Source organism: Enterococcus sp. AZ170, from assembly GCF_050545135.1.
GTDB lineage: Bacteria > Bacillota > Bacilli > Lactobacillales > Enterococcaceae > Enterococcus_L > Enterococcus_L ureilyticus.
Map to the genome: position 1 here is coordinate 2533613 of NZ_CP172947.1, position 230686 is coordinate 2764298.

Consider the following 230686-nt stretch of genomic DNA (forward strand, 5'->3'; position numbering starts at 1 on the left):
TGCTAAATTTTCGTATTTCGAGAAGAATTCTGATTGAGAACTCTTTTTTCTTACTTCTGATTACTATTTATTACGCGCCTGACCATAAGGTAATTTTCTTCTCATTACATAACCGATATCGCCATCGCTATCTTTTTTTACATTCATAAGAAGCCACAGATTCATTAAAATTGAAGATATAGCTATCCTAACCATCATTACAAATCTGAAAAAAGTTCATCCTTAATAATTAATTCTCCTAGATTTTAAAAAAAAAAAACGACTTTTATGAACTGAAAACCAATCTTTAAGAAGAATATCATCCATACCTTTCTTATAAAATTGTTCAAGTATGTCTTTATCGATATTATATTTGTCTAAGTATTCTTTTATCTTATTTTTTTCACTAATCTTATTTTGTTCGTCTACAAAATATATACTTCTAACTAATTCACTTTTCCCCACATAATATTGATTGTAGAATCTAATAGAAACAGACTCGGATAAGACATAACCAAAACTAATATTCAGTCTTTTTTCAGAAAAGAAAAAACTAAGAGACATATTTGTCATGTTGGTTGGCAATGACTTTTCATCATATTTTTCGCTAACAGGAAATTTCTCGTCAAAAGCGTCTGCTCTATTCCAGCTCTCTATACCATCAACTTTCCCTAAGGAAACATTTCCTCTACCCAAAAAAGACGTATTAATAGCTCCACGTTCATCATAAACATTTTTTATTGTTAAATATTGACTGATTCTGAAATATACAGGGACAATTATAAGAATACATAAAATTACAGTAAACACTAACCTGATTCTTCTTTGTTTCACCCATCAATTTCCTTTACTTTACATAATTTTGATAATTATTTTGGCTTTCTTCAAGACTCCTAATGAAGTTATATGATGCTGGATAGTGTTCCTTTAAATAACTCATCGAAATAGAATTAAAAAAACAGCATATTCTCCAAGATCTTTTTCCAATTAGACATTGCTTTATGTCACTACCTAAAAATTAAAATTTCACACTTATTTAAAGTTTTTACCTAATCTAATGAACTAAATTTAATTTTCAGTAAAAATCCCTTTTTATCAATATTATAAGAGGTTACTTCATAGCTTATTTCATCAATACCCTGATTGAATGTGTAAAATGTTGCATGCGAATATTCGATAAACAGCATTAACTGAAAAAAAAGCTGCTTGACTGCTATTTTATTTAAATTAGCTAAAGTTATATCTAGAGAAAAATACTCTTCGTTTTCACTAAAACATAACTGATAATCATTTATGTTTTCTTTTTGATATGTCATAAAGGAATTAATCTCTGCACCAATTCCGGGTTCGTATCCATGATCTATTTCTTTCACGATTTTCTTAAAAATCCGATCCATTTTTTTAGCTCCTTTTACTATTTGGGTATATATACTCCTCCTGGAGCCGGTGAGTGAACTGAGATTATCCCCCCCCATTCATTAGTTACAACTTTATTCCCCCTAGGATCTATATATTCCCATGTTTTCCTACCAAGCTCGTCTATTCTAGATGATCTAGTCTTCATATTATTTCAATGATAGAATCAATTGTTTCTGGAGTAAAACCTCTTTCGTTAGCTCGCTCTGCTCCATGTGTTGACAATGATCTACCTCCGGGAGTCAAATCACCTGTACTCAGTTCGCCAAAAGCATTAACAGTTATTCCAGTAACTACCTGTGCTACACCCGCCGACACAGATTGAATCACTTCAGAGATAACCAATCCATCACTTCTGACAAGCACAGGAATCATTTGCCCTGTTGCCGCATCCATTCCATATGCCATGGCTAGACCATTCCCTAAATCTACAATTCCCTTAACAATAAATTTGGCTCCGCCATAGAAGAAGACCATTCCTACAACAGCTGTATAAAATTTTCCAATCGGACTGTTCAAGAAATTGTCTAACTCTCTTAACCGAAGCTCTGCCATCAATGCAATATACTCTAAGGTTGCCTCAGAATAATGTCTGTACTTTTTTTATCCCAGCTTTTGATTTGTTTCATTTTAGGAAATCCGTTTGCTGTCTGCTTTTTCATATCTTTAATTTCAGTGTAATACATCTCATCGAAAACATTTTTAATTTTCAAATACTCCAAACCTTTATATCCAAAAAGATATAACTATACATAGTACAACAAGCTTTGGTTTCTTCTTCATTTTTTTACTCATTTCAATTTATTCTAAAAATGGATCTTTCTTGATTATCACTTTTCCAATATTCTTTGCAGAGAAGCGACTAGGATAAGTATTGATCCAATCCTTGATAACTTTATTGTATAAGACGTTATCCGCTACTATTTGTACTTCTTTCTTTGAAATATTGTATTTATCAAAATATTTTTGGATTTCGTTCGCTTTTTCTATATCCCATTTTTCTATGTTGTCATCTATAATACTGATGTCTTCATTTAAAATTTTTGTTTCACTATCATATCTATATCCAATATCATAAGAGATATTGGAATCTATTTTTTTAGTATATCCTATATAAAACTCTTTTTTTGAAAACATAAAACTAATTGATAAAGACTCACCGTTCTCCAAATATTCTTCTTTATAACTCTCAATTATTGGACCTGCAACATTATTAGTATCTGCTGTTTTTCTGTCCCACCGTTCAATCTGTTTCATCTTTGGAAACCCTTTTGGATTTAAAACATAACCAAGATCATCATATTCTGAGTAATATATTTCATCAAAAATATTTTTAACTTTTAGATATCCCCAACCTTTATAAACCCCAAAGACAATCAGTATCAGTAATATAATAAAAAAGATTTTTTTTTTCATTCTAATAATCCTTCAATTCATTATTTTTATCCTTTAAGTTACATAAAAATCGATACGAATCATAGTATTTTTCTTTTAATTCTTTCATAGAATTGACTTTTAGACTATCAAATATAGTTTTTTTCACTTCGTTATACGATGTATGTTCAGTAAAAATTTGTGCTCGGCTTTGTCCTGATCGCAAACGATTGTGATAATAATTCATTGCATCCATGTAAGACCATTTATTTTTGTTCATTAAATATGTTATATTTTCTGAATCCAAATCCGCTTTATAATCATCTGGACCTAAGCTCGGTTTTGCTTCAGCCGCTTTTGTTGCATCACCTTTCCAACCAGATAAACGATTAGCATTTTCACGACCACCATTTCCAGCTGCTGCTGGAATACCCGGATTTAAAATGGTAGCTTGTGTAATAGACTGATGTGCAAAGTCTCCTTTCCCTCTCATCTGATTATATTGGTTATTCCATAATTTTTCAAAATCTTCCATTGATAAATCATGTCCCAAAGCTTGCCCCATAGTATTTTTGAATTTTTGTCGTTGATCTTTGTTTAGATCACTAAAAGATATATTGCCGGATGATGAAATCATATTTTGTATTCTCACTTTATAACGTAATAAATCATAGTCTCTATCGCTTAAGCCAAGTAATTTCTTTAACTGATCCTCAATTGACAGAGCATCACCACCGCCATCAGTAATTCCCAAACCCGCCGTATTAGCCCACATAGCAGCTTGTTTTAAGCTTCCTTCACCATATACCAAACCACCAAGTAAACGATTCAAAATATAATCTCGTTCTCTCTGTGAAAGATTAGGATAATTTTTATCAATATTTTCTTTCATTTTCAAAATAATTTGTGCTGTCTCATCATCAAATCCATACTGCTCTTTCAAGTTTCGCACAAATTTCTGCTCACTGGTTTGATGGCGATCATTCCAACGTTTATTCACGTCTTTCATCCAAGATGTATCCTTCAAAGAAAATCCTTTACCGTTCCAACTCCCAGGACCAATACTACCGTTACCGTTAACACCTAAAGCTTGCATTCCTTTTGAAAGCAAATTCCCTGTATCACTCAACCCATCAAAATAACTGGTAGACTGGTCACAAAATGCAAGGAATTTTTGAAGTTTTCCCTCTATTTTGGCTTTTTTCGCTTGATTACGTGTGATTCCTGCATCCATGATAGTGATTGCGGCTTGGAAAATCATGCCCATTAATTTATCTTTGTCGTCTGATAAATTTTGTTTGGCTTGAGTATAACTGTCTTTTGACGATTGAAACCCTTGTATCAACTTATCCGCTTCATTGATTTGCTCTTGTAATTCTTCTGAATCTAAATCTTCGCTACCGCATTGAGAGATGTAGGCTTCCACATATTGTTCATTGGCTTGTACAACCGCCTCACTATGAAGAATCGCTGCTTTACATAGGGCTGGATAAACGCTTGAAAGATAGGATTTTATGGCATCCATTCCTTCTCCGCTCATTCCTACCGCTAACTGAATCCCTTGCGTTGCGGTTGAAACAGATTCCAATGCCTGACTATACGTTTTAGCATATGATTTTATTTGTTCTGTTTGAGTTTGGACTTCACCAATCACCATTTTGACCACGGTCATCTTCCTCCTCTCTGAGCGCTTGTAATTCTGCTTCATACTATGAAAAAGACGGTACTAGCAATTTTACACTAGCACCGCTTAAATAATTCATATTCTTTACTTTGTAATGAACATTTACCATCTATACTAACTCCATAATAAGCTTCATCACGTCCACCATTTCCTTATTCAGAATTTAGAAATCTGAATAAGGAAATTCCTCTAAATCAATGGCCTCGATGCTTTCACAATAAAAACTAATATAGTTATATCCTGCCTTTTCACCATAACCACTATCATCATGTACATGAAAACGCATATCCTCAGAATAGTCACACCCAGTATCTTTCATATCCTCTATAATAAGACTATCAATGGGAGAATAGTTAACTTCTTTTAAAGATAAATTCCTCACATTTACAAATCTCAACTTTTCCAGCAAAATTTGATTGTTAGTCTTATTAGCAATTTTAGTATCTAAATTCAAGATTGTACGTTTTTCATTAAAAATATTCTCTTCTATAAAAAAGTCTATTCGCATAATTTGTTTATCATACCAGCCTAATTCAATGTCTCTTTTATTTTGTACCTTGTCATAGTTTTTGATATATTTTTTCATTATTTTGCTCCCTTACATATTTAATCTAAAAATTGAATGGTATTAGTATCTTTATTTATTGTCCCAGACATAAATAGACCATTTTCATCTAAGAAATATTTTGTTTCATTCGCTGCTCTTCCTCTATCAAACCAATTATATTCGTGAATATGTGGATTTGTATGATGCAGAGAATTACCATGATCTGAAAAATCTATTCTCATACTTTGTTTCCCTTGACTGTCATATATTACAATAGATTTTTCAATACTACCACTAGAACCTAATCTATTAAATTCCATTCTACTATTAGGAATGCCCTCCATAGGTGAATAATTATTTTTATAATACTCATCTGGTAAAAATACTTCTGTAGCAAAATCATTTGTATTTTTATTATTCAGTTTGGGTCCACTAATTTTATTACCATAAATCTGCGCATTCCTCACTGCAGCTCCAGTCAATCCAAGCGCCCACATCGCATCCCACAGACCTGATTCTTGTGCTTTCCCCATAAAATCTTGTCCATGGGCTAAAGCACCAAAACCTGGTATTCCAACTTTATCACCGCTAAAATAATCTCGCCCACTCTTCTGGAAATCATTAACTCGTTTTGACATCTCTGTTGGACTTAATTCTAACACATCTAAGCCGTATTTTTTGATTAATTTCTTTAAATCTGCTGATAAATCATCTTCATTCAAGGTGTAATGATACCCATCTTTTTCAAACATGTAAACGTCTTTACCATATTTTTCATCAAAAACATGAATAATCTTACAACCATCTAATAATTTTTTATCCCGTCTTTCAATTCGATCATTCCAATTCTTATTTACATCGTTGATCCAAGATGTATCCTTCAATGAAAACCCTTTACCGTTCCAACTCCTAGGACCAATACTGCCGTTACCGTTAACACCTAAAGCTTGCATTCCTTTTGAAAGCAAATTCCCTGTATCACTCAACCCATCAAAATAACTGGTAGACTGGTCACAAAATGCAAGGAATTTTTGAAGTTTTTCCTCTATTTTGGATTTTTTCGCTTGATTACGTGTGATGCCTGCATCCATGATAGTGATTGCGGCTTGGAAAATCATGCCCATTAATTTATCTTTGTCGTCTGATAAATTTTGTTTGGCTTGAGTATAGCTGTCTTTTGACGATTGAAACCCTTGGATCAGTTTGTCAGCTTCATTGATTTGCTCTTGTAATTCTTCTGAATCTAAATCTTCGCTACCGCATTGAGAGATGTAGGCTTCCACATATTGTTCATTCGCTTGTACAACCGCCTCACTATGAAGAATCGCTGCTTTACATAGGGCTGGATAAACGCTTGAAAGATAGGATTTTATGGCGTCCATTCCTTCTCCGCTCATTCCTACCGCTAACTGAATCCCTTGCGTTGCGGTTGAAACAGATTCCAATGCCTGACTATACGTTTTAGCATATGATTTTATTTGTTCTGTTTGAGTTTGGACTTCACCAATCACCATTTTGACCACGGGCATCTTCCTCCTCTCTCAGCGCTTGTAATTCTACTTCATACAAGGTTTCGGAATACTCTTCTAATTGTCGTTTTTCCTTGTTTACTATTTCCTGACCTTCGTTCATTTCATCAAAAAATCGGTGTTCTTCTATACGAGCTTCTTCAACAATATCTTCAAAAAAAGAAAATTCTTCTTGTCCATGAAAATAGGCTAATATCCGTTCATTTTGTATCCGTTCCCTCGTAGCTAGCTGTCCATATTCTTCCATTTGACGTTCTAGTAATAGGCTAATCTGAACAGTCTCTTCTTGCTTTTCTTCGTTTTCAATTCGCTTCTTTCTAATGTCGTCCTCTTTCATATCATCCACTCCTTAAGTTAAACGCTTCAATCCCTCGCTATTTCATCAAACCTGTAAAGGGTCTATCAAATAACTGTTTCGTCTGGGAATCTGCTCGTTCAAACGCTGCAATAGCACTGTGAATATTCGCTACGTCACGGTTTAACAATTGTTGGATTGTTGTGGAAGAGGTTTTAAATTCTTCAAAAGTAGTAGTTGCTGTGGCATTTCCTGGCACCGTTGTCCCAGAAGAAAAGGTCACGGTTTGGGAAATCGTTAATTTATCGTTAGCTTGACCAATCTTGGTCGCCTGATTCTGTGCTTCTGCACCGTTAACATCAATCATTTTTTCATACTCCTTTATATTTTTTCAACCCTAATATAAAGTATATCTTAATAAAATATCGAAGTAAATCACATATTTATAGCTATCTCTAACATGAATTTCTTTATCAAACAAAAAATTGCAAGTCAAAAACTTCCAATTTGGGAAATAAAAATAATTTTCTGTTATTTTATCTTATATATAAGGAAACGATTTTTCGTGTTATTTAATGGCGTTTAAGAGGAAAATTAGGTTGCGTGTTCGCCTTCTTTTCGTATATACTTAGAAGGTAGAATAGAACAAAGAAAACAGCCCATCTATAAATGAGCTGTTCAAATCAGAATATAAAATAAATTGGCACTTCATTAATTGGCGACAACCAAATAATCGAAGCCTTGTAACGACAGCGAACACTGCCCAAACAAGTTGCCAATAGTGCTAGTAACATGTACTAGCTTCTTTCTTATACCTAAAGTTTACCTATTTTGCCATAGGTTTGTTAACTTTTGGGCTATTTTAGAAGAAGTGGTAGATGATTTTTAGAGACTATTGTTGACGATATTGGGAAATTTCCTGATATCGTTTTTTCTATTCTACAAATTCAAGTAAAGGAGGTTCACTTCAAATTAAAACAAATGATCAATTATAGATATAAGACAAGGAGACAACGTTCACTTCGTTCACCTTGTACTTTGCATCATCCACTCTGCCCTTTGGTCAGTCGTGGTCCTTCAATTCTTAGAGCTTTAGCTCTTAGAAATTGATGAGATCGAAGTGGAATGTAGTGGTGCAAAGCAAAAAGGCACTTCATCACTTGGCGACAACCAACTGATGAAGCCTTGCATAGACAGCGAACACTATCTATACAAGTTGCCAATTGCTAGCACAAAGTCCTAGCATTCTTTATTGTACCTAATTTTACTGGAATTTTCTAGTCTGTCTGGAAACTTTTTGTTAAAATCATGTACTTAATAAAGTCTGCATACTTTTTCTAGATAATTGATGGCGGTATTGGTAGTTTTAAGATGATAAAAAGTCATTAAGTTTTGAACAACTGGACTAAAAAGGAATCCATGCACTTTTCGGATTGAGGTATTTTTAGAACGTTGTTGAAAAAATAGCTTTTTCTCACTGACTGCTCCAATAGCGTTTTTTGTTTTATCCCAAAAAAAGCGATAGAAATTCTACCAGACTGACAATGATCATCCACAAGTCATTTCTACCGCTAATATAATAAGTTGCCTAAGTCAATGCGTACATTAAGAAGCGCTGAAGTACGAAATTCAGTGCTTCAAAAAAGGAGAGAACCATTATGAAAAACGAGCTACATACCCTAAAAGCAATCCCCTATCAAGATATTACTGATTTACAAGATTTACTAGATCATTTTGACTCATGGCAAGAACCTCTTGCCGTATTGGATCATTTCTTCCAATTCCGAACGGGTCCAATCAACAAGAAAAAAGTTATCAAAGAATATTATGCTTGTGGTCATTTGTTCCACGCTTTTTTCACAGAATTTATCCGTTTGGTGGAAGCTGAACAAATCAAAATTAAGAAGTTAGATCGTGAAAGAAAAGTAACTACTCATTTTGTTAAGAAGTAAAAATGAGGAGGTGTCCATTTAGTGGCATCTCCCTTAATAATAAGTAAGGTATGCTTGGATAAGGGTACACAAGTAAATATGCTTTTTGCACGATATTTATAAAATCGATAACGCCTATTTACATAATAATAATCTTAGTACGATACATGATATGTTATTCTATTTTTTGATTCACTGTTTTCTTTTGGATGAATCGATTTGACCCTTTTTTGGCGAAAAATAAAATAATTGCTACCGCTAAAATAATTGGGCTTAGATTTAGTGGGAAAAATAACATCATAAACACACCTACTGGAAACGGTGAATTTATGATTGCAATTGCAATACTGGTACTCACGATTGCAACAATCAACAAACGATCCGTTTGGGTAAATAACTGTGATACAGCAAATCCTTGAATGATTGCCGCAAATACAATAGGAAAAATATCGCCACCGATCCAACCTGTATTAAGGCATAGTTGCAAGAATACTAATTTGATCAACGCAATCATCGTTAACACTAAAAATGAAGCTTGACTTCCAACAAATGGTGCCAATGAAAGCGATAGTTGCCCTGAAAAAAGTAAATTAGGTAGAAAAACACCTATTAGAAAAATTGCGATAGATCCAATCAATGCTTTACGAATCGGAAACTCTTGCCAAAAATCTAACCGTTTCTTTAGAAAGATTTTAAACAGAAGATAACATTTTCCAACTATTACCCCAAAAAGCATCAACGGCAAGCCTATCCACAGCTCTTTCCCTATCCAATTTGATTCGCCCATTTTAGAAACAAAAGAAGGTTGTCCTGTCAGTTTCATTAAAAGGAAAAAAGTGATCAAGCCATTAATAATAAATAGCAGATAAAAAAACTTTTTCTTCGACTTTTGGCCTGTATCAGCAGCTCTTTTTTCATCATACGTCAACAAATAGTTTTTAGGATGAATCAGACGTGCAATCTGCTCTTTTAGAGACAACTCTTTCAATTCATTAAAGTGAAAGTAGTAATAGCGCAGTTTATCCGCCTGCCATACAGATAAATAAATAACCGCACTTAGTAACCCCGCTTCTGGTCCTACGCCTGCACCAAAAATCAATACGACAAGAGCTATCAACAAACTACGGAAAACACTACTATGATCGAGTGTTTTTGTTTGCTTTAATTCTGTTACAGAATCATGAACTGTATGAGGTAAATTCCCCCATCTTGCTCGTAAAAACCCTAGTAAAACGCCACCTGTTAACGTAAGCCCTAAAATATAGAACACACGTAAAGGAGTATCCGGCGAAACTAAATTCCAAAGTAATTCAGAACCTATTCCTTCCACTCTTAAAAAGATAAACGATATAACCCCAATCATACTGCTTAGTACCACGCCATAAACCAGCAACCCAATTTCTTTTGTATTCAATTTGATAGTTCCTTTCAGTTCAAAATATTTATAGTGTTTTCCATGACTTCCCTTTCACTTTATCATAAATCTAAATACCTGAATACAAAAATGATACTTGTTGATTTCAATCAGAAAGTCGACACAGAATACCAAAATCTGGATTATGTATGTTAAACTAATCTAAAGTCTCAGTTACAAAAATCAATAAATCGCGTCAATTTTGAAGGAGGTCCTCAAGATGAAATGTATTTCGTGGAATGTTAACGGCTTACGTGCCGTTGTTAAAAAGAACTTTATGGAAGTTTTCAACGAATTAGATGCAGATTTTTTCTGTCTGCAAGAAACTAAATTACAAGAAGGTCAAATTGACTTAGAGTTGCCAGGTTACCATCAATACTGGAATTATGCTGAGAAAAAAGGGTATTCAGGGACTGCCATTTTTGCCAAAGAAGAAGCACTCAGCGTACGATACGGCATGGGACTTGAAGAACATGATCAAGAAGGTCGTTTGATCACATTGGAATATCCAAACTTCTTTATGATTACTTGTTATACACCTAATTCGCAAAATGAACTGAAACGATTGGATTATCGTATGACATGGGAAGATGCTTTTCGTGCCTACTTAAATGAGTTGAGCAAAGAAAAACCAGTGATTTTATGTGGTGATTTGAATGTTGCTCATCAAAATATCGATTTGAAAAACTGGAAAACCAATCAAAAAAATGCTGGCTTTACACCAGAAGAACGTGGAAAATTTACAGAATTATTGGATAGTGGCTTTATTGATACTTATCGCTATTTCTATCCTGACCAAGAAGGCGTTTATTCTTGGTGGAGTTATCGTTTTAATGCACGGAAAAATAATGCTGGGTGGAGAATCGATTACTTTGTTGTTTCTGATGGATTGAAAGAGGCTTTAACAAGTGCGAAAATTCATACGGAAATTACTGGCAGTGATCATTGTCCAGTAGAGGTTGATTTAACGATTGCTTAGTGAGCGGGATAAACGGTGGGAGCAGAAGCAATCCCTTCGGAAATAAGCTGAAATTGCTGTAAAACACAACAAAGAACGAGTTGATGTTGCACAGTACCTACTTGGTCACAAAAATTTGAAGAACAATTTTCGTGAATTTCAGCTTATTTCTCGGGGTTTAACACTTCTGTCCCATCCTCTTTTTATTTAATTTCTGTTAATATTACTGAATGGGACTTACCCTGTATCTATTATTTTGTTATACTGCATGTATGAATTAATTTTGAACCGAAAGGGATAATGACTATGAATTTTTATTCCATAGACTTTGAAACAGCCAGTTACGCTAAACATAGCGCTTGTTCTGTTGCTTTAGTAAAAGTAGAGAATAGCCGCATCGTTGATGAATATTACTCACTAATTAAACCAGAAACCGACTTTTTCTGGAAAAATATCCAAATTCATGGAATCAAACCAGAAGATGTGGCGGATGCCCCTAAATTTCCTGATGTTTGGAAGCAGATCCAAGCCTGTTTTAAACCCAATAGTTTAGTGGTTGCTCATAATGCCCCTTTTGACTGTGGTGTTTTAGCTGGGTCCTTGGATTATTATGGGATCGAACAACCGAATTATCTTTCATTGTGTACAGTTAAAACGAGTCGCAAGTTATTTCCAGAGTTGCCGAATCATAAATTAAACACGATTTGTGATAATCTAGATATCCAGTTGAACAATCATCATGATGCACTAGAAGACAGCCGAGCTTGCGCTGAAATTTTACTGTATCAGGAAAAACATTTTGGTGTTGAACCGTTGAAAAAACTTGTTACAATCAAATAGAAAAAGCCGAATCAAGAACAATTCGTTCTTTTGATTCGGCTTTTTCTTTATTTTTCTAAAATCTCAATGATCTCATCCATATTTTTAGAACCAAAAACAATGTCTTTATCATCAATGATCATCGCAGGAACACTCATGATTTTCTTCTCTGTTTTCAATTCTGGGAAAACACCAATATCGATCATTTCTGCTTCAACATTATGATTAATAGAAGCAATTCGTTGACACGCTGCCACGACATCTGGACAGTAATGACAGGTTAATGAAACGAAAATCTGAACTTTCTTTTTCGGTAATTCTTTGATTTTATTCACTACTGGCTCTTCAATTGGCTGTCCAGCACTTCCTACATTATAGACAGCTAAAACGATTGAATTGACTTCATGCCCACTTGGAATACCGCTAAATTTGATTCCTGTGTACTCGCCTTGATCATTTAAGACAACAACACTTGGTAATTTATCAATGCCATATTTCGCTTCTACATCAGAGTCCGCACCTTTTTGAACAGTTTCCAACAAAATTTTATCACTTAATGAGGCAAATTCCGTTAGGAAAGAATTCAATTCAAGGGATTTCTCTTCGCTGCTATCCATCACTTGTAATAAGGTTACATTTTTCGTTAATTTACCAAAAATACCACCCAATTGTTCTCTCATTGCATCTGGGAACCATGTGTTATTTCCACTTGTTGCTTTAGCAGGTTTCTTTTCTGCTTTTGGTTGTGTTTCTTTATTGTCAGCATGTTGCTTCGCTAAACGTTTTTCCATCCGTTCATTGACGATTGATAGGCCTGCTTTTGTTTTTTCTTCGGTGATGTATTTTTGCGCATTCGTTGCGGCAATTGCACCATCAGCAACTGCTGTAACGATTTGACGTAATTCTTTGATACGTAGGTCTCCGGCAGCATAAACACCAGGAACATTGGTTTCCATGTTTTCATTGGTTGGGACATAACCACGATCTAATTCGACTTTTCCTTCAAAAATTTCTGTACTTGGTTTATTTCCAGCAAACACAAACATCCCAAATGTACTGTCAGTTGGTGCTTCGTAAGTCGTTTCTTCGCCTGTTTCATTATTGACAAAGACCGCTTTACGAACAAAATCATCACCTGTAATTTCTTTGACTTCTGTATTGTAGATGATCTTGATATCTGGATGCTGTTTGGCTGCTTCTGCTGTTAATTTGGCACAAGTAAAATCAGGTTCACGAATGATCATTGTGACTGATTTACCGTAACGAGTTAAATAAACCGCTTCTTCTGCCGCCGCATAGCCACCACCAAGTACAAAAATATCTAAACCTTGGAAGAATTCACCGTCACAAGTTGAACAGTACGCAATGCCACGTCCTGTAAATTCAACTTCCCCTGGAAAGCCGATTTTTCGTGCTGATGCACCTGTTGCGATGATCACCGCATACGCTTGATAGGTTTTAGTCGCGGATTTGACTGTTTTGACCGTTTGGCTTAAATCGACATCAATGATTTCATCAGTTGTAAATTCAACCCCAAAATCTAGCGCTTGTAAACGCATATCTTCCATTAATTCAGGACCGGTAGTTGCTCGAATCGCTGGGTAATTCACGATTTCAGAAGTTGTGGTTACTTGTCCGCCAATCTTATCTTTTTCGATGATCAATGTATCTAACATCGCACGACCTGCATAAATTCCTGCTGATAATGCCGCTGATCCGCCACCAATTACGATCAAATCATATATTTCTTGGCTCATGTATGTTCTCCTTTTTGTCTATCTCATTATTTTGCTCTGTAAATTTTAAGAAAGACTTCCCATAAAGGAAGTCTCAAGGTTGTCTATTCAAACGTTTAGATTTTACCAACTAAGTCTAAACTTGGTGCAATTGTTTCTTCGCCTGGTTTCCAGTTTGCTGGACAAACTTTATCGCCATGTTTTGCTACGAATTGAGATGCTTCTAATTTACGAACTAGCTCATCTGCATTACGGCCGATTCCCATATCATTGATTTCGTATGATTTGATTTCGCCTTCTGGGCTAACGATAAATGTTCCACGGTATGCTTGACCTAAATCTTCATTTAAAACGCCGAAGAAACGAGCAATTTTTCCATTTGGATCAGCTAACATTGGGTATTTGATTTTACCGATTGTATCTGTCGCATCTGCCCAAGCTTTATGAACAAAATGGCTATCTTCTGATACTGAGTATACTTCACAGTTCAACTCTTTTAGGTGATCATAATGATCTTGCATGTCGCCAAGTTCTGTTGGACAAACAAATGAAAAGTCAGCTGGGTAGAAGAAGAAAATACTCCATTTACCTAATACATCTGCTGTTGATACTTTGATGAAGTCTCCATCTTGATAGGCGTCACATTCGAAATCTAATAGTTTTGTGTTAATTAAGTTCATCTACATATTCCTCCTAATTTTTAAAAGCTAGCCTGTGTAGCTAGACATTTTTCTACACTCTTAGCGTATCAATTTAAAATTATTATGTCAATAGAATTATTATAGTTTAGTTATTTTATTTTTGCTATTTTCGGCTTTTCTTTGAGAAAATAGCTCTTTCATTCTCATTAAGCTAAAAACCAATCGTTTTTACTTGTCTGATTATACTTACATCATAAAATGAAAACAGAACAAAGACAAGCGTCTTTATCCTATTTCATTTTTATTCTATTCTACCAAAAAAAATCTTTCAATAATTGAACGACTTTCTGATTTTCAACTAACTCGCTGTGACTTGTATTTTCTCCTTCGATCAACACTTCCTGATACTCCGCTACTTGATCCTGATAAATGTACCTTCCAGAAAAGACGCTTTGCACAGGAACGGTATTATCAGATGCCGTATCATCAACCTCTCCAGCAATATTCAACATCTCAATTGTATCAGGGATATTTTCTAGATTCGTTAAATAGCCTTCAAGTAGGTCGCTAGTTTCTTTTAGTTGGGTAAATGAAGTCACCGTTTCATTATATTTTTTTGACGTATCATTATAAGGCGTTCCTAGTGTGATTAGTTTGGCTAATTCAGGGTCACCAGTTTGTTGAAATTCTTCCAGATAAGAGGTAATGACTAATCCGCCATTGGAGTGCCCTAAGTAATTGTATGTTTCAAATGAGTATTTTTCTTGGATATAATGTAATGCTAATTGATACCATTTTCCTTGAACGGGTAGTGTCTCATCACTACTGTCTTCAAACGCAATCACGATGATAGGATGTTCTGCGGTACTTGGTAATTTTCCTTTAGAGGAAACCGTTCCGTCTGTTGCTACGGTCACTTTTAACACGTCAGCTTTTGAATCTAAGGCTTTGATCAAGCCATTGAATCGATTCACTGTCCCATTTGTGCCTGGTACAAAAATCGTTGGCGTTTGAATTGCCACGGGGTCACTTGTTGATGTAAATTTTTCGGCGAATGCCGTTAGGCTTTTTTGAAATAAAAGAAAGAGCATTAGAATAACACCTACAATCAAAAGTATTTTAGGAATCTTTCTTTTTATGTTTTTAGTAGTACTCATGACGTTTCCCTCCTCTCATAGAGAAAGTGTACGCCTTGAAACTTAAACGAACATTAAACACAATCGAAAGAAGGAAACTAAGCTTAGGAGATTAAAAATGATTCATCCATATTCTTGTCTTTGCCAAAATGCTTACCATGAACATCAATTGCTGCATGCCATTCTTTACATAAATCATGAGGAATTCCATCCGTCAAATGATTGAAGTCTTTCCGCATTTCTTCGTACGTCTTATAGGGACCAAACCCCAAACGATTAAACAAACGAATGGCATATTGATCCGCGATAAAAACATTTCGTTCAAAAATATAAAGGAGCATCGCATCTGCTGTTTCTGAGCCAACACCTTTGATCGTTAACAGCTCTTTTCTTAACGCTTCAGTAGAGTAAGCACGAAATTTATCAAAATCTCTATCATGGGAAATAAACCAACTGATCAATGCTTTGATATAGTTACTTTTTTGAGTGAAAAATCCTGCTGGACGGATCAGTTCTTGAAGTGTTTCTAATTCCATTTCATGAAGACTTTCTACTGTTAGATAAGGTTCCAAATTAGCCAATGCTTTATGCGCATTTTTTTCAGTCGTCTGCTGGATCAAGATCATCGAAACCCAATCAGAAATCCGATTTTCATCTTCCCACCAATATTGAAAACCGTAATGTGCGACCAAATTATTTAACACTTGAAGCTTTTCTTTATCTGATTTCAACTTTATCTACTCCTTTATCGTCACATAAAAAAACTCAGATCAAAATAATTAAATCCTGACCCAAGTTGTCTATTCGTTATTCAGTTAGTTCTCTTTCTTTTGTGATCATGATCACGCCATCACCTAACGGCAATAATGTTGAGGTCAAATCTGGATGGGTCATAACTGTCTCTAAAAATTGATTCAATTTTCTATGAATCGTTCTTTGGCTACGTGGAATTTCTTCGATTGGGTCTAAAATCGTGCCTGCTTGGAAAACATCATCCACCATCAACACACCGCCAACGGGTAATAAGCGTAAGCATTCTGGTAAAAATTCGATATATTTAGATTTTGCACTGTCCATAAAAATAAAGTCATAAGGACCACTTAGTGTCGGCAAAATTTCCGCCGCTTGTCCTTCTAACAACGTCACTTTATCGGTCAATCCTAGGCGTTCATACGTTACTTTCGCTTTTCTGATCATTACATCAAATCGATCGATCGTCGTAACATGTCCGTCTTCCCCAACACATTGCGCCATAAGGCTAGAAGAAAAGCCGATTGCTGTCCCTATTTCTAAAATGTTCTTAGGTTTGATTTGACCTAAGAAAAATTGTAAGAACACTACTGTTTCATGGGGAATGATCGGTACTCCCGCTTCGTGAGCTTCTTCTTCGATTACACCAAGTTCACCTTGGATTTTTTTTTGTTTATTTCGCATAAATTCAACAAGTTCTGGTTTCACAACTGGTCGATGCATCATTTCGTTGCGCACGTTATTCATCCTTCCAAAAGTCAATCATTTCTAGTTTTCACTACTAGTAATATAGCAGAAATCATTTTCGGTTAATAGCCTTTTTTAGCTGTTTTGAGAAAATAGTTTCGTTCATGTCTTTTAACAACGATGCATTCTTTTTAATCTACTACGATTTTACTAGACTTAAACTAAAAGCAATCATAAAACATTTAAAGGGTATCCATTATCCTATAATGTTTTCAAATAGTTTTTTGCTTTTTGGTACAATTCAAGTTGCTGACTTTTCTTCACGAAGTTTCTCTTATTAAAACATTGATAGTTGCTTTGCCTAACTGAATTTAAAATACCTTTGTAAAAATAGATAGATAGTAACAGCGCTTCTTGACAATCTTTGTGGATAGAAGCTAGCATTGTTTGGGCTTTTGAGTATAGTTGCTCAGCTCTTGTTGCCTCGTATTCCCATAATTCTATAAAAGAATCATTGATGATGCCTTTTTCCAACGAATCAAGTGAAACATCAAATCTTTCCATGATTTCCTTTGGAAGATAGATTCGCTGATTATTGTAGTCTTCTCCGATATCTCTTAAAATATTCGTGATTTGCATGGCTTCACCTAATTGGATTGCTTGGCTTCTTATTTCATCAGGACGATCAGAAAGAATTGGCAACAACATCAATCCGACTGATCCTGCGACATAGTAAGAATATTCTTCTAATTCAGTCTGTGTTTCAGGTTGTTGAAACGTCCAATCCATCTCTTGCCCCAATAACATATCATAAAAAGACTGTTGATTCATTTCATAGGTTTCGAATACTGGCACTAAGGCTCTCCAAAAATAACGATCTGGAATTTTCCCTGCTAAAAAGTCATCTAATTCACGTTTTAATTTGTTTAAACGATCCACATCACGGAATACATCAATGCTATCATCTGCTTCACGACAAAAAGAATAAATAGCAAAAATACTTAGTGCTTTTTGCTTTGGAAGTTTAGAAAAGGCTTTATAAAAACTTTTTGAATGTTTGCGAATCGTTTCCTCACACAAAGCGAAATCTGATTCGTACATTGAAAATAGTTTCGTTACGTCATCTTTTCTTTTTATCATCTTTCAACAACTCCTCCGCAGCTAACTTAGCGCTTGTTAAAACAATCGGAACTCCCGCCCCTGGATGTGTACTACTACCGCAAAAATAAAGGTTATCTGCATAATCGAATTTATTATGAGGACGATAATAGTTACTTTGTTTTAAGGTCGGTTTCAGTCCGAACGTTGCACCATTATAAGCATTAAAATTTTGCTTGAACTCTTTAGGTGTATAGACAGATTCATAAACGATATGTTCTTCTATATCAGAGAAAATAGTTTCTTTTTTGACTAAATCGAGAACGTTTTGTCGAAATGCCTGCGTTGTTGATTCGTTCCAATCCACTCCTTGTGAGAGTTCAGGAACAGGCACCAAAATATAAACACCTTCATGCCCTTCTGGCGCTAAACTTTCATCGATTGAAGACGGAACATAAATATAAAATGAAGGGTCATTTGGTAATTTTCCATCTTCAAAAATATCATTAATATTTTTTTCAAAATCTTCAGCAAATCGAATCGTATGAAGTGAATCCACTGGATATTTTTTATCCAGACCAAGATAAAGAATGAAACATGAACAGGAATAATCCAACTTATCAATTTTTTTATCGGTATATTTTCCTCTAGTCTTTTCATCTGGTAACAATGACTTCATTGCATAAGGAAAATCAGCATTACACACGACGTAATCACTCGGGATAATGCCCTCTTCTGTCCTGATTCCTGTTGCTTGTTTATTTTCTATGATGATTTCTTTAACAGGTGTATTAAGGTGTATCGTACCACCAAGCTCTTCAAAAGCTTTGACCATTCCTGTAGCCAAGGTATACATCCCACCTTCAATAAACCAGATGCCATAAATTAGTTCAATCATAGGAATAATTGTATAAAGAGAAGGACCATTATAAGGAGAAACCCCTATGTAAAGAGTTTGGAAGGCTAATGCTTTCCGTAATCTTTCGTCTTTTACAAATTTTGAAATAGAACTATAGGCATCATTAAATGTGTGTAATCTAAACCCATCAATCAATGATCTCGGATTATAAAAATCCCAAAAAGAACGAAATGATTTCATGATGAAAGCCTTTTTCGCTATTTGATACCGTTTATAAATACTTGCTAAATATTCTAGATATCCTTGCATATCCTCTTCTGAAATACCTTCTAAAAGTGACGTTAAAGACACTAGATCCGAAGACATGTTCAACGTTTCTTCATTTGGAAAGTTCAAGGATAACATGGGATCAACTTTTTTCATCGGTATATATTGATCTGGGTCTTTCCCACATTGTTCAAAAACTTCACGATAAATTTCAGGCATCATTACGATGGTCGGACCTACGTCAAAAGTAAATCCTTGTTCTTTTATTTGGTACATTTTACCACCGACTTGTTCATTTTTCTCGTACAAATGAACATTATACCCTTCGTGTTGCAGACGAATAGCTGCTGCTAATCCTGCAGCTCCTGCACCAATTACTATAACTTTTTTCACTATTATACACCACCAACTCGTTTTTTTAAGTATATCCTTATCAATTGATAATGTAAATTATTTAGATTTTTTAGGAAAAAATCTAAATAAATGAGATAAAACGAAACATCCTATCCTAGTGCCTTATAATCTGAATGAGTGAGGTAAAAATAGAAGCGCGCATTGCTTGTTTTTAAATAAAAACAAGCAATGCGCGCTTTTCACTATTCTTTCGTTTAATATAATAAGTTTACCAAGTCTTCTTTTTCAATGTTACCAAAATATTTTTTGATATCAATCTGATCAACTGTTGCTTCGATTGCTGATTTTTCATATTTTGTACCAGTCAAAATATCTTCTACATCTTTGATTTCACCGAGTCCAAAGAAATCGCCAAAGATTTTGATTTCTTTGATTATTCCCTCTTCTACATTCATCTGAGCATCGATGGAACCAATCGGAAAACGCTGATGACGTTCTAAGTTAAACGCTGGTGACTTGCCATAATTCCAATCCCAATTACGATAGTATTCATCGGAAATTTTGTTGATTTTTTCCCAGTCTTCATCCGTTAATTCGTATGTTTTTACTTGATCAACGGCGTTTACACCAAATATTTTCAATAAAATATCTTCACGAAACTCTTCTGTCGTCATTTCTTGCTTATCCGCTGGTAAAAACGGTTTGATGTTTGTCACTCGAGAACGGACAGATTTAATCCCTTTTGATTCTATTTTATCTTTGCGAACTTTTAATGTGTTCACTACCTCATTGATATCACTATCAAACATCAAAGTACCATGCGCAAACATTCTCCCTGCCGTTGCATACATCGCATTTCCAGAGAACTTCATTCCATCAATAACTAAATCGTTGCGCCCTTTTAATTCAGCACCCGAAACACCTAGCTCATGGAGTGCTTGAATAATTGGTTGAGTCACTTTTGCAAAATCACGGAAAGAATTTCCATCATCTGGCATGATAAAACTAAAGTTCAAGTTTCCATGATCATGATAAACAGCTCCACCACCACTTAAACGGCGAACAACATGAATGCCATGTTCATCTACATATTCTTTGTTGATCTCAGCAATCGTATTTTGGTTGCGTCCAATAATAATGGAGGGATCATTAATATAGAATAGGAGAATCGGTTCATCTAAAGATTTTTCTTTTAATAAATACGTTTCAATTGCTAAGTTGATTCTTGGATCATTATTTTCATTTGGGACAAAAATCATGTTTACCACTCCTTAAATTTTAATCACTAAATTTTTCTTTGCTAAACTAACGGACACATGGCTACCAGCGGCATTTTCAGCTTGTCTTCTTAGTTCTTCTAATGAACCATGTTGCGGTAAATGGGTCAGAATAAGATTTTGGACATGTGCTGCTTTGGCGATTTCTCCAGACTCTTTGGCAGTAAAGTGAGCATGGTGGTGTTCGTTTCCTTCAAACAAATAAGTATCTGCTAAAAAAACATCTGCATCTTTCGCAAAATCAACAAAACTTTCCAAATAGCCCGAATCACCAGTGAAAACAAACACTTTACCTGTTTTTTCCTCTACAAAACGCATCGCATAACAAGGAACTGGATGAATGGTTTTCATGAAGGTTATGAGAAAGGGGCCTAATTTTAATTCCTCTGCTTCAAAATAAGGGACGGCTTTTGATACCCCAGACATATTCAACGATTCAAAATGAACAGCGTCATCTGTATGTCCATAAATTGGCAATATAGGTGTTGGTTCCATCACTGGATATAATTGACGGTAATACTGCAGCACACCAAGATCAGCAATATGATCGTAATGATAATGGGACAAAATCACGGCATCTAGCTTTAAGGGATCAAGATGCTCCTCTAAATTGACTAAGGTTGTGCTTCCAGCATCTAACAACAGCTTAAAATCGTCTGATTCTATCAGGTAAGAACTGGTTCCTTCTCCTTTATACGGATAAGCGCCTAAGCAGCCCAAAATGGTTATTTTCAATTTCATCTACCTCCTTGATTCGTCTTCACCTAATGGTAACACAAAAAAGGAAATCATTGACAGAAACAAACATGATAAATCAAAAAAAGAGTCTGGGACATAACTCTACGAGTTATGATGTGCGCCCTAAAAGTTGTACGTAGATTAACCTGTCATTCGACTGGTATGAATTCGGTATTGAACCGGACTCATACCAGTCAATTTTGCTTTTATCCGATGATGATTGTAATAATCAATATAATTTGTAACTGCTCGTTTTAATTCCTCAAAGCTAGAAAAACTACGGCCATAATACATTTCTTGTTTCATTAGACCAAAGAAATTTTCCATTAATGCATTGTCCAAACAATTTCCTTTTCGTGACATACTCTGGTATAACTTTGCTTGCTTCAATTGTCTAACATACTGTTGATTTTGGTAATGCCACCCTTGATCGGAATGGATTGTTGTTCGAACGTTGGTCTTTTTACTTTCTTTAATGGTTGTTTTTAAAGGAATCAATACGCAATCCAACGTTGGTTTTTGCTGAAATTGATAGGCAATGATTTCTCCATTAAAACCATCAAGAAAAGGACTGAGATAGGCTTTTCTTTTTAGTTTAATTCCTTCGGAATTTCGTTCAGTATAGTGGAATTCTGAAATATCTGTAAAGATTTTTTGTTTTGGAATCGTGCTAAAGAAGCGGCGATTCACCTTGTTTTTAGCCAAGGTTCCCACCAAACCTTTGTAAGATCGATACCTTCTTGAACGACGTGTAAAGCTTATACATACTAAGTTATATTTCTTCATAATTCGTCTGATTTTCTTATGATTGATTTGATAGCCCCTATTCACTAAAGCCAACTTGATTCGACGATAGCCATAATTGCGATCATTCTCTTCAAAAATTGTTTGAATCAATTTCTCTATGTGAGTCATTTTTTCTTCGCTCATTATCTTTTTCCAGTAATTGAAGGTAGAACGCGGTAGCTTAATCGCTTGTAATACATGATCTTGACGATACTTTCCAATAAGTTCTATGGCTATTCTGGTTTGAACTCGTCTTTTCGCTTCGCCATAATAGTCTGTTGGAAAGTCCGTAGCTTTTTTAAATACTCGACCTCGATTCGCAAACGTTCATTCTCACGCTCTAATTCCTTTTCACGAGATAGTTTGCTTGTTTCTTGCTGTTTTTTTGTTGGTTTGTTCATCCTTTTTTTGGGTCTCCCTTTTTGATTGGACAGAGCAGTTTGACCACCAGCGATGTATTTCCTTTGCCAACGAGAAATCATCGACCCATTAGGTAGCTTGAATTGTCTTGCTACTTCACCGAAAGAAGCATCTGTCGTTTCTATAAAGTGTAATACATCTCGCTTAAATTCACTAGTATATTTTGTCAGCGAACGGCGTCTTTTGAGCCCTTCTTTCCCAAATAATTGATAGGAGTGTTTCCAATTGTAAATTAAGGCATTTGATGGGAGTCCGTATTTTTTAGCCAAGGCTCGTCCGCCCAGAGGGCCTTCTAGGTACTCTTTCACTAGCTTTAATTTGAATTCTACCTCATAATAACTCATAAAAAATAACCTCCAAAAATTGTATTTTTCACGTACAACTTTTGGGGGTCACATCATTATCTCTCAGACTCAAGGAATTCGTATAAACGGTGCGAGCAGAAGTAATTCCTTCTTATTTCTCGGGATTAAACACTCCTGTCCCAACCTCTTTACTTTCTTACAAAGCACTTAGACTAAAGCTGTTGAACCAACGGTCGTTTGCTATTTTAATCTACTAAAGATATATTTTTCAATTATCGATAAGTTACTAAATACTTATTCTACAACTGCCGGTGCCCCTTTTTCTTCACGAGCTGTATCGTAAAAACTTGCGATAGCAACGTCATGATAAGGAAACACCCAAAACAAACCGATTCCAAAAACTAAAGCACCGATAATGAACCAGCCGATAAAAGAAATTTGTAAAAGTAAATATTGACCAAAACGGCCTTTCATCAAGAATAATGCGTATTTAAGAGTATCCCCGACAGATAGCTCTGGATCATCCATTTTTACCCAAATAGCAAATTGGAAGACCCCACTAATAAAGACCCCAATTAAAATCATTAAAAATCCAAAACCAATTAGCAGTAAACCCAAAAAGATATCTCCACCCATTTCAGATTGAATGTGATCAACAGAAACGGTGTTAAACATCAAGCCAAAATACAGTGTGACTCCTGAGAAGATAAGGACTGGTAATAACAAAATTAAATTCATCACTAATTCAACAAGGTATTGGATAAGATTGATCAGCAACATTGGAAGATAAAACTTGCCTTGAAAAATAGTTGTTAACATGCCCGACTGAACTTTTTTACCACGTAATACTTGTAACGCACAATAATAAGTACCATAGGTAATCGCAAAAAAGAGAAAGTTATTTAGCAAAAATGACATAACATTACTTCCAGCACTCTCTTTCGGTAGATTGGCAATACCGCCAACTACTGAACCAATCATAAAACGAATAAAGGCAGCTAAAAAGGTAATCCAGGCCATCGTTCCCCATTGATCTTTTAATGATATTCGAGCTTGCTCTCGATGCATTGCATTTGTAATTTGACTCTTCATGTGAAAATTCCCCTTTTTAGTTTAATAACTGCGAAGCTTATCTACAGTTTCTTTATCTAGTCGTTTCACTACTTCTGTTACTAATTTGACGGTATTTAAATAATCGTCTTCATGGATTATTGATGTGTGAGAATGTAAATAACGAACTGGAACTGTGATTGCTAATGATGGTACGCCATTTTTAGTTAGATGCATTCTACCCGCATCGGTACCACCACCTGTAATGACAGTGTATTGGAACGGAATATTATTTTCTTGTGCCACTTGGATCACAAAATCGCGTAATTTTTTATGTGGAATCATCGACGCATCGAAAATCAAGATTTGTGGGCCTTTTCCTAATTCAGAGTCTGCTTCTTTAGGCGTCATGCCTGGCGTGTCCCCTGCTGTTCCAGTATCAAGTGCAAAGGCAATATCTGGGTCAACTAAATGCGTACTTGTTTGTGCACCGCGTAAACCAACTTCTTCTTGTACATCACTTCCTGCAAATAAGATGTTCGGATGTCCTTGTGCGGCTAGATTTTCCAATACTCTTAGTGATACCGCCGTACCAATACGATTGTCCCATGCTTTGGCTAAGATAAACTTGGTCCCATTCATCCGACGATATTCAATGTAAGGCGTGATCATATCTCCTGGTTTGATGCCCCACTCTGCGACTTGTTTGTCACTAGATGCACCAATATCGATAAACATATCTGCAACATCATAAGGTTGTTTTCTCGCTTCTGCTGTCAAAACATGTGGTGGTTTGGAGCCGATCACACCATGAAATAAATCTCCTTTGCCTGTTTTGATTTGAACTTGTTGTGCCAGCATTACTTGTCCCCACCAGCCACCCAGTGTTTGGAATTTAATAAACCCTTGTTCTGTGATTTGAGTCACCATAAAACCAACTTCATCTAAATGTCCTGAGAAGAAAATTTTTGGTCCTTCTTTATCACCGACACGTTTTGCAATGATACTGCCTAAACCATCATACATGATTTTATCTGCAAAAGGTTCAGCATATTTTTTAAATAGCTCTCTGACTTCTTCTTCGTTGCCTGGTACTCCTTTAGCAGTGGTCAAGTCTATTAATAAACGTTCTTCTTTTTGATCCAAAATATTCCCTCCTAAATTTAAAAGTTGAACGAGCTCGTTCAGCCTTGGTCCGACTCAATTATCATTAATCGTATTATATCACTTCTTACCATTCTTGAAAAACTAACTGAATAATGAAAAAAGTGATAGAAACAGCCTCCAACTGAGGAGCTTCTATCACTATTTGGCTTTCACTAAAAAATTATCTTTTCTCTATTTTTTTCCAATTGAAGTTTCAGACGTTCCCTCTGATATTAACGGTTCAACCAGACTGATTACAGGAACCAAACTATTAGTAACCATGAAAAACATTACCAACACTACTAAAAATTTAATTTAAATAAGACTCAAGGAATCCGTATAAACGGTGGGAGCAGAAGCAATCCCTTCTTATTTCTCGGGATTAAACACTCCTGTCCCAACCTTGCTTTTAATTATTTTATCTTTGAAGGTTCTTTTAGTTGCCATTCTTTTGAATAATATGATGGATCGAGCTGATAACTTGGTTTTTTAGCTGACTCTTTTTCAAGAAAAGGTTGAATTCGTTGATCCGCAGCGAGCCAACCACGCCAACCTAAATGAATCGTATCTGCCATAAAATATTGCGTATCACAATCTTTAGTAAAATCTGCAATATTGGTGAATCCTTGACTAGTCAATTGATATTTGACCTTTTTTGCGAATTCTTGCAACATTTCTTGAGAAAGTCCTGTAAAATCCGACCAATGCTTGTTCACGGGTGGGATAATAAACAATACTTCAGCATTCTCCTGAGCCAACTGGCTTAACACTAGTTGTAAATCTGAGAACTCAGGCGAGAAACGATAATCATATTTCACCTGTGAATTTTCTAAATGATTTAATTTCTTTTTTAGTCGTTTATTATAAAAGGAATTAGAAATTTCAAAAGAATTATTACTAGTAGCCTTTTGACCAATCTCTGTCGCTAAGTGGTCTAATTCATTAATATTATATTCATTAGGTAATTTTTGTTCAGCTTTTTCAATCGCTTTATCTTTGCTTACCATACCAATTTTTCCAAATAATTCATCTTCATGGGAAAACATATTGATCATCAAATCAATGTACTGCTTGTCTGATTTACTTGGTAATCGTTCTGAGATAATATCGTTTAAAGCACTATCTAAACGTTTATCTTCTTTTACTTTTGGAAAATCCTTTAAGCGCTTAGCTAGATAAATATCATCTATCGTTATCTTTTTCAAATCACTGACCCACTGATAGGTTTGTAACTCAGAATAATAGGCATTGAAGTAATCATTGGTTACGCCGTCTTTCACAAACCACTGAGGTGAGAGAATAAAAACTACTTTTTTATGCGAAAGGTTCTCCCCCATGGATTGCATCATCAACGCCTGTGTTAAAGATTGTGTACCAGGAGCACCTAATAAAAACGGGCGATAATTCCGATCATATTTTTCTGCTAAAACAGAAGGATGAAACGGACTAATCCGACTCAATTCAGATGAGCCAAAGAATGGAATATAATCCTTTGAACCTATTGCCTTATTTTTGATTGCATTTCCTCTTAATACATTCGTTGCCATAGAAGTGGAAGCATTCGATAAAACACGTTTACTCCCCATATCAATTTTAAACGGTGCAAAGAAAAAAATGACTAACAGAACCGCAGAAATCAAGATTGGCCCAAAGATTCCAAAGATTTTTTTCTTCATGCTCATTATTGTAATGCTTTCACTTGTTCGATAACTTTATTAGGGGTGTTCCACAAATCGCGGTCAAATTCTGAAACTGGTACTTGTACACCTAATTGTCCATCGATTTCAACTAACAGCTGAACTGTTGCCAGCGAATCCATCAACCCTTCTTCAAATAAATCAACCTCTCTATTTTCTTTTACTTCATCTGTTCCCGCAATTTCTTCTAAAATATCTAAAACTGTTTCTTCTATATTCATGTGTTATTCTCCTTCATTGTACAGCTGTTAACTGTAAGTTATTTTGTTTTTATTTAAAGAATAATGTATCTAAAAATCCTGAAAAAATCAAGAAACTAAAGCAAACTGCATTAAACGTTAAGAAAATCGCAAACGCATGGGTGAATTTATTCGAAGGAATCTGTTTCTTATGTTTCTTTTTAAAACGCAGCCACGCATCTGTCAAACAAATCAGTGCGGCATGGTATAATCCGTAAGCCAGATAATACCATGTTAGCCCATGCCAGACACCCATTAACAAGAATAAGGCAAAATAACCAACATTTGAAGCAACGATTCTACTTTTAAAGACTTTTTTCTTGATCAAAGTAAACATTAAGCGCATATACACATAATCGCGGAACCAAAAAGATAAAGTCATATGCCAACGATTCCAAAATTCCTTGATATTCCAACTCAAGAAAGGTTTGTTAAAGTTAATGGGTGTATCGTACCCCATCAAATAACTTGTACCAACTGCAAACAAACTGTAACCAGCAAAATCAAAAAACAAATACATGCTGTAAATATACATATAAGCAACTAATTCCCAAGAGAAACCACCTGTCTTTATAGCCATCTTCGCTACAACTGGCATCAATACTTGGCCAAAATAATAGCCAATAATAAATTTATATAAAAATCCTAGAAAAAAATTATGAATTCCTTTTCCTAGAAAGTCGACATATTTTTCAGGTGTCGGCGGATTTTCCACATCTTTTTCAAAACGTCGGTAGCGGTCGATTGGACCCGACGAAATTGTTGGAAAGAATAATAGGAATTCAATATAACGAAAAATATTATATTCTTTGATCGAACCATCACGCATTTCCATAATGATTTGTACCGATTTAAACGTTAGATAAGAAATTCCTAAAAAGCCTAAAAGTGACGCATGACCTGAAACAAAAGGTACAACTTTTACTAAGGTCAGCGGCAAAATGGCTAAAAATACAGCTAAATAAAAAATTAGACTTGCATTTTTCTTTTGACGATAATGAAAGTAAAACCAGACTAGAATCGTCTGCCAAATAACATAAACGATCAACGCTACGCCTTGTTTCCAGTCCTCACCGCCAAAACTCATATATAAAAATAATAACGTGATCAACACTTGATACCATGCCCAGCGTTTTCCTTTGATCAATAAGGTGAGAATCATTGGTGCTAGAGCGATCAGTAAGTAAATAAAATAAATTGGATTCGCATAAGGAATCATATGGGGAAAGTCGATCATGTTGCGTTCACCTCATTTGTCAATCCTTTGCGGTCGATCTTTCCATTAGCTGTCAGTGGCAATTGTTCTACGTAAATAAATTTCTGTGGAATCATGTAATCCATTACAGATAAACTTAATTCTGCTTTGATGGCTTTTGTTAGCTTAAATTCCTTTTCAAACTCATGTGGATGGGCAACTACAAAAGCGACTAGTTGCTGAACTTTATGATTTTGGTATTTTGCCACGACTGCTGCCTGTTTCACATAAGACACACTCGCCAAATGATGATCGATATCTTCAAGTTCGATGCGATAGCCATGTAGTTTCACTTGAAAATCGATCCGTCCATCATAAATCAACATACCTTCTTGTAATTTTCCAGCATCACCCGTACGATACGCTGATTGACCTTGATACTCAAAAAAAGCATCTGCCGTTTTTTCTGGATTATGCAAATACCCTTTAGAAACGCTTGGCCCTGCGATCACGATTTCGCCTACTTCTCCAGCAGAAACTTCCTTTTTCCCATCCATGATATAAACAGTCGTATCCTCTTTTACATGGCCGATTGGTACACGATTATATTCGTTCAAAAGTTCTTGTGTGATCTTTACACTAGAGATAGCAACAGTGGCTTCTGTTGGTCCATACGTATTAAAAATATGTGCTTTAGGGAAACGTTCCAATAATTTCTGAGCCGTTGCTTTAGGCAACTCTTCTCCGCAAAACAGAAATAGCTTCAAACTATCAACATGTCCTCCATCAAATGTCGGTTCCATCAAACAAATATCTACAAACGATGGTGTCGAAACCCAAACTTCGATTTCTAAAGTCGGCAATACAGTAAACAATTGCTTAAAGTCGTTGATAATTTCTTTTCCCATCGGCGTCAACGAACCGCCAGAAGTCAAGGCAGGATATAAATCCATTACAGATAAATCAAATGAGTAAGGTGCCTGTGATAAAAAGCGCATCCCTTCAGTGATGCCAAAATCAGTCAGTTCCCAATTCACAAAACTTAAAAGGTTCATATGGCTAATTTGGACGCCTTTTGGGACACCTGTTGTGCCAGAGGTAAAAATAATATAATAGGTTTCTGTTTCCAGCACTGGTTTTAGAGCTGATTCAAGCGTCCACGTCTTAGCGTAAATAGTGTGAAGTTGTTCTAACGAAATGATTTCAGCATTCGTCTCCACCTTAGGCCATTCTCTAACAGAAAAGATCACTGCAGGATCTGCGACATCCAGTATCATTTCAACTCTTTCCTTTGGTGTATGTGCTTCAATTGGGATATAGGCGTGACCAGCTTTTGACGCCCCTAAAAAACACGCGACCATTTCATATTCTAATTCACCGTAAACGACTACTGGTCGAGATCGTTCTATGTTTTTTTGTAAATATGCAGCAATTGCATCGGAGTCTTCCTTCAATTCTCCGTAAGTATACGTTCGATTGTTTTCAATATAAACGGGGCGGTTTGGCTCCTTCATCCCCCAACGATCGATTGTTTCAATAATATTTAAAATCGTCATGAAGTATTTCCTCCCTAAAACTCATTGTAAATAAATGAGCCACCATCAATATTTTTGTAATGGTATAAATAAATCAACATGAGAAGTATTCCAAAATAGAATACGGTCTTTAAAAAGAACTTCCCCCAGTATTGCACATTAGGTTGCTTAAAAAAATTCTTCATTCTATTTAATGCCTCCAAAATTCCACATATTCATCATTTTTGTACTGCTATTGTAATCAAAACAAGCTCGAAAAGAAACTAAATTCGTAAATAAACCCTAATTTTCTACTAACAGTTTTGTCACCCGTACATAAAATGAGGGCTAGAACAAAAGGAAAAAATTTTGTTCCACCCTCTTTTAAAGAAAAGAAAATACAAAAAAAGATTTTTCTCAAATGATTTTACTCTTCAAACCGCAACCTAATAAGACGCAATAATGGCTGTCTATAAATTTAAAGAGTTCATACACTGATGACCGCAAAATCCAGCTCACTGTTTGTTTACTTTGCAAGCTTTAATTCTTTTTAAGAAAAGTTTAAGCTGTTATCTGTCTTTCCCTTGAATGATACTGGAATAAATCGCTGATGTTAAAAAGTAATACGCCAGATAAATCAAAATCAGTAAGCCACAAGAGAGATAGGCCAGCCAGTATCCAGAACTCGTGATAAATTTACTAAACACATAAATCGCAAAGGCAGCATGTAAGACACCGATAATCATTGGTGGAAAAAAGATGATACTATTTTGTTGATAAACTAACTTAGTGATTTCCTGTTTAGGAACACCCATTTTTTTTAATAGATCATAGCGTTCTTTTTCCCTTTCGGCTTCTGAAAATTGCTGCAGCATCAAGATACTGCCTGTAATGATCAGCGCTAAGACTCCTAAAAACATGGCAACATAAATAAATAATCCCATTTCTCGCCTCTCGTAGCTTAGCTCTGAGAAACGACTGGTATAATTCAACTGCCAATATTCCTGTTCGCTCTCTTCAGAAAACTCTTGATCTTTTTCAGCCTGTTGGCTGGTACTTGACGTGTAACCTTCCAACTGGTTATCACGCCATTGATATTGATAAAAAATAGGAGATATCCATTTGGGTTTTACACTTTCTGATAATTTATTTGCCAATGCTTCTTCATCTTTGGCCGTAATATTGAAAGCAATTAATTTATAACTTATGCCTGAATGGATCTCATCAAATTGCTCATCAGATAAAACGACTGTAGGAAAATTATACCTTAATAACTCTTGTCCTAAATAATCTGGACGAACATCTGAAACATTAAGCTTTATGCCATCTGGTAATAAAAATTCAGAACCATATTGAATAAAGCCACCTAATATATTTTGAATACTGTCTAAAATAACAATATCTTGCTTATTTGCTAAGTCAATCGTTTTCAAATAAGGATTTATTTTTTGAAATTCACGATAATTTGAAAGTGACAATATATTTATTGGACTGACATTATTTTCGTTTACTTCCTGTCCAATTTTAAGATGAAATTGACTACCCGTCAACTTATAATTCAATGTGACTGACGAATCAATTGATGTATCCGGTTCCTTTTCAATGACTTGGGTCACTTTTTTGAAATCCGTTTCAGCGACAATAAAATCGGTTGGGGCTGTAATATTCACAGAATTCATCCCAATCGTATAAAGCGATGCTGCACCTCCGATCATTCCTAATGCAATCGCAATAAAAATAGTCACAAATGATAAGGTCGTTCCCACTCTTTTAATATGTACCTTCGTATTGCCCAATGCCAACATATTTAAGTTTCGATAATAATTCGATTTACTTTTCCCCAATAAATAGACAACTAAATACATTGTGTACTTAAAAAATAAATAGGTACCTAACATGCAGATAAACATGATTGCTATTGGTGCAATCAAAAAACCAGCAAAACCAAAAGCTGTCCGCATCAAAAATGTGGCGAAAGGGATCACATTATACGACAAAATATAGCCTATAAGGATCAATACTACGCCCAAAATACCCAAACAAATACTTAGAGTTGACACTTTATCTATCTCAGCTGTCTTTTTCCTTTTTTTGCTAAGTAAATCTGACACTTGATAACGATAAATCAACCAGCTACTTCGCAAAGATACTGCTAATAACATAAAAGCAAACGCAATACTTGTTTGAATCATCGAAGGGATCGAAATATAAAACAGACTTTCCACTTGTAAAAACATCGCCTTCGCTAAGATCATTGAGAATAGCTTTGAAAAAATAATCCCCAAAATAATCCCAGTGATCAAAGAAAGAGCCCCTAAAATCACCGTTTCGATAAAAAATAAAAAGGAAATTTGCTCTTTTCGCATGCCAATCAACTGATATAACCCTATTTCTTTCCCTCGTTTTAATAAGAAGAAATGATTTGCTGCAAACATAAAGCCTAAAATCATAATCACAACTAAAATACCGCCTAAATTCATGGCACCATCAATATGAATCTCTTGTTCTACTCTATTAGTTAAATTCCTGTTATACGTAATCGCACTAAAACAATAATAAACCACGACTGCAAAGGTCATGCTGACAAAATAAACAAGATAATTAAGAAATTGTCCCTTAAAGTTTTTCCAAGACAGATTAAAAATCATTGACCCGACCACCTCCGCCGATCGTCGCTTGCATATCGATTACTCGATTGAAAAATTCTTTCCTAGATCCTTGACGAACCACTTCTGAAAAAATCGCACCATCTTTGATAAACAAAATCCGATTGCAATAACTTGCTGTATACGGATCATGCGTAACCATCATGATCGTCGCATCATCTTGTAGATTCATATTCGTCATATATTGTAGTAACTCAGCGGCTGATTTAGAATCCAACGATCCAGTCGGTTCATCTGCAAAAATAATTGTAGGTTTTGTGATAAGGGCACGTGCTGCCGCCACTCGTTGTTTTTGTCCTACTGAAATGGCATTAGGATAGTCTGTCAATAACTGATCGATTCCTAAAATACTAGTAACGTGCATCAAGCGTTTTTCCATCTCTGCCAGAGGCATCCGGTCTACTGCCAAGGGTAATAAGATATTATCTTTTACATTTAGGGTCTCCATTAAATTGAAGTTTTGGAATATAAAGCCTAATTTTTTTCGGCGAAAATCACTGATTTGATTGCCACGCATTTTCAATATATCTTGTCCATCGATCCTCACAGTTCCAGTCGTTGGTAAAGTAATAGTTGAGATGGCATTCAGTAACGTCGACTTTCCAGCACCGCTTGGACCCATAATGCCGACAAATTCCCCTTGATCAACAGAAAAAGAAATATTATTTAATACTTGTACTTTATTACTTCGGTAACCATATGTTTGACTTAGATGATTTACTTCTAAAATTTTTTTCATACATTTCGCTCCAGTTTTTTCATTGTCCTTATTCTACCAATATTTTGTGTAACTGAACATCGTTTTCCCTTACAATTAAGTAATAATAAAAAAAGATTCATCAATCATTTATTTTTCAAGTCCAAAATGTTGTGACAATTTCCACAAACCTTTTAGGTAGTTGTTTTCATTATTTTTTCATTCCTCATAAACACTATATGTAGTTGTAAAGCAGGAATAAAAATTAAATTTCACACTACATATAGTTGAAAGATTCATTGAATTGATTTATGATAAGGATGGAATAAATCTATGAGGAGATGGGTAGTAATGATGGAAATGAAGTACACAAATAATCAAGAGGGTTCTACTGATTCGACCTTGCACACGATGAAAATAGTGAAAAGAGATGGACGGTTAGTTGATTTTGATGATCAAAAAATCTATGACGCTTTGATCAAAGCTGAACAAAAGATTCATGGTTCTTTAGACCCTCTTGCCCATGAACGTATTCAAGAAATCGTCGAAAGAATCGATCAAGAAATTTCTGACCGTTTCACTGAAGATGTGAAAATCTATGAGATCCAAAATATCGTCGAACATATTTTACTCGCTAGAAACGAATATGAATTGGCAGAAGAATATATCAATTACCGAACTCGTCGTGATTTTGAGCGGAGTAAAGCAACCGATATCAATTTTACCATCAGTAAATTAATCAATAAAGATCAATCTGTCGTCAATGAGAATGCAAACAAAGATAGTGATGTTTTTAATACTCAACGAGATTTGACTGCCGGAATCGTTGGTAAATCAATTGGCCTTAAAATGTTGCCAGCTCATGTTGCAAATGCTCACCAAAAAGGTGACATTCATTATCATGACTTGGATTACCATCCATATACTCCAATGACTAACTGCTGCTTAATTGATTTTAAAGGGATGCTGAATAATGGATTCAAAATCGGTAATGCTGAAGTTGAAGCGCCAAAATCGATCCAAACAGCTACTGCCCAAATTTCTCAAATCATTGCAAATGTTGCTTCAAGTCAATATGGCGGCTGTTCAGCAGACCGTGTAGATGAATTGTTAGCCCCCTTTGCTGAATTAAATTATCAAAAACATTTAGCTGATGCAAAAGAATGGATCGAAGGTTCTGAACGGCAAGAAGCTTATACTAAAAGCAAAACAAAAAAAGATATTTACGATGCCATGCAAAGTTTAGAATATGAAATCAATACATTATTTACCTCAAACGGTCAAACTCCATTTACTTCTTTAGGATTTGGATTAGGCTTGAATTGGTTTGAACGTGAGATTCAACGTGCCATCTTGCAAATTCGGATCAATGGTTTGGGTAGTGAACACCGAACAGCTATCTTCCCTAAATTGATTTTCACCTTGAAACGTGGCGTCAATCTAAATGAAACAGATCCAAATTACGATGTAAAACAACTTGCCTTAGAATGTGCCACAAAACGCATGTACCCTGACGTTTTAAATTACGATCGTTTAGTTGAGCTTACTGGTAGTTTTAAAGTTCCAATGGGTTGCCGCTCTTTTTTACAAGGGTGGAAAGATGAACAGGGTGAAGAAATCAACGTGGGCCGTATGAATTTAGGTGTCGTCACATTGAATTTACCTAGAATCGCTATGGAAGCTCACGGTGATAAGTCAAAATTCTGGACCCTTTTGGCAGAACGTTTAGAAACAATGAAAGATGCTCTGGTTTATCGCGTTGAACGCTGTAAAGAAGCTACGCCAGCTAATGCACCAATTCTGTATATGTATGGTGCTTTTGGAAAACGATTATCGAAAAAAGAATCTGTCAATGAACTCTTCAAAAACAAACGGGCTACTGTTTCACTAGGCTATATCGGGCTATATGAAGTCGCTTCTGCCTTTTATGGTGGTGATTGGGAACAAAATCCTGAAGCAAAAGACTTTACGATTGCGATCTTAAAAGATTTGAAGGCTCATGCAGATGCTTGGGGCAACGATTATGGCTATCATTTTAGTGTTTACTCAACCCCTAGTGAAAGTTTAACTGACCGTTTCTGCCGTTTAGATTCAGAGAAATTTGGGATTGTTGAAAATATTACAGATAAAGAGTATTACACGAATAGTTTTCATTATGATGTTCGTAAAAATCCAACTCCTTTTGAAAAATTAGATTTTGAAAAAGATTATCCACAATATTGCTCAGGCGGTTTCATCCACTATTGCGAATACCCAGTTTTACAACAAAATCCTAAAGCTTTAGAAGCTGTTTGGGATTACGCATATGACCGCGTTGGTTATCTGGGTACTAATACACCGATCGATCATTGCTATGAATGCGGCTTTGAAGGCGACTTTCATCCAACTGAGCGAGGGTTTGAATGTCCCCAATGCGGCAATCATGATCCCAAATCATGCGATGTTGTCAAACGTACCTGCGGCTACCTAGGCAACCCACAAGCACGCCCTATGGTTCACGGAAGACATAAAGAAATCTCATCAAGAGTAAAACATATGAAATAAAAAGGGGATCAAACCGGTAACTCCGACTGAAAAATAGGATCAATTGATTGTGACGCTTTTTGACACTAGCAGTTGTTATCTTTTTTCCGAAGAGTTGGTTTGTGTAGCTAGATTCAATAAAAAGTGGATCAAACCAATCACTTTAATAAAATCCAGAAAAAACGATGCCCCCTGTGGCTCTATACAGGCATCGTTTTTCTTTGAAAGAAGGATTAGAAATGAGAAATCCCAAACCACAGGAATGGTTAGCAACAGAGCTAAGTCAAAATTATATCGCCGATTATAAAGCGTTTAATTTTGTAGATGGTGAAGGTGTGCGAAATAGCTTATATGTCAGCGGCTGTTTATTTGCGTGTGAAGGTTGTTTTAATCAAGCCGTCCAAAACTTCCGCTATGGCAAACCATTTACCAAAAAACTAGAGGAAAAAATTATCGAAGACTTAGCACATGATTACGTGCAAGGGTTGACTTTGCTAGGTGGCGAACCTTTTTTAAATACAGAAGTTTGTTTGACTATAGTTGATCGAGTTCATCAAGAATTTGGACATAAGAAGGATATCTGGTCTTGGTCTGGCTACACCTTTGAGGAGCTGTTAGTAGAATCAGCTGATAAACTTGAGCTACTAAACAAAATTGATATTTTAGTTGATGGACGCTTTGAATTGTCAAAAAGAAACTTGAATCTACAATTCAGAGGTAGTAGCAATCAACGAATCATTGATGTAAAAAAATCCTTGGCTTGCGGGCAAGCTGTTGTCTGGGAAAAATGTCATGATGCCGAACAATCTTATGAACAAATTGAAAAAGCTAAATTGATTTAAAGACTATCCTTAGGTACTATTATTATCATTTAGTCCATAACTTAACCAATGGGGCCACAAGAGAAATCTTGTGGCCCCATTGGCTTTAGTTTGTCCTCCTATCAAATCATTCGCTCATCTTCTAAATGTATATTACAATAAAATAAACACTTACTTAATGATTAAAATCAATTAAAAATTTAGGAGGATAAACTTATTATGATATCAACTCTGTCTAACTCTTCAAAAAAGGCGATCATCACTGGTGCTGCTTCTGGAATTGGGTATGCTACAGCTAAACTATTCATTGAAAAAGGGTTTATTGTTGGCTTGATCGATGCTGATAAAAAGCGCCTAGCATCTATTTCGGAAGAATTTAAACAGGATACCGATGTCTGTTATTACCGTAGCGTTGATGTAACGAATGAAGTTTCTTTAAAAAAAGCGATCGATGAGCTGACCGATAGTTTGGGTGGACTCGATATTTTTTTCAGTAATGCCGGAATCAATGGAACGTGGGCTCCAATTGAAACGCTAAGTATTAGTGAATGGGACCAAACAATAAATACAAATTTACGTAGTACCTTTTTATGTACAAAATTTGCCATTCCACACATGAAGAAAAACGGCGGCTCAATTATTATCACTAGTTCTATCAATGGTACGCGAATTTTTAATAATTTTGGAGCTTCCGCTTACAGTGCATCAAAGGCTGGACAAGTAGCCTTTACAAAGATGGCAGCTTTAGAGCTGGCCCGTTATAACATTCGTGTAAATGCAATTTGTCCTGGAGCAATCGACACTGCGATCAATGAAAAAACAACTTACTCTGATGCCTTAAAAGAAGTTGAAATCAAGGTAGAGTTTCCAGAAGGCGATCGCCCATTAAAAAATGACACTGGAACAAGTGAACAAGTTGCTCAATCTGTTTTGTTTTTAGCAACTGACGCATCCGCAAATATTTCTGGCACAGAGCTTTATGTAGATGGCGCAGAATCTTTACTATAAAATACAATTCGATAAAAAAAAGTGGGGAGCTCAACCTAAAAACGGTTTTGTCTCCCCACTTGCTTTTTAAGTAATACTTGCCTTAAAAAAATCAAGAACCTCTGAACGAATTTTGCTGTGCTCTACAATTGGCTCTGGATAATCCTTTCCAATTGAAAGGCCATTTTTTTCTTGAAGAGCTAATGGCATCTTATTTGGTTCATGGATATATTCATTAGGTACATGTTTTAGCTCAGGGATAAACTGACGAATAAAGTCCCCATGATGATCAAATTTTTCACTTTGTCTCGTAGGATTGAAGATTCGAAAATAAGGCACTGCATCTGTACCTGTTGAAGCGGCCCATTGCCAACCACCAATATTACTTGCTGAATCATAATCAATCAACTTTTGTTGAAAATATTTTTCGCCCCAACGCCAATCGATCATTAAATCTTTCGTCAAAAAAGATGCGACGATCATTCGTAAGCGGTTATGCATCCAGCCGGTTTGATTTAGTTGTCTCATTGCTGCATCGACGATTGGAAAACCTGTCTGACCGTTTTTCCATCGTTCAAACAACTCTTGATTATCCTGCCATTTTAGTTGTCGATATTGTTCTTTGATTTCCTGCGTTTTTTGGATCGGATTCTCAAAATAAATCATATTGTAAAAATCACGCCAGCAAAGCTCAGAAATAAAAGTTTGGCGCCCGTCTGATTCTGGTTCAGCATTCAGAGCATGCCAAATTTTGCGAATCGAGATTTCCCCTGTTCTCAAAAATCTTGATAATTTGCTTGTCTGATCTAATGCAGGGTAATCTCTGGCTTTTTGGTAATCCTGTAAATGCTTACTTATAAATTCTTTTAACACATTTTCCGCTACATCCTCTCCGCATTCGTAATCGAATGGTAAAGCTATTTTTTCAACAATTTTTCTAAACTCTTTTTCGCCACGATGAAATAAAGGATGCGTAAGCGTTACAAATGATTGAGAATGCTTAGACATTTTCTCATAAGGACGTTTAGGCATTTGCATCCATTTTTTATAGTAAGGGGTAAATACTTTATAGCTTTCATTTGTTGGCTTTTTGATTTCCTCTACACCATGTAAATGACTATCTTGATACGCATTAACTTGAATAGCCATACTTTCAAAAGAATCAAGCATCTGTTGATCCCGCTCTCTGCCGAAGCCGCGTTCATCTTTATTAAAATAAATTGTACGCCAATCGGGATAAGCCTTTTTAAGTTCTGAAAAGGATTCTGCTACATTTCCATATAAAAAATGAAGGGTGATATGATGTGTTTTAAGATGTTCATAAAAATTACTTAAACTACAGAAAAAAGCCTCTTGATTGTAACTATTTTCTAAAAATTGTAATGGGTTTAATTGAAAAATACAGATAAGTTCCTCGGTCTTTTTGCTCTGTTCAATCATTTTATTAAAAGCTGTATTATCATCTAAACGAAGGTCTTTGCGAAACCACATAATTGTTTTACTCATTGTGTTTTTCCTTTCGTAACGATTAATCTCCTTTAATAGTAGCACAGATTTCACGAGACAACGAATAATCAGGATTAGCGTCTTATATTACCCAAAATCAATCTAGTCTTCACCATTCTCATTTTTTTGTTTTTCCCATAAAGGTAATATCATATTCTCATACGACATGGGATCCAGGTTTGTCAACGTTATTCCTAATAATCGGATTCCTTGTTCAAGTCCTAGAATTTCTTCCCAGATCAAGTTTGCTTGATAGTACAATTCTTCTTTTTTAGAAATATATTCCGGTAGGGTTCGACGCTTTGTCACTGTTGTATAATCCGCATAGCGCACTTTTAAAACAACCGTTTTGCCATGTTTTTGGACTCGTTCTAAAGACTCCTCTACTCGCTGCGCCAATTGTCTTAGTTGAGCTGTCACTTGCGCCTCTGTAGTTAGTGGAGTTCCATATGTATGTTCTTTGCCTACTGATTTACGATCTCTTGTGATACTTACAGGTGAGTCATGAATTCCTCGAACTTTTCGGTAGAGAGAATACCCCATTTTACCAAAATGACGGATTAGTTCCATTTCATCTTGTTTATACAAATCCTCACCAGTATAAATACCTAAATCATGCATTTTAGGAACCGTTTTTTTCCCAACACCATGAAAAGCCTCGATCGGTAAAGCTTTCAAAAAAGTTTCGGCGTCTTCTGGCATCACAACCGTTAGGCCTTTAGGTTTTTGAAAATCAGAAGCTAATTTAGCTAAAAATTTATTATAACTAACACCTGCTGAACAGGTTAAATGCAACTCATTCCAGATATCATACTGAATCAATTTAGCAACTTTAATCGCTGATTTGCTATTGATTTTATTGGCAGTTACATCTAAATAGGCCTCGTCGATTGAAACTGGCTCGATAATATCTGTGTAGCGTCGAAAAATTTCTCTAATTTGCTGAGAAATCTCAGAATATTTCTCGTAATTTCCTGGTTTAAAGATAGCTTCCGGACATAATTCATAGGCTTTTTGGGCACTCATTGCAGAATGAATCCCGAATTTCCGAGCTTCATAATTGGCTGTCGTTACCACACCCTTTCCACCTGTATCACTTGGGTGCCTTGCAATCACTAAGGGGTGACCGACGAGTTCAGGATGGTCTCGTTCTTCCACAGAAGCAAAAAAGGCATCCATATCGATATGGATAATTTTGCGGGAAATGTCCTTTTTCAACGGAAAACGCAGTTCACCGATCATTTTGCCAGCCTCCTTCAAAACTTGATGTGATGATCTCTCACTCTTAATGAAATTTAAGAAAAATTCCTGTTTTACTATCATTGAGCAGGTTTTCAATCTTAGTTTGTGCAATTGTGGAAAGTGTAGAAACTGGAACTGTTCTATCGATTGTTTGAACAAGTGGATCGACAAATCTTATTTTCTTTTTTTGCCAGATATCATAATTGTCTTCACTTGAACAAATGCTATATTTTAGTGGCTGGCTCATGTTAGTCAACAGTTGAAGAATTTCAATCGAATTACTTGCTTGTAATCTCATCAAAAATGCTGAATCTGTCAACAATAAATCCTGAGGGGTAATATCCTGACTTTCTAACCCAAGCTGGATTGCCTTGGCCATCCATTCATAACTACATATATTTCGAGGATCATAAAAAAAGTCGATCACTATTTTTTTATATTGATCCATAAACCAAATAGCCCATTCCGATGACTCTAAAACAATTTTTTCATCGACAATGTTGATTGCAGTCAGAAATTGTTGAATTTCCTGTAATGGAACTGAAAAATAGCGATGAATTTCCCTCAATGTATAATCGATCCTGTCGCAACATAATAATGGTGCTTCTTGTTCCAATAATTGCCATTGGGCATCATTAAATAAAATCTGCTGATAATCAAAACCAAATTGCTTCAAAATTGCTGGAATCGCAGATTCTTCGATTATTTGTTCTTTGATTTGCTCGTGATAATCATCTTGTTTATTGGCTAAAGCCAAATCAATAACATGAGAGAATGCTGTATGTGATACATCATGCAGTAATCCTGCAACTTGCTCTTCCAAGGAACCACCAAGCTTTCTGATCAACAACATAACGCCAACAGAATGTTCATATCTAGTTTCATTCCAAAAGGGATTGATCAGAAATGCTGGCCCCGCCATATGAACATCCTTTAATCGTTCCATCTCTTTCGATAAGAGTAAGGCTTTTAGAACCTCTTCTACTTCAAACGAACCATATAAGGGATCTTCAACAATCATTGCTTTCACTCCTAAATCGTTTACTCGCTTTTACACATATTATATACGAACGTTTGTTCATTTACAACTGATTATGGCTAAAATAAAAGAAGCAGTACTTTTTCAGTACTACTCCGCCTATGAGACTATCTTATCGCAGCTGATCCCCGTTCACCGGTTCTGATACGAATCGCCTCTTCTACATTATACACAAATATTTTGCCATCCCCTACTTCTCCAGTCTGACAAATCGTTAAAATCAAGGCAATCACAGCTTCTACATCGTTATCCAAAACAATCATACTAATTTTGACTTTAGGAAGTAATGTGGTGATAATTTCTTGACCACGTATGTATTCCTTTAACCCCTTTTGATTTCCAAAGCCTAACACTTGGCTCACGGTCAGTCCAATCGTTTCAAAATTGTCAGTCATTGTTATTTTCAGCTCTTCTAATTTTTCTTGTTGAATGATTGCTTCTATTTTTTTCATCCATTTTCCTCCTAAGAATCTAGTCCCATAAATGTTGGATAAGCAGTTTCATCATGCTCGATTCTATCTAATCCCAAAGCTTCTTCTTTGGCGGATACCCTGATCGGTATAAACAATTGAATCCCTTTGATGATTATAAAACTAGCAACACCAGCAAAAAGAATCGTAAACACGATGCTAGCAACTTGAGCGATGAACAGCTCTGTTCCACCATATAATAGCCCAACTTTTCCACCTACAGCTGGATCTGCAAAAACACCTGTCATGATTCCGCCAAAAATTCCGCCTACACCATGACAACCAAAAGCATCTAATGCATCATCATAACCAATTTTATGTTTAACAAATGAAATAAAATAGTAACAAAACGGACTTACTAAAGCACCTAGTACAAAAGAACTCCAAAGAGAAACAAATCCTGCACCTGGCGTAATCGCTACTAAACCTACAACAGCACCAGTACAAGCACCCACAACAGTTGGTTTACCAAGCGCTAACTTTTCGATCAACATCCACGAAAGCATGCCACTAGCCGCTGCTGTATTGGTTGTCAACATAGCATGAATTGCTAGACCATCTGCCGCTAGTGCGGAGCCTGAGTTAAAACCAAACCAGCCAAACCAAAGTAAGCCAGCACCTAACACTACAAATGGAATGTTGTGGGGACGGTATTCTGTTTGTCGATATTCACGACGCTGTCCTAAAACAATCGCCAATACAAGACCTGAAATTCCTGAACTAATATGGACGACATTGCCACCAGCAAAATCGATCGATCCTATTTTATCTAAAAATCCACTGCCCCAAACCATGTGAGCCATCGGATAATAAACCACGATCGACCAAATAGCGATAAACAAAAAGATGGCGGAAAACCGCATACGACCAACTACAGCACCTGTGATGATAGCAGTGGTAATTAAGGCAAACATCATTTGAAACCCTGCAAACAAGCCTTCAGGTATCGTATCTCCTTTGGTCATTGATACATGCTCAAAAAATAATTTATCTAGGTTACCGACGAATAGATTATCTCCACTAAAAGACATCGAATAGCCTAATATAATCCAAAGAACTGAAGCCAATCCCATTACACAGATCACCATCATCATTGTATTGAGAATATTTTTCCTTCGTTCTAACCCACCGTAAAAAAAGGCTAAAGCTGGTGTCATCAAAAAAACCATTGCAGAACAAATCAAAATAAATGCACTATTTCCTGTTTCCATAAAACCCCTCCAATTTCCAAATTAAGCCAACCTTCATTTTAGCTTTGTCGGTTATTTTAGCATCGTTTATTAATTTATCCTAGCAAAAATCACTTAATCAACTAAAATAATTTCATTTTTCTGACAATTTACGTTATAAAAAATAACATCTATACCAATGTAGCGTTTCCAATTAAAAATAAGGAATACTTTAGTGAACCAATAAAAAACGCGAAACAAAAACTAAAGGTCAGTTTTGTTTCGCGCTCTAAATCTCCGAAAATGGCAAGGCAAAAGCAACTCCTTTTTATTTCTCTGAGCTAAACGCTTTTCTCTCATCCTTTTTCACTATTCAATTCATTCGACATGAAATTCTTTATACACCTCTTGCTTTTTCAAGCCCCGCAACTTCGCTACTTCTTTAATTGCTTCTTTAGACGTACTACCTGTATTCATCAAAACGTCAATATGCTCCTTGATAGAGAGTTCCAGATCCTCATTTTCGATTGGTTCTAGTTCACTAGCTCCTTCAACTAAAAGACAGCATTCCCCTTTTAACGTATGTTCAGCCAAATAATCCCTCAATTCAGCCAATGTTCCGCGAAGATATTCTTCATGGATCTTCGTCAACTCACGACAAATCACGGCTTTGCGTTCTTCACCAAAAACATCAGAGAAATGCTTTATCGTTGTCCCGATTCGATGGGGAGACTCATAAAAAATTTGTGTTGGAATAGCCGTTTTCAACTGTTCCAAAATCTCAACTTGTTCTTTTTTCTTGCGCGGCAAAAAACCATAAAATGTAAAGGGTTGAGGCGACAAACCAGAAGCAATCAAGGCTGTGATTCCAGCAGTCGGTCCAGGCAAGGCAATTACTTTGATGCCTGATTCAATACACGCTTCTACTAATTCATGACCTGGATCACTAATTGACGGCATCCCTGCATCACTTACTTGTGCAATCGTTTCGCCTGCCTCTAAACGAGCTATAAATTGTGGAATTCGTTCTTTGTAATTATGCTCATGAAAACTAATTTGAGGCGTTGCTATTTCAAAATGATTGAGTAATTTTTGAGTATTTCGAGTATCCTCACTCGCAATAATCGTTGCTTCCTTTAAACTATTAACACAGCGAAAGCTCATATCTTCCAAGTTTCCGATTGGTGTCGGCACCAAATATAGTTGTCCAATGCTGGATGAATCGAAACTTTTTTGTTTTTGCATAACTGCTCCTTTTCAACATCTAAATGTAAAAGGGCTGAGACAAATATTGTCACAGCCTCTAAATTTGAATTGATTACTATTTATTTGTATCTTTCACCATAAATGACATCCAAACAAAACGCACATTCTTCATCATTTTCACGACGTGAGCCATATAAAATATTACAAACATGAAAGCCTTCTTCATAAAGCTTTTCCAAATTCATACGAGATTTAGATAGCTCTTGTTTTGCTGGATCATTCGGATCACTGGCTAGTTTTGTCAGCTCCTGCAAATGTTCTCGTAAGCGTTGGTTTTCAATTTCAAGCGTTGTATTCTTCTCTACTAACTCATGAAGTGCTTCTTTAATCTCTGATAATTGTCCTAAAGTTCCTTGTAAATCTGTCTCTAAAGAACTCAGTCCGTCGTATAAAGAACGTTTATCCATTATGATCACCTTTTTCGGCTTGAGCTTTTTGCGTTGCTTCTTTAATTTCGTCATATTCATATTCTACAGCGATTTCACGACCTACTAAACGAACCTTGATGATTCGACTCAATAAGTTTAAGCCAACTACGCGACCTTTTCCATCTGGTGTGATCACATCTTTACCATAATCTGGTAATTCCTTTTTCGCTGCTTCGTATTCATCATTTTCATATTTTAAACAACACATCAAGCGCCCGCATAAGCCAGAAATTTTCACCGGATTTAACGATAATCCTTGATCTTTTGCCATTTTGATCGACACTGGCATAAAATCACCTAAGAAGGTTGAGCAGCATAATTGTCTGCCGCAAGGACCAATACCCCCTAAAATCTTCGCTTCATCTCTGACACCGATTTGACGTAATTCGATTCTCGTACGGAAAATTGCTGCTAAATCTTTGACGAGTTCTCGAAAATCGATTCGTCCGTCTGCGGTGAAATAAAAAACCATTTTGCTGCGATCAAATGTATATTCAACACGAATCAATTTCATCTCTAACTCGTGCGCACGAATTTTCTCTTTGGCCACACTTAATGCCGCTTTGGCATCGTCTACGTTTTTTTGTTCCTTTTCTAAATCAGTTTCTGATGCTTTATTTAAAATGGGTTTTAGATCCTCAGGTAAATCTTCTGGATCGATCGTTTTTTTCGGTATGGCAACTGTGGCCAGCTGTTTAGATTGCTGTGACTCCACAAGCACTTTATCATTGTAAAAATACTCTGATTTTCCAGGAGCAAAATAATAGATATGACCTGCTTCGCGGAAGCGAACTCCTACTACTTCTACCATTTTCATCCTCCTATTTATGTTTTAGGGTGGATCATTCGTACCACTAATTGTTCACAAACACTTTGGAAACTAACATTGGCTTCCCACTTTTGGCGAGCCTTCAAAATCAGTTCAACTCGTTGTGCCTGTTGTTCGATCACACGTTTAAGCTGTTCTTTGGCCACACTGTCAGTGAGCTGTTTGCGATAATAAGCAAGTAATAAATCAAAACTCAACGCTTGTTGGTCTTTTTCTTTAAAGACTTTGATCATCTTTTTTTGAACATAGACAAACGCTTGTAAATCATCTTTTATCAAGTAATCAAACCATTGTTGAGTAATTTCCCTAGCTTCATTAAACCATTCATCTTGAGAGATTTCAACTGCTTTGTCGAAACTATTTGTCAGTTCAGCCAAAAGATTCGCTGTATTTTTATTGACCCCTGATTCAACTAGTGCATTGACTAATTTATCCTTAACCAGCGGTTGAAAATGAAGCACCTGACAGCGAGATTGAATCGTTGGGAGAATTTTCGCTAAAGAGGTCGTCTCTAAAATGGCTAAGACTTTTCCTTCTGGCTCTTCTAAAAACTTTAATAGACTATTCGCTGCGCCAACGCTCATCTTGTCAGATTGCTCAATCAAAAAAACCTTTTGGGCAGATTCAACGCCACTTTTACTAAATTCGGCTTTTAAAGCTCTGATTTGGTCCACTTTGATCGTTTGGCCGTCAGGCGTAACTCTTAAAACATCTGGATGCTCGTTCTCGTTGATTCGTAAGCAGTTATTGCAGTGGTTACAAGGATTATTCTCTGTCAAATTAGTACAAAAAACATGTTTTGCCATCCATAAGCCAAATTCTTTTTTACCAGTTCCTGTATCGCCTTCAAAAAGATAAGCATGGGCAAGACGACCATGCTCGAAGCTTTTTTGAAGTTGCTGGTATAGTAGTGGTTGCTGCTCATTTAAAACGTGAGCTTCATTCATCTTAATATTGATGGAATCCTTCTACTGGAAGAACAAAGACAGTTGCACCGCCTACTTCAACCTCTACAGGATAAGGCACTTGTCCATCCATCGTAATATCTAGTGTTACAGGAGTTGACACATATTGTTTACGAGATTGACAGGTTTGTTTGATCAATTCCAATGCTTCGTCAACACGGTCATCATCGATCCCAACGATAAATGTACTGTTTCCAGCTTTTAAAAAACCACCAGTTGATGAAAGTTTTGTTGCGCGGATATTGGCGTCAATGAACTCATTGGCTAAACGGTTGCTATCTTTATCTTGGACAATTGCTAAAATAATTTTCATATTCGGTCACCTTCCTAGTTTCTAAAGTATTCTGGATAACGATTTACGATTGCTTGAAAAGTTGCTTCTACAACATCGACCAAGCCCATTCTGGCATCGATTTTCGTAATTCTTTCTGGGTTTTCTTCCACTAGTTTTAAATATTCGTGGCGTACTCGCTGATGAAACTCAAGACCTTCTGAATCCAGTCGATCGATCTGTTGCGTACGATGATTTTTGATACGGTTCAAGCCTGTATCTGAATCTACATCTAAATAGATTGTAAAATCAGGTATGGTGCCTTCGATTGCAAATTCATTGATTGCAGCGATTGCTTCAACACCGATCCGTCGACCAGCTCCTTGATACGCTAAAGAGCTATCCACAAAACGATCACACAAAACGATTTTGCCTTCTTCTAATGCTGGCAAAACTTTTTCCATCAGATGCTGACGGCGAGCAGCTGCATAAAGCAACGCTTCTGTCCGCTCATCCATCTCTTGATTTCTTGGATCTAAAATAATTTGACGAATCTTCTCAGCAATGGGAATGCCGCCAGGCTCTCTTGTTTTGATGATGCTTCGTTCTGCTGCCAAATCCAGCCTTGGGTATAACTCGTTCAATACACTCGTTTTACCTGCGCCGTCTGGCCCTTCGATTGTTATAAAAATACCTTGCACTTTACTAATCCCCTTACTTACTTTGATTCCTTTCATCTATTATACTTTATCTATCACTATCAGTCTAATTGAATTCCTTATTATTAAAATTTTCCTGACGAATCAATGAAAAAGTAGTGATTTTATAGCAAAAAAACTGGAAAGAATATCCTGACGGACTTCTCCCAGTTATATGGTGTTAAATCATTTCCACTTTTTTAATTCTGTTATATAAAATAAGTGTGGCAACACCCGTGCAAAGGCTTCTTAGTAAAAATAAACGACTCAATATATTTATTTTAGTAAAAAAATGATAAAAACATTTACAATAAAACCAACATTTCTCACTGATCAGACAAGAATATACTGGTTCCATTTCAAACATGCTATAATTATTTTAGAGTCACCATTAAAAACTGGGAGTGAGTTCTTTGAAAAAACTATTTGCAGCCGTTGACGATTATTTTATTGAAAAATTAGTAGAAAACGATCCCATCTTTGACCAAATCTTAACGAATAATGAGAAATATCAATTACCTCCTCATGACGTTTCTCCTTCTCAAGGAAAATTTCTTTATCTTCTAGCAAAAATCAAAGGTGCGAAACGAATTTTAGAGATTGGTACGCTTGGCGGTTATAGTACTCTTTGGTTTGCTAAAGCGGTAGCTGAAAATGGACAGGTGATTTCTCTTGAATACGACCAAAAACATGCCAAAATTGCTCAAGAAAATTTAGCCCTTGCTGGTGTTTCTGAGAAAACAACTATTTTAGTGGGAGCTGCTGCTGAGACCTTAGCAACTATGGTCCAAACACAAACTTCACCTTTTGATTTGATTTTTATTGATGCAGATAAAGAAAATAACTCCCTTTACCTAAAGTACGCATTACAATTAGCACAGCCAGGAACGATTATTATTGGTGATAATGTTGTTCGTGATGGTGCTGTTATTGATTCGCAAAGTTCTGATGGACGAGTGATAGGAGTAAGATCCTTTATAGAAGATCTGTCTACTTCTAAACACTTAACTTCGACGGCTATTGAAACTGTTGGAGTAAAAGGATATGATGGATTTACAATCAGTATTGTTGAAGAGTAATGGCGAAAAATAGACTAAATAGAGGGGAAGATTCATCCATGGATGAATCTTCCCCTCTATTTTATTTTTATGCTAATCTAAAGTTCCCGTCGTCCTTCTACAGCTTTTAACAAGGTTACTTCATCCGCATATTCAATATCACTGCCTACTGACAAGCCATGAGCTAATCTTGTCACGATGATTCCAGCGGGCTTGATCAAACGAGAAAGATACATCGCTGTTGCTTCCCCTTCTGTCGTAGCATTTGTTGCAATAATGACTTCTTTGACTTCATCATCGTGAAGACGTTGAATCAACGATGCAATATTAATATCTTCTGGACCTGTGCCTTCCATTGGAGATAAAACCCCATGCAACACATGATACATCCCATGATATTCACGCATCTTCTCCATTGCCATCACATCTTTTGGTTCTTCTACGACTAAAATGATACTGCGGTCTCTTGTGGTATCCTGACAAATTTCACAAGGATCTTCTTCTGTAATATTGCCGCAAATACTACAAAAATGCAGATCACGTTTCACACTGATCAAAGCTTTGGCAAAAGCATTGACATCTTCTTCTTTCATATCAAGTGTATAAAAAGCCAATCGAACAGCTGTTTTTTGACCGATACCAGGTAATTTCATATAACTTTCAACTAATTTAGCGATAGGTTCTGGGTAATGCATTTCAACAAATCCTTTCAAACACAAACGATGGACGATTGGTTGTAAATTATATATTCATTGTAGAACTAACATATATTATACCATTTTTTATAAGTCTTTTTACAGAATAATAACTTTTCTCTGCTTATAAATGCTCTCTCTTAGTTCAACCAATAATAAAAAATTCTCACTATTTTTTCATAAGTGCTGATGCATTTAAATTACATGGAATCAAAAAAAGGACTAATCTTGAACAATCTATTTTATCAAATGTCGTTGGTCTAAAGTACATTCAACAATTTCATACGTTTACTTTAACATTTTGTTCCATTAATATATATGACTACTTTCACTCATAAATCCGGTGTTACATTCTTTTTAATACATAAATGTTAAAAAAATTAAAGTTATCTATAAAATTATATTCTTTTTACTAAATAAATATTGACATTTATTACAGGTGTTATATATTAATTATGGGTGAGAAAATAAAAAATTAGAAATACTAAAGGGGAGTTTTTATGAAAAAGAGTTTAAAATTTTTAGCAGCATCATTATTATTCAGTTCAGTCCTTTTTACAACACCAACGTTAAACACGATTGTTCACGCTGAGGAAACAAGTGTTTCTTCAAGTGAAGATACTAGTGAACTTAGGGGACGCTTGGAGACTTTAGTAGCCCAAGCAGATTCTCTTATTGCATCATCTGAAGCTGAATACACTGCAGAATCTATTGAAAGTTTAAAACTTACATTATCAATTGCGCGAGATGTTTTAACTCACAATACAGAAGCTGGCTATGCTGGTTCTATCCAAGCATTGACATTTAAATTAGAGGCTTTAGTTGCAGCTCCAACTGTACCTAGTACGACTGAACCTAGTTCAACTGTACCTGAATCGACTGATTCTAGCTCGACTACACCTGAGTCGACTGATTCTTCAACTACACCTAGTTCAACTGACTCTAGCTCGACTGATTCTAGTTCAACTACGCCTAGTTCGACTGGTTCTAGCACGACTACACCTAGTTCGACTGACTCTAGCTCAACTGATTCTAGTACAACTACACCTAGCTCGACGGACTCTAGTTCAACTGACTCTAGCTCATCAGATGAGTTAAAACCAACGATTAAAATTGCTGACCAAACAATGTATGTTGGTCAATCATTAACCGAAGAAATGATTTTAAGTTGGGCGACTTTTGAAAATGCGGATGGATACATGGTAGGATTTGAAATAATTGGAGCGCCTATCCAAGTTACACAAATCGGTAATACCTTAGTTGATCCTGGAACATACTCAATCAGATACTACATCAGTGAACTAACACGTAGTACAGCAAATGTTATCGCTGAAAAAATCATTACCTTAACGATTCTTCCAGAAAATGCTAACCCATTAAAACCGGTTGCGCCAATTGAAGAAAATAATGAAACTAAAGCACCTGGTAACGATCTTCTTACACCAGTCGCAAATCCTGTTTCTAATAAAAATCAAAAACCAATTGCTTCAGCTCAAACAAAAGCAAAACAATTACCTTCAACAGGTGAAACAAATAATGGTATGATGGTTGCTTCAGCTGGCGTAATGCTGATTGCAGGAGCTTATATCTTCAGAAAAAAACAATTAGCTAAATAATCAGCTACTTTTTGATTTGATTATGTAATAATTGTGTTGATGTTTCATTGATTCTTGCCCTATCGCACAATTGTCACTAATCATACAGATCATTTTGTCTGCTGGAAATAGAGCAAAACAAAGAGCCAAAGGATAAATGTTTAGGCATTTATCCTTTGGCTCTTCTATTTTTTGGACCACTACTAGCTTTGATTAGAAACCAGGCATTCCTTTAGCATACTTGCCCATGGTCGCTTCTGTTTCTTTTTCTACTTTAGTCAATGCGTCATTGACTGCCATGATTACAAGATCTTGCAGCATTTCTGCATCTTCTGGATCAATAACTTCTTCTTTAATAGAGATATCTTTCATTTTACGATCCCCAGTAAAAGTTGCTGTAACAAGTTCGTTCGTTGCAGCTCCCACAAATTCTCGCACGTTTAGTTCAGCTTGTGCTTTTTCCATATCTTTTTGCATCTTCTGAACTTGTTTCATCATTCCTTGCATATTTCCCATACCACGCATCATAACTATCGTCTCCTCTTAATCATTTATTACTTCAACAAGCGCTTCGCCAAACATCGCGATTGCCTCGTCTACTACTTGATTATTAACTTCTTTAGCTGGTTCTTCTGCAGTCATTAGATGATCCTCATGAGTCGCAGATTGTTCATTACTTGATTGTTCTCCTGAATTTTCTTTATTTTGACTGATAAAGGACTGACGCAATTTTGGCCAGCTTTCTTTTGTGATACAAACCATGTCAGGCGCATAGTTATTTACTAAACGGCTTAAATTATTATGAATCGCTAATTGTAATTCTTCGTCATCCATTGCGCGACCGCAAACAATTTCATAATCGAAAGCGATCACTAAGCCATTCGGACCAGCAGCTACTGGTTCACTGGCTTTGAGCATCGCTCTTTGCGTCACCGACATCATTTGCAATAAGTCATCCCAAACATTTTTAACATTCATTAAATGATCCTTGGTTGCTTCATTCAAGACTTTATACACCAATTCTGTTGGGATCCGAAGTGCATTCTTACTACTGGTTACTCGTGTTGTTTTAACAGGTTCAGTCTCTTTAGCTGTAACACCATTTTTCTTTAGCTCTGCTAATTCTTTTTGTAACTGTTCGACTTTTTGCTGCAAGGCAGTCAGCTCTATGCCACCTGTCGGGTGTGTATCTGGAGCAATAGCGGTCAGTTTTTTAACAGATTTGGCTAGCTTGACAGTCGCTACCTCAAGATAAATATTGGCGTTGTTCGTAAAACGGATATCATTTTGAGTCTCGCTTAAAATTTGAATCATTTGATAGATTTTTTCTGCCTCTGTTTGTTCAGCTAAGCTTTTGAAATTTTCTGTTAGATTTCCAACTTTTTCGGTTAACAAATTAGGTGCTTGCTGAAACATAAGTAAATCACGACAATACAATAATAAATCTTCTAAAAATCGTCTTGCTTCTTTACCAGAGCTAAGAATATTCTCTAATATTTCGAGTGCTTGCTCGACATCACCCGTAACACAGCTGGATATATATTGATCCATCATTTCATAGGTCAAGCTGCCAGTGACTTGCATCGCATCTATCAGTGTGACTTTTTCATCGCTGAATGAAATCGTCTGATCGAGAATGCTTAATGCATCCCGCATTCCACCTTCTGCTGCTCGTCCGATTACATATAACGCCTGCTCTTCATACTCGATAGTAATCTGATTTAAAATATAACCCAAATGATCAACGATATCTTGAGTACTGATTCGTTTAAAGTCAAAACGTTGTGTCCGTGAAATGATTGTCAGTGGAATCTTATGCGGTTCTGTCGTCGCTAAAATAAAAATGACATTTTGCGGAGGCTCTTCCAAGGTTTTTAGTAATGCATTAAAGGCTCCTGTTGATAACATATGGACTTCATCGATGATATAGACTTTATACTCCGCTTGTGTTGGTGCATATTTTGCTTTATCACGAATATCACGAATCTCTTCAACACCATTATTACTTGCCGCATCGATCTCAATTACATCGTTCAACCGTCCTTCTGTAATCGCAACACAGGTTTCGCATTCATTGCAGGGTTCCCCATCTACACTATGTTTACAGTTGATTGCTTTAGCAAAAATTTTTGCTGCGCTGGTCTTTCCTGTTCCTCTTGGGCCGGTAAACAAATAGGCATGCGAGGTTTTCTTTTGGATGATCGCATTTTTTAATGTCTGGGTGATTGCTTTTTGTCCAACAACATCATCGAAACGCTGTGAGCGCCAGACACGATACAAAGCTTGATACGCCATAATTTACCCCTCCCTCGAAATTTCACTATCTTCTATTATACGTGATTTTTATGGATAAGGCATTAAAAAAAGCAAACGGATTAAAAAAATCTTCAAAAAAAGTGGTTAGGCTATAACTCTACGAGTTACACTCTAACCACTTGGAAACTGAATAAACGGTGAAAACAAAAGCAAGCCCTTGTTCCTGTCTTCTTTTACATGGATTAAATATGCGTATCGGTGTCTTCTTTTTTTACTAATCCATCATTTGCTCGAAACATTTGATTGTAACGTTCTTCATCTTCTTGATTGTCTCTAATTACTTTTGAAAGTGTAAATGATGAAGAAATCAATCCCACCGACCCCATCAAATAGTATCCTTTAACCATCAATGGTTCTTTTAGTGTGTATAAGCCAATCAACATCAATGCCACAAAAAAGGCAAATGATCCCCAACTTAGAAAGACAAATGCAGGTGTGTTTCTGTACGCTTTCTTTTTCATAATTCTCTCCTTTAAAATTAATAATACTCTTTCAGTATAGCATTAGTATTTATTAAATGACAATAATTATTTTAATTTCAAAAGAAAAATCAGTTTTATAAATTAATTTAAATAACAATCAAGCATTTAAATAAGCAATATCTTTAGGTAAAACCAAACGTCTTTTATCAATGTATTTCCTTAGGTCTGTCAAGTTCTTGAAAGAAGGAATATCTTCGACGATCATATTAATTTTTTCATCTACGGTTTCAATTGCGTAATTGGATACATACAGATCATATGACTGCTCCGCACAATTAACCGATTGTTCATAAAAATGCGTTTCTTGAACAGACAAACTCACCTTATTCCGAAAGTTTTCTTTTAGGACCGAACTGAGTAATTGCGCATGTTCCTTACCTAGATCACTTAAAACTAAAACAGATAGTTGATGTCTCATTTCATCGGTCAGTCTACTCAAATCTTGCCAGCGAATCGCCATTTCATGCAAGATACCATCCAAATACATCGTTTTCCATGGAAACTTCATTTTCTTTTCCAACACACCTAACGCTTTGGACACTACTGCTGTAAAAACAATAAAATTCTGTTTGATGGCTTTACTTGAATATAAATAGCGGTCATAAACCATAAATTTTTTATATGGAAAAAGCTTATGTTTGGCATAAATATATTCAATCAAACGAATAATACTGACCTTGCTTGGTTCTGAAATAGAAATAGACAGTGCTTCTTGGATCGTTGTCACTAAATTTTCAGCCTGATAAATAACATTGACTTTCTCTTGTTCATTATCCCAACCGAAATCCCACCAAAAAATAGAATAACAAAAATCTTCGTACCAATTATCAGGTAAAACGACGTGGAGCGGCTCAGCAATTTCTTCTACATCTTTCTGATATTTTCTAACATCGATTGTTGTTTGAACAAAACTATTAATTGGATCCTTTCTATTCTGGATCAAAAATCCCTGACTTTCTCGAATAATGGTTACAGCAATCGAATAGGCTAAATGAACGATTTGACTATCATTCAACTCTAAATCGAATTTTTTATTGATCTTACTTGATAATTTAAAGATTTTTTCTCTATCTAAATGAAAAGGCCACTCACGAATACCATAAACCTCAATAAAGTAGCAGGTAAAAAAGTAACGAATTTGTCGTTCATCTTTTCCATGAACATAATACGGTGAGCGACTCATTTGAATATTCCGATCTTTTAAAGCCGAACTAATTACATTTGATAATCGATAGAGACTGGAATTACTTAAAAATAATTTCTTCTCCCAATATGCAGCCACCTGTCTTGGTTCAAAAAAAACGGATTCTAATAAAGAAAAGGCATTTGATTCTTGAATGATTTCTATATAAATTTCGTGAATCGATCGATGGGGTGAAGTAATCAATCGAATCCCATGCTTTCTGGATGTCTCTATCGTCAAATAATCTGACCAGCGATCTTCTATGTACTGACAATCCAGCATAATCGTTTTTTTGGAACACTCAATACTCTCAGCTAAATAATCAGAAGTAATCCAGCTATTTGATCCATTTAATAAGTTCAACAACAGCACTCTTCGATGCATAGATGGTGCTAACAATCTTTCCATTTTGTTCTCCTCTTTTCCCCTTTTTAACTGCATTCTTCAAAATTTTCCCTTGGTTAAGATTTTTTTGAAGAAATCCCTATATAACAGTCATTATAGCATCTTCCAGTCCTTTTTTGAATTAATCTAAAGCGCAACTCAATTGGTTTATTTAGAACGTGGTCTTATTATAAAAGTATAAAAAACGCGGATTTAAAATTTATCGATAAATGGAAAATCTCACCACATTTTTGGAGGGATTCTACATGAAAAAAAACACAATCAAACAAACGATCATCCTTGGTGTCATCAGTATTTTAGGTGTTGCTTTATTTATTGGTGGCTCTATTTTCACCGATAGCTTAAGCAGAGCTAATCCTTCGAATACGGAACCTAAAAAAGAAAAAATGACCTTGATAAAAAATGTGCCCACAAGCGCACAATTAAGTAAATTGGCAAATGTTTCAAAGAAAAAAGAAAAAATTGTTTCCGTAAACAATACAAAAGATACTACTGCGCCTACTATCATTGCACCAGAGGAAACCATTGAACAAAATGCTCAAGTCAATGTCTATGATGAAGTTACTGCTGTCGATAATAAAGATGGTGACCTTACAGCAAAAATAACAACTGAAGAAAATCTGGATACCTCTGTTCTTGGAACTCAAACAGTTCACTTCTCCGCAACAGATGCTAGTGGAAATACAGGAGTGGCCGATCGTATATTCCATATCATTCCTAAAAACGAGCCTGTAGCTAATGTTCCACAAGCTGAACAAGGAAGTGTCAATCCAGAACCTATTCAAGCAGAGCCAACTCCTGAAACCACAACCACAGCTGTTATTGAACCAACCTATGGTGCAACGACACTCACACTCAATGGTCAAACAATTCCTTATCAAAACGGTGGACAAGGTAGTGGACAAAGCATCATTGATTCAAATCCTGGTGGTCTTGCTTCAACTTGGGGAGGTGCAGCCGTCCAATCAGGTGACGATGGTCAAAATACTCACTTCATCGGTCATAATCCTGGTGTCTTTTCAACCGTCTTCTCTTTAAACACTGGCAGTCAAATCGTAGTCACTGATGCAAATGGAACACCTACAACGTATACGGTAAGAACGTTACTTCAACTGGACGATTACGGCGCTGAAGTTGGTACAGGAACGAACTACTGGGACCTTGTTGTAGGAACTGGCGGCGGTGAACGAATCACTCTACAAAGTTGTATCAATGATGATGTTAATTTGTTTGTGATTGCTTATAAATAAATCAACAGAGCATCTACGAGTCTTATCTCGTAGATGCTCTTTCTATCAATTCTGTCGCAATTGTTACTTTTCTTGCCACTGGCGCTCGCCCATGAATAATCGAAAGAAGCGTTTCAACAGCTAATTCTCCCATCCACTCTGTATGAATTTTGATTGTTGTCAATGGCGGACTAACATATTTTGCCACACTGATATCATTGAACCCAATCACCGAAATATCTTCTGGTACCTTAAGTCCTGCTTCATGAATTGCCTTTAAAGCGCCTATCGCCAAAGCATCGCTGGAAGCAAAAAAAGCGCTTGGGAAATCCGTTGGATATTCTAGTAAAAATTGCTTCATCACTTCATAACCACCAATAACTGTAAATGGTGCTTTTAGGATATAATTATCATTTACTATTTTCTTTTGGGTCAGCATTTCTCTAAAAATAGTCAATCGCCTATCCTCAAGTGGCTCTTGGCTTCCAGTCGTATATTCTTCCCCAGCAATCATCCCAATTTTCTGATGACCATGTTGAGTAAGATACTCAAAAACTGACGACATACTTTGATGAAAATCAATCACTAGAGAATTATAACCAAGAGCCAATGCATCAAAATCAACAAATAAAAGGTTGGGATTTAGTTCGAATAAAAAGTCAGCTTGCTCTTTTGTAAACTTACCTAAAGCAAGGATTCCGTCTGCGCCTGCTTGTTCTACCTCTTCTAAAGAACGCTTGATTAGTTCAAGCCCCAATTCTTCCGCTTTTTTCTCGATCCCCAAGCGAATAGAAAGGTAATAAATATCCTCTAATTCCTCAGCTTCATCATACCATTGTACGAATAAGATTTTGGCTTTAGCACTTTTTATATTTTTTTTATGCTTTGTATAATTCAATTCTTCTGCTACTTTAAAAATTTTTTGTTTCGTTTCAATGCCTACTGAAAGATCTGGATCATAGTTTAAAACTCTAGAAACTGTGGCTGGCGAAACATCCGCTAGTTCTGCAATATCTTTAATTGTTGCCATCTTTTCACCTGCCTTCATTCAAACTTTCAATAAATCGTTTAAAGGCTATTTGACCTTTTGTAGTTCGTTTATAAACACCGGCATCTGCTAAAACACGGGTAAAGATTTGTCCGACTTCTTTTTGAATAATGTCTGTCACATTTTTTTTAGTAAATGAATAAGTATTTTTCATCTGATCTGCCCATTTTTTATGGTGCTCTGCTAGTTGATTTTCTTTCGCTAACACATAATTTTCGACCTCTTTTAATTCTTCATTTAAGCGCGGAGGCAATACCGCTAATCCCATTACTTCAATCAAACCAATATTTTCCTTTTTGATATGTTGAACATCTTTATGAGGATGGAAAATACCATCTGGATGTTCAGTGGAGATATTATTATCACGTAAAACTAAATCCAACTCAAATAGTTGATCTTTGCGGCGAGCAATTGGTGTAATCGTATGATGAGAAGTCCCGTCAGCTGAAAAAGCTCGGATCGATACAGTTTCATCGGAATACTTGCGCCATTTTTCTAATATCAAGGTTGCCGCTGCAACTAAATCCTCTGAGTTAGGGCTTTGCAGTCGAATCACTGACATCGGCCATTTAACGATTCCTGCATTCAACAAAGGAAAATCCTTCAATTCAAAATAGTGTTCGATTTCAGCTTTTTCCATTGGAAAAACGTGTTTACCTGCCTGGTAATGATCATGCGTTAAAATCGAACCACCTACGATTGGTAAGTCGGCGTTGGAACCAACGAAATAATGCGGTAGCACTTCTGTGATTCGAATCAACCGCTGAAACGTTTCTTTTGAAATAATCATCGGTCGATGTTCTTCCGACAAAATAATCGAGTGCTCATTATAATAAGCATACGGTGAATATTGAAATCCCCAGCTCTCGCCATCTAAATTCATTCGAATAATTCGATGATTCGTTCTTGCTGGATAGTTGGATCGACCTTTATACCCCTCATTTTCCATGCATAAGAGACATTTTGGATAATCAATGTGTGTTGCTAAGCGCTCTGAGGCAATTTGTTTTGGATCTTTTTCTGGTTTTGATAAATTGATTGTAATTTCTAGTTGACCATATTCAGTCTCTGCTGGAAAGACAATGTTTCTCGCAATCGCCCGCGTTTTGATATAATCATTTTCTTGACTTAACTTATAAAAATAATCTGTTGCTTGTGCCGGATCTTTTTCATAGTGCTGGGCAAATAGAGCATTTACAACAGAAGGCGGGGGGGTTAAGAAATCCATCAATTGTGCTTCAAAAATTTCTAAATCAGTCGAATCTTTTTGAATGACTTCATTTGCTGTAGCCTGTGCTACCAAAATATCTAACAGATCCAACGAGTTTTCGGTCACAGGTCTTGGAGAAGACGATTCGAATGACTCTTCGCCGATCATTGCAAGAATACGGTTTTGTAAATAGAGACGATCTAACTCCATCCACCCACCAGCTTGAATCGCTAATGTCACAAAATCAGTAATCGTTTGGCTAATTGACATAACAGTTCCTCCTAAATTTAAAAGCGAAATGAGCTCATTCTGTCTCGTAGAAAAATAGAAAAATAAGTTTATAGCGCTTGTTATTACAAACTTATTTATCTTCTTTATAGACACTATACCGTCACTCTATTTCGCTTTGACAGAATTATTCATACCCTTTTGGATGGCTGATATGCCAGTCCCAGGCAGTTTTAATAATTTGTTTGATATCTGTGATTTGGGGCTCCCAAGCTAGAGTCATTTTAGCTTTTTCACTTGAAGCAACCAATTTACTTGGATCACCTGAACGGCGAGGTAATACTTTAGCAGGTATTTCTTTGCCCGTCACTTCGCGCGCGGCCTCCAACATTTCTTTAACTGAATAACCATTATTACTACCTAAATTGAAGATATTGCTTTTATTGCCTTTTTGTAAATAATCCAAAGCCGCAATATGAGCCGCAATTAAATCTTCTATATATACATAATCACGAATGCACGTTCCGTCAGGTGTGTCATAATCATCGCCGTATATCCCCAGATACTCTCTTTGTCCTAATGCCGTTTGCAAAATGATCGGGATCAGATGCGTTTCTGGAACATGATCTTCTCCAATTGAAGCATCTGATTTTGCCCCTGCTACATTGAAATAGCGTAACGCAACATAGCGTATTCCATAAGCTTTATCGCACCACTTCATCATTCTTTCCATCATTAATTTACTTTCCCCATAAGGATTTTCCGGATGAGTTGCCATTGTTTCTACGATCGGCATTTCTTTTGGTTCTCCATATGTGGCTGCTGTGGAAGAAAAAACAATATTTTTTACACCAAATTCTTCCATGACTTCCAGTACGATTTGAGTTCCATATACATTATTATTAAAATACAGCAATGGTTTTTCTACCGATTCCCCCACCAATGAACTTGCTGCAAAATGAATCACACCTTCAACTGATTCTTTGGTAAAAACTTCCTGCATAAACATTTTGTCCCTGATATCCCCTTCGTAAAAGATTGCCTTGTCATGAATCGCCTGTTTGTGGCCTGTTTGAAGATTATCTATAACGGCTACTGTATAGCCTTTATTAATCAGTTGATCCACTGCATGAGAACCAATGTAACCTGCTCCACCTAATACTAAAATTGACATGTTTCCTACCTCCTTATTAGACTAGTCTCTATGACTAACCGTTTTCATCTTGTTCATTCTACAACTTTCTAGCGCCATCATCAACGTTAGCAATATAAAAATCTGCAGGATACCCGATTTTTTCTTGATAAGCTTTTCCAACCCGTTTAGTAAATCGATTGAATTCGGATTCTTTGACCAAAGCAATTGCACATCCACCAAATCCAGCGCCAGTCATTCTTGCACCTAATACGCCAGTTTGCTTCTGAGCAGCTTCTACTAATGTATCTAGTTCAATCCCTGTCACTTCATAATCATCTCTTAAAGAGGCATGTGACGCGTTTAATAATTGCCCAAACTTTCTTAAATCATTGTTGACTAGCGCTTTTTTTGCTTTGATCGTCCGCTGGTTTTCTGTAACTGCATGTTTCGCTCTCCTAATCAACCGTTCATCTACAATAACATTTTTATTTTGTTCAAAATATTCTTCAGTTAATTCACCCAATGACTCAATTGATCGTACTGTTTGTAAACGGCTCAAGGCCATTTCACATTCAGCTCGACGCTCATTGTATTTCGAATCAGCTAATTCCCTACGTTTGTTGGTATTCATGATCGCAATTACATACTCTCCAAATTCTGCAGGTACCATTTCATAATCCAAGGTATTTGTATCTAATAAAATAGCATGATCTAGCTGTCCCATACCAATTGCAAATTGATCCATAATTCCTGAGTTTACGCCAATAAAATCATTTTCAACGCGCTTCCCAATAATCACTAAATCTAGCATTGTAACGTTTAAATCAAACAAATCATTTAGAATAACACCTGTCAGTAATTCGATTGAAGCTGATGACGAAAGTCCTGCTCCATTTGGAATTGTGCCATAAAAAAGAATATCCATTCCCTGATCAATAACATGCCCTTGCTCTATTAGAAAGTGAATCATTCCTTTCGGGTAATTTGTCCAATCATCCTCATCTTTATAAGCTAAATCAGATAATGAAAGTTCGATAATTCCTAATTCAGCAAAATTTTTTGAATACAATCGAATCATTTGATCCTCACGTTTTCTAGCAACACCATATGTTCCAATCGTAATCGCTGCTGGAAAAACATAGCCACCATTATAATCGGTATGTTCTCCAATTAAATTGATTCTTCCAGGAGCAAAATAAACATCTTTTGACTCTACTCCAAAAAGTGTATGAAATAGTTCTTCTAATTCATTTTCCATCCTTGTCACCTCTTCATTCATTTTAGTAAATATATTGTAAAACATTTACTAAATTTTTACAAGTTTTTTTGTAAAACGATTACAAATTTCACTCTATTGGATTTTTTTCTTACTTTAGTTCATAATAGAAGTGTGTAAATAACAGAGAGGAGAATGTATATGAAAAAATTTATTTCAGGTATGCTTGTAGGGACAGCCGTAACATGCGCTGCAGTCGTTGGCTTTGCAGCTACCATCAAAAAAACGGTTCTTGATCCAATCGAAGAAAAAGAAGATATGATCGAGGAAAACCGTAAAAAAGCCATGCGTAAACGTATCTCTCGATAATAAGAAAAGCGAAACACGTTTGCTCAGATTTTGAGCGATATAAGAGAAATAATTTTAGCAGGGAGGTTTTCCCTGTGAATTAATTCTCGTTATCGTCGAAAAATCTAACGTGTGTAGCTAGATCAACGAAAAGCGAAACAAAGTGTTTAGCTTTCTTGAAAAAAGATAACCTGACTATGGACTGCTTCTTGTTCCATAGTCAGGTTATCTTTTTTCCGAAGAGTTAGTTTATGCGAAACAAAGTGTTTATCTGGGGTGAATAACTAAAAACGAACAACTATTGATCTGATTCCAATTAGCGATCGCTTTCTTTTTCTCAATAAATAGTTTTAGGTAGCAAATACTGGACCATCCATGTTTTTTCAAAATAGAAGTTTATAGTTACACTACATTTCTTAAACTACAAAATGAAAATCACAAGGAGTAGACACATGAAAAACACGACCCAATTCGTTATCATAGCAGTATTATTTGCTTCTGTTCTTTTTCTTACACAGGCAAAATAAACCTTTGCACAAGGAGCAGACAAAACGACCATCCATCTCGATGGACAAAACTTTATTGTATACGAAAATGGGGACATCATAGCCTAAAAAAAGTGATACAGTTATTGGAGCTGGCTTAGAAGCGGATATTTTAGGCGTTGCCAGATCACAAAGTCCAGATAAAGAGCTTTCGTCTTCTGAAGAGATAAATGAAACGTCCACATCTACTGATACAACTATTGAAACAACTGAGCAAAAAGTCTCCACGCCAAAAACATTACAAACTAGTTCTGAAAAAAACGTAGAAACAACGAAAGAGACACCTGAGCAAAGTGCTCCAGTTTCCAAATCAACAGAAAATAGCGCGAATAACCCCTTAACCTCACAATCTACTTTGTCAGAGCAACAAAGTTCGACTTCTGACACAACACCCAAAAGTGCTGTTACTGAAACTAAAAATTCCAAAGAAATTATTGGAAAGTAAAAAAAATAATAATTCTGGACGACCTGGTGTTTTTATCGTTTAATCTTCTGAGTCTGTCATAAGAAACACTCCTTTTTCCAATTAACTAGCCTTAATGTATACGAAATTTCTAGAAATTGAAAAAAATCGCTTATTTGATACCCTAAAAGTCGTATACCTTTCGAACAGTTTTTATCTTATTCTTCTTCAAAAATTTTACTAGCAATTACATCTGCCTCCCGCAAATTCCAAGCATCCGTACCCGGCCTAGCCGTTGCTGCTGTCAACCAATGAATTCCCTCTGTTGGAATACCATAACAAAATAACTTAGCAATTATCGAACCGGTTTTTGTCTGTATTTGATTGGTTTTTCGATCAACTAAAAGTGCACCAGTTTGATGTTCTTTGCCTGAAGCTAGTTTCAATTGATGCAGACACGCTATTTCATCGCTTAAAAGCTGCTGTACTAAAGGATTTAAGCTAAATTGATTCGCCGTTTTTGGTAGTCTAGCTTCAATTAAAAAATGTGTTTTGTACTTTTTCAAGGGGCGTCTATCAGAGTAGCCAACAAATCTGCCTGCCTCAGTTTCTATCTTCATTTTTGGTCCAATCAATGTGACAATTCCTGCGTTGATCAAGGCTTGAAGCTCCTCAATTCTTTCAACTGGGGGACCGATCGACAAAAATGAATTTAGTGGTGTGAACCAATCCCATAACCATTTTTTGGTCTCTTCATCTGAAAACAACTCTTGATCCAACATAAAACGAACTTCATCACGCAAATCCTTCAAACTATCCAAAGCCGCTGCAAAAGGTCCAAATAGCGTTCCTTTCTGTGCCTCCAAAAAATCACGATGTAAATAATCAACGATAAGCTTCTGAAAATCTGTATGATCTTCTACTTGTTGTACAGGTTGTTGAATCATCGACCAGTTCCAAAAATCTTTAGACTTAATTCCATATCTTCCTAAAACTGATTGCTCACCTTTTGTTCGAATAAATGCTTCATTAAATCGTTGCTGATTTATGTTAGGATAAGAAGTCTCGATCAAGGTGGAATAATAGGCAAACTCAACTTCTTTTTTCATAAGTTCAAAAAATTGTTCAGCAGAAAAATGGCCTTTACGTTTAATCTTATTGAGACTCTTTTCCTTTAAAAAACGGGGTTGGTATTCTTGGCCATAGCCTTTTTGATTACGCCCCCTAGCATGATAAGGAATACCTCTGCCAGAACCCGCAATAATTCGAGGCTCCTTCCCCGAAGGTCGATAAATCAATTTTCCATCCAACTCTTCAAATATGCCCCCGCGATCACTTGTTAATAGTGTAAGATAATCAAAAAAGACCAAGCCTAACCCTCTAAGCAATACTGAGGTATTCTCCGTTATTGCTTCAAGATAAGCATCAGCCGCATTTTTAGGTGAGGCATAAAACAAGCGATGTTCACTCGCATATGTTGCTAGCTCTTTTTCATTTCCGACTAATTCGTTTTCTTGATGACCTAACGCTAGAATAACGGTCTCTACTGTAGTCTCTACTGATTTTGTATAGACTAAAAATTGATTATCTTGCATTTTTACAGCTCGCACAGTATCTTTAAAGAATTTCACAGATGTTTGTTCTGTCATTCGAGTCTGCACATATTCATAAAACCATTTTTGATATACCCCATAAAGGACCCTTGTACAATGATCATTCGGTCCTAAGGTCTCACACTCTTCTAGCAATGCTGATTTATTTTTAATATTATGATTTTTGATAAATGGAATAGCGTCACTTTGTACCCATTCATAAAGATTTGGTCCTTTCGCTATAGGTCCTTTTGTACTCAGTGTTTCATCTGTAAATAAGGTCACATGAGCAGCGATCGAATTCATCAATAAAGATAAGGATTGATCTTCTCGCCAGATTTTGCCTCCTGGACCATAGGGATCGAACATCGTAATCTGTATTACTTGCTCTCCTCTTGACCATTCAACTATTCGCTCTAACACTGAAAGGCCTCTAGGCCCACCGCCAACAATCGCAATTTTCATTTTTTCCTCCCTTCAAACCTGTATCATTATGTAGTTTCTGACTGTATTGTTTCTAGCAGCTCTTTTAAGATTACTGCATTATTAAATTTTTCATCTTTGGCACTATAAACTAGCGTAATCACAGGATACTTTCTCGTAATATCCAGAAGTTCTTGAAGTGCAGATTGTGTCTCATCAGATTGCAATTCAGTTAGATATTTCTTCTTAAATACAGGAAATTTATCAGCCTCATGATTAAACCATTTACGCAATTCATTACTTGGCGCTATTTCTTTTAACCATAAATCTAAATGTTCTTTTTCTTTAGACACGCCTCTAGGCCATAAGCGATCGACTAAAACTCGATACCCATCTGTAGGTGCTATTTGCTCATATGCTCGTTTAATTTGAATCATTCTGATCACCTCATCTTTATTTTAACGTAATTAATCAAAAAAGAAACGACTTATGATGATCCTATAGATAAAAAAAAACAGAAAGACAAGCATTGTTCGGCTTTCGAACCAAGGTTTGTCTCTCTGTGTTTTATTGGTTAAGCATTTTTCTTTTTCGTTTTACCAGTCCAGCCTTCATAGCCGCCCTTTAAAATATAAAGATCTTTATAGCCATTTTTACGCAATTGATTTGCCGTACGAATACTTAATGATTTTTTTTGATCATAAATATAAACAGGTTGATCTTTACGAAGTGAATTTAATGTTGTTTTGATCGTTGTGTAAGGCATGCTGCGCGCACCAAGGATATGGCCTGCATCGAACGAGTCTTTTTCACGAACATCAATGATTTGCGCTTTTCTCATCCCCTCTTTAAATTCTTCTTCTGTAATGGTTTTAGCTGAGCGTTTTGCCATAATACGAAGATATAGCTCATTGATCCCCATTGCTAATAATATTGCTAATAGTATTCCGTTGATAATCCATAAAACGTTCATTCCAAAATCCCTCTCTTACACTTTCTCCATGAATTGTAAAGCTAGTGAAGCAGCACCAATGACGCCAGCTTCATTTCCTAATTGAGCCAATTTGACCTGGGTACTATTACGAACTTCTGGGAAAGTAAATTCTTCAAAATAGTTTTGAACACGGCTGCGTAAAAATTCACCAGCCGCAGATACTCCGCCACCGATTACTACGCTTGAAGGGTTCAAAGTGTTGCTTACATTCCCAACAGCGAGACCTAAGAAATAGCAGACACGATCAACCACCATCAAAGCAAATGCATCCTCTGCCTGCGCATAGTCAAAAACATCCTTGCTAGACACATCTTGCCCATCGTCGATTGCTTGTTTAAGCTGAGAATCTCCAGCATATTCTTCAGACATATGACGTGCAACCCGAACAACACCCGTTGCACTAGAAACAGTTTCTAAGCAGCCACGTTTACCGCAAGTACATTCAAAACCACCAGGATCAACTGTTACGTGACCAATCTCGCCAGCACAACCGTTAACGCCATGTAATAAATTGCCCTCAGCAATAATACCGCCACCAACACCTGTTCCAAGTGTGATGAAAACAACATCAGGATTGTTCTCTCCAGCACCTTTCCAGCGTTCACCTAAAGCGGCTACATTGGCATCATTATCTAAAACAAAAGGAATTCCTGTTGCCTCTTCGATTTGTATTTTTACATTTTGCTTTTTTGTCCAGTTAAGATTGTAAGCACCGACTACGGTACCTTTTTTTATGTCTACACTGCCTGGGGTGCCCATCCCGATTCCGATAAAATCTTCCTGTTTCATCTCATAAAGAGAAATTCGGTGATTGATTGATTCGATGATATCTGGCACAATATGACGGCCTTCATCTAGACTATTAGTTTCGATACTCCATTTTTGCTGAACATCTCCATCAGTTGTTAAAATCGCAAATTTGATCGTTGTTCCGCCTAAATCAATCCCGATCAATTTCTTATCCATTTACTCGATTCCTTTCTCAGTCGTCCTGCTTTCTTCAATCCGGTGTTCTCTTTGCAAGATACTTCTTGCGTGTAGATAAGTGTCTCTATCAATCAAGTGACCTTCATAAATGTTTTTCAATTCAATCATCATCAACTCGATATCATAAATTCTGGCACCTACATAAATGTAAATGCCAAATTGTTTAAATAACTGTTGTACATCATATAACGTTTCCATTTGAATGCACTTCCTTATTATACAAGTAAACTGTAATTTTTAAAACCCAAGACTAAGAAAACACCTAACAAAAATACGAATAGAATTCCAGCTATGATTCGTTCGTGGATATTAAACTCTTCCGAGCGCTCAGGAACCGCTAGAGCAGATGCTACTAAAAGTCCGCCAATCAAACCGCCGATGTGCCCCATGATATCAACAGAACTACTGAATAAATTAAAAATCAAGTTGATTCCAATGAACGTTGCATAACGTTGAACCATGAATGAGATAGCCGGATTCGTTCGGAAATGACGTCCAAGAATAATAAAAGCACCAAACAATCCAAATAAAGATGTACTTGCTCCAGCTGAGATACTTGTTTGCGTACCAAAAGTAAAGCTTACAATATTTCCAGCCACACCACTCAATAAATAAATTGCAAGATAACGCCAATGACCATAAATACTCTCAACTTGTGACCCAACATAATACAACGTCACCATATTTATAACAAAATGCAGCCAGCCGATATGAAGAAACATAGGCGTGAAAAAGCGCCAATATTGATGACCATAAAAGATATGTGGACGTGACATCGCCCCCCAATCAACTAATACTTGTCCGACTGTTGAACCTCCGGAAACTTCAGTTCCTAAAAAAACAATCGTTGTGATCCCTAATAAAATATACGTGACCAACGGTTGCTTCAATATTCTTTTGATCTTCATTTGCGTTTGATAATTCATGTGTTCCTCCTAGCTGATAAATAATCGTTTCACAGGTAGATCGAAAGGCTCTACCTGCCAGTTTTCTTGGATCTGTTCACTAAATACCAAACTACACGTTTCCCCCTGATACTGTTCTAAAAAGCGATCATAATAGCCACCACCAAAACCAATTCGAAAACCTTCAAGGGTAAATACGATTCCCGGCACGACAACTAAATCAATTACCTCAGCTGATACTTCCGGCGCAGCTACTGGCTCTTCAACACCAAATAGCGATTTTTTAAAAATAGTTTCTGGGGTTATTGAATGAAACGTTAACTGACGTTTAGCCCCTGCGATCGGCATCACTATTTGTTTGCCTTCCTGCCACCCTTGATCAAGTAAAATATGAGTATCAAATTCAAAATCTAATGGTTTCGTGACAGCAATCGTTTGGGCTTTCTTCCAATAAAAATCGTTGAATAACGCTTGACTGATGTCCTGTTCCTTTTTTGCTTTTACTTCAGACTGTTTATGGAGCCATTTCAAATTTGCTAACCCTAATTTTCTTAAATGTGTCTTCTCCACAACAAACCCCTCCTAAGTTTAGATATTTGCTGGGATTGATTCCGACCAGAAAAATAAGGAAAACTGAGTTCAATATCCTTCCATCTTGCGTTTTTCTAAGAGAATCGCCCGAGAAGCTAGATTGAAAAATCCCCACAATAAATTGGCTTTAATTTTAACTCCTATATCTTTTTAACCTTACTCTGTAGTTTATAGAAAAACTGCTAAAATAGCAAACGGATTTCTAGTCTTTTCCTTTGAATTGTAGTCTTTTTTGCAGCCAGTTAGTAATTGCTTTATAGACCTCCAACTTTTCCTCTTCCAATAAAATTTCATGACGCAAATCGGTGAACAAAGCAAGTGAAACATCCTTTATTCCAGCCTCATTCAATTCTTTAGCGATCCGTCTAGGTCCCTTGCCAAAATCTCCTACAGGATCTTGTTCTCCGCTAATAACTAAGATTGGTAAGTCTTGTTCAATATTATTCGCCCAACCGCTGCGATTTGCGCCATCAACCAAACGGAATAAAGTATAAAAACCATTGTTTGTAAACGTAAAGCCCGTTAATGGGTCCTCTTCATAGCGTTTCACATTTTCCTGATTTTTACTTAGCCAGTTGAAGCTACTTGCTTCAGGAAATTGTTTGCTAAAATTACCAAAAGCCATTCTATCCAACCATTTGTTTTGTTTTTCAGGTGCGGTTTTATTTAATCCTTTTGTTAAAGAAAGAGCTAATGGCAACATAGACGCTTTTTGACCTGTTCCCATAAAAATAGCTCCATGAATAGCTGCTTTGTACAATTGTAAATAATTGCGTAATGCAAAAGAACCCATGCTATGTCCTAACATAAAATGCGGCAAATCAGGATAGCTCGTTTCGATCCATTCTTTGATTTGATCGATATCCTCTAAAATGAATGTCACAGGATCATCCTTGCCAAAATAACCGTGTTTCGGTTCTATCTCGGAAACAGATGCACCATGTCCCAAGTGATCATGTCCGACCACTATAAAACCTAAGTTATTTAAAAACAGAGCAAAATCATGATAGCGTTCGATATATTCCGCCATTCCATGGATGATCTGAATCGTTCCGATTGCTTTTTGTTTAGGTTTCCAACAGATAAAATGACTGGTTGTTTGTTGATCTGATGACAAAAAAGTATTATGTTCCATATTTTTCCCTCTTCTCAATTGATACCTTCTATTATAAAGTATTCTTAATAAATGAAATAGTCAAATGGGCTTTTTTAAGTATTATTCTTTTAAAGCTAACTTGAAAAGAGTAAACATGAAAATACAACGAATCGGATACTCTGACATTGGTTGGATCATTAGTGTAACTAAATCAAGCATTCTAAAAAAACAGTTTTGATACTTGACAGCATTCAATCACCAGCAATTTCACAAATAGATTAAGCGAAAAAATCCTTTATGACTTTCTAGACAAGACATAAAGGATTCTTTTATTTTTGTGACTGGAAAGTAATCAAGGGATTGACCGATTGATCCACCGAGATTTCTTCTGTTCCATAACGTTCACCTAAAACATATTTAGCAATATGAATCGTTCGATCGCTCATACGTTCTAAATTGGAGGCAGTATCAATAAACAAGACCCCATCTGCTGCACGCCCTTTTCCACTATTCATGATCGAAATATATTTTTTGCGGAGCATTTTAACCATTTGATCAATTTGTGCTTCTCGACTCAGCATATGCTCAGCCATCTCTTTATCATCCTGTTCAAAAACAATCAAGGAATCTCGAATATTTTTCAGAACTTTTTCAAACAAATCTACCACATCTTCATCATATAAAATCAAGGTGTCACGGTCAGAAACCTTACCGGCTTTTTTCTCTTTTGCTTGTTGTTTCTTTTCAAGTTGAATCGCTTCATTAAGATTTTGAATGATATTGCGGCAGTGATCGCCGATTCGTTCTAGGTCTTTGGTCAATTCTAACATCATTGTCTGCTCATGGCTTTCAGAAATGGTTAATTCGGTTGCTGAAAGCTGAACTAAATATTCAGTCAAACGATTGTCAGTATCATTGATCGCCGTTTCATACTGACTTGCATTTTCCATATCGATACTATTTTGATTTTCATAATAAGCCTTCGTTGCTTCAAAAGCACCTAAGACGTACTCACCCATTTGCAGCAATTCTATTTTTGCCTGATTTAAAGCTAAAGTAGCTGAGTTTTGAATAATCGATTCATTCAAATTGGATGGCTTAAAATCAATGCTTTTGTCTTTTCCAGGAATAATTTTGCGCACAAGCAGCTCGATTTTATCGATAAACCAAAATTGAATCAGTAAATTAGATACATTAAACAATCCATGGGCTACAGCAATCTGCATTGCTGGTTTCAAATTTAGCACAGTAGAAATACGAACCACCACTGCTGTAAACGGAGTTAATAGTATTGTGAAAATAATCGCACCAACTAGGTTAAATACAACATGAGATGCTGCCGTTCGCTTGGCAGCTACACTAACGCCGAATGCAGCAATCACAGCGGTGATCGTTGTACCAATATTATCGCCAAACAGAATCGGTAAAACCGATTCAATTGCCATACTTCCTTGACTATACAATTGTTGTAAAATACCAATCGTGGCACTGGAACTTTGTAACACCATCGTAAGGAGCGTACCGATTCCTACTCCTAAAACTGGATGATGAGAAACATACACCATTAAATCTGCGAATTGCGGTAACTGGCTTAGGGGAGCCATGCCTTCACCCATTAATTTCAGTCCATAAAATAGACAACCGAAACCAAATAAAATCTGTCCAATATTATTGACTCGCTCTCTTTTCGAAAAGAAAAGCAAGATCGAGCCCACACCAATGATCGGTAAAGAATAAGAGCTTAAATTAAATCCAATGATAAATGCGGTGACTGTGGTTCCCACATTAGCTCCCATAATGACACCAATTGCCTGGCGTAAAGTCATGAATCCAACACTAACTAAACCAACCGTAAGTACTGTAGTACCTGAACTACTTTGAATAATAGCGGTGACGATCAATCCTGCTAAGACTGAACGTAACGGCGTTGATGTAAACGTATTTAAAATTTCCCGCAGCGAATCTCCCGCAGACTTCTGCAGACCATCCCCCATATACTTCATACCAAATAGAAAAATCCCTAATCCACCGAGAAAAGGAAATAATATTTCTTGATAGGACACATTTGTTCCTCCTTTATATTAGAAGTATCATAGACTGGTCATGTACTCTTTAGCTATCAGAAAAAGCAACTTCTTTTTAAGGGTACAAAAAATCAAGCCTTTTGTAAATGGAATATTGAACTCTTTCACATAAAAATTAATCAGAAGCTAACTTAATAGTAGTATAAAACAAAATAAAGAGACTAAGACGCAACTCTATGAGTCACCCCCAGTCTCTTAAAATCTCCCTAAATCTTGAAGTAAAAATAACAACTAGTCAGGTTGTTTTATATGAAAACAATCAAACCATCATCATATAGACGCCAGAAGCCACAACTGCTCCCACAACTGGTCCAACAATAGGAACCCAGGAATAGCCCCAATCAGAATCACCTTTAGTCGAAATCGGCAATAACTGATGTGCTAAACGAGGGCCGAAATCACGCGCTGGATTGATCGCATATCCTGTTGGGCCGCCTAAAGACAAACCAATTGATAAAATCAACGCTCCCACAACCAATGGATTTAACCCATCTGTAAAACTATGTTGTGAAAATGACAGCAATCCTAAAACTAAAACAAAGGTACCAATCACTTCAGTGATCATATTCGCTGGATAATTTCGAATAGCTGGACCTGTGGCAAATGTTCCCAAGATTGCACCTTGATCTTTTGTGACCTGCCAGTGAGGTAAGTAAGCTAACCACACTAAAACTGCACCTAATAGCGCACCTAATACTTGTGCAATGATAAACGGTACAACCAAACTCCAGTCAAAACTACCCGTCATCGCCATTGCAACCGTCACTGCTGGATTCAAGTGCGCTGGTCCCATGTACCCTGCAACATAAACAGCAATCGTCACAGCCATCGCCCAACCAAAAGCAATCACGATCCAGCCAGAAGCTTCAGCTTTACTTTTCTTTAAATTAACAGCCGCACAAACACCATCACCTAAAAGAATCAAAATCATTGTCCCTAAAAATTCACTGAAAATCTGTGTCATATTGGAAGTATCCATGTTACTTCGCCCCTTCTTTCAAAGTACTCAAGTCAGATTCTGCTATCAATTGATTTAACTCACGTGTATAGTGTTCTTTTTGTTCTTTAGACCACTCATAATAATGACTCATTTCTAAAATCACGCCTTGTTTGACTTCATCGAGCGTATCCCTCATAAAGAGCAAGTGATTCGTTCTACGCACAAGATAATCGGCTGGTGTCAGCACCATCTCATTATCTAAAGCATAGTGTAAGGCTAACGTTTCAGCTAAACTTAAACCGGCTACTGGTTCAGTTACTTTGATTTTTTCAAAAAGTTCAGTCACGTTTGAACCATAGAGATGAACCAAATATTCTGCTGCATCTTGGCTCAACCCTTTTTCCAAACCAATTGTGGCAAGATTATTTAATTCTGTCTCCACGTTTGCTGCATCAAGATTTCCTCCAGAAACAGGATATGTTTTAGAATCGATCAACTCAAATACACAATCAAATTCTTCTTTCAAAATACGTTGAATTTCTTTCAAAGCACCCTCAGCCATCTTACGGTAATCGGTAATTTTACCACCAGATAAGGTCAACAAACCATCATCTGAGCGTTCTAACAAACTACCACGAGAAACTGCAGAAGGATTTTCTTTACTTTCAGCCAGTGAATCTTCTAAGTGATTCAAGACATTTTCCACATCAAAACGGGTTGCTTGCTGATGTTTATACTTATCAACGATATCAATTACTTGATCGAAACTTTCATCGGAGACTTTGCCATTATTACCGCCGTTGTAATCTGAGCCGCCATTTTCTGAAATCAACGGTCTAAGTCCCGCCCAGCTTGCTTCGATGTCATCGATCGTCACATTTGCTTTAGGATAATGACTATTGACGATTTCTAACAAATAATCGACATCTTTTTGCGTAACAGTAGGATGTTCATAATCTCCAGTATAATCTGTATCCGTCGTGCCAAAATAGGTTTTCTTTTCTCTAGGAACAACGAAGACCATCCGCCCATCGTGTTTACCTGTATCAAAATAAGTTGGTTGTGGGACATACAATTTGCTACTATCTACCACAAGATGGACCCCTTTTGTCGGACGCATTTGCGGCACTAGCTTCTCTTTCGCATCCAAACCACGAACTTTATCGGACCAAGGCCCTGTCGTATTGATAACAACTTTCGCTTTGATGTCAAATTGTTCACCAGTCAGTAGATCTTCTGCTTTTACCCCAACGATTTTGCCTTGAGCATTTTGAATAAAGCCTACCGCTTTAACTTTACTGACCATCAACCCACCATCTGTTGCAGCACGCTTGATATTTTCGATGACAAGACGAGCATCATTATTTCTAAAATCTAGATAGACGCCGCCACCTTGTAAACCTTCACTTTTCAACTGAGGTTCTCTTTCTAATACTTCCTCTTTGGTCAGTGTATAATTCTCATATTTAGTGCCGATAACATTTGCTAGGCGGTCATAAAGATCCATTGCCACTTTGACCGAAAACATATTGAATGTTGCTTTTGGCTCATCATAAATTGGTAATAGCATTGGATCAGGCTTTGGAATATGAGGTGCAATGGCTTGAACAACTGCCCGCTCTTGAACTGTATCTGCAACAACTTCTACATCAAAATTTTTCAAATAACGAATCCCGCCATGGACTAATTTCGTCGAGCGTGAAGAGGTTCCTTCCGCAAAGTCCTGCATTTCGATCAACCCTGTTTTCATGCCAGCAGCACTAGCTTGTAAGGCAACACCCGCACCTGTAATACCACCGCCAATGATCAATAAATCTAATTCTTCAGACTTCATCTTTTCAATGGATGCTTGTCTGTTTTTAATTGAAAATGACATACCACTCACTTCTTCCTTTATTTTGATTTATGTTTGAACATTTGTGTGGCAGCGACAGCTTGTTGCCAGCCTTCGTATAAATCATCACGTTCTTCATCAGACATTTTCGCTTCAAACACTTGGCCATCTTCGTAGAACGCTTTTAATTCATCAAGATCTTTCCAAAAGCCAACCGCTAAACCTGCTAAAAAGGCTGCGCCTAAGGCTGTTGTTTCCAAATTTTGGGCTTTTTGAACAGACGTATTTAAAATATCTGCTTGGAATTGCATCAATAAATCATTATTAGCGGCGCCTCCATCTACTTTTAAGATGGGAATAGCGATACCTGTATCTTTTTGCATCGTATCAATGATATCCCGCACTTGATAAGCGACAGATTGCAGTGTTGCTTTTACAAAATCTTCTCTGGTTGTTCCACGGGTTAAACCGAACACAGCACCTCTTGCATCTGAGTCCCAATAAGGTGCCCCCAAACCTGTAAATGCTGGTACGACATAAACTTCATTTTTATTATGTGATTCATTTGCTACAGCTTCTGATTCTGCAGCCGTTTGAATCATCTTCAAACCATCACGCAGCCATTGAATCGCTGAACCAGCTACGAAAATACTTCCTTCCAAAGCATAATAGACTTTTCCATTGATACCATAGCCTACTGTGGTTAATAAATTGTTATCAGAAAGCTGTGGTTTTTCTCCTGTATTCATCACAATAAATGAACCTGTGCCATACGTATTTTTGACCATTCCAGGTTCAAAAGCCATTTGTCCAAACAATGCTGCTTGTTGGTCACCTGCCATACCTGAGATGGGAATTTCACTTCCATAAAAATGATAATTTTTTGTCAGTCCATAAACTTCAGAATTTGATGTGGCTTTTGGTAACATTACACGAGGAATGTTTAAAATATCTAAAATCTCTTGATCCCAATCTAAATCATGGATATTAAATAGCATCGTTCGACTCGCATTAGAATAATCTGTTACGTGCGTTTCCCCACCTGTCAGCTTCCACACTAACCAAGAATCAATGGTTCCAAATAACAGTTCACCTTTTTCAGCTCGTGCTTGGGCTCCTTCAACATTATCTAAAATCCAGCGAATCTTTGTTGCTGAAAAATAAGCATCAATAATCAAACCAGTTCTTTCATGAATCATGTCCGCATGTCCATCTTCTTTTAATTGATCAGCGATTGGTGAGGATTGTCGAGATTGCCATACAATCGCATTATAGATCGGCAAACCTGTTTGCTTATCCCAAACGACGGTCGTTTCACGTTGGTTCGTAATACCAATACCTGCAATATCAGAAGGTTTAACTCCTGATTCAATCAATGCGCCCGCGATAACAGACTGAACAGAATTCCAAATTTCATTTGCATTATGCTCTACCCAACCAGCCTTAGGAAAAATTTGTGTAAACTCTTTTTGTGAACTACCAATATTATTCCCTTTTTTGTCAAAAATAATTGCTCTTGAACTCGTTGTCCCTTGGTCGATCGCCATGATGTACTTTTGCTCTGTCATTGATGATTCCTCCTAATTTTAAAGCTGAACGAGCTCGTCTTACCTCGACTGAAAAATAGGAAAAATTGATTGAGGTGTTCTTTGCCTCACTCCATTTTTATCTTTTTTCCGAGAGGTTAGCTCGTAAAGCCAGCATTTTTGTAAACGCTTTATATCCTATGTATTCATCATAATCGCAAATGCTTTCTTAAAAACGTCATTTTTTTTTTTATTTCCAAAATAATTGAAAGTTTTTCCGTGGATCGCTCTTTTAGCAACAAAGAACCAAGAACAAAATCAACCAGCATTTTGTTTTTGGTCCTTTTAAACGAATTTATTTTTTATGACGCAACGCTCGAATTTTCATTCTAATTTGATTGATATCATAGGTCGAACCTAATTCGGACAACACATAAACCTCTTTTACAGAACGATAAGCATTCGGCTTACTAACATTTGTAATAATCAAATCATACTTTTTTTTTGAATCATATTCCTCTATTGTTAACCCATTCAAATTTTTCAAACTCAAAACTAATACTTGTGTCAGCACTTCTTTATACAAATGATCCATTTTCAAGTCAATACCGATCCATGTTTCACCAACAATCTCAAAATCAATGATTGCTAAAACGCTTAAATATGTTACTAATGACCATTCATGTAAACTATTGCCCTCTTCATAACTTTCATCAAAATATTCCAAACTTTTCTCCAAAAGTACATGTGAGAAGTCTGCTAATTGATAACTAGAAAAGTTTTGTTCTTTTTGCCAAATATTTTCTCGATCAAACAGTTCCAATTCACCCTTAAAAAAGTACAAACGACTATGAATTTGAGAAAAATAATAAAAAATCTTTTTCTCTAATGCTGGAAAAAATTTTTGTGGACGATAATATAAAATCACGTGTTCCAACACAAACGTATCCGCCAAAGATGTTGGTGTCCGTCGCCCTCGAATCAAACTATAGTCAGCAAAATCCGTTTCTGTCAACACTGACATGCTTGTTAAAAAAATAAAATGAAGTAAGCCCTCTTCTTCATCGATTTCTAATGGATAGCGACTAAAAAAGCGTAAAACAAAAGAACGAACTATTTTAAAAAAGGGGTCCTGTTCATATAACTGACTTTTACTAGACAATTCTTTAAATATTTTGTGTTGCACTACGATTCGTTTTTTACTGATTGTCAGCCATAAACTGATTTTTAAGCGACCATGCTCTTCAAATGAAAGATTCAACGCTTTTTCTAAAGATTCGATAATTCTAGCATTTTGAACCGTCAGTGTTTTTTCTTGATGAACTTCATATGGCGTTAAAAACCAATAGACTTGAAAGTAAAAATAACGTATTTGTAGTTCTTCCCCTTTTAACTGACCATTGCGGATTTTAAGACCAAACTCCTTTAATAGTTGGTTTAGCTCTTTAATTTTTCGAAATAATGAAGACTCACTGGTCATAAACTTCGTGGTCAACTGAGCGATTGTAAATTCACGATAATGGAATAAATAATCGATCAGTTCAAATTTGATTGAGGCACGAAGATAATCGTCCAAGACTTGACTTATAGAAAACTGGTCTGACATCTGAACGACCACCCATTGTCCATCATAAAATAGCGAGCATTTATTTTCATATGGTTTTAAATGATAGGCTAGTTCTTTTAAATCACTTTCAAAAGAAGCCTTTGAAACACCTAAATGATCCAACAATTCAATATCAGTGATTCGTCCGCCTGCTAAAATCACCTTTTTTAAAATCTCAACTTCTCTTGCTTCTTTTTTATCTAATAATTCTTCAATTTTCATCCGCTTCACTCCACAAACCTTCTAAGCCTAACTGATTCGTGATATCGAGAACATTTGAATAATAAGGATGATATAAAAAATCTTTCTGATAAAGTTCCTCAAGTGTTTGCTCCATTTGAATACTCATTGCTAACGTATTGATTTTCTCTAATATATCGGCTTTTGAAACCAGCTGTGCCCCTAAAACCTTGTGACTTTCCTTTTCAAAAATAATTTTTCCGTAAATCGTTTCACTTCCCGAAAATAACGAACCTTTTTGCTGTACATGTGCTGTAGAAATAGGCTGATCATGAAAAGAACCTTCTGCTTCCGTCAGTCCAGTACTTGCTATGTAATAATCAACAAGTTTTGTTCCAATCGTTCGAATCGAACCAACAAATGGTCTTGTAGGTTGCATTAGATTTTCAGCCACGACTAATCCTGTCCTAACTGCATTGTTGACTAAGGGAATATAAAAGGACTCATCTGACAGACTATAAGGTACCTGAATGCAGTCGCCTATTGCAAAAATATCCACATGAGAAGTTTGTAAGTACTCATCCACAAAAACTGTCTGATCCGTATGCATTTTAATCTGACCATCCAAATAAGCTAAGTCTGGGCGCACATTCATGGCAAAAATTGCACTATCACATAACAACTGGGATTTTTTGGTTTCGATCATAAGCCCCTCATCTCCATCTGTTATCTTTGCAACAGTTTCATCGAAATGAAACACGACACCGCGGTTGGTCATTTCTTCTTGGACCGGTCTAATCATTTCTTCATCAAAATATTTAAACAATAAGTAATCCATACGCTCAAAAAGATGAACTGCTTTACCCATCTTTAAAAGCGTATCTGCCGCTTCTCCGCCAATTTGTCCCCCACCGATTACGGCTACTTTATCACTGTTTTGTAATTGCTCAATCGCCTTTAACACACCAGATAAAAATTTATATTTTAACACTTTCTCCGAATCACTCCCCGGAATATTCTGAGCCCATTGACTAGAACCTGTTGCTAAAATTAATTTATCGAACGACATCACACATTCTTTTTCTTTTTCCATGTATTTAACAATATGTTGTTTTGAATCTATGCTAATTACTTTTGCACTTAGTAGTAAAGAAATGCCCCATTCTTCTAGTTGTTGCTCCGAAATAAATTGCGCTTTTTCAATAGGATCGATCGTTTCATTAAAATAAAGATTGATGCCGCCAGGTAGATAGCCAATCGTTGCTTGCTTTTCAATTAAATGAATTTCAGCTGCAGGGTGTTTTTTTCTGATTGCCACAGCGGCCGACACTCCTGCAAAAGAAGCCCCAATGATGACGATTTTCACAATAAGACCTTCTTTCTGTATAAGTAAAACGTTTTCTTAAAGGATAGCATACGCTTGACCTAAACGTATAGACATACGCTGATTTGTGTTGATTTTTTAATAAAAAATGACCTGTTTGCTCTATTCTACTCCAGAGTCAACAGGTCATTTTAATTTTCCAGCTATGTGTTAATTGTCTTTCATAAACGCTTTGATCGCTTCAGCATTTTGCTGTTCATCTAACTCGATCACGCTGCCAGAATCTGTATAATCGTTAAATTGCCATGATCCTTCGACTGGAACGGATAATGATTTTAAAGGTTTAACCTTGCCAGTTAAAAAATCTTTTGCTAAATCGATCAAAAGGCTGGTCGGTACATTCGTATCGATTTTCCCAACCATTTTCCCTGCTACTTGAGGCAATTCCCAAATCGGAATCAAATCCTTTGATTGTTCAACTAGCGCATCCATCACTTGCTGCTGACGTCTGATACGGCCGAAATCGCCTTCTTCATCCATCCTAAAACGCGCATACTGCAATAAACTATTACCATGTAATGTTTGCTCACCTTTAAAAATATCCACACCATCTAAATTGATATCTTTTTCAGCTTCGATCGTGACACCCTTAGGATAAAGCTCATCAATAATATCACTGAACTCTTTAAAATCCATGACCACATAATAATTGATTGGTAAATCAAAATTATTTTTTAGTACATCCTTGGTCATTTGAGCCCCGCCATATGCATAAGCTGCATTGATCTTGTCTTGTCCACCATCGGGAAATGTTACATAGCTATCTCTCATGATTGAAATCAATTTGGGTTGCTTCGTTTTTCCATCATAATGTGCGACCATCAAGGTATCCGAACGACCTTGATCTTCATCATCATCTCTAGAATCATTCCCAACGATCATCACGGTTAATTCCTTATCACTTGTTTGTTCGTCACCAGTAAAATTTTGGTTTTTAGTAGGTAGTTTTGCTTCACTCTCTTCTTTGGCTGTTTGAAATGATACTGCTGCATAACAGCCTGCACTCACAACGATTAGCAAAACCGATAGCAAGCTAATGATCATTATTTTTACAGATTTTTTCATTGTACATTCCTTTCTAGACATCAGCGTTAGATGGGCTAGCTCAACTATTTTCTTGACTAAAAGAAAAAAACTTCACCAAGAAAACTCAGCGAAGGGATTAGATTACAGTCTCTTAAACACATGACAAACAACATGTATCGACAAATTACCTAGATCATCTCTTCGTGGAGTTTTAGCACTATATAACGTAAAAAGCATTGCTTTTAGCTACTTTGAAACACGCCTTAATTCGACGAATTTTGTCCTACCCGTGCCAGTCTTTCGACATTTCTGAGCAGTAGCCTGTGTTTATATAGGAGCCTCACCTAACAAGTATTTAATTCATTTTAAACTATAAGCGTATCCAATCACAAAGTCAAATTAAATTCTACCTGAAACCTTTAGGATAATAAGTCCGCTACCCCGTTATCATTGCTACAACGTAGCTGGGGGCTAGAAGAATAAATTTTTTTTAAGAGTAATCTTTACCCTTTCTTAAAAATTCGTTTATCCTCTTTAAATTCAAATTTTAGATAGACATTCTTTGCGTTATCTGTTTCAATGTTTAAAAGACAGATACTTGGAGGATACCATGGAAAATTTTTTAGAAAAACAACAAGCATTCTTTTTTAATTTTTTAACAGATAGTATCGATAACTTTTTACTCGATCATTCTGATGAAACCTACTATGCATTTGCCTTAGTTTGTAATATTCATGAAGAAGGCGAAATCAACGTATACCTTAATACTGTTGAGCTTTGGCAAGACACAACTGACTATTATGCAACTAAAGGATACACTGACCAACAATTACAAGAGATGAAATATAATGCAAAGGATTGGGATGAAGACCAACAATTTGCTTCTCTTCACCTATTCGATGATTGGGTGGAAGATCCACAAGCCATTGAAATGGTTCTTGAATGGATTAGTCAACAACTCATTTTGCTAGTTGATAGCGACACCTTTGAACGTATTCCTAAAGCAGCTGATTTTAAAGTATTAGTTTACGATCATGATGAAGAAGCAGCTGACTCGCAAGAACGCTTTGAAAAATTAACAACATCTGACTATTTCCAATTAAATTGATCAAAAAGCGAGCAGCAGATTTTATTCTTGGGCTCTTTTCAAAAATGCCTACTTTAGGAAGAGGCGTTTTAGCGCTCAAAGATAAGAAAATTCTTGTTTCTGCTCGCTCTCTTTAACGTAAGCCGACATTTGTAACTCTCTTTATCTAAACAATATTTGCTCTTACTATACTAAACCTCTTCTAAAAACAAAGCATTAACTCTTCGATTCCAAAAAGTCTAGTCGTTATTTCATTCACCTTTGTGATTAATTCCTTTTTATCTAAAATTTGATCTTTTGTTTCAATTTTGATTGTTTCGTTTGCATAGGTTAAAAAATCATACTCCTCTTTCATTCTGACTTGATAATCCTCTTTTTTATATAACGTATAATCATCGAGAACGTCTATCTCATATTCTCGTTTATAACCATTATTTAAGGCAATCGCAGTAACAAGTGAATTGACAGTCAGCTCATCTAACAGAATAGACTTTTCATCTATTATTAATGTATAGTTTTCATTTTCAATTATCCCGCAAACATTACAACCTCCGTCTAATAAATCAACTGTTTTAGTAATTGTTGCTTTTTTCATTTTTACTGCTCCTCTCCTACAGCTTCTATTCCTTCTTTGACTATTATATCAAAGATGAAGACATCATGAAAAACAAATTTAGTTTTTCCACTTTGCTATTTAATACGACAAAGTAAAGTGATAAATTCCTACAAAAATCCATATATTCAGGTCATTATAACGATCAAATCATTTATAGTTATTTTATATTTCTTTTGTATAAATATAGGTAATCTACTACATACAATTAAACCGTAAAAAAAAGTAACTTATAGGAGCTGCCATACTCGAGCACATTTTCTTAGAAATTTAATCGACATCTTCTTCTCTCAATAAGATGTGTGCACTTCTAAAACACAAGGTCTTCCTATTACTTTTTTAATTCTCTTTCAAAAAATGCTGCTACGACATCCATCATTTCTCCCTTGACCAAATGCCCCTCACCTTCACCTACAATAAACTGACTATTTTCAGCATAAGGTTCCGCTTCAATCATTTGATAAAAGTCCGCTGTATCTTCATAAGGAATTTTAGGGTCATCCGTTCCATGCCAAAATAGGACAGGACGTTGTGCCAGCTTTTCAGGTGCTTTTGAAAGATCATAATTTACTACCCAACTAAGTAATAGGGGTAAATCTTGCGGCACAAAAAAATCCATTTCAACTGAACGCTCCATTACCCGTTCAACATAACGCAAAGGCGCTGGTGTCCCCATCATACAAGCAGCAACACTGATTTCTGGATGCTGAGTCAATAAAGCACTGGTTGTGATCCCTCCCATTGACACACCACCTACGCCAATTTTTCCATCTTCGATCAGCTTTTGTTTCTCAAAATGACGCACTAACTGAACAAATTCAATAATATTGTATTGAATACTAGACCAAAATGTCACTGAAGGAATCGATGAAATAGGGCCCGATTTTCGTTCCCCATGATTCATTGCATCAGGTAAAATCACACGGATTCCTTTTCTTGCCAACTTCCTAGCTTGAGTCAGAGATAACTCTTTTGCTGACTGCCAGCCGTGATAATAAATGACAAGTGGTAAAGCATCACTTTTCTTCTCTTCTAAAACAACTTCCAGTAATGGAATTTTTTTGATATAGCGATGTCTAATACTAATTTTCATCCTACTCACTCCTAAAAATGTACTCATTTATTTATCTAAGTATACACCTCAAACTAAAATAGACCATCACCTTTTGTTTATTCGAAAAAATTATATCATCTGTTTTTATTATATTTTTTTCTTCTATGCCTTTTTAAAATAACTCTTAAGCGTAATAATATTAAAATAGTAACAAATATTCCTAAAAATCTAAGGAAAATAATCTTAACCAGTGCTAAGAGAGACTTCTCCTTTTTCATCTTCTTATAACTCGCCTCAATCACTTTTAAATTTTCTGGCAAAACTTGATAGGTCGTACGCCCTTGCCGTTCAATATCACATGCATCTGCATAATTACCTAATCCATCACTTGCCCGCAAATACAGTTTGCCTTCAATTGCTTCTCTATTTAACTTGAACATAAAATTGCCCTCTCTATCAGCAGAAGTTTCTTGATAATGATATTCATCATTATCTGTATAAAAAAGTTCGATTTGATAGGTATTTTTAGATGCTGGCATTTTGATTTCACCAGATATTATAGAATTTTCTTTAGCAAAATTTATCTCTGAAAAAAAGACAGTAGGTTTATCACTGAAAACAATGTATGGCACATTCTTATAATGATAAATCGTGCCTTCTTCAGAAGTAAAACAGAGATCGGTTGAGTAAAGACCAATTTTATCTGTTTTAACAGGGTTATTCTCATAATACATATCTCTGATTTTAATATTCTCTCGATAAAAAATAGTTTCAATAAAACCACTATAAATATGAACTGGCCCATTTAATACAAAACGTGCAAAACTCATATACGGGCTATGTTCAAAAGGAAACTCCAAATAAACGCCATCTTTCTTTGCCTTAATTCTTGTTGTCTCCCCATTTAGAATTTGTTTTCGAGCATATCGACTCGTCAAATCAAAGGAAGCCTGAAAATTCAATTCAGGAGTAAACTCACCAATTTCTTCTCCATAGCAAATAGTAGGATGAAATACAAATAGCAGACCAAGGACCAATAAACTCTTTTTCATATAAAAACTCCTCCAACAAAACCATGATCTCATTGCACTATAAATGACATTGCATAAACATCAGCAAGAACTTAAATATTTCTTGAGATGGAATCATTAAATAACAAATCATATCATTAACAGTATAAATAAATTCTATCATAAAGAAAAGTTTATTTTTATATTTTCTTCCTTTTTACTATAAAAGTAATAATAAAAAAGCTTTGAATCCTGTTATATATGGATTCAAAGCTTTTAGGTTAAAAACCTTATTTAGTTTCACGGTGTAAAGTAACTTTTCTTTCACGTGGGCAATATTTTTGTTTTTCCAAACGATCAGGATTGTTACGTTTATTTTTGCTTGTAAGATAGTTACGTTCTTTACAAGAAGTACATTCTAAAGTAATGTTTACGCGCATGTGTTTTCCCTCCTATATCTAATTTCGTATTTCTAAGAATTTCTTAGCCTCAAATATCATATCATGTTTATCTACGAATTTCTACCCTTTTGACGAAATTTGTAAAGGAAAACTACTTTACAAATCTTATTGTGCTTTATATTCAGCGTAAGCATTGACGATCGCTGTGACCATTGATTGGTTTGGTCTAGTACTTTCGCTAGTTAAATGAGGTAAAATGACACTCACAGCAATCTCTGGATCATCTGCTGGGGCATAAGCGACAACGTTACTATTCACTGTAACATGTTCTCCCACATTAGTCTCAGCAGTACCAGTTTTAGCAGCAATATCAAGGGCTGCTCCTTGCATATACCGACCTGTCGTAAAGACACCTGTCCCGTGTACTACATCATAGAAACCTTTTTGAATAATGTTCATTTGTTCTGCACTAATATCAACTTTATTTAATTCCTTTGGTTTCATTTCTTCTTTTAAATCACCGAGTGTTCCATCTGACTTGTTATCATAAATACCTTCAACGACATGTGGCGCAATCCGAGTACCACCGTTTGCGACTGTTGCAGCATATTGCGCCAACTGCATTGCTGTATACGTGTCATATTGCCCAAAGGATAAATCGAGTAAATGTCCTGGCATAGGTGCTGCGTCAGTATCAAAAGCTGTATTAGATAAACCAGTCTCTTCCCCTGGTAAATCGATGCCCGTAGAAACACCCATTCCATATTCACCAAATGTCTTACGCAACACATTAAATAATGTTGGATCCCCTGTTTTGTAAGGTAAAACCATATTGTATTGATAATCTGTGTTCATCATTTTCAAGACTAATTTCATCATGTACGCGTTCGATGAATATTCTAATGCTTGTTCTGCATTAAGTGGTATTTGGTTCCCTAGGGTTTTGTTAAATACAGATGACTTTTGTTCACTTCCATAAATTTGTAATGGCTCATCGATCAGTACATCATTTCCACTGATCACACCTTGTTCATAACCAGCTGAAATCGTGGCACCTTTTACCACAGATCCAGGCTCAAAAGCTTTGTTGATTGTGGCTAGTGGATTAGAGGTCACTTCATTCGTGGCCACATCACGATCTAATGCTACCATCGCCATAACAGCTCCAGTTTTCGGGTTCATAACAACAACGTAGGCACCGTCTGAATAAGCAGCATTTCCAGTTGCTAATAGTTGTTGATATTGCTCCCGCACTACTTCTTCTATTTTAGCCTGAAACGCCATATCGATCGTTAATTTCAAATTTTCACCTTTTTTACCTTCTGATACAGGTGTTTGTGTAACGATTTTACCATTACTATCCAGTGTTACTTCTGATATCGCTTTTTGACCTTGAAGAACGTCTTCATATTGTTTCTCTAAATAACTAGTCCCTACCCGATCATTTAATTCATAACCTTTTGCGATATACTCATCAGCTTCTTCAGCTGGTAAACCAGCTTTTTGAGAAGATACTTTTCCGACTAAATTCGTAAGATCGGTGCCGTTTGGGTATTCCCGGTCCCAATCCACTCCAGTTGAAACACCTGCTATTTCTGAGGAGTTTTCGCCAATTATTGCGATCTCATCTTGAGTGACCCCTTCATTTTTGATAAAGGCTGTGTTTAATTCCCCCACAGAATTCATGCGTTTAAAAATGGTCGCAGCTTGTAACGTTTGCTCATCAAAATTGATTTCTTCAGGAGTGACTTTTTCAACTGTTTTAATATACAACGTTGCTTCATCTGTAATTTTATTGCCTTTTTCATCCACCTTGTCAGCATCAGTCAAACGCTTTTGCGCCGCTTTTAAATTTTCAGGATCTGCTAACCAGAAATCCTTCTTATCGCGTTCACTCAAGTCATCTGCTGGTACGTGGATCAACTCATTTACTTTGAGTGCAATAGGAACGAGGTCTTTGGGTTGAACCTTTTTCCCACGAGTATAGGTAATCGCAAGGTTGGCTTTATTGCCGACCAATATGTTCCCTTTTGCATCGTAAATCTGTCCTCTAGGAGCAGTACTTTTGATTTTTAACGTTGAATTTTCTTCTGCTTTTTGTGCATATTGCTGTCCTTCAGCAATTTGTAAGTATCCTAAGCGAACGATCAAAGCCACAAACAAACCAAAGATCACAAAAAACAGTAGGTTTAGTCGAAAGGGGATATGTGATTTTTTACTTTTTTGTGTCATAGGTTCTTCATTATTATTTTTTAATTTATCTAAAAAGCTCATTTTTTTCATTTATTGTTAATCCTCCATATGAGAAAATTCTCGCTTCTCTATTGTAACGAAAAAACACAAAAAAAAATAGAGGGAATCCTCTTACTAAGAAAATATTTAACTTTTATTGAATAAAAACGTCTGGGACATAACTCTACGAGTTATATCTCAGACTCAAAGAATCCGTATAAACGGTGGGAGCAGAAGCAATCACTACGCTTCGCTTCGATCACATCAAATTCTAAGTGCTAAAGCACTAAGATTTGAAGGCTTCGGAAATAAGCCGAAATTCACAAAAATTTGAAGAGCAATTTTCGTGAATCCCTTCTTATTTCTCGGGATTAAACACTCCTGTCCCAACCTCTTCTTGATTATTTTCTACTATAATTTGCTACATCAGCAACCATACTATCCACAAAAATATTCAAGTCGATCACTTCTGTTTCTTTACTACCGTAACGGCGAATATTCACAGTTGCGTCATCCATTTCTTTATCGCCGACAACGATTTGATATGGAATTTTTTGTGTTTGAGAAGCACGGATCTTGTAACCCATTTTCTCATTACGATCATCTACTTCAATACGTAAACCTTGTTCTTGCAGCCGTTTTTTCACTTCATAAGCGTAATCTGAATGAGCTTCAACGGATACAGGAATAATTGTTGCTTGGATTGGTGCCAACCAAGTTGGAAATGCCCCTTTGTATACTTCTGTCAAGTAAGCTACAAATCGTTCCATAGTTGAAACGATTCCTCTATGGATAACTAATGGACGATGTGTATTTTCACCATCTTCACCAACATAAGTCAAATCAAAACGTTCTGGTAATAAAGCATCGATTTGAATTGTTGATAATGTTTCTTCCATACCCAATGCCGTTTTTACTTGAACATCCAGTTTAGGTCCATAAAAGGCTGCTTCACCTTCTGCTTCAAAATAATCAATTCCGGCTTCATCAGCAGCTTCTTTGATCATTGTTTGTGATCTTTCCCACATTGCATCATCATCGAAATATTTTTCTTTGTTGTTAGGATCTCTTAAGCTTAAACGGAAACGATAATCTGTCACATCGAAATCAGCATAAACTTCAACCATCAATTTCAATGTACGCAAGAATTCTTCTTTGATTTGATCTGGACGAACAAAGGTATGGCCATCGTTCAATGTCATTTCGCGTACACGTTGTAAACCTGATAACGCTCCTGATTTTTCATAACGGTGCATCATCCCTAATTCAGCAATTCTAATTGGTAGTTCACGATAGCTGTGTATATCATTTTTATACACCATCATGTGATGTGGACAGTTCATTGGACGAAGTACTAACATTTCGCCATCGCCCATATCCATTGGCGGGAACATATCTTCATGATAGTGATCCCAGTGACCTGATCTCTTGTAAAATTCAACATTAGCCATAATTGGTGTATAAACATGTTGATAGCCTAGGCTGATTTCTTTATCTGTGATATAACGCTCAATCGTACGACGGATTGTTGCACCTTTTGGTAACCAGAAAGGTAATCCTGAACCAACATCTGGATTAAGCATGAATAAATCAAGCTCTTTGCCCAATTTACGATGATCACGTTCCTTGGCTTCTTCACGCATTTTAATAAATTCTTTTAGGTCTTTTTTATCGAAGAAAGCCGTTCCGTATATACGCTGCATCATTTGATTGTTAGAATTCCCTCTCCAATAAGCACCAGCCACTGATAATAACTGGAATACTTGAATACGTCCTGTTGAGGGGACATGGACACCACGACATAAATCAACAAAATCTCCTTGATCGTAAACAGTGATGGTCTCCTCTTCTGGAAGTTCAGAAATCAATTCAACTTTGTAAGGATCATCTGCAAATAATTCTAACGCTTCGTTTTTAGAAACAACTTTACGGACGATTGGGTTATTTTCTTTGACGATTTTCATCATTTCAGCTTCGATTGCTGGTAAGTCTCCAGCTGTGATCGGGTTTTCACCATTATCAGTGTCATAATAAAAGCCAGAATCGATAGCTGGTCCCACACCAAATTTGATTTTTGGGAATAGGCGACGTAAAGCATTGGCCATTAGATGAGCTGATGAGTGACGTAAAATTCCTAGTGCATCCTCGTGATCTGGTGTTACGATTTCAATTGAGCCATCTTCTTCGATTGGGCGAACTAAATCGATTAAGTTGCCATTGAATTTCCCTGCTAAAGCTTTTTTAGCTAAGCTGTTACTAATACTTTTAGCAATGTCTAATGTCGATGATCCAGACTCAAATTCTTTAAATGCACCATCTGGAAATGTAATTTTAATTAACATGTTATTTCCTCCAATTTTTTTATCATTGATTACGAGATTTTACGACTTTCCAACAATATAATCTCACTTGAGCAAAAAAATAAGTCCTAGTATCGGATAAAAATATCCGATACTAGGACGAAAAGTTCGTGGTTCCACCTATTTTTAAACACAGCAAACAGCCGTATTCCTCAAGCGTGTTAACGGTACGACCGCCTTTGTTTCGACAAAGGTTGGAAAAAGTGGTCATTCCTTGTGCGGGTCTGGAAAATTTTCAGCCAAGATTTTCCTCTCTAAAAGACTGCTTACAAGTTCAGTTGTCTTTCTCATCAATCATTTATGTGTTAATTTAAACACTTCTTAATCCAAAAAGCAAGTATTTCTTTAAATAACTTATTTTTTCCATTGTCCACCTTGCGCATAACGATCTTTTTTTAATTCATTCACAAAAACATGAATGTTTTCTTGAGGTGCCCCTGTATTTTTCGATACGGCCTCAGTAATGTCTTTGACCATATTTGTTAGTTGCTCCTCGCTACGACCTTCTATTAAATCAACATGAATAAATGGCATCGTCTTTCCCCCGTATAATTTTTAATTTTTAGTATAATCATAACATATTTTATGATTATAAAGCTTATTTTTTAGCTGTCAATATGAACTTTGACACATTTTGCTTCATATAATTATTTCCTATGATCAAACGTTCTACTAGTTACAGATTTGAACCCAATTACTTCAAAATGGTTTAGAAGTTCAACCTGCGAAAACCCATTATAATGGTGCGCAGCTTTGTCAAAAACAGTCATACACAATCTCTTCTTTTATATTTCTTAACTTCCTAATAATTCATGTTTTGTCATAAAAAAAGAAGCCCAATCGGACTTCTTTTTCATTCCCTTTAAGCTGGTTCACCATAATCAACTGGTTTGTCAAATTCTCCAGGTGCATCGTCATAGATGTGTCCATAAATAATAACTGGCATTCCAGCATAAGCACCGTTAAAAATTTGAGCAGCTGCAGCTCCTGGGGTATTGATACAACCATTACTACCAAAATTGGTTTTATAGGCTTCTTTGTTCCCAAAATATTCTGCTTTATAATCTGCATCATGAATCCCGATTTGTGTAACAACACCACCAAAGCTCTTCAACGGCATCCAATATTTTACAGGTACACTATAACTTGAACCATCAAGCATTTCGCCTTCTAACTTTGTATCCGTATCTTTGTATAAAATCGTATGGAAACCTGGAACTGTGGCGGTTCCTTTGTTATAACGACCAGTAATAACATCTGTTTCGACAACTTTTACGCCATCTTTAAAGAAATACATCTTTTGATCGTTTAAGTCAATTTCTACATAGTCCTTATTAACAGTTGATGATTGTGTCACATCACCATCAATCGGTACTGTGATTGTTTCTGTTTCTTTATCACTGTTGATTGCTTGGACAAGTAAATCTCTTGTTTGCGGCATATTGATATCCCAACCATAGCCACCGTTGTTTTTGTATTTTGTTGTTACACCATGAACATTTTTAAAAATGATTGGTTTGAAGATCGAACCATATTTTTGGTTTGTTTGTTCAACCCATGCGTAAACTTTATTGTCATCAACATTTCCTGACGTATCCATAAATGATTGCAACTCTTCTTTGGTTAAGGTCAGTTTTTCACCATTGATGTCTAACGTGATTGCTTTGTTTTCTTTTTTCGACAACAATGTTAATTTTTCTTGTAAGCCTTTATCTTCTTTAGTCACTGCTGGTTTTTGATAAAATTCTTTAATATCGTATACGTAATTCCCTTTATTAGCCTCAACATCTTTAAGTACTTGATTCATCAACGCTTCTTTATCAACCGCGGTCCCTGTCTGTTCCGGAATGATTTGGTAATTACCATCGACTTTCTCAATCCGAGCATCTTGACTAGGTGTCCCCTCTTCAAAGCTAAGTTCATTTAGTTTATTTTTCAATTCAGTCTTGTACTCTTCATTGACTGGTAGCTTAATCGAGCGGTCCCCGATGTTTTGTTTTAAATACTCTTCTGAGATTTCATATTTTTTAGGTAATTCGATTTTTTCTTCTTTATCGTTCACCTTGATCACAACAGCTTCTGACTTGTTCAATTCCTCAAGTTTGCTTTTTGCATCTTTGGCACTTAATAAACTAATATCAACACCATTAGCTTTCGCCGTTATGAAAAAATGAGATTGAAAATAAACAAGGCCACCAGTAAATACCAGTGCTAAAAGAATCAATACTCCCACTATTGGAACTAGCCATTTTTTCTTTTTCTTGCTTGACTGATTTTTATTTTTGGATCCCTTCGCATTCTTGGTCGAGCGACTAACTGATTCTTCATTTTCCATTGAGCTATCTTCCTTTTTTATGATTTATATGCTTACTTTGACGAAATACTTTTTTCCTGTTCAAAAACTAAAGTAAAAGGAAGCTCCTCTTCCTCTTGATATCGTTAAAATTTCTATTCGTACTAAATTAATAACTGTATTTTAAAGCTAGTTTAGTTAAAATTTCCTCAGTGTTCAATTAATCTGCTTACACATGAGAAAAAATTCATGTTTTTATGTATAAATGCTGAACTTTCATTTTTTCTGACAAACAGGATGAGTAACAGTCAAAATTTTGATACAGTGTACTTATCATTCTACCACATATATAGGAGAGGAAAAAAGACCATTTAGCAATATCTTTGATTAAATTCTAATTTATTTACAATAAACTTAAAAATGGCATGGAAATTTCTCTAATTTTCTTTAAACGCAAGTTTACTTTGTTTAGTGAACCAATTATTTGTATAAAGCTTGACTTTTTCAGCTGTTTTTTGGTCATAAATGAAGTGATTTTTTTGTGAAACTATCCGAGCATAATAATCAAATTGCTTTTGTAAGGACAATAGAGCTGACCACGCCAAAAAAATACTAGAAATATTCATTGTTTTTACTAGCTGTTCATACTGTTCTTCTGTCAAATAATTAGGCAAGTACTTATAATTTTTCCCAATACTGAAGTGATAACCATGCTTTCCCGCAACTTGCCAAGACAGTAAACGTAATAATTCTTTTTGGCAGTTATCATGTAAATGATCCGCTGCATAGAATAGCTCGTTACGACACAAACCTTTCACGACATACGTACTGACCCACCAAAATTCATTACAACAATCTGAAAATTCTTCTTGGGTAGGCTTTTTGATCCAATAATTTTGATCCGTTGCTTCCATTAAATTAGGCAATAAGTGGTTTTTATCTAATAAAATCTCAGCCAAAAGATCTCCTTCATTCCAGTATGCAGCTTGCTCTTTTGGACACAGGGTCAGATCGATTCGATTTCCATCTTCAAACAGCATTAAATAGGCAAATCTTCCATCCTTTGTTGGTGGAAACAATACCATATCTTCCGGCGTCTGCATGATCAAACGCGGTCCAAACTCAGCTAACCATGACTGATCTTTGCGAAATACTTCAACCGACTCCACAATATAAACAATATCATAATCCTGAAATAAATCTTTCGGTGCATTTTTATTTGTTCGCGAACCATTCATTCCAACTGCGAGTATTCTGGGATCCTTTTCAGCAATCGTTAAAATCAATTGAAACATCTCTTCTTTTGTACGCATAGCTATCCCTCCCCATTTTAGCTTATATAGATAAAGTATAAAGCAATCTCATCAATTGTGTTATACTTTATCTTAAAAACGTTAAAAAAAGATTAAAAAAGAAACGGCAAGTACCGTTCAACTTGTTCATCTACTAAAATAGATGAGAAAGGTTGTGAGGTTATGAAATGGATAAAGAGAATCATGTTACTAATTTTAGGAGTAGGGATTATTTATGCTGGCTTTGTTTTATTTCTGATTTTCAGCGGAACAAAAGACCAGCCAACAACAAAGCCAGATACGGTACTTATCTTGGGAGCACAAGTAAAAGGCACTTCAAAAAACAATGCCTATCCGAGTACTGTTTTAAAAGAACGATTAGATGCGGCTATTCCTTATTTAAAAAAATATCCGAAAGCAACAGTGATTGTTTGTGGGGGGCAAGGATCTGACGAACCAGATAGTGAAGCTAATGTCATGGCAGAGTATTTAAGAAGCAATGGCATTTCACAAAAACAAATTTTAATAGAAGACACATCCACACGTACCAAAGAAAATATTCAAAATGCTCAAAAGAAACAAGCATTAGGAAATACAGTTATTGTCACAAGTGATTTTCATATGTATCGGTCAAAATTATTGGCAAAACGACTGGGAATATCTGAAATCAGCGGACTTCCTTCTGTTTCCAAATCATCTGCTACATTCAAAACTTACGTTAGAGAGATTTGTGCCTTGGGCTATGGGTTGCTTTTTGATCATTAGACAAAAATTATAAGAGTGATTGGGACTCTTACGTTCCAAGCTCAAAATAGTTACGATCGCTATTTTTGAACGATTTGGTTAAGATTATTATTCTAAAAATAGCTTTTTTATAACTCTACAAAAGAACGGGCCAAAAATTTAGTTTGGATCATTTCTCACTTGAAGTTTAGATATCTAATTATCTTTACAGATAAAAATCTTGAGACACATGTTTTTTCTATAATAAACTAACTAAAAGTATTCTTTTTCTTTCTGATTCGAAATGAATTCTCAAAAATTTACATAAAATGCTAAATATTTGAGAATTGTAAATAAAAATGCTACTATACTTATGTTCTTAGTTTTTTCATATTGTGTTTCCCTTCATATAGTGTGTGTATGAAGGGTTTATTTTTTTTATGACTACTTATATGATACATTCCGTTACTTGTTTTTCTTGTCGCTTAGATTAAAAAATAGGAATATTCTTTTAAACGCTAAATATAACTAAATAATGAGACTAAAAGAGAGCACATCAAAACTAAAAATCAGTTTTGTTGCGCTCTCTATATCCGAATAAACGGCGAGAAAAAGCAGATCCTTCGGAAATAAGAGGAGCTACCCCTTTTAATCTCGGCTTCTTCCTGATAGATTATAATTTGATCGTTCCATAATTTATTTTTAGTTTTTCAATCATACCAGTAACGGATACGCTCGGTGGTTCACTTTGCTCTTTTTCATAAAAATTCATAGACATCGTTGCTACGCCATTAGCAAATACTTCTATTGATGATGTATCTCTGAATACCTCTAGTAAAAGGCTATTGTCTATTAGGGGAACTCTTGTCGTTCGCTTTGTTAATTGCTCTGTTTCAATTCCTGTAATCTTAAAACCAAAGCTATCACGACTAATAGATAAATAACCAGTAGCAGGCTCATAGATTAGTTCAACGGCAGACTCATTTGTTCTCAGAACCTTTATAGCTAAATTTTCAGTTTGTGTTAGGGTTCCACTTAACTCAATATAGAATTGCTTGGCTTCAATATTATCTAGTTCAATGGATGAATTCTCTAATTTTTCCTTTTTGATTCTTTTTTTATCTGTGATTAATTTATAAATTGTATTAATCGGTTGTTGAATCACTTGTTGGTCTACTACATGGAGCTCACGTGGCAAGGTCATAGTTCCTGCCCAAAGATGCCCCAACTCATTCGTCGGCATATTACGCCCCCACATCTGCATCCAAGCAACCATAATTCGCTTTCCTTGTTCATCAAAACAAGTTTGAGGAGCATAAAAATCTAAGCCAAAATCAATTTCATGATGATTATCTACAGTAAAACGACCTGTTGACCAATCTACTTCTCCTATAAACGCCACAGTAGAATTGATATTTTCATAAGAGTTCTCTTTTTTCTCCATTTCAATAGGAGAAATCAATAAGACATCTTTTCCATCTAAATGAAATAAGTCGGGACATTCCCACATAATCCCCTGTTCCTTTTCTCCTTTAAGAAGTATAGAAGTAAACTGCCAATGAACTAAATCATCTGACTGAAATAATAAAATCTGCCCTCTTTGTTCAGCTGTTTTTGAGGCAACTACACTATAATATAGACCATCATGTTCGACTATTTTAGGATCACGAAAATCATCAATTGCTGCAACTCCCTCAATATGTTGTTCCGAAATTACAGGATTTTCGAGAAATTTTTCAAAATGAATACCATCTTCTGACACTGCCATACACTGAACTTCTCGTTTAATTCCTTCACGTTCATAATGACCTGTGTACATTAAATAGAGTTTTCCATCTTTTTCAATTGCACTTCCTGAAAAGCATCCGTCTATATCATATTCCTCACTTGGTGCCAGTGCTACTGGTAAATCTTCCCAATGGAGCAGGTCTTTTGATTTAGCATGTCCCCAGTGCATTGGCCCCCAAATACTATCATATGGGTAATACTGATAAAACAAATGATATTCACCTTTGTAATAGACAAAGCCATTCGGATCATTGATCCAGCCTATCGGTGCCATCAAATGATAGCCTTGACGATAAACAGGATCAATTCTACCTTTATTTTCTTTAATATATTGATTAGCTTGTTCGAGTTTTTCTTTCATTCTCTCTCTCCTATTTGATTCCTGTACCAGAACCGCCCAACCCTTGCAGGATATATTTTTGAGCGACAATATAAATAATGATTAGTGGAATCGTTGAAATTGTTAAAACCGCCATAACCTGATTGATATAAACGGGTTGTGTCGTATTAATCGTTGTAATTGCGACTTGCATGGAAAACTTACTTTTATCTGTCAATACCATTAATGGCCAAATATAATCATTCCAACTTCCGATAAATGATAAAACCCCGACGGTCGCTACCGCTGGTTTAGACATCGGTAGCATGATTGAAAAAAAGATTTTAGCGATACTTGCACCATCAATTTTAGCGGATTCAATGATTTCTTCCGGTATTGCAATAAAGAAATTTCTAAATAAATAGATGTTAAACGCACTAGCCATAGCTGGTAAAATCACAGCAATACGACTATTAACTAATCCCAATGCATTGACAATTGTAAACTGAGGAATCAAGACTGTTTCCATTGGAATAATCAAAAGTGCTAATAAGAAACCAAAAATTATTTTTTTTCCTGTAAAATTGATTTTGGCAAAGGCAAAACCTGCTAATGAATTAACAATGATCGATCCTGCTGCAAAAGTAATGCCATAAAAAATACTATTTAGCAAATATGTCCAAATACTGAATCGTTCAATGACTTCTTGATAAGTTTTAAACCAATTTGCAGGATTTAGACTAGGTAAAAAAGCTTTAAAAGAAGAAAGGTTTGTATAAACTTCTGCATTTGATTTCATAGCAGAAACAATCATCCAAAGCATTGGAAAAATAAACAATGCCGCTAAAATAAATAATAAAACATATTCAAAAATCATTAGTGGTCCAATCTTTTTTTTCATTCGTCTTTGTCCTCCTTAATTAATTTTCTTTGACCGATCGTAATCAAACCAATCAAGGTTGTAAAAATCAGCGCTATTGAGCTAGAGTAGCCCACCATTCGATCGGTGAAACCTGTCTGATAAATATAATAAACCATGGTCATTGTAGAATTCATTGGTCCGCCTTGGGTCATGACCATTGGCTGAACAATCAACTTAAACGCTGAGATAAGTGTTGTTAATAAGACAAAGATAGCTGTCGGCTTTAATAAAGGCAGTGTAATATAACGAAATTGTTGAAATTTTGTGAAGCCATCCATTTCAGCGGCTTCATAAACATCTTGCGGGATATTCTGCATACCACCTAAAAACAATAACATTTGATAACCTGCACCTTGCCAAGCAGAGACAAACACGATCGTGTACATTGCTTGTTTAGGACTCGTTAAAAATGGTTGAGCAGAGATCCCTATTTTCATTAACAAGGAATTGATCAGCCCCTCATTCGGATTTAATAAATACAACCATAAGATGGAAATAACTACCAAAGACATGACAACTGGTGCAAAAAATGCTACTTTAAATAATAAATTTCCTTTTCTTTTTTTGTTGATAATCAAGGCCATTCCTAATGCTGCCCCCAATTGGACTGGAATGATCCAAATGACAAACTTAGCTGTATTCAGCATACTTTTTATAAAAATTGGATCATTAAATAATTGTTTAAAGTTATCTAAACCAATGAATTGCCGATTATCTGGGGTCAGTAGATAGTAATCTGTAAAAGCATAATAGGCAACCATTCCCACTGGAATCAAAAGAAAAATCGTCAATAAAATAAGTGCTGGTGCTAAAAAACTATATCCTACTAAATTTTCCTTGACTGTTGGTTTCCGATTCATTTTTTCTCCTCCTTTATCACTTCAACATCCTGTCGATAACTTGCTGCATTTCTTCTGCGTGAACATCTACGATTTTTTGTACATCAGGATTTTCTTTGTAATAGCTCGCATCTTGAATTGATTGTTGAAACGCACGGGAAACTTGAGGATACGCTACTACAACAGGACGCGCATGACCTGATTTTTGGTTTTGTTCCATTAGAAAGCGCATTTCCTCAGACACATCGTTTTTGATCAATTCGATCGTTGACTTTCTAATAGGTAAAACGCTATTGCCTAAACTCATGATTTTACTTGATTCTGTATTTGTTACATACTTAATAAATGTAGCTGATGCTTCTTTTTCTTTTGTTTTAGAGGACATCGCTACTTGCCAACTACCTGTTGGTGAAACTAATTTTTTTGTTTTATTAGATACAGGATATGGTAAAATACCGTATTCAAGTTCTTTATAATTTTCATTTAAATCAGCAATCGTCCATGATCCGCTTAAAAGCATCGGATATTTTCCAGTTTCAAAGCCTTTTTCAATAGGCGTATTAGTAGTGTACCCTTTTTTTACTAAGTCCTGAATAAATTGAAGTGCTTCTGCACTTTTTGGATCATTAAAATAACCTAAAGCTTCTGTCCCAGATTGATTTACAACTTCTCCTCCGTTTGACCAAATAAACGGCGTGTAGGCATAAGTCAGCATTTCATCTTTAGAAGCTAACTGAATATTTATCGCTGGTAACTCATATTCATCCACTAATTTTTGACAAACTTCTTTAAACTCGTTCCATGTCCAAGGTTTATCTAACGTTGGTAGTTCGTCCTCTTTGATGCCCGCCTTTTTAAATAGTTGCTTGTTGTAATAAATCCCTACACTTGATTCAGAAAAACCAAATGCATAGAATTTCTCATTGTAAGTTCCTTGTTGAACGATACTATCAAGCACATCATCCATATTTGCATCATCTAAGTATTCATCTAACGGTTCAATTACATCTGCATTTGCATAGGCAGCAGTATTTGGACCATCTAGAGTTAGAACGTCAGGCAAACTATTCGTTGTGATCGCAGCATTCACTTTATCTTCATAACCACCACCGCTGCCGCTTCTTGGAATGTATTCAGTGATTGCCTTATATTTCCCTTGATACTCTTTATTAAAGTTATCCACAATTGTCTGCCAAGCCTTTCCTTCAGGAGTTTCGTCTGAAAACTGAACCCAAATTTTTATGTCCCCAGTATTTTTTATTCCATCTTTCGATTTTTTTGAAACGTTTCCACAACCAGAAAAAATAAAGAAAACCACAATGATCACAAGCATGAACTTGCAAAAATACTTCTTCATTAACATCTCTCCCTTTAATTTGAAACGTTTCCATTTTATTGAAAAAAATATAATGGAAACGTTTTATTAATTGATAAAAAAAGAATAGCATTGAAATCGCTTTCTGTCAACTGAATTTCAAATAAAAAAAATAGTGTTTAGAATAGCACGAAAAACGCCTATTCTAAACACCTCAAACCATTTTATCATCAAACAATTCACGTTATAGCATCTTTATCATTTTCAATCGTCGTATAATTAGAAACAAAAGTCACAGGTAAAATAATTCTTTTAGGAACCTCTACTCCTTTTATTTTATTCAAAATAGCATCTACTGCTGTAACAGCCATCAATGGAACAGATTGAGCGATCGTTGAAAGTGCATACTTTCTTTCCTGTGCCATTCTCACTCCATCAAATCCGATTAACTGAAAATCCTTAGGTGCTGTTTTGCCGATTGTCTCTAGCGTTTCTAAAACATTTAATCCCATAAAATCATTCACTGTAAAAATACCGTCAATCGTATCATTTTTTTTGATAAACTGTAAAATTTGCTCACGTAAATCTGTGATTGGTTCTGGCATATCTAGGATTTTATACGTTATCTTTTTGTCTCTACAATATGCTAAAAAACCTTCTCGCCGATTAACAGTTTCATTGGGAAATGGTGAAAAACCGCCTATATATGCTACTGTTTTACATCCTCGCTTGACTAATTCTTTTGCAGCTAGCCTTCCACCAGCAAAATTATCTGAGGTAACATAAGTCACATCTTCTGAAAAATGTCGATCAATACTAACAAACGGCAAATTAGACGATACGTATTTATCTACATCTGAATAAGTAATCCCAATAATTCCATCAACCTTATTTTGCTTGACCATTTGGATATATTCATATTCTTTTTCTGGATCACCATCTGCATTACACAAATAAAGTTTATATCCTTTTTTGCTGAGTTCCTCTTCAATATAATATGCAAGCTCTGAAAAAAAAGGATGCCAAATCGTTGGAAGAATTAAGGCTAAAGTATTACTCCGATTGGTTTTTAAAGCCCTTGCATATTCATCAGGTTCATAAGATAATTCATTGATGGCAGCTTCAACTTTTTTTCTGGTAATTTCTTTGACTTTTACTCCATTAATGACTCTAGATACAGTTCCAACGCCCACCCCAGCTAATGCGGCAACATCTTTCATCGTTGCTTTCATCTTATCCCAGCTTTCTTAATAATGATCTGATTTGAATTGTAACATATAATTTTGAAAATAGGGAAACGATTCCAAAAAAACTTCTTAAGCTAATTTCTTAAAATAATTTTTATAAAAAATAAGCTATAACTCTTTCGTAATCTCAAAATTAGATTACAAACAAGTTATAGCTCAAGCTTATCGAACTAATCTAACTCTACGTTATGATAAACTTTTTGAACATCATCTAGATCTTCTAAAACATCAATCATATGTTCAAATTTTTCTAAATCTTCTCCAGCTAATTCAACGTCATTTTGAGCAATCATTTCTAATTCAGAAACGGAAAAGGCTTCAATACCTTTTTCTTTTAAGGCCTCTTGGACTGTATGGAAATCTTCTGGTTCTGTATAGACAATAATTTGACCTTCTTCTTCTGTAACATCACGTACATCAATGTCTTTTTCCATCAAGTACTCAAGAATTTCATCAGCATCCTCACCTGCAAATCCAATCACACCTGTATGATCGAACATGTATGCTACAGCTCCGCTGACACCCATATTTCCACCATTTTTACCAAAAGCAGCACGTACATCTGATGCTGTTCGGTTTACGTTATTTGTCAAAGCATCAACAATGACCATTGAGCCGTTAGGTCCAAATCCTTCATAACGTAATTCAGAGTATTGTTCATCGCCTGAACCTTTGGCTTTTTCAATTGCTCGGTCAATGATATGTTTTGGTACATTATATGTTTTTGCGCGTTCGATCACAAACCGTAATTTCTGATTTGCTTGAGGGTCAGGATCACCCGATTTCGCTGCTACGTAAATTTCAATTCCGAATTTTGCATAAACTCGGCTGTTATTTGCGTCTTTGGCAGCTTTTTTCTCTTTAATATTTGCCCACTTACGACCCATATTCTCACTTCGCTTTCATTCATTATTATTTTTTGTTTATAGCGCCTTTCTTATTATACTTGCCAAATCAACTTTTGTTAAGTGTTTTTTATTTTTAACGGATACGAATCGGAAATCGACCAAAATTCTGTTCTAAAATACTGGGATGTCCTAACTGATAAAGTTGATTACTGCGAATATCTACCGCTAATTGGGTCTTCAAACTTTTCGATACTTTTGTAATCAGAGGCAATGTTAGCTGTTTTTTTTCTTCTCGCAAAAAGCGTTGGCCTTGTTCTGTGAAACCCAAAACTTGTATGTGAGTGTGATTCCAAGAGTTTGTTATTTCTTGTTGTTTAACGTTATTCAAAACATACGTCGCCAATCTTTGAAGACGTGTCCAAGTATATCGTTTTGTTTTTGCTTGCTCCATAAATGTTTGGAAAGAATCCGAATTTTTAGCTGCTTCTTGTAAACGATATTCGATTCCCTCTTTCATTTGGTAAATCTCTTGTAAATCCGAAGTTGAACTGCTGATTAATTTATATTTTAATAGTGGCCAATAATTCTCCCAAGAAATGGTCGGTAAAGTGGCCAAATCGATTACTACTTTTTCTGGCAGTACTTTTGTGATTTGGGCTAATTCATCTGAGAAAACAGCTTTCCTAATTGCAGTAGCACTGGCAAAATCTTGATAAATATTTGTATCATGGTAACCCGCTTGCTCTCGTTTTAAAGGATATAACTTCATTGGCTTTTCATAATTTGCATTCTCTTTAGCATAGCTTAACCCTAATATATGATTAGGTGAAGAAAAGTCTAATCCACTACTTGGGTAAAGCCTGCGGAAAACTTCTGTCATTTGCTGAGGATAACTCATACCGTTATTTTTGATCGTTTGGTACAGTTGATTGATCTCAATCTGATTATTTTTCACAAAATTTCCAAATAATTCATAATCCATCTCTGATTGATTATCAGTACCAAAGCATAAAGCTTCACAATTTAGAGCATGAAGTAATTTGATGCCACCTGCAGCAAAATAATCAGCAGATTGTACAGCATAAGCGAAAGGTAATTCAATCACTAAATCGACCCCATTAGTCAACGCTTCATTTGCTCGTGTCCATTTATCGATAATGGCTGGCTCTCCACGTTGTAAGAAGTTCCCACTCATTACTGCAATCACAACATCTGCTCCGCTCATTTCTCGCGCCATTTTTGCATGGTACTGATGCCCATTGTGAAATGGGTTGTATTCAACAATAATGCCGCAGCTTTTCATCTTTTTTCTCCTTCATCTAGATTATTTCTATTTGAATTCCATCATACCATTTTTATTTTGGTACGGAAACAAAATAAAAATGAGTGGCCAGTTTTGCGTCACTCATTTCCATAACTATTTTTTACAAACAAAAAACCAACGTTTACTTTCTTTGTTTGGTATCTCATCTGTGAAATCAGCATAGGTTTCCACATCCATAAAACCAGCACTTTCCAGCATCATCAAATAGTTTTCCATTGTATAGGTACGCTCTTGATGCAGTTCATCTTGTCGAATAAACACTTCGTCATTTCCATGCTCTTTCACAAAAAATGTTAAAAAGTGTTCGATACTATGCTCTTTTTCTCCAGGATAGCTATCCCATAAAAAGGCAAATTCTTCCGTTTGATAATGGTAGCTATATTCTGGAAATACCTTATCTACTTGATAAATTGAATGGACATCAAAGATAAAGACCCCTTCATCCTCTAAGGCTTGATATACATCATCAAATACTTGTTGAACTTCCTGACGATTGGCCATATAACAAAGGGAGTCAGAAAAACAAGTAATCGCATGATACTGACCCATTTCAGACAAATCCATCATATTCCCTTGCACAAACTGAACATGAACTTCTTCTTCTGCCGCTCTTTTACTGGCCATCATCAACATTTCTTCTGATAGATCTAAAGCTGTGACAGTAAAGCCTGCTTTGGCAAAATTAACAGCTAAAGCACCTGTGCCACAAGCCATCTCTAAAACATCTTTTTTCTCTTCTGGTAAATGACGTTTAGAAAATTCTAACCACTGATCGTAGAGGCTGTCATCCATTACTTCGTCATATACAAAAGCAAATGTTTCGTATGCCATATTACTCGACCCAAGCGTGTAGATCGACCATAGGCGCATCTGACCACAGTTTTTCTAAGTTATAAAAACCACGTTCTGCTGATTGGAATACATGGATGATGACATCACCTAAATCGATCAAGACCCATTTACCGCCATCTTTTCCTTCAATTCGTTTTACTTCTACATCTGCTTCTTCTTCTTTTTCGATAATTTCTTCCACAATGGCATTGATTTGGCGTTCACTTGCTGCTTGGCAAATCATAAAGTAATCTGCTAAAAGTGAAATTTCATGCACATCTAAAGCGACAATTTCCTCTGCTCTTTTTGAATCAGCTGCTTTTACAGCGATTTCTAAAATCTGTTGACTATCTATGATGGTTTCCTCCTAATTTTTAAAACATAGCTGACTCAGTCAGCTTTTCCCTTGATCCAGCTTCTTGAGCTAGCACCGCGGAAAAAAGATGAATTCTGCTTGTGACATGGACCATCACGATCAGTATTCCCTATTTTTCTGTCGGTGCTAATTAAGCTCAGTCAGCTTTTCCTACTACCCAATAATTGTATGTCTCAATTGTTTTTGGATAAATTCTTTGTTCTTGTTCAATAAGGTGTTGTAATGTATGCTTTGTTTCATATGCGACAGCTTCGTCCAAATCAATCAAAGCAATTTCACGGGCTTCTTTTACTCCTGGGAATTTGCGGCCTGGTTCGATATAATCAGCAACATAAATGATTTTATCCAGCAAACTCATGGCAGCCGCTCCTGTCGTATGGAGACGAATTGCTTCTAAAATTTCTTCATCTTCAATTCCAAGCTCTCTTTGAACCATACTAGCACCAATCAGTCCATGCCAAATTGCATTTCCATAAGCCAATAACTGTTGATCATAGCCATCGCGTTTGATGATCAACTCAAACTCTTCATCCGGTCGTTCTTTAGCATAATCATGAGTCAGCGCTGCAATACTCGCCTTTTCCTTGGAGGCTCCATATTTAGCTGCTAAAGCAACAGCCATTTCTTCCACACCTAGAACATGTTGAAATCGACGTTCACTCATATGCATTTGAACTTCCTGCATCAATTCTTCACGCTTATACGTAGTATATTTTCCACTAAATTCCATCTACATACAGCTCCTTTTCTTCTATGTAGTGTATCACACTATCAGGGAGTAAGTAACGTGTAGAACAACCATTTTGGATTTTTTCTCGAATCAGTGTTGAACTGATATCCATTTGTGGAACATCGACCCAGATGATTGGATAAGGGGTAATGGTCCCATAATGTGGCCGACGGATACCCACAAAATTGACCAGAGTTACTAATTCATCGATTTTATACCACTTTGGTAAATATTCTACCATGTCTCCACCAATGATAAAATAGTAATCTGTATCCGGATTATTTTGTGTTAAAGCTTTCATCGTATCATACGTATAGCTCTTTCCTTTACGAAATAATTCGATCGGCTCAACAGCTAAATTTTTATTATCAGCAATCGCAAGTTCTAACATTGTTAATCGGTGTTTACTATCGATCGTTTTTTTTTCATCTATATGAGGCGGTAAATAAGTAGGCATCAAATAGACTTTGTCAAGACCAAGTTGCTGTTGCACTTGGTCGGCCATTACTAGATGAGCCAAATGAACCGGATTAAAATTCCCACCTAAAATCCCTACCTGTTTACGCTTTTGAAAAAGCTCTGCTTCTTCAACAACTACTTCTGCTTTTAATGCTGCATTCGTATTTGTCCCCATTTTTCTTACCTCCAAAATTTAAATTGCTTTAACTTCTTTAGAGATTTTTTGATATTTTTCTTTTGATGATGGTTTGAATAACACTAATACCCGACCGATAATTTGAACGATATCGCAATGAATATCAGCTTCTAAAGCTTTTGCAACTTCTTCTGCTATCTCATCGGTATTTTGGAGTAATGTGACTTTGATCAATTCACGTTTTTCTAACGCTTCATTGATCTGAACCACCATCGCAGCGTTTAAGCCACCTTTACCGATCTGAAAAATCGGTTGTAAATGATGCGCCTGACTGCGCAGATAACGCTTTTGTTTTCCTCTTAAATCCACTAATTTTTCCTTCTCTCTGTTCTCACTTGTGGTTAAATCAACGCTTTTCTTCTTAAAACATCGACGCCTTTTGGTGCCCAACCAGCAACGACGCAAGGCTCTGTGATCGTGATCCAGCCTAGTCCAGCAAAAACAATATCTGTTTTTTCCTTGATAGAAAATTCAAAACGAACCAACTCTGGAAAGTCTGCGACTTCATCAAGACGTGGCGGTTGCAATAAACTACCAACATGCTTTTCATAAAAGGCATCCGCTGTAGCTAGTTTAGTCCGATGAATGGTTAAATCATTTGAAACATAAGCTATAAATGAGCTTCGCTCTCCTTGAATGACGTCAAAACGAGCTAATCCACCTAAAAACAACGTTTGCTCTGGGTTTAGTTGATAAACTTTTGGTTTGATTTCTTTTTGTGGCGCAATGATCTTTAAATCTTTTTTACCAAGATAATGTGCCATTTGATGGCGGTGAATGATCCCTGGGGTATCAATCAAGAAATGTCCGTCATCTAAAGGAATTTCAATTTTATCTAATGTTGTCCCAGGAAATTGTGATGTTGTGATTACGTCTTTTACTCCTGCTGTCTGTTTGATGATTTGATTGATCAATGTTGATTTTCCTACATTAGTCACACCGACAATATAGACATCCTTCCCCTCACGATATTTTTCGATCGTTTCAAGTAAATGTTCCATTTCCTGCGGCTTTTTGGCACTTGTCAACAAGACATCTAAAGGACGCAGCCCTTCTTCATAGGCACGTTCTCGCATCCACTGGATCATTTTCGGTCTTTTTAATGATTTAGGTAGAATATCAACCTTGTTACCTACCATTAAGACAGGGTTATCTCCAATGAAACGATGAAGCCCTGGAATCAACGAACCATTAAAATCAAAAATATCAATGACATTCACGATCAAGGCATCCTTTTTCCCTAGTTCATTTAATAAGCGTAAAAAATCATCATCTGTCAATTGAACATCTTGGATGTCATTATAATGTCTTAAACGAAAACAGCGTTGGCAATAAACTTCCCCTGTCTCCATTCCTTTTTCAAACGCAGCCTTTGGTGTAAAGCCTAATTCATTTGGATGTTCTGTTTGAATGGCTGCACCGCAACCGATACAGTGAATTACTTCACTCTCACTCATTCTAGTCCGCCTTTCCATATCATATCTGGATGTTTCTTCCCTAAATGTTTCATGATCTTTCGTTCAAAAAATCGATTGATTTTCGTATTCCAGCCATCAGTATCCACAATTGGGCGTACTAAAATATTCCTGATTCCAGCCCCATTCGCTCCGCGAATATCTGTCATAATCTGATCTCCAACCATTACTAACTCTTCTGGTTTTAGATTTAGCTTTTTTTCAGCCTCTCTAAATCCTCTTGTTGAGGGTTTTAATGCTCTGGACACATATTCTAAATCAAATTTCTCTACTACACGTTTAATTCGACTAGATTTATTATTCGAAACAACTATAACTGGAATCCCAGCATTTTTCATTTCCAGAATCCAAGTCAATAATTCTTCGGTCCCGTCTGGATTATCCCAGGCAATCAATGTATTGTCTAAATCAGTCAACACAGCTTTGATACCTAATTTTTTTAATTGGCTCGGTGTGATTTTGTAAATCGCATCGACCATCCAAGTTGGTTTAAATTTTGAAAACATAGAAACTCCTCTCATCTCCACGATGATTCTTTTCGTAATGAAAGGAGCACTAAGCTAGTACTCCCCAAGTTGTATTATACTGCATTTCTCTAAAAAATTCTATAAATGCTCGTCATAAGTTTTTAAGAAGCTCAATCATTAGCTTATATCGCAGAAAACTAGACTTTTCACAACTTCTAGTTTATATGATAAACTTTTTTTAAAGATGAAAGAAGATTTCATATGACAATCACCATAAAAAAAATTAATCTATTTGTTCCTGACACAGAACAAGCAATGAGCCTTTATCAAAGAATATTCGATGCAAATGTAATCGAGTTATCAACTGCACAGGAAATAAAATCTGGCTGTTTCAGTATTCGTGAAAGTTTGTTTGCACTAGCAGATGAGCAACCAGATCAGAGCGGAAAATCACCTTTATTATTAAATGGAACTCCTTTTTGTATCCAATTGATTTGTGACAATGCTGAAAAACTTGTGAAAAAAACATTAGATGCAGGCTGCATGTTAGAAATGCCCTTAACTATTGTTCCTAATAAATTCAAGGTAGCAAATATTCAAGATCCTTTCGGTTTTGTTTGGTCTATTTCTGAGATCTATCCTTTAGCTGATTAAATAAAAATATGGAGCTAGCACATTCGGCTGGCTCCATATTTTTATTAATATTTACGAAAGCGCTGATAACGATTCTCTAATAGTTTGTCTATGTCTAGTTGAGAAAGTTCAGTAAATTTACTAATAAGTGCTTTTTGAAGGATTCGATTGATTTTTGCCTGTTCTAATACTTCACCATTCATCTCTTCAGGGATCACACGATCAATGATCGTCAATTCTTTTAATTCCGTTGCTGTGATCTTCATCAATTCAGCTGCTTCTTTAGCTCTACTGCCATCTTTCCATAAAATCGACGCAAAGCCTTCCGGTGACAATACCGCATAAATCGTATGTTCCAGCATCCAAACTTCATCAGCCACAGCCAGTGCTAATGCACCACCACTACCGCCTTCACCAATAATGATTGCGATGATTGGTACCTTAAGATCAGACATTTCCACTAAATTTCTAGCAATTGCTTCACCTTCACCGCGCTCTTCTGCTTCAATCCCGCAATAAGCACCCGCAGTATTGATAAACGTCACTATTGGTCGACCAAATTTTTCTGCTTGTTTCATTAAGCGTAATGCTTTCCGATATCCTTCAGGATGAGGAGCGCCAAAATTACGTTCAATATTCTCAGGTAAATTACGTCCTTTTTGAATACCAACAACAGTTACTGGTTTTTCTTCTAAAGTTGCAATGCCACCCACAACAGCTAGATCATCTCCAAAATAACGATCCCCATGAAATTCCATAAAATCATCAAAAACAGAACTGATATATTCTAAAGTAGTATAACGATCTTGTGCTCTAGCTAAGGTGACAATATCATTGGCTGTTTTTTCCATGTCTATTTCCACCCTTTCATCGTATGAATCTCGACTAATTTGCTGAGTACTTCTCGTAACTGATTTCTAGGAATGATTTTATCAACAAAACCATGATCCAGTAAAAATTCAGCTTTTTGGAAATCATCTGGTAACTCCTGACGAATCGTTTGCTCGATCACTCGACGTCCAGCAAATCCAATCAGACTTTGAGGTTCAGCTAAAATAACATCACCATCCATCGCAAAGCTAGCAGTAACTCCACCAGTTGTTGGATCGGTCAATATGGTAATATAAAGTAATCCTGCATTACTATGACGTTTAAGTGCACCAGAGATTTTTGCCATCTGCATTAGAGAGAAAATCCCTTCCTGCATCCGAGCTCCTCCCGAAGCAGTAAAAATAATTACTGGCAAATGTTGCTCTATTGCTCGCTCAAATAAACGAGTAATTTTCTCACCGACAACCGTTCCCATACTTCCCATAATAAAATTGGCATCCATCACTCCAATAGCGATTTCTTGATTATTAATTTTAGCTTTCCCTGTCAGAACTGCTTCATGTAGTTCAGTTTTTTCCTGCATTATAGCTATTTTATCCAAATAAGCCGGAAAGTCTAAGGGATCTTTAGTCACTAAATCTGTGTCCCATTCTTCAAAACTTTTCTCATCTACCGTTAATGCAAGACGTTCCCAAGCACCAATTCTAAAACTATAACCACAATAAGGACAGACTTTTTCTGCCCCCATATCTTTTGTATATAGCGTACGTTTGCAACAAGGACATTTAGCCCACATATTATCTGGAACTGTCGGTTTTTTTACAGAAGATTGGTCGCCTGTGCGATTTGGATTGATTCGAATGTAGTTTTTCTTTTTAAATAAAGCCATACACCTGCTCCTTTTTAATTATCGCTTTCTGGTTCCCAATTTGGTAAAAATGTTTCTTGTAAAAAGCTCGTATCATACTCACCATCTAGCACATTTTCATGCGTAATCAAATCTAACTGAAATTCTGCATTCGTAATGATTCCATCTGTTACGATCTCATGCAAAGCCCGTTGCATCTTCATTAACGCATCCATCCGATCATTTCCGTGAACAATGACTTTGGCAATCATTGAATCATAATAAGGAGGAATCGTGTAGCCAGAATACATTGCGCTGTCAACCCTTAATCCCATACCTCCACTTGGAAGCAGTAAATTTTTAATTTCCCCTGGAGATGGTGCAAAATTGAAAGCAGGATTTTCAGCATTTATTCGACATTCAATTGCATGACCTGTGATCGTAATATCCTCTTGTGTATAAGGTAATTCTTCACCCGAAGCCACTTTTAGTTGTGCTTTAACAAGATCAATCCCAGTCACCATTTCTGTAACAGGATGTTCAACTTGGATTCGAGTATTCATTTCCATAAAATAGAACTCACCTGATTGATCCATTAAAAATTCAATTGTTCCAGCGTTCTCATAATGAACAGCCTTAGCTGCACGTACAGCCGTTTCACCTAATAACTGACGCTTTTCAGGAGAAATTGCGATCGATGGCGATTCTTCCAGAACTTTTTGATTATTTCTTTGTAAAGAACAATCACGTTCACCTAAGTGAATCACATGTCCATACTGATCACCTAAAATTTGTACTTCGATATGACGAGCTGGATAAATAATTTTTTCCAAGTACATATCATCATTACCGAAAGCCGCTTTTGCTTCTTGTTGGGCAGAGGTAAAATGTTGAGGTAATTCTTCCTTATTCAATACTTTACGTATTCCTTTACCTCCACCACCTGCTGCTGCTTTCAGCATAACTGGATAACCGATATTTTCAGCAATCGTTAATGCTTCTTCAACAGAGCTAATCACACCTGTACTGCCAGGAATAACTGGAACTCTGGCCTTTTGCATCAATTCACGTGCGTTAATTTTATTACCCATTGCATCGATTGTTGCAGCTTTTGGACCAATAAAGGTAATATTGCATTCTTCACACATTGCTGCAAATTGACTATTTTCTGATAAAAAACCGAAACCAGGATGAATCGCTTCGGCATTGGTTACGATTGCTGCACTTAGAACATTTTGTACATTTAAATATGAATCAGCTGCTTTGGCTGGTCCAATACAAATAGCCTCATCTGCAAGCTGTGTGTGTAACGCTTCTTTATCTGCTTCGGAATATACCGCAACGGTCTGTACACCTAATTCACGACATGCGCGAATGATCCGAACTGCGATTTCTCCTCTATTTGCAATTAAAACTTTTGAAAACATAGCTCACCTATCCAATCATAAAGGTCAATTCTGCTTCCGCTACTTTTTTCCCATTCACAGTCGCAGTTCCTTTGCCGATACCGGCTATTGATTTTACTTTCATAATTTCTACTTCTAACATCAAAGTATCACCAGGAACAACTTTTTGTCTAAATTTAGCTTTGTCGATACCACCAAAATAAGCTGTCTTTCCTTTAAAATCAGGCATAGATAATAGTGCTACCGCACCAGCTTGAGCTAATGCTTCAAGAATCAAAACGCCTGGCATCACAGGTTCTCCTGGGAAATGACCTTGAAAAAAAGGTTCATTAATCGTAACATTTTTCTTGGCAATCACTTTTTCACCCACAACGATTTCTTCCACTGTGTCTAACAATAGAAAAGGATATCGATGCGGAATGATTTCTTTGATCTCTTGAATATTCATACCTACACTCCCTTAGATACACGGAAAAGCGGTTGATTAAATTCAACAACCTCTTCATTTTGTATCAAGATTTCCGTAATCACACCATCTACAGTTGACGTGATTTCATTCATAAGTTTCATTGCTTCAACAATACAAACGACATCACCCTTTTTCACTAAATCGCCAACTTGCTTAAAGTTTGCTTTATCAGGAGCCGGCTTTAAGTACACAACTCCGACAATTGGAGAAATGATTTCTTCGATATTTTCAGGTTTTTGTTCTGCTTTTACAGTCTCATTAACAATTTCTTTTACTGTTTGACTCGTAACTTCTGTTGCTTCTTGGCTCACTGTATTATTGTTCATTGCCTGTTTTGCTTCACCTGAAGAGGGTTTTTGTGTCACTTTATTTTTATTCATGTAAAGACCAAACGAACCTTCTCTAAGGTCAAATTCAGTTAGAGTAGATTGGTCAAATTGCGTCAATAATTCTTTTACTTCATTGATATCCATCTTAATCCTCCCAACGTTTTAAACAAAGTACTGCATTGTGACCACCAAAGCCAAAAGAATTTGTTAATGCATAGTCAAATTCATGTTTTTGACTTTTATTTGTAACAATATCGATTTCGATGGCTTCATCCACTTGCTCGATATTGATTGTTGGTGGAATAAATTGATGTTGCAATGCATTCAGAGTAGCAATGGCTTCAATACCACCGGTTGCTCCTAATGCGTGTCCGGTCATACTTTTCGTACTACTGACACGAACTGTTTTAGAAGCTTCTCCCAAAGCAGTTTGAATTGCTTTGGTTTCTGCAACGTCATTTGATGGTGTACTTGTGCCGTGAGCATTGATGTACCCGACATCAGAAGCTTTGATCGCAGCTTCATCAATTGCTAACCTCATTGCTTTAGCAGCCCCGCTTCCGTCAGGCCTAGGAGACGTCATATGGTAAGCATCACAATTTGAGCCATACCCTACGATTTCACCTAAAATCTTGGCACCTCTGTTTTTAGCATGTTCTAATGATTCAAGAACTAAAATTCCTGCGCCTTCTCCCATCACAAAACCGCTACGGTCTTTGTCAAAAGGAATCGATCCCCTATTCGGATTTTCCTCAGACGTTACAGCAGTTAATGAAGCAAAACCAGCAATCCCTATTTCAGTAATCGAAGCTTCTGTTCCTCCTGCTAGTAAAACATCAGAATAACCATGCTTAATATTTCTAAAGGCTTCACCAATTGAATTATTCGCCGTAGCACAGGCTGTGACGGTTGCGGTACAAGTCCCTCTTGCACCTACGCGTAAAGCGATATTACCTGCCGCCATATTTCCGATTGCCATTGGTATAAATAAAGGTGCTACTCGTTTAGGACCTTTTTCACGCATTCGTGTTACTTGATCTTGAATCGTCTGAAGTCCACCAATACCAGAACCTACCATAACACCGAAACGGTCAACATCAATTTTTTCTGTCTCTAGTTTACTCATTTCCATAGCTTCTAACGCTGCATAGATACCATAAAGGGAAAATAAATCCATTCTCTTGGCATCTTTTTTGGCAAAGTATTTATCAAAAGGAAAATCCTTTACTTCTGCTGCTAATGTAATACCTGTTTCGCTTGCATCAAATTTTGTGATTGGACCAATGCCATTTTTTCCCATTTGCAAACTTTCTAAAAAGGCCGCTGCATCATTTCCAATTGGAGATGCTACACCATAACCTGTAATAACTACGCGATTCATTCAACCGCTCCTTTCAAGTTTGTTCGCTAGCCGTGCATGACTAGACCACCATCTACATTCAAGACTTGTCCTGTAATATACGAACTTTTCGCTATGAAGATAGCTGTATTGGCAACGTCTTCTACTTGCCCAAATGATTGTAATGGAATTTGCTGACTCATTTGTTCTTTTACTTTATCGGATAACACTTCTGTCATTTCAGTTTCGATAAATCCAGGTGCGATAGCATTACAAGTAATTCCTCGTGCTGCAACTTCTCTTGCAACAGATTTTGTTAGACCGATAACTCCAGCTTTACTTGCAGCATAGTTCGCTTGACCGATATTTCCCATCAGCCCGACCACGCTAGACATATTGATGATCCTGCCACTGCGTTGCTTCATCATTTTTTTGATTGCATGTTGCGTCATATTGAATGTTCCGGTTAAATTGATTTGGATACATCGAGTAAAATCTTCTTCTGTCATTCTTAATAATAGCTTATCATTTGTGATCCCTGCATTATTCACTAAGACATCAATCGATCCTAAACCATCAACCACTGCTTGAATCATTTTTCCAGCAGACTCAAAATCGGCAATATTTCCAGAAACACCGATACATTTAACCCCAAAAGATTCTACTTCAGCAATTAAATCAGTGCCAATTTCACTGCGTCCATTCAAAGCAATGTTTGCTCCTTTTTTTGCAAAAGCCAAAGCAACAGCCTTTCCTATTCCACGTGTGCTTCCTGTAACAAACACATTTTTTCCTTTTAGATCCATGTGTTACCTCCTATTTAGAAGAGCTTCAGTTTCAGACAACGTTTTTTCGTCTTCAACACGAGCCGTTTTTATCTCTTTGTCAATCTTCTTGATAAAACCAGTCAATGTTTTCCCCGGTCCAACCTCTATTATTACATCAACGTTCATTTTTTTGATTGTTTCAATGCTCTCAGCAAACCGAACAGCCGACATTACTTGTTTCTCTAACAAATATTTAATTTGTGATTGCTTCATGACTTGAGCTGTGGTATTACTAATTACAGGAATCGTCATTTCTGTAAAATCTACTTTCTCTAACTCAATAGCTAATTTTTCAGATGCAGTTTTTAATAAAGCTGTATGAAAAGGACCACTAACTTTCAATGGAATCATTCGCTTCACACCTGCTTCTGTCAATAATGACACCGCCTTGTCAACTGCAGGAGTTTCTCCTCCAATTACGATTTGCTGTGGAGTATTATAATTTGCAGGTGAAACAATTCCCAACGCGCTGGCTTCTAAGCAACATTCTTCTATTAAAGATCGCTCAGCGTTCATTACAGCCACCATTTTTCCTGTCCCAGAAGGTGCCGCCTCAGTCATAAATTGTCCTCTTTTAGCAACAAGTTGAACAGCTTCTTTGAAGGAAATCGCTCCGCTTGCCACAAGTGCACTATACTCTCCTAAACTAAGACCAGCTACAACATCTGGCTGATATCCTTTAGCTTGTAAAAGTCGATAAAAAGCAATACTAACTGTTAAAATTGCTGGTTGAGTATATATAGTTTCATTTAATTGGTCATTTTCAGTAAAGCAAATCTCTGCCATGTCATAGCCTAAAACATCACTAGCTTCTTGAAATGTTTCTTGAATAATTTTCTCTTGGTCAAACAATTCCTTACCCATACCAATATATTGGGCACCTTGTCCGCTAAATACAAAAGCTGTTTTCATTTCATTACCTCATAAATAAATTTTTTATTTTATCCAGTGACTACATCTAGAAGCCATGATTTCTTTAGTTTCATTCATATAAGATTCAATGATTTCTTTAGCTGTTTCTTCTTTTTTTATAAGTCCGGCAATTTGTCCAGCCATGATTGAGCCATAATCTATATCGCCTTCAACAACTGCTTTACGTAAAGCACCTTGCCCCATCTTTTCAAATTTTTCAAGATCAGGTGTGTCGCTTCTCAATTCTTTTTTCTCTAATTGATCGTACTCTCTAGTCAATTTATTTTTGATTGTCCGGACGGGATGACCGAAATGTTGACAAGTAACCGTTGTATCAACATCTCTTGCTTTGATAATTCTAGCTTTATAATTTTCATGTACAGTACATTCTTTTGCAATTAAAAAACGGGTCCCAACTTGGACGCCATCTGCTCCTAGCATCAATGCTGCAGCCATCCCACGGCCATCACCAACACCGCCAGCCGCGATGACTGGGATCGTTAGTGCATCTACAACTTGAGGTACCATGCTCATCGTCGTTAACTTACCGATATGTCCCCCAGCTTCCATTCCTTCAACCACTACTGCGTCTGCTCCGATCTTTTCCATACGAGCGCCAAGTGCAACAGAAGGAACAACTGGAATTACTTTAATCTTATGTTCTTTAAAACGCGCCATATATTTGCTGGGATTTCCAGCTCCAGTTGTAACAACTGGGACATTTTCTTCACAAACTAAATCTACGATATCTTGTGCAAAGGGTGAAAGCAGCATAATATTGACCCCAAATGGTTTATCAGTAATTTTTTTGATTTTTCTAATTTCAGCTTGCACCACTTCTCTTGGCGCATTGCCGCCTGCGATGATTCCAAGACCACCTGCTTCGGATACAGCTCCAGCTAAAGAAGCATCTGCAATCCAAGCCATTCCCCCTTGAATAATAGGGTATTTAATTCCTAATAACGCACATATCTTCGATTGCATAAATGACATCCTTCAAACTATAGAATAATTAATCAAAAAAGAGCTGGAACAAAACTCTATAAGTTTAGTACCAGCCTTTCGAATTCCAACGAACGGTGTGAAAAAAGCTAGACTCTGTAGCAATTGTTGAGAATCGCACAGAGCCTTGCTCATCCAACTTTTAATTTACCTAATCGCTTTGATTATTCTGCTTTTTGTTTTTCTACATATGTTACTAAATCTTGAACAGTCGTAATACCATCTTCAGACTCGATTTTTATGTCAAAAGCATCTTCGATTTCATTGATGATTTGGAATAAGTCTAAGCTATCCGCGTCCAATTCTTCTTGAATGTTGGTTGTTAATTTTACTTCCTCAGGCTCTTTACCTAATTCTTCTACAATAATTGCTTGAATTTTTTCGAATACCATGTGTATATTCCTCCAATAATTTTCTTTTTTAGTTTATATAGTCACAGTTCTCACAGCGTTAAGAGGATCGAACCCCACGTTAAACCGCCGCCGTAGCCTGTTAACACAATTTTTTGTTTAGAGCCTAGTTGAAGCACTCCGCTTTCTACTGATTCATCCAGTAATAAAGGGATGCTTGCCGCAGAAGTGTTTCCATTATACTCCATATTTGTTAAAAATTTTTCTCTTGGGACTTTTAGTTTTTTCGATATTTTTTCAATGATTCGCTTATTTGCTTGATGCAGTAATAAAAAATCAACGTCTTCTTCTATGATTTCTCGAATATTATTCGTCACATCACTCAAGGAAAAATCATAAATATCTCTACCAGTCATTTGTAGATGTACACTAGTCTCACTACTTCCCGTATAAAAAGGGCTCTTATTTTTTAAGTAACCAGAAGTAAGCGAGTTTGCACGCTGACCATCAGCTTGTAGCTTTTCATTTAGAAAATGTTCTTCAGTACTTGCTTCTAGTAAAACTCCGGCTGCTCCATCACCAAACAAAACAGCTGTACTACGATCATTCCAATCAAGTACTTTAGATAAAGTTTCTCCACCAATGACCATACCTAATTTTTTTCCTGTACGGATCAATTTTTCACCCATGCTCAAAGCATAAACAAAACCACTACAAGCAGCACTGATATCAAAGGCAAAAGCTTGTGTTGCAGAGATGCTACCTTGAACTTGACAAGCGACAGAAGGTGTCCCATAGTCTGGAGTCATCGTTGCTACTAGAATAAAATCTAAATCAGCAGCTGACTTACCAGATTTTTCTAATAATTTATTGGCCACTTCAATGCACAAGTCTGACGTATTTTCGTCAGTAACTATATTTCTCGACTTTATTCCAGTCCGGCTAGATATCCATTCATCTGATGTATCCATCATCGTTGAAAGTTGATGATTTGATACGGGATTTTCAGGAACATATCGGCTCGTACAAGTTATTTTTGCATATTGGTTCATCTTGTTCCTCACTTTTATTTGTATTCCTTTAAGAAGTCGTGAAGATTCTTCAATGCTTTCAATAAAGCTTTTTCTTCTGCTTTATCCATTCCATTTAAAATCCGTCTAACCATTTCTTTATGGAAGTGCTGATGGACACGAAAAAGTAATTTCCCTTTTTTAGTCAAACCTAACTTAACTACCCGACGATCATCTTCACTTCGTATGCGCTCAACATATCCTTTTTTTACTAGATTATTGATTGCTACGGTCAGAGTTCCTACAGTGATCGATAACTCTTTAGCGACTTCAGAAGAAGTTTTCTTCTTATACATTCCGATTGCCTCTATTGTATGCATCTCAGTAATGGACAAGTCGTTGAATTGTGATTTTTTCAATTCAGATTCTTCGATCGTCAAAATATCATTAAAGACACTGACAAGATAATCATTGACTGTTTCTAAATTAGGTTCCATGTGTGTGCACCATCCATATACTTTGATTATCAAATCATTTGATGTTCAAACTATATCGCATATGAAAAAATATTGCAAGTAAAATATTAAATTTTTAATTTTTCTTAATCCATAAATACATTCTCTTACTCTAAAAAAAACAACCTTTCAAAAACACTTAATAGATTGGACTGAATTGGTTATCATCTATTTTAGTTTGACTATCAAAATATTTGCAATTTAAGAAACTCTAAACTCATGAGAATTGGGAACCATTCTTGCCATATTACTGAAATAGTATTGAATATAGTAATCAGACACAATTAAGTTTGATCGAACTCTGGGTGATATAAGAAAAAAATCCTGTGGCGCACAAAATTGTACGCCACAGGATTTTTGATTATTGTCATTAATTTTTGTTAAATACAGACTGAAATTTGCTAATTATTGAATTAAATCATAAATTTCCATCGCAACAATATCAATATTATCAAATTGATAACTTTGTTGAGAATCTGTTTCAGTTAATTCAAACGTTTCAGTTGATTTATCATAGTTTACGATGCATTTTTCTGCACCCTCACGTTCAAAACGACGAACTTGAATTTCGTTATCTGTAGCTTCAGTCATCGCTTCAAGTCGCTTGATAATCGCCACAAGTTGTGAATGTTTCATAAATGGGCCTCCCTTTAAAAACTAGTTCTGTACCATTGTATCAAAACATTGTCGTTCTTGCATGATATTTCGTCATTTTTTTTAATTTTTTTGCTGTTCTTTAATTTTTGACTACAGGCTGCTTTCCATCTCCCCACCAAAGCTTGATCAAAGCCTGCGTCCCATCGTTCTCAAAGCCTTCATTCGCAAGCTTTTCATAGAGTTCTGTTGCCAATCGAGTCGCTGGTAATTCAAGATCCATTTTCTCAGCTTCATCTAAGGCAATTTTTAAATCTTTTATAAAATGTTTTACAAAAAAGCCAGGAGAATAATCTTCTTTTAATATTCTCGGACTATAATTACTCAATGACCAATTTGCTGCGCTTCCTCCCGACAAAGTTTCAATTACCTTATCCAGATTTAAGCCAGCTTTGTTAGCATAAACCATCATTTCTGTCATACCAGTCATGGTACCAGCAATCATAATTTGATTCGCCATTTTAGTATGCTGTCCTTTACCAGAAGCACCATGTAAAGCAAACGTTTTTCCAAATGTTTTAAAAATAGGTAACACTTGCTCATAGGCTGTCTGATCGCCACCAACCATGATCGTCAATGTACCATTTTTAGCTCCTAAATCTCCTCCAGATACGGGTGCATCTAACGCTATACCACCCAATTCACTAGCCTTTAATGCTATTTTCTCAGCTAATGTTGGCGTACTTGTAGTTAAGTCAACAATTATCTTATCTGTAATATTCACTGAGAAAATACCATTTGCTTCAAAATAAATTGCTTCGACCTCTTTTGGAAACCCCACCATTGTAAAAATGATATCACTACTTGCGGTAATTGCTGCCGGTGTATCTTTCCAAAGAGCGCCAGCTTTTACTAATTCATCTGTTTTACTCTTGGTTCGATTATAGACATTTACCTCTAGTCCTTGCCTCATCATATTTCTAACAATTGCAGCACCCATGACACCTGTTCCAATGAATCCAATTTGCGGCATAATGATACTCCTCCTCTTAGTATAATAAAAACTTCTTATCTTAGTATAAACTAAGATAAGAAGTTTTAACATTTATTTTCTTAATGAGGTAAATTTCACTTTGATTCGTTCAATAGAAGCCGCAGTATCTTTTTCCAAAGTACGTTGGTCGTAGTATTTGATCATGTCTTCATAAAATTCAACCATCACATTACCAAAATGAGTTGCAGATATCTCATAAAGCTTTTCTTTTAAAATAGCTTCATTCGATGGGATTTCCGCCTCAACATACTCTATGAAGGTTGAAGCAAAATCAGCATCGGTTTTAAACGTTCTTCCCAAACTTTCATGATCAAATAAATTATTCAAATATGCATTTCCTTCAACAATACATGGAACACCTGAAGCCATTGCTTCAGTATAAGTCAAGCCTTGCGTTTCTGAGGTCGAAGCACTAACGAAATAATCTGCAGCCTTATAGTAAATGGCTACTTGATCATTCGGTACCTCACCAATAAATTGAATCTTATCTCCTATACCTAATTCTTCACCCAAATAGCGAAGCTTACCTACGTAAGGACCATCTCCTACAATCACAAAGCGAGCATTTGGAAAGCGTTCAAAAATAGTTGGTAATCCTGTTACAATTGCTTGAATATTTTTTTCGTATGAAATGCGACTCAAAGATAATAACATCAAACTATCGTCTGTTAATCCTAATTCTTTACGAAGCGCTTTTTTCATTTGGATTGTAATATCGGGTCTTTCAAATTTTTGGATATCAATACCGGTCGGAATGATCCTCATTGGTGATGTCACACCATATTCTTTTAACTTATCAATTACTCTTTCACTTGGACAAACTACTCCCGTTGTATGATTTGCAAAAAAACGAGAAAAATATTTAACATGTGTAGGACGTACAACTTTTCCATTTGCAATATAGTGTAAATAATCTTCATACATCGTATGGTACGTATGAATAACAGGAATTTTAAGCTTTTTACCGACCATCTTACCTAATAATCCAGCCCCAAACTCAGTATGAGTATGAATTAAGTCTAAATCCAACTCTTTAGCAATCAAATAGGCGTACCACATACCTCTTACAACAATCCTGCGATCTTTGAATGAAACAAAAGGAACACTAGGCATTCGAATGACATCTTCCTCAAATTCTTTTGCATTAGGATCTGTCGTCGTAAAAATATAAACTTCGTGTCCCTTTTGTTCTAATTCTTCTTTAAGTGTTTTAATAGATGTTGCAACCCCACTAACTTGGGGAAAATATGTATCTGTAAAGAAACCAAATTTCACCTTGTTCCCCTCCATTAATTTCTAATTCTTTTGTTGCATTTGTTCTTTTTGTTCTACTATATCAATACTTAGAACTTTTTCATAAACTTTTTTTAGCTCATGACCAATTCGTTCAATACTTTTTTCCTGTGCAACATTGTAACCTGCTTGACAGGTATTTGGAATTTCATCATTAACAAGTGCTTTAATCAAATAAGTAAATTCTTCATTAGAATGCCCCATATAACAGTTTACTTTATTTTCAAGCCAGCCTTTATATACTGGGATATCTCTTACTAGAACCTGCTGTTTACTTGCTAGCGCCTCTAATATAACGATTCCTTCTGTTTCCTCATAAGAGGGGAAGAAAAATAAATCAGCTGCGGAATAAGCTCCTTCAATAATATCACCCTTGATATAACCTGGGAACTCTACGTTTTCAGGATGTTCTTCTTTTACGATCGTGCGAATGTTTTTAGGTATTGAGTACATAGGCGTGTGCCCAAACCAGATAAATCGGTAATTAGGAAATTTTCTAGCTAATGCAACAAAATCAATAATGCCTTTTCTTTCAAAATATAAACCTACACAAATAATTACTTTTTGTTCCTTTTCAATCTTAAAGTACTCTCTAAATTTTGATTCTTTTTCTTCTGAGCGCTCAAATCGTTTCAAATCGATTCCATTAGAAATTGAAACAATCGGAACAGTTATGCCATAACCTTTTAATAAGTCCTTTGAATACGGTGTAGGTGTAATCAAATAATCTGCTTTAGAATATAAGCTCACTAAGTATTTTTTAACTAAAGGAGAAATTTGATTGGAACCAATAAATGAATTTCTAAAATCTTCTTCGGTTGAATGGGCATGATAAATAACTTTCTTACCTAATTTTTTAGCTTTATTTACCATGTTATGGCTGTTGATTCCATAAGTATTAATATGTAAAATATCATAATCTGTACAATCAGCGTCTAATGTATACTCTATCCCAACTTCAGAGAGTGCCCGCTTCTGATGGTCTAACGCGCGTCCTATTCCAGACTTCGCTAATATTTTTTCACCTTCAAAATATAATAAAACCTTCACGTTGCCACTCCTAACTTATTTAAGTTATTATACCATAGGTTAAAGAGACCTTACTCATTCTAAAGTCTTAGTTCACTCAGCTTACATTTATTATATCAAAAAACAGCGTAGGAAAGCCATTATTCCATAAAATAGATGCTTCATATGACAAAACTGTTAGATAAAAGTAAGCAACTTTACTATCTCATAATTCCATTTATTATTAATTCTATCAAATAATAAAATTTATTTTACTATAAAACAAAAAAGAACGAAAACTTATTCAGTCTTCGTTCTTTTACTCCGGCAGTAGGACTCGAACCTACGACATCATGATTAACAGTCATGCGCTACTACCAACTGAGCTATGCCGGAATAATTAGCGTGGCGACGTCCTACTCTCACAAAGGGAAACCCTTCACTACAATCGGCGCTAAGAAGCTTAACTTCTGTGTTCGGCATGGGAACAGGTGTATCCTTCTCGCTATCGCCACCACACTGGGTGTTGTTGCTATTTAGTTGAGTGATTATTCACTCAAAACTGGATTGAAGTAATAGAATCAAACATTCCGAAAAACTTTTTTATTTCGCTTCTTTGGTTAAGTCCTCGACCGATTAGTATTGGTCCGCTCCGTACATCACTGCACTTCCACTTCCAACCTATCTACCTCATCATCTCTGAGGGGTCTTACTTTCTTAAAGAAATGGGAAATCTCATCTTGAGGTGGGCTTCACACTTAGATGCTTTCAGCGTTTATCCCTTCCCTACATAGCTACCCAGCAATGCCCTTGGCAGAACAACTGGTACACCAGCGGTAAGTCCATCCCGGTCCTCTCGTACTAAGGACAGCTCCTCTCAAATTTCCAACGCCCGCGACGGATAGGGACCGAACTGTCTCACGACGTTCTGAACCCAGCTCGCGTGCCGCTTTAATGGGCGAACAGCCCAACCCTTGGGACCGACTACAGCCCCAGGATGCGACGAGCCGACATCGAGGTGCCAAACCTCCCCGTCGATGTGGACTCTTGGGGGAGATAAGCCTGTTATCCCCAGGGTAGCTTTTATCCGTTGAGCGATGGCCCTTCCATGCGGAACCACCGGATCACTAAGCCCGACTTTCGTCCCTGCTCGACTTGTAAGTCTCGCAGTCAAGCTCCCTTCTGCCTTTACACTCTGCGAATGATTTCCAACCATTCTGAGGGAACCTTTGGGCGCCTCCGTTACTCTTTAGGAGGCGACCGCCCCAGTCAAACTGCCCACCTGACACTGTCTCCCACCACGATAAGTGGTGCGGGTTAGAGGGTTCATAACACAAGGGTAGTATCCCACCAGCGCCTCCACCGAAACTAGCGTTCCGGGTTCATCGGCTCCTACCTATCCTGTACATGTGGTACAAACACTCAATATCAAGCTACAGTAAAGCTCCATGGGGTCTTTCCGTCCTGTCGCGGGTAACCTGCATCTTCACAGGTACTAAAATTTCACCGAGTCTCTCGTTGAGACAGTGCCCAAATCGTTACGCCTTTCGTGCGGGTCGGAACTTACCCGACAAGGAATTTCGCTACCTTAGGACCGTTATAGTTACGGCCGCCGTTTACTGGGGCTTCAATTCTGAGCTTCGCCGAAGCTAACCCATCCTCTTAACCTTCCAGCACCGGGCAGGCGTCAGCCCCTATACTTCATCTTTCGATTTTGCAGAGACCTGTGTTTTTGATAAACAGTCGCTTGGGCCTATTCACTGCGGCTGACCGAAGTCAGCACCCCTTCTCCCGAAGTTACGGGGTCATTTTGCCGAGTTCCTTAACGAGAGTTCGCTCGCTCACCTTAGGATACTCTCCTCGACTACCTGTGTCGGTTTACGGTACGGGCAGTTGTTTTCTCACTAGAAGCTTTTCTTGACAGTGTGACATCAGGAACTTCGGTACTATTATTTCCCTCCCCATCACAGCTTGTCCGTACAGAGTAAAGCATTTGACTCTACTCAAGACTTACTGCTTGGACATGCACTTCCAGTCGCATGCATTCCTTAGCCTCCTGCGTCCCTCCATTGCTCAAACAAAAACAACTGGTACAGGAATATCAACCTGTTGTCCATCGCCTACGCCTTTCGGCCTCGGCTTAGGTCCCGACTAACCCTGGGCGGACGAGCCTTCCCCAGGAAACCTTAGTCATACGGTGGACGGGATTCTCACCCGTCTTTCGCTACTCATACCGGCATTCTCACTTCTAAGCGCTCCACTAGTCCTCACGATCTAGCTTCGACGCCCTTAGAACGCTCTCCTACCATCACACCAGAGGTGTGATCCACAGCTTCGGTAATATGTTTAGCCCCGGTACATTTTCGGCGCAGGGTCACTCGACTAGTGAGCTATTACGCACTCTTTAAATGGTGGCTGCTTCTGAGCCAACATCCTAGTTGTCTGTGCAACCCCACATCCTTTTCCACTTAACATATATTTTGGGACCTTAGCTGGTGGTCTGGGCTGTTTCCCTTTCGACTACGGATCTTATCACTCGCAGTCTGACTGCCGAATATGAATGAATGGCATTCGGAGTTTATCTGAATTCGGTAACCCGAGATGGGCCCCTAGTCCAAACAGTGCTCTACCTCCATCATTCTTAACTTCGACGCTAGCCCTAAAGCTATTTCGGAGAGAACCAGCTATCTCCAAGTTCGTTTGGAATTTCTCCGCTACCCACAGCTCATCCCCGCACTTTTCAACGTACGTGGGTTCGGTCCTCCAGTGCGTTTTACCACACCTTCAACCTGGCCATGGGTAGATCACATGGTTTCGGGTCTACGACTACATACTCATTCGCCCTATTCAGACTCGCTTTCGCTGCGGCTCCGGCTCTTCACCTTAACCTCGCATGCAATCGTAACTCGCCGGTTCATTCTACAAAAGGCACGCCATTACCCATTAACGGGCTTTGACTTGTTGTAGGCACACGGTTTCAGGATCTATTTCACTCCCCTTCCGGGGTGCTTTTCACCTTTCCCTCACGGTACTGGTTCACTATCGGTCATTAGGGAGTATTTAGCCTTGCGGGATGGTCCCCGCGGATTCCGACGGAATTTCTCGTGTTCCGCCGTACTCAGGATCCTCCTAGGTGTTGCCAACATTTCGTCTACGGGGCTATTACCCACTTTGGCGAACCTTTCCAGGTTCTTCGACTATCTTGACAGACTACCACAACGGAGTCCTACAACCCCAACAAGCAAGCTTGTTGGTTTGGGCTCTTCCCGTTTCGCTCGCCGCTACTCAGGGAATCGAATTTTCTTTCTCTTCCTGCAGGTACTAAGATGTTTCAGTTCTCTGCGTCTACCTCTAACCAGCTATGTATTCACTGGAAAGTAACATCCTATAAAAGATGTTGGGTTTCCCCATTCGGAAATCTCTGGATCATAGCTCACTTACAGCTCCCCAAAGCATATCGGTGTTAGTCCCGTCCTTCATCGGCTCCTAATGCCAAGGCATCCACCGTGCGCCCTTATTCACTTAACCTTATGACCTTACGGTCAATTGTTTGGTTCGTTTCTCTAGCGATAGAGGCGTCACCAATAAAATAAGCTTCGAACAGTTAATTAACTCTTCAACGCGGTGTTCTCGGTTTGTTTTGATTACTTTTTTACTTCAATATCCAGTTTTCAATGAACAATAATTAGTAACCATTGGTTACTAATGGAGCCTAGCGGGATCGAACCGCTGACCTCCTGCGTGCAAAGCAGGCGCTCTCCCAGCTGAGCTAAGGCCCCGTGGTACTTATTAAAATGAGAGTAAACCTCTCAAAACTGAACAAAGTGTCGACGAATGTGTAAGTTTCCGTAATATTCCTTAGAAAGGAGGTGATCCAGCCGCACCTTCCGATACGGCTACCTTGTTACGACTTCACCCCAATCATCTATCCCACCTTAGGCGGCTGGCTCCACAAGGGTTACCTCACCGACTTCGGGTGTTACAAACTTTCGTGGTGTGACGGGCGGTGTGTACAAGGCCCGGGAACGTATTCACCGCGGCGTGCTGATCCGCGATTACTAGCGATTCCGGCTTCATGTAGGCGAGTTGCAGCCTACAATCCGAACTGAGAGAAGCTTTAAGAGATTTGCATGACCTCGCGGCCTAGCGACTCGTTGTACTTCCCATTGTAGCACGTGTGTAGCCCAGGTCATAAGGGGCATGATGATTTGACGTCATCCCCACCTTCCTCCGGTTTGTCACCGGCAGTCTCGCTAGAGTGCCCAACTGAATGATGGCAACTAACAATAAGGGTTGCGCTCGTTGCGGGACTTAACCCAACATCTCACGACACGAGCTGACGACAACCATGCACCACCTGTCACTTTGTCCCCGAAGGGAAAGCTCGATCTCTCGAGTGGTCAAAGGATGTCAAGACCTGGTAAGGTTCTTCGCGTTGCTTCGAATTAAACCACATGCTCCACCGCTTGTGCGGGCCCCCGTCAATTCCTTTGAGTTTCAACCTTGCGGTCGTACTCCCCAGGCGGAGTGCTTAATGCGTTAGCTGCAGCACTGAAGGGCGGAAACCCTCCAACACTTAGCACTCATCGTTTACGGCGTGGACTACCAGGGTATCTAATCCTGTTTGCTCCCCACGCTTTCGAGCCTCAGCGTCAGTTACAGACCAGAGAGTCGCCTTCGCCACTGGTGTTCCTCCATATATCTACGCATTTCACCGCTACACATGGAATTCCACTCTCCTCTTCTGCACTCAAGTCTCCCAGTTTCCAATGACCCTCCCCGGTTGAGCCGGGGGCTTTCACATCAGACTTAAGAAACCGCCTGCGCTCGCTTTACGCCCAATAAATCCGGACAACGCTTGCCACCTACGTATTACCGCGGCTGCTGGCACGTAGTTAGCCGTGGCTTTCTGGTTAGATACCGTCAAGGTAAGAGCAGTTACTCTCCTACTTGTTCTTCTCTAACAACAGAGTTTTACGATCCGAAAACCTTCTTCACTCACGCGGCGTTGCTCGGTCAGACTTTCGTCCATTGCCGAAGATTCCCTACTGCTGCCTCCCGTAGGAGTCTGGGCCGTGTCTCAGTCCCAGTGTGGCCGATCACCCTCTCAGGTCGGCTATGCATCATGGCCTTGGTGAGCCGTTACCTCACCAACTAGCTAATGCACCGCGGGTCCATCCATCAGTGACACCCGAAAGCGTCTTTCAAATCAACACCATGCGGTGTCGACTATTATGCGGTATTAGCACCTGTTTCCAAGTGTTATCCCCCTCTGATGGGTAGGTTACCCACGTGTTACTCACCCGTCCGCCACTCTTCTTTTCAAATGAGTGCAAGCACTCGGTAGAAAAGAAGCGTTCGACTTGCATGTATTAGGCACGCCGCCAGCGTTCGTCCTGAGCCAGGATCAAACTCTCATAATAAAAGTTGAACACGATCTTGCGATCGATAAGCTCATTTGGTTGCTAGCATATTGCTTGCTTGTTAAAAATTGTTGTTTGTTTTTACCGTTGTAAAAACAACCTACACATTTGGTTCGTCTTACTTTGTTCAGTTTTCAAAGGTCTACTGTGTTACCTCGCAGCAACTTTTATATCATATCAAATCTTTGATTTGATGTCAACACTTTTCTTCAAAAGTTTCAAAGTCTTTTCTGCTTGATGTTATCGAATGTTTCGTCGACAACTTCATTAGTTTATCAGGTTTGTTGTTATTTGTCAACAACTTTTCCTGATTTTCCAAGTTTTTTTAAAACCTGAATTGTTATTTTATTTCTTTTTCATTGCCACTCGTTTCTGAGACAACTTCATTATTTTATCAGGTCAGTTATCATTTGTCAACAATAATTTTTCTGATTCCTAAAGTTTTTTTCACCCGTTAGGATGTTATGTTATTTTTATCGTTCGACGTGTTTCATTAGTGCCTTGCGACAAGATATAATATAACAAGTTTTTCTTTATTGGTCAACCATTATTTTGAAAAAAATCAAAAAGAATTTTTTGTATTTGTATAACTCTTCGATTCATTTTCGCCTTTACACTACAAATATAGTTTCATATTTCAATTTACACTTATTTACTGTTTTTTTTCCAGACTATTTTTATAATTTATATGAAAATAGTTCGAATTCATTTCCATATAAATCACTTGCACTTCCTATATTAACAAATTCATTTCCAAGATAGAACTGAATAAGCTTTTGATTACGTGCTAAACAATCTAAACGTAGTTCTGATACTTCTGTTTTAAATTTTAGTTTCAACTCAGTCAACAATTCTTTTCCATAACCACTACCTCTATAGTTTGGCCGAATGATTACGCGATGGAGATAGTAAGCAAATTGCTTAGGGTCATACTCTTGCCAAAGTAATTTGTCCCATGCAGTTGGATTTTTCCATGCGGCTACCATTCCTGCTAATTGGTTCTTATTATTATAGAAGAAAAATACTTCTCCTCTTTCGACAGCTTCGGCTAAACCATGCTTATCTTCTCCCTGTAAAATATCAGACCACTGATCACTCCCTATTTCTTGTAACCATTCCGCACTTTCTTTTAATATAGATAGTGCTATTTTCGTTTCTGTCTTAGTGACTTTCTTTAGTTGCATTCTTTACTTCTTCCTATCTATATATACTTTTGTAAAAAAAAAGAACAAAACATGATTGCTTTGTCCTGTTTTTTAAACTCTGAAATAAAAGAGGTCACCACAGTGCCTTTTATTATTATCTAACTATTTAATGTTAAAACATTGGTACTCCTTGAATATCATAAGAAGCTAGTAAATTTTTTAATTCAGATGGTTTTTCCCACACGTAACTATCATTGTTCGTAGAATTCATATGTTCTTCGTTCATTTCAAATACAAATAAAGGCATATTTTCAGCATCTGTATGTGCATTTGTTAACTCGACTAAATTAATTGAAGTAACATCTAGTTGAATTTCTTCTTTAAAAAATTGTAACATACTCGCCAATCCGGTCATATCTTCAGAAACTTTTGTTGTCACAAACGCCATTGACTCACCATCAGGATGAACAAGAAACTTTTTTGAACCATCATTTAGATTCAGCATAATAGTACCAGCGACTTTTTTGTTAGACAAAACATCCACCTCAATTAATTTTTGTTTTCATAAACTACGAAAATTGTACCATATTTTCTGAAAAAAAACAGAATTATTTCTCAAGTAACTCGTTCATCGCTTCATTAGTCCAGATAGGAAGCTCTTTTTCTAATGTCTCAAACCCTATTTTTTTATTTTTATTGGTAAAGTATTTTTTACGGCGAAGATTTGGTTGCTGGATTTGTGTCTCTAAGGTTCTTAAAGATAAGCTGATTTTTTTTGAGTATTCATCAACATCAATAATCTGCACTTTAACCTCTTGTCCAACTGTCAATAAACTGTGAATATTTTTAGTATAGCCAGCTTGTACTTCTGAAACATGTATCAATCCTTGGATTGTATCACTTAATGAAACAAAAGCACCGTAGGGTTGTAACCCTGTGATCGTTCCGTTAAGAATCATCCCTATTTTGTATTCCATTTTCTTATCCTCTTTTCATAAATCCCATCAAAATGTTTTGCTTCTATAAAATGATATCACGTTCCATTAAAAAGTGCATGAATTTATTTCTACTACTTTATTTATTAATTCTTTTTATTCATATTTTATCGAAAGTCTATTATACTATAGTTAGAGTTTATTTAGTGAAAAATGTTTTAGAATAGAAAGGATGGATTGAATGGTCAATTTTGATAGAGTTTATGATCGCCGTAATACAAATTGTTCAAAATGGGATTCCATTAAAGATACTTATGGAGAAGATGGTCTTTTGCCTTTGTGGATAGCTGATATGGATTTCAAAGCAAATCTGCCAGTCCTTGAGGCCTTAAAAGAAACAGCAGAGCAAGGAATTTTAGGTTACTCGCCTGCTCCCGATTCATTATACGAAGCAATTCAAAGTTGGCAAAAGCGGCACCATGATTTTTCCGTTGGTAAAGAAGCTATTCTTTTCAATAGTGGTGTTGTACCAAGTCTTTCATTAGCTATTCAAGCATACACTGAACCTGGTGATGCTGTTTTGATCCACGATCCAGTTTATCCTCCATTTGCCAAAGTCGTTGAACAAAATAATCGTAAACTGATTCGAAGCCAGCTATTAATAGAACAAGAACACTTCGTTATGGACCTGGAAATGATGGCGAAACAAATCGTGGATGAGAATGTACGAGTTGTTATTCTTTGTAATCCTCACAACCCTGGCGGCCGTGTCTGGAGCAAAAGTGAATTGGAAGCTTTTGGCAAATTATGTGCAAAATATGATGTTCTTGTTATCAGTGATGAGATCCATCAGGATTTGATTTTTGCTCCTCACGTGTTTACAACATTCACGAATGTCCACCCGACATTTAAGGATTTTTCAATTACTTTAACCGCTGCTACTAAAACGTTCAATCTAGCAGGGATTAAAAACTCAATGATTTTTATTGAAAATCCTGATTTACGGAAAAAATTTGTCGCTGCACAAGAACAAAATTTTCAAAATGAGATCAACATCTTTGGTTATGTTGGAACGGAAGCTGCATATAAAAATGGTGATACTTGGTTAAAAGAATTATTGGTTTACTTAAAAGAAAACATCGATCTTGTGAGTGAATTCTTACAAACTGAACTACCTAAAGTCAAAATGATGCGCCCAGAAGGGACTTATTTAATTTGGTTAGATTTCTCTGCTTTGGATTTGTCTGATACACAAATCCAAAACCGGCTTGTTCATCAAGGAAAAGTCGTTTTAAATCCGGGAATTTCTTTTGGTCCTAATGGGACACAGCATATGCGCTTAAATATCGCATGTCCAAAAGAAACTCTTGTAGAAGGTTTGCACAGAATCAAACATTCTTTTGAATAGTAAAAAAAGCTCAAAACAAAGTCTATTTTGTTTTGAGCTTTTATTTTAAATAAATGAGCTTATTCGCTGATTTCTACTTTATCGATCACTACGTCAAATGTTGGACGATCTTGTGAGTCTCTTTGTACACCACCAATTTCATCAACAACATCCATACCTTCCACGACATGACCGAAAACGGTATGACGGAAGTCTAACCAAGGAGTACCGCCTTTTTTATACGCTTCGATCACTTCTGTAGGGAATCCTGCCCCTTCTAATTGACCAAACATATTTGCAGGGACATTTTGATTATTTACAATAAAGAATTGACTGCCGTTTGTATTAGGGCCCGCATTTGCCATTGATAAAGCTCCACGCAAGTTAAATACGTCTTTAGAGAACTCATCTTCAAATTTTTCACCATAAATACTTTCGCCGCCCATACCTGTTCCAGTGGGATCGCCACCTTGAATCATGAAATCTGGAATGACACGGTGAAATATCACACCATCATAATAGCCTTTTTTCGCTAATTGAACAAAATTTTCAACTGTTTTTGGTGCATGATCCGGGAAAAGTTGAACAGTAATATCCCCACGGTTGGTTTTAATCACGGCTTTTGGGCCTTTAACATTCGCTAAATCTAATTGTGGAAATTCTGACATAGTTGTTTCCTCCTTATTAATTTTTACTTACTTATACTATCATAAACAACTTCACTTGAAAATTCCATTATCTTTGTTATTCTTTTAAGAGAAGCCTTTTTTCACAAACTCCCACTTGCTTTTTTCTGCTACAAGTGCTATTTTGTGAAAAACGATATACTACTTTTTTTGCTTTCATTTTATATAGATGAAACCTTTTTTATTATAGAAACTGGAGGGAATTTTGATGTCTGATTCAAAAAACATTTATGATCTAACTATCGTCGGCGCAGGCCCCGTCGGTCTTTTCGCCGCTTTTTATGCAGGAATTCGTAAAGCAAAAACAAAAATTATTGATAGCCTACCCCAACTTGGCGGACAACTATCTACGCTTTACCCTGAAAAATATATTTATGACGTTCCTGGTTTTCCTGCAATTAAAGCCAGCGAGCTGATTGACAATTTAGAAAAACAAATTGCCCCTTTTGCTCATGAAACTTGTTTAGAGGAAGAAGTAAGAAACTTAGTGCAAGAAGATGGTTATCTGCGTATCGAAACTTCGAAGGGTGTTCACTATTCTAAAGCCGTTATCTTTGCTATCGGAAATGGCTCCTTCCAACCTAGACGTCTAACCCTTGATGGTGCGACAGAACTTGAAGGAAATCACGTTCATTATTATGTTACTGATATGAACAAATTTTCTGGTAAAAAAGTTGCGATTGCAGGTGGTGGTGACTCTGCCATTGATTGGGCGCTAATGTTAGAACCTATCGCTGAAAAAGTTTCAATTATCCATCGCCGCCCTGAATTTCGTGGACATGAACATAGTGTAGATAATTTGAAAAATTCTGACGTATCTATTTATACCCCTTATGTCATTGATCAATTATTAGTAGAAGATAATTCCTTCAAAGGTATCAAATTAAAAGAAACCAAAGCAGATAATTTCGAACAACTTGATTTGGATTCTTTGATTATTAATTATGGCTTCACTTCTTCATTAGGGCATTTGAAAGATTGGGGTTTAGATGTCAGCCGAAATGCGATTGAAGTAAACTCAGACATGTCAACAAACATTCCTGGTGTCTATGCAGTTGGTGATATTTGCAACTATGACGGCAAAGTAAAATTGATTGCCACAGGCTTCGGTGAAGCACCAACAGCTGTCAATAACGCATTGCACTTCATTAAGCCAGATGCTAGAACGCAACCGATGCACAGCACTAGTTTATTTGAAGGAAAAGAAGCGAAAATGCTTTAATCAAAAAGCCCAAAACAAAAGTGCTTAGCTCCGAGAAATAAGATGCACTGCTTTTTTCTCGCCATTTATTCAGATAAAGAGAGCGAAACAAAACTAAAAATCAGTTTTGTTTCGCTCTCTTTTTTTAACCCATTTCTTCTTGCCAAAGGACAAGGGCTTTTTTTATATTAACCACAAGCTCTTCTGGTGTTTCGCCGGTAATTCGTTCTCCTTCAAATAAAACAAAGTATGTTTGGGCGCAAAGAATGCATTCATTCATACAAGAATAAGAGATTACGTCTCCATTTTCTTCGATAAATGGATCACTTAACAATAGCTCTGCGCCTTTAGCCAAATTTTGTTCACAACATTCTATCAGTGGGTTCATCGATCTTCTCCTTGCAATTTTCTCTCTAGATAGTATACCATTGATGTATTCTAAGTCTATAAATGACGCATTGGAGGTTTTTATTTTGGTGATAAAAGGTGAAACGTTAGAAAACAAAGCACGACAGTTATTAAAAGATCGTGGCGTTGAGATGGAAGATTTGGCTGAATTAGTTTTATTCTTACAAAAGCCCTACATTGAGGATCTTGATTTAGCAACCTGTATTGAACATATCGACAGTGTCTTATCTAAACGCGAGGTTCATAATACGATTATTACAGGTATTCAATTAGATATCTTAGCTGAAGAAAAGAAATTGCTTCATCCTTTACAAGAAATTCTAGAGGAAGATGAAGGGCTGTATGGAATCGACGAAATTTTGGCGCTTTCGATTGTCAACGTGTATGGCTCAATCGGCTTTACAAACTACGGTTACATCGATAAAGTAAAACCTGGCATTCTTGCTAAATTAAATTCTCATGAAGGACCGCATGTTCATACATTTTTAGATGATATTGTGGGGGCCATCGCAGCAGCTGCTGCTAGTCGCTTAGCTCATTCTCAACCGGATAAAAGCCGTATCACACAATAATTTTCAATCAAAAAAAGAGTCGAATCTTACTGTATCAATTTTTTGATACTTAAATAATAATTCGACTCTTTTTTATTTTTTAACATCGTTTCAATTGCTACATTAGTAACCTTGCCATTATAATAAGTTTAAAGTATATGACATTTTCTTATACTTAGGTATAAAGCTACCACTATAGGCAACAAGAGTTCTTTCTGATAAATGAGCACATTTTTTCAGCTGTTGATTTTCTTCCCCAATAGATAAATCAAATGCCTATAGTGGTAAACTTTAGCCAACATATCCTTTATTCATTGAACCTTACTTAGCTTCATATCTAAGACTGTTCAACAAGGATACTTAAAACAAGAGATAGAAGCAAAAAATAAAAAAACAGTATTAGAATTCCTTCCAATACCGTTGTATCAATCAATAAGTAAACCCTGTCATGTTCATCATCTCGTATACTTTTAGGGGTAGATATTTTCCTAAAAATTGAGTACAATGAATCATGTCAGTGCTTTTGCATTGACGAGGGCAACTTGATTGGTCAGTGTCTTGACTCATCAGGGCTTCGTAGTTTGGCGGCCACCAGACTATGAAGTGCCTTTTTTATTTTATTATTTTTGCTTCTATCATGTACTCATTGTACAAGATGAGTGAATGTTTCGTCAATGCTGATTGAGCTTTATTTTTCCTTTAAAAATCGATCTTTATATAAATAAAAAATAGACAGACACTTTTTTCAATATTATTTGTTTAATAGCAAATCACTTTTTTGTTTTGTTTCTTTAAGAAGCATGTAACTATAGTTATTGATTTGTTGATACTGTCATTTTTAATGCTTGAAGTGCATCAAAGTGTTGAATTGTATAAACAATCAATCCTTTTTGCCAAACGATTGAATTATTTTGATAGCTATCACTTGTACTAGCTGTTAAAGAAATTTGTCCAATATTTTGAGGAGCTGGAAGCATCGCTGTTTCTAAGTAAGCCACAGCTTCTTTAGCTAACGGTTCAGCAACTTCTCCACCAATATTTGAAGCCCTAACAACCAGACTCCAATTTCCTTCTTGCCACGATAAGTAACTTGATCCCGCTGCCCCTTGTTGATAGCCAGTAATTCCATACCCTAAATCTATTTTACTTCCACCATTATCAATAATTTGATTTACTACACTAGCAGCTGTTTCATTGGAATCATACGATTTTTTTTCAAACGAGGCAATTGGTTGCAAGTCATTAACTACAATATCATTGACCTCGATTGCATGATTTTCAGCATAATATAAAATTCTGAAATTCTCCTGATCAGCCGTGCTTGTCGTTGCTGCGGTTAAATAGTCAGCTGTCTTGCTTGTTAATACCGCTTGGGGTAAACGATCATTGGGAAATGCTGTGCTGAGCTGACTTAACACAGCATCTGCTTGTTTTGCAGGAGCATTCGTCTCTGCTTTGACTGCTGATTGGCTTTCACTTGATTTTGATTCAGACGAAGCTGAGTTCTCTGTAGAGGATTTGATTGAACTTGATTTTGTTGTGCTACTAGTTGAACTATTGCTTTGACTACTATTTTCTGTACTTTTATTCGAAGTTGAACTTTCAACAGTCTTAGTTTTTCCTCCACAGGCAGCTAGTGATATTCCTGCAAGTAGTATGAATGAATAAATGAGTTTCTTTTTCATTTTTGTCCCTCCTAGAACTTTCTTTTCTTTAGTTTATCATCAAATAACCGATTACTCACTTCTTATGATTAGGGATGCGATTTTTGCTTTTGAGTCTTAGACAATTGTTTTGATTTTTAATTTAGCTCGATAAAACAAAAACATTACTTTTAATGAAAATTTTTTAAAAATGGAAAAACCTAGAGGAATTTCCCTCTAGGCTTCATCATTGATTTAATTCTTTGGATTTTCTTCACCAACATTAGTTGACAAAGAGCCTTTTGTTTCGTAAATTTCTGAAACAAAAAAAGAGAACGCATATTCCATCTTCTAAACGTCAGAAGACGCCGACAGAATACCATTCTCGTGGGTTTGGCACCCAATGGGTCGTAAGGGGCTCGAACCCATGACCCGCTGATTAAGAGTCAGCTGCTCTACCAACTGAGCTAACGACCCAAATAATTAGTACTTAAATATTGTAGCACTTGAAAGTCGTTTATTCAAGAGGGAACATCAGACGCAATGAAATAAATTTTAACTCTATTTATCTCATTGCGTCCAAACTGTCTACTCTCCTTGCTCTTTTTTCACTGGACAAGTTGTATGACAGTCATCACAGCTTTTCCCTTTCTTGATTTGAGTATAAACAATAGAGCCTGCTCCTCCGAAAATCAGTATTGCTAAAACAATCGTGGCCATCTTCTTACCCTCTTTCTAAAGTTGCCAATGTCACAACTGGTGCTTCTTTTACTTTTGGCTTTCTAACTAAATAATACCCCATGAGTATAACTAAAAATCCTGCCATAAAAATACCAACACCGATTTGGCCATTTTCAAAAATAACATGCCCAAATTGATAGATGATAAAACTTACAACATAGGCTAAACCACATTGATAGCCGATCGCTCCCCATGTCCATTTCCAATCACCCATTTCTCTGCGAATTGCACCAATCGCTGCAAAGCATGGTGCACATAATAGATTAAAAACTAAAAATGAATATGCAGCAACTGGGGTAAAAGCACCTTGTAAAGCGGACCATACCTCAACGCCATCTTCAGAAACTTCACCTAAATGCCCAAATAAAATACCGAATGTGCCGATCACGTTTTCCTTTGCAACTAAGCCTGTGATCGTAGCAACCGCTCCTTGCCAAGTTCCCCAGCCAAGCGGTGCGAATAATGGTGCAATTATTTTACCTAAATTTGCTAAAATACTTTGATCAGCACCCGCTTCTTGTAAGGTAAATGTATAAGTAGATGTAAACCAAATAATGATACTCATCACAAAAATAATCGTCCCCGCTTTTTTCACAAATGATTTACTGCGATCATAGGCATGACGGAGCACGCCACGTAGTTGGGACATATGATATGCGGGTAATTCCATGATAAACGGTGCTGGATCTCCAGAAAATGACCGTGTCTTTTTCAAAGCAATACCCGATAACACAATCGCTGCGATCCCGATAAAATAAGCCGATGGTGAAACCCAACTACTTTTTGGAAAAAATGCTCCAGCTATCAGTGCGATGATCGGCAATTTTGCTGAACAAGGCATAAAGGTTGTCACCATGATTGTCATCTTGCGATCCTTTTCATTTTCGATTGTACGACTTGCCATGACACCTGGTACACCACAACCGGTCGCAATCAGCATCGGTATAAAGGATTTTCCCGACAGGCCAAATTTCCGAAACAAACGATCCATCACAAACGCAATTCTTGACATGTAACCACAATCTTCCAAAAAGCCTAAACACAAGAATAAAACAGCTAACTGTGGTAAGAATCCTAAAACTGCTCCAACTCCAGCAATGATTCCATCTAAAATCAAACTTTGCATCCACGGTGCCACTTGCCAATTTGTAAGCCAATTACTAACTGTCGTTGGGACAATATTTCCGAATAATTCATCATTGATCCAGTCCGTTCCCATAGTGCCCACAGTTTGAATTGCTAAGTAATAGACAAACCACATGATCAAAGCAAAAATCGGTAGTGCTAGCCAACGATTTGTCACAATTCGGTCAATTTTATCACTGGTACTATATGTTATTTCATTTTTTTCGATCGCACAAAGAGCAGTTAAACGAGTAATAAATTCATAACGCTCATTAATTATGATTGCCTCACTATCATCCCCAAAAATCTTTTCAGTGATTTTAATGATTTCTTTTATTTCATTTTTTTGAAGACTACTTAATTCTAATTCTGACTCAACTCTGGCATCTCTTTCAAATAATTTGATACTGTACCAACGTGCTTGCTTTTCTAGCACACTGTTTCCCAATACATCCACAATTTCATTTAAGGCTGCTTCTAAACGATTATCATAGGTTGGATAATTGAACTCTGGCGGAAAGACTTCTGTTGCTTTAACCGCTTTTTGAATTAATTCATCAAGCCCGCGATTTTTTAAAGCACTGACACCTAGTACATCTACACCCAAACCATAGGAAAGTTTTTCGATATTAATTTTTCTTCCTGTTTTATCTAAAATATCCATCATATTCAATCCGACTACAACAGAAATCCCAGTTTCCATCAATTGAGTTGTCAAATATAGATTACGCTCTAGATTTGTCGCATCCACAATATTAACAATCACATCTGGACTGCCACTAAGTAAGTAATCCCGAGCAACAACTTCTTCCGGTGTGTATGGGGAAAGGGAATAGATACCTGGTAAATCTTGGATCGTTATTTGTTTGCTTTTTTTCAATTTACCTTCTTTTCGTTCAACGGTAACGCCTGGCCAATTTCCTACATATTGATTGGCTCCTGTCAGTGCATTAAATGCAGTTGTCTTCCCACTATTCGGATTTCCTGTCAGAGCAATATGCTGTTCTTTCATTTTTTATCCCTCTTTCTGTACCAAGACTAGTTCTGCTTCATTCTTCCTTAACGTCAATTCATAGCCACGGAGATTGATTTCGATTGGATCGCCTAAAGGAGCCATTTTTCTAACAAGTAGATCAACGCCTTTTGTAAGCCCCATATCCATCAACCGTCTTTTGACAGCTCCTTGTCCATGGATCCCGATGACTCGTGCTTTTTCACCTACAATTAATTGATCTAAAGACAACCAATTTTCTTCATCAATACTTTTTTCTACTATTATAATTTGTTTTAAGACAGATAGGTTGATCGCAATTCGGCTATTGTGTAAAAGGACAATTCCATTCTCACTGGAATAATTGACCAAGACAACCTTGCCTCCTGGCACAAGACCCAGATTATTCAAATGCTTCCGTGCAAAACCTTCTGCTTGGATCTCTTCAATTGTATAAACCTTATTCAACTTTGCCTGTGCCAATGTTAACATTGGATACCCTCCCTATTTTAACTGTTCTTTTCTTATTCTATTGTGAAAAAGTTTCATTTTGATTCTCAATGATATTGATAATCGTTCTCATTAAGTATACCTGTTTGTGATACTTAAATCAATCTTCTTTCTACCTATAGTAAGAAAATATTCTCCCATTAAAATTGGTCCCATTATCCTAGTGTCTTGTATATTGATTGACCACTATATCTTGTGTTTTTGAAATTAGAAGTTCCGATTCAAAATTTAATAAATTTCTTTTTTAAACACAAAAATGGTAAGAAAAGGCGCTTAAATCTAGAGAATACGTGCTTTCATATTTCTTTCAAAAACACAAAACATGGTATTCAAACAAAAAACGACCACAATATGTAGTGCCTAAGTGTTGACTTTTTTTCTGAGAGATTTATACTAGTGAAGTAAACTAATTGAGGGGGAAATAAAAATGAACGTAAAAATCTTTTCTAAAAATAATTGTATCCAATGTAAAATGGCAAAACGCTTTTTGAGCGAGAATAATATAGCATTTGAAGAAGTAAATATCGATATCCAACCAGACGCAATCGACTGGTTAAAAGAACAAGGATTCCAAAGTGTTCCGGTTATCACTTCTGATGCTACAACAGTTGTAGGATTCCGTCCTGATCAATTAAAACAATTGGCTAGCTAAAATGAAAATTGTTTATTTCTCAGTCACTGGACAAACTAGACGCTTCATTAAAAAATTGGATTTAGCAGCTTGTGAAATTGAGCCTGCGAATCCTTTTTTTGAGATAAATGAGCCTTTTGTCCTAGTCGTTCCTACTTATGACCAAGAAATCACGGAAGTAGTGAATGATTTTCTTGATTACAAAAATAATCAAGAATACTTGCAAGGCGTTGCTGGAGGCGGAAACCTCAATTTCGCAGATTTGTTTGTATATACAGCCAAAGACATAGCACGTGATTATAACGTTCCAATGCTTTTTGCATTTGAATTTAGCGGTACGAATGAAGACGTGGAATCCTTTAAGAAAGTAGTGAATGAACTTGAGTCTAAAAGAAATTAAAGATGTTAGCTATTTTAAGCTGAATAATGAGATCAATCGTCCTGTTGACGGACAAATTCCTTTACATAAGGATAAAGAAGCATTGGAAGCTTTTTTCAAAGAAAATGTCCTTCCTAACACAAGAACCTTCGACACTATAGAAGCAAAAATCAATTATTTAATCGAGAACGACTATTTGGAAACTGCTTTTGTCCAAAAATATTCTATGGCTTTTATTGAAAAATTATATACGTTTTTAGATGAACAAAACTTTGAATTCAAATCATTTATGGCAGCTTATAAGTTTTATTCACAATATGCACTTAAAAACAATGAAGGTAGTGAATACTTAGAAAGCTATGAAGATCGTGTGGCTTTCAATGCCTTGTATTTTGCTGATGGTAATGAAGAATTGGCTTTAGTTTTAGCTGATGAAATGATCCACCAACGTTATCAACCAGCCACACCTTCATTCTTGAATGCAGGACGTAAACGCCGTGGTGAGCTTGTTTCTTGTTTCTTGATCCAAGTAACAGATGACATGAACAGTATCGGCCGTTCAATCAACTCCGCTTTACAATTATCACGTATTGGTGGCGGTGTGGGTATCACATTAGCCAACTTACGTGAAGCAGGTGCTCCGATCAAAGGATATGAAGGAGCTGCCAGCGGCGTGGTTCCCGTTATGAAATTGTTCGAAGATAGCTTTAGTTATTCTAATCAACTAGGTCAACGTCAAGGTGCTGGAGTTGTTTATCTAAACGTTTTCCATCCAGATATCGAAATGTTCCTTTCAACAAAAAAAGAAAATGCGGATGAAAAGGTTCGTGTGAAAACTTTATCGTTAGGCGTTGTGGTTCCTGATAAATTTTATGAATTAGCACGTAATAATGAAGATATGTATCTATTCAGCCCTTATAGTGTAGAACGTGAATATGGTGTCCCGTTCTCTTATATTGATATTACCAAAGAATACGATAATCTAGTTGCCAATCCTAAGATTCGTAAACGTAAAATCAAAGCGCGTGATCTAGAAAATGAAATTTCTAAATTACAACAAGAATCTGGCTATCCATATATCATCAATATTGATACAGCTAATAGAAGTAATCCAGCTTATGGCAAAATCATCATGAGTAACTTATGTTCAGAAATTTTACAAGTTCAAACACCTTCTGTTTTAAATGGCAAACAAGAATATGAAACACTTGGTACAGATATCAGTTGTAACTTAGGTTCGACAAACATTGTCAACTTGATGGACAGTCCTGACTTTGGTAAATCTGTTCGTGCCATGACTCGTGCTTTAACTTTTGTAACGGATGCATCTGATATTGATGTAGTGCCTTCTATTCAAAACGGAAATAAATTAAGTCATACCATCGGACTTGGTGCGATGGGTCTGCATACGTTCTTTGCTAAAAACCATATGGAGTATGGTTCTAAAGATTCACTAGATTTCACCAATGTTTACTTTACTTTATTGAACTACTGGACTTTAGTAGAAAGTAATAACATTGCAAAACAATATAATGAAACCTTTTATAATTTTGAAAAATCTGATTATGCTAATGGTTCTTATTTTGATAAATATATTGACGGAGACTTCACTCCACAATCAGATAAAGTCAAAGAAATCTTTAAAGATATTTTTGTCCCAACTTCTGAAGACTGGGCAAAATTACGTGATGCAGTGAAGCAAGACGGCTTATATCATCAAAATCGTTTAGCAGTTGCACCGAATGGTTCTATTTCTTATATCAATGATACGAGTGCTAGTATTCACCCAATCACTCGGATGATCGAAGAGCGTCAAGAAAAGAAAATTGGTAAAATTTATTATCCTGCGCCTTATCTCGCAAATGATACGATTCCTTATTATACATCTGCTTATGACATGGATATGCGTAAAGTCATTGATGTTTATGCAACAGCGCAACAACATGTGGATCAAGGTATGAGTTTAACCTTGTTTATGCGTTCTGAAATTCCTGAAGGCTTATATGAATGGAAAGATTCACCAAAACAAACCACTCGTGATTTGAATATTTTACGTCACTATGCTTTCCATAAAGGGGTAAAATCAATCTATTACGTAAGAACATTTACGGATGATGCTGAAGAAATCGGTAGCAACCAATGTGAGAGTTGTGTCATCTAAAAATTAAGACCAGCAAACATATATACAAACAAGGCGTCCTCTGGTCGCCTTGTTCTATGATTTATTGTATTTTAACGTAAAGGTAATGAGGAGGAACATACATGGCAACATATTATGAAGCGATTAACTGGAACGCTATCGAAGATGTGATCGATAAGTCTACTTGGGAAAAACTAACGGAGCAATTTTGGCTAGATACTCGTATTCCTTTGTCTAACGATCTAGATGATTGGAGAACTCTTTCAGATTTAGAAAAAACAACTGTAGGATACGTTTTTGGCGGTTTGACTCTACTAGATACTGTTCAGTCTGAAAGTGGTATGGAACAATTAAGAAACGACGTTCGTACGCCACATGAAGAAGCTGTTTTAAACAATATCCAATTTATGGAATCTGTTCACGCAAAAAGCTATTCATCCATTTTTAGTACATTAAATACTAAAAAAGAAATCGATGAAATCTTCGAATGGACAAATACTAATGTTTATCTACAAACAAAAGCTGAAAAAATCAATGAAATATATAAAAATGGTACGCCACTCGAAAAGAAAGTTGCGAGCGTATTTTTGGAAACCTTTCTTTTCTATTCTGGTTTTTACACTCCTCTTTACTACTTAGGGAATAATAAACTAGCAAACGTTGCCGAAATCATTAAACTAATCATTCGCGATGAGTCTGTTCATGGTACTTATATTGGATACAAATTCCAATTAGGCTTCAATGAATTGAATGAAGCAGAACAAAATGACATGAAAGACTGGATGTATAATCTTCTTTATGAGCTATATGAAAATGAAGAACGTTACACAGAGCAATTATATGATGAGTTAGGCTGGACTGAAGAAGTGAAAACTTTCTTACGTTACAATGCGAATAAAGCCTTGATGAATCTTGGTATGGATCCATTATTTGCTGATACAGCAAATGATGTTAATCCAATCGTTATGAATGGTATCTCTACTGGTACTAGCAACCATGATTTCTTCTCACAAGTCGGTAATGGTTACCTATTAGGAACTGTTGAAGCAATGAAAGATGACGATTACCTGATTGGTATGGACTAATCATCTCTTTTGAACACATAAAAATAAGTCTAGGCTAAAACCATTTGAGTTTTTAGCCTAGACTTATTTTTTAATAATTATTCGCTTGTCGCCTTTTCTCTATCTACTTTATAAAAAGCTGAATCAGCAAGACTTAACTGATTGGTTCATTGGAGGAACGATCCTTACTCTCCTTCTTAATGTTATAAATTTTACTAATATTAAGAACCAATGTTTTAATAACTGCATATACAGGAATACAAATCAGCATCCCGATGATTCCACCGACACTGCCCGCTGCAATCAAAACTAAGATGATCGTTAAAGGATGAACATTTAGAGATTTCCCCATCAACAATGGTTTGATCAAATTGCCATCCAGTTGCTGAATAACTAAAATCGACACTGCCATATATAAAGCTTGCCAGGGTGAAATAAATAGACCCACTAAAATTGCTGGAACTGCCCCAATAAATGGGCCAACATAGGGAATAATATTCGTCAGACCACAAAATACAGCTAACAGTAAGCTATATGGTTGCTTAAATATCGTCATCGCGATAAAACTTAAAATCCCAATAATAAATGCATCTAAAACCGTACTACTAATATATGCTGACAAAGTTTGATTCATCTCTTTTACGGTTTGCTGTAACTCACTACGAATACTCTTTGGAAAAAAATGAGACAATGCGTCTAAAAATTTATGCCCATCTTTAAACATAAAAAACAAGATAAACGGTACAGTAAAAAGCAAAATGAAAAATCGCATCAAAATACTCACAATTTTTGAAAGACTACTTGTTACACCCACAATTGCAAAATTCAAAATATTGCTAATTGTAATATTCGCTTTATCTAACTGTTCTTGAATATTAAATCCTTTAAATGCTTCAAGCTCTCCTAAATCATTCAACCATTGATTCATTTCCTCAGCATAGGTAGGAAGCGACTGGCTTAATTCAACTGACTGATTAACTAATTGAGGAACGACATTCATGACAACTAGTGTAATCAAAACGATTAAGACCGCAAATGAAAGCAAAAAGCCAATAATTCTTGGAAGACCACGTTTTTCTAAAAATAAAACAAGTGGATCGAACATATAATATAAAAAACCTGCAATCAATAATGGCATAAAAACAGCTGATACCATTCCTAAAATTGGGCTAAAAACGTTAGGCATCTTCAATAAAAAGAAAACCCCAATAATCGTAAGTACAATTTCTACTGTCCAAAATAATAATTTTGATTGTTTGAATAACGATCCCATACAAAACCTCCAATAACGAATACTTTTATTCTATCATTCTTTACTAGCATAAAGGGGTTATTGTCTCAATTTTCGTGTTATCTTATAAAAGATTTTATAACTACCTCTCATTCCATGCTATACTTATTTTGTTTATCCGTTTAGACAGAACCAATTATTTAAGAGGTGTATGATGACTATTTTACTTTATAAATTATTAATAGGCATGATTGTAGGCAGTTTTATTGGCATATTTTCTTATATTACACATTTACTTACCAAATCTGGCACATTGGCTATGATTTTTGTTGCTATAATTGTTTGTGGGTTTGGTTCATGGCCCGTTTGGGAGTTGTTAATTCTATTTTTTGCCAGTTCTGGCTTTATCCATTTAATAAAGAAAGGGATGAAAAGAGGCTCAGACTCGAGTGTAACTGAAAAAGGACATACTAGAGATGCCTGCCAAGTGCTTGCCAATAGTCTCCCTGCTATTATTTCTTTAATTCTGTTCTACTATACAGACATTGAATTGTTCCTAATTGGGTATGTTAGCGGTATCGCAGGTGCAACTTCAGATACCTGGGCATCTGAAATAGGTATTTTAAGTAAAAAAGCCCCCTATTCTATTCTTTCATTTAAACCGATTACGCCAGGTCTTTCTGGCGGTATTTCACTATTAGGGACTATTTCTTCACTGTTAGGTAGTCTTTTGATTGCTACTGCCTTCTGGCTAAGCTCTGGAAGCTATGAGGATGTTCAGCTTTCACCCCTTCTATTGTTCAGCCTTCCACTATTTTGCGGCTTTCTTGATTCTTTGATCGATAGCCTACTAGGTATCATCTTTCAAGTAAAATATCGCTGCCCCATCTGCGGATCTATTACTGAACAACAACAGCATCATCATCAATCTACCTTAAAAATCAGCGGTATTTCGTGGGTAACAAATGATTGGGTCAACTTTTTTAGTGGAAGTTTGACTGTTTTATTCAGTTGGTTGCTTACTTTTTTTATGGAATAAGAACGCCTTATCAAAAAATAAAGTAAGCTTGAATGATGACACGTTCAAACTCACTTTATTTTCCTTATAATAATAAGATAACTTATATACTAACTAGCCGCAGTTTCGTGATATTTTTGTAAATCGATAAGTCCTCTATCACTTCAGCATAGGTCATGCCTTTAGGTAGATCAATCGTATAAATATTCGTGTAAATCTGCACGTCTTCAACTAAGACTACATTGAAATTGACATCCTCGATTTCAATTTTGTGTTCTTCAAAATACTGGTTGATAAATTCTTTTGTTTCTTGTTTGTGTATATAACGAATTTCTAGTTTCTTTGTTGTCGGGACATGGATTACTTTTCTAACAACTGTTAAAGCAATAAAAACACCAATAAAACTAGTTATCGCAATAGCATAGTAACCCATACCAATCGCAATTCCTAAACCTGCGACAGCCCATAAGGATGCGGCTGTGGTCAAGCCGGTAACGGACTGTTTCGTCACTATGATCGTTCCTGCACCTAAAAAACCGATTCCACTAACAACTTGTGCAATTAGTCTTGCTTGGTCGGAGCGGATCACACCAGTTAACTCTGGATGATTAATCGCATCTTGCAAAGCACTAGCAGCGATTTCAACTTGAATTAATGCAATGATCGTTGCTCCCATGCAAACTAAAATATGTGTCCGCATACCAGCTGGGCGATTTTTGTATTGGCGTTCAAATCCAATGACTCCACCAATCAGCATTGCCAAACATAGTCTTATAATGATTTCCGGAACTGTTAAAATTATATCCACCATACTCAATCCTCCTATTGATCTTCTATCCTATTATAGCACTAATTTGAATTGAGAGAATGATGCTTAGTTTCATCAAAAAAAGCTGTGATCAAAGGAATTAATCCTGTGATCACAGCTTCATATTTTTATAATTTACTAGCAGCCTCTTCATCAATGATGACAACAACATCTGAATGATTTTGTAACGCACTTGCTGGTAAGTCAACAGAAACAGGTCCATCGATCATTCCTTTGATCGCATCAGCCTTTGCTGATCCATATGCCATTAAAATCATTTTTTTGCCTTTCATGATTGAGCCGATTCCCATTGAAACAGCTCTAGTTGGTACATCTTCAACTTTTTCAAAATTACGTTTGTTCGCATTAATTGTAGACTCAGTTAATTCAACTACATGAGTCAAACTATCTAGTGGTGTCCCTGGCTCGTTAAACCCAATATGCCCATTTTGTCCAATACCTAGAATTTGAATGTCGATTGGATTATCGTCGATAATCCCTTCATAGTGCTTACATTCAGCTGCTAAATCTTCTGCTTTTCCGTTTGGTACGTAGGTGTTTTTAAATGGTTTTTTGTTAAATAGTTGATCATTCATGAAGTAACGATAGCTTTGATCGTCTTCTCCGCCTAAGCCAACATATTCATCTAAATTCACAGAAGTCATCTCAGAAAAATCCAAATCGCTTGCAGTCATTTCTTTATATAATGTTTCTGGCGTGCTGCCTGTCGCAAGTCCTAATACTTTTGCACCATTACTCATGCCTTCTTTGATCAGTTCAAATGCTTTTTTTCCGCCTTCTTCAGCGTTCGCTACTTTGATAATTTCCATTGCAAGTTACTCCCTCGTATTCTTATTTGGTATAGTCCAATTATAACACCCTATAAAAAAGAATTCTAGTCTAAAGTGAGTGAAAATAAAAAAACTTCTATTCTCTTTCGAAAATAGAAGTTATATAATTAATAACCATTATCTGGATAAACAGCTTCCTCTTGATTTGTATAAGTAGAATCCACTACACCAGTATTCGGATCAACATACGTATTTGGATCATAACCATAATTAGTAGTATCCGTTGAAGTGCCACCATATGCAGCAGTATTCCCACCAGCGTAATTATTGTAATTGCTAGTATCTCTAGCTTGCATCTCTTCATTTTTTGCCATACCCAATTGCGCACGTAGCTCAGTTTGAGTTTCATATAATTTAGTTGGATCTAATAATTGATAATAAATACTATCAATTTCTGTACCTTCTCCATCTAATTGCAATGAATCGATATTTTTAAAAGCAGGCATATATTTCTTTTGAATATCTACCATATTGTCCCAAGTTAAATCAGTTTTCACATTATCTTTTACCGCATCCAAAATTTTTCTATACTTTGTTAAACCGTCTAAACTGATAATTTTGTTGACAATTTTTTCAACAACTTCTCTTTGACGACGTTGACGCCCTATATCTCCATCAGGATCTTCTTTACGCATACGCGCATATGCCAACCCAGTCTCACCATCTAGCGTGATTTTACCTGCTGGGACAACAATACCATCCAAGGTGAACTCACCTAATGTATTATCAACTTCAATTCCTCCTACAGCATCAATCAAATCTTTTAGTCCCTTCATATTGATCGATACATAATTATCGATTGGAATATCCAGTAACTCTGATACTGTATCAATCGCCATTTTAGCTCCACCAAATGCGTAGGCATGATTTAGTTTATCTTCTGTCCCATTACCAACAATCTCAGTCAATATATCTCGATCTAAACTGATCATCGTCGATTTCTTTTCTTTAGGATTAATAGTAACTACCATCGTAGTATCTGAGCGGCCTTGCTCTGTACGGCCTAAATCTCCAGTATCGATTCCCATTAATAAAACAGAGAAAGGTTCTTGTGCATCGATATTTACGGCCGCTTCTCTTCTTTTAGAAGTCCGGTCAATCGATTCATAAACCCCTTTTACAGTATAGGTTGCATCAGAATACATTTTAATCCCGTATGCACAAAATCCCGCAACTGATATAAGAACCAATCCTAAAACGGTCAATATTACTTTTTTCCATAATTTCATAAGACACTTCCTCATTTTTTGCAAGAATAATTCATGATGTCTATTTTCTCACAATTTTAAGCACCTAGCAACATTTTTGAAGAATTGGCATGATATCTTAATGTATTTGTAAAATAACGACCAATGATCCGATTATTGTTTTTTCTTTGGATTCCACTAATCAGTGGACTTACATTGTTTTAAAAAAGTGGAACTATCGCTTCAGCAATTTTTTTATTATTAACATAATTGATAAAAACTCATCATCATTTTTAAATACTATTAGATAAATCAACAGCGCGATAACTAAACCTACGCTTAATCTGATTAATAACCCCACAATTCCCAAAATCTCAATTTGATTATTTACACTATAGGTTAGTAGTAATGTAAACAATAATATCAAAAGATATCTACTTGTGATTCTTAGATAAGTTCCAAACGGTTTGTTTATTCCATATTTGAAGACTACATATGGTTCGTACCAAGAAACAGTCATCAAAGAAGAAAGGATTGTCCCTAACATCACCCCAACAATTCCTAAATCAAAAACTATAAGAAAAAGCAAAGAAAAAGTTAGATTTGCAATGGATTCAACTATTGCTTTCCATCTTTGTATCCAAGCTAAGCCATATGCATCAATAAATACAAGTGGAGTTTGCCTAAAAAGTTTTACAATGAAATTTACAACTATAGCAAGCATTGTTGCTTTTGATAAGAGGTATGAACTACCTAACCATAAATGTATAAATGGATCTAAGGCAATCATTAAACTAGTCGATGAAAAGTATAATAAAGAAAAGCTCACAAAATAATGTTTTTTATACACCGCGAAACCATGTTCCTCGTCCCCGGCAACAGCCACATTACCAATACTTGCAGTTATTGAGTTGGTAATTTGAACACATAATTGTTGTACGCTTGAGACTATCAAAAAATAATTTGAGTATATTCCTACTGATGCCAAACTTACAAATATTGAGATCAATAAACTGTCAGTTCCATTAACAATAATTTGTCCTATTTTTGACGATAGATTACCAATGGTATTTTTTTTTAAAGTGGCTACAGTTTCTTTTGGCAGCTTCATTATCGGAACATCTTTCAAATAATGAAACTCTTTATTCACTCTAATAGAAATCGTAATATTACTTAGTAAAGTCCCAATAATTTGAACAATCAAAAAAAATGCATAACCTTTTCCTAAAAAAAGAACGAAAGCTTGAACAATAATCACCAATAATTGAAATATGAAATCATTGATTGCTGATATGTAACTTCTTTGATCTGCATTCAATAAAGAACGATTATATGTAAAAAAATAGCTTATAACAGAATTTAATAAAAACAATATATAATAGTAGTATAATCCATTTATTTCTGAAGCACTTTCTATAAAAATATGTAAGAATGGAACTAACATTAACCCTAGAATACCAACAATTATACCTATGGTTGTATAGATTTTTTTATATAGGGACATCAGTGCCTTAATTTGATGATCATCTTTCTCATTTAAAGGTTTGTAAAGAGAATATATAATCGATGTACCTATGCCGAGCTCTGTCAAAGAAAGCATATTCAAAATACTCGTAAATAGGCCATTTAACCCCAAAAGTTCTTTACCCAAAAAATAAATAAAAAGACTTCTGGAAATAAATTGAGCAAGCATTTTCAGAACATAAATTCCCCCTGATATTGAGGAATTCAGTACGGAATAGTGAATTCTAGATTTATGAGACATTTTTACTCCCCATTCTAAACTTTTCTAACTATTTTTTTTATTCTTGATTTCAACTCATAAATAACATCAAAACCAATATTATAGTTTTTACATAAAGTTCTTATATGTACTTTATCCAGTATAGAAAAATTTCGAATCTCTCTTACTGTAAACATTTGTTGCTTCGAATAATAATTGATTAACCACTTGTCAGCTACATTCATTTTAACAAATAAATCTAATTCTTTTAATACAGTTAGATAAGATGAAACTTTATATTCATCCTTATCATCTCGCATTGTTATAGATTGAGGATTTATTCTATGATATACAAAAACATCTGATAAAAAACCTACAGTATTCATATAGTAATACGCAATAGGGGTAAATAACGCATCTTCAAAATATATATCTGGATAAAAACAAAGTGAATTCCTTTTTATTATTTCAGTTCTATATAAATATAACCATACAGCAGAAAATCTTTCATTTTTCATTTTAAAAATATATTCCTGTTTAGAATAGACAGCTTCACTTTTAAGCTGTTTAGGTCTAAATACATACTTACTTTGATAGCTATGCTCATTTTCAATAAAAGCTTCAGCACAGAACATAAGTAAATCAATATTCTTTTTTTCCATAAACTCAACACTTTTTTTTATAGCTTTAGCATTTAAAATATCATCGGAGTCAAAAAAGTAAGTGTACTTTCCATCTACTCTTTTAATCGCTGTATTTCTCGCTTCGGAAAGGCCTGCATTTTCTTGCTCTATATAAATCAAATTAGTTAATTTAGTAGACTTAATAAATCGTTTGATGATGTTACCACTACTATCTGTACTACCATCATTTACAATAATCAACTGTATGTTGGCATAAGTTTGTTTTTCAACACTTTTTAGAGAATCCTCTAAGTATCTTCCAACATTATAAACTGGCATAATGATTGAAACTAACGGACATTGTCCCAAACTATCTTTCACTTTTCTACTCTCTCCAAACTATATTTGTCTTAATGACCTTTGCAGGATGTCCTGCAATAACTGACCTACTTGGTGTACCTTGCTTCATAAGAGATGACGTCACCAGACTTCGGGCTGCCACGACATTTCCTGATCCTAAACTTACATTCTTTAAAATATAACTATTTGCTGCTATCCAACAATCGTTGGATATATGAATCTCACCTACATTTTGATTACTGTCAATTGTATGACCATCGTTATCAATTAAAGTAACATTCCAACCTAATAAAACTTGTTCACCAATTGTTACCTTTTTAAAAACACTTATATAACAATTTTTATTTGCATTAAAATTAGCCCCAATTTCCAAGACCCCTTCTTCAACACGAATGGAAGAACCTGCAGCAAATGTACTTTTACCCTTTATTTTCAATGTTCCGCTATTTCTAACTATAAAGAAGGACTCTTTATTTCTAGCAACACCAAGTGAACCGCCAAAGCCAAAAGAAAAATTGAATAATTTAGCATCTTTTAATAAAATCATAGTTCCCTTATTCACATACATCCTAGTTTTAAAGTGAAATAACAATGGTAAACGTAGCGCTTGTTTAAAAGGAAGTAGTCTAAAATTCCAAAAAATTGATTTAGGGATAGAGAGTAGTTTACTGAAAACTATTTCTATTTTTTCTTTCTCCACTTTACTCACCTCTAATATTTTTATATTTTGGAGTAACATAGTTCAGCTTAGTTGAACTGTTCATTTTTGGGATTATATTGTTTTTGAAATATAAAAACGCCAGCAAAGAAGATAAAATTAAGCTCCAAGTTTATAATTATAGGCGATATTAATGAGTATACTAGAAAAACAAATACTATGATTAACAAAGTTGTCTCTTCTCTTAAGTAAAGTAATTTCAACAACTTCAATACAAATCCCACAAATAAACCAGTCATGACTAAACCAAATTTAATAACTAAATTCAAATAAAAATTATCTAGAATCAATACGCTCTGACCTGTCAGACTACCTTCTAAAGTTGAAATAAATTTCAATGGTTGACCAAATAAACTCGGACCATAGTTATTCCAAAAGTAATTAGATAGATACAGTCTATTAGATAAGATTGAATTTAGCTTCGCTTCCAAAATATTATAAGGATTAAATTTTGCTGCTAAATAGACAGAACAAAGTAAAGCTAAAAATAGAAAGATGTAATTTGTTACATACATTATTGTCTTTAAATCTAAAATTTTGCGAAACGACTTTCTAATGACAAATAAAAATAGAAATAAAAACAAACAATACATATTTGTCCTTCCATCAGTCGTTCTATCGATTATTTCTGCTAAAATCACTACAATGATTATATGGTAGTATTTAATCTTATTTTCATAGAGATAAAATAGTTCCATAACAATCATTAAATAAAATGTCGATAGAAAAGCTGGGTGACCAAAACCATAACTCCTTCTCACAATACCCAACCTTGTAGAAATTCTTTCATCAATAAGTCCTAAGTTAAATAACATAAGTATTAGACTTACACCAGTGATTTGGGAAAAGCAGATTGTTTTCACTATTTTCTTATAGTCTATATTTTTCAATGCTAAAACAAACAAGTAAAACACTACTATAGCCAAATCTTTTGTTATAAAACTAGAAACTACGATCATGATTCCAATAAAGGTTATAGCAGCATATTGTTTAATTTTATATTGACAAAAAAATATTATGAAAAATACTAGTAAAAAAACAATACCAAAAGTCAATGTATGATTTAGTTTTGAATACATATGGTATTGATTGATTGTTGAATAGTTGACAATAATTTGTTTTAAAGAAAAAAATAACAATAATAAAATAGGGATTATATTTTTTAATTTGTCTTTATTCATAACTGTGTTTTCCTTCATTTTCCTTTAAATAATCAATTACCGGTTTTACGGATGCCTTAAAACTAAAGTTTTCTTCCCCAAATTTTTTGATAGAGTATGCATTTTTATTATCGTGTATTTTTTCAAAAAAAAGTATAATATCCTTGAAATTTATCGGCGAATCATCTGCTGAAACTCTCATGTAATAGGGAAAATTATATTTTGGATTATCCAATTCAGTCTCAACACCGGAAATTATAGGCAAGCCTCTGCCTAAATATTCTTTGCCTTTTAGTGAACTATTATAATACACTTTGCTTCTATGTCTTCCTAACGAATCAACACCAATATCAGCTGATGAGAACAACTCATCTAATTCTTTCCCTGTTTTTTTATCTGTCAAAATAATTCTATCAGTTAAATCATTATCAAAAATCATCTTTTTATAAAGTTGAATGATCTTCTTATTACCTCCACCAACTATAAATATTTTAAAATCAGGATCATCATCCTTTTTATTTAAATAATATTCTGAAAGTCCTATTATTAATCTATCGTAACCATGCCAATTTTCTATATTAGCCACTGCTATTAGCGTTATCTCCATTTTACTGCTATAATTTACTTTCTTTGATAAGTTAGTACTTTTAAAATCAAATGCATTAAATGTTTGAATTGTTTTAATACCAAAGATTTCTTCGTCATCAGAAAAAGTCACTATTCGAGAAACATATCGTTTTAACATTTTTCTTGACAATTTATCTTTTAATACCGTAGGAAACATTAAAATTTTATGTTTAAATTCACTATCATATGGATAAGTTGGTATTTCTAAAATAATTTGAGTTCCACTTTTTTTTACTGTTGACAACTTTCGTATAAAATCAAAATCAAAATAGTAAGGTTTTCTGATATACACAAAATCGTAATTATTTAGTTTTTTTGGAAAAAAACGATCAAATTGCTTACTAAAAATAGGCATAGCAGTTTGTAATTTTTTTAACTTCCCACTCCTATTATCCATGATTAAACAAATGTCCGCTCCAGTTTCCTTAAAGGCTTCTACTTGATTCAGAACTTTTTGATTTATCCCAGGATTATGCGAAACATTTGGCGATAAATATACACCTCTCATTTACTTCACTTCCTTAATATACCCCAAAGAAAACTTCTAAAATTGAAATAGTATCAAAAACAAAATTACCACTTCTAAAGTCTTTGTTCTTTAATAGATTAATTTTACTGCCTAAATTTGTTTTATAATTTATCACTTGTTCTATAATTTTTTTATTTTCGTTACTTATATAGTCTTCATAATGTTTATACAGACAAAGAAAATAACTTTGTTTCAGATTCTTCTTTTCTTGATATAAATAATGAGACAGAACTTCTCTCCTCATTCTTTTGATAAGTCCTTGTCTATGACCTGTAACATTATCACTATGTTGCCTGTACTTTATATAACTAGATTTATCACGAATTACTTCACCTTCAACAGATAAACATAAAATATATAGCCACACATCATGTTCAAATTTCTTTTTAAATGAAGTAAAATCCACATATTTAGCAAATTCAAATAATGATTTGTTAAATACATATGTACACCCAGCAACTCGGTGTCGAATCATCTCACTTCCCAAAGAAATTCTCATATTGTCAAACTTCTTTAGCCCGATACTCTTCAAATCACTTGAAACAAATTCCATATTTGAGAAGTATAGTTTTGGATGAGCATTACTGCCTAATAGATCTAATGCCTTAAAAAGCTTAACAGGTTCCCAATAATCATCTTGATCAGAGAAAGCAAAATAATCAAACTTCTCAGCTTCACCATATTTTAGCATCAATTCCCAAAAACTTTTTCCGTAGTTAATATTTTCTCCAACATAGAATTCTAATTTTTTATTTTCTTTGAATTCTTTCAAGATATCGACCGTTGTGTCAGATGAACCATCATCTCGAACATACAAAAATACTTTTACATGTTTTTGGGCAAGTATTGATTCAATTTGTTCTCTTAAATATTTTTCCCCATTATAAGTAGACATAAATACTGCTACTTTAACCATAATAAGTCCTCCATTAATTTCTATTCATCTTGCATATCCATGCATATCATATTAACATTTAGAAAAAATAAATTACCTATCATTTTCCTCAAAAAGATGCCTATAGTAATTCATCAATTTGGGCGTAGCGTTATTAATATTATATCCCTTTTTTTCAGCATCATTTATGTAACTTTCTCTATTATCTACTTTTACTGATTTTAAACACTCTAACCATGCTTTTTTTCCAGCACTTAAATTAATTTGCCAATAATTATTCGATATTTTTGCATCTACAGGAACTTTTTCAGAAGCTATCACTGGCAATCCAGCAACTTGAGCCTCCACTGCAACCATCCCTAATCCTTCATAATTTGAAGGAAACAAAAAAATATCCATAATTTGATAGTATACATTGACATTTTTAGTATTTGAAACAAACGTTACCTCATCCGCTATCCCTAATTCAGAAATTTTTTTTTCTAATACTTCCTTTAAAGGTCCCTCACCAACTAAAAGAAGCCTTGCTTCTTTTCTTTGCTTTAATAATTCGTTGAACAATTCGATAATAAATAATTGGTTTTTTTGCCAAACAAAACGACCGATATTTCCGACGACAAACTCATTTCCAGAATATCCAAATTGTTCTCTGAATTTATTTCTGGTTTCAACATCATAAGCGAAATGTTGAAGGTCAATCGCATTATTTATTATTTCCAATTGATTATTCGCAATTTTTTTTCCAAATAGCCATTGTCCAGCGTACAAAGTGGGTGCTGCATAATGTGTAGGATACACAGTGGAGAATAACCTTAATGTATATTTCAAAATATTTTTCTTTATTTCACCTGGAGCCGCGGTACTATGATTATGCGCAATTCGTATAGGAATACCACATTTTTTAGCAATTCTTAATGGAAACACACTTAATGAATTTATGTGTGAATGAACAATCGTATATTTTTCTTTTCTAAATAACTTTTCTAAATCTTTACTATAGTTTAGTATTGATTGATAGGGTGAGATTTCAATAATACGACCACCAAATTGTTGAATTTCTTTTCTTGGAACAATCGTTGAATCATTATCTATAATAAAATCGAATTGAATTTTAGAATGATCAAGATGACGATAATAATTCATTACAACAGCTTCAATTCCCCCCCCAATCATCTTTCCCATAATCATAGCAACTCTAATTACTTTTTTTTCATTATTCATCAGTGTTGAACTCCTATTTTTTCTTAACATAAATTGTTCAATATGCACCATTACTATTTGAATTAATTGATAGCATAGTTTTGGCTGTTGCAAAAATAATTTTAATATCACTCATTAAAGAAGGATTCGCGATGTACTCTAAATCAAGTTCCACCATGTCGTCAAAATGAATGTCATTTCTGCCGCATATTTGCCACAATCCTGTACAACCAGGTTTAACAGTCAGTCTTAGCATGTCATGTTGACTGTACTCTTTAACTTCTCTTTCTAGTGGAGGTCTTGGTCCTACTAATGTCATGTCACCTTTCAAAACATTCCAAAGCTGAGGTAACTCATCTATGCTTGTTTGACGTAACTTTTTCCCGATCTTGGTCACCCTAGGGTCTTTTTTTATTTTAAACATTGCACCTTCAATTTCGTTATATTCCAATAGCTCATCTAATTTCTTCTCTGCATCAGTACACATAGAACGAAATTTATACATAATAAACGGCTTTCCATTTTTACCGACTCGTTGTTGCGCAAATAACACGTGACCTTTTGAATCTTCTTTTTTTATTAAAAAAGCTACTATGAGAAATAAAGGACTAAAGCATATAAGTCCTATTAAACTTCCTAAAATATCTAATCCTCTTTTTGATATACGAAAAGATAAAGATCGTTGTGCAAAATCTCTTTCTAAATGCGAATTGTTAGATTCATTACTTCTTTTTATATATGCTTGTTTTTTCTCTTTGTCTTTACCAACATTTACAAACTTCCCCTCCAAATTAAGCACCCCTTTTAGCCCTGATTTGATCATACCAACAACTATGTATTAAAAACATACCAACAACAATATATAAAATCATTTAATTATTTGTTATCTCTAAAATAAACCAAATTTTTTCTTTTTAATCTCTCTAAAAATAGGTCTTTGGATACCATCCCCATTCAAGACATCTTTAGCCATTTGCTGCATAACCGCCACATGTTCCACGCCCATATCTTTCTCAATAGCATCATAAGCTTTTTTCATAAAAAAACCGCGTTTTTTTATGTTGTGGGCATCAGAAGCCATCATATAAATCATATTGTGTGAAACCATTTGTTTGGCTATACGCTCAATCTGTTTTCCAAAAACACCAACGTAACTTGGAGCTGTTAATTGAGTGAGTATCCCCATCTCTAAGAACGGCAATAATCGATTAGGATCTTCAATAAATTTACTGTTTCTTTCTGGATGAACGATCACCGGAATGTGCCCCGCTTTTAGTAGCTCAAAAAATAATCGTTCCGTATAAGCAGGGATATCGTTAGTCGGAAACTCAATTAGAATATATCGATTTTCAAGATCTGTAAATAAAATATCATTTGTCTGAATTTGTTCCAGTAGATCTCCACTGATCCGTACTTCTTGTCCTTCATATAAAGTAAGTGGGATACTCCGCTGATCTAATTCTTTTTGTAAAGTTGCCACGTGGGTAATGACCTGCTCAGCTGGGTTATCGTATTTACCATTATTATGATGCGGCGTACAAAGGATATGTGTGATTCCCTGTTTAACAGCCATCCGTGCCATATCAAGGGAATCATCGATTGTTTTGGCGCCATCATCAATACCTGGCAATATATGGCAATGTAAATCGATCATCGGCTTTCCCCTCTCTATTCTTTTTTATGATCCATAATAATATCCTTGATCTTCTATACTTTTCGACCCATTGTAAACAACCCCTAGGATATTTGCATCCACCAACTCTAGTAGGCTTTTCGCTTTCAGCAAAGAGTCTCTCTTTGAAACATTTTCACGGACCACTAGAATCGTACCGTCTGATTTTGATGAAACGATTTGTGCATCTGTCACCGCAACAACAGGTGGCATATCAAAAATAACCAAATCATATTGATGCTTTAACTCCTGAAGCAATTCTTGCATTCTTCTAGAATCTAATAATTCTGAAGGATTAGGTGGTTTCGGGCCACTTGCCATCAAAAATAAATTATCAACTCCGGAAGGTTGCACCACTTGATGTAACATCGTTTCACGGCTACCTAATAACGTACTCAATCCACGTGCATTATCTAAAGTAAATGTTTTGGCTACTGTAGGCTTGCGCATGTCCGCATCCACTAGTAAGACACGTTTACCAGAATTTGCAAATACAATCGCTAAATTTGCAGATGTAGTGGATTTTCCTTCACTTGGGCCAGAAGAAGTAATAACCAAGGTCTTTAAGTCTCTATCTACCATAGCGTACTGAATATTGGTTCGAATCGTTCGATATTGTTCTGAAATAGGGGAAGATTTATCAGCTAAAGTAATTAAACTTACAGCTTTTGTTTTCTGTTTTTTTTGCGCTCTTATTATATTTTTTGTCATTCTATACTCCTTTAAACTCGTGGACGACTTCTACGTATTGGTGGGGTAGAATTATCAGGCTTACTATTTTCTTTTGTTGTGGTAGGTTTAGGTACGTCTCTAGCCGGCCCTCTAGGATCATTCACAAATGAATCAGACACCGATGGATTACGTACTACTTTTGCATTTAGTTCCTTGGCTGTCATATTAGGTACGACACCTAATATCGTAAAGCCAAGCTCATCTTCTACAAAACTATCATCTTTGATTGTTTTATCAAATAATTCTAAAATGAAAGCTACAACTATTCCGAACATAATTCCTAAAGCCAAACCAATCATTAGATTTATTTTGTCGTTTGGTGAGACTTGATTCACATTTGCAGTTGCCGCAGATATAATCGTGATCTTGTCTACATTCAGCATATCTTTTGCTTGTTCTTGGAAAACCAAAGCAGTCTGATTGGCAATATTTTGTGCTACAAGTGGATCCGTTACTTTGGAAACGATTGAAAACATTTGAGAATTTTGTGATTGATTTACTGAGATACTTTCACCCAAAGCTTCAACAGTTAAATCATTATCATGCTCCGTTTTCATTCTTTGCTGTACTTCGGTCATTACCGTATCACTTTTGATCAAATCCTTATAGGTGTTGATCATCTGTAAATTTCCATTGATATCATTAACGTTGGTTGTTTCATTTTGCGGTAACCGCACGATCAATTGCGCCTGAGAACTGTATTTAGGAGTGATTACAAAATATGTTAATATTCCAGCGGCACCTAACCCTAAAAACATACTGACGATGATTAGACCGATACGTTTTTTTAATACTCCGATTAATTCTTGTAAACTGATTGTCTCTTCCATTTTTTCCTCCAATTAACTACTTACAAATAATTATAGATTTTAGCTGAAGCAACTACAAGGTTATTTGTACAGAATAGCTATCAATTATTTCAATATTTATTGAAATAATTGATAGAGTTCATTCTAACAAGCCAAAAAGCTTTATCCTAGAGGTTCTTCACTAGGCAGGATTTCTTCTTGATTTACTATTACTTCACCCATCGCTTGCTTTTCTAGAAGGTTGTCAATTACATCCATTTTATCAACTAACTCTTTTTTCAATGTTTCATTTTTGATCTGATCTAACTGATTAAAAATAAGAATAAAATTATCCATAGTTACACTATCGGACAATACTCCATCTTTGCTCATAGCAGTAATTTCTTGTTTTAAATCAGAATAGTATTTGACTTGAGTATCCATTTCAGTTAAAAATGCAATGATGGCGTTATTCCACTCATTTTCAGAATCAGCGATTTTACTACGAAGTTTAGAAATAGCTGTAACTGACGCCAGCTCGTTGATGATGATATCTATAGTCTGAGCTGTCCAGTCGTTTGGCGCATGAACAAGTAATGCGGTTATTTGCTCTTGTATTTCTTTTTTATTCTTAAGATTCTTTATTTTAGTGGTCATTTCTTTTTTTCCTTGTGTTACTTCGACAGTATCTACAGAAAAATCATTACTTTTTAAATCGAAGTCTTTTGCTTCTGTTTTTAGAGAAAGGATTTCACGTTCCATTTCCTTTAATTTCTCCATATCAACAGGCTCTACTAAAAATTCTTCCTGATCATTTTGATAGAATTGAAGAATTTGTTTATTAAGTCTTTGTATTTTTACAGTTTCATTTTTTATCGTTGTTTTTGCATATTCGACTTTTCGTTGACGTTCTTTATTAGCATTTGATTGTAATCCTAAAAAACAAATACCAATTGAACTGATGATTACAATCAAATAGATGACCTTCATTACTGACTTACTACCAAACCTTCCACTTTTTATCACTACTACACTCCTTTAGGGATACCTTACTTTTAAATAACCAACTTTTGTATTTTGGACATACCAATCCTCATACTTATTGTGCCTCTATTTTATAGATGCTAAAAATGCCAAATAATCTGCTTGTTCAACAGTTTCCTTAACACTTATTTTATTGAAGTGACCTTCTAAAAAATCAGTCTGTAAACCAGATACCAAATGTGTAATTGTCGCGTTCCCTATCAATTCCATCCAATAGCCATCTGAATCATCTTCATGAACTACAGTTTTTACCATGCCACCAGTATTTTTAACAGTAATCGGTTCACTGCATTCTCCTTCGTTCAACAGGACATACATTAGACTGCTTGCACACATTGCAGTACCGCATGCGCTAGTGAATCCAACCCCACGTTCAAACGTGCGCACAAAGATTTCATTTTTTCCTAATATCTCAACAAAGCTCACATTGACTCCATCTGGAAATAGTGGGTTGACACCATTTACATATGCCGCGATTCGTTCAAATTCTTCTCCCATAAGAGTTTGACGGTCTACAAATGTGATTAAATGTGGATTAGGAACAGCTACTACTGAAAATCTCAGATCGTTAGACAATTCTGGGATCACTTCATCCATTATGGTATTATTTTCAGTCTGCATCGGAATCGCAGCTGCTTCAAAACGAACAGGTGAAATTTCTACTTGATAGGTAACTACTTGTTCCGCTAGATTAGGCGCCTTGCGTACTTTAAGGTCAGCAAACATAGTCTCCACAGTAAAGGAGCTTTTTTTATACTTTTCGGCTAAATACCTAGCTACAGTACGTAAACCGTTCCCGCACATACTGGCTTCACTACCATCGCGATTGACCACCCGCATCTTAGCGAGTGATTCACCATTTAGTACTTCTTCCACTAGCAATAAGCCATCAGCACCACCTAAAAGACCTGTCTCTCTATCACATAGGCGAGTGCGTAAAGTGTCGATTTCCTTTTCCGTAAGGGGCTCATCCAACTGCGTTTCATCTATTAAAAAGAAATCATTTTCTGATCCATGAACTTTTTGCATAGTTATCTTCATTATAGTTCTCCCTTACTCTCCCTAATTTTATATTCCTAACTAATAGTATGCCACAAACAAAAAGAGGAAAACAGCATAATTTACTGTTTTCCTCAAAAAGTTTCTAAAAACGTTGTTTTGTTCTTAATTATTTAGCTGCTGCAAAGCGTTTATTCACTTCATCCCAGTTTACTACGTTCCAAAATGCATCAATGTACTCTGGACGTACATTTTTGTAATTTAAATAGTAAGCATGTTCCCAAACGTCTAAACCTAAAACTGGTGTTTTACCATCCATTAAAGGTGAGTCTTGGTTTGCAGTTGAAGTAATTTCTAGCTTACCGTTATTCAAAACTAACCATGCCCAACCTGAACCAAAGCGTCCAGTTGCAGCTGTTTTAAATTCTTCTTTTAATTTATCAAAACTACCAAATGAGGCGTCAATAGCCTCATTGATGTCGCCTGTTGGCGCACCACCAGCATTTGGTGCCATGATTTCCCAGAAGAATGAGTGATTGGCATGTCCGCCACCATTATTACGTACTGCTGTACGAATATCTTCAGGAATGCTATCCATATCAGCAATCAATTCTTCTACTGATTTAGTCCCTAATTCAGGATGCTTTTCGATTGCAGCATTTAAATTCGTCACATAAGTGTTATGGTGTTTGTCATGGTGTAAATGCATTGTTTCCACATCGATGTGAGGTTCTAATGCATCATAAGCATAAGGTAAATCTGGTAAAGTGTAAGTCATAAAAAATCCCTCCATTAATTAAGTATAAAGTTTCATACATTTATAGCATAACAGATTTTATGGCAACCTTCAAAGTAATTGCTTACAAAGTTTGATATAAACTTGTTTTTCCTTGATATCTCCTTTAAAATGACGTGTATACTCAATTTCAAGTCAGGAGAGAAATCATGAATTCATTTACGCTTTTTAAACACTCGTTATTTAGATTAACTGATCTCAATCAGGCAAAAAAAATGCCTTTTTGGAAAGTTATTTTATATGTTTTTTTTCTAAGTATCATTCTTGCCTTGCCAATAACAAAGCAAATATTTTCTATTATGAACGACATTAAGAGTGATGGACAAGAAATCGCTACAAAACTACCTGATTTCAACATTACAGATGGAAAATTTCAAACTTCTCAAGAAGCTGAAGGTTTCATCTATCAGACAAACTCAATCATTTTTACATTTGATCCAGATGGAAAACGCACTCTTAATGATGTGGCAGCTGATTCCGTAGGAAGCGCTGTTGGTCTAGGTTTTTTGAAAGATGAATTTGTTGTAGCTTTGCCTAATTCAGGTGCTGCCGATGCGTTGTTAGGCGCTAATCAATTTGAAGTCCCCTATTCTAAAGGAACTTTAGACGGCTTGAATAGTAAACAGTTGAAACTAGCTTTAGATGAGGCAAATGTCCCTTTTTGGATAAAGTTAATTGTCTTTATTGTTACGTTGTATCCCACTTTCATCAACTTGGTCATCAACTTACTTATGATAACTATCGGTGCCAATCTTTATAGTAAGATCCGTTTGTATAAATTACGTTTTTTAGATTGTTTAAAAATCGCAACTTATTGTGCGACACTGCCTGTGATCATCAGTAGTATTCTTCATTTTCTCACTCGCTCATTTGATGACAGTTTCCTAATCGTCTTCACTTCATTACTGATCTTCTTTTTTGCTATTCGTAATGAGGAACGGCGAGAAACACCTTTAGTTTAACTTATAAAAACAAATGAATTGAATCTTAAACATTTCTTACATAATTTGGCTTATAATTATGTAAGAAACTGGAACATAAATGATACTTATTTAGAAATGTCTTATAAAATAAATGCATAGTAATAGGGAGAGAATTAATTATGGGAGAATTGACCCATCGTAAAAATACTCGTCAGGTTAAGATTGGCGATTTAACGATTGGCGGAAGTGATGAGTTGTTTATTCAAAGTATGTGTACCACAAAAACACATGATATCGATGGCACTGTAGCTCAAATCAAACGCTTAGAAGAAGCTGGTTGTCAAATCGTCCGTGTGGCAGTCCCTGATGAGGCAGCAACAGAAGCTTTAGGTGCTATCAAACGTCAGATTTCGATTCCTTTAGTTGCTGACATCCATTTTGATTATCGTTTAGCACTAAAAGCTATCGAACAAGGCGTAGACAAAATCCGAATCAATCCAGGAAATATTGGTCGTAAAGATCGTGTAGAAAAAGTCGTCACAGCCTGTAAGGCCAAAGAAATTCCAATCCGAATCGGTGTCAATGCTGGTTCATTAGAGAAAAAATTCTTGCAAAAATACGGGTATCCAACTGCAGAAGCCATGGTAGCCAGTGCTGTTGAACATATCGAGATACTTGAAGAGTTAGATTTTTACGATATTATTGTTTCATTGAAGGCAAGTGATGTTAACTTAGCAGTCGAAGCTTATACTCTAGCAGCACAAACGTTCGATTATCCGCTACATTTAGGCATTACAGAAGCTGGAACAAAATTTTCTGGCGGTATAAAATCAGCTGCTGGTCTTGGGGCATTGTTATCACGAGGTATTGGAAATACTTGTCGAGTGTCATTATCAGCCGATCCTGTCGAAGAAATCAAAGTCGCCAAAGAAGTTTTAAAAGCTTTTGGTTTGGCAAGTAATGCTGCGACATTAATTTCTTGCCCAACTTGTGGACGGATCGAAATCGATTTAATCCCAATCGCTAATGAAATTGAAGAATATATCGAAACCATCAAAGCACCCATCAAAGTAGCGGTTTTAGGTTGTGCTGTTAATGGACCTGGTGAAGCGCGGGAAGCTGATATCGGGATTGCTGGTGGAAACGGTAAGGGAATGCTTTTCAAAAAGGGGAAAATCATCCGAACTGTTCCAGAAGAAATCATGGTCGATGAATTGAAGAAAGAAGTCGATATTCTTGCTGCGGCTTATGCTCGCGGAGAAAAAATATAATCCAAAACCAAAAAAGAGTGGAATGATGTGATTATCAGTTCACTCTTTTTTGGTTTTGGATACTTTTTTGTTACAATAAAGTAGCGAGGAGGAATCAACATGGGACAACCAATAATTTATCTGTATGAACAATTGAAAGAAGAGCAAGTTGAAACAATCAAGCGAGCTGCTCCTGCGTATACTATTATCGATGCTCAAAAAGAAACAACTCAAATGATAGAGGACGATATCCAGATTATGCTTGGCTGGGACAAAGAATTAGGTCAACGTTTGTTAGCTTCTGAATCAAGTCGACTACAATGGGTCCAAGCTATTTCAGCTGGTGTAGACTCTTACGATTTGAAGCGTTTCGCTGATAAAAAAATCTTGCTTTCTAATGCTAGCGGCATTCACAGCGTATCTATATCAGAACATGTTTTAGGGACATTATTGACTGAATTCCGTGGGATTCGAGCCAGTATCAATAACCAATCGAAAAATGAGTGGACAAGAGAAAATATCACTTATCAGCAACTTTCTGAGCAAAAAATGTTGATCATTGGAACGGGACATATCGGACAACAGCTTGCTGTTTTCTCACAAGGTCTAGGAATCCAAACTTATGGCGTAAATACATCTGGTCATGCAACAAATGGTTTTATTGAATGTTACTCACATAAAAATATCAGCCGGATTGTCAATGAAATGGATATTGTTGTAAATATTCTCCCTTTGACCGATGATACTTATCAGATGTATAACGAAAGATTGTTTCTTGCAATGAAGCCTGGAACCGTTTTTGTCAATGTTGGGCGAGGACCTTCTGTCAATACAAATGATTTGATTGATGCATTGAATACGGGTCATCTACGTTTTGCGGCTTTGGATGTTTTTGAAGAGGAACCGTTACCTAGTGACAGCCCATTATGGCACATGGATAATGTCTTGATCACTCCTCATATCTCTGGGTTAACCCCTAAATTTAAAACAAAACTATCACTAATATTTATGCAAAACCTCAAACAATTTCTAAAAGATCATACACTAGTAAAAAATGAAATATCCTTGCATCAAGGCTATTGATCAAAAAAACACTGATTCCACACTCACTCTAATGCGTTGAATCAGTGTTTTTTTATAATTTCCGATCCTTTTCTGTTTCTTTTACCAGATAAATCGGCCGTTTTTTTGTCTCTAAGAAAATTTTCCCAATATATTTCCCAATGATCCCCAGACAAAGTAACTGCAATCCCCCAACAAATAAAAAAATACAAACCATCGACGGCCAACCACTTGTCGGATCTCCTTTAATGATTGTTCTGAAGAAAATCACAAACATTGTTATCACTGAACCCACACATGAAAAAGCCCCAATATAAGAAGCAAGATTTAATGGTGCTTCTGAGAAATTAACGATTCCATCGATCGAATAACTTAGTAAACTCCAAAAAGACCAAGACGTAGCTCCAGCTACTCGTTCGCGGTTCTCATAGGAAAGATATGCTGTATTAAAACCGACCCAACTAAAAATGCCTTTTGAAAAACGATTATACTCAGTTAATTCTAAAATCGCATCTACCATTTGGCGTGTCATCAAACGAAAATCACGTGCGCCATCAACCATCTCAGTTTCTCCAATTTTATTGACTAAACGATAAAACATTTTCGCAAAAAAACTACGAATAGGCGGTTCACCGGCACGATCTCCCCGTCTGGTACCCACACAATCAAGTTCTTGATTTGTTTCTAGCATTTGGATCATCTGAGGTAATAGCTCTGGCGGATCCTGTAAATCTACATCCATGACAGTTACCAAGCTTCCATTTGCTTCCTTAAGCCCTGCATACAACCCAGCTTCTTTCCCAAAGTTTCTGGAAAAAGAAAGATAACGTACTTTTTCAGGATGCTCTTTATATAATTTTCTAAGTGTACTTAAGGTATGGTCAGTCGATCCATCATTAATAAATATGTATTCTATATCCTGTTGTATTTCCGAACTCACTTTTTCCACTTCATCAAAAAACAATGGAATTGACTCCTCTTCATTGTAACAAGGAACAATAATCGATAGCATAAAATTTCCTCCAAAAAAGTATTCTTTTTTGATTATAGCATACATTCTTAACTGAATAATAATAAAATTATGTATAAACGTATTCACCATAATGAAAGGGGGAAACCTCCTATAAAATACAGAAAAAAACAAATTTAAACTATATAAATAACACATATTTTTTAATTAGATATAAATTGAAATATATAAATTCCAATAGATGCAACAATACAAACTACAAATAAAATATTAATGTAACTTTAAATAATTATTAGATTTCTAATTTATAATTGAAATCCCTAGATTAAATGGTTATTATAAAGAGAATTAATTTTTATGCTCTATTTATCTTTGTAAAACTAATCATCAGAAATTGCAATAACTTTTAAACAAAATCACTAAAAGGAGACTAAATATGCTAGAAGACATTTTATTAGATGATGTTGCCCAACGCAAGATCAGTGTTTTTAATCAACTATTAGCTACAGCAGATGGTACATATAGCATTCATTATTTTGAACAGTTCACAGATTTTTCTTATGCTCGTTTAATTTCTTTGTTTGCTGAGATACATGAGGATCTCATGGAGAAACAAAACCTTGAATTATTGAACGATCAAGGAAAGGTACATATTGATTTATCCAAGTTGCGAGATATTCCATACGCTCAATTTTTATTTCGTAAAAGCTTACCTTATAAGTTTTTACTTGCGACAATTTCGGAAAATAATTATACGATTGAACACTTTTGCAGAGATCATTTTATTAGTCGGGCTTCGATTATTCGAAGACTGCAACCATTGATTAATTATTTAAAAGATTTCGATATTCAGTTGAATTGTTCCAAACTCCAACTTACAGGGAAAGAAAACTTGATTCGCATTGTTTATCTAAACTTTTTTTGGATCGCATCATGCGGGGAAGATCTTTTTTTAGCGTTAGATGAAACAAAAAGAGGGGTTGAGCTGTTTGATTCACATGACCATCAATGGATGACTTATGCTGAACCAAGAGAATGGTATCTTCTAACAACAATTTCTCAATTACGAATCAAAAAGAAACACTTCATTATCGAGCCTCCCTTCAAACAATTAACTTTTCCAAAAGTAAATATGTCTTTTATTAAAAAGCTGGAACAATCGAAGATCCCTCAGCAATTCATAGAAAGAGAAGCTACTTTTCTTTCCTTTATGATGTTCTATTGGAGCATTTATTTTTACGCAGACGATCCTAGGCTAAGCTATGTAAAAGAGTATATGAGAAGTGACCAGCAGCCTTTAGGAAATTTGATTGAACGCTTTGAAGGCTTTTATCAATCTTTATTTTCTGAGAAAAAATTATCTAATGACATAAAAGAATTACTAAATGCCAATCTCTTTACTACTTGTCTCAATCACTTTGTATTGAAAGATTCACTCCCACTGGCCATTAACTTTATGGAGAAATGTATCAAAGAGCAAAATCCGTTGTATCAACCACTTTCAGTAAAAGTCCGATCATTCTTGGCTGAGATCATTTTACTCCCAGAATTCGCTTGGATAAAGAATTGTTTGGAAGATTTAGTTTATATTTGTTCTTATTTACTCCTTCCTTTTTATGAAAGAAATAATCCTAAATATCAGTTGAATGTAGGAATTATTTTGTCGCCGAATGCTATATTCTTGAAACCTCTTTTTGATTTTTTAGAGCATCTTTCATTTGTCACCGTTTCTTTTGTCTCCTCAACATCTGACGATGATTATGATTTCTACATAGCAGCATCAAAACTATTGCTGCCAGAAAAAATCAAGCAAACTGATAATTTCCAAGTCATTCCATTATCACATGCCCTTGATTATCAAGCGAATCTTATCGATACGTTACATAAAAAATATACAGAAAAATCGACTTCATTATCTAGTTAAAAAACGAGCCTTGGACAAAACTAGTTGCTAGTTATGTCTAAGGCTCTTTACTATAAAAGAAACTATTGAAAATTTACTTCATCCAGCTAAGCTGATTTTTTATTGTTTCAAATCTTCTTTATTTTCAGCGAAGTTGTATTTCGGTTCATCTTTGTCTTCATCATAATCCACTAATAAATCATACCCTTTAAAAAACCAATCATCCGTTTCTTCAATAAAATAAGTAATGCCTTCAATCTCTTCTTTGACTTGTGGTTGATCTGGCGCTTCTACTGACATGGCTATAGAAAACCCTTCATGGACATCTGTCTTACCGTAAATTTTACCGTAAAAACGAATACCACTATCCGAGGTAACACCGACTTCCTCTTTGAACCATTGTTGCGCACGCGGCGTAATTGTTAATTTCATCTTCAATTTCCTCCTAACATGAAAGCTAGTTATCACTCTTGTTATTTTAGCACAGAGTTTGTCTTTCAGAGAATAAAGTGCTTGGCCTTACTCATTCATCTTTTCATCCAGCAAATCAACATCGTCTGTTTCGCCAACTACCAATAGGTTATCATTTTCTCGTACCATCTCTTCAGCTGCTGGCGAGGCAATTACTTCTGATTTTGAGCGGCGGATGGCCACTACGGTCAAGCCAAAGCGTTGACGAAAATTCAAGTCCCCCAGTGTTTTGCCATAAAATTTAGGATTTGATACGCGAACCTCTGCTAATGATACTTCATTTGATAGTTCGATATAGTCTAAAATATTTCGAGAAACTAATTTATGTGCTACTCTGATGCCCATGTCTCTTTCAGGATGAACAACCAAGTCAGCTCCAATCTTTTCTAATACTCTGGCATGGTACTCATTCACGGCTTTAGCTAAAACGTTTGGAACACCCATTTCCTTTACCATCAAAGTGACTAAAATACTCGCTTGAATATCTTCACCGATTGCAACAACGACATGATCGAAGTTACGAATTCCTAAAGAACGCAATGTTGCTTCATCTTGCGCATTTGCTACAACTGCGTGGGTTGCTATATTCATGTATTCATTTACTCGGTCTTCATTACTATCAATCGCCAAAACTTCTTGACCTGACTCGATCAACGTTTGACAAATGCTGCCGCCAAATCTTCCTAGACCAATAATTGCAAAATTTTGCTTCATGTTTATTTCTCCTAGCATTAGATTTAGTTTAAGTATAACAAACAGATAGCTAATTGAACAGAAACAGTAAATCATTCCGTGTTGTACGTACTATTTCTACTTTATTTGTTACTGCTGAGTACTTATTTTACTACTAAAAAAAGTGAACAAGATTGCCTTATTCACCCGTAGTTGTCTATTTTTTATTTTGCTAAACCGTGCTGAAATGCATAGATTGCCGCTTGTGTACGATCTTCAACATCTAGTTTTGCTAAGATATTCGAGACATGTGTTTTAACTGTTTTTAGCGTAATAAATAACTCATCTGCAATTTCCTGATTACTACGACCTTTGGCAATCAACATTAAAATTTCATGCTCACGATTCGTCAAATCCTCATGTAAAACTGGCTCTTGCTTTTTCGTTAAGCGTTCCATCATTTTAGTCGTTACTTCTGGTTCTAACACACGTTCACCTCTAGCAATAGCACGTATGGCATTGGCAATTTCATGTGCCGTAGAGGTCTTCAATAGGTAGCCCGCAGCACCAGCTTCAATGGCTGGATAGACTTTTTCATCATCAATAAAACTAGTCACAATAATGATACGGGCTTGGGGCCAATCTTTTAAAATTGCTTTTGTTGATTCGATCCCATCCATCACATCCATGACTAAATCCATTAAAATCACATCTGGTCGTAATTCGAGGGCTTTTTCATAACCGATCTGACCATTTTCCGCTTCTCCAACGACTTCAATATCTTCTTGAATCGACAAATATGAGGATACTCCTAATCGCACCATTTCATGGTCATCTACTAACATTACTTTGATCACTTATCATTTCCTCCTTTATTACAGGCACTTTGATCTCAACACTTGTCCCTTGTCCTTTAAAACTGATGATCTTCACGATACCGCCCATACCTGCTACACGTTCGCGAATATTTTTCAAGCCATAACTTCCAGCCTTATTATCATTTTCACTCATATCAAAACCGACACCATCATCGACTAAACGCAACAGAACATTTTTGTCTACTTGATGAAGATATACCTCAAGTTCTTTTGCTTTTGCATGACGAAGCGTGTTGGATAATAGTTCTTGTACGATTCGGAATAAATGATCCTCGATACTATTATTTAAATGAACATCCTCAACATCCCAAGTCAATTCGATTTTGATTTTCGTTTGTAATTCTTTTAATAATTGTTCAATTCCCTTACGTAAACTCTTACCTTCTAAGCTCACAGGACGTAAATGAAGCAGCAAAGCACGCATCTCAGATTGAGAGGCGTTGATAATATCGGTTACAGTTACCAATTGTTTACGGAACATCTCTAGCGTATCACTACGCTGGGCTTGTTCATTCAAAGCAGATAACATCATCATCGCAGCAAATAACTGCTGACTGACAGAATCATGAAGTTCTCTAGCTAGACGATGACGTTCCGCTTCTAAGATTTCCTCTTTTGTCTCTCCATCCATGATTTGTGGACGACTATTCAATAATTGCAATTCTTTTGACATTTCCAATAATTTCGTTCGAATTTTGAAAATATCATGATCGACTTCGCCGATGTATTGATCATTGCTCGCATGTGGTACGCTTTTAGTAATGACAGGATTTTCGTAACTGCCTCGAGCTAACAAACGAAGTTTTTCTTCAATTCTACCATATTGTGCTTTTTGTACAATAGATACGAGTAGAAATGTTGATAATCCCACTAACAGTGAGATCAAGAGCATATGGAAAATCAAAGGAATATAAAATACTTTCCTTTGAAGTAATTCCAACATCCAATTTTTTTGTTTGATTGAATGAAAATAAGAGAACAGAGTGAGTAGAACGACAATAAATGTACTACATGCGGCATATAGTGAAAGCATCTGTCTGGATATCTTCCCCATCATACGCGGATCACCTCTAAATCTCCGACTAATGTATTGGTGATGATCTTTAGGCGGCGATTATTTGTGTCATAATCATGGCTATAGAGTTTTAATGATTCATTTTTTAAATGATATTTTTCTTCTTCAAAATTAACATTTCCATAAAATGTCGAATGTTCTAGCATAACTGCAACCCCAAGAGGAACTAAAATTCTAGTTCGGCCAAAGCCTTTGCGGATGATGATGATGCTATCATCTTTAGGTAATAAGGTATTGCCTAAGTCAACGATCGTATCCCCAGAAAGCACGTCTATATTGATATCATCCCATTCATAAACATTACTCCCGATACGTTCATTGGCAAACCAAGGACGCTTAAAGCGGCGACCGCTTTTAGGTTCGACATTCGTTGTTTCTACCATGATCATTTGTTTCTTTCGCCACGGAGCTCGTTGAGTAATATCAACTCCTGCGATTTCAACACCTTTTAGACCAATAAATAAAACACCAAAAACCAACATCAACCAAAATGCCGGGCTATTCATTACTCCTATCAAAATCAAAATGATCCCCAATACTAACTGGAAATTATTGAAATTACTGCGATGTACTTTTTTAAGTGCATAAACTGCACTCAAGATACCTAATACTAATACCACTACTAAACCTGGGTTATGTATAATTTGCCATAAGGCTAATATAAAAAGTAATGCTTCTACTACGATAAAAAAACGCCATGGGTTATTCATTATAATCCCCCTTCCTATGAAATTAGTATACCTTGATTCCCATACTAATGTTAGTTGCTAAAGCCTCATTTTGCTATAGGACTTTAGCCCTAATTTTTAAATACAGACAAGAGTCTCTCTATAATTTATTCAGGTTTAAAGGGCAAGTCAAAACTAATGATAGCTTTGGCTCGCCCTTTGTTCTTATTGATTGTTTTATTAACCGACTTTTGTAATTTTGACTTGCATATCTCCACCTGGAGTTGCAATAGCGACTTGATCGTTTAATCGTTTACCAATTAATGCTTGTGCAATTGGTGAATCATTTGAAATTTTACCTGAAAAAGGATCTGCTTCTGCGCTACCTACGATAGTATATTCTTCTTCATCGCCATCAGGTAATTCAATAAATGTTACAGTTTTCCCAATCGAAACTTCATCAGAATCGACGCCATTATTATCAATGATTTGTGCAAAACGAATCATATTTTCTAATGTAGTGATTTTTCCTTCCACAAATGCTTGTTCATCTTTAGCAGACTCGTACTCAGAGTTTTCTGATAAATCACCGAAACTTCTTGCAATTTTTATACGTTCAACGATTTCTTTTCGCTTAACTGTTTTTAGTTCTTCTAATTCTTGTTCTAATTTTTCTTTTCCTTCAAGTGTCATCGGAAATACTTTTTCTACCATGTTAATTTCTCCTTCTTAACTTACTACAATGTTTTATTTTTATCTTCATTGAAAAATTCCGCTTTCAATCCACAAAAGAGTACCACGCTTTAAGCAAATTGTAAATAATATTCACTTAATTTTTATAAATCTGCTAAACTTTTTTTAACAGATGATTCTTAAAGTATTCCTTTTGGATCATAATCCACCTATTCTATAGTAAAGCGAAACGAGCCGCCTAAATAATAGGTTGGCTCGTAATATAATACGCAAATTTATAAGCTATTCACTTTTTTCAGTATCAGTATTGTTCACATATTTATCTACAAACTCTTGATGTTCTTCATACGTTTCAGCAAAATAAACATTTCCAGTTGAGATATCAGCAACAAAATAGAGATAATTATTTGGTGCTGGATTTAAGACAGCGTTGATTGCTTGTTCACTAGGGCTATTGAAAGGTCCTGGACCATACCCTGTATTTTTATAAAGATTGTAGGGTGAATCGACTTCTAAATCCTTATATGTGACTAATTCTTTGTGTTCACCTAGAGCATATAAAATCGAAATATCAGATTGTAACGGCATATTCGCTGCTACGCGATTAAAGAAAACTTGGGCAATTTTCTTGCGGTCTTCTTCTTTCACCCCTTCTTTTTCTACTAATGATGCTAATGTCAAGACTTGTTGGACTGTCATCCCTTTTGCATGGACCATTGGAATAAAGGGCTCCATCACACTATTAGACTTAGCGATCATTTGTTCAACAAACTCTTCTAACTTAGACTCTTTATAGTAGTCATAGGTTGCTGGGAATAAGTAGCCTTCCAAACGATAACGGACATCTTTTGCTTCAGCTGCGCTTGCCAATAATTCCGGATATTTTTCCTTCATCGAATCAAAAAATGCTTGGTCTTTCATCAATTCAATAAATTGATTTTTCTTAAAATCGGTATTTTTTTCGATTGCCTCTCCGATTTTCTCAATATCAAAGCCTTCTGGAATTGTGACTTTGCCATCGGCAAGCTGGGTTGGTTCAGCTGTTCCGCCTTCTCTTAAAAGTGCACCGATATCATCTAATGTCATATCTGGCGACATTTGATAGTATCCAGCCTGAAAATCAGTTAGATTTTTAAACTTTGCATAATAGTTAAAAACTAAGCCACTTTTAATCACTTTGCTTTCTTCTAAAATATTCGCGATTTTCTTATTGGATGAATCTTCTGGAATATGCACTTGAACTAATTTTGAATTCTTCTTGTCTAGCGGCTGTAGACCTGCATCAACATACTTATAGAACGTGAATCCAAAAATTGCGATCACCAATATCAACACAGAGGCAACAATCAATACAATTCGGCTGACGATTCGATCTTCTTTCTTTCTAGTACGTTTATTCGATTCTTCATTTTTAGGACCTTGATGCTTTTCCAGTTCTGGTTTTGCAGCAAAATCTGGTTGTTCATTTTGTTTTGCATGATGTTCTGCACTACGAGAACCTACTGAATATATTTCTTCTGATGGTGCTGATTCTTCCTGTTTATGAGACTGAACATGGTCTACTTGATTATATTCTGCTTCGTTATTGTGCGATAAGTTCTGAGCATTGTGTTCAGAAGAAGCTGAATCATCATTGCCTATTTCTTCTCCCCGCAAAGAACGCAAGACCTGATCTTTGAATGAAGACTTGGAATGATCTTGATTATTTTGGTTATCTTCTGCCAAAACAAATCCTCCTTACTTTCTTATGTATCTTCGTTAACTTTAACTATTATACATGAAAGCTTTTTAAATTTAAACTTTTTTAGAAAAAAGTCACCAACTTGTAAGATTTGCTTTTTCTCTCAAACGTTTAAAATAAGGCTAAGGACTTATGTCCCCAGCCTCTAAAACATGATTATTCAGCGCTAAGTGCCGCCATTGTAATATAGTTATAGGGTTGATTAAAGTGCGGCAAGAAGAAAATATCTAGTAATTTCAATTTATCGATCGTGACTTTTTCTTCGATTGCTAAGGAGAACATGTGAATTCCCATTGAGATATCTTCATAAGAAGCCATCTGAGCACCCACGATTCGACGAGACTCTTCTTCATATACGATTCTAATTTTTACGTTGTTGTTTTCTTTCATGAAGCCAGGTTTTTGTAAATCTTCAAATTCAGTATATTTTATTTTCAAGCCTAATTTTTCAGATTCTTGAACCGTTAATCCTGTAGAAACCATATGATAACCAAAAATTGAAATGCCGTTTGAGCCTTGAACACCGATGGATTCTAGTGGTGTCCCGCCAACATTATGTGCGGCAACGATTCCTGAACGAACAGCATTTGTCGCTAAAGCAATATACGTTGTTTGTTGTACAGCATTTGAGAAGATCGTTGAACAATCTCCTACTGCATAAACATCGGGATCACTTGTTTGTTGGTGTAGATCCACTAAGTAAGCACCATTAGCGAACAATTCCAAGTGGTCTTTCCCTAATCCGTTATTTGGCCTAAAACCAATTGCATTGATAACTAGATCGACAGCATATTCTCCTTTGTCTGTGACGATAGATTCAACTTTTTCAGTTCCTTTGTATTCTTTAGCTAATTCATTGTAATGAAGCTCGATGCCATTATCAGCTAGAACTTTATCCATATCATCTGTGAACCATTTGTCATAGTAGTTTGGTAGACATCTGTCCGCTGCATCGAATAGTAAAACTTTCTTACCACGCCGTTTCGCCGCTTCAGCAATCTCAACACCAATGTAGCCTGCGCCAATCACAGCAACTGTTTGAACTTCTTCTTTAGCCATAGCTGCATCCACAGTTTGACCGTCTTGGAAAAGTTTTAGAAATTCGACATTTTTCAGCTCTCTTCCAGGGATGTTAGGATTGATAGGTGCTGATCCTGTTGCTAAAATCAGTTTGTCATAGGTTTCTGTAAATTCTTCACCATTATGCTTTTTACAAAAAACGGTTTTTTGTTCAAAATCAATACGCTCTACTGTTGTTTCCATGTAAATTTTAGCACCTTTGGCTTCAAATGCTTCTTTGTTTGTATAAAATAAATTCTCGTAAGATTCAATTTGACGTCCTACCCATAGCGCTGTCCCACAACCTAAATAACTAAGGTTTGTATTGCGGTCGATCATTACGACTTCTTGATCTGGATACGTATCCAACAATGTGTTTGCAGCAGCAATTCCTGCATGATTGGCACCGACAATAACTGTTTTTGTTTTACTCATAAGACTCTCCTTCATGTGATTTATTGAACTTAATTATAACCGAAGAAAGGGTTTTCTTTTATCAATTTATAAGCATTTCATTAAAATATTTGAGAATACCTCATCATTTTCACCAAATAATAAAAAAAGGCTTATTGTTTTATAATAGTTGAATATGTTTCTTTCATGGATTGATTAGACTTTACCCAGATTATCAAAGGAGTAATGAATAATTTTAAAAAAGAGCGTTTTGAGAATCAAACAGTAGCATGTTACAGAAAAATTGCTTCTGTCATACTGTTCATTTAGTCTCATAACGCTCTTTTGTCATTAATTGTTTATAATTATTTTCTCAATCTCTTTAGGGGTTTCAACAATATAATCAGCACCTGCAAGTTCCAACTCAGCTTGGTCACCGAAGCCATACAACACACCAATACTAGTTAGTCTATTCTCTTTAGCCCCAATTATATCGTGACTGCGATCACCAACCATCAGTGTCTCTTCAAAGTGAGTAATTGCAGACTTCTTTAGTGCATACTGAATAACATCTCCTTTTCTTGACCGTCCGCCATCCAAACTTGCGCCATAAATTCCATCGAAATAACTGCTTAAATCAAAATGAGTCAAAATTTGTTTAGCATAAATCTCTGGTTTAGATGTTGCAATATAAAGAGTGCAGCCAGCAGCTTTCAAGTTAATCAATAATTCAGAAATTCCTGCATATACGTGATTTTCATAGATTCCCTGTTTTTGATAATAGTCACGATAATACTCCACTGCCAAGCTCGCTTTTAGGTCATCGAAATGATAGAGTCGTTTAAATGAATCAGTTAATGGCGGACCAATAAATGAATATAATTCTTTTTGATCAGGTATCTTTACCTTCATTTTTTTTAAGGCATAAACGACAGAGTGCATAATTCCTTCACCAGAGTCCGTGATCGTGCCATCCAAATCAAATAAAATCGTTTTATAGCTCATACCAGGCTCACTTTCTTTTGTTTATCGTTCATGAACATCTCCAGTGTTGATTATCGGCTGCGTTCCTTTATCTGTAATGATTGATACTAGCAGATTATTAATCAATTGAACTTTGCGATCGTCTGTGAAATTTATTTCCTGTCCATCTTCAATTTGTTCTAACGCCATTTGAGTCATAGATACCGCACCTTCAACAATGATTTGCCGCGCAGATAGAATGGCTTTGGCTTGTTGTCTTTGCAACATCGCACTTGCAATTTCAGTCGCATATGCAAGGTGGTTCAAACGGGTTTCGATCACTTCAACGCCAGCTGCTGCTAAGCGTTCTTGAAGTTCTTTTGCCATTTCTTCTGAAACTTCATTGGTATTGCCACGTAAAGTGAGGTCGTCTTCATTAAACGAATCATATGGATATTGTGTCGCAATGTGACGAATCGCAGTTTCACTTTGAATTTCTACAAAATCTTGATAACGATCAACGTCAAACAACGCTTTAGCTGTATCAACTACTTTAAATACCACCACAGCAGAAATTTCAACTGGGTTACCATCAGAATCATTTACTTTTAACAATGAACTATTGAAGTTGCGTACCTTTAACGAAACATTGATTTTTTGTGTTAATGGCGTTGTGACGAATAAACCATTATCCTTGATTGTGCCGAGATATTGTCCAAAAAATAAAATGGCTTTGGCTTGATTGGGACTAACGATCGTTAGCGAGCTTAAAAATAGCGCAGAAATCACCCATAACACCATACCGATCGTGATCATACTAAAGCGTTCATCTATTACCCCGATATACAGACAATAGCTACCAATCACAAGTAAAATAACCAATACTACCAATGCAATGTAGCCATTGACATGAAATGTTTTTTTCTCTTCCATTATTCTCCCTACCTTCTTTAACAGCTTCGTAATCTTATAGTACTCCTCTTTAATCTTTCTATCAATAGTTAGGAAAAGTAAAAAAGGTTGCTTATTTATTAGTTTAGATGTAAACTTACTTTTAGTAAGTTAAATAAAAATAATTATCAATTCGGAGGTTTTATATTATGAATACACAAATTCGCGGAATTCACCATGTTACAGCCATGACATCAAGTGCAGAAAAGATTTATCGTTTTTTCACTGATCTGCTAGGTTTACGACTGATCAAAAAAACTGTTAACCAAGACGATATTGAAACGTATCATTTATTTTTTGCAGATGACCTTGGTTCTGCCGGCACAGACATGACATTTTTTGATTTCCCTGGGATTCCCAAAGGAACTAAAGGAACCAACTCAATTTCTCGCACATCGTTCCGAGTAAAAAATGATGCTTCTTTAGATTACTGGGTCACCCGCTTTAACGAACATCAAATCGATCATGGCGAAATTCAAGAACGTTTCGGCAAGAAATATCTAGAATTTGAAGATTTTGATAATCAAAGATATCAATTGGTTTCAGATGAAAACAATCAAGGTGTTGCTAGTGGCACGGCATGGAAAAAAACAGATGTTCCTGCTGAGCATGCCTTAACTGGATTGGGACCTGTTTTTATAACCGTAGCAGATTTTGACCATATGCAACGTGTTTTAGTAGGCGTTTTAGGATTTAAGCTGATTGATGCCGAAGGTCGTTTCCATTTATTTGAAGTAGGAGAAGGTGGCAATGGCGCTAGTATTATCGTTGAACATCGTGATGATTTGCCTGATGCGCAAGAAGGCTTTGGTAATGTCCATCACTTAGCTCTTCGTGTTGCAGATCAAGAAGCTTTGCGCTTTTGGATCGATAAAATCAATCAGCTTCAATTCCCTAATTCCGGATTTGTTGAACGTTTCTACTTCAAATCTGATTATTTCAGAGCTGCTCCGCATATTTTATTTGAACTAGCAACTGATGGTCCTGGTTTCTTAGAAGATGAAACCTACGAGGCTGCAGGTGAAAAATTAGCTTTACCACCATTTTTAGAAGGAAAACGCAAAGAAATCGAAGAATTTGTACGTCCTTTTGATACTTCTGATGCAAATAAAGCACGTTAAAAACGATGGATCGGAGAAGAAAAATGCTGCATTACCCGACAAACAATTTATCAGCAAAACAAGCCTATAAATTTCTTTCTGGCAGTATCATTCCACGCCCAATCGCATGGGTCACAACATTGAATGATAAAACTCAAACGATCAACGCTGCTCCTTTCAGTTTTTTTAATGCTGCAGCTTCTGATATCCCATTAGTAACATTATCCATTATTAGAAGAAACGGCGAAATAAAAGACACCGCCCAAAATATTCTGGCGACTAAAGAACTTGTGATTCATTTAGTCAATGATCAAGTTGTCGCGTCGATGAATCAAACAGCTGCCTCTTTGAAGGCTGATCAGAGTGAAATCATTATCAACAAGATAGCAACGATACCAAGTAAATCAGTTGCTGTTCCTGGCATCAAAGCAGCACCGATTCGAATGGAAGCACGTCTCTACCAGTATGTTCCTATCAAAAATCACGAAGATCAAATTATTACTGATTTGTTTATTGTAGAAATAACAGATTTCTATTTTGATGAAGCGATTTTTGATAAAGAAACTGAATATATTTTACCTAAAGCCTTTAATCCAATTGCCCGTTTAGCTGGTAATACCTATGCTCATATCGACGGATTATTTGACTTGAAAAGACCAGATTAATAGAGGTTCGGACAGACGGTGAATCGATCCGAGATTCGTTCGAAATTTAAAGAACTGAGGGAAAACTCATAGAGTTATGCCTCAGTTCTTTTTTTATTTATTTACTTTTTTCTGGTCGCAAATCTACAATTGGAACATTACCGTCTAGGACTCCACTTGGACTTTTTAGCTTAAAGACTTGCAAACGTGGATCGATTTCCAGCGTCATTTTTTCATCTAGATAGCGTTTAGAGTAATCCTTGATATAGATTGCACCAATGTCTGAATCTAAAGTCAAACCAAAATCTGATTTATCTTGTAGTTGATCCAGTAGCAATAGACGAAAACTAGTATCGAGTGAACAAACACCCATTTTAGAATATTTGCCAACACCATCATCTAAATCCAAGACAATGATTGCCTTATCTTCAAGATAAGGCATCAATTTTACCTGTGCTTCCTCACTGACGTTTAAAAACATCTACTCTTCACTTCTTTCTTTTATTATAATACTAAGCCTAACACCTAACTATATTTTTTTCGAAAGATACGTGCTGAGCAATTGTTCAACACACTAAATGTGAATCCGCCGTTGATCGACTTGATAACTAATCTATTATTAGGTGTTTTACTATTAAGTTAGCCTTGGATACTGATCTGCTGCAAATTCTTTTGATCGTTCAACATAATGTTGCGCATTTTCTTTATTTTTCCGAAGCTCTTCTCTTGTTAAAGGGCGAATGACTTTGGCAGGTCGGCCAAACGCTAAAACATTCGCTGGAATTTCAGTACCTTCTGTGACTAAAGATCCTGCTCCGATTAAACTATTTTTCCCGATAGTTGCGCGATTTAAAATAGTTGAGCTCATGCCAATTAATGCGCCATCTTCTATTTTGCACCCATGGAGCACACAATGATGACCAATTGTGACATTCTCTCCAATAACGACTGGGGCATCCTGATCAACATGGATGACAGTGCTATCTTGAACATTACTTCCTGCATTAATCGTAATTGAATTATTGTCACCTCTTAGCACCGATTGAAACCAAATACTAGTATCTTTTGCTAGCCTCACGTCGCCATAAACGTCGGCGCTTGGCGCAATAAAATAATCATTTGTCATACATTTCACCTCTTCTTATTGACTATAAGTATAACAGATTTCTAACGTTTATTAGATCAGTTCGCTTTTTTGAATAGTCATTTAATGAAAAAAAGACACCCAAACTAGGTGTCTTCCTTGCTCATCTTTAATCATAATCGCCGTCTTCAGCAAATTGACTATTGTATAATTTTTCATAAAAGCCGCCTTGCTCTAATAGCTCATTATGCGTTCCTTTTTCGATGATCGCTCCTTGATTCATTACAAGAATCAAATCAGCTTCACGAATCGTTGACAAGCGATGAGCAATCACAAAACTTGTACGACCTTCCATCACACGCTCCATGGCTTTTTGAATCAGAGCTTCTAAACGCGTGTCAACAGAACTTGTTGCCTCATCTAAAATCAAGATTCTTGGATCAGAAATCACGGCTCTTGCAATGGTCAACAATTGTTTTTGTCCTAAAGAAACGTTATCTCCTTCAGAATTGATTTCCATCTCGTAGCCATCTGGCATTGTACGGATAAAATGGTCCACATTCGCCGTTTTGGCTGCATCCACCACTTCATAATCAGTCGCATCTAATTTACCAAAACGAATATTATCAGCGATCGTCCCTTCATATAACCAAGCATCTTGTAAAACCATGCCAAAGACTGAGCGAACATCACTACGATCCATTTTCTTCGTATCAATTCCGTCAATTTTGATTGCTCCATCACTGACATCGTAGAACCGCATCAATAGATTGATCAATGTTGTTTTCCCTGCGCCAGTTGGTCCAACAATTGCCACAGTTTGACCAGCTTTGACTTCAAAATTTAAGTTTCTGATCAACGGTTTTTTAGGATCATAACTAAAGCTAACATTATCAAACTGAACTGAACCATGAACTTTTTCTGGTAAAGGAATATCGTGCTCATTTAACTCTTCTTCTGGTTCATCTAAGATTTCAAAGACACGTGTCGTCGCAGCAGAAGCACTTTGAAGTGCAGCGGACAGCTGCGTAATATTCCCCATCGGTTGACTGATCTGCCAAATATATTGAATAAATGCTTGTAGCTGTCCAACGACAATAACTCCTGTGATCACATAATAACTCCCCAAGACAGCCATACCAATATAGGTACCATAAGCGGTCATTTGTACAAGAGGCAACATCAATCCAGAAATAAAAGTTGCTTTAAAGCCAAAGCTATTTAGGTTATGATTGACCTTTTTAAAACCATCTAACGTTTCTTTCTCACGTCCATAAAGCTTTAAGACACTAAACCCTGTCATATTCTCTTGCACATATCCATTTAGATTCCCAAGTGCATTTTGCATGCCTTGGAAATATTTCTGTGAAAACCCAACAATCGTTTTTGAAATAAACAACGACAATGGAATCATCACGATCGAAATCAATGCCATCAGCCAGTTGATATAAAACATCATTGCAATCGCCATTACGATCCCTAAAACAGCTGAAACAATATTAATAAAACTTTGCTGCATAGCATTACTTACTGCATCAACGTCATTAGTCACCCGAGACAAAATATTTCCTTGTTGATTTTTATCAAAATAAGAAACCGGCAAACGATTGATTTTTTCATCGATATCTCGTCGTAAATCACGCATGGAATGCTGCACGACTGCGGCCATAAGATAACCAGATAAAAATTGTGCCACACAATAACCGATCCCTACAATTAAAATCCAAATCAAACACTGGATGATATACGCATAATTTAGTCCTGTCCCTTCAGCCACATTCTTACTAATCTCGGTGATTGGAAGTCCAGAAACATAAGGTAGAGCCGCATTAAAAGCAACTGTTAAAACAGTAAAGATAATCACTAATATAAACGTTCCTTTATATGGATCGATATACTTACCTAAACGTCTAATGGAAGAAAGTGCGTTTTTCATGCTAATTCCTCCTCTGACAATTGAGAAGCGGCAATATCATAATAGATAGGACAATTCTCAAGTAATTCGCGGTGGGTACCGATACCAACAACATCGCCTTCGTTCAAGACTATGATTTTATCCGCATGCATAATTGTTCCAACACGTTGAGCAACGATCAAAACAGTTGATTCTGTTGTTTCCTTTTTCAAACGAGCTCGTAAATTCGCATCAGTTTGGTAATCTAGTGCTGAAAAGCTATCATCAAAAATATAAACTTCCGGGCGACGGATGACAGCTCTAGCAATCGCCAACCGTTGTTTTTGTCCACCAGAAAAGTTTGCTCCGCCTTCTGAAAGAAGCTCGTCATATCCTTCAGGCTTTTGTGAAATAAATTCCGTTGCCTGAGCAATATCCGCTGCTTGTTCCATCTCTTCAATCGTAGCATCTTCTTTACCATAACGCATATTTTCTGCAATCGTTCCAGTAAATAGCAACGCTTTTTGCGGAATATAACCGATTTTTTCACGTAAAGTACTTAGTTTATAGTCACGAACATCTACCCCGTCCAACAAAACTTGGCCTTCTGAAACATCATAGAAGCGAGGGATCAGTTGGATCAATGTTGATTTTCCGCTCCCTGTACTACCAATAAAAGCTACTGTTTCACCAGGAGATGCTGTAAAGCTGACATTTCGAATTACTGGGCTTTCTGAATGCCCTGGATAAGCAAATGTTACATTTTTAAATTCTAAATAGCCTTTTGTTTCTGTTTCAGTTATACCTGCTTCATTTTCACGAATCACAGGCTCCATATCAAAGGCTTCTTGAATTCGGCGAGCAGAAACGGCTGCACGAGGATACATCATGAAAACACTAGCAAATAACATAAATGAAAATAGTGCATGGAAAATGTATTCAATAAATGCTATCAAGTCACCCACTAATAAACTGCCTTGATCGATTTGGAGTGCCCCATTCCAGATAATCAATACCATCACGATATTAAAGAGGAAGAAGAAGCCTGGTTGAGCCGCTGCCATCAAGCGAAAAAGGCTCTTAGAGCTTTTAGTATACTCTTCATTGACTTTACTAAAGCGACTTTCTTCAAATTTCTCATTAACAAACGCACGGATTACTCTTAATCCAGAAAGATTCTCTCTTAAAATTCCGTTGATCCCATCTAAGTTTTTTTGCTGCTTGTTTGATAGAGGTTCTGATATCTTAGCAATTAATACCACTGCTGCCAAAAGAAATGGCAAGGCCCCTAAAACAAACCAACCTAAGGACGGACTCGTCCGCATGACCATGTATAAGCTGACAAAAAACATCATTGGTGTCATGAAACCGATTCGCAAAATATTCCCCATAAACAACATGATTTGATATGCATCATTGGTTGTTCTGGTGATCAATGATGATACACCGATCGTTTCATATTCACGATGGGAAAAAGTCTGTACTTTTTCAAATAAATCATCACGAATATCACGAACAATATTTGTTGTCATGCGTGCGCCAAAATAGCCCAACATAATATTCATTGCTACACCGACAACAGTGATTCCTATCATCAACAAACCTTGCTGCTTTACATAATTGTAATCATTGTTTTTGATCCCAACATCGATCATTCGTGCTAAAATCGTTGGTAAACCAAGTTCTATCAATATAAATCCAAACACACAAATGAAATCTAAAAATAATAATTTTTTATATCTCATCGTGTAACGCCACATCAATTTCAATCAATCATCTCCTATCCCAATTTTTAATCCAGTACTTCCACTATAGCATAAAACTAATAGTCAGGTAAATTATATTTAAATAAAAATCAGAGACTTTTCTTCAGAAGAATAAACTGGACAATTTTTACTATGTTATAATAGTAATTACTTTATTTTTTCCACCAATTATAGAATGAAAGTGATGGTTCAATTTAATGAAGAAAATACTTTATATGGCTTTAGGTTGTCTGACCTTCGGACTGGGAACATTAGGCATTTTCCTACCGATTTTACCCACAACGATTTTTTATATTTTGACTGCATTCTTTTGGATGCGCAGCTCTGACTTTTTGTATAGTAAATTTATTGAATCAACTTATTATAAAAAATACATTCAAGAATCAATCATAGAAAAGAAAATCACACCCTTTGGCCGAGTGAAATTATTTTCAACTTTGTTTGTGATCTTTGCGATTCCTTGTTTGCTCGTTCGTAATCTATTCATGACAACGACTTTAGCTATCGTTTTTTTAGCTCATCTGATTGGTTTAAATTTGTATTTTAATAAAAAGAAAATCACACCTTTAAAAGAAGCTAATAAATAATAAGGTTTTCGTTAAAGCGACAAGTCTGATTCTATACTTATTCATTGTTTTGTGATAAAATACCTTTAATTGTTGTACAACACAACACAAGGGACGGTTGAAAGAAAACAAGTTTCCATAAAACAAGTAATGTGGAGCAAAGTCGAGGCTTCATTTCATCATTAACTCCTGTTTCTGATGACAATTGTTTTAAAGGTGGATAACCACCTCGTTTTGTTGTGTTCAAAATTACAGTAAGAAAATATAAAAATAAATATCAACTGCTTTGGCAGATAAAGGAGAAAAAAATATGATTTATAAAGTTTATTATCAAGAAACAAAAACAAGAAACCCAAAAAGAGAAGATACGAAATCGATTTACGTTGAGTCAGAAAGCGATGTTATCGTTCGTCAACAAGTAGAAGAAAATACCCCATACAATATTGAATACATCCAAGCTCTTGATGAAAATCACTTGGCTTATGAAAAAGAACATGCGGAATTTTCTTTAACGGAGTTTTAACATGAAAGTAAATATAAAAAACAATGAAACCGGCGTTTTTGCAATAGGCGGTTTGGGCGAGATTGGGAAAAATACTTATGGGGTTCAATTTCAAGATGAGATTATCATTATTGATGCTGGGATCAAATTCCCAGAAGATGATTTGCTTGGGATCGACTATGTTATTCCTGATTATAGCTACATCGTTCAAAACCTGCACAAAGTAAAAGCCTTGGTTATCACCCATGGACACGAAGATCATATCGGAGGCGTTCCTTATTTATTGCGCCAAGCCAATATACCGATCTACGCTGGACCTTTAGCTTTAGCTCTGATTACAAACAAATTGGATGAACATGGTTTATTGCGAGATGCTGAGATGCATGAAATCAATGAAGATACTGTGATTCGTTTCCGCAAAACAGCAATCAGCTTTTTTAGAACGACTCATAGTATCCCTGACGCTTTAGGTGTGGTTGTGAAGACACCTTCTGGTAATATCGTTGCAACGGGCGATTTTAAGTTTGACTTTACACCAGTTGGTGAGCCAGCTAACTTGCATCGAATGGCAAAATTAGGTGAAGAAGGTGTTTTGTGTCTTCTTTCAGATAGTACAAATGCTGAAATTCCAACTTTTACCAAGTCAGAAAAAACGATTGGTTCTTCTATTTTAAAGATTTTTGAAAAAATCGAAGGTAGAATCATCTTTGCAAGTTTTGCTTCCAATATTTTCCGTCTACAACAAGCAGCGGATGCAGCTGTGGCAACGGGACGAAAAATTGCAGTATTTGGCCGTAGCATGGAAAATGCAATCGTTAACGGCGAGCAGCTTGGCTATATTAATGTACCTAAAGGAACGTTTGTTGATGCTAGTGAGCTGAACCAATTACCTGCTGGCGAAACAATGATTTTATGTACTGGCTCTCAAGGTGAACCGATGGCCGCTTTAAGCCGAATTGCTAACGGAACTCACCGCCAAATTTCAGTCCAACCGGGAGATACAGTCATCTTTTCAAGTTCACCGATCCCTGGAAATACAACAAGCGTTAACCGTCTGATCAACTTGCTTTCAGAAGCGGGTGCTGAAGTTATTCATGGAAAGATCAATAATATCCATACTTCTGGCCATGGTGGTCAAGAAGAACAAAAATTAATGTTGAGTTTAATGAAACCTAAATATTTTGTACCAGTTCACGGTGAGTTTAGAATGTTGAAAATCCATGCATCCTTAGCACAAGATGTCGGTGTTCCAGCAAACAATTGTTTCATCATGGAAAATGGTGATGTGTTAGCCTTAACTGCTGATGATGCTCGTATCGCTGGGCATTTCAATGCCAATGATGTCTATGTAGATGGTAACGGTGTTGGAGATATCGGTAATGTCGTCTTGCGTGACCGCCGAATTCTATCTGAAGAAGGTTTGGTTTTAGCAGTTGCTACAGTCGATATTAAAAATAAAGAAATTTTGGCTGGTCCAGATATTTTATCTCGCGGATTTGTCTATATGAGAGAATCAGGCGAAATGATTCATGAAGGACAGCGTTTATTATTCAATGCAATTCGTGAAGCTCTACGTGATGAAAATTGTACAGAAGCAAAATTATGTGATGCGATAACTGCTGCATTACAGCCGTTCTTGTTTGAAAAAACTGAACGTCATCCAATGATTTTACCAATGATCATGACATCTTAAAACTTAGCTAAAGTAAAAAAGCCTGAAACATAACTCAAAAAGTTATGTTTCAGGCTTTTAGTATCCGAATAAACAGTTGGGGTAGAAGCAACTTCTTCTGTCCCAACCTTTTACTTACTGATATTTTTTAACACAAACATTTGTAAATTTTTATTTCCAAGCTTTTCTCTTCCTTCATCGTAATATCTTCTAGTGCAATGAGACATTTTCTTGAGTATGTATAAGATCGAGTATTTGTCACACTGCGATTCTTTATTTAAAAATTTGCCTATTTCTTCTGCAGCTAATCTACTTCCCTTAATTTCACCAAGCTCTTGCTGCAATTTTCTTGCTTGGACAGTGTAACGTTGATTTTTTAATAGTTCGTTGACTTTTTCTTTGAATAGAACGTTGTTTTTTAATTGCTTTTGTTTCATTGAAAGAGCATTTCCATATTCAACGCAACAGCTAATATTATATTCCTGTTCTTTTTGTAAACCAATACCTAAAAAAGGTTTTCCTGATACGCAGGCAGTTTGTACCGTTCCTTCTCCACCATGAATAACAGAGGCTGTAACGGCTTGTTGTACTTCTCTTGCTGGCAACCAATCATAAAGATGAACATTTACTGGAAGTAATGCTATTTGTGTCTCCGTTAAATAACTTTTCATCGGACTGATCACTTCGACTGAAATACCCGCAAAACTTTGTAATAAGTCAACAATAAGTTGACGATTTGCTGAACTGCCCATACTGCAAAAGATTAATGTTTTTTCAGATGATCCCAGTAACGTTTTTAAACCTAATGGTATTTCTTTTTTTAAGTTCGCGAAAATGGGTCCAACATAAATAGAATTTTTTGGTAAGTCAGGGTTTCGAGTCAGGTTTACTGGCGTGGTGATGCAATTTAGATCTGCATCTAATGCAGCTAACGTATACTTGAATCTATGCTTCACATCATACTCTTTTACAAGTTTTTTGATACTTTTGGGCAGCCATCTTAGGTTTAAAAAGATTGATTGGACTGCTTTCCTGCAGTATTTAGTTGAATGTTTTAGAAATAATGGACTTCGTACATGAGCTTGAGTGTAAGCATACGGTTTTACATAAATCAATGGTGTCTCTTTGACACGAGCACTTATCAGTAAACTCATTGTAGAGCCAATTATGATCCCATCAGGTTTTAGTTCTTCGATCAATTGAATTTCATTTTCTATTCTTTCTTTTAACATACCGTATGAGAAAGGGAGCTTTATTGTTTTCATTTGATCAAATTTCATAATCATTTTAATCTGCTCTTCCGTAAGCTGAGGTGCTAATAATCGAAAAGAAAACCCCTCAGCTTCTATAAATGGTACAAATTTTGTACTATAGCCCATAAAAATACAATGCGCATTTTCCTGACACTCTTTTGCTACTTCGATCATTCTAGTCGTTTCAGCTAAATTGAATGTTTCAGGCGCAAATAATAATGTTTTCATTGAGTGTCTCCATTTGCTACAATCGTTTGGTAAATTTCTTCAATACAACAATCGATTTCGCTTTCCTCTTCGTTAGTGAAATTTATTATGTCTGGAATTTTATCAAATAGAGCGACCATTTGTTCATAGTAATCGATTTTATCTTGGAAAAGCTTCTTCTTGGCCGCTATTAATTGTTCTGTTTTTTCAATGCAAACACTCGTTGGGTCAATTTGCATTGTATTTAAGACTGTCTGCATTTCTTCAAGACTAAATTCACCATATTTCATAACTAATATGTATTTGATCATTAATAGATCACTTTCTTGGTATACTCGATAGCCATTTTCTTCTCTGCTTGGTTTTAGTAAGTCAACTTTGTCGTAATATCTTAATGTTGATTTTGGGATACTAAGTTTTTTCGCTACTTCTTTCACATTTTTTCCCATCATTTCACTCCTCTAATTTCTTTGCTAGTACTATAACATGAAACCAAACTTTAATGTCAATGGCAAAAAAAAGAGACTGTGGCATAACTCTACGAGTCATATCTCAGTCTCCAGGAATCTGACTAAATGGTGGGAGAAAAAAACAGGTCTATTCTTATGTTTCGAGGTTAAAGACTTCTGTCCCATCCTAGTTTTTGATGCGTATTACAAATTTTAAACTACATTATTCACGACTAAAACATTGGCTTTTGTGTGATTAACAACATAAGAAGTCGTTGAACCGACCATCAACCGTTCAAAACCATTCAATCCTGTTCTCCCGATTACAATTAGGTCTATCGGTTCTTTTGACTCTGTAAAATCAGCGATCAACGATTTTGGATAACCATACAGTACATATGTGAAAACTTGAGCTACTCCTTCTTCAAGGGCCTTTGCTTCTCGGTCTTTCATCTCTTCTTCTTCTTTTGTCCGAAGATCTTCCATCAGTGTTCCCATCGACATTGTCAGTTCGCCAAAGTAATTGCCCATCTCTTCAATGACAGATAAAATGTGTAATGCAGCACCGTTGCGCTTCGCAATTTTTATTGCTTCTTGAAATGCTTTATCTGCCTGATCCGAACCATCTACAGCGACTAAAATATTCTTATACGATTCTTCCATGATAAAAACCTCCTTCTCTCTTCATTGTACTACTTAAAACTGCTTTCAACAAAAAATACTGCTAAGTTAAAACTTTCCTCTTTACACATCAAACAAGTCATGTTATAGTAATCATGGAATTTCGTTATCAGATATCGTCGCCTTTCATTAAGAATCAAGAAAGGAGAATTATTATGACATTTGGTAATAAAGTATTAAAATATCGTGTAGCACTTGATACAGAGAAAAATTTGTTTATGGCTATCGATGCAAATAACCAAGCAAATATTGCTTATGGTATCACGATTACACAAGCAGTAAAAGAATTGAAAAAATCTATTTAAGGAGTTATCAACCTAAATGAGCGATTCAAGTTCTAATACGATTTAAAGGCATCCTGTGAATGGTAAATCACGGATGCCTTTTTTGTTTTCTTAAATTTCGCTTAGCCATTCCTCTTATTTTTTAGTGTGGAACATCATTTTGGATAATTAAGATAAATCATTATTAAGCTAACTGCTAACAATACAAAGCCAAATGCGCCTAGTGGAACCACCATACCATTCCACGCTTTTTTATTAGTAAAGGCTCGCCAACGATAGAGAATACTTGCTAACCCAAGAAATGCCCAAGATACAAAAAAGATCGCCAAAGAAAGATTTAACATATTTATCACCTCTTAATAAAGAGTTTACAACTTCTAAAAAAAAAAGATAGTAACAAAAATGTAAGGAAAACCTAAGTTGCTCATCCATCAAACGAATGAACCTTCTCTCCCTTCGTTCGACAAGTACTTTGTATCCTCAGCTCTGCAAGTAGTCGCTTTGATTTAAAATAAAAAAAACACTTAGCAAATTTGCTAAGTGTTTTGGAATGGATGAATTAGTTTTTTACAACGTTAACTGCTTGAGGTCCACGATCTGAATCTTCAACATCGAAGCTTACTGATTGACCTTCTTCGATTGTTTTGAATCCTTCTCCTTGGATAGCTGAGAAATGTACGAATACATCGCTACCATCTTCGCGAGAGATAAATCCAAATCCTTTTTCTGCGTTAAACCATTTTACTGTTCCTTGTTCCATTCTTTGTTCCTCCTCGTGCTTAAGCACTAAATATTGTAACATTGCCCGTGTACGATAGAGGGTTTTAAAATTAAAACTTCTATATTGTCCCAAACAAGATTACAGATATATTGTACATGTGAACCTTCATTTTTGCAAGAATTCTAGTCAGTCTACAGCAAAAAAATTTTCTTCTCTCATGCTGATGTAAACTTGCTCTCCAATGATGATATGATCCAATACTTCGATCCCCATCATTTTCCCACATTCCTGCATTCTTTGAGTAAAGTGTATATCACTTTCAGATGGTGTTGGATTACCACTTGGATGATTATGTGCGAGGATCAAACGCGCGGCTGAACATTTCACTGCGCTACGGAAAATTTCTCTCGGATGAGCTACTGACTGGTTCAAGGAACCTTTAAACACCGTCTCCTGCTTGATCACTTCATTTTTTGTATTCAAATATAAACAAACTAAATGTTCTTGCTGAAAATCTTGTAATTCATAGATTAAATTTTGAGCAATTTGATAACTAGACGACACCTTGCCAAATTTCAGTTGGGTACTTTGCTGAATTCGATACCCAAACTCAATAGCTGCTCTTAGTTCAATTGCCTTAATTCTACCAACCCCTTTGATTTCCATCATTTCAGTAAGTGTTGCATTTTTTAATTCATATAAATGATTGAAATAATTCAAGAAGTTTGAAGCCACTTCCATAACATTTATATTCTTTGAGCCCGTACGTAATAGAATGGCCAATAACTCTTGATTAGACAATGCCTTCTCTCCTACAACTTCCAAACGTTCACGAGGCAGACAATCTTCCGGCATTTCTCTAATAAATAGTTTCTCTTCTTTAATCAAAAAATCACTCCTTTATACGCTTCTACTACAAGATACGCAAAGGAGTGATTTTTTTATTTTTTTAGATAAGCTGGAACTTGAGTCAAACTATCAAGAATTTCCAGTGTTTTTTCTTTGATTTCATCAGTTGGTGCCAATAAGTCTGGAACCATAATCACAGGAATCCCCGCTGCATCTGCTGCTGTCACGCCATGAAACGAATCCTCAAAGATTAAGGTGCTATCAGCCTTTGTGCCGAGATTAGCTAATGCTTTTTGGAATATCTCAGGATCTGGTTTTGCTCGGGTCACATCTTCTGCCGAAACAATTCCAGAAAAACGTTCCTTGATTCCAGCACCTTCTAATAATAACTCGATTGCTGGACGAACATTGCTTGAAGCAACGATTCTTGGAATCTCTTGTTGATCAAGAAAATCGAGTAACGCTAAGACACCCTCTTTTAATGGAACTTCGCCTGACTTAAATACTTGATAGGTCTCGTCATAGGAACGGTTTATAAACTCATTCACTTTTTCCTTACCGAAATCTTTATAGATTCGATGATAGTTTTCTTGGACTTCTTCATCAGACACACCTAAAAACTCTAAATACAACTCTTTACTATAAGGAAAACTCATTGCATCTGCTATTTTTTGCGTTGATTGATAGTAAATCAACTCAGTGTCAAACAATAAACCATCCATATCAAAAATCACACCGTCAATTTTTTTCATCTTTTCCTCCTGATAATCATTAATGAGCAACATTAGATATTTAGTAATAATTCACGTACTTGTGAAACAAAATAAAGCGAACCTGTGACTAACATTAAATCCTCAGAAGACATTTTTTCTAAAATTTCTCCTAAGCCAAATTGCCATAATGAAACAATTTCAGTCTTCTCATCTTCATAATGGGCCATTTTTGTTAATTCGACCGCTCTAGGATAGTCAAAGGTGGTCAAGTATAAATGGACATTCGGTACCTTCCGCAAAATAGCAATCATTTGATCGATATTTTTTGATGATAGAGCGGAAAATAGAATGTGGATCTCTCGATTTGGAAATTCCTTTTTTAAATTCTCAGCAAGGCGGCGCATCGCATGATCATTGTGAGCACCATCCAAGATGATCAATGGTTCATTACTGATCTTCTCCATCCGTGCTGGCCACTGTGCTTGAGCTAGTCCGTGATACACATCTCTATCGGTAAAATTGATTTGCCGCATTTGACAATAGAGGTAAAATAGTTGAATCGCAACTGCGGCATTTTCTACTTGATGGCGACCTAACAATGGGACTTTGACCTTGGGTAATTTGCCCACTTCTCCATAAAAATCAAAGATTTCACCCCAATTTTTATCTGGATGTAGATAGTTGGCTTTGTAGTCTTGTTCATAACGATAGATTGTACTATTTTTTTCAGCAGCGACTTCACTGATCACGACGAATGCTGTTTCTTCAATATTCCCTGTAACAACAGGAATCTTCTCTTTAATGATCCCAGCTTTTTGAAAGGCAATTGCTTCGATTGTTTCACCTAGAATTTCGGTGTGGTCTTTGCCGATGGTCGTAATCGCTGTTAACATTGGTTTGACCACATTGGTGCTATCTAACAACCCACCAAGGCCAACTTCGATGATGGCAATATCCACTTGTTCATCAAGAAAGTAATCCAAAGCCATTACTGTCAATGTTTCAAATTCTGTTATCCCTGCACTTTCAGGTTGCTGATCCATCTCTTTGATCAATGCTTGATATTTTTCTACATACAGGATAATCTGATCATCTGATATCCCTCGTCCATTAATCGCGATTCGTTCATTGAACTGTTCGATATAAGGAGATGTAAACGTACCTACCTTCAAGCCTAGCTCTTCTAGCATGCAACGTAAATAAGTGACCGTAGAACCTTTACCATTTGTCCCTGCAATATGGATCGTTGGCACTTTTATTTCAGGATTATCGATTCTTTTTAATAATTCTTCTACTCGATCAAGCCCTGGTCTAGAGCCAAACAACAATCTACTATGAATCCAATCGATTGCTTCTTCTATCGTTAATGACATCTTATCAACTCCTCATTCTCTATTATAGCGAAAGCTTGCGTGCTTTTCACTAATTACAATCTTTAATTCCATAAATAATTCATCTACTAAAAAAAGTCATTCTCTAAAAAAGAGTAAAAAATTCTCACAATCCTTTTAAATGACAATGGTTGTGATAAAATAAACAAGACTATATGTATGAAGCACGCAGTGTTTCTTTTACATACACCTTGAATCCATGATAGACTATAAACTTAGAGAAATATTGGATTTATTATTCATTAGTTCTGAATCATATTATTGTTGCAGGTAGTTCGTTTGATTTCGCAAGATTGATTGGACCTTTATCCTAAAACAGTTACAAATTATTAGAATAGAGGAGCAGTTTAAATTATGTCAAAAGTAAAAAAATATGCATTGATTGGTGGAAGTTTTTTGCTGCCGTTTTTATTATTGATCGTACTCTGGTCGATTTTGGGCTTAGCGCCTTTTGGGAATAACAATCTCTTAGTTAGTGATCTAGGTTCACAGTATATGCCTTTTTTAAGTGCCTTTAAACAATTTTTCCAAGGAGAAACGCATTCTCTGTATTCATTTTCTGACGCACTTGGCGGAACGATTTTGCCTTTAAGTGCGTATTATTTGCTAAGTCCCTTTAATCTTATCGTTTTGTTGTTTTCATATGAACAACTACCGATTGCTATATTATTGATCATTACACTCAAGATTTCACTTATGGGGACCTCTATGTTTTATTACCTTCAAAAAACGTATCAACATGCTACAGTTGCCACTTTACTTTTTTCGACTTCCTATAGTTTATGTGGCTTTGTGACTGTTTATTGTTTGAATTTCATGTGGTTAGACGCATTGATCTTATTGCCTTTACTGGTACTGGGTATCCAACGTTTATGGGATCATAAAAAATATGCGCTATATGCAGCGATCTTGTTTCTATCGATTGTGACAAACTACTATATGGGCTATATGCTCTGTATTTTTGCAGTTTGTTATAGTCTGTATTGGTATTATCAAAAAATAGATGACGCTAAAAAAAAGTCTCTTTGGCAATTTATTAAAAAGGGTCGATTATTTTTTGTCACTTCTCTTCTTACAGGAATTAGTACTAGTTTTATTCTGATTCCAGCTGTTGAAGGCATGTTGGCAACAAAGAAAACAAGCTTTGATTGGCATACGTTTTTACCCACACCAAATTTCGGGTTAAATTTTCTTTCTCAGTTTGGTTTAGGGAATGTTAATTTTGAGTGGCGTTTGGAACATTTGCCAACTATTTTTTCTGGGATTCTGATGGTTCTATTGTTCATTGCGTACTTCCAATTATCAAGTATTACTAAAAAGGAAAAACTCGGAGCTGGCTTTTTAATCGGATTTATCTTTTTAAGTTTTTGGTTGGAATTAGTTAATACTATCTGGCATATGTTTCAAAGTCCTGCAGGCTTTCCTTATCGAAATACGTTTATCTTTAGTTTTTTGATAATCAAGTTTGCTTATGAAGCCTTTCTTAAATTAGAGCTTGGGGCAAAAATACCGATTGCTGTTCCGCTTATTTTTTCTGGAATACTGACGATTGGGTTTATTGCTCTAAAATTTTCAAAGGAAAAAATTTATCTGCTATCCGATCATTATTTTATTCTCTCACTATTAGGTATTTGGTTGATTTTCACTTTAATTTTCTTCCTTCAGAACCAAAATGGCGCTAAAAAAAATGGGCTCTATTTTCTACTATTTTTTGTCGTTTGTTCTGAATTAGTGTTTAATTTTTGGATCAGTGTTAAAGATATTCCTTTTGGTAACCAAGAAAAATTTGCCGAGACTTATCAAATTCAAGATAAACTTATTTCAGATTTGCATAATGAAAATAACCATTTATTCCGTATAAAACAAACGATCGATTCAGATGAGGCCGGTTATAATGAAAAAAATAATGGGTATAATAATCCAATTTTATATGGATATGCTGGTGTTTCAAGCTACACTTCTACGCTGGATGCCAAAACACAAGATACATTGCATGCTTTAGGTCTTTATCAAAAAAATGATCGTAGAATCGCATATGTAGATGAATCGAAAGTGATCAATTTTCTTTTAAATGTTCATTATCAACTAACACCAGAAAATAAATTTCCTCAAAAAAACAGGTCAAGTGAACCGTCAACAAATATCTATGAAAATGCTGAAGCGATCGGGATGGGGTACTTAGTCCCACAAGATTTTGCTACTCTAAAACTAGCAAAAAATCAGCCCTTGAAAAATCAAGAAATGATTTTACAACAGATACAGAAAAAACAACAACACTACTTTGAAGAAACACAAAGAATTGTTTGGAGTGAAGAACCAGATAATTGTTATACTCTTACTACTAAAACAACAGCCGACGGCGAACTTTATCTCTATGCACCAGAAATCAATTGGAAAAAAATCACCTCATTTAAAGTAAACGGGCAAAAAATCCAGCCGGCTGTTTATATTGTAACCAACCAATTGTTTAATTTGGGCTACTTTGAAAATGATGCCACCGTTCAAATTCAGATCGAGTCTGAAGCTGAACTTGAAGAAAAAACAATCGACTTAAAAACATTACAGCAAGAAGCGTTTGATTCTTTCATTGATAAGCAAAAGTCCCGAGCCATTCAACTTAATGAGGAAGTTTCTGGAAAATTGACTGGTGAAATTACGGTTGATGCTTCAGAAAATTCATTACTTTATCTCGCTATTCCTTATGATAAAAACTGGCAAATCACAGTGGATGGAAAAAAAGTCAAAGCTATCGCTGTATTAGATAATTTTATAGGCATCAACTTAACTTCTGGAAAGCATCAAATCAGGATGGTTTATCAGCAGAAAAATTTTCTTATAGGCGTTTTGATTAGCATTTCTGTTCTTTTGGGCGTATTATTTTATCAACTACTAAAACATTTTGTGTTACGAAAAGCAACGTAACAGCGAAAGGAAACTGCAGTCATGGGGAAAAAAATTCTGAAACGAATTATTTATGTCCTGCCTATTCTAGGTGTCCTTTGTTTTACTACTTTAGTGATTTATGGCTATTCTAAAGGTGTTTTTCATTCAGTTCAGTCTTTACAAGATTTTATCAAGCAGTTTGGTGAGTATGCTGTATTCATCTTTATCTTTTTACAAATACTCCAAGTTATTGTGCCGATTCTTCCTGGAGGAATTTCGACGGTTGTCGGTATGCTGATATTTGGTAATATCCCTGGACTACTTTATAGTTATGCTGGCTTGATTATAGGTGAGATCATTGTTTATTGGTTGGCACGCTACTATGGCAAGCCCTTTGCGCGATTGATTTTGACCAAAAAACGCTATTTAAAATTTGAGAAAATGTTGGATCGTCCTGAAAAAGGAATCAAGAAATTAATGATTGTCACGTTATTAGTCCCTTTTGCCCCTGACGATTTAGCTTGCTTAGTTGCAGGACTTGCAGACCTTCCTTTCAAGGAATATATGAAGATTTTGCTACTCTTTAAATTTTGGTCTGTTGCCAGTTATGGCTATGCCATCTTGTTCTTGTTTAACCATTTTTTGATCTATTAGAAATTCACATACGAAAAAACAGCAAGCAGATCTCCTAGCTTGCTGTTTTTTCGTATTACTTATATTCCCCCTCACCCCTTAAAAATTTCAAAAAGAATAATTTAAATTACTTTAAATATGTTATAATTAACATCGTATGTTTAATTAAGGAGGTGAAAAGATGAAAAAAGATTGGAGAGTTATTGGTATAGTTTTTTTATTACTCGTCTTTATGAGTGCTTGTACAGCAAAAAGTCAAACAGCCACGTACAAACTTAGGCAAGATGATGAAAATGTAACGATTCAAAATAGTTACAAAAATGATACGCTACTAAAACAAACGATTACCACCATTATTCAATACGAAACAATGGGGGTAAAAACGAAAAAAAAGGCAGAAAGCTTATTAAAGCCTAGTAAAGAATTATATGTTGATAAAAAAGGACTGAACTATTCAATTATCTTTAAAGAAAAAGAAGCAGTAGAAACGATTGAAGTAGATTTAAAATTACTTTCTAAAGATGATGCCAAAATGTTGCCATTGATCTCTTTACCTGACGGGGATTTTGATTCAGCAAGTGAAAAAGCAAATGCAAAAAAATTAACAAATTTAGGATTTGAGAAAGAAGATTAAGTTACCTAAGGAGGAAATATGAAAAATAACTATCTGATTCAAGGTCTTATACTTGTTGGATTGATTGGGAGCATCGGGTATTCCTCTTCCTCTGTTTTAGCAGAAGCACAAGATAAAACTGTGGAAGAAACGAATTCTAACGAATCAACCGCCTCGGAACAAACGGAAGACACAAACGAAATGGTTCCGACAACAATAGAAATTTTAAGTGAAAAAACAACACTAGAAGTCAATGAGAGCCTTACCTTAACTGCTAAAATCACCTCAGAAAGTAATATCAAAACCGCTATATGGACAACGAGTGATGAAACGATTGCGACTGTTTCTTCTACTGGAATCGTTATAGGGAAAAAAGTAGGAACTGTCTCCATTACAGCAAGCACTTCTAATAAAAAAAGTGTTTCAATGCTTTTGACCATCACTGAGAAAAAAGGGGCCGTTACAGGAACTTATGGAACGGTTCCTTGGACTTGGAACTCGGAAACACAGACGCTTACTTTTGGAGAGGGCAATTTTCCTAGTTCAGATTGGCTAAATGGTATCTTACCCAAAATAGAAAAACTTAATCGCCTAGAAGGAAAAAAAATCAAAAATATAATTTTCACGAAGCCTGTTATAGCCAATAGAAACTCTGATTATCTATTCTATGAGTTAGGAGAATTGGAGTCAATTGATGGATTAGAGCAATTAAACACAAGTAATGTTTTAGGAATGTCTTATATGTTTGGTGCAGGTTTCGGACCTGGAAATAAACTAAGCACAATAAATGTGAGTAACTGGGATACCAGTAAGGTTACGAATATGTCTTATATGTTTGCTTCTGCTGGCAACCTGACAACTCTCGACGTGAGTAACTGGGATACCAGTAACGTGACAAGTATGTTTGCTATGTTTAGAGAGGCAAGTAGTTTAACAACGTTAGATGTCAGTAAGTGGAATACCAGTAAAGTCGCACACATGGCTGATATGTTTCGTGGTGCAAGTAGCTTAATCGCACTTGAGACAGGCAACTGGGATACAAGTAATATAACAGATATGTCTTATATGTTTGCTAATACCAAGAATTTGACAACTCTTGATGTCAGTGAGTGGGATACCAGTAATGTGACAAAAATGTTCAAAACGTTTAATTTTGCTAGTAGTTTGACTGTTCTTGATGTCAGCTCGTGGAATACCAGTAAAGTAACTGACATGACAAACCTATTTTATTGTACAAGCAGTTTGTCCACTCTTGATGTGAGCAAGTGGGATACCAGTAATGTCACGACTATGCCTTACCTATTTGGCTGGACAAATAGTCTGACCGCTCTCGATGTGAGCAAGTGGGACACGAGTCGTGTCACAAATATGCAAGCAATGTTTCTTCACACAGAAGGTCTAACAACACTTGATGTCAGTAAGTGGAATACCAGTAATGTTAAAGATATGTCTTATATGTTCAGAGGGGCAAAAAATTTAGTAATTCTCGATGTGAGCACTTGGGACACAAGTAGTGTCTACGATACCTCTTTTATGTTTTATAATGTAAAAAATTTACCAACGCTTGATGTCAGCAGTTGGAATACAAGCAATATTGTTTATATGCAGAATATGTTTAACTTTGCATCAAGTCTAACAACATTAAATACGAACTCTTGGGATACAAGTAAAGTGAAATACATGGACCAAATGTTTGATCAAACAACCAACTTGACAACAGTTGATGTAAGTAATTGGAACACAACTAATGTACAAAATATGACTAAGATGTTTTACAATACGCGAAATCTAACCGCAATTGACATAAGTAAATGGGATACCCGTAATGTGACAAAAATGGAGCAACTATTTGCTTATACAAATTCATTAAATACCTTAATTTTAGGTGCAAATACAGGAAATATTCTAAAAACAGCTAGCTTTCCAGAGAAAAAAGATACTACCTATACTGGAAAGTGGAGGTTAGTTTCTCCAGATACACAAAATAGTTATTCCAGTAGTGCAGACTTAATGGCAAACTATGATGGAACAAAACCTGGGAAATATGTTCGAGAAAAAGTTGGAGACAGTCTAAAAGTAACTGGGATCGAGTTAACCCCTCCTTCTATAGAATTAAGTGTTTCTGAAGAAATAACCTTGCAAACAAAGATTACACCTGAGACTTCAAAGAATAAAAACGTCACATACACCACGTCAGATAACTCTGTAGCAACTGTCTCAGCAACTGGTGTAGTGAAAGGGCTAAAAAAAGGAACATCTGTGATTACTGCAACAACAGAAGATGGCGGTTTTAAAGCAAGTAGTACTATTACTGTTACAGAGCAGAGTTCTTTCTTACTCGATACCTTCTACTTAGGAATTGACGACTATGTAATTGGGAGTATAGATACTAGTTCTTCAGCAAAAAAAGTCCAATTAGTCATCAATGATGAACTGATTACTACCTCAACAATTTTTAGAGATGGCAGTTTTGAATTAGACACAGATGGACTGATCAAAAATGTAACGGATAAAGTCGAAGTAATCGCATTAGACCGGAAAAATAAGGAATTAGAGCGAGCAACTGTGGCTATCGAAGAAAAAGCTTATTCTTTGACTGTGAATCCTTACACCTTATATGAAGATACAACAATCACAGGTGGAACTGATTATTTTCATACGCATGTCGCTTTGGTGATCAACGGCGAAGAAATCGAACGTAAGTTACTATCTTCAACCAGACAATTTACTTTTGATGTTGAAGGTTTGATTGACTACACAGATGACGAAGTAGAAATCGTTGGTTATCGTTATGAAGATGAAATCACTCGAAATGACGTAGGGATTCAAGAACCTACGGTAGAGATGACACTAAGCCCATACAAAATAGATGATACTTTTGTAACGGGTAAAGTAACAGGCAAGTCCGCTACAACTGTTCGTCTCTATGTAAATAGAAGACGGCAACAAACAGTGAAAATAGCCGAAGATGGCACATTTAGCTTATTAGGTGTTGCTATTACCTCACCTACAGATAAAGTTGAGCTAGCTGTATTGAATGATGCTGGTATTGAGATTCAACGATTTACTGTTAAGGTGACGAGCTAGTAATTGAGTGTAAAGAAAAGTGGATCGTTAATCAGATTTTTTTCTGACTAACGATCCACTTCTTTATAATTAATTCACTGTACGCAGTTGCGCAATTCGTTCCTTCACAACCACTTGTTTTTCTAGATAATCTTTTTCTTTTGCTTTCTCAGCTTCTACAACATCATCTGGTGCGTTAGAAACAAAGCGTTCATTAGCTAATTTCCCTTGTACGCGTTTGACTTCTTGCGTCCATTTGTCTAATTCTTTCTCTAAACGGGCAATTTCTTCTTCTACGTTGATCAAACCTGCTAATGGTAAATATAACTCTGCTCCAGTTAGAACCGCTGACATTGCTAGTTCTGGTGCAATGATATCACTTGCAATCGTCAACTCTTCTGGATTACAGAAACGCTCGATATAATTGGTATTGTCGATCAAGAATTTATCCACTGCCTCATCACTTGTTTTGATCAATAATGTGATTGGTTTAGAAAGTGGGGTATTCACTTCCGCACGAATATTACGTACTGCGCGAATCACTTCTTTTAAGACTTCCATTCCACGAGCGGCTGTTTCATCTGAAAATTCTTCGTGCACGACAGGATACTCAACAACAACTAGCGATACACCTTGATGTGGAATGTTTTCCCAAATTTCTTCCGTCACAAATGGCATGATTGGGTGTAGTAAACGTAAAATTTGGTCTAATGTATAGACTAAAATGCTACGTGTTGTTTGTTTTGCCCCTTCATTTTCACCGTACAGAATTTCTTTACTCATTTCAATATACCAGTCACAGAAATCATCCCAGATAAAGTTATATAACTGACGACCCGCTTCACCAAATTCAAAACGATCGAACAAGTCCGTTACACGAGCAACCGTTTCATTTAGACGTGTTAAAATCCAGCGATCTGCTACGGTTTTTTCACCACTGAAGTCGATCTCATCATAAGACATTCCTTCAACATTCATGATCACAAAACGGCTGGCATTCCAGATTTTATTGATAAAGTTCCAAGAGGCATCCATTTTTTCATAACTGAAACGCATATCTTGACCAGGTGTTGAACCATTGGACATAAACCAGCGCAACGCATCTGCCCCGTATTTATCGATGACTTCCATCGGATCGATTCCGTTTCCTAGCGATTTACTCATTTTGCGTCCATCTTCTGCTCGGATCAAGCCATGCATCAAGACATTTTTAAATGGTGCTTGTCCTGTAAATTCTAAACTTTGGAACATCATGCGGCTAACCCAGAAGAAAATGATATCGTAGCCTGTTACTAATGTGCTAGTTGGGAAATAACGCTGATAATCAGCTGCTTCTTCATCAGGCCAACCCATTGTTGAAAATGGCCATAAAGCTGAACTAAACCATGTATCTAATACATCTGAATCTTGAGTCCAATTTTCCGGATCGGCTGGCGCTTCCATGCCAACGTACATTTCACCTGTTTCTTTATGATACCAGGCAGGAATTTGATGACCCCACCATAATTGACGTGAGATCACCCAGTCGTGGACATTTTCCATCCAACGCAAGAATGTTTGATTAAAGCGTGGTGGATAAAATTCTACCGCATCCTCTGTGTCTTGATTTTTGATTGCTTTTTCAGCAAGTGGTGCCATTTTAACAAACCATTGTGTGGATAAACGAGGTTCAACGACAACGCCGGTACGTTCTGAATGACCGACACTGTGATTCATTGTTTCGATTTTAATGAGGCGACCCATTTCCTTTAGATCAGACACGATCAATTTACGTGCAGCGAAACGATCCATTCCTGCATATTTACCTGCTAAATCATTCATAGAACCATCTTCATTCATCACATTTACACGAGGTAAATCATGACGATTGCCCACTTCAAAGTCATTTGGATCATGGGCTGGCGTGATTTTTACGACACCTGTTCCAAATTCCATATCTACATACTCATCCGCAATAATCGGGATTTCTTTGTCTACTAATGGCAATGTGACTGTTTTTCCGATCAAGGCTTGATAACGCTCATCATCTGGATGAATAGCAATCGCTGTATCGCCTAACATTGTTTCAGGACGTGTTGTTGCGATTTCCACAACGCCTGTTCCGTCAGTCAGTGGATAACTCATATGATAAAAGGCCCCTTCGATATCTTTGTGGATAACTTCGATATCAGATAAGGCTGTTTTGGCTTTTGGGTCCCAGTTGATGATGTATTCCCCACGGTAAATCAGGTCTTTTTCGTATAAAGAAACGAAGACTTTACGAACAGCTTGAGATAATCCGTCATCTAAAGTAAAACGTTCACGGCTATAATCTAGTGATAAGCCCATTTTTGCCCATTGTTCACGGATATGAGAAGCATATTCTTCTTTCCAATCCCAAACTTGCTCAACAAATTTTTCACGGCCTAAATCGTAACGAGAAATATCTTGTTCAGCTAATTTTTCTTCAACTTTTGCTTGGGTTGCGATACCTGCGTGATCCATTCCTGGCAACCATAAAGTATCAAAGCCTTGCATTCTTTTTTGGCGGATGATCATATCTTGTAAGGTTGTATCCCAAGCATGACCTAAATGAAGTTTTCCCGTAACATTTGGCGGCGGAATCACGATCGAATAGGGTTTTGCATCTTTGTTGCCATTTGGTTTGAATAGATCTTGATCTAGCCATTTTTGATAACGGCCCTGTTCTACTGCTGTGGGTTGGTATTTAGTTGGCAGATTTTTTTCTTCTGTCATGTAGATTCCTTCTTTCAGTTTTAATTTAAATGAATGGTGAAACGACAAACTAAGGTGACAACGTTTCTTATTAGTCGCCTTGTACTGTTCAACATCAGATTGCTTCACAATCTGTGATGAACATGTAAAAAGCCCTAAAATACTTTCGTATTTTAGGGCGTAAACTTCTGTACGCGGTACCACCTAAATTGTGTCTGACGATCCAGACACCGCTTCATTCGTGAGGTAACGATCACTACTCGAATCATTCTACTCCATTCAAATCATTGACTCCCAAGCTACCTTCTTACTGGTTATGTGAAAATCTTCCACCAAGTGATTTTCTCTCTATAACGATGCCAGTCGTACTCCTCTTGATCATGGTCTTTGGTTTATTTTAACATTGAATAGGAATATAAGTCAATTTGAAAAAAATCAACGAGCTGCTTTGGCTTGTTCTAACGCTTTATCATAATCTGGCTCTTCCGAAATTTCAGTGGAAATTGCTTCATAAGTGATTTTGCCCTCTTTATCGATCACAAAAATACCTCGAGCTAAACGTCCCATTGCCGGAATAAATAAACCATAGGCATTCCCAAAGGTTCCATCTGTATCGTGTAAAATTTCCATATCTACACCTTCAGCTGCACACCAATTCGCTTGTTCGTCTTTTGTATTATTTGATATCGTGATAAATTTAACGCCAGCAACAGTCGCTGCTTCTTGATTGAAACGTTTCGTTTGTAATGAACAGATTCTAGTATCAATATCTGGTACAACGCTGATCAAAACTGGCGTACCAGTGAAATCTGACAAGTTTACAATTTCATCGTTTAAATTTTTTAGTGAAAACGCTGGGGCCTTAGTCCCTACCTCAGGTTGAACACCAATGATTTCTACTACTTCGCCTTTTTTTGTTACGTTCATTATTTTTTCCTCCTCTAATTTAAAAACTGAATACGTCACTTATCATCGAAGAAACATAGGAAAATTCGGCTGTGACATTCTTTGTCACATTCATATTTTATCTTTTTTCCGAGATACAGACTCATAAAGCTAGATATTTAAGTTTCAAGAGCTCAACAAATGACAATTACTGCTCTCTATTTAGTATAGAGGAAGGAGGGCCAGATGACAAAGTTCTTGCCTTCTAAGCTTTTTTACTAGAAAAAGTCTCATCAAAATAAATCAATGTCTGTAGTTCTGTTGTTAAATCAATGTATTGTACATTCACGTTATGTGGAACTGTCACACGGTCAGGTGCAAAATTTAAGATTGCTGTAATACCCGCATCAACAATTTTATCGATTGCTTCTTGTGCAAATTGACTTGGTACAGTTGATATCGCAACTGTTACACCTGTTCGTTTGATCTCATCTTCTAATTTTTCCATTGGCTGAATAACGATATCATCGACCGATAAGCCAATTAATTCTGCTTCTGTATCAAAGGCACAAACAATATTTAAATTTTCATTGCGCCTAAAATTATTTTTTATCAGCGCTTTCCCTAAATTACCACAACCAATCAAAGCAATCCGTTTCTCTTCTTGTGTATTTAAAATATGACTGAACACTTCAATCAAATAAGGGACATCATAACCATAACCACTTCGGCCTAGCTCCCCTAAATGCGAAAAATCACGACGGATCGTAGCAGATGGGACTTGAATCACATCACTGAATTCTTTAGATTTGATTCGAGTCACACCAGAATCACCTAGCATTTTTAGATAGCGTAGATACAACGGCAAACGTTTAGCAGTTGCTTTTGGTATTGTTTTTTCTTTATGTAATTCTTTCATTTCCCGACCTCCTTGTTACTCATTTCACATATATAGTTTAGCATGCTTCGTTACAAGGAGCAACTTGTTTGTGAAATAAATAGCAGATATTAGAAAAACCTAATAATGAAAAGAACAGACTCGATAGCGTTATCAAGTCTGTTTTTTCAACTTTTATAGTAAATCGGAAAATTCTTCATTTTTTTCACTCAACTCAGTTATTTCACTAACTTTTAAGCCAGCTATCGAACGAGCTATTAAACCTTCAATATCTAATCGCGCTTCATATGCTTGGGCCTTGTCTAGTTTTGGTCTTGTTTTGGGTTGAGGGGGAGCAAAAATTGTACAGCAATCTTCAAAAGGCTGGATTGCTAATTCAAAGGTATCAATTTTTTCTGCGATCTCAATGATCTCCCCTTTATCCATTGAAACGACAGGACGAATAATCGGTGTAGTAGTTACTTCATTGATTGCTACCATACTTTGCAATGTTTGAGATGCAACTTGACCTAGTGATTCACCGTTGATGATCACCAATCCTTTTCTTAATTCACGGATAGTATCCGTTAGACGCAACATCATCCGACGCGTCACCGTCATTAGATAGCCTTCAGGTACAACTCGCTTGATTTCTTCTTGAATCTCAGTAAAAGGAACTTCGATGAATTGAATACTACCAGCATACGGTGCAATTTTTGCTGCTAAATCCTTTGCCTTTTGCAATGCTTGTTCACTTGTATATGGCGGACTAGCAAAATGGACAGCCTCGACTTCGACCCCACGTTTCATCGACAAATAGCCGGCAACTGGTGAATCGATGCCTCCAGAAAGCATTAGCATACCACGCCCACTAGTCCCAACTGGTAAACCACCGGCACCACGAAGCGTCTCATATGAAAGATAGGCACCTTCTTTACGGATTTCGACACGAATATTTATATCTGGTTTTTTCATTTGCACAGCAATTTCAGGGAAGACTTCAAACACAGCCCCACCTAATTCTCGATTTAATTCATTTGAATCCAATTCAAAATCATGATCCGAACGCTTAGACGTGATTTTAAACGTTTGCCCTGGTTGATAGGCAGATTGGATGATACTTTGGACCATTTCACGAATTGCCGGCATTGTTTTTTCTACTCGGACACTAGGAGAGAAATTTTGAATACCAAACACTTTTTCTAATTTCGGCATGATTTGTACGCTGTCTTCACCATTTAATAATAGATGCATCCGATCTCGGTCAGCATGTATTTTAACAGCTGGAAAATCACTTAGTACTCTTTTGACATTTTGTGCTAATTGGGAAATAAATAATTTTCTATTTTTCCCTTTTGTTGAAAGTTCCCCGTAGCGAACCATGATTTCAGTATATTTCACAATTTTTCAATCCTTTTCTATGAAGCTTGATTTTTCAACCTATTCTTAGCAAGTCTTTCATCGCCACGTTTAACATTACCTGTTAGTCTTGCATCTATCTTATTGTTGCTCTTCGTCACAAGTCATTTGTAAATCTTCTCCTAGATGTTGAGCTTCTGTTCTTTTGACGATCATCACTTGTTTTCCATCAAAACATTCTATTTGCGACTAATTTATTTAATCCCATCATCTTCACCCACTAAATACTCATTGTTCATCCATTTAACACTAAAAATTTTTTATAGAGTTGATTAAAAATAATCATAAATTGTTCAGCCTCTGCGATTGTATTACTTTCGTCTAAGCTGACACGAACCGCAGATGTCGCTAAAGAGTCTGGTACTTTCATCGCATGTAGCGTACTACTCGTTAGTTTTTTACGGCTTGAACAAGCACTTGTCGTTGAAGTGTAAATTTGCTTTTCTTCCAGCGCATGGACTAAAACTTCCCCACGAATGCCTTTTAAAGCAAAACAGATAATATGAGGAGCAAAATCTGCTGTTTCTTTTGAAAAGACGGTCACATTCTTGTACTCTTTTAAGGCTTCAATCAAATAACGGCGAATAGTTGCCGTATGTTCTGGTTTGTCCATTTTTTTATCTACATATAATCGTAAGGCTTTCGCCATTGAAACAATCCCAGCAACATTTTCAGTGCTACTCCGTTGATTGCTCTCTTGACCACCACCATTTAATAAAGGGGCAAGTTTACGTCCATGTTTCCAATAAATAAAGCCTACACCTCGTGGACCATGAAATTTGTGTGCAGAAAATGTAGCAAAGTCAACACGCGGTGTCAACCACTGCTCTTGGCTTACTTTACCAATTGCCTGAACCGCATCTACATGAAAATGAATCGTTGGGTATTCAGTCAAACAGTCGCTGATTGCTTGAATCGGTTGGATCGACCCAATCTCATTGTTCACAGCCATGATCGAAACTAAAATCGTATCCTTACGAATTAATTTAGCTAATTCAGCCACCTTGACAAATCCACGCTCATCAACAGGTGCAACAGAAACCTCAAACCCATTTTCGGCTAGTTGGCTTGCCGTTTCAGAAACAGCCGGATGTTCAATATCTGAAATAATGATATGGCGGCCAAATGCTTTTTTTTCTATAGCTGTGCCTTTTAATACCCAGTTATCGCCTTCGGTTCCGCCACTCGTAAAATAAATCTCATTTGACTGAACTTGAATTAACTCAGCTATTTGCTTGCGTGCTTGTTCTAACAAACGATTTGCTTGATTGCCTAAGTCATGTAAGCTGGATGGATTACCAATAATACGTTGACTAACTTTTACAAAGGTATCTAAAGCTTGGGGATAAATCGGCGTTGTTGCACTATTATCAAAATATATCATTTTAAAAACCCTCTTCTTTTGAAATTCTTTCCTATTATATACTTTCTATTTTTGTAGTTCAACCTCACAATCCTTCAAATCAAAATAAAAAGGTGAGACACTTGTCTCACCTTAGATGATTAAATCGCATCAAGATTATTGAAGTAAAAATCTTCGATTCTTCTAAATGCACCTGGCTCCACTCTTTCAAGTGCAGTGCCGATCTCATCCAGAGCATCTTGATATCTGTATTCTTTTGAAAATAGTTCTAAGCTATTTTCCATCGCTACACGAATGGCTTCGTGTGTATGACGGTAACGATTAGCGTATTGCATCATTTGTTCTGTTAATGCAGCCGAATTAACTAAATCATTTGTTTTCTTATCTAATAGTTCTAAATCTTCATTACAAAGATCAGAAAGTTTTTTGATTTCTTCCATGTTAATACGAATTCTGTTTAAAGCTTTACTTAATTCTTCAATGCGGTCTGTCGCAACGAAAAAGAATTCTAAGTAATCAGCTGGTAATCCAGGTAAACGTTGCTTTTCAACATGACGTTTGATATTGCGTAAACGGAAATCATATTGATCAACTTTTTCTTGAGCAGCTTTTTCACCTTTACGTAATTCTTTTAATGAGTCATCGATTTCAAGTTGTTGATTTTCGATGTCATCTAATATTTTGTAGCAATCCTTGAAGAATGCTTGAACTTCTGAAAATGGAATTGTATGCTCTTTTAATTTTGGTTCAAAATCTTCATAGCGGCGAATCAATTCTTCGATTTCCGTTTGGAAGCCTCTTGAGCGACCTAACTCATTATGATTCAACGTATAACTTTGAGATGTATGATCTAATTCGATCATCAATTGACGATTATTTTTCAATGCATGGGCAATATAATCTCCAACTACCTTGTGATTCGTCATGACATATTTCTTAGCGTTGATCTCACGTTCCATGATTTCATACAATGCATCAATTGCATTCGCAGTGTCACGGTTTGCAACTTCTACAGCGTCGACTTCAGTCTTCTCCAAATCAACAGTTGAATTTTTCACACGTTTTTGAACACGTCTTAACTCATCTTCGAAATTCTTTTCAGGGAAAACATAATGATCTGCTAAGAGACGTTTGTATCCTTCTTCGATCTCTTTTAGTTGATCTGGGAAAGTCCGATTCAATTCATCATAAAGTGGTGGAATACGTTTCATCACATCATCTAATTCATAGGTGTGACGTTCAGCATTTTCCAACACCTCACGCGCTTCGATCGGATCGCCTGATGTATTCAATGTAACAAACTGTGTGAATTCGATCTCGATATTTTTGATTTGCTTTTGCAACTCAGGGTAAGCTGAACCAAATTCTGATTTTTCGTCGTGAAGTAATTTACTGATCTCTTCATAAACATCTAGCGCTTTTTGTACTTCAAGTGAATTACGTTCTTCACTTTCACGCAGCTCTTTCAAGCCATTACGAATGATTTCAACTTCTGACTCCATTTCAGTCATCGTCTCGTCAGCTTCAGCAACTGCTTTTTTTGCTTTCATAAAACGGAAGGTTTCATTTAAATTTTCAACTTCAAAAATCTGACTTTCTAACTCTGCAAAAGAGCGAGTATAAATCTCGGTCCAACGTTGATTCCATTCTCTAAACGTGTTCTGACTTTGTCCGACCATGTGCATTTTTTTTACATCGTCGACCTCTTCGATCACAGGCAAGTCGAACAGCGCTTCTTTCCTCTTTTCCAGATCATCGAGTTTCATTTGATTTTTCTTTCTCATAAAATAACCAACTAAATACAAAACAGCTGCGATGATTATTATAGCTAAAACTACGATAATGATCAGATTATTCTTCATCCATGGTTCCTCCGTTTATTAGTCCATATATGATATGCAACAGCGGATAAATAACAAAAACACGACTATCTGCTCTCACAATATTCTCTTATCTACTTAAATTTCTATAAAAACACCTACAGAAAATTATAGCACAAACCACTCAATCAAGCACTAACAATTTATAATTTTTTAAGAAATGTTTTGACTTTGTAATATTGCAACAAATCCGTACCGACTATTAGTCAGTTTAACCGATTCGCTCTGCTTTTTGCAACTTTTTGCACACATCGCTCAATGTATCTAGTTTTAAATCAGCCAATTGTTGATTCATACCAAAATGAGTATCTTTCAAAGCCCAGACTGCTAGACCAGCATCATGAGCTGAACGAATCCCTTTTTCAGAATCTTCGATTGCTACACAATTCTGAGGTTCAATGCCTAACTCTTGCGCTGTATATTCGTAAATTTCTGGTGCTGGTTTACTTTGTTTAAATTGTGTACCGCTGACGATCACATCAAAATAGCTAGTTAATTGACCGACCTTCAAGACTTCTTGTATCACAACCATGGCTGAGGAAGAAGCAAGACCAATTCGATAACCATTTCGTTTAAGAAACTTCAAAACACGTTTTACATCTGGATCGATCAAGTTACTATAATCAATCGGGTACTGGCTTTTGTATTCCTGATATTTCTCACTTAAAAAAGCTTCATCATAGATTGTATCATTAACAGCCAGAATCAGCTCCCATAGACTCCGCATATCTGCTCCGATAAATAGAGGGATTGGAATTTGCTCAATCGATAGATCATACTCTTTAAGAAACGCTTTTCTACGTTGATAATAGAACTCTTCACTATCGACCAACACGCCATCCATATCGAAAATTATGCCATTGTATTCTTGCATTATTTTGGTGCTCCTTTGTGTGACTATTCTTGTTCAGCTCTACTAGTCTAACAAAAGTTTGAAAAAAAATGAAGAAATTTGTTGAAAAACAATTGAAAAGATCGAATAATTGTCATTTTTACGGTTGCTTTTCCGTCTATATTTCGGTATTCTTTTACTATTATAATGAAAAATCTATTAAAATTAGGAGTGAAAAAAGTGAAAGTCATAAAATTTGGAGGCAGTTCTTTAGCATCTGCTACGCAATTAGAAAAAGTTTTACAAATCGTAAAAGAAGACGTTTCACGAAAGTTTGTCGTCGTTTCAGCTCCTGGTAAACGTTCTTCGGATGATATCAAAGTGACTGATTTACTTATTGCGTATTACAATGCTTATTTAAATAACGAGAACACCACCGAAATCATTAGTAAAATTGTTGGTCGCTACGAAGGGATTTTAGATGCGTTAGGCATTAACAAAACCGTTCTAACTGATATCCAACAAGCAATCGAACATTTAGCAACGTTATCTAAAGAAGACAATCCTCATCTTTTTGATGCTTTTTTAGCTAGTGGTGAAGATAACAATGCTAAGCTTGTTGCTTCTTTCTTCCAACAACGAGGTTTAAATGCCTGTTATAAGAATCCTCTAGACCTAGGAATCATTGTATCAGACGAGCCTGGCAATGCACGGATTTTGCCGTCTTCTTCAAGTAAAATCAATCAATTTAAAGAAACGGAAGAAATTTTAGTAATCCCCGGTTTTTTCGGTTTTACAGAAGCTGGCGATATCTGTACATTTTCTAGAGGTGGTTCGGATATTACTGGCTCGATCGTTGCCGCTGGTGTGCAGGCCGATATTTATGAAAACTTTACAGATGTCAATGGGATTTTTGTTGCTCATCCTGGGATCGTTCATGAACCGAAAACAATCAAAGAATTAACATATCGAGAAATGCGTGAATTAGCTTATGCTGGTTTTGCAGTGCTTCATGATGAGGCATTGATGCCTGCTTATCGTGCGAATATCCCTGTTGTCATCAAAAACACAAATAATCCGGACCATCCTGGTACTTTGATCACAACATCAAGAACCGTACAACATGATCCTGTGGTCGGGATTGCCAGTGACCAAGGATTTGCCAGCATTTATATCAGTAAGTATTTAATGAATAGAGAACTAGGTTTCGGTCGTCGTTTATTACAGATACTGGAAGAATTAGGTCTTAGTTATGAGCATATGCCTTCAGGAATCGATGATATTTCGATTATTTTGAGAGAACGGCAATTAACTATTGAGATCGAAGAAGAATTGATGAAACGTTTGGAAAACGAGCTTGAACCTGATGAATTGCGAATCACTCATGGCTTATCTATGTTAATGGTGGTAGGTGAAGGCATGCGCCAACGAATTGGTGTCATGGCAGATAGTACGGCTGCTTTAGCTTTCAACAAGATCAACTTGGAGATGATCAATCAAGGTTCTTCTGAGGTGAGTATCATGTTCGGTATTCGGGAAGATCAGGAGAAAAAAGCGATCGAAGCGTTATACCGCACATTCTTTGAAAAATAGTCAATGAGAAACGTCGAAAGAGACCACACCTAATCTAGGTTTGCTCTTTCGACTTTTTACATACTCTTAACATGATTTCACCCCAAAATACTGTTTACCTGTGCTTGTCCTTTTACAGAAAGCATTTCCTTCATTAAGAGTCTGGAGTACAATAAGAATATATGATAACAAAGAAAAGGTGGGAAAGATGATGATTGAATTAGTAAGAGTTAGTAAAAGTTACGGAACAAAACAAGCACTAAATGAGTTGAGTTTAACAATTAGACAAGGAGAAATCTTTGGCTTTCTTGGTCATAATGGCGCTGGCAAATCAACAACGATTAAAAGTTTAGTTAGTATGATTCAACCTTCTAACGGCACTATCACAGTAGATGGTTTAGACTTATCAGAAAATCGGCAAGCAATCAAGAAAAAAATTGCTTATGTTCCTGATACACCTGATATTTTTTTACAACTGACTGCTGGAGAATATTGGGATTTGATTGGGGCAGCTTATGATCTTGATTCTGTCCGAAGTCAGACTCGTTTGAATGAGCTAGTTTCTTTATTCGACATGCAAAGCCATCAAGAGGAAACCTTAGCGAGTTTCTCTCATGGGATGCGGCAAAAAACGATCATCATCGGCGCTTTATTGCCTGATCCTGATATCTGGATTTTAGATGAACCCTTACAAGGCTTAGACCCTCAAGCGGCATTTGATCTTAAAGAAATGATGAAAAGACATGCAGCCAAAGGGAAAACGGTTATTTTCTCGACACATGCATTAGACACTGCCCAACAACTGTGCGATCAATTAGCAATCTTAAAAAAAGGAGAACTCATCTATAATGGTTCTGTGGATGAATTGTTAGCGCAATCGCCAAATGAATCGTTAGAAACGATTTACTTGAAAATGGCTGGACGTCAAGCTGACACACAAGGCTTAGACACTATTGAAGGTGATTCCTATGAATAAAAAACAGCTGCTTGAACTGACACGTGTAAATTTGCGTTATGCTAATCCTCAAGTAACTGAACGTGCTCGCAAAAAAGGGAAAAGCGGTAAAGCATTGACCAGATCCTTGATCAATCAATATCTGCTCTCCGGTGTGTTGTTCTTGATGATTTATGGCGTAACGATGTTCATGATAGATTTTAGTCAGATGCCTGGTTTTTTTACCTATTATGTCGCTTTATTTGCTATTTTAGCTTTTTCACAAGGAATAACGGTTATTTATAATGTTTTTTTTGAAAGTCAGGACTTACCTGCTTACCTTCCTTTACCCTTTCGACAAAGTATGATTTTTACAGCTAAAATCTTGGTCGTGGCGTTGACTGTAGTGCCCTTTGTCTTTCCGATGCTGGTTGTGTTTCTACTGACTGGGTGGCGGTCTGGGGTTTTGTTACCAATTACAATTATTTTAGCAATTTTACTTTTCTTGTTAGTTCTAGCTGTGATCTTTGCTTTTTGTTGTCTAATCGTTTTTGGTTTGACAAGAACGACTTTCTTCAAAAAACATAAAAAAGTCGTAACTAGTTTATTATTGGGCATTTCAATGGCTATTGCGATTATCGGGATTATTATGATGAACGGCCAAACCTCTTATTCAGAGACGACTCAAATGGATCGTGTGCCTATTTATCTATTCATTCCGCTTTTCCAAATCATCTCTGAGCCGTTTTCACCAACGGGTCTGCTCAGTTTCATTGCTCTGTTAGGTTTATTGCTACTATTATTACTAGCGATCAAGCTCTTTATCTTGCCTAAACTTTATGAACAATTGACTGATGCTTCTACCGCTAAAGTAAGCAGTCGCCGAAAACGTAAAGAAAATCAAAATTTGAAACAATTGCTTATAAATTATAATACGCAATTAATAAAAGAACCCAACTTAATTATGCAAGTTTTGTCTAATTCTTTATTGATGCCGTTGATTTTCATCGTTACATTTGCACTTGGCAGCTCGCTGAATTTAAATACTTTAGAATTTCGGTTTATTGGAGTCGTTTTTTTAACAGGGATTGCTTTAGCTTGGATGACCATTAACCAAACTTCTTTTATTAGTAATTTAATTTCTCTTGATCAGGAAAATTTCAACTTTATCCAGTCATTGCCTCTTTCAATGCATGGATATATGAAGCAAAAGTTCTTTGTTGGGCTTATCGTTCAATGTCTATTGACGAGTGGCGTTGCTTTGATCGGTGGGATTATTTTTAAACTGCCATTTTTATTTATCATCAGTTTGCTGCTAGGCTCGCTTTTGGGAAGTTACCTTCTCTGCCTTCGTTTTTTTGCAAGGGATTATCGGTTTATTTTATTAGAGTGGACTAGTATTAGCCAACTATTCAACCGTGGTGGGGGCAATGTGGGGTTAGTCTTAACGATGCTGGGATCGATTTTTGTTAGTTTGATTGTTCTTGTACTTTATGGTATTGCTGCGATGTATTTACCGTTTTGGCCACTTAATTTATGCGTTTTAGCTCTTCTTAGTCTGTTATCTATTCTGTGGATTCGTTATTACCGAACTCATTTTTGGGCTCTCTTCTCTTAAAAAAACGGATTAGAAAAGGAATTCCTCTTCTAATCCGTTTTTTCATTTACTCAATCTCAGCAGCTCTTTTTTGTCGCTCTAACTCTGCTTTGATCTTTGGCTCTGGAGCAAAGTCTGCCTCCCAGTTGTCAGGTTTTAACACTTTATGTGTAACGGGATGATAATGCGGTTTTCCATCTGGAAAAATTTTCCCCATATTCGCCTCATGAACAATTGAGAAAATCTCTGTTGGATCGACACCTAACAAAGAAAAAGAGCCATACGTAAAATATAACAAATCAATCAGCGCATCAACCTGTTCTACTAAAGGATCCGTTACCTCTTTTTGTTTACTTAGAACTTTTTCTTCTGCTTGATCCACAGACTCTTTCAGTTGATTGACTAACTCTTTAAACACTACTGGATCATTATTGGCTGCCCCAAATAAAAATTCTACTAATTCTTCTGCTTTAAAACCAGCTCTATCTGAAGCTTGTTTAGCAAAAAATGCTGTTGGGATTCTAGGTTTTCTATTATCAAATTTCTGATGAAAGACTTCTGTTTTTTCAAATGGATTCTCGATTTTCATGGGGTTCCTCCTAATCATAAAAGCCTAGCCCATGGAGCTAGATAATTTTATAATACTTCATCGCCTGGTAAATGCCATCTTTTGCATTTGTTTGCGTCACATATTTTGCAATTGCCTTAACTTCACTTTCTGCGTTTCCCATTGGAACCCCAAAGCCTACACCACTCAACATCTCTAAATCATTCCAACTATCGCCAAATGCTAGGACTTCATCTAATGTGAAACCAAAATATTCCACACATTTTTGAATTCCAATCAGTTTAGAACCTGACTGTGGAATAATATCTACGGTATAAGGATTAGAGCGTGTGATATGATAATCTGGCAATTGCTCTTTTAACGTCTGCGTCTCTGATGTTGGACTTAATAAAACGCACTGATAAATGGGTTCTTTTACTATTTCTAATTCACGGTAACGTTGTTCTTTCCTGTGAATTGAAAAACGACTGATCAGATTTTTTACAAGCGTGGTGGGAAAGTATTTTGGTAAATATCGTACAATTCTTTTTGCCCATTTATTTTGACCAAAACGCATCAATGAGCTCCCATCTAAACTTCGTCTTGAACCAAACATGATTTGCCGATGATAACGGTCAGAAAAAGAGAGGATTCTATTAAGCGTTTCATCTGAAAAATGTGCTGCGTGAATGGTTTCTTCTTGCGTATAAACTAATTGACCATTGTAAGTCACAAAAAAATCAAAGTTCAACGCATCGATTTGCTGGCTCAATTGTACGGGGCCACGTCCAGTTGCAACACCACAGAGAATTCCTTTTTCTTGTGCCAGGGCAATTCCTTTTTTTGTTGATTCCAATGCTTTGCCGTGGTCATTTACTAGTGTGCCATCGATGTCAAAGAATATCGCTTTTATCATGCTTGGTATCCCTTTCTCTATGCAACTTTTTTATGATTAAAACAAGCCCATTTGTTTAGGGTTTAACTGCTCGTATTCTAGGCCTAGAGCTGCTTTCATTTCTAATAGATTCCCTGCTGCATCTCCACCAGAATTATTGTTGAAGATCACCCCGACTTCTTTAGTTCCCCGAGCTATTTTTCCGACGGCTTCACTCAACTCTGCGATTTCTTCTGCGTTATAGCGATAGAGTGTCCGTTTTTTGCGCCAATCTTTATCATTTGCCATCCAACCAGCTGCATTGCGCCCGTGAAAACGAAACAATGCAAATTGATCATTTGTCGCATAAGGAAAAAATGGGACCGGATTAGTTGGAATTTGCGGTTCATCTACAACTACTAGTGAAAAATCATTCTTTTTCATAAATGATAGGGTTTGTTTGATATATTTAGCGGAATACCACGAACCATTCCGTAATTCTATAGCAACTGGAAATCCTGCAAACCAGTGACGAATCTTTTCCAAATATTGGACATTCTCTTTTGTACAACTGAATGTTGCAGAAAATTGAATCAAAAACGCATACAGTTTGCCACTTTCGTACATAGGCGCCATACTTGTCAAAAAGGCCTCAACCATCTCTTCTTCGCTTTGGTAATACTGCTGCCACTCGCCTTGACAGCTGATACCACTATATACTTTCATGACAAAACGAAAATTATTAGGAACTGATTTTGTCCATTCTCTAACAGAATCTTGTTTTGGGATTCCATAATAAGCAGTATCCATCTCAACTAAGGGTAAATATCCTGCATATTCATATAATGTAGAACGTTTTTTCCCAGTTAGCTTATCATGTTCATTAAAAGAAGTTAACCCTAAACGAATCATAATCTCTTTCGTCCTTTCTCTTCCTATTAAAGCAATATTATGTACATATAGTTAAAACAGTCATGCTATGCTTTTATTCTATACCAAAAAAGACTAAGACAAAACAAAAAGTTGTCTTAGTCAAAAAAATAATTTAACCCCATCGTTTATTGACTTTTTTTCCAGTTCATATTCGCTTCACAATAGGTTTGACCAGCGATTTTAATTTCGTGTCGGGTTGCTTTACCGTTTTCAGTATCCAACATTTCATAGTGGCTTTCTACTACTTGACCGTATTCCACTTCCTTATCAAATTTTACATTGATAAATGTTGGTTCATGTGAACTTAAAAAATCGTAGCCTAAAACATCTAGTAACCAATTAAAATAAATGGCATTGTTTACGTGTTGGTTGCCATCAATATCAAAATAACGGACACGATAAGGTAAAAACTCACCGTTTTCAACTTTTTCGATTTTTTCGCCGCGATAAATTTTCTTGATTTTTTCACTTTCGTACGGTTCTATGATTTCGGGTAGCACACTGCTCATTTTGCGATTTTCTTTATCCATCAAGACAAACGTCGACTTGATCAAGACGCATTCGTTTCCTAGCTCGTCATGAATCCAAAAGTTTCGATAACAGAAATACTTATTATAAGCGATCGCTTGAGTCGTAATCGCAAGCTTTTCACCAACTATAGGTAGGCGTGTGATGTGAATCTCATAATTGGTAATGACCCAGCCGAGACCAAACGAAGCGACAAAATCTGCCCCTCGATCTAAGGCATCGCTTTGCTCTTCGGAAGTTTTGATCACAACAGCCAACATTGACGGAATCGTCATTTTTCTTGTAATATCGCCATCATAATAAGCTACTTCATATGGAGTTGTAAATTTTTTTGCCACTGGATCTCCTCCTTTTTGTTGTCTAACTAGTTAAATTATAACATAAGATATCTGACACATAACAAGAATATTGTATGAAAGGATGTTTGTCCCAACCTCCTTCATTTTTCTGTTATACTTTACATAATCATAGTTATTTGGGAGGAGTTCATGGAAAAAACAAGTATTGTGGGGAAACTTCAGGATCTCGTTATTTCCACAACTGAAGGAAATATAAATACGACTATTGCTCGCGTATTACTCAAAAAAGTTGGCCATGATGCACCTGATATTACCATTGAGTCTTTAGCAGATGAGTGTTTTACCTCGACTGCTAGCATCAGCAGATTTTCGAAAAAAATAGGGTACTCAAAATTTTCTGATATGAAACAAGCATTTATCGAGTATCAATCGGACACGGCAAAATTTATCAATAAAAATAATTTTGAGTTGACGATTGGTGAAGCCGATAGTGAGCGTTCGCTTAGTCATTATATCCAAAAAATAGCTCATTCTTTTTTATCATTAGAAGAAAATCTTGATTTAACGCAGATCGATGCCTTATGTCGGCGAATCCATGATACTGAAGATGTTTATTTTTTTGGTACGCACAGTTCCGGCTTATTATTAGAACAATTTCAATATCAATTATTTTCATGCGGAAAATACGTTACATACTTTAACGGGCGGATGAATCAACGAAAAGCCTTCCAACAGATCACCAAAAATAGTTTAGTGATTATTCTTTCTACGGATGGTAATTACTTTTTAAAATTCAGCGATCTTTTATTTGACTTATCTTCAAAGGACAATTACACAGTCCTCATCACACAGAATATTCAGATGAGAATCGCAAATATTTTTGATGAAGTCCTTTATTTGGGACAAAGCTCTATTAAAAAGGCTGCTCCTTATCAAGCCCAATTATTGATTGATATTCTTTATTCTCGTTACTACCACCTTTATTCATAATGATGATTGTTTACTATAAATGACGTAGCTTTTCGTGGGTCATCACGGCCTGTTTATACATCTGCTCCATTGGTCGCAATGACTTTTTGATACCATGAAAAGCTATCTTTTTTATAACGTTTACGGCTACCTTTGCCTTCATTATCTAAATCGACATAAATGAAGCCGTAACGTTTTTTCATTTCACCAGTTCCGGCACTAATCAAATCTATACAGCCCCAAGTGGTATAACCTATTAATTCAACACCATCTTTTACAGCCTCAGCCATTTGTTTGATATGCTGACTAAAGTAATCGATGCGGTAGTGATCATGGATCTGTCCTTCAACAACTTTATCTTCTGCACCTAACCCATTTTCAACAACAAATAGTGGTAGTTGGTAACGTTGATAAATTTCATTGATAGTAATCCGAAAGCCTAATGGGTCGATTTGTCTGCCCCAGCCTGCATCCTTTAAATAGGGATTGCGGACACTTGCCATTGCATTTCCTTCGATAAGATTCTTTCGCAATTCACTATCACTAGTCTCTAAACGACTGGTATAATAACTAAATGCCACAAAATCAACCGTATGTTTAGCTAACAAATCAGCATCTTCTTTTGAAATCGACAGTTGAATGTCGTGCTCTTCAAAGTAACGTTGCGCAAAGTAAGGATAGGTCCCATTGACTTGAACATCAATAAAAAAATACTGTTCTCTCGTACGCTCAATCGCTGCTTGAACATCTTTAGGATTGCACGTATATGAATACACACTCCCTGCTGCCAACATACAGCCTATTTGCATGTTGGGATCAATCTCTTTTGCTACTTTGGTTGCTTCCGCTGATGCAAGTAGCTGATGATGTGCTGCTTGAAAAATGTGATTTTGTCTCTCGCCTTTTTCAGTATCGATCAAGCCGCCTGCTAAAAAGGGATTGCGTAAAATCATGTTGATTTCGTTGAACGTTATCCAATAGTTTACTTTCCCTTGATATCGTTTAAAAATTGTCTCGCAGTATCTTTTATAAAACCCAACTAATTGTTTGCTTTGCCAACCGCCATACTCTGTTGCTAAATAGAGCGGTGTATCAAAATGATTGATCGTAACAATTAGTTCAATCTTATAATTTAAACATTCATCAAAGACCGCATCATAAAATTGAAGCCCGGCTTCATTTGGCTCTAATTCATCCCCATTTGGAAAAATCCTAGGCCAACTGATTGATGTCCGCAAACACTTGATTCCAAGTTCAGCTAAAAGTTTTATATCTTCTTTATAGTGATGATAAAAATCAATGGATTGATGACTAGGATAATAATCGTACGTTTGTTCAAGTGCCTGCAAGGGATCTTTTAACCCACGTTTGCGCGGGGCGCCCACTGGTAAAATATCAATGATCGAAGGACCTTTCCCATCTTTTAAATAGGCTCCTTCTGATTGATTGGCAGCTAATGCACCACCCCATAAAAAATCCTCTTTAAATCTCTGCAATTGAATTCCCCACCTTATCTTCTTCATTTACTGTTAATTCTGTATCAAGTTGTTTTTCTTCAAGCAAGGCCTGCTTATCCGCAGCTTTAAAAAAAGGTAACCACAGAATAATTTGGACCACAATCAATATCGCTTGTACAAGTAGAATCGGCAGTCCTCCTTCTAACCAACCATAGGCCAAAGCGGGTGTTCCAAGCGGCAGCTGAATGCCTCGCAATGTTTCGATTACATGAAAAACCTGTAGTAAATAGGGAATCACAAACATCACGATAGGACCAATGATAAAAGGAATGAAAAAGACTGTGTTCAGTACCATTGGTATGCCAAAGATAACAGGTTCATTGATCCCAAAGAAAGTAGCAGGCAAAGCCATTCTTCCTAACTTTTTATAGCGGTCACTTTTCGCCGTAAAAGCCATCAGAATCGCTAATCCCAGCAAGGCGCCAGATCCGCCTAAATTAGCATAGGTTCCATAGTGTTGATATGTAATCGCATTTGGCAATTGCTCTCCTGCCTCAAAAGCCGTTAGATTTATCAAACTTAATGGAATAAAAACGGTTTGTAAAATAGGACGAATGATCATGTATCCATGGATACCGAAAAACCATAATAGCTGAGCAACAATAATTAACATGATAAATGAAAATGGGCTATTTCCTAATGTTTGTAACGGTCCACCTAAAATAGAGTAAATAAAGTTATTCGCATCTCCATATGAAGTCATTTCAAAGCCGAAACGTACGACTGAAAAAATACCTGTAAGAATAAATGCTGGTGCTATAGAAGCAAAAGATTTGGCAATGGTTGGTGGAACGCTTGCTGGCATTTTAATAATAATTCCTCGCCTAATAATGCCACAATAGATTATCGGAACAATGATCCCTATAATAAGTCCCATAAACATTCCCTTGGCACCTAAGTATTCCGTTGCCAGAGCATTTGAAATAGGGACGATCTCTCCTGTATTCAATTGATGGCCTACTCCATTGGGTAACAACAAGAAAAATAAAACAAGTGAAATCAGTGCTGAAGAGAAAGCATCTTTTTTAAAACCAAGCTTTATCGTTAAATTGTACGCTACCGCGCATACCACATAAAGAGCGATCATATCTGTCGTCACTTTTGATGTGTAGCTTAAAATAGTTGCTAAGTGGGTTACTTTTAGAAAACTTTGATACCATTCAAACTGCATACTTGAGAACAAAGTAAAAATGGCTCCTAGCATCGTAATCGGTAAAATCATTGAAAAACCATCTGAAATTGCGCTCATATACTTATTATTTTGAATGTTCATTGCGACTGGCATGAGTCGCTCATTGATTATCTTTTCAATTTTATTCATTTCCTTCTCCTTTAACCATTTTTTGTAATCGATTACAAAAAACAGCATATCATAGCACTATTGCACTTGTGAGAGCAAAATTTGTACAATTTACAGAAGCTGTTCTTTTTACAAATTTTGAAAGTGAGTGAAACTATACAGTGAGAAAAACTACATCCTATTTTTTAGATAAAATAAAAAAACTTTTCAAATTTAAAGAGTAAAATCTCTCCACTTGAAAAGCTTTCATGCTTAAGCTATTTGTCAAAAAAACACTTCTATTCACTATTTTTTTTACACTAGACGTGCCCAGTATTTCCGTAGCGGATCACTTCATCCAACAAAATTAAAAGCGCTTTCATTTTTATCCCTCCAAAAATTCAGTTGATTCTAAGTGGATAATACCATACTATTATATAAAACTAGAACAATAACGCTTAAACATAGAGGGGAAAAATATGAGAATCAAAGGAGACATCATCCGTTCAGTAAGAAAGCAAAAAAAAATGTCGCAAGTCACTTTGGCTGCTGGAATTTGTACACAGGGAACTGTTAGTAACATTGAAAATAAAAATGTCTGTGATAGTCTTGAGATCCTTGATGCAATCTGCAAAAGATTAAACCTCAGTCTGGAAAGTGTATTAGATGATAATGACGAGAAAAAACTAACGTCCCTATTAAATCATGTAGAAGAATTATGTAATACATTTAAACATAAAGAAGCTTATTCACTTTTACAAGAAAACTCGATTGACGTAACGAATTTCCAAAATAAAGAACTAAAGGTTCGCTGGTTCTATTTCATGGGGATCACTAATTTATTAGGCTACAACAATACAACCGATAGTTTGTATTATTTCTATAGAGCCGATGAGCTTGGTGATTCAAACTCTGTTTACGCGATTCTTTCAGTCAATAGTTTAGGAATCGTCTATGAAATGGTCAATGAATTAGACAAAGCGCAAGTTTACTATGAAAAATCCATCAATATGCTGAAAAAAATGACGGTTAAAATGCCGATCGAAGCCACTAAGATTTTCTTCAATACTGCGAAATTTTACTCATTGATCGAAGACTACAACACAGCTTTTGATCTAGCATGTGAAGGAATGATTTTGAATCGGACCTACCAATCCTTATATATGTTGGACCTTTTGGCGTATGAAGCCGCATTTAACGACTTTATGCGCTCCTCAGATTTGACAGCACCTGATTTTAATAGTGCGAAGGCTTTTGCCACATTCAACGACAATCAAAGCTTGTTAAGTGTGATTGCAAATGATGAAAAAAATTTGAATCGTTAAAACAATAAATGTCAGAATGAATTGAGCTCAATCCATTCTGACATTTTTATCTTTTCATCACATATATATTATTTTAAAAATAATTTCATATCATTTGAACAATACGAAACAACATGATATATTTACCAATGTAAGCGCTACAAAAAATACTTTTAGGAGGAATCACATTGAAAAATACAATGCTCAAAGCAGTCCTTGCACTTGGTTTATTAGCTGGAGGGTTATCTGTTTCATCGACTATTACACATGCTCACGGATATGTTTCATCCCCGGGAAGCCGCGCCTATTTCGGCAGCGCCCAAGGTGGAAAAGTAAATAAGAATGTTGGTCGTGCTGAGTGGGAACCTCAAAGTATTGAAGCCACTAAAAATACATTTACTCCTGGGAAATTAGCTAGTGCTGGGGTTAGCGGTTTTGAACCATTAGATACACAGACCACTGATCGGTGGGTTAAATCGGATATCGCTACAGGTCCACTTTCAATCAAGTGGACACTGACTGCTCAACATCGAACTTCGACATGGGATTACTATATGACAAAACAGGGATGGGATCCAAATCAACCATTAGCGATCAACAACTTTGACTTGATTGGGCGTGTTGATGATAAAGGAACTATTCCTGAAGCTACGGTCAATCATACCATCACAGTACCAACAGATCGTAAAGGCTATCACGTGATTTATGCAGTTTGGAATGTTTTTGATACAACAAATGCATTTTACCAAGTCCTCGATGTTAACGTAAAATAACTAGTTAAGGGCAACTGGAAGGAGCGGCAGAAAGGACTAATGACCTGGTCAGCCAACTGGGACATTGGGACAAACGTAAATGGTGTTTCTTATAATAATGAGTTTGCTACAAGATATACACAAATTGTACAGTAAAAAAGGAAGAGAGCGGCACAAAACTAAAAACAGTTTTGTGCCGCTCTCTATATCCGTATAAACGGCGAGAAAAAAGTAGACTACGCTACGATCCTCTTTTCACTAGCCAATTAGTTTTAAACCGATAACAGACCCTAAAATAACTCCAATAAAAATAATTCTACGCCAATCCTTCGATTCCCCATAAAAAAGCATTCCTAAAACTGCTCCGCCAGCTGCTCCTATCCCTGTCCAAATCGCATAAGAAACACCCATTGGTAGAGTTTTCATAGCTAAATACAGAAAAACGAAGCTTGCGCCAAACGTTAAAAATAACAGAAATAAAGACTGTTTATCTTTTTTCAAATTAAAACGATTGATCGATCCAACTCCCAGCATTTCAAAAGTTCCCGCAATAATCAAAAAGATCCAACTCATTTTTGACTCGCTCCCTTCTCACCTGTAACAAATTTCAAGCCCATCACACCAATAAGTAATATGATGATTAATAGAATTTTAGATAGTTTAAATTCTTCGCCGAAAAAAAGAATGCCTGTAACCACAGTCCCAGCTGTACCTAACCCAACAAACACCGCATACGCTGTTCCAACCGGCAGTGATTCTCCTGCTTTTATCAATGCGTAGAAGCTGATGAGAATGCAAATAACCGTTACTAAAATTTCCCACCAAGTATTACTATGCTTTATTCCAATGACCCACAGAACCTCAAAAAATGCACCAATCATTAATTTTATCCAATCCTTACTCATCTAAAAACCTCCTAAATTTAAAAGCATTGCAGACTCGTATAATCTTATGCAACTAAACGACATAAATAAAAAAAAGTGTCCATCAACAATTCCTTCTAAGGCCTAAGAATTGTTGATCTACACTTTTGCTGATAAATAGCCGGCGCTACCTATCAAAGTTAGTTGATTTAATTTTATTATTTCAATGTATTAACGTCACTTTTCATCCTACTACACAATCCATGATTTGGCAATAGTCGTTCTCTATCTAATTAATTAAATAAATTTTAACAAATAACCTGTCTTACCCATAAAAATAGTCAGAAGTGCTTTTATTTTAGATACTTCTAATTAAATGTCCAAAAACCCAAGCATTTTAGAAAAATTTCTTTCAACAATTCTTCATTAGTTTATTTTAACTTATTAAAAAAACAAATTAATCGAATAATTCTGAAAATATTCGTCTTACGATTTTGTAAATCTAATCAACATATGATACACTTAACTTATCAAAAAAAGATTCCTAGTGAATCAGTTAACGTTGATATTACTTACTTTAGGCGGTAGTAATATCAGCGTCTTTCTTTTGTCTATACAAATTATAACACACTAAAATCTTTTTGAAAATATGCGCATACTTTGGGTAACAAAAAAATCCTAGCTCGGATGAGCTAGGATTTTTTTCTATTTACGCCAAGGCACCCATTGGGTCCCAAGGTGCTAACACTGTTGGCTCTTGTTTCCAGACATTTTGCAATTCTTTCGATAATAATTCTTTCCGGACAACGATTTGATACGTATACTCATCCATCCAAGCGTCGCTCATTACAAAGAAACCTTTATCACCGACTTTTTCACCCCAGCTGTTTTCAACTTTCCATTTAGTCGATGTGCCGTCGATCATATCGACACCTGTCAAGACCATTGCGTGCGTCATTAAACTTTCACCAAAATCTAGACGTTGTGCTTTCGTCATTGTAAAATCGATATCAAATAGATCATTCATATCATACGCATCTAAAGACATGATCCCACTATCTCTTGTAGAGGATTGACCAACATCGCAGCCAAACCAAACCGATTCTCCTTGTTCAAGTTGAGCAATAGCTAATTTTTTGAAAGTGGTCATATCCACATTGATGTATTTAACCTCTTTACCACCAACGACATTCCCTAACATTTCGACTGTATAGGTTTGATTATAAGGTTTGTCTGCTGTTGGAGCATTGATTATACTTACATATTCATCTAGATCTACGCCAACGTATTTGTCATAAAATGATTGGGGCGTTAAGTTTTGATCTAAATGGTATTTTTTCTCTTCGTCACGGTATTCAAAATCAAAAGTTTCAGGCGGCGTACCCAATGAAATTGCCAAAAAGTTGTAAACCTCACCCAGCATCGCTTCTTTAGCTGTTTGAATGTCTTGCACTGGTTTGCCACTAGCAATTAACTCACGCAAAATCGTTGCGTCTTTTCTTAATTTTTTGTTTAAGTAATTATTCAAATCACGAGAGTTTGAGCTATTGCTGCTTTCAGGCATGGCTGTTTTAGGAACAACACCATATTTTTGGAAAAGTGATACGATCATATCCCATTGTCCACCATCTTGTTGAGGTGTCGCTAATAGGAACGCCACTTTTCTACTATCTAACGCTTGATCAGCCGTCGCAATTATATTTTCATAGAAGTAATTTGATTTTTCATATTTATCCCAGAAAAAAGTATAATTTTGAGATAGTTCAAAATCTTTTAGATTAAAGCTGTTGATCATTTTGTGTCTAAATGTATTTAAGGCTGCAAACATCCAACAGCGGCCACTTTGTTTTTGATTGGCCACTTTTCCAGTTGTAAGATCCACTGAAAAAACAGGTACATTATTGACCTCAGCACGTTGATTTTGAGCCGAAGCTGCAATACCATTTTTTACTACTCCGCGTTGTAAGGCATTTTGTTTATTATTTTTTGTAAATGTATCATGAAACTTTTCTGTAACAGTTGGTTCAATTGCTGACATATTCATTCATCCTTTCACACATCACGTTTCTTTTCTATTATATGCCTGAATTTTCATTCTCTCAAGCATTTCATAAAAATATCATTGCTTTTTTGCATCACGTGTATTATTATATGTAATACAAAGTGAAAAGAGGTGAAATGATGTTATTAGAAATAAATGCCCAAAGTCAGATCCCTATTTATCAACAGATCTGTGATCAATTGATCCTTGGGATTGCCACAAATAAGTTGCAGCCAGGCGAACTTCTGCCTTCTGTTCGACAAATGGCAGACGAAATCGGAGTGAACATGATGACTGTTTCAAAAGCCTACACTTTATTAAAAAATGATGGTTACATTTTGACTGATCGCCGAAATGGAACAAAAGTAGCTGAAAAGCAAGTCAATGAACCGTCATTTCAAAAACGGTTTTCAAAAAGATTGGAACTGTTGTTAGCTGAAGCCCAGATTCATCAGCTATCGGAAAACGCAATACAAGACGAGGTCAAACAGATTTATCAAAAATTTGAACAGTAAAAGGTGTGTTGAAAATGAATTTCTTTCTCTATTTACTACTTGTAGGTGTCAATTTTTTAATGGCTCTTTCTGGCAGAATACCTGCAAATCCGCATAAAAATGTTATTTTGGAAACAACTTTACCGAAAGATAAGCTTCAAGATGAACAAGTTCTTGCTGTTAGTAGGACTTATAAAAAAAGACTACTTCAAGGTGCTTTTATTTTTACTATTCTAGCCTTACCGATTTTAATCATTCCTTACGATTCATTGACGTTGATTTACTTTATCGTGAACGTATTCAGTTTTATTGGTGCATTTTACTATTTGGAAATCTTGTCTATTCGAAAAATGACCGCAGTGAAAGTGAAAAACAATTGGGTATTGCCCGTTCGTCCGATTTTAGTGGATACAAAACTTGTGGCAAATAAGAACCGGAAATTAATTTCTATCTGGTGGTTTTTACCCAGCCTTTTAATCGTTCTTTCGGGCTCTATTTATTCATTCGTAACACTTGGAGCAACAGGTGGGACTTGGCTTTTCTGTCTGCTTGCTGTTCTTATGATGGCGATGTTTTGGCTTTTCTATTATTTTATTGCACGTTTTCCAGTCAAGGCTGTGACAAGTGATGAAGCGATCAATCAAAAAGTCAATGATTCCATGCGCCACCATTGGTCCGTTCTAATGGCTCTTTCAGCTTTTGCTCTAAGTCCACTTGCTTTCATTTCAACGATTTCGATTGTTCTGCCTTATGAGCAAATGCTGATTGTATCCTTGATCTTTGCACTTTTGATTTTGTTTTTTGTGCTCTTTACTTTTTATTATTTGTTCTCCGCTAGAAAAAAACAAGATCAATTGATTGCACAAGCCAAGGAATATCGTTACAGTGATGAAGATCAATATTGGAAGTATGCGATTTATATTAATCCAGATGATAAAAGGATCCTTGTACCGGACCGTGTCGGCATGAATATCTCAACTAATTTAGGTAGACTTGGCGGAAAACTGACGATGGGCATACTGGCCGTTATTGTTATATTTGCTTTGATTGGTGTCAGTATCCCTATGCTGATCAGTGACTTTACTGCTAATCCCTTTCAATTAAGCACTTCTCATATTGGTATTCATTTATCTGCACCGATGACTCAAAGTAGAAAAATCGAGTGGGACGATGTTGAATCTGTGGCATTGATCGACACATTGCCTAAAGATAAAATCCGTCTCTATGGCACAGCGACAGAAAATTATTTAACAGGAGAATTTCGGGTCGATAACAAGCCTGCTTATTTATTGGTTTTAACGCATGAAAAACCAATTTTAGAAATAAGAACGAAGGATAAATTGTACTATTATACGAATAAAGACAGCCACAAAACAAAAAAATATTATCAGGATATCCAAACAATTCGTGGGAAATAGGGTGAGGGTAGGAAAAGTGACTTCGCTTTTCCTACCCTTTTTCTTTATTTTTCATCTGCCTAAGTAATCTTTTTCTATTCTTAAGAGCTTATTTTAGTAAAAACTGAATTTTTTCCAAATTATACTTTGACATATTTCTTTTATGTGATTAAACTAAGCTTAATGAATAGGAGTGAACAAACTAATGACTGGATTCAATTTGAGAAATTACCAGAAATCTGACTTAGAAACGTTACTTGCTTTATTTAACGGAACAATCCAAGCAATCAATAAAAAAGATTATACCCCCCAACAAATAGAGCAATGGGTTCAGCTAACACCTGACTATGAAAAATGGCATGCCAAACTTGACACAAACTATACCGTCGTTGCACAAAATAGAATGCAAATACTTGGCTTCGGAAGTATTTCTGATTCAGGAAAGCTTGATTACTTATACGTCGGTAAGGAATGGATCGGCTACGGTGTCGGAAAATTAATTGCGAACGATCTGATTGCTCATGCATTTAAGGCTGGCGCTAAAGAGATTACGGTCTATTCGTCGATCACAGCTAAGCCCTTTTTTGAATCACTTGGTTTTGAATCGAAAGAACAAAAAATCAATTACCGCAATGGTGTATTGCTGATGAATTACTTAATGGTTTACCGTAAAGATAACGAATAATCGGTTATTTTTACCAATAGAAAACAAAGAGACCCACCATTTTTTTGGGGAGTCTCTCTGCTTTCTATTTATTTTTTTTGCTTTGAACTTTCTTTTTTAGATAGTCGATCAACGACGTGTAATCGACCTTCTCATAATCAGTGACATCTACTTCATGAAGTTCTCCTAATTGAAATTGATCGTATTTTCTTGTTTGAGTGATTTGTTTGAAGTTTTCCTTCGTAATTAGATTGTCTGCCTGACTTCGATCCTCTAATCTGTCTGAAAAATGATAATGAGACATGAGATGGCTGAGATGGCGATCTGGTTCTAAATCTCGTCGGGCTCTTCTTTGCCATAATACTTCAAAATCAGCTACCAACCGGATCGTGATCACTTCATACGCATAAGTATCTGCCAAGTTCGCTAGTGTTTCTTTTTGTTTATCACTAAAAGGATACTCTGAAACAATCACTTGCTTGCCTGCTTCCATATAGAGCGCTAAAACACCATAGTAAAAATGCCAAACTTTTTTCTCCAGCTGCGCTTTTTCGGCAAGCGTATCAAACCCGATTGAATCTGCAAACAATTCTTTTCCTTCATCTGGTGTAATTAGAAAAAGATCAGGAATCTGTTCGCGGATTTTTTGAATGAGATAGCTTTTACCTGTTGCTGGGCTGCCTGCCAGTAGAATTAAATACTTTTTCATTAATCTACCTTACTTGTAATGGACTGTTGGTATTCATAAACAAACCGATTTTGTGTTTCACAATGTCGTGACAAACTTCATTGGCGGGAATCACATTGTATCGTAATGATTTATTTACAGCAGTCTCTTCAAATGACTCTTTGGCCATCTTGGTCCAATTCACTAAAAGTTCCGTCCCAACATTAAATTTGCGGATACCATTATTGATCAGTTCTGGATAATCTTCTTCTTTAACGCCAGTTCCGCCATGAATAACTAATGGAATATCAACAATTGCGTGGATTTCTTTAAGCAGAGGTAGGTTCACTTCGGTTTTAGATTTAAATTGTCCATGATTTGTTCCAATCGCAATGGCTAAGGCATCGATTCCAGTCGCTTCTACAAATGCTAGTGCATCCTCTGGTTTAGTGTAAACTTTGTCATTTTCTGCCACATGGATTCCTTCTTCCGTTCCACCAATCGTACCTAATTCTCCTTCAACAGAAACACCATGTTTATGAGCATATTCGACTACCGCTTTGGTTTTTAGAATGTTTTCTTTGAAAGGGAGGTGTGAACCGTCGTACATAACAGAGGTGTACCCTTGATCGATTGCTTCTTTAATGTCATCAAAATTCCGCGCATGGTCTAAATGAAGGACCGCATCAACCATTTCGTTTTCAGCCATTGTTTTCACCACAGAAACCAAGACCTCGTAGCCAATATACTTTGCTGTATCGACACTAGTTTGGATAATAATCGGAGCCCCCATCTCTTTTGCTGCCCGAATCATTTCAGGCAACATTTCCAAATTATGGGCGTTAAAAGCCCCTACTGTAAAATTCAATTCTGTTGCTGTTGCTGTTACTTCTTTTAAGGTTGTATACATGTTTCCGTCTCCTGTCTATTGATTTTATTTGCCACCAATCGTAACTTGTTTTGCAATTTGTCGCATCTCATCCATTTTGTTCATCCAGTGATCGATTCCCCCATCATCTCCATTTCTGGCAGCTTCTGCACGTTTTTGATTGTATAAATTGAGTAACTTTTTATAGCCTGCTCCGATACTATTTTTATAGATTTGGCTTTTTTCTAGCATAGCAATCGCCTGCTCGTCTTCTTTTAGTTGGGCCAATAATAGCCCAAGTTCCTCATATTTTTCAGCTAATTCTTTATCCGCTAATTCTGGAGTATCGATTTCTCGTTTTATTTGTTCGATTTTTTTGCGCATTTCATCTTGCTGCTCTTCTGTTAGTTGCGCTTCAGATTCTGTTTTCACAACAGTTTTCTTTTTGAGAAAATTAAACATGCTGTTCCCTCCTATTGTTAAAAGGCTCTCATGATTGGACTAATGATCCAAGCATATAGAAGCGCTGCGGTAACGGTGTCTACATCGGTCGCTGTGGCATTGACAAAGCCCATGCTGTTGAAGATCGTGACTAACAAGGCTGGTAATAATGTGATGAAAAAGCCATGGGCAATGCCACCAATGATCGCGCCTCTTCTTCCACCTACCGCATTTCCAAAAATCCCAGCAGTTCCACCGGCAAAAAAGTTCGTCAACATACCTGGCAAGATCATTGCTAAGCCAAATGTCGGTAAAATGAACATTGCTAAGACAGCCCCGATCGTAGTTGTAATAAAGCCTAAAATCACTGCATTTGGGCTATATGGGAAAAATACAGGGCAATCTAATGCTGGAATGGCATTTGGTACAAGTTTCATCGCGATCCCTCTAAAGGCTGGTACGATTTCTCCAAGTAATAAGCGTACACCAGCTAATAAAACATACACTCCAACAACAAATTGGATCGCTTGTAGGAAAGCAAACATGATATAATTTTGGTTACCTGATAATGTCGAAGCAAATGTTTCTCCTGCGAATAACACCGTCACGATATATAATGGCACCATCACAACCATTACAGACAAATAGGTATCTTGAAGAAATTCAAAGGATTTCGGTAATTTAAGATCCTCTACTGACTTCTTATTTTCACCACGTTCACCAAAAATCCAAGCGACTCCTGCTTCAAATAGATAGCCAATTGTACAAAAATGACCTAAAGCAATATCATTTGAGCCAGTGATTTTTCTGATAAAAGGCTGCGCGATTGCTGGCATTGCAACGGCGAAAACGCCACCGATAAAGCCACCTACAATGATCAAGGCTATTCCACGAAGACCGGCAAAGTAACCAAAGACTGTCGTCATCGTTGCCATCCATAATATCGCTTGGCCTGTTAAGAAAATATATTTCCATTTTGTAAAACGGGCAATGAGAATATTAAAAACAAAAATAGCTAGAAAGGTCAACGCAATGTCTCGACCTAACCCCAGTTCATTCATCGCTTGGCCGTTGATTGCCTCGATCGATGGAATGATTCCCTGCATATGAAACCCTTCTGTAAAAATCTCACCAAAATACGTCAAACTCCCTACGATAATGCTAGAACCTGCACTCAACACCTGAAACCCTAACAGTGTTTTCAATGAGCCCGATAAAACTTGCCCAATCGATTTTTTTTGTAAGATCAATCCTAGCATTGCAATCAAACTAATTGTAATCGAAGCCTGTGTTAAAATATTTTCGATGA

Annotated in this window: 218 protein-coding genes, 3 tRNA genes, 3 rRNA genes, 2 pseudogenes, 1 riboswitch and 1 other annotated feature (1 of these 228 only partly in view); of the genes and pseudogenes, 45 read left to right on the forward strand and 181 right to left on the reverse strand. The window is 36.2% G+C overall.

What is annotated here, in order from left to right:
• Positions 1 to 222: 222 nt before the first annotated feature.
• From IGJ55_RS12235 to IGJ55_RS12275, 9 genes are all read right to left on the reverse strand, one after another.
• Positions 223 to 813, reverse strand: a complete 591-nt coding sequence (locus tag IGJ55_RS12235; protein WP_429949018.1) for a TipC family immunity protein — start codon at positions 811 to 813, stop codon at positions 223 to 225.
• A 215-nt stretch (positions 814 to 1028) separates the two neighbouring features.
• On the reverse strand, positions 1029 to 1376 hold the full coding sequence (locus IGJ55_RS12240; RefSeq protein WP_429949016.1) for a hypothetical protein: 348 nt from the start codon (positions 1374 to 1376) through the stop codon (positions 1029 to 1031).
• Positions 1377 to 1539: 163 nt separating this feature from the next.
• Positions 1540 to 1950 carry a hypothetical protein gene (locus tag IGJ55_RS12245; RefSeq protein ID WP_429949014.1) on the reverse strand — a complete coding sequence of 137 codons (411 nt, stop codon included), beginning with the start codon at positions 1948 to 1950 and terminating at the stop codon, positions 1540 to 1542.
• Positions 1951 to 2196: 246 nt separating this feature from the next.
• Positions 2197 to 2811 carry a TipC family immunity protein gene (locus IGJ55_RS12250; protein ID WP_429949012.1) on the reverse strand — a complete coding sequence of 205 codons (615 nt, stop codon included), beginning with the start codon at positions 2809 to 2811 and terminating at the stop codon, positions 2197 to 2199.
• 1 nt (position 2812) lies between these two features.
• Complete coding sequence (locus tag IGJ55_RS12255; RefSeq protein WP_429949010.1) at positions 2813 to 4441, reverse strand: T7SS effector LXG polymorphic toxin; 1629 nt, start codon at positions 4439 to 4441, stop codon at positions 2813 to 2815.
• A gap of 175 nt (positions 4442 to 4616) precedes the next feature.
• Positions 4617 to 5039, reverse strand: a complete 423-nt coding sequence (locus IGJ55_RS12260) for a hypothetical protein (protein ID WP_206837881.1) — start codon at positions 5037 to 5039, stop codon at positions 4617 to 4619.
• A 20-nt stretch (positions 5040 to 5059) separates the two neighbouring features.
• Positions 5060 to 6514 (reverse strand): T7SS effector LXG polymorphic toxin, encoded by a 1455-nt coding sequence (locus IGJ55_RS12265; protein ID WP_430608162.1) that lies wholly within the window; start codon positions 6512 to 6514, stop codon positions 5060 to 5062.
• Positions 6501 to 6866 (reverse strand): hypothetical protein, encoded by a 366-nt coding sequence (locus IGJ55_RS12270; protein ID WP_206838252.1) that lies wholly within the window; start codon positions 6864 to 6866, stop codon positions 6501 to 6503. The genes IGJ55_RS12265 and IGJ55_RS12270 overlap by 14 nt, the downstream gene beginning before the upstream one ends.
• Before the next feature lie 37 nt (positions 6867 to 6903).
• Positions 6904 to 7191 carry a TIGR04197 family type VII secretion effector gene (locus IGJ55_RS12275; protein ID WP_206838250.1) on the reverse strand — a complete coding sequence of 96 codons (288 nt, stop codon included), beginning with the start codon at positions 7189 to 7191 and terminating at the stop codon, positions 6904 to 6906.
• Between the two features lie 1291 nt (positions 7192 to 8482).
• Between IGJ55_RS12275 and IGJ55_RS12280 the strand changes: the two genes are divergently transcribed.
• The gene (locus IGJ55_RS12280; RefSeq protein ID WP_429949005.1) at positions 8483 to 8776 is read left to right on the forward strand and encodes a hypothetical protein; all 294 of its coding nucleotides are present in this window, start codon (positions 8483 to 8485) and stop codon (positions 8774 to 8776) included.
• Positions 8777 to 8930: 154 nt separating this feature from the next.
• Here IGJ55_RS12280 and IGJ55_RS12285 read toward each other — a convergent pair whose 3' ends face one another.
• Entirely contained in the window at positions 8931 to 10169 is a 1239-nt protein-coding gene (locus IGJ55_RS12285; protein WP_429949003.1) for a chloride channel protein, read from the reverse strand.
• Between the two features lie 220 nt (positions 10170 to 10389).
• Here IGJ55_RS12285 and IGJ55_RS12290 point away from each other — a divergent pair, with 220 nt between their 5' ends.
• Both IGJ55_RS12290 and IGJ55_RS12295 read left to right on the forward strand, forming a co-directional pair.
• Positions 10390 to 11148, forward strand: coding sequence for an exodeoxyribonuclease III (locus IGJ55_RS12290; protein WP_429949001.1), 759 nt, complete (start codon positions 10390 to 10392; stop codon positions 11146 to 11148).
• Positions 11149 to 11433: 285 nt separating this feature from the next.
• Positions 11434 to 11967: a 3'-5' exonuclease gene (locus tag IGJ55_RS12295; protein ID WP_111248188.1), complete on the forward strand. Its 534-nt coding sequence runs from the start codon at positions 11434 to 11436 to the stop codon at positions 11965 to 11967.
• A 47-nt stretch (positions 11968 to 12014) separates the two neighbouring features.
• Here IGJ55_RS12295 and IGJ55_RS12300 read toward each other — a convergent pair whose 3' ends face one another.
• The 20 genes and pseudogenes from IGJ55_RS12300 to IGJ55_RS12395 form a co-directional block, all read right to left on the reverse strand.
• The gene (locus IGJ55_RS12300; RefSeq protein WP_430606577.1) at positions 12015 to 13703 is read right to left on the reverse strand and encodes an FAD-dependent oxidoreductase; all 1689 of its coding nucleotides are present in this window, start codon (positions 13701 to 13703) and stop codon (positions 12015 to 12017) included.
• 95 nt (positions 13704 to 13798) lie between these two features.
• Positions 13799 to 14362, reverse strand: coding sequence for an alkyl hydroperoxide reductase subunit C (gene ahpC, locus IGJ55_RS12305; RefSeq protein ID WP_010760552.1), 564 nt, complete (start codon positions 14360 to 14362; stop codon positions 13799 to 13801).
• Between the two features lie 272 nt (positions 14363 to 14634).
• Positions 14635 to 15480 (reverse strand): alpha/beta hydrolase, encoded by an 846-nt coding sequence (locus tag IGJ55_RS12310; protein ID WP_207120649.1) that lies wholly within the window; start codon positions 15478 to 15480, stop codon positions 14635 to 14637.
• 83 nt (positions 15481 to 15563) lie between these two features.
• On the reverse strand, positions 15564 to 16190 hold the full coding sequence (locus IGJ55_RS12315) for an endonuclease III domain-containing protein (RefSeq protein ID WP_207120648.1): 627 nt from the start codon (positions 16188 to 16190) through the stop codon (positions 15564 to 15566).
• Positions 16191 to 16266: 76 nt separating this feature from the next.
• Positions 16267 to 16947 carry an O-methyltransferase gene (locus IGJ55_RS12320; protein WP_430606579.1) on the reverse strand — a complete coding sequence of 227 codons (681 nt, stop codon included), beginning with the start codon at positions 16945 to 16947 and terminating at the stop codon, positions 16267 to 16269.
• A gap of 210 nt (positions 16948 to 17157) precedes the next feature.
• Entirely contained in the window at positions 17158 to 18036 is an 879-nt protein-coding gene (locus IGJ55_RS12325; protein WP_430606580.1) for a phytoene/squalene synthase family protein, read from the reverse strand.
• Complete coding sequence (locus IGJ55_RS12330; protein WP_430606581.1) at positions 18017 to 19513, reverse strand: phytoene desaturase family protein; 1497 nt, start codon at positions 19511 to 19513, stop codon at positions 18017 to 18019. Before IGJ55_RS12330 ends, IGJ55_RS12325 begins: the two co-directional genes overlap by 20 nt.
• Positions 19514 to 19728: 215 nt before the next feature.
• Positions 19729 to 20733 carry a lipoate--protein ligase gene (locus IGJ55_RS12335; RefSeq protein ID WP_430606582.1) on the reverse strand — a complete coding sequence of 335 codons (1005 nt, stop codon included), beginning with the start codon at positions 20731 to 20733 and terminating at the stop codon, positions 19729 to 19731.
• Positions 20734 to 20745: 12 nt separating this feature from the next.
• Positions 20746 to 21486 carry an MBL fold metallo-hydrolase gene (locus IGJ55_RS12340; protein ID WP_069641071.1) on the reverse strand — a complete coding sequence of 247 codons (741 nt, stop codon included), beginning with the start codon at positions 21484 to 21486 and terminating at the stop codon, positions 20746 to 20748.
• Positions 21487 to 21630: 144 nt separating this feature from the next.
• A pseudogene (locus IGJ55_RS12345) lies at positions 21631 to 22521 on the reverse strand (IS3 family transposase); the annotation flags it as partial.
• Positions 22509 to 23039: a helix-turn-helix domain-containing protein gene (locus IGJ55_RS12350; RefSeq protein WP_429948989.1), complete on the reverse strand. Its 531-nt coding sequence runs from the start codon at positions 23037 to 23039 to the stop codon at positions 22509 to 22511. The gene IGJ55_RS12350 and the pseudogene IGJ55_RS12345, both read right to left, overlap by 13 nt.
• A gap of 255 nt (positions 23040 to 23294) precedes the next feature.
• Positions 23295 to 24092: a DUF975 family protein gene (locus IGJ55_RS12355; RefSeq protein WP_429948987.1), complete on the reverse strand. Its 798-nt coding sequence runs from the start codon at positions 24090 to 24092 to the stop codon at positions 23295 to 23297.
• Between the two features lie 21 nt (positions 24093 to 24113).
• Positions 24114 to 25196: a M42 family metallopeptidase gene (locus tag IGJ55_RS12360; RefSeq protein WP_429948986.1), complete on the reverse strand. Its 1083-nt coding sequence runs from the start codon at positions 25194 to 25196 to the stop codon at positions 24114 to 24116.
• Between the two features lie 413 nt (positions 25197 to 25609).
• A complete protein-coding gene (gene dltD / locus IGJ55_RS12365; RefSeq protein WP_429948984.1) occupies positions 25610 to 26878 on the reverse strand; it encodes a D-alanyl-lipoteichoic acid biosynthesis protein DltD in 1269 nt (422 codons plus the stop codon).
• Positions 26878 to 27114, reverse strand: coding sequence for a D-alanine--poly(phosphoribitol) ligase subunit DltC (gene dltC, locus IGJ55_RS12370; protein WP_069640965.1), 237 nt, complete (start codon positions 27112 to 27114; stop codon positions 26878 to 26880). Before dltC ends, dltD begins: the two co-directional genes overlap by 1 nt.
• Positions 27115 to 27163: 49 nt before the next feature.
• On the reverse strand, positions 27164 to 28369 hold the full coding sequence (gene dltB / locus IGJ55_RS12375) for a D-alanyl-lipoteichoic acid biosynthesis protein DltB (RefSeq protein ID WP_069640964.1): 1206 nt from the start codon (positions 28367 to 28369) through the stop codon (positions 27164 to 27166).
• On the reverse strand, positions 28366 to 29883 hold the full coding sequence (dltA, locus tag IGJ55_RS12380; RefSeq protein ID WP_430606584.1) for a D-alanine--poly(phosphoribitol) ligase subunit DltA: 1518 nt from the start codon (positions 29881 to 29883) through the stop codon (positions 28366 to 28368). The genes dltB and dltA overlap by 4 nt, the downstream gene beginning before the upstream one ends.
• Positions 29884 to 29897: 14 nt before the next feature.
• Entirely contained in the window at positions 29898 to 30047 is a 150-nt protein-coding gene (locus IGJ55_RS12385) for a teichoic acid D-Ala incorporation-associated protein DltX (protein ID WP_069640962.1), read from the reverse strand.
• A 363-nt stretch (positions 30048 to 30410) separates the two neighbouring features.
• Entirely contained in the window at positions 30411 to 32489 is a 2079-nt protein-coding gene (locus IGJ55_RS12390; protein ID WP_430606585.1) for an FtsX-like permease family protein, read from the reverse strand.
• Complete coding sequence (locus IGJ55_RS12395; protein WP_069640960.1) at positions 32479 to 33246, reverse strand: ABC transporter ATP-binding protein; 768 nt, start codon at positions 33244 to 33246, stop codon at positions 32479 to 32481. Before IGJ55_RS12395 ends, IGJ55_RS12390 begins: the two co-directional genes overlap by 11 nt.
• 309 nt (positions 33247 to 33555) lie before the next feature.
• On the opposite strand from IGJ55_RS12395, the gene nrdD reads away from it, so the two are divergent.
• The 3 genes from nrdD to IGJ55_RS12410 all read left to right on the forward strand — a co-directional run bounded on the left by nrdD (position 33556) and on the right by IGJ55_RS12410 (position 37556).
• The gene (nrdD, locus tag IGJ55_RS12400) at positions 33556 to 35748 is read left to right on the forward strand and encodes an anaerobic ribonucleoside-triphosphate reductase (RefSeq protein WP_069640959.1); all 2193 of its coding nucleotides are present in this window, start codon (positions 33556 to 33558) and stop codon (positions 35746 to 35748) included.
• A 218-nt stretch (positions 35749 to 35966) separates the two neighbouring features.
• Positions 35967 to 36569, forward strand: coding sequence for an anaerobic ribonucleoside-triphosphate reductase activating protein (gene nrdG, locus IGJ55_RS12405; RefSeq protein WP_429948975.1), 603 nt, complete (start codon positions 35967 to 35969; stop codon positions 36567 to 36569).
• A gap of 198 nt (positions 36570 to 36767) precedes the next feature.
• Complete coding sequence (locus tag IGJ55_RS12410; protein ID WP_069640957.1) at positions 36768 to 37556, forward strand: SDR family oxidoreductase; 789 nt, start codon at positions 36768 to 36770, stop codon at positions 37554 to 37556.
• A 66-nt stretch (positions 37557 to 37622) separates the two neighbouring features.
• On the opposite strand, the gene IGJ55_RS12415 is transcribed toward IGJ55_RS12410, so the two are convergent.
• The 11 genes from IGJ55_RS12415 to tmk all read right to left on the reverse strand — a co-directional run bounded on the left by IGJ55_RS12415 (position 37623) and on the right by tmk (position 47421).
• The gene (locus IGJ55_RS12415; RefSeq protein ID WP_069640956.1) at positions 37623 to 39041 is read right to left on the reverse strand and encodes a cryptochrome/photolyase family protein; all 1419 of its coding nucleotides are present in this window, start codon (positions 39039 to 39041) and stop codon (positions 37623 to 37625) included.
• A gap of 102 nt (positions 39042 to 39143) precedes the next feature.
• Positions 39144 to 40283, reverse strand: coding sequence for a DNA polymerase IV (gene dinB / locus IGJ55_RS12420; protein ID WP_207121201.1), 1140 nt, complete (start codon positions 40281 to 40283; stop codon positions 39144 to 39146).
• 43 nt (positions 40284 to 40326) lie between these two features.
• Positions 40327 to 41304, reverse strand: a complete 978-nt coding sequence (locus tag IGJ55_RS12425; protein ID WP_430606586.1) for an HD domain-containing protein — start codon at positions 41302 to 41304, stop codon at positions 40327 to 40329.
• Positions 41305 to 41429: 125 nt separating this feature from the next.
• Positions 41430 to 41774, reverse strand: a complete 345-nt coding sequence (locus IGJ55_RS12430; RefSeq protein ID WP_207121199.1) for a P-II family nitrogen regulator — start codon at positions 41772 to 41774, stop codon at positions 41430 to 41432.
• An 11-nt stretch (positions 41775 to 41785) separates the two neighbouring features.
• Positions 41786 to 43003, reverse strand: a complete 1218-nt coding sequence (locus tag IGJ55_RS12435; RefSeq protein ID WP_069640952.1) for an ammonium transporter — start codon at positions 43001 to 43003, stop codon at positions 41786 to 41788.
• Between the two features lie 336 nt (positions 43004 to 43339).
• A complete protein-coding gene (gene rsmI / locus IGJ55_RS12440) occupies positions 43340 to 44206 on the reverse strand; it encodes a 16S rRNA (cytidine(1402)-2'-O)-methyltransferase (protein WP_069640951.1) in 867 nt (288 codons plus the stop codon).
• Positions 44207 to 44286: 80 nt separating this feature from the next.
• On the reverse strand, positions 44287 to 44634 hold the full coding sequence (locus IGJ55_RS12445) for a DNA replication initiation control protein YabA (RefSeq protein WP_010773302.1): 348 nt from the start codon (positions 44632 to 44634) through the stop codon (positions 44287 to 44289).
• A complete protein-coding gene (locus IGJ55_RS12450; protein WP_069640950.1) occupies positions 44627 to 45466 on the reverse strand; it encodes a PSP1 domain-containing protein in 840 nt (279 codons plus the stop codon). The genes IGJ55_RS12445 and IGJ55_RS12450 overlap by 8 nt, the downstream gene beginning before the upstream one ends.
• A gap of 14 nt (positions 45467 to 45480) precedes the next feature.
• Positions 45481 to 46431, reverse strand: coding sequence for a DNA polymerase III subunit delta' (gene holB, locus IGJ55_RS12455; protein ID WP_069640949.1), 951 nt, complete (start codon positions 46429 to 46431; stop codon positions 45481 to 45483).
• Position 46432: 1 nt separating this feature from the next.
• The gene (locus tag IGJ55_RS12460; RefSeq protein ID WP_069640948.1) at positions 46433 to 46762 is read right to left on the reverse strand and encodes a cyclic-di-AMP receptor; all 330 of its coding nucleotides are present in this window, start codon (positions 46760 to 46762) and stop codon (positions 46433 to 46435) included.
• 14 nt (positions 46763 to 46776) lie between these two features.
• Positions 46777 to 47421 (reverse strand): dTMP kinase, encoded by a 645-nt coding sequence (tmk, locus tag IGJ55_RS12465; RefSeq protein WP_069640947.1) that lies wholly within the window; start codon positions 47419 to 47421, stop codon positions 46777 to 46779.
• 401 nt (positions 47422 to 47822) lie between these two features.
• On the opposite strand from tmk, the gene IGJ55_RS12470 reads away from it, so the two are divergent.
• Entirely contained in the window at positions 47823 to 48497 is a 675-nt protein-coding gene (locus IGJ55_RS12470; protein WP_430606587.1) for an O-methyltransferase, read from the forward strand.
• 77 nt (positions 48498 to 48574) lie between these two features.
• Here the strand turns inward: IGJ55_RS12470 and recR are convergent, their stop codons facing one another.
• Positions 48575 to 49171 (reverse strand): recombination mediator RecR, encoded by a 597-nt coding sequence (gene recR, locus IGJ55_RS12475; RefSeq protein ID WP_429948963.1) that lies wholly within the window; start codon positions 49169 to 49171, stop codon positions 48575 to 48577.
• Between the two features lie 500 nt (positions 49172 to 49671).
• On the opposite strand from recR, the gene IGJ55_RS12480 reads away from it, so the two are divergent.
• Positions 49672 to 50787: an LPXTG cell wall anchor domain-containing protein gene (locus IGJ55_RS12480; RefSeq protein ID WP_429948961.1), complete on the forward strand. Its 1116-nt coding sequence runs from the start codon at positions 49672 to 49674 to the stop codon at positions 50785 to 50787.
• 192 nt (positions 50788 to 50979) lie between these two features.
• Here IGJ55_RS12480 and IGJ55_RS12485 read toward each other — a convergent pair whose 3' ends face one another.
• The 4 genes from IGJ55_RS12485 to IGJ55_RS12500 form a co-directional block, all read right to left on the reverse strand.
• The gene (locus IGJ55_RS12485) at positions 50980 to 51294 is read right to left on the reverse strand and encodes a YbaB/EbfC family nucleoid-associated protein (RefSeq protein WP_069640910.1); all 315 of its coding nucleotides are present in this window, start codon (positions 51292 to 51294) and stop codon (positions 50980 to 50982) included.
• Between the two features lie 15 nt (positions 51295 to 51309).
• Positions 51310 to 53061, reverse strand: coding sequence for a DNA polymerase III subunit gamma/tau (gene dnaX, locus IGJ55_RS12490; RefSeq protein WP_429948960.1), 1752 nt, complete (start codon positions 53059 to 53061; stop codon positions 51310 to 51312).
• A 203-nt stretch (positions 53062 to 53264) separates the two neighbouring features.
• Positions 53265 to 53543: a YiaA/YiaB family inner membrane protein gene (locus tag IGJ55_RS12495; RefSeq protein ID WP_069640908.1), complete on the reverse strand. Its 279-nt coding sequence runs from the start codon at positions 53541 to 53543 to the stop codon at positions 53265 to 53267.
• A gap of 118 nt (positions 53544 to 53661) precedes the next feature.
• Complete coding sequence (locus IGJ55_RS12500; protein WP_430606588.1) at positions 53662 to 55155, reverse strand: helix-turn-helix domain-containing protein; 1494 nt, start codon at positions 55153 to 55155, stop codon at positions 53662 to 53664.
• Between the two features lie 242 nt (positions 55156 to 55397).
• Here IGJ55_RS12500 and IGJ55_RS12505 point away from each other — a divergent pair, with 242 nt between their 5' ends.
• Positions 55398 to 56402 carry an immunoglobulin-like domain-containing protein gene (locus IGJ55_RS12505; RefSeq protein WP_430606589.1) on the forward strand — a complete coding sequence of 335 codons (1005 nt, stop codon included), beginning with the start codon at positions 55398 to 55400 and terminating at the stop codon, positions 56400 to 56402.
• A gap of 22 nt (positions 56403 to 56424) precedes the next feature.
• Here the strand turns inward: IGJ55_RS12505 and IGJ55_RS12510 are convergent, their stop codons facing one another.
• The 4 genes from IGJ55_RS12510 to IGJ55_RS12525 form a co-directional block, all read right to left on the reverse strand.
• Complete coding sequence (locus IGJ55_RS12510; protein WP_430606590.1) at positions 56425 to 57411, reverse strand: LacI family DNA-binding transcriptional regulator; 987 nt, start codon at positions 57409 to 57411, stop codon at positions 56425 to 56427.
• A gap of 4 nt (positions 57412 to 57415) precedes the next feature.
• Positions 57416 to 58909, reverse strand: a complete 1494-nt coding sequence (gene galT / locus IGJ55_RS12515; RefSeq protein ID WP_207121189.1) for a UDP-glucose--hexose-1-phosphate uridylyltransferase — start codon at positions 58907 to 58909, stop codon at positions 57416 to 57418.
• Between the two features lie 145 nt (positions 58910 to 59054).
• Positions 59055 to 60041 (reverse strand): UDP-glucose 4-epimerase GalE, encoded by a 987-nt coding sequence (galE, locus tag IGJ55_RS12520; protein ID WP_069640903.1) that lies wholly within the window; start codon positions 60039 to 60041, stop codon positions 59055 to 59057.
• A 58-nt stretch (positions 60042 to 60099) separates the two neighbouring features.
• A complete protein-coding gene (locus IGJ55_RS12525) occupies positions 60100 to 61260 on the reverse strand; it encodes a galactokinase (RefSeq protein WP_429948955.1) in 1161 nt (386 codons plus the stop codon).
• Between the two features lie 159 nt (positions 61261 to 61419).
• On the opposite strand from IGJ55_RS12525, the gene IGJ55_RS12530 reads away from it, so the two are divergent.
• The gene (locus IGJ55_RS12530; protein WP_010760505.1) at positions 61420 to 61587 is read left to right on the forward strand and encodes a DUF3042 family protein; all 168 of its coding nucleotides are present in this window, start codon (positions 61420 to 61422) and stop codon (positions 61585 to 61587) included.
• Between the two features lie 467 nt (positions 61588 to 62054).
• Here the strand turns inward: IGJ55_RS12530 and IGJ55_RS12535 are convergent, their stop codons facing one another.
• The 16 genes from IGJ55_RS12535 to IGJ55_RS12610 form a co-directional block, all read right to left on the reverse strand.
• A complete protein-coding gene (locus tag IGJ55_RS12535; RefSeq protein ID WP_429948953.1) occupies positions 62055 to 62498 on the reverse strand; it encodes a hypothetical protein in 444 nt (147 codons plus the stop codon).
• Between the two features lie 234 nt (positions 62499 to 62732).
• Positions 62733 to 64571: an FAD/NAD(P)-binding protein gene (locus IGJ55_RS12540; RefSeq protein ID WP_207121598.1), complete on the reverse strand. Its 1839-nt coding sequence runs from the start codon at positions 64569 to 64571 to the stop codon at positions 62733 to 62735.
• A 26-nt stretch (positions 64572 to 64597) separates the two neighbouring features.
• Positions 64598 to 64966, reverse strand: a complete 369-nt coding sequence (locus IGJ55_RS12545; protein ID WP_429948951.1) for a DUF488 domain-containing protein — start codon at positions 64964 to 64966, stop codon at positions 64598 to 64600.
• Positions 64967 to 65103: 137 nt separating this feature from the next.
• Positions 65104 to 65502: a rhodanese-like domain-containing protein gene (locus tag IGJ55_RS12550; RefSeq protein WP_069640899.1), complete on the reverse strand. Its 399-nt coding sequence runs from the start codon at positions 65500 to 65502 to the stop codon at positions 65104 to 65106.
• A gap of 15 nt (positions 65503 to 65517) precedes the next feature.
• On the reverse strand, positions 65518 to 66489 hold the full coding sequence (locus IGJ55_RS12555; RefSeq protein WP_069640898.1) for an ROK family glucokinase: 972 nt from the start codon (positions 66487 to 66489) through the stop codon (positions 65518 to 65520).
• Positions 66490 to 66708 carry a YqgQ family protein gene (locus IGJ55_RS12560; protein ID WP_069640897.1) on the reverse strand — a complete coding sequence of 73 codons (219 nt, stop codon included), beginning with the start codon at positions 66706 to 66708 and terminating at the stop codon, positions 66490 to 66492.
• A gap of 17 nt (positions 66709 to 66725) precedes the next feature.
• Positions 66726 to 67436 (reverse strand): rhomboid family intramembrane serine protease, encoded by a 711-nt coding sequence (locus IGJ55_RS12565; RefSeq protein WP_207121597.1) that lies wholly within the window; start codon positions 67434 to 67436, stop codon positions 66726 to 66728.
• A 9-nt stretch (positions 67437 to 67445) separates the two neighbouring features.
• The gene (locus tag IGJ55_RS12570) at positions 67446 to 67985 is read right to left on the reverse strand and encodes a 5-formyltetrahydrofolate cyclo-ligase (protein WP_069640895.1); all 540 of its coding nucleotides are present in this window, start codon (positions 67983 to 67985) and stop codon (positions 67446 to 67448) included.
• 223 nt (positions 67986 to 68208) lie between these two features.
• Positions 68209 to 69141 (reverse strand): alpha/beta fold hydrolase, encoded by a 933-nt coding sequence (locus IGJ55_RS12575; protein ID WP_430606591.1) that lies wholly within the window; start codon positions 69139 to 69141, stop codon positions 68209 to 68211.
• A gap of 290 nt (positions 69142 to 69431) precedes the next feature.
• Entirely contained in the window at positions 69432 to 71165 is a 1734-nt protein-coding gene (locus tag IGJ55_RS12580; protein WP_430606592.1) for a Na/Pi cotransporter family protein, read from the reverse strand.
• A 280-nt stretch (positions 71166 to 71445) separates the two neighbouring features.
• Positions 71446 to 72165, reverse strand: a complete 720-nt coding sequence (locus IGJ55_RS12585; RefSeq protein ID WP_069640892.1) for an MIP/aquaporin family protein — start codon at positions 72163 to 72165, stop codon at positions 71446 to 71448.
• A gap of 1 nt (position 72166) precedes the next feature.
• Positions 72167 to 74002: a type 1 glycerol-3-phosphate oxidase gene (gene glpO, locus IGJ55_RS12590; protein ID WP_430606593.1), complete on the reverse strand. Its 1836-nt coding sequence runs from the start codon at positions 74000 to 74002 to the stop codon at positions 72167 to 72169.
• Positions 74003 to 74019: 17 nt separating this feature from the next.
• On the reverse strand, positions 74020 to 75528 hold the full coding sequence (gene glpK / locus IGJ55_RS12595) for a glycerol kinase GlpK (RefSeq protein ID WP_069640890.1): 1509 nt from the start codon (positions 75526 to 75528) through the stop codon (positions 74020 to 74022).
• Between the two features lie 313 nt (positions 75529 to 75841).
• Positions 75842 to 77314 (reverse strand): helix-turn-helix domain-containing protein, encoded by a 1473-nt coding sequence (locus IGJ55_RS12600; RefSeq protein ID WP_430606594.1) that lies wholly within the window; start codon positions 77312 to 77314, stop codon positions 75842 to 75844.
• Positions 77304 to 78638 (reverse strand): FAD-dependent oxidoreductase, encoded by a 1335-nt coding sequence (locus tag IGJ55_RS12605; protein ID WP_207121593.1) that lies wholly within the window; start codon positions 78636 to 78638, stop codon positions 77304 to 77306. The genes IGJ55_RS12600 and IGJ55_RS12605 overlap by 11 nt, the downstream gene beginning before the upstream one ends.
• Before the next feature lie 168 nt (positions 78639 to 78806).
• Positions 78807 to 79721: an LCP family protein gene (locus IGJ55_RS12610; protein ID WP_069640886.1), complete on the reverse strand. Its 915-nt coding sequence runs from the start codon at positions 79719 to 79721 to the stop codon at positions 78807 to 78809.
• Between the two features lie 150 nt (positions 79722 to 79871).
• Positions 79872 to 80041, reverse strand: a riboswitch (M-box (ykoK) riboswitch).
• A gap of 251 nt (positions 80042 to 80292) precedes the next feature.
• On the opposite strand from IGJ55_RS12610, the gene IGJ55_RS12615 reads away from it, so the two are divergent.
• The gene (locus IGJ55_RS12615) at positions 80293 to 80790 is read left to right on the forward strand and encodes a DUF4303 domain-containing protein (RefSeq protein WP_429948938.1); all 498 of its coding nucleotides are present in this window, start codon (positions 80293 to 80295) and stop codon (positions 80788 to 80790) included.
• Between the two features lie 181 nt (positions 80791 to 80971).
• On the opposite strand, the gene IGJ55_RS12620 is transcribed toward IGJ55_RS12615, so the two are convergent.
• From IGJ55_RS12620 to IGJ55_RS12660, 9 genes are all read right to left on the reverse strand, one after another.
• On the reverse strand, positions 80972 to 81364 hold the full coding sequence (locus tag IGJ55_RS12620) for a DUF4809 family protein (protein WP_207121592.1): 393 nt from the start codon (positions 81362 to 81364) through the stop codon (positions 80972 to 80974).
• Between the two features lie 349 nt (positions 81365 to 81713).
• Positions 81714 to 82475, reverse strand: coding sequence for an alpha/beta fold hydrolase (locus IGJ55_RS12625; RefSeq protein WP_069640883.1), 762 nt, complete (start codon positions 82473 to 82475; stop codon positions 81714 to 81716).
• Positions 82476 to 82570: 95 nt separating this feature from the next.
• Positions 82571 to 83488 carry a hypothetical protein gene (locus IGJ55_RS12630; RefSeq protein ID WP_069640882.1) on the reverse strand — a complete coding sequence of 306 codons (918 nt, stop codon included), beginning with the start codon at positions 83486 to 83488 and terminating at the stop codon, positions 82571 to 82573.
• 248 nt (positions 83489 to 83736) lie between these two features.
• Positions 83737 to 83886 carry a 50S ribosomal protein L33 gene (gene rpmG, locus IGJ55_RS12635; protein ID WP_002296119.1) on the reverse strand — a complete coding sequence of 50 codons (150 nt, stop codon included), beginning with the start codon at positions 83884 to 83886 and terminating at the stop codon, positions 83737 to 83739.
• Positions 83887 to 84012: 126 nt separating this feature from the next.
• Complete coding sequence (locus tag IGJ55_RS12640; RefSeq protein ID WP_069640881.1) at positions 84013 to 86130, reverse strand: penicillin-binding transpeptidase domain-containing protein; 2118 nt, start codon at positions 86128 to 86130, stop codon at positions 84013 to 84015.
• A gap of 350 nt (positions 86131 to 86480) precedes the next feature.
• Entirely contained in the window at positions 86481 to 88421 is a 1941-nt protein-coding gene (gene thrS, locus IGJ55_RS12645; protein WP_430606595.1) for a threonine--tRNA ligase, read from the reverse strand.
• Positions 88422 to 88793: 372 nt separating this feature from the next.
• Positions 88794 to 88973: a 2-hydroxymuconate tautomerase gene (locus IGJ55_RS12650; RefSeq protein ID WP_069640111.1), complete on the reverse strand. Its 180-nt coding sequence runs from the start codon at positions 88971 to 88973 to the stop codon at positions 88794 to 88796.
• A 328-nt stretch (positions 88974 to 89301) separates the two neighbouring features.
• A complete protein-coding gene (locus tag IGJ55_RS12655) occupies positions 89302 to 90774 on the reverse strand; it encodes a L,D-transpeptidase family protein (protein WP_069640110.1) in 1473 nt (490 codons plus the stop codon).
• Positions 90775 to 91169: 395 nt separating this feature from the next.
• Positions 91170 to 92045 (reverse strand): aminoglycoside 6-adenylyltransferase, encoded by an 876-nt coding sequence (locus IGJ55_RS12660; RefSeq protein WP_069640109.1) that lies wholly within the window; start codon positions 92043 to 92045, stop codon positions 91170 to 91172.
• Positions 92046 to 92207: 162 nt separating this feature from the next.
• Here IGJ55_RS12660 and IGJ55_RS12665 point away from each other — a divergent pair, with 162 nt between their 5' ends.
• The gene (locus IGJ55_RS12665) at positions 92208 to 92789 is read left to right on the forward strand and encodes a YdcF family protein (protein WP_069640108.1); all 582 of its coding nucleotides are present in this window, start codon (positions 92208 to 92210) and stop codon (positions 92787 to 92789) included.
• A gap of 631 nt (positions 92790 to 93420) precedes the next feature.
• Here the strand turns inward: IGJ55_RS12665 and IGJ55_RS12670 are convergent.
• From IGJ55_RS12670 to IGJ55_RS12735, 14 genes are all read right to left on the reverse strand, one after another.
• On the reverse strand, positions 93421 to 94896 hold the full coding sequence (locus IGJ55_RS12670; protein ID WP_069640107.1) for a glycoside hydrolase family 32 protein: 1476 nt from the start codon (positions 94894 to 94896) through the stop codon (positions 93421 to 93423).
• A 10-nt stretch (positions 94897 to 94906) separates the two neighbouring features.
• Positions 94907 to 95755: a carbohydrate ABC transporter permease gene (locus IGJ55_RS12675; RefSeq protein WP_207121210.1), complete on the reverse strand. Its 849-nt coding sequence runs from the start codon at positions 95753 to 95755 to the stop codon at positions 94907 to 94909.
• A complete protein-coding gene (locus IGJ55_RS12680; RefSeq protein ID WP_069640105.1) occupies positions 95752 to 96636 on the reverse strand; it encodes a carbohydrate ABC transporter permease in 885 nt (294 codons plus the stop codon). The genes IGJ55_RS12675 and IGJ55_RS12680 overlap by 4 nt, the downstream gene beginning before the upstream one ends.
• A 16-nt stretch (positions 96637 to 96652) precedes the next feature.
• On the reverse strand, positions 96653 to 97972 hold the full coding sequence (locus tag IGJ55_RS12685; protein ID WP_242551036.1) for an ABC transporter substrate-binding protein: 1320 nt from the start codon (positions 97970 to 97972) through the stop codon (positions 96653 to 96655).
• A gap of 197 nt (positions 97973 to 98169) precedes the next feature.
• Positions 98170 to 99162 carry a LacI family DNA-binding transcriptional regulator gene (locus tag IGJ55_RS12690; protein WP_069640104.1) on the reverse strand — a complete coding sequence of 331 codons (993 nt, stop codon included), beginning with the start codon at positions 99160 to 99162 and terminating at the stop codon, positions 98170 to 98172.
• A gap of 185 nt (positions 99163 to 99347) precedes the next feature.
• Complete coding sequence (locus IGJ55_RS12695; protein WP_430606596.1) at positions 99348 to 100064, reverse strand: YebC/PmpR family DNA-binding transcriptional regulator; 717 nt, start codon at positions 100062 to 100064, stop codon at positions 99348 to 99350.
• A 94-nt stretch (positions 100065 to 100158) separates the two neighbouring features.
• Positions 100159 to 101328, reverse strand: a complete 1170-nt coding sequence (locus IGJ55_RS12700) for a nucleotidyltransferase (RefSeq protein WP_430606597.1) — start codon at positions 101326 to 101328, stop codon at positions 100159 to 100161.
• 114 nt (positions 101329 to 101442) lie between these two features.
• Positions 101443 to 102180 (reverse strand): class I SAM-dependent DNA methyltransferase, encoded by a 738-nt coding sequence (locus IGJ55_RS12705; RefSeq protein ID WP_069640101.1) that lies wholly within the window; start codon positions 102178 to 102180, stop codon positions 101443 to 101445.
• A gap of 1 nt (position 102181) precedes the next feature.
• Positions 102182 to 102520 (reverse strand): ribosome silencing factor, encoded by a 339-nt coding sequence (gene rsfS / locus IGJ55_RS12710; protein ID WP_069640100.1) that lies wholly within the window; start codon positions 102518 to 102520, stop codon positions 102182 to 102184.
• A 172-nt stretch (positions 102521 to 102692) separates the two neighbouring features.
• Positions 102693 to 103286 (reverse strand): bis(5'-nucleosyl)-tetraphosphatase (symmetrical) YqeK, encoded by a 594-nt coding sequence (yqeK, locus tag IGJ55_RS12715; protein ID WP_430606598.1) that lies wholly within the window; start codon positions 103284 to 103286, stop codon positions 102693 to 102695.
• On the reverse strand, positions 103276 to 103920 hold the full coding sequence (locus IGJ55_RS12720; protein WP_430606599.1) for a nicotinate-nucleotide adenylyltransferase: 645 nt from the start codon (positions 103918 to 103920) through the stop codon (positions 103276 to 103278). Before IGJ55_RS12720 ends, yqeK begins: the two co-directional genes overlap by 11 nt.
• A gap of 18 nt (positions 103921 to 103938) precedes the next feature.
• The gene (gene yhbY, locus IGJ55_RS12725) at positions 103939 to 104250 is read right to left on the reverse strand and encodes a ribosome assembly RNA-binding protein YhbY (protein ID WP_069640097.1); all 312 of its coding nucleotides are present in this window, start codon (positions 104248 to 104250) and stop codon (positions 103939 to 103941) included.
• A gap of 32 nt (positions 104251 to 104282) precedes the next feature.
• On the reverse strand, positions 104283 to 105398 hold the full coding sequence (gene yqeH, locus IGJ55_RS12730) for a ribosome biogenesis GTPase YqeH (protein WP_069640096.1): 1116 nt from the start codon (positions 105396 to 105398) through the stop codon (positions 104283 to 104285).
• Entirely contained in the window at positions 105395 to 105922 is a 528-nt protein-coding gene (locus tag IGJ55_RS12735; protein WP_207121215.1) for a YqeG family HAD IIIA-type phosphatase, read from the reverse strand. Before IGJ55_RS12735 ends, yqeH begins: the two co-directional genes overlap by 4 nt.
• Before the next feature lie 222 nt (positions 105923 to 106144).
• On the opposite strand from IGJ55_RS12735, the gene IGJ55_RS12740 reads away from it, so the two are divergent.
• A complete protein-coding gene (locus IGJ55_RS12740; protein ID WP_430606600.1) occupies positions 106145 to 106537 on the forward strand; it encodes a VOC family protein in 393 nt (130 codons plus the stop codon).
• Between the two features lie 44 nt (positions 106538 to 106581).
• Here IGJ55_RS12740 and IGJ55_RS12745 read toward each other — a convergent pair whose 3' ends face one another.
• The 24 genes from IGJ55_RS12745 to IGJ55_RS12860 all read right to left on the reverse strand — a co-directional run bounded on the left by IGJ55_RS12745 (position 106582) and on the right by IGJ55_RS12860 (position 127847).
• A complete protein-coding gene (locus IGJ55_RS12745; RefSeq protein WP_242551037.1) occupies positions 106582 to 107367 on the reverse strand; it encodes an acetyl-CoA carboxylase carboxyl transferase subunit alpha in 786 nt (261 codons plus the stop codon).
• Between the two features lie 2 nt (positions 107368 to 107369).
• Entirely contained in the window at positions 107370 to 108236 is an 867-nt protein-coding gene (gene accD, locus IGJ55_RS12750) for an acetyl-CoA carboxylase, carboxyltransferase subunit beta (protein WP_430606601.1), read from the reverse strand.
• 14 nt (positions 108237 to 108250) lie between these two features.
• Positions 108251 to 109621 (reverse strand): acetyl-CoA carboxylase biotin carboxylase subunit, encoded by a 1371-nt coding sequence (locus IGJ55_RS12755; protein ID WP_207121218.1) that lies wholly within the window; start codon positions 109619 to 109621, stop codon positions 108251 to 108253.
• Between the two features lie 7 nt (positions 109622 to 109628).
• Positions 109629 to 110048, reverse strand: a complete 420-nt coding sequence (gene fabZ / locus IGJ55_RS12760) for a 3-hydroxyacyl-ACP dehydratase FabZ (protein WP_010760451.1) — start codon at positions 110046 to 110048, stop codon at positions 109629 to 109631.
• Positions 110049 to 110050: 2 nt separating this feature from the next.
• Positions 110051 to 110542, reverse strand: a complete 492-nt coding sequence (gene accB / locus IGJ55_RS12765; protein ID WP_069640090.1) for an acetyl-CoA carboxylase biotin carboxyl carrier protein — start codon at positions 110540 to 110542, stop codon at positions 110051 to 110053.
• A 1-nt stretch (position 110543) separates the two neighbouring features.
• Positions 110544 to 111779 carry a beta-ketoacyl-ACP synthase II gene (gene fabF / locus IGJ55_RS12770; RefSeq protein ID WP_069640089.1) on the reverse strand — a complete coding sequence of 412 codons (1236 nt, stop codon included), beginning with the start codon at positions 111777 to 111779 and terminating at the stop codon, positions 110544 to 110546.
• A gap of 26 nt (positions 111780 to 111805) precedes the next feature.
• On the reverse strand, positions 111806 to 112543 hold the full coding sequence (gene fabG / locus IGJ55_RS12775) for a 3-oxoacyl-[acyl-carrier-protein] reductase (RefSeq protein WP_069640088.1): 738 nt from the start codon (positions 112541 to 112543) through the stop codon (positions 111806 to 111808).
• A gap of 3 nt (positions 112544 to 112546) precedes the next feature.
• Positions 112547 to 113476, reverse strand: coding sequence for an ACP S-malonyltransferase (gene fabD, locus IGJ55_RS12780; protein WP_429948923.1), 930 nt, complete (start codon positions 113474 to 113476; stop codon positions 112547 to 112549).
• Between the two features lie 24 nt (positions 113477 to 113500).
• On the reverse strand, positions 113501 to 114460 hold the full coding sequence (gene fabK / locus IGJ55_RS12785; RefSeq protein WP_069640086.1) for an enoyl-[acyl-carrier-protein] reductase FabK: 960 nt from the start codon (positions 114458 to 114460) through the stop codon (positions 113501 to 113503).
• A 182-nt stretch (positions 114461 to 114642) separates the two neighbouring features.
• Complete coding sequence (locus IGJ55_RS12790) at positions 114643 to 114870, reverse strand: acyl carrier protein (protein ID WP_025873142.1); 228 nt, start codon at positions 114868 to 114870, stop codon at positions 114643 to 114645.
• A 50-nt stretch (positions 114871 to 114920) separates the two neighbouring features.
• Positions 114921 to 115880, reverse strand: a complete 960-nt coding sequence (locus IGJ55_RS12795) for a beta-ketoacyl-ACP synthase III (RefSeq protein WP_069640085.1) — start codon at positions 115878 to 115880, stop codon at positions 114921 to 114923.
• 14 nt (positions 115881 to 115894) lie between these two features.
• Positions 115895 to 116335, reverse strand: a complete 441-nt coding sequence (gene fabT, locus IGJ55_RS12800; protein ID WP_069640084.1) for a fatty acid biosynthesis transcriptional regulator FabT — start codon at positions 116333 to 116335, stop codon at positions 115895 to 115897.
• A gap of 423 nt (positions 116336 to 116758) precedes the next feature.
• Positions 116759 to 116989 (reverse strand): YkuJ family protein, encoded by a 231-nt coding sequence (locus IGJ55_RS12805; RefSeq protein WP_010773374.1) that lies wholly within the window; start codon positions 116987 to 116989, stop codon positions 116759 to 116761.
• Positions 116990 to 117089: 100 nt separating this feature from the next.
• A complete protein-coding gene (locus tag IGJ55_RS12810) occupies positions 117090 to 117980 on the reverse strand; it encodes an NAD(P)-dependent oxidoreductase (protein ID WP_069640083.1) in 891 nt (296 codons plus the stop codon).
• Positions 117981 to 118052: 72 nt separating this feature from the next.
• On the reverse strand, positions 118053 to 119276 hold the full coding sequence (locus tag IGJ55_RS12815; RefSeq protein WP_429948919.1) for a glycosyltransferase family 4 protein: 1224 nt from the start codon (positions 119274 to 119276) through the stop codon (positions 118053 to 118055).
• A gap of 21 nt (positions 119277 to 119297) precedes the next feature.
• The gene (locus tag IGJ55_RS12820) at positions 119298 to 120344 is read right to left on the reverse strand and encodes a glycosyltransferase (RefSeq protein WP_069640081.1); all 1047 of its coding nucleotides are present in this window, start codon (positions 120342 to 120344) and stop codon (positions 119298 to 119300) included.
• A gap of 280 nt (positions 120345 to 120624) precedes the next feature.
• A tRNA-Asn gene (locus IGJ55_RS12825) sits at positions 120625 to 120698 on the reverse strand.
• A 7-nt stretch (positions 120699 to 120705) separates the two neighbouring features.
• A 5S ribosomal RNA gene (rrf, locus tag IGJ55_RS12830) occupies positions 120706 to 120821 on the reverse strand.
• Positions 120822 to 120918: 97 nt separating this feature from the next.
• A 23S ribosomal RNA gene (locus IGJ55_RS12835) occupies positions 120919 to 123830 on the reverse strand.
• Between the two features lie 178 nt (positions 123831 to 124008).
• Positions 124009 to 124081, reverse strand: a tRNA-Ala gene (locus tag IGJ55_RS12840).
• Between the two features lie 83 nt (positions 124082 to 124164).
• Positions 124165 to 125725, reverse strand: a 16S ribosomal RNA gene (locus IGJ55_RS12845).
• The 16S, 23S and 5S rRNA genes sit together here with 2 tRNA genes alongside, the layout of an rRNA operon.
• Positions 125726 to 126402: 677 nt before the next feature.
• Positions 126403 to 126909 (reverse strand): GNAT family N-acetyltransferase, encoded by a 507-nt coding sequence (locus tag IGJ55_RS12850; protein ID WP_069639107.1) that lies wholly within the window; start codon positions 126907 to 126909, stop codon positions 126403 to 126405.
• 133 nt (positions 126910 to 127042) lie between these two features.
• Positions 127043 to 127414: a hypothetical protein gene (locus IGJ55_RS12855; protein ID WP_204638612.1), complete on the reverse strand. Its 372-nt coding sequence runs from the start codon at positions 127412 to 127414 to the stop codon at positions 127043 to 127045.
• Positions 127415 to 127478: 64 nt separating this feature from the next.
• Positions 127479 to 127847, reverse strand: a complete 369-nt coding sequence (locus tag IGJ55_RS12860; RefSeq protein WP_429948917.1) for a CvfD/Ygs/GSP13 family RNA-binding post-transcriptional regulator — start codon at positions 127845 to 127847, stop codon at positions 127479 to 127481.
• 199 nt (positions 127848 to 128046) lie between these two features.
• Between IGJ55_RS12860 and IGJ55_RS12865 the strand changes: the two genes are divergently transcribed.
• Positions 128047 to 129213: a MalY/PatB family protein gene (locus tag IGJ55_RS12865; RefSeq protein WP_069639104.1), complete on the forward strand. Its 1167-nt coding sequence runs from the start codon at positions 128047 to 128049 to the stop codon at positions 129211 to 129213.
• A 59-nt stretch (positions 129214 to 129272) separates the two neighbouring features.
• Here IGJ55_RS12865 and IGJ55_RS12870 read toward each other — a convergent pair whose 3' ends face one another.
• Positions 129273 to 129860 (reverse strand): peptidylprolyl isomerase, encoded by a 588-nt coding sequence (locus IGJ55_RS12870; protein WP_069639103.1) that lies wholly within the window; start codon positions 129858 to 129860, stop codon positions 129273 to 129275.
• 226 nt (positions 129861 to 130086) lie between these two features.
• Here IGJ55_RS12870 and IGJ55_RS12875 point away from each other — a divergent pair, with 226 nt between their 5' ends.
• Positions 130087 to 131100, forward strand: coding sequence for an NAD(P)/FAD-dependent oxidoreductase (locus tag IGJ55_RS12875; protein ID WP_069639102.1), 1014 nt, complete (start codon positions 130087 to 130089; stop codon positions 131098 to 131100).
• Between the two features lie 124 nt (positions 131101 to 131224).
• On the opposite strand, the gene IGJ55_RS12880 is transcribed toward IGJ55_RS12875, so the two are convergent.
• Positions 131225 to 131467, reverse strand: a complete 243-nt coding sequence (locus IGJ55_RS12880; RefSeq protein ID WP_069639101.1) for a DUF1450 domain-containing protein — start codon at positions 131465 to 131467, stop codon at positions 131225 to 131227.
• 85 nt (positions 131468 to 131552) lie between these two features.
• On the opposite strand from IGJ55_RS12880, the gene IGJ55_RS12885 reads away from it, so the two are divergent.
• On the forward strand, positions 131553 to 132059 hold the full coding sequence (locus tag IGJ55_RS12885) for a phosphatidylglycerophosphatase A family protein (RefSeq protein ID WP_069639100.1): 507 nt from the start codon (positions 131553 to 131555) through the stop codon (positions 132057 to 132059).
• A gap of 791 nt (positions 132060 to 132850) precedes the next feature.
• Here the strand turns inward: IGJ55_RS12885 and IGJ55_RS12890 are convergent.
• The 5 genes from IGJ55_RS12890 to IGJ55_RS12910 form a co-directional block, all read right to left on the reverse strand.
• Positions 132851 to 133723 (reverse strand): hypothetical protein, encoded by an 873-nt coding sequence (locus IGJ55_RS12890; protein ID WP_430606602.1) that lies wholly within the window; start codon positions 133721 to 133723, stop codon positions 132851 to 132853.
• 362 nt (positions 133724 to 134085) lie between these two features.
• Positions 134086 to 134158: transfer RNA gene (locus IGJ55_RS12895), tRNA-Lys, on the reverse strand.
• Positions 134159 to 134269: 111 nt separating this feature from the next.
• Positions 134270 to 134401, reverse strand: coding sequence for a FeoB-associated Cys-rich membrane protein (locus tag IGJ55_RS12900; RefSeq protein WP_207121169.1), 132 nt, complete (start codon positions 134399 to 134401; stop codon positions 134270 to 134272).
• A gap of 4 nt (positions 134402 to 134405) precedes the next feature.
• The gene (gene feoB / locus IGJ55_RS12905; RefSeq protein WP_430606603.1) at positions 134406 to 136559 is read right to left on the reverse strand and encodes a ferrous iron transport protein B; all 2154 of its coding nucleotides are present in this window, start codon (positions 136557 to 136559) and stop codon (positions 134406 to 134408) included.
• Positions 136560 to 136562: 3 nt separating this feature from the next.
• Positions 136563 to 137030, reverse strand: a complete 468-nt coding sequence (locus tag IGJ55_RS12910) for a FeoA family protein (protein ID WP_069639097.1) — start codon at positions 137028 to 137030, stop codon at positions 136563 to 136565.
• A 445-nt stretch (positions 137031 to 137475) separates the two neighbouring features.
• On the opposite strand from IGJ55_RS12910, the gene nrdH reads away from it, so the two are divergent.
• From nrdH to nrdF, 4 genes are all read left to right on the forward strand, one after another.
• Complete coding sequence (nrdH, locus tag IGJ55_RS12915; RefSeq protein ID WP_010760423.1) at positions 137476 to 137700, forward strand: glutaredoxin-like protein NrdH; 225 nt, start codon at positions 137476 to 137478, stop codon at positions 137698 to 137700.
• A gap of 1 nt (position 137701) precedes the next feature.
• Positions 137702 to 138079: a class Ib ribonucleoside-diphosphate reductase assembly flavoprotein NrdI gene (gene nrdI / locus IGJ55_RS12920; protein WP_069639095.1), complete on the forward strand. Its 378-nt coding sequence runs from the start codon at positions 137702 to 137704 to the stop codon at positions 138077 to 138079.
• Entirely contained in the window at positions 138060 to 140219 is a 2160-nt protein-coding gene (nrdE, locus tag IGJ55_RS12925; protein ID WP_430608164.1) for a class 1b ribonucleoside-diphosphate reductase subunit alpha, read from the forward strand. The genes nrdI and nrdE overlap by 20 nt, the downstream gene beginning before the upstream one ends.
• 101 nt (positions 140220 to 140320) lie before the next feature.
• The gene (nrdF, locus tag IGJ55_RS12930) at positions 140321 to 141283 is read left to right on the forward strand and encodes a class 1b ribonucleoside-diphosphate reductase subunit beta (protein ID WP_069639094.1); all 963 of its coding nucleotides are present in this window, start codon (positions 140321 to 140323) and stop codon (positions 141281 to 141283) included.
• A gap of 133 nt (positions 141284 to 141416) precedes the next feature.
• Here nrdF and IGJ55_RS12935 read toward each other — a convergent pair whose 3' ends face one another.
• The gene (locus tag IGJ55_RS12935; protein ID WP_429948909.1) at positions 141417 to 142535 is read right to left on the reverse strand and encodes an AI-2E family transporter; all 1119 of its coding nucleotides are present in this window, start codon (positions 142533 to 142535) and stop codon (positions 141417 to 141419) included.
• 172 nt (positions 142536 to 142707) lie between these two features.
• Between IGJ55_RS12935 and IGJ55_RS12940 the strand changes: the two genes are divergently transcribed.
• The gene (locus tag IGJ55_RS12940; RefSeq protein ID WP_430606604.1) at positions 142708 to 143532 is read left to right on the forward strand and encodes a DUF92 domain-containing protein; all 825 of its coding nucleotides are present in this window, start codon (positions 142708 to 142710) and stop codon (positions 143530 to 143532) included.
• Positions 143533 to 143614: 82 nt separating this feature from the next.
• Here the strand turns inward: IGJ55_RS12940 and IGJ55_RS12945 are convergent, their stop codons facing one another.
• From IGJ55_RS12945 to IGJ55_RS13025, 17 genes are all read right to left on the reverse strand, one after another.
• On the reverse strand, positions 143615 to 144322 hold the full coding sequence (locus IGJ55_RS12945) for an MgtC/SapB family protein (RefSeq protein ID WP_069639091.1): 708 nt from the start codon (positions 144320 to 144322) through the stop codon (positions 143615 to 143617).
• Positions 144323 to 144447: 125 nt separating this feature from the next.
• A complete protein-coding gene (gene nagB, locus IGJ55_RS12950) occupies positions 144448 to 145149 on the reverse strand; it encodes a glucosamine-6-phosphate deaminase (protein ID WP_207121174.1) in 702 nt (233 codons plus the stop codon).
• A 128-nt stretch (positions 145150 to 145277) separates the two neighbouring features.
• A complete protein-coding gene (locus IGJ55_RS12955) occupies positions 145278 to 146399 on the reverse strand; it encodes an LCP family protein (RefSeq protein WP_429948905.1) in 1122 nt (373 codons plus the stop codon).
• Between the two features lie 193 nt (positions 146400 to 146592).
• Complete coding sequence (locus IGJ55_RS12960) at positions 146593 to 148122, reverse strand: lipopolysaccharide biosynthesis protein (protein WP_430606605.1); 1530 nt, start codon at positions 148120 to 148122, stop codon at positions 146593 to 146595.
• A 14-nt stretch (positions 148123 to 148136) separates the two neighbouring features.
• Positions 148137 to 149084 (reverse strand): glycosyltransferase, encoded by a 948-nt coding sequence (locus IGJ55_RS12965; protein WP_429948901.1) that lies wholly within the window; start codon positions 149082 to 149084, stop codon positions 148137 to 148139.
• Positions 149085 to 149088: 4 nt separating this feature from the next.
• Positions 149089 to 149763, reverse strand: a complete 675-nt coding sequence (locus IGJ55_RS12970) for an acyltransferase (RefSeq protein WP_430606606.1) — start codon at positions 149761 to 149763, stop codon at positions 149089 to 149091.
• A 47-nt stretch (positions 149764 to 149810) separates the two neighbouring features.
• Positions 149811 to 150962 (reverse strand): hypothetical protein, encoded by a 1152-nt coding sequence (locus IGJ55_RS12975; RefSeq protein WP_069639085.1) that lies wholly within the window; start codon positions 150960 to 150962, stop codon positions 149811 to 149813.
• Positions 150955 to 152076: a glycosyltransferase gene (locus IGJ55_RS12980; protein WP_429948898.1), complete on the reverse strand. Its 1122-nt coding sequence runs from the start codon at positions 152074 to 152076 to the stop codon at positions 150955 to 150957. Before IGJ55_RS12980 ends, IGJ55_RS12975 begins: the two co-directional genes overlap by 8 nt.
• Before the next feature lie 13 nt (positions 152077 to 152089).
• Complete coding sequence (locus IGJ55_RS12985; protein ID WP_429948896.1) at positions 152090 to 153013, reverse strand: glycosyltransferase; 924 nt, start codon at positions 153011 to 153013, stop codon at positions 152090 to 152092.
• Between the two features lie 72 nt (positions 153014 to 153085).
• Positions 153086 to 154213, reverse strand: coding sequence for a glycosyltransferase (locus IGJ55_RS12990; RefSeq protein ID WP_430606607.1), 1128 nt, complete (start codon positions 154211 to 154213; stop codon positions 153086 to 153088).
• 37 nt (positions 154214 to 154250) lie between these two features.
• The gene (locus IGJ55_RS12995; protein WP_083244291.1) at positions 154251 to 155015 is read right to left on the reverse strand and encodes a sugar transferase; all 765 of its coding nucleotides are present in this window, start codon (positions 155013 to 155015) and stop codon (positions 154251 to 154253) included.
• Positions 155016 to 155081: 66 nt separating this feature from the next.
• Positions 155082 to 155846: a tyrosine-protein phosphatase gene (locus IGJ55_RS13000; RefSeq protein ID WP_207121180.1), complete on the reverse strand. Its 765-nt coding sequence runs from the start codon at positions 155844 to 155846 to the stop codon at positions 155082 to 155084.
• Positions 155847 to 155870: 24 nt separating this feature from the next.
• Positions 155871 to 156575, reverse strand: a complete 705-nt coding sequence (locus tag IGJ55_RS13005; RefSeq protein ID WP_069639080.1) for a CpsD/CapB family tyrosine-protein kinase — start codon at positions 156573 to 156575, stop codon at positions 155871 to 155873.
• A gap of 11 nt (positions 156576 to 156586) precedes the next feature.
• Positions 156587 to 157426: a YveK family protein gene (locus IGJ55_RS13010; protein WP_207121181.1), complete on the reverse strand. Its 840-nt coding sequence runs from the start codon at positions 157424 to 157426 to the stop codon at positions 156587 to 156589.
• A 141-nt stretch (positions 157427 to 157567) separates the two neighbouring features.
• Complete coding sequence (locus IGJ55_RS13015) at positions 157568 to 158410, reverse strand: hypothetical protein (protein WP_069639078.1); 843 nt, start codon at positions 158408 to 158410, stop codon at positions 157568 to 157570.
• Between the two features lie 84 nt (positions 158411 to 158494).
• On the reverse strand, positions 158495 to 159469 hold the full coding sequence (dapF, locus tag IGJ55_RS13020; RefSeq protein WP_430606608.1) for a diaminopimelate epimerase: 975 nt from the start codon (positions 159467 to 159469) through the stop codon (positions 158495 to 158497).
• 127 nt (positions 159470 to 159596) lie between these two features.
• Positions 159597 to 160205: a superoxide dismutase gene (locus tag IGJ55_RS13025; RefSeq protein ID WP_430606609.1), complete on the reverse strand. Its 609-nt coding sequence runs from the start codon at positions 160203 to 160205 to the stop codon at positions 159597 to 159599.
• Positions 160206 to 160372: 167 nt separating this feature from the next.
• Between IGJ55_RS13025 and IGJ55_RS13030 the strand changes: the two genes are divergently transcribed.
• From IGJ55_RS13030 to IGJ55_RS13040, 3 genes are all read left to right on the forward strand, one after another.
• On the forward strand, positions 160373 to 161185 hold the full coding sequence (locus IGJ55_RS13030; RefSeq protein ID WP_430606610.1) for a DUF1189 domain-containing protein: 813 nt from the start codon (positions 160373 to 160375) through the stop codon (positions 161183 to 161185).
• A gap of 140 nt (positions 161186 to 161325) precedes the next feature.
• On the forward strand, positions 161326 to 162417 hold the full coding sequence (gene ispG / locus IGJ55_RS13035) for a flavodoxin-dependent (E)-4-hydroxy-3-methylbut-2-enyl-diphosphate synthase (protein WP_430606611.1): 1092 nt from the start codon (positions 161326 to 161328) through the stop codon (positions 162415 to 162417).
• Between the two features lie 99 nt (positions 162418 to 162516).
• Entirely contained in the window at positions 162517 to 163479 is a 963-nt protein-coding gene (locus IGJ55_RS13040) for a phosphoglycerate dehydrogenase (RefSeq protein ID WP_430606612.1), read from the forward strand.
• Between the two features lie 52 nt (positions 163480 to 163531).
• On the opposite strand, the gene IGJ55_RS13045 is transcribed toward IGJ55_RS13040, so the two are convergent.
• A complete protein-coding gene (locus IGJ55_RS13045; RefSeq protein WP_430606613.1) occupies positions 163532 to 164470 on the reverse strand; it encodes a glycosyltransferase family 2 protein in 939 nt (312 codons plus the stop codon).
• Between the two features lie 394 nt (positions 164471 to 164864).
• Here IGJ55_RS13045 and IGJ55_RS13050 point away from each other — a divergent pair, with 394 nt between their 5' ends.
• Entirely contained in the window at positions 164865 to 166352 is a 1488-nt protein-coding gene (locus IGJ55_RS13050) for a helix-turn-helix domain-containing protein (protein WP_207121185.1), read from the forward strand.
• A gap of 99 nt (positions 166353 to 166451) precedes the next feature.
• Here IGJ55_RS13050 and IGJ55_RS13055 read toward each other — a convergent pair whose 3' ends face one another.
• The 10 genes from IGJ55_RS13055 to IGJ55_RS13100 form a co-directional block, all read right to left on the reverse strand.
• Positions 166452 to 166763, reverse strand: a complete 312-nt coding sequence (locus IGJ55_RS13055; RefSeq protein ID WP_430606614.1) for a HesB/YadR/YfhF family protein — start codon at positions 166761 to 166763, stop codon at positions 166452 to 166454.
• An 87-nt stretch (positions 166764 to 166850) separates the two neighbouring features.
• Positions 166851 to 167516, reverse strand: coding sequence for a potassium channel family protein (locus tag IGJ55_RS13060; protein ID WP_069639070.1), 666 nt, complete (start codon positions 167514 to 167516; stop codon positions 166851 to 166853).
• A 182-nt stretch (positions 167517 to 167698) separates the two neighbouring features.
• A complete protein-coding gene (locus IGJ55_RS13065) occupies positions 167699 to 168331 on the reverse strand; it encodes a response regulator (RefSeq protein WP_069639069.1) in 633 nt (210 codons plus the stop codon).
• On the reverse strand, positions 168306 to 169409 hold the full coding sequence (locus IGJ55_RS13070) for a sensor histidine kinase (RefSeq protein ID WP_207121094.1): 1104 nt from the start codon (positions 169407 to 169409) through the stop codon (positions 168306 to 168308). Before IGJ55_RS13070 ends, IGJ55_RS13065 begins: the two co-directional genes overlap by 26 nt.
• On the reverse strand, positions 169406 to 170137 hold the full coding sequence (liaF, locus tag IGJ55_RS13075) for a cell wall-active antibiotics response protein LiaF (protein WP_069639067.1): 732 nt from the start codon (positions 170135 to 170137) through the stop codon (positions 169406 to 169408). Before liaF ends, IGJ55_RS13070 begins: the two co-directional genes overlap by 4 nt.
• 198 nt (positions 170138 to 170335) lie before the next feature.
• Positions 170336 to 170809, reverse strand: coding sequence for a transcription elongation factor GreA (gene greA, locus IGJ55_RS13080; protein ID WP_207121093.1), 474 nt, complete (start codon positions 170807 to 170809; stop codon positions 170336 to 170338).
• Between the two features lie 261 nt (positions 170810 to 171070).
• On the reverse strand, positions 171071 to 172513 hold the full coding sequence (gene mltG, locus IGJ55_RS13085; RefSeq protein WP_430606615.1) for an endolytic transglycosylase MltG: 1443 nt from the start codon (positions 172511 to 172513) through the stop codon (positions 171071 to 171073).
• A 172-nt stretch (positions 172514 to 172685) separates the two neighbouring features.
• Positions 172686 to 174023, reverse strand: a complete 1338-nt coding sequence (gene nox, locus IGJ55_RS13090) for a H2O-forming NADH oxidase (protein WP_430606616.1) — start codon at positions 174021 to 174023, stop codon at positions 172686 to 172688.
• Between the two features lie 309 nt (positions 174024 to 174332).
• The gene (locus IGJ55_RS13095) at positions 174333 to 174986 is read right to left on the reverse strand and encodes an HAD family hydrolase (protein ID WP_069639063.1); all 654 of its coding nucleotides are present in this window, start codon (positions 174984 to 174986) and stop codon (positions 174333 to 174335) included.
• Positions 174987 to 175007: 21 nt separating this feature from the next.
• Complete coding sequence (locus IGJ55_RS13100; protein ID WP_430606617.1) at positions 175008 to 175877, reverse strand: SPFH domain-containing protein; 870 nt, start codon at positions 175875 to 175877, stop codon at positions 175008 to 175010.
• Between the two features lie 167 nt (positions 175878 to 176044).
• On the opposite strand from IGJ55_RS13100, the gene IGJ55_RS13105 reads away from it, so the two are divergent.
• Together IGJ55_RS13105 and IGJ55_RS13110 are read left to right on the forward strand one after the other, a co-directional pair.
• Positions 176045 to 177016, forward strand: coding sequence for a ring-cleaving dioxygenase (locus IGJ55_RS13105; protein ID WP_207121090.1), 972 nt, complete (start codon positions 176045 to 176047; stop codon positions 177014 to 177016).
• Positions 177017 to 177039: 23 nt separating this feature from the next.
• On the forward strand, positions 177040 to 177660 hold the full coding sequence (locus IGJ55_RS13110) for a flavin reductase family protein (protein ID WP_069639060.1): 621 nt from the start codon (positions 177040 to 177042) through the stop codon (positions 177658 to 177660).
• A 97-nt stretch (positions 177661 to 177757) separates the two neighbouring features.
• On the opposite strand, the gene IGJ55_RS13115 is transcribed toward IGJ55_RS13110, so the two are convergent.
• From IGJ55_RS13115 to IGJ55_RS13130, 4 genes are all read right to left on the reverse strand, one after another.
• Positions 177758 to 178120: an iron-sulfur cluster biosynthesis family protein gene (locus IGJ55_RS13115; protein ID WP_069639059.1), complete on the reverse strand. Its 363-nt coding sequence runs from the start codon at positions 178118 to 178120 to the stop codon at positions 177758 to 177760.
• 153 nt (positions 178121 to 178273) lie between these two features.
• Positions 178274 to 178765 (reverse strand): gamma carbonic anhydrase family protein, encoded by a 492-nt coding sequence (locus tag IGJ55_RS13120; RefSeq protein WP_430606618.1) that lies wholly within the window; start codon positions 178763 to 178765, stop codon positions 178274 to 178276.
• Positions 178766 to 178892: 127 nt separating this feature from the next.
• Positions 178893 to 180659 carry a multidrug efflux ABC transporter subunit EfrB gene (gene efrB, locus IGJ55_RS13125; protein ID WP_069639057.1) on the reverse strand — a complete coding sequence of 589 codons (1767 nt, stop codon included), beginning with the start codon at positions 180657 to 180659 and terminating at the stop codon, positions 178893 to 178895.
• Complete coding sequence (locus IGJ55_RS13130) at positions 180656 to 182386, reverse strand: ABC transporter ATP-binding protein (protein ID WP_069639056.1); 1731 nt, start codon at positions 182384 to 182386, stop codon at positions 180656 to 180658. The genes efrB and IGJ55_RS13130 overlap by 4 nt, the downstream gene beginning before the upstream one ends.
• Before the next feature lie 194 nt (positions 182387 to 182580).
• Between IGJ55_RS13130 and IGJ55_RS13135 the strand changes: the two genes are divergently transcribed.
• The 3 genes from IGJ55_RS13135 to rnjA all read left to right on the forward strand — a co-directional run bounded on the left by IGJ55_RS13135 (position 182581) and on the right by rnjA (position 185144).
• The gene (locus IGJ55_RS13135) at positions 182581 to 182970 is read left to right on the forward strand and encodes a YbaN family protein (protein ID WP_069639055.1); all 390 of its coding nucleotides are present in this window, start codon (positions 182581 to 182583) and stop codon (positions 182968 to 182970) included.
• Between the two features lie 289 nt (positions 182971 to 183259).
• Positions 183260 to 183472, forward strand: coding sequence for a DNA-directed RNA polymerase subunit epsilon (locus IGJ55_RS13140; RefSeq protein WP_069639054.1), 213 nt, complete (start codon positions 183260 to 183262; stop codon positions 183470 to 183472).
• A gap of 1 nt (position 183473) precedes the next feature.
• A complete protein-coding gene (gene rnjA, locus IGJ55_RS13145; protein ID WP_069639053.1) occupies positions 183474 to 185144 on the forward strand; it encodes a ribonuclease J1 in 1671 nt (556 codons plus the stop codon).
• A 110-nt stretch (positions 185145 to 185254) separates the two neighbouring features.
• Here rnjA and IGJ55_RS13150 read toward each other — a convergent pair whose 3' ends face one another.
• The 3 genes from IGJ55_RS13150 to IGJ55_RS13160 form a co-directional block, all read right to left on the reverse strand.
• Positions 185255 to 186604: a glycosyltransferase gene (locus IGJ55_RS13150; protein ID WP_430606619.1), complete on the reverse strand. Its 1350-nt coding sequence runs from the start codon at positions 186602 to 186604 to the stop codon at positions 185255 to 185257.
• Positions 186601 to 187035, reverse strand: a complete 435-nt coding sequence (locus tag IGJ55_RS13155) for a MerR family transcriptional regulator (protein ID WP_083244290.1) — start codon at positions 187033 to 187035, stop codon at positions 186601 to 186603. The genes IGJ55_RS13150 and IGJ55_RS13155 overlap by 4 nt, the downstream gene beginning before the upstream one ends.
• A 210-nt stretch (positions 187036 to 187245) precedes the next feature.
• The gene (locus tag IGJ55_RS13160; RefSeq protein WP_207121085.1) at positions 187246 to 187695 is read right to left on the reverse strand and encodes a universal stress protein; all 450 of its coding nucleotides are present in this window, start codon (positions 187693 to 187695) and stop codon (positions 187246 to 187248) included.
• Positions 187696 to 187868: 173 nt separating this feature from the next.
• Here IGJ55_RS13160 and IGJ55_RS13165 point away from each other — a divergent pair, with 173 nt between their 5' ends.
• Positions 187869 to 188018, forward strand: coding sequence for a hypothetical protein (locus tag IGJ55_RS13165; protein WP_167351501.1), 150 nt, complete (start codon positions 187869 to 187871; stop codon positions 188016 to 188018).
• Positions 188019 to 188152: 134 nt separating this feature from the next.
• Here IGJ55_RS13165 and IGJ55_RS13170 read toward each other — a convergent pair whose 3' ends face one another.
• From IGJ55_RS13170 to IGJ55_RS13190, 5 genes are all read right to left on the reverse strand, one after another.
• The gene (locus IGJ55_RS13170; RefSeq protein WP_069639049.1) at positions 188153 to 188341 is read right to left on the reverse strand and encodes a hypothetical protein; all 189 of its coding nucleotides are present in this window, start codon (positions 188339 to 188341) and stop codon (positions 188153 to 188155) included.
• Positions 188342 to 188556: 215 nt separating this feature from the next.
• Positions 188557 to 188757 carry a cold-shock protein gene (locus tag IGJ55_RS13175; RefSeq protein ID WP_010760372.1) on the reverse strand — a complete coding sequence of 67 codons (201 nt, stop codon included), beginning with the start codon at positions 188755 to 188757 and terminating at the stop codon, positions 188557 to 188559.
• Between the two features lie 147 nt (positions 188758 to 188904).
• A complete protein-coding gene (gene radC / locus IGJ55_RS13180; RefSeq protein ID WP_069639110.1) occupies positions 188905 to 189573 on the reverse strand; it encodes a RadC family protein in 669 nt (222 codons plus the stop codon).
• An 86-nt stretch (positions 189574 to 189659) separates the two neighbouring features.
• Entirely contained in the window at positions 189660 to 190319 is a 660-nt protein-coding gene (locus tag IGJ55_RS13185; RefSeq protein ID WP_069639048.1) for an HAD family hydrolase, read from the reverse strand.
• Between the two features lie 32 nt (positions 190320 to 190351).
• Entirely contained in the window at positions 190352 to 191653 is a 1302-nt protein-coding gene (locus IGJ55_RS13190; protein ID WP_430606620.1) for a bifunctional folylpolyglutamate synthase/dihydrofolate synthase, read from the reverse strand.
• A gap of 372 nt (positions 191654 to 192025) precedes the next feature.
• Between IGJ55_RS13190 and IGJ55_RS13195 the strand changes: the two genes are divergently transcribed.
• The 4 genes from IGJ55_RS13195 (at position 192026) to IGJ55_RS13210 (ending at position 198887) form a co-directional block, all read left to right on the forward strand.
• Positions 192026 to 194593, forward strand: a complete 2568-nt coding sequence (locus tag IGJ55_RS13195) for a YfhO family protein (protein ID WP_207121084.1) — start codon at positions 192026 to 192028, stop codon at positions 194591 to 194593.
• Between the two features lie 21 nt (positions 194594 to 194614).
• Positions 194615 to 195208 (forward strand): TVP38/TMEM64 family protein, encoded by a 594-nt coding sequence (locus IGJ55_RS13200; protein ID WP_069639045.1) that lies wholly within the window; start codon positions 194615 to 194617, stop codon positions 195206 to 195208.
• A 160-nt stretch (positions 195209 to 195368) separates the two neighbouring features.
• Positions 195369 to 195821 (forward strand): DUF1307 domain-containing protein, encoded by a 453-nt coding sequence (locus IGJ55_RS13205; protein ID WP_207121083.1) that lies wholly within the window; start codon positions 195369 to 195371, stop codon positions 195819 to 195821.
• 18 nt (positions 195822 to 195839) lie between these two features.
• Positions 195840 to 198887, forward strand: a complete 3048-nt coding sequence (locus tag IGJ55_RS13210) for a BspA family leucine-rich repeat surface protein (protein ID WP_207121082.1) — start codon at positions 195840 to 195842, stop codon at positions 198885 to 198887.
• A gap of 69 nt (positions 198888 to 198956) precedes the next feature.
• Here the strand turns inward: IGJ55_RS13210 and IGJ55_RS13215 are convergent, their stop codons facing one another.
• From IGJ55_RS13215 to IGJ55_RS13245, 7 genes are all read right to left on the reverse strand, one after another.
• A complete protein-coding gene (locus IGJ55_RS13215; protein WP_429948861.1) occupies positions 198957 to 201602 on the reverse strand; it encodes a valine--tRNA ligase in 2646 nt (881 codons plus the stop codon).
• Between the two features lie 150 nt (positions 201603 to 201752).
• Positions 201753 to 201972: a binding site (T-box leader), on the reverse strand.
• Between the two features lie 44 nt (positions 201973 to 202016).
• On the reverse strand, positions 202017 to 202508 hold the full coding sequence (gene tpx / locus IGJ55_RS13220) for a thiol peroxidase (RefSeq protein ID WP_069639041.1): 492 nt from the start codon (positions 202506 to 202508) through the stop codon (positions 202017 to 202019).
• Between the two features lie 223 nt (positions 202509 to 202731).
• Positions 202732 to 203385: a redox-sensing transcriptional repressor Rex gene (locus IGJ55_RS13225; protein WP_069639040.1), complete on the reverse strand. Its 654-nt coding sequence runs from the start codon at positions 203383 to 203385 to the stop codon at positions 202732 to 202734.
• 153 nt (positions 203386 to 203538) lie between these two features.
• On the reverse strand, positions 203539 to 204744 hold the full coding sequence (thiI, locus tag IGJ55_RS13230; RefSeq protein WP_069639039.1) for a tRNA uracil 4-sulfurtransferase ThiI: 1206 nt from the start codon (positions 204742 to 204744) through the stop codon (positions 203539 to 203541).
• 253 nt (positions 204745 to 204997) lie between these two features.
• Positions 204998 to 206146: a cysteine desulfurase family protein gene (locus tag IGJ55_RS13235; RefSeq protein ID WP_069639038.1), complete on the reverse strand. Its 1149-nt coding sequence runs from the start codon at positions 206144 to 206146 to the stop codon at positions 204998 to 205000.
• Positions 206147 to 206265: 119 nt separating this feature from the next.
• Positions 206266 to 207987 (reverse strand): septation ring formation regulator EzrA, encoded by a 1722-nt coding sequence (gene ezrA / locus IGJ55_RS13240; RefSeq protein ID WP_207121079.1) that lies wholly within the window; start codon positions 207985 to 207987, stop codon positions 206266 to 206268.
• Between the two features lie 229 nt (positions 207988 to 208216).
• Entirely contained in the window at positions 208217 to 208879 is a 663-nt protein-coding gene (locus IGJ55_RS13245; protein WP_430606621.1) for an HAD family hydrolase, read from the reverse strand.
• A gap of 198 nt (positions 208880 to 209077) precedes the next feature.
• On the opposite strand from IGJ55_RS13245, the gene IGJ55_RS13250 reads away from it, so the two are divergent.
• The 3 genes from IGJ55_RS13250 to IGJ55_RS13260 all read left to right on the forward strand — a co-directional run bounded on the left by IGJ55_RS13250 (position 209078) and on the right by IGJ55_RS13260 (position 212961).
• Positions 209078 to 210430 (forward strand): aspartate kinase, encoded by a 1353-nt coding sequence (locus IGJ55_RS13250; protein ID WP_430606622.1) that lies wholly within the window; start codon positions 209078 to 209080, stop codon positions 210428 to 210430.
• A 190-nt stretch (positions 210431 to 210620) separates the two neighbouring features.
• Positions 210621 to 211385 (forward strand): ABC transporter ATP-binding protein, encoded by a 765-nt coding sequence (locus tag IGJ55_RS13255; RefSeq protein ID WP_430608166.1) that lies wholly within the window; start codon positions 210621 to 210623, stop codon positions 211383 to 211385.
• Positions 211378 to 212961, forward strand: a complete 1584-nt coding sequence (locus IGJ55_RS13260; RefSeq protein ID WP_430606623.1) for an ABC transporter — start codon at positions 211378 to 211380, stop codon at positions 212959 to 212961. The genes IGJ55_RS13255 and IGJ55_RS13260 overlap by 8 nt, the downstream gene beginning before the upstream one ends.
• Positions 212962 to 213007: 46 nt before the next feature.
• On the opposite strand, the gene IGJ55_RS13265 is transcribed toward IGJ55_RS13260, so the two are convergent.
• The 4 genes from IGJ55_RS13265 to IGJ55_RS13280 form a co-directional block, all read right to left on the reverse strand.
• On the reverse strand, positions 213008 to 213529 hold the full coding sequence (locus IGJ55_RS13265; protein WP_429948854.1) for an HAD family hydrolase: 522 nt from the start codon (positions 213527 to 213529) through the stop codon (positions 213008 to 213010).
• 37 nt (positions 213530 to 213566) lie between these two features.
• The gene (locus tag IGJ55_RS13270; protein WP_430606624.1) at positions 213567 to 214403 is read right to left on the reverse strand and encodes a Cof-type HAD-IIB family hydrolase; all 837 of its coding nucleotides are present in this window, start codon (positions 214401 to 214403) and stop codon (positions 213567 to 213569) included.
• 36 nt (positions 214404 to 214439) lie between these two features.
• A complete protein-coding gene (locus tag IGJ55_RS13275) occupies positions 214440 to 215273 on the reverse strand; it encodes a DUF72 domain-containing protein (RefSeq protein ID WP_430606625.1) in 834 nt (277 codons plus the stop codon).
• 146 nt (positions 215274 to 215419) lie between these two features.
• The gene (locus tag IGJ55_RS13280; RefSeq protein ID WP_069639029.1) at positions 215420 to 216160 is read right to left on the reverse strand and encodes an acyl-ACP thioesterase domain-containing protein; all 741 of its coding nucleotides are present in this window, start codon (positions 216158 to 216160) and stop codon (positions 215420 to 215422) included.
• A gap of 150 nt (positions 216161 to 216310) precedes the next feature.
• Here IGJ55_RS13280 and IGJ55_RS13285 point away from each other — a divergent pair, with 150 nt between their 5' ends.
• Positions 216311 to 217111 carry a MurR/RpiR family transcriptional regulator gene (locus IGJ55_RS13285; RefSeq protein WP_429948852.1) on the forward strand — a complete coding sequence of 267 codons (801 nt, stop codon included), beginning with the start codon at positions 216311 to 216313 and terminating at the stop codon, positions 217109 to 217111.
• Between the two features lie 53 nt (positions 217112 to 217164).
• On the opposite strand, the gene IGJ55_RS13290 is transcribed toward IGJ55_RS13285, so the two are convergent.
• Entirely contained in the window at positions 217165 to 218613 is a 1449-nt protein-coding gene (locus IGJ55_RS13290) for a 6-phospho-beta-glucosidase (RefSeq protein WP_429948850.1), read from the reverse strand.
• Positions 218573 to 219928, reverse strand: a complete 1356-nt coding sequence (locus tag IGJ55_RS13295; protein ID WP_430606626.1) for a PTS sugar transporter subunit IIC — start codon at positions 219926 to 219928, stop codon at positions 218573 to 218575. Before IGJ55_RS13295 ends, IGJ55_RS13290 begins: the two co-directional genes overlap by 41 nt.
• A 437-nt stretch (positions 219929 to 220365) precedes the next feature.
• Between IGJ55_RS13295 and IGJ55_RS13300 the strand changes: the two genes are divergently transcribed.
• The 3 genes and pseudogenes from IGJ55_RS13300 to IGJ55_RS13310 all read left to right on the forward strand — a co-directional run.
• Positions 220366 to 221211 (forward strand): helix-turn-helix domain-containing protein, encoded by an 846-nt coding sequence (locus IGJ55_RS13300; protein ID WP_069639027.1) that lies wholly within the window; start codon positions 220366 to 220368, stop codon positions 221209 to 221211.
• A gap of 167 nt (positions 221212 to 221378) precedes the next feature.
• Positions 221379 to 221963, forward strand: a complete 585-nt coding sequence (locus tag IGJ55_RS13305) for a lytic polysaccharide monooxygenase (RefSeq protein ID WP_429948845.1) — start codon at positions 221379 to 221381, stop codon at positions 221961 to 221963.
• A 30-nt stretch (positions 221964 to 221993) separates the two neighbouring features.
• Positions 221994 to 222098, forward strand: a pseudogene (locus tag IGJ55_RS13310) (chitinase); the annotation flags it as partial.
• Positions 222099 to 222200: 102 nt separating this feature from the next.
• Here IGJ55_RS13310 and IGJ55_RS13315 read toward each other — a convergent pair.
• From IGJ55_RS13315 to IGJ55_RS13325, 3 genes are all read right to left on the reverse strand, one after another.
• Positions 222201 to 222515, reverse strand: coding sequence for a DMT family transporter (locus tag IGJ55_RS13315; protein ID WP_069639026.1), 315 nt, complete (start codon positions 222513 to 222515; stop codon positions 222201 to 222203).
• Positions 222512 to 222847: a DMT family transporter gene (locus tag IGJ55_RS13320; RefSeq protein ID WP_069639025.1), complete on the reverse strand. Its 336-nt coding sequence runs from the start codon at positions 222845 to 222847 to the stop codon at positions 222512 to 222514. Before IGJ55_RS13320 ends, IGJ55_RS13315 begins: the two co-directional genes overlap by 4 nt.
• 667 nt (positions 222848 to 223514) lie before the next feature.
• Positions 223515 to 224843, reverse strand: coding sequence for an aminopeptidase C (locus IGJ55_RS13325; RefSeq protein ID WP_430606627.1), 1329 nt, complete (start codon positions 224841 to 224843; stop codon positions 223515 to 223517).
• Positions 224844 to 224986: 143 nt separating this feature from the next.
• Here IGJ55_RS13325 and IGJ55_RS13330 point away from each other — a divergent pair, with 143 nt between their 5' ends.
• The 3 genes from IGJ55_RS13330 (at position 224987) to IGJ55_RS13340 (ending at position 227422) form a co-directional block, all read left to right on the forward strand.
• Positions 224987 to 225361 (forward strand): GntR family transcriptional regulator, encoded by a 375-nt coding sequence (locus IGJ55_RS13330; RefSeq protein ID WP_069639023.1) that lies wholly within the window; start codon positions 224987 to 224989, stop codon positions 225359 to 225361.
• A 14-nt stretch (positions 225362 to 225375) separates the two neighbouring features.
• Entirely contained in the window at positions 225376 to 226758 is a 1383-nt protein-coding gene (locus IGJ55_RS13335; protein WP_207121069.1) for a PH domain-containing protein, read from the forward strand.
• A gap of 184 nt (positions 226759 to 226942) precedes the next feature.
• Complete coding sequence (locus IGJ55_RS13340) at positions 226943 to 227422, forward strand: GNAT family N-acetyltransferase (protein ID WP_069639021.1); 480 nt, start codon at positions 226943 to 226945, stop codon at positions 227420 to 227422.
• Between the two features lie 64 nt (positions 227423 to 227486).
• Here the strand turns inward: IGJ55_RS13340 and IGJ55_RS13345 are convergent, their stop codons facing one another.
• The 4 genes in view from IGJ55_RS13345 to IGJ55_RS13360 are tightly spaced (at most 24 nt apart) and all read right to left on the reverse strand, a layout consistent with a single transcriptional unit that may run on beyond the window.
• A complete protein-coding gene (locus IGJ55_RS13345) occupies positions 227487 to 228110 on the reverse strand; it encodes an AAA family ATPase (protein WP_207121068.1) in 624 nt (207 codons plus the stop codon).
• A 4-nt stretch (positions 228111 to 228114) separates the two neighbouring features.
• On the reverse strand, positions 228115 to 228978 hold the full coding sequence (locus tag IGJ55_RS13350; protein WP_207121067.1) for a class II fructose-bisphosphate aldolase: 864 nt from the start codon (positions 228976 to 228978) through the stop codon (positions 228115 to 228117).
• A 24-nt stretch (positions 228979 to 229002) separates the two neighbouring features.
• On the reverse strand, positions 229003 to 229398 hold the full coding sequence (locus IGJ55_RS13355) for a tetratricopeptide repeat protein (RefSeq protein ID WP_430606628.1): 396 nt from the start codon (positions 229396 to 229398) through the stop codon (positions 229003 to 229005).
• Between the two features lie 17 nt (positions 229399 to 229415).
• On the reverse strand, positions 229416 to 230686 hold the 3' portion of the coding sequence (locus tag IGJ55_RS13360) for a PTS sugar transporter subunit IIC (protein WP_069639017.1). Its footprint extends 19 nt past the window's final position; only the last 1271 of its 1290 coding nucleotides appear in the window; its start codon lies off the right edge, out of view; its stop codon occupies positions 229416 to 229418.

What these genes read in the sequence shown, in the direction of transcription:
- IGJ55_RS12805 (WP_010773374.1), bottom strand. Translation starts at nt 116,989, where the DNA reads ATGAAACATTCACAACTTGTGGCGATTATCAAGCGACTTGAAGCGATG.
- IGJ55_RS12325 (WP_430606580.1), bottom strand. Translation starts at nt 18,036, where the DNA reads ATGATAAAAAGAAAAGATGACGTAACGAAACTATTTTCAATGTACGAA.
- IGJ55_RS12425 (WP_430606586.1), bottom strand. Translation starts at nt 41,304, where the DNA reads ATGATTGTTGAAGATCCCTTATATGGTTCGTTTGAAGTAGAAGAGGTT.
- IGJ55_RS12530 (WP_010760505.1), top strand. Translation starts at nt 61,420, where the DNA reads ATGAAAAAATTTATTTCAGGTATGCTTGTAGGGACAGCCGTAACATGC.
- greA (WP_207121093.1), bottom strand. Translation starts at nt 170,809, where the DNA reads ATGGTAGAAAAAGTATTTCCGATGACACTTGAAGGAAAAGAAAAATTA.
- IGJ55_RS13050 (WP_207121185.1), top strand. Translation starts at nt 164,865, where the DNA reads ATGCTAGAAGACATTTTATTAGATGATGTTGCCCAACGCAAGATCAGT.
- IGJ55_RS13110 (WP_069639060.1), top strand. Translation starts at nt 177,040, where the DNA reads ATGCTGCATTACCCGACAAACAATTTATCAGCAAAACAAGCCTATAAA.
- IGJ55_RS13285 (WP_429948852.1), top strand. Translation starts at nt 216,311, where the DNA reads ATGGAAAAAACAAGTATTGTGGGGAAACTTCAGGATCTCGTTATTTCC.
- IGJ55_RS13325 (WP_430606627.1), bottom strand. Translation starts at nt 224,843, where the DNA reads ATGTCAGCAATTGAACCAACTGTTACAGAAAAGTTTCATGATACATTT.
- IGJ55_RS12485 (WP_069640910.1), bottom strand. Translation starts at nt 51,294, where the DNA reads ATGATGCGTGGTATGGGAAATATGCAAGGAATGATGAAACAAGTTCAG.
- IGJ55_RS13150 (WP_430606619.1), bottom strand. Translation starts at nt 186,604, where the DNA reads ATGAAAACATTATTATTTGCGCCTGAAACATTCAATTTAGCTGAAACG.
- dltB (WP_069640964.1), bottom strand. Translation starts at nt 28,369, where the DNA reads ATGATCGACTTTCCCCATATGATTCCTTATGCGAATCCAATTTATTTT.
- IGJ55_RS12250 (WP_429949012.1), bottom strand. Translation starts at nt 2,811, where the DNA reads ATGAAAAAAAAAATCTTTTTTATTATATTACTGATACTGATTGTCTTT.
- ezrA (WP_207121079.1), bottom strand. Translation starts at nt 207,987, where the DNA reads ATGAAGAATAATCTGATCATTATCGTAGTTTTAGCTATAATAATCATC.
- IGJ55_RS13005 (WP_069639080.1), bottom strand. Translation starts at nt 156,575, where the DNA reads ATGACAAAAAATATAATAAGAGCGCAAAAAAAACAGAAAACAAAAGCT.
- IGJ55_RS12975 (WP_069639085.1), bottom strand. Translation starts at nt 150,962, where the DNA reads ATGAATAAAGACAAATTAAAAAATATAATCCCTATTTTATTATTGTTA.
- IGJ55_RS12525 (WP_429948955.1), bottom strand. Translation starts at nt 61,260, where the DNA reads ATGGAAAATGAATTAGAAGAACTATTTCATACACTTTTTGGAGTAGAG.
- fabF (WP_069640089.1), bottom strand. Translation starts at nt 111,779, where the DNA reads ATGAATCGCGTAGTTATTACAGGTTATGGTGTAGCATCTCCAATTGGA.
- IGJ55_RS12955 (WP_429948905.1), bottom strand. Translation starts at nt 146,399, where the DNA reads ATGAAATTATGGAAAAAAGTAATATTGACCGTTTTAGGATTGGTTCTT.
- IGJ55_RS13275 (WP_430606625.1), bottom strand. Translation starts at nt 215,273, where the DNA reads ATGATTCGTTTAGGGTTAACTTCTTTTAATGAACATGATAAGCTAACT.
- rnjA (WP_069639053.1), top strand. Translation starts at nt 183,474, where the DNA reads ATGAAAGTAAATATAAAAAACAATGAAACCGGCGTTTTTGCAATAGGC.
- IGJ55_RS12355 (WP_429948987.1), bottom strand. Translation starts at nt 24,092, where the DNA reads ATGAAGAGTCAAATTACAAATGCAATGCATCGAGAGCAAGCTCGAATA.
- IGJ55_RS12280 (WP_429949005.1), top strand. Translation starts at nt 8,483, where the DNA reads ATGAAAAACGAGCTACATACCCTAAAAGCAATCCCCTATCAAGATATT.
- IGJ55_RS12630 (WP_069640882.1), bottom strand. Translation starts at nt 83,488, where the DNA reads ATGAAAAAGAGTTTATTGGTCCTTGGTCTGCTATTTGTATTTCATCCT.
- IGJ55_RS13095 (WP_069639063.1), bottom strand. Translation starts at nt 174,986, where the DNA reads ATGAGCTATAAAACGATTTTATTTGATTTGGATGGCACGATCACGGAC.
- IGJ55_RS13155 (WP_083244290.1), bottom strand. Translation starts at nt 187,035, where the DNA reads ATGATGGGAAAAAATGTGAAAGAAGTAGCGAAAAAACTTAGTATCCCA.
- IGJ55_RS13040 (WP_430606612.1), top strand. Translation starts at nt 162,517, where the DNA reads ATGGGACAACCAATAATTTATCTGTATGAACAATTGAAAGAAGAGCAA.
- IGJ55_RS13345 (WP_207121068.1), bottom strand. Translation starts at nt 228,110, where the DNA reads ATGAAAAAGTATTTAATTCTACTGGCAGGCAGCCCAGCAACAGGTAAA.
- IGJ55_RS12705 (WP_069640101.1), bottom strand. Translation starts at nt 102,180, where the DNA reads ATGGCATACGAAACATTTGCTTTTGTATATGACGAAGTAATGGATGAC.
- IGJ55_RS12450 (WP_069640950.1), bottom strand. Translation starts at nt 45,466, where the DNA reads ATGGTAGAAGTAGTAGGAGTTCGCTTCCGCGAAGCAGGTCATATCTAT.
- IGJ55_RS12480 (WP_429948961.1), top strand. Translation starts at nt 49,672, where the DNA reads ATGAAAAAGAGTTTAAAATTTTTAGCAGCATCATTATTATTCAGTTCA.
- fabZ (WP_010760451.1), bottom strand. Translation starts at nt 110,048, where the DNA reads ATGAATATTCAAGAGATCAAAGAAATCATTCCGCATCGATATCCTTTT.
- IGJ55_RS12310 (WP_207120649.1), bottom strand. Translation starts at nt 15,480, where the DNA reads ATGAGTACTACTAAAAACATAAAAAGAAAGATTCCTAAAATACTTTTG.
- IGJ55_RS13120 (WP_430606618.1), bottom strand. Translation starts at nt 178,765, where the DNA reads ATGACAAATGATTATTTTATTGCGCCAAGCGCCGACGTTTATGGCGAC.
- yqeK (WP_430606598.1), bottom strand. Translation starts at nt 103,286, where the DNA reads ATGGAATTTAGTGGAAAATATACTACGTATAAGCGTGAAGAATTGATG.
- IGJ55_RS12410 (WP_069640957.1), top strand. Translation starts at nt 36,768, where the DNA reads ATGATATCAACTCTGTCTAACTCTTCAAAAAAGGCGATCATCACTGGT.
- IGJ55_RS13000 (WP_207121180.1), bottom strand. Translation starts at nt 155,846, where the DNA reads ATGATCGATTTACATTGCCATATATTGCCAGGTATTGATGATGGCGCC.
- IGJ55_RS13320 (WP_069639025.1), bottom strand. Translation starts at nt 222,847, where the DNA reads ATGAGTAAGGATTGGATAAAATTAATGATTGGTGCATTTTTTGAGGTT.
- IGJ55_RS12940 (WP_430606604.1), top strand. Translation starts at nt 142,708, where the DNA reads ATGACTATTTTACTTTATAAATTATTAATAGGCATGATTGTAGGCAGT.
- IGJ55_RS12985 (WP_429948896.1), bottom strand. Translation starts at nt 153,013, where the DNA reads ATGGTTAAAGTAGCAGTATTTATGTCTACTTATAATGGGGAAAAATAT.
- IGJ55_RS12435 (WP_069640952.1), bottom strand. Translation starts at nt 43,003, where the DNA reads ATGGAAACAGGAAATAGTGCATTTATTTTGATTTGTTCTGCAATGGTT.
- IGJ55_RS12795 (WP_069640085.1), bottom strand. Translation starts at nt 115,880, where the DNA reads ATGAACCAATATGCAAAAATAACTTGTACGAGCCGATATGTTCCTGAA.
- IGJ55_RS12865 (WP_069639104.1), top strand. Translation starts at nt 128,047, where the DNA reads ATGGTCAATTTTGATAGAGTTTATGATCGCCGTAATACAAATTGTTCA.
- IGJ55_RS12240 (WP_429949016.1), bottom strand. Translation starts at nt 1,376, where the DNA reads ATGGATCGGATTTTTAAGAAAATCGTGAAAGAAATAGATCATGGATAC.
- dltD (WP_429948984.1), bottom strand. Translation starts at nt 26,878, where the DNA reads ATGAGCATGAAGAAAAAAATCTTTGGAATCTTTGGGCCAATCTTGATT.
- IGJ55_RS13290 (WP_429948850.1), bottom strand. Translation starts at nt 218,613, where the DNA reads ATGAAGAAGATAAGGTGGGGAATTCAATTGCAGAGATTTAAAGAGGAT.
- IGJ55_RS12860 (WP_429948917.1), bottom strand. Translation starts at nt 127,847, where the DNA reads ATGGAATACAAAATAGGGATGATTCTTAACGGAACGATCACAGGGTTA.
- IGJ55_RS12415 (WP_069640956.1), bottom strand. Translation starts at nt 39,041, where the DNA reads ATGAGTAAAACAATTATGTGGTTTCGCAAAGACCTTCGTTTAGATGAT.
- IGJ55_RS12670 (WP_069640107.1), bottom strand. Translation starts at nt 94,896, where the DNA reads ATGAAAGAAAAACTCGAACAAGCTAATCAATATATTAAAGAAAATAAA.
- fabK (WP_069640086.1), bottom strand. Translation starts at nt 114,460, where the DNA reads ATGCAATCGAAGATATGTGCGTTATTAGGAATTAAATACCCTATTATT.
- IGJ55_RS13030 (WP_430606610.1), top strand. Translation starts at nt 160,373, where the DNA reads ATGAATTCATTTACGCTTTTTAAACACTCGTTATTTAGATTAACTGAT.
- IGJ55_RS12585 (WP_069640892.1), bottom strand. Translation starts at nt 72,165, where the DNA reads ATGGATACTTCCAATATGACACAGATTTTCAGTGAATTTTTAGGGACA.
- galT (WP_207121189.1), bottom strand. Translation starts at nt 58,909, where the DNA reads ATGTCAATTAGCCAAACGATTACTGATTTTGTGACATTAGCGATTCAA.
- IGJ55_RS13135 (WP_069639055.1), top strand. Translation starts at nt 182,581, where the DNA reads ATGAAGAAAATACTTTATATGGCTTTAGGTTGTCTGACCTTCGGACTG.
- IGJ55_RS13260 (WP_430606623.1), top strand. Translation starts at nt 211,378, where the DNA reads ATGAATAAAAAACAGCTGCTTGAACTGACACGTGTAAATTTGCGTTAT.
- IGJ55_RS13355 (WP_430606628.1), bottom strand. Translation starts at nt 229,398, where the DNA reads ATGTTTAATTTTCTCAAAAAGAAAACTGTTGTGAAAACAGAATCTGAA.
- dltA (WP_430606584.1), bottom strand. Translation starts at nt 29,883, where the DNA reads ATGACGATTTTAAATATTATTGAAACAATCGATCGTTGGGGGATGAAG.
- IGJ55_RS12890 (WP_430606602.1), bottom strand. Translation starts at nt 133,723, where the DNA reads ATGAAAAAGAAACTCATTTATTCATTCATACTACTTGCAGGAATATCA.
- IGJ55_RS13060 (WP_069639070.1), bottom strand. Translation starts at nt 167,516, where the DNA reads ATGAAGCAAAATTTTGCAATTATTGGTCTAGGAAGATTTGGCGGCAGC.
- IGJ55_RS13160 (WP_207121085.1), bottom strand. Translation starts at nt 187,695, where the DNA reads ATGGAAGAATCGTATAAGAATATTTTAGTCGCTGTAGATGGTTCGGAT.
- IGJ55_RS12300 (WP_430606577.1), bottom strand. Translation starts at nt 13,703, where the DNA reads ATGAGCCAAGAAATATATGATTTGATCGTAATTGGTGGCGGATCAGCG.
- IGJ55_RS12445 (WP_010773302.1), bottom strand. Translation starts at nt 44,634, where the DNA reads ATGGATAAACGTTCTTTATACGACGGACTGAGTTCTTTAGAGACAGAT.
- IGJ55_RS12755 (WP_207121218.1), bottom strand. Translation starts at nt 109,621, where the DNA reads ATGTTTTCAAAAGTTTTAATTGCAAATAGAGGAGAAATCGCAGTTCGG.
- IGJ55_RS12575 (WP_430606591.1), bottom strand. Translation starts at nt 69,141, where the DNA reads ATGGAACATAATACTTTTTTGTCATCAGATCAACAAACAACCAGTCAT.
- IGJ55_RS12335 (WP_430606582.1), bottom strand. Translation starts at nt 20,733, where the DNA reads ATGATTTTTGTCCCAAATGAAAATAATGATCCAAGAATCAACTTAGCA.
- IGJ55_RS12740 (WP_430606600.1), top strand. Translation starts at nt 106,145, where the DNA reads ATGACAATCACCATAAAAAAAATTAATCTATTTGTTCCTGACACAGAA.
- IGJ55_RS12265 (WP_430608162.1), bottom strand. Translation starts at nt 6,514, where the DNA reads ATGGTGATTGGTGAAGTCCAAACTCAAACAGAACAAATAAAATCATAT.
- IGJ55_RS13315 (WP_069639026.1), bottom strand. Translation starts at nt 222,515, where the DNA reads ATGAGTTGGATCTTTTTGATTATTGCGGGAACTTTTGAAATGCTGGGA.
- IGJ55_RS13245 (WP_430606621.1), bottom strand. Translation starts at nt 208,879, where the DNA reads ATGCAAGAATACAATGGCATAATTTTCGATATGGATGGCGTGTTGGTC.
- fabD (WP_429948923.1), bottom strand. Translation starts at nt 113,476, where the DNA reads ATGAAAACAGCTTTTGTATTTAGCGGACAAGGTGCCCAATATATTGGT.
- ahpC (WP_010760552.1), bottom strand. Translation starts at nt 14,362, where the DNA reads ATGAACTTAATTAACACAAAACTATTAGATTTCGAATGTGACGCCTAT.
- IGJ55_RS12460 (WP_069640948.1), bottom strand. Translation starts at nt 46,762, where the DNA reads ATGAAAATTATTTTAGCAATTGTCCAAGATAAAGATAGCAACCGTTTA.
- IGJ55_RS12545 (WP_429948951.1), bottom strand. Translation starts at nt 64,966, where the DNA reads ATGATTCAAATTAAACGAGCATATGAGCAAATAGCACCTACAGATGGG.
- glpK (WP_069640890.1), bottom strand. Translation starts at nt 75,528, where the DNA reads ATGACAGAGCAAAAGTACATCATGGCGATCGACCAAGGGACAACGAGT.
- IGJ55_RS12620 (WP_207121592.1), bottom strand. Translation starts at nt 81,364, where the DNA reads ATGAAAAAAGCAACAATTACTAAAACAGTTGATTTATTAGACGGAGGT.
- thrS (WP_430606595.1), bottom strand. Translation starts at nt 88,421, where the DNA reads ATGTTAATTAAAATTACATTTCCAGATGGTGCATTTAAAGAATTTGAG.
- dltC (WP_069640965.1), bottom strand. Translation starts at nt 27,114, where the DNA reads ATGAATATAGAAGAAACAGTTTTAGATATTTTAGAAGAAATTGCGGGA.
- IGJ55_RS12555 (WP_069640898.1), bottom strand. Translation starts at nt 66,489, where the DNA reads ATGGATAAGAAATTGATCGGGATTGATTTAGGCGGAACAACGATCAAA.
- IGJ55_RS12610 (WP_069640886.1), bottom strand. Translation starts at nt 79,721, where the DNA reads ATGAAAAAATCTGTAAAAATAATGATCATTAGCTTGCTATCGGTTTTG.
- IGJ55_RS13330 (WP_069639023.1), top strand. Translation starts at nt 224,987, where the DNA reads ATGTTATTAGAAATAAATGCCCAAAGTCAGATCCCTATTTATCAACAG.
- IGJ55_RS12350 (WP_429948989.1), bottom strand. Translation starts at nt 23,039, where the DNA reads ATGAGTTATTATGAGGTAGAATTCAAATTAAAGCTAGTGAAAGAGTAC.
- IGJ55_RS13195 (WP_207121084.1), top strand. Translation starts at nt 192,026, where the DNA reads ATGTCAAAAGTAAAAAAATATGCATTGATTGGTGGAAGTTTTTTGCTG.
- IGJ55_RS13165 (WP_167351501.1), top strand. Translation starts at nt 187,869, where the DNA reads ATGACATTTGGTAATAAAGTATTAAAATATCGTGTAGCACTTGATACA.
- IGJ55_RS12960 (WP_430606605.1), bottom strand. Translation starts at nt 148,122, where the DNA reads ATGTCTCATAAATCTAGAATTCACTATTCCGTACTGAATTCCTCAATA.
- nrdF (WP_069639094.1), top strand. Translation starts at nt 140,321, where the DNA reads ATGGCAACATATTATGAAGCGATTAACTGGAACGCTATCGAAGATGTG.
- accD (WP_430606601.1), bottom strand. Translation starts at nt 108,236, where the DNA reads ATGGCTTTATTTAAAAAGAAAAACTACATTCGAATCAATCCAAATCGC.
- IGJ55_RS13350 (WP_207121067.1), bottom strand. Translation starts at nt 228,978, where the DNA reads ATGTATACAACCTTAAAAGAAGTAACAGCAACAGCAACAGAATTGAAT.
- IGJ55_RS12270 (WP_206838252.1), bottom strand. Translation starts at nt 6,866, where the DNA reads ATGAAAGAGGACGACATTAGAAAGAAGCGAATTGAAAACGAAGAAAAG.
- feoB (WP_430606603.1), bottom strand. Translation starts at nt 136,559, where the DNA reads ATGAAAGAACAGCATATTGCTCTGACAGGAAATCCGAATAGTGGGAAG.
- IGJ55_RS12275 (WP_206838250.1), bottom strand. Translation starts at nt 7,191, where the DNA reads ATGATTGATGTTAACGGTGCAGAAGCACAGAATCAGGCGACCAAGATT.
- tpx (WP_069639041.1), bottom strand. Translation starts at nt 202,508, where the DNA reads ATGAACGTAACAAAAAAAGGCGAAGTAGTAGAAATCATTGGTGTTCAA.
- liaF (WP_069639067.1), bottom strand. Translation starts at nt 170,137, where the DNA reads ATGAATAACCCATGGCGTTTTTTTATCGTAGTAGAAGCATTACTTTTT.
- fabG (WP_069640088.1), bottom strand. Translation starts at nt 112,543, where the DNA reads ATGGATCTAAAAGGAAAAAATGTGTTTGTTACAGGAAGCACACGTGGA.
- IGJ55_RS13210 (WP_207121082.1), top strand. Translation starts at nt 195,840, where the DNA reads ATGAAAAATAACTATCTGATTCAAGGTCTTATACTTGTTGGATTGATT.
- IGJ55_RS13170 (WP_069639049.1), bottom strand. Translation starts at nt 188,341, where the DNA reads ATGTTAAATCTTTCTTTGGCGATCTTTTTTGTATCTTGGGCATTTCTT.
- IGJ55_RS12850 (WP_069639107.1), bottom strand. Translation starts at nt 126,909, where the DNA reads ATGCAACTAAAGAAAGTCACTAAGACAGAAACGAAAATAGCACTATCT.
- IGJ55_RS12745 (WP_242551037.1), bottom strand. Translation starts at nt 107,367, where the DNA reads ATGGAAAAAACAGCCAATGATATTGTCACCTTAGCTAGAGCACAAGAT.
- nrdG (WP_429948975.1), top strand. Translation starts at nt 35,967, where the DNA reads ATGAGAAATCCCAAACCACAGGAATGGTTAGCAACAGAGCTAAGTCAA.
- IGJ55_RS12695 (WP_430606596.1), bottom strand. Translation starts at nt 100,064, where the DNA reads ATGGGTCGTAAGTGGGCAAATATTAAAGAGAAAAAAGCTGCCAAAGAC.
- IGJ55_RS12505 (WP_430606589.1), top strand. Translation starts at nt 55,398, where the DNA reads ATGAAAAAAAACACAATCAAACAAACGATCATCCTTGGTGTCATCAGT.
- dnaX (WP_429948960.1), bottom strand. Translation starts at nt 53,061, where the DNA reads ATGGCGTATCAAGCTTTGTATCGTGTCTGGCGCTCACAGCGTTTCGAT.
- IGJ55_RS12245 (WP_429949014.1), bottom strand. Translation starts at nt 1,950, where the DNA reads ATGGCAGAGCTTCGGTTAAGAGAGTTAGACAATTTCTTGAACAGTCCG.
- IGJ55_RS12640 (WP_069640881.1), bottom strand. Translation starts at nt 86,130, where the DNA reads ATGAAAAAAATGAGCTTTTTAGATAAATTAAAAAATAATAATGAAGAA.
- IGJ55_RS12660 (WP_069640109.1), bottom strand. Translation starts at nt 92,045, where the DNA reads ATGCGTACAAAAGAAGAGATGTTTCAATTGATTTTAACGATTGCTGAA.
- IGJ55_RS12900 (WP_207121169.1), bottom strand. Translation starts at nt 134,401, where the DNA reads ATGGCCACGATTGTTTTAGCAATACTGATTTTCGGAGGAGCAGGCTCT.
- IGJ55_RS12995 (WP_083244291.1), bottom strand. Translation starts at nt 155,015, where the DNA reads ATGATCAAATCAGGGCTAAAAGGGGTGCTTAATTTGGAGGGGAAGTTT.
- IGJ55_RS13255 (WP_430608166.1), top strand. Translation starts at nt 210,621, where the DNA reads ATGATTGAATTAGTAAGAGTTAGTAAAAGTTACGGAACAAAACAAGCA.
- rsmI (WP_069640951.1), bottom strand. Translation starts at nt 44,206, where the DNA reads ATGCAAAAACAAAAAAGTTTCGATTCATCCAGCATTGGACAACTATAT.
- IGJ55_RS13190 (WP_430606620.1), bottom strand. Translation starts at nt 191,653, where the DNA reads ATGTCATTAACGATAGAAGAAGCAATCGATTGGATTCATAGTAGATTG.
- ispG (WP_430606611.1), top strand. Translation starts at nt 161,326, where the DNA reads ATGGGAGAATTGACCCATCGTAAAAATACTCGTCAGGTTAAGATTGGC.
- IGJ55_RS12295 (WP_111248188.1), top strand. Translation starts at nt 11,434, where the DNA reads ATGAATTTTTATTCCATAGACTTTGAAACAGCCAGTTACGCTAAACAT.
- IGJ55_RS12390 (WP_430606585.1), bottom strand. Translation starts at nt 32,489, where the DNA reads ATGATTTTTAATCTGTCTTGGAAAAACTTTAAGGGACAATTTCTTAAT.
- IGJ55_RS12700 (WP_430606597.1), bottom strand. Translation starts at nt 101,328, where the DNA reads ATGAAAAGCTGCGGCATTATTGTTGAATACAACCCATTTCACAATGGG.
- IGJ55_RS13045 (WP_430606613.1), bottom strand. Translation starts at nt 164,470, where the DNA reads ATGCTATCGATTATTGTTCCTTGTTACAATGAAGAGGAGTCAATTCCA.
- IGJ55_RS12810 (WP_069640083.1), bottom strand. Translation starts at nt 117,980, where the DNA reads ATGCCGCAAATTGGATTCATTGGAACAGGTGTCATGGGTGCTGCAATT.
- glpO (WP_430606593.1), bottom strand. Translation starts at nt 74,002, where the DNA reads ATGTCATTTTCAATTAAAAACAGACAAGCATCCATTGAAAAGATGAAG.
- IGJ55_RS13215 (WP_429948861.1), bottom strand. Translation starts at nt 201,602, where the DNA reads ATGACAGAAGAAAAAAATCTGCCAACTAAATACCAACCCACAGCAGTA.
- IGJ55_RS12550 (WP_069640899.1), bottom strand. Translation starts at nt 65,502, where the DNA reads ATGAACGTTTTATGGATTATCAACGGAATACTATTAGCAATATTATTA.
- IGJ55_RS12790 (WP_025873142.1), bottom strand. Translation starts at nt 114,870, where the DNA reads ATGGTATTCGAAAAAATTCAAGCAATTATTGTAGAAGAATTAGGTAAA.
- IGJ55_RS12655 (WP_069640110.1), bottom strand. Translation starts at nt 90,774, where the DNA reads ATGGAAAATGAAGAATCAGTTAGTCGCTCGACCAAGAATGCGAAGGGA.
- IGJ55_RS12495 (WP_069640908.1), bottom strand. Translation starts at nt 53,543, where the DNA reads ATGAAAAAGAAAGCGTACAGAAACACACCTGCATTTGTCTTTCTAAGT.
- IGJ55_RS12260 (WP_206837881.1), bottom strand. Translation starts at nt 5,039, where the DNA reads ATGAAAAAATATATCAAAAACTATGACAAGGTACAAAATAAAAGAGAC.
- IGJ55_RS12935 (WP_429948909.1), bottom strand. Translation starts at nt 142,535, where the DNA reads ATGGGATCGTTATTCAAACAATCAAAATTATTATTTTGGACAGTAGAA.
- IGJ55_RS13295 (WP_430606626.1), bottom strand. Translation starts at nt 219,928, where the DNA reads ATGAATAAAATTGAAAAGATAATCAATGAGCGACTCATGCCAGTCGCA.
- IGJ55_RS13205 (WP_207121083.1), top strand. Translation starts at nt 195,369, where the DNA reads ATGAAAAAAGATTGGAGAGTTATTGGTATAGTTTTTTTATTACTCGTC.
- IGJ55_RS12500 (WP_430606588.1), bottom strand. Translation starts at nt 55,155, where the DNA reads ATGGAAAGATTGTTAGCACCATCTATGCATCGAAGAGTGCTGTTGTTG.
- rpmG (WP_002296119.1), bottom strand. Translation starts at nt 83,886, where the DNA reads ATGCGCGTAAACATTACTTTAGAATGTACTTCTTGTAAAGAACGTAAC.
- IGJ55_RS12625 (WP_069640883.1), bottom strand. Translation starts at nt 82,475, where the DNA reads ATGAAAATTAGTATTAGACATCGCTATATCAAAAAAATTCCATTACTG.
- nrdH (WP_010760423.1), top strand. Translation starts at nt 137,476, where the DNA reads ATGAACGTAAAAATCTTTTCTAAAAATAATTGTATCCAATGTAAAATG.
- IGJ55_RS13055 (WP_430606614.1), bottom strand. Translation starts at nt 166,763, where the DNA reads ATGAAATTAACAATTACGCCGCGTGCGCAACAATGGTTCAAAGAGGAA.
- recR (WP_429948963.1), bottom strand. Translation starts at nt 49,171, where the DNA reads ATGCATTACCCAGAACCTATCGCTAAATTAGTTGAAAGTTATATGAAA.
- IGJ55_RS12870 (WP_069639103.1), bottom strand. Translation starts at nt 129,860, where the DNA reads ATGTCAGAATTTCCACAATTAGATTTAGCGAATGTTAAAGGCCCAAAA.
- IGJ55_RS12910 (WP_069639097.1), bottom strand. Translation starts at nt 137,030, where the DNA reads ATGTTAACATTGGCACAGGCAAAGTTGAATAAGGTTTATACAATTGAA.
- IGJ55_RS12675 (WP_207121210.1), bottom strand. Translation starts at nt 95,755, where the DNA reads ATGAAAAAAAAGATTGGACCACTAATGATTTTTGAATATGTTTTATTA.
- accB (WP_069640090.1), bottom strand. Translation starts at nt 110,542, where the DNA reads ATGGATATCAATGAAGTAAAAGAATTATTGACGCAATTTGACCAATCT.
- IGJ55_RS13340 (WP_069639021.1), top strand. Translation starts at nt 226,943, where the DNA reads ATGACTGGATTCAATTTGAGAAATTACCAGAAATCTGACTTAGAAACG.
- radC (WP_069639110.1), bottom strand. Translation starts at nt 189,573, where the DNA reads ATGCCGGAAGATTGTCTGCCTCGTGAACGTTTGGAAGTTGTAGGAGAG.
- IGJ55_RS13175 (WP_010760372.1), bottom strand. Translation starts at nt 188,757, where the DNA reads ATGGAACAAGGAACAGTAAAATGGTTTAACGCAGAAAAAGGATTTGGA.
- IGJ55_RS12510 (WP_430606590.1), bottom strand. Translation starts at nt 57,411, where the DNA reads ATGGCAACAATTAAAGATATTGCAGAACTAGCGGATGTTTCGCCAGCC.
- IGJ55_RS13115 (WP_069639059.1), bottom strand. Translation starts at nt 178,120, where the DNA reads ATGTTTTTAAACGTCAGTGAGGAAGCACAGGTAAAATTGATGCCTTAT.
- dinB (WP_207121201.1), bottom strand. Translation starts at nt 40,283, where the DNA reads ATGATCGGTGAACTGCGTTTTCCGTTGAAAAAGGACATTTCCCGCAAA.
- IGJ55_RS12565 (WP_207121597.1), bottom strand. Translation starts at nt 67,436, where the DNA reads ATGAATTATCAAACGCAAATGAAGATCAAAAGAATATTGAAGCAACCG.
- nrdI (WP_069639095.1), top strand. Translation starts at nt 137,702, where the DNA reads ATGAAAATTGTTTATTTCTCAGTCACTGGACAAACTAGACGCTTCATT.
- fabT (WP_069640084.1), bottom strand. Translation starts at nt 116,335, where the DNA reads ATGGAACCTAATTTAGAAACAGTCAATGATTATCTTGTCAGTGTCTTT.
- dapF (WP_430606608.1), bottom strand. Translation starts at nt 159,469, where the DNA reads ATGAAGATAACTATGCAAAAAGTTCATGGATCAGAAAATGATTTCTTT.
- IGJ55_RS13140 (WP_069639054.1), top strand. Translation starts at nt 183,260, where the DNA reads ATGATTTATAAAGTTTATTATCAAGAAACAAAAACAAGAAACCCAAAA.
- IGJ55_RS13100 (WP_430606617.1), bottom strand. Translation starts at nt 175,877, where the DNA reads ATGGAAGAGAAAAAAACATTTCATGTCAATGGCTACATTGCATTGGTA.
- IGJ55_RS12385 (WP_069640962.1), bottom strand. Translation starts at nt 30,047, where the DNA reads ATGAAGAATTTTTTTAAGCAACCTAATGTGCAATACTGGGGGAAGTTC.
- holB (WP_069640949.1), bottom strand. Translation starts at nt 46,431, where the DNA reads ATGAATGAAGCTCACGTTTTAAATGAGCAGCAACCACTACTATACCAG.
- IGJ55_RS12650 (WP_069640111.1), bottom strand. Translation starts at nt 88,973, where the DNA reads ATGCCATTTATTCATGTTGATTTAATAGAAGGTCGTAGCGAGGAGCAA.
- IGJ55_RS12980 (WP_429948898.1), bottom strand. Translation starts at nt 152,076, where the DNA reads ATGAGAGGTGTATATTTATCGCCAAATGTTTCGCATAATCCTGGGATA.
- IGJ55_RS13265 (WP_429948854.1), bottom strand. Translation starts at nt 213,529, where the DNA reads ATGAAAATCGAGAATCCATTTGAAAAAACAGAAGTCTTTCATCAGAAA.
- IGJ55_RS13335 (WP_207121069.1), top strand. Translation starts at nt 225,376, where the DNA reads ATGAATTTCTTTCTCTATTTACTACTTGTAGGTGTCAATTTTTTAATG.
- IGJ55_RS12990 (WP_430606607.1), bottom strand. Translation starts at nt 154,213, where the DNA reads ATGAATAATGAAAAAAAAGTAATTAGAGTTGCTATGATTATGGGAAAG.
- IGJ55_RS12690 (WP_069640104.1), bottom strand. Translation starts at nt 99,162, where the DNA reads ATGAAAGCAACGATGAAAGATGTTGCCGCATTAGCTGGGGTGGGCGTT.
- IGJ55_RS12560 (WP_069640897.1), bottom strand. Translation starts at nt 66,708, where the DNA reads ATGGAAACGTTATATGATGTACAACAGTTATTTAAACAATTTGGCATT.
- IGJ55_RS12665 (WP_069640108.1), top strand. Translation starts at nt 92,208, where the DNA reads ATGAAATGGATAAAGAGAATCATGTTACTAATTTTAGGAGTAGGGATT.
- IGJ55_RS12290 (WP_429949001.1), top strand. Translation starts at nt 10,390, where the DNA reads ATGAAATGTATTTCGTGGAATGTTAACGGCTTACGTGCCGTTGTTAAA.
- IGJ55_RS12430 (WP_207121199.1), bottom strand. Translation starts at nt 41,774, where the DNA reads ATGAAAAAAATAGAAGCAATCATTCAACAAGAAAAATTAGAAGAGCTG.
- IGJ55_RS13105 (WP_207121090.1), top strand. Translation starts at nt 176,045, where the DNA reads ATGAATACACAAATTCGCGGAATTCACCATGTTACAGCCATGACATCA.
- galE (WP_069640903.1), bottom strand. Translation starts at nt 60,041, where the DNA reads ATGTCAATTTTAGTATTAGGTGGAGCAGGTTACATTGGTTCTCATGCA.
- IGJ55_RS12735 (WP_207121215.1), bottom strand. Translation starts at nt 105,922, where the DNA reads ATGTTTTCAAAATTTAAACCAACTTGGATGGTCGATGCGATTTACAAA.
- IGJ55_RS13235 (WP_069639038.1), bottom strand. Translation starts at nt 206,146, where the DNA reads ATGATATATTTTGATAATAGTGCAACAACGCCGATTTATCCCCAAGCT.
- IGJ55_RS12945 (WP_069639091.1), bottom strand. Translation starts at nt 144,322, where the DNA reads ATGGTGGATATAATTTTAACAGTTCCGGAAATCATTATAAGACTATGT.
- IGJ55_RS12880 (WP_069639101.1), bottom strand. Translation starts at nt 131,467, where the DNA reads ATGAACCCACTGATAGAATGTTGTGAACAAAATTTGGCTAAAGGCGCA.
- IGJ55_RS12615 (WP_429948938.1), top strand. Translation starts at nt 80,293, where the DNA reads ATGGAAAATTTTTTAGAAAAACAACAAGCATTCTTTTTTAATTTTTTA.
- yqeH (WP_069640096.1), bottom strand. Translation starts at nt 105,398, where the DNA reads ATGAGTGAGAGTGAAGTAATTCACTGTATCGGTTGCGGTGCAGCCATT.
- IGJ55_RS12540 (WP_207121598.1), bottom strand. Translation starts at nt 64,571, where the DNA reads ATGAAAATTGCGATTGTTGGCGGTGGGCCTAGAGGCCTTTCAGTGTTA.
- IGJ55_RS13300 (WP_069639027.1), top strand. Translation starts at nt 220,366, where the DNA reads ATGAGAATCAAAGGAGACATCATCCGTTCAGTAAGAAAGCAAAAAAAA.
- IGJ55_RS13025 (WP_430606609.1), bottom strand. Translation starts at nt 160,205, where the DNA reads ATGACTTACACTTTACCAGATTTACCTTATGCTTATGATGCATTAGAA.
- IGJ55_RS12875 (WP_069639102.1), top strand. Translation starts at nt 130,087, where the DNA reads ATGTCTGATTCAAAAAACATTTATGATCTAACTATCGTCGGCGCAGGC.
- IGJ55_RS12395 (WP_069640960.1), bottom strand. Translation starts at nt 33,246, where the DNA reads ATGAAAAAAATTTTAGAAGTAAATCATCTAAGTCAAACATATGGTTAC.
- IGJ55_RS12255 (WP_429949010.1), bottom strand. Translation starts at nt 4,441, where the DNA reads ATGACCGTGGTCAAAATGGTGATTGGTGAAGTCCAAACTCAAACAGAA.
- IGJ55_RS12600 (WP_430606594.1), bottom strand. Translation starts at nt 77,314, where the DNA reads ATGAAAATTGAAGAATTATTAGATAAAAAAGAAGCAAGAGAAGTTGAG.
- nagB (WP_207121174.1), bottom strand. Translation starts at nt 145,149, where the DNA reads ATGGAAATTATCAAAGTAGCGAACGCTGAAGAAGGCGGAAAAAAAGCA.
- IGJ55_RS13010 (WP_207121181.1), bottom strand. Translation starts at nt 157,426, where the DNA reads ATGGAAGAGACAATCAGTTTACAAGAATTAATCGGAGTATTAAAAAAA.
- IGJ55_RS12720 (WP_430606599.1), bottom strand. Translation starts at nt 103,920, where the DNA reads ATGGGGACAAATACGAATGCAGCATTAAAAGCAGAAGTAGTTGTTGAA.
- IGJ55_RS13185 (WP_069639048.1), bottom strand. Translation starts at nt 190,319, where the DNA reads ATGAAAAAAATTGACGGTGTGATTTTTGATATGGATGGTTTATTGTTT.
- IGJ55_RS13070 (WP_207121094.1), bottom strand. Translation starts at nt 169,409, where the DNA reads ATGATGGGGAAGATATCCAGACAGATGCTTTCACTATATGCCGCATGT.
- IGJ55_RS13270 (WP_430606624.1), bottom strand. Translation starts at nt 214,403, where the DNA reads ATGATAAAAGCGATATTCTTTGACATCGATGGCACACTAGTAAATGAC.
- IGJ55_RS12680 (WP_069640105.1), bottom strand. Translation starts at nt 96,636, where the DNA reads ATGAATCGGAAACCAACAGTCAAGGAAAATTTAGTAGGATATAGTTTT.
- nox (WP_430606616.1), bottom strand. Translation starts at nt 174,023, where the DNA reads ATGAGTAAAACAAAAACAGTTATTGTCGGTGCCAATCATGCAGGAATT.
- IGJ55_RS12685 (WP_242551036.1), bottom strand. Translation starts at nt 97,972, where the DNA reads ATGAAGAAGTATTTTTGCAAGTTCATGCTTGTGATCATTGTGGTTTTC.
- IGJ55_RS13225 (WP_069639040.1), bottom strand. Translation starts at nt 203,385, where the DNA reads ATGAAAGAATTACATAAAGAAAAAACAATACCAAAAGCAACTGCTAAA.
- IGJ55_RS13200 (WP_069639045.1), top strand. Translation starts at nt 194,615, where the DNA reads ATGGGGAAAAAAATTCTGAAACGAATTATTTATGTCCTGCCTATTCTA.
- nrdD (WP_069640959.1), top strand. Translation starts at nt 33,556, where the DNA reads ATGATGGAAATGAAGTACACAAATAATCAAGAGGGTTCTACTGATTCG.
- efrB (WP_069639057.1), bottom strand. Translation starts at nt 180,659, where the DNA reads ATGAAAAACGCACTTTCTTCCATTAGACGTTTAGGTAAGTATATCGAT.